Raw genomic sequence first — 171,582 nt, forward strand, 5'->3', positions numbered from 1 at the left:
CAACTGTTCAGGTTGGGATTATCAAGAGCGGGCGGAGGCCAAAGCCAGCAAACGGTCTCAATCGACCAGGACCCCGACGGCCTTCCGCCCGCAACTCTTATAACACAAGTGCAATACACAGGACCCCGGATCAAGTCCGGGGTGACGGAGTACGGTTTCCGTTCACGCCGAATGTAGCAGGCGGGCTCTGCCACCAAACAAATCGGGCAGGCTTTGCATCAAACTAAAAAAGCGCCGTTTCCGGCGCTTTTCTCGAGGTTTTCATAATCAGATCGACGCGGCCCGCGCCTTCGCCGTCACGGCAAATGCCTTCTGCACATAGCTGTCACGATCATAGACATCGTCGAAGAACTGCACCTTGCCGTCCTTGTCCGGCCAGGCCGTAAAATAAGCGACATAGACCGGAACCTTCTCCGGCACCTGCACGGCGCGGTTCTTGCCGGAAGCGATCTGCTCGCCCACCTTGTCGACGCTGGTGCCGAGAACGGCAGCCGCCATGCGGCGCGGATCGACGAGGCGGATACAGCCATGGCTCAGCGCCCGCATGTCGCGGTTGAAGAAGCTCTTGGCCGGCGTGTCATGCATGTAGATGGCATGTGCATTGGGGAACAGGATTTTCAGGTCGCCCAGCGCATTGTCGCTGCTCGGCGGCTGACGCACGGAAATGGAATTGGTAGAGCCATACCAGTTGACGCTGGTGGAGGAGACCGCACGGCCGCCCACCTGCACTTCGTAACCCAGCCGGTCGAGATAGGACGGATCGCGGCGCAGCTTCGGCAGCATCTCGTTGACGATGATCGACTGCGGCACACCCCAATAGGGATTGAACTCGACGGTCTGGATTTCGTCCTGGAAAAAATAGGTCTGGTTGGCCTTGGAGCCGACGACCACCTTCATGCCGAACTGTTCCACGCCGTCATTGTGGTAATAGGCCATGAACGCCGGCTGGTTGATGAAGACGTAACGCTGGCCGAGATCGGCCGGCAGCCAGCGGATCTGCTCCATGGCCACCTGCACCTTGGCGACCTTCGCATCGTTGCTTTCGCCGACCATGGCGCGCACGGTGGCGCGGCCAATCACACCATCGGGCTTCAGGCCGTTCTCGCTCTGGAAGGCCTTTACGAGATCGACGAGATCGGGCGTATAATCCGGGGTCTGCTGGTAGGCGGAAATGATCGCCGCATGCTCGGCCCTGAAGGCCGGCGACGCGCGATGTTCGATCGCCTTGACGACATTGGCCATCTCGGCGCTGCTGTTGCCGGGTTTCAGCACCAGGTCGGCGGGCACACGGACGGTGTGAGCCGCATCGCCCTCACCGCGCAGGCGGGCAAGTTCCGCCTTCAGCGCAAGATATTCGGCGCTCGATGGTTCGCGGCTGCGCAGATAGGCGGCGACATCGGGGCTCAGGCCCGCAAGCTTCAGCACGGGTGCGAGGTTGACCGTTTTGCGCTTGAAATCGTGATAGCCGGAGAGCCGGTTCGGATCGACACGGCCACGGGCCGTGTCCTGCACATAGGCGAGAACCTTGGCGGAAAGCGCCAGCTCGAACTGCATCTGCGCCCGCTGATAGGCGTCGGACACGGGCGCCGAGGCCGTTTCCACCGGCGTGCCGGTTGCGGCCGTGCTTGACGCATTGCTGATGCTGGCGGTCACATCCTTTGCCGGCGCGGAAATGCTGTAATCGGCCGGATCGAGGCCGCTTTCGCCGACCGTCTCCAGAAAGGCGATGACGGCATTGGCGCGCGCGGTCAGCTCGCCTTCCGAAACCCAGAGCGTCTTGCCGCCGGCGCCGTAATAGGCCTCCAGTGCCTTGGCGATTTCAGGCGTGGCGCTGAATTTCAGATTGGCGAGACCTTCAGGGAAATTCGCCGTGTTCACGAGACGGGAGGCATCCGCCTTGTAATCGTAATAACGCGGGCCGGAAACGCGCGGCAGGGGCTCGGGATCGGATGCATCGGCGCTCGGTCCTGAAACCGACGGCGAGGTAACGATGCCGGCCGGCGGCAATTCACCGCGGTCGCGCGCGATCTTGCCGGGACCGCCGCGCAGGAGGTCCATCAGGGTCACCGCGCCGGCGCTGCCGGGAAGAGCGGTGGAAACGGAAAGACCGAGAGCCAGCACCAGCGCTGCCGATGTTTTTCCAGATGTGACTTGCAATTTGATCCTCGTAGCACCCAGCACCGCCAGCGAAAGGGCGGGCATCAGTTTCATGCCTGTCTAGCCGATCGACGGCCCATTGAAAAGAAAACGCGAAAAGGCCCACAACCGTGCCGAAATGAACCTTATGATACAGCCAAAGCCATAAAAACTTAATTTCCAGAATTGGCGAGAATGGTTAAATTTCTATTTATTTCATTCACTTTGCCTTGCTCCACGACACCGTCCGAACACCAGGAAAAGCCCGGTTTTCCGGCCATTTCGCGCCGTAGTAAAAATGACACGCCGGCGCCTTTTTCTCCCTGCGCCGTGCCGTGCGGCAAAATCGCTTTTATGCGGCGGGAAATATTTGCCTCTGCCGCATTGCAGCGCTTTCATTGCCGGCGCGATGATTCTATATATCGGCCGCGCAAGGCGGGCGAAGGCGCCGTTTTGGCGGAGGAACACGAGTAAAAAGGCAAGATTGATGACAGCCACACGGACGGAAACCGATACATTTGGACCCATTGAAGTTCAGGCCGATCGCTATTGGGGCGCGCAGGCGCAGCGCTCGCTCGGCAACTTCAAGATCGGCTGGGAAAAGCAGCCCGCCTCTGTCGTTCGTGCGCTGGGCATCGTCAAGCAGGCTGCTGCCCGCGCCAACATGGCGCTGGCCGGTCTCGACCCCAAGGTTGGCGACGCCATCATCGCCGCCGCACAGGAAGTCATCGACGGCAAGCTGACCGAGCATTTCCCGCTCGTCGTCTGGCAGACCGGCTCCGGCACCCAGTCCAACATGAATGCCAATGAGGTGATTTCCAACCGCGCCATCGAAATGCTCGGCGGCGAAATGGGCAGCAAGAAGCCCGTTCACCCGAACGACCACGTCAATATGAGCCAGTCCTCGAACGACACCTACCCGACGGCGATGCACATCGCCTGCGTAGAGCAGATCGTTCACCACCTGCTGCCGAGCCTCAAGCACCTGCACAAGGCGCTGGAAGCCAAGGTCAAGCAGTTCGAAAAGATCATCAAGATCGGCCGCACCCACACGCAGGATGCGACGCCGCTGACGCTTGGCCAGGAATTCTCGGGTTACGCCGCGCAGGTGGCGTCTGCCATCGCCAACATCGAAACCACCCTGCCTGCGCTCTCCAAGCTCGCCCAGGGCGGCACGGCCGTCGGCACGGGCCTCAACGCGCCCATCGGCTTCGCCGAAAAGGTCGCGGAAGAAATTTCCAAGATCACCGGCCTTTCCTTCGTCACCGCCCCGAACAAGTTCGAAGCACTCGCCTCACACGATTCCATGGTCTTCTCCCATGGTGCGATCAATGCGGCTGCTGCGGCACTCTTCAAGATCGCCAATGACATCCGCTTCCTCGGTTCCGGCCCGCGCGCCGGTCTCGGCGAATTGTCGCTGCCGGAAAACGAACCCGGCTCGTCGATCATGCCGGGCAAGGTCAACCCCACCCAGTCTGAAGCGCTGACCCAGGTCTGCGCCCACATCTTCGGCAACAATGCAGCACTTTCCTTCGCCGGTTCGCAGGGCCACTTCGAACTCAACGTCTATAACCCGATGATGGCCTATAACTTCCTGCAGTCGGTCCAGCTTCTGGGCGATGCGGCCGTCTCCTTCACCGACAATTGCGTCGTCGGCATCGAGGCCCGCGAAGACAATATCAGGAAGGGCGTCGAGAACTCGCTGATGCTGGTGACGGCGCTGAACGGCAAGCTCGGCTACGACATCTGCGCCAAGATCGCCAAGACAGCGCACAAGAACGGCACGACCCTGCGCGACGAAGCCGTCGGCGGCGGATACCTCACCAATGAGGAATTCGACCAGTATGTGCGCCCGGAGAACATGATCGGGCCGAAGTAAGCCGGTCGGATTTTGATGGAATTGGAAACGGGCCTTCGGGCCCGTTTTTTTGGTCGAGAAACACGCGAACAATACGGCGGAGTGGAAGTCTCGCCCTTTCCTCCGTCATCCTCGGGCTTGACCCGAGGATCCATAACCGCCGAACAGTGGATCCTCGGGTCAAGCCCGAGGATGACGGAGAGGGTGTTTCGGTGAAGGGGAACAGGCCTCTCCACCCCAACAAAAAAGGGCCGCAAAAGCGGCCCTCTTCATCTCATTCAAACCGTCAAACCAGCCGGCTCTGTTCCACCGCCGCTTCGATGAAGCTTGCAAACAGCGGATGCGGATCGAGCGGGCGGCTCTTCAGTTCCGGGTGATACTGAACGCCGATGAACCACGGATGGTCAGGATATTCCACCGTTTCCGGCAGGACACCGTCCGGAGACATGCCGGAGAAGACGAGGCCGCATTCTTCCAGCCGGTCCTTGTAGTCCACGTTCACCTCGTAACGGTGGCGGTGGCGCTCGGAAATATCCGTGGAGCCGTAAATCTCGGCGATCTTGGTGTCTTTCTTCAGCGCCGCCTTGTAGGCGCCGAGACGCATCGTGCCGCCGAGATCGCCCTTGGAGGAACGCTTCTCCAGCTCGTTGCCCTTCACCCATTCGGTCATCAGGCCAACAACAGGCTCGGACGTCGGACCGAATTCGGTCGAGGAGGCATTTTCGATGCCGGCCAGATGACGGGCCGCTTCCACGACCGCCATCTGCATGCCGAAGCAGATGCCGAAATAGGGCACGTTGCGCTCACGCGCGAACTGCGCCGCCATGATCTTGCCTTCCGAACCGCGCTCGCCGAAACCACCAGGCACCAGAATGCCGTTGACCTTTTCGAGATAGGGTGTGGGATCTTCCTTTTCGAAGACCTCGGACTCGATCCATTCCAGCTTGACCTTGACGCGGTTGGCAAAACCGCCGTGATGCAGCGCCTCAATCAGCGACTTGTAGGCATCCTTGAGGCCGGTATATTTGCCGACGATCGCAATCGTCACTTCGCCTTCCGGCGTGCGGATGCGGTTGCAGACCTCTTCCCACTGTTCCAGACGCGGCTTGGGCGCCGGCTCGATACCGAAGGCGGCGAGCACTTCCGAATCGAGGCCTTCCTTGTGATAGGCGATCGGAACGTCATAGATATTCGCCACATCCAGCGCCTGGATGACGGCGGAAGGACGCACGTTGCAGAACAGCGAAAGCTTGCGGCGTTCCGCTTCCGGGATTTCCCGGTCAGCGCGCACCAGCAGAATGTCGGGATGAATGCCGAGCGCCTGCAGTTCCTTCACGGAATGCTGGGTCGGCTTGGTCTTCAATTCGCCAGCTGCCGGAATATAAGGCATCAGCGTCAGGTGAAGATAGATCGCCGTGCCGCGCGGCAGGTCGTTGCCGAGCTGACGGATCGCTTCCATGAACGGCATCGCCTCGATGTCACCCACCGTGCCGCCGATCTCGCAGATGACGAAGTCGTAATCGTCATTGCCTTCGATCACGAAATCCTTGATCTCGTTGGTGACATGCGGAATGACCTGAACCGTTGCGCCGAGATAGTCGCCGCGCCGTTCCTTGTCGATGATGTTCTTGTAGATGCGACCGGTGGTGATGTTGTCGGTCTTGGTGGCCGAACGCCCGGTAAAGCGCTCATAGTGGCCAAGGTCGAGGTCCGTCTCGGCACCGTCATCCGTCACGAACACTTCGCCGTGCTGTGTCGGGCTCATGGTGCCGGGATCAACGTTCAGATAGGGGTCGAGTTTACGAAGCCGCACCCGATAACCACGGGATTGCAACAAAGCTCCGAGTGCTGCCGCGGCGATGCCCTTGCCTAGAGAGGAGACCACGCCGCCTGTGATGAATACATATCGCGCCATGGGATTCACCGGATACCTTTTTACCTCTGATTCCGCCAGCCCAAATTTCATGCTGTTACAAATTCGCTGTTGACGAATGTGTAATTCAACTGGCCGGAATACGAACAAAAGAAAACCGGCAGGCTTTTGGCCTGCCGGAGCGTTAAATCAGAACCGGGCTTATTGACCGGTCGGAACTGCGTTCGGATCGGCGGGCTGCGCCGGGGCCGGAGCGGCCGTGCCGGAAGCGGCCGGAGCCGGGGTCGTCTGAGCCGGTGCGGCTGCACCATTGGTCGGAACGCCATTCTCAGCCGGAGCGGGCGTCGACGGCGTCGCCGCCGGGCCGAGCGTATCGAGAATGCCGTTACCCTGGCCCTGCGTGGCCGGAATACGGTTCAGAATATCGGTCGGGCGCGATTCGTAACGGGTCAGAAGACCGAGGCCGAGCGAGGTCAGGAAGAACAGCGCGGCAAGGATCGCCGTGGTGCGCGTCAGCGCATTGGCCGTTCCGCGCGCGGACATGAAGCCCGAACCGCCGCCGATACCGAGGCCGCCGCCTTCGGAACGCTGGATCAGGACCACGCCGACAAGCGCCAGCACGATCATGAGGTGAATAACAATCAAAACGGTCTGCATGACAATCCATTCCATGCCCCGCGCGGAGCACCATAAAGAAGGTTTTGCGGCTCTTTACATGAGGCGAAGGTTTATTCCAAGCCCCTTTCCCATCCCCATGACAGGAAAGCTCCGATCAAGCCGTCAGTTGCTCGTATGCCGCATAGATGGACAGGAAGTCCGCGGCTTTCAAGCTCGCGCCGCCGATCAGCGCACCGTCGACATTTTCTACGCCCATCAGTTCCAGCGCATTGGCGGGCTTTACCGAGCCGCCATAAAGGATGCGCATGGTCTTGCCAGCATCGCCGAAACGCTTGACGAGTTCGTCGCGCATGAAGGCATGGGCCTCGCGCACATCCTGCGTGGTCGGGGTAAGGCCGGTGCCGATCGCCCAGACGGGTTCATAGGCGATGACGGTGTTTTCGGCGGTCGCCTCATCCGGCAGGGAGCCGGCCAGCTGGCGCTTGAGGATATCGAGCGTCTGGCCCGCCCTGCGCTCATCCGCCGTTTCGCCGATGCAGACGATGGCGATGAGATCGGCCTGATGGGCGGCGGATGCCTTGGCGCGCACCAGGTGATCGGTCTCGGCATGGTCGGTGCGGCGCTCCGAATGGCCAACGATGACATGGGTGCCGAAGCAATCGGCGATCATCTCGGCGGAAATATCGCCGGTATGGGCGCCGGAGGCGTTCTGGTGGCAATCCTGCCCGCCGATCATCAGCGGGCTGTCATCGCAGAGCGCCGTTGCCACGTAGAGCAATGTCGAGGGCGGGCAGATCAGCGCATCCACCTTTTCGGACAGCGCGCCCTTGACGCCCTCTGCCATGGCCTTGATCTGATCGAGCGAGGCACGCGTGCCGTTCATCTTCCAGTTTCCGGCAACAAGCGGTCGAACATTCGGCGTCATGCGTATCCCATTCCCTTTGTCTTGAGGCCGCCCCTGGCGGCACCCCTTCCCTCAGCCGTGGCACGGCCCATAATCGCGACAGAAACACTGCCGGAAATCCCGGGTTATTCCTTTAACCTCAGCCGGCAACAAATGGTACAAAAAAGCGGCCCAAAGGTTCAAAACGACGGGCATTTTCCAAAAAATTGCCGTTACTGCCCCACATGACGGCCTCAGCGGCTCAAAATCCAGTTCAAAACCGCCCGCCAGTCGGTCATGCGCACCGGCGTTCCGTGGCTGCCGGTCTCATACCGCGTGAACCGCGCCGGCTCGCCGGCCTTCAGCAAGGAGCGGAAGATGTTTGCCTGCTGATCCGCCGAATAGACCTTGTCGGCGCTGCCATGGGTGAACCAGACGGGCTTCTTCGCTTTGACAAAAACGCTTTTCGGAAAATCAGGATCGACCGCCCCGCCGAGGATCGCCATACCCTTCAGATTGGCGACAGCAGCCTTGTCGCGGCTGATGCCGTAGCAGATGAAACTGCCCATCGAGGCGCAGGTCAAAATGACAGGCTTGCCGCCCGATTTTTTGGCCGCATCGGCAATCAGCGCTGCGATATCGGCAACGCCGTTCTCATCGAAGGAGCGCACGCTCGGGGCGTAATAGGTGCCGCCATTGGCGACCGCCAGATTTTTCAGCCGGTTGAAATTGCCGCCGAACGTATAGTCGTTCATGCCGAGCCGCCGGTCACCGCCACGCCCGTGGATAAAGATGACCGTGAAAGCCTGCCCGCTTGCCGGCCCGACACGGCCGACCTCAAGCGCCCTGCCCTCGGCGGAAACACTTTCCAGCGCCTGCGCCTTCTTCGGCGCCATATCGACATATTGCCGTTTCACCCGCCGCTCCGGCACCTCGTCGCGGCCGTTGATGTCGCGCATCTCCTGATAGTCGATGACCTCGGAAGCGCCGCCATCGCCGGTGGAAAGCACCATCTGGGCGGAAAACAGCTCATCCTTGAAGGGCCTCAGCGGTCCTTCTGCGGCCGGGGCCGCAACCGGCATCACCGCAACAGTCAGGCTGAAAAGAGTACAAAACGTGAAATGAGCTGTGGACATGCCTTGGCTAACCGTTCATTCGTGGCTGCGAGACTTGCCATCGCAAGGCCGGCAGCGCAATCCTCCTGTTGCGAAACCCTGACACAATCGTGGCATAGGATGCGCCGCGTTTGCCAGATGCGCCGCTTCAAATCGGACGGGAACCGCGTTTGGCGTTATGATTAACGCTGATGGCATAATGATTCGCATGGCGAAATTCTGACACACGCTTTTGAACTTTGGACATGATGGACGACAGCAACGATCTCTTCTCCGGTCTTCCGGCGGCACGAAACAGCGAAACGGAAACGGACGGGGATGCCGCCAAGACACCGGCGACCACGGCCGCCACCGTGCCCGCAAACCTGAATGTGCAGCCGAAACCCGCAGCCGTTGCGGCCGTGACGTCGCCTGCCCCTCCGGCCCCGGTGTCTCCGTCCGGTGATGACTACGGCGCCTCGTCGATCCGCGTGCTCGAAGGGCTGGAGCCGGTGCGCATGCGCCCCGGCATGTATATTGGCGGCACCGATGAAAAGGCGCTGCACCACCTCTTTGCCGAAGTCATCGACAATTCCATGGACGAGGCCGTCGCCGGCCACGCCAATTTCATCGAGGTCCATCTCGATACCGAAGGTTTTTTGACGGTCACCGATAACGGCCGCGGCATCCCGGTGGAAAACCACCCGCAGGTTCCCGGCAAGTCGACGCTCGAAGTCATCATGACCAAGCTGCATGCCGGCGGCAAGTTCGACGGCAAGGCCTATGAGACATCGGGCGGCCTGCACGGCGTCGGTGTGTCCGTGGTCAATGCGCTGTCCGATCTTCTCGAAGTGGAAGTGGCGCGGAACCGCAAGCTTTACCGCCAGCGCTTTTCACGCGGCCTGCCGATTGGTCCGCTGGAAGAGCTGGGTGACGTGCACAATCGCCGCGGCACCCGCGTGCGTTTCCATCCCGATCCGCAGATTTTTGGGGATCACGCCAAGTTCGAACCGGCCCGCATCTTCCGCATGGCCCGCTCCAAGGCCTATCTCTTCGGCGGCGTCGAAATCCGCTGGAGCTGCGATCCCGGCATGGTGCCGGCCGGTGGCGAAATCCCCGAAAAGGCGGTTTTCCATTTCCCCGGCGGCCTGAAGGATTATCTCGCCGCCACGCTCGGCAAGGAATTCACCGTCACCCGCGAGATTTTCTCAGGGCGAACCGAAAAGACCGGCGGCCACGGCGCGCTGGAATGGGCCGTCACCTGGTATGGCGGCGATACGCAGATCCATTCCTATTGCAACACCATTCCGACCCCCGAAGGCGGCACGCATGAGGCGGGCCTGCGCATCGCGCTCACCAAGGGCCTGAAGAACTATGCCGAACTGACGCAGAACAAGCGCGCCAAGGACATCACCACCGACGACGTGATGATCTCCGCCGCCGGCATGCTCTCGGTCTTCATCCGCGAGCCGGAATTCGTCGGCCAGACCAAGGACAAGCTTGCGACTGTCGAGGCCCAGCGCATCGTCGAGAATGCGCTGCGCGATCCCTTCGACCATTATCTCGCCGGCAATCCGGGCGAAGCGGCCAAGCTCCTCGACTGGGTGATCGAGCGCGCCGAAGAGCGTCTGCGCCGCCGCAAGGAAAAGGAAGTCAACCGCAAGACCGCCGTGCGCAAGCTGCGCCTGCCCGGCAAGCTGGCCGATTGCGCCCAGAACACCGCCGAGGGTGCCGAGCTTTTCATCGTCGAGGGCGACTCGGCGGGCGGCTCGGCCAAGCAGGCGCGCAACCGCGCCAATCAGGCCATCCTGCCGCTGCGCGGTAAAATCCTCAACGTCGGCAGCGCCAGCCGCGAAAAACTCTCCGCCAACCAGCAGATCGCCGATCTCATCCAGGCGCTCGGCTGCGGCACGCGGACAAAGTACCGCGAAGAGGATTTGCGGTATGAGCGCATCATCATCATGACCGATGCCGATGTCGACGGCGCCCATATCGCCTCGCTGCTCATCACTTTCTTTTATCAGGAAATGCCGGAGCTCATTCGCGGCAACCATCTCTATCTGGCCGTACCGCCGCTCTATGTCATCCGTCAGGGAGCCAAGAGCGCCTATGCCCGCGACGACGCCCACCGCGCCGAGCTGATGGAAACCGTCTTCAAGGGCAAGAAGGTCGAAATCGGCCGCTTCAAAGGCCTTGGTGAAATGATGGCCCAGCAGCTGAAGGAAACCACCATGGATCCCGAAAAGCGCACCCTGCTGCGCGTTGAGATCGACGATGTGGATTTCGAAGGCACCCGCGAGGCGGTGGATAATCTGATGGGCACCAAGGCCGATGCTCGCTTCCGTTTCATTCAGGAACGGGCGGCCTTTGCGGATAATCTGGATATCTGATCATCCGGATGAACCCTTGAAAGGCAGCGCATGGCGCTGCCTTTTGTGTTGATGTGGAGGCAACATCATGCGGATAGTGCTGACGGGCAGCTCCGGTCGGGTCGGCCGGGCGATTTTCAGTGCCCTCGCCGGCCGGCACGACGTCACCGGCATGGATCGCTCCCCCTTTTCCACCACCCATATCGTCGGCGATTTCGCGGACGAGGCGCTCCTGCGCTCCGCTTTCGAACAGGCGGATGCGGTGATCCATGCGGCGGCGCTCCACGCTCCTCATGTCGGCATTGTCCCAGACACGGAATTCCAGCGCATCAATGTCGAGGGAACCCGCATGGTGGCAGAAGCGGCAATGGCGGCGGGCGTGCGGCGGCTGATTTTCACCAGCACCACGGCGCTTTACGGACATGCGGTGTCTGCAGGGTCCTGCAGCTTCATCGATGAAGAGACGCCGCCCCTGCCGAAAAGCATCTATCACCGCACCAAGCTCGAAGCCGAGCAAATGCTGGAGGCAATGGCAGGCCCGCATCTCGCCGTACGCTTGCTTCGCATGTCCAGAAGTTTCCCGGAGCCCGCCGACGTGATGACGGCTTACCGGCTGCATCGTGGCGTCGATATCCGCGATGTCGCCGATGCCCATGTGCTGGCGCTGACCAATGCGGGAGACGATTTCCAGCGCTATATCATATCGGCAACCACCCCGTTTTCCGCTGATGACTGCGACAGCCTCGCCGAGGATGCCGCTTCCGTTCTCCGGCAGCGGACCCCGGCCCTCGTCGAAGCTTTCGCGCAAAGGGGATGGGCGCTGCCGGCAACGATTGACCGGATCTATTCACCCGCCCGCGCCGCAGAGAGGTTGGGCTGGACATCCCGGTTCGGCTTCGGGGAGGTACTTGCACAATTGGACCGGCGCAGTCTGGAGGTCCTGCCTGTGGGCGCCAATATCAGCAGGAAATCCGAATAAGCGTCCGGCCTTATGCCGCAACATCCTCGCGAACGCCCAGAATACGATCGATCAGGCCCCATTCCAGAGCTTGCTCCGCCGTCATGAAAAAATCCCGGTCCATGGCCGCCTCGAATTTTTCATAACTGCGTTTGCAATGTTCGGAATAAAGTCGCGTCATGCGGTGCTTGGTCTGCCGCATCTCTTCGGCATGGATCAGCATGTCCGACGCCTGTCCCTGGAAACCGCCCAGAGGTTGATGAATGTGGATGCTGGCATTGGGAAGGGCGCTCCGCTCGCCAGGTTCACCCGCCATCAGCAGAAACGATCCCATGGAGCGGGCCGTTCCCATGCAGAGCGTATGAACCGGTGCGCGGATATAATGCATGGTGTCATACATGGCGAGACCGCTGGTAACCACGCCGCCCGGCGAATTGATATAAAGATGGATCGGCTTCTTCGGGTTTTCCGCCTCGAGAAACAGCAATTGCGCGCAGACCAGCGCCGAAACCGTATCGTTCACTTCGCCGTTGAGAAAGATGATCCTTTCCCGCAACAGCCGGGAATAAATGTCGAAAGACCTTTCTCCTCTGGACGATTGTTCGACTACCATAGGGACGAGTTGCATCGTTTCGCGCATCGGCGAACTCCTGTCGTTAAGAAATGTCGGGGAACGGGTGGATCAGGCGGCGAGCTTGATCGGCGAACCGTTGCAATTTGCGGCGGCCTTCGTCATCCGGCCGGTATTTATGGGCAAATCATGAATGATGCGCAGGCTGGTGCCGCCTTGAGTATTCGCTGCGATCCTGAAGGTGACGGTGCTTTCCAGAAATGGCGGCGTGTCCTCCCGCAGCCTGTAGCGGACTTCTTCGCCGGGCTTGATATCGATTGCTTCCGGTTTCGCCAGCGCCTCCGCCGGCAACCACATGGCGCGAAACGCCGGAATGCTGATCGCCCGCCACACCTTCTGCGGCGGCTCATCCAGATCATATTCAAGCTCGATGCCGTTTTTCGGCGCTTCCGGTGTCTGCCTGTTCATTGGTCCATATCCTTCAACAGGAGTTTAAGAGCCTCGATGCGCTGCGGCCAGTAAGCGCGATATTTGCCGAGCCAGGCCGCAATGCGCGTCAGCCCGTCCGGATCCACCTCGTAATTGACGAAACGGCCCTGCCGCTTCTCAACCACCAGCCCTGCTCCGCGCAGCACCGAAAGATGCTGCGACATGGCCGGCTGGCTGATCTCGATCCCCTCACGCAAGGCGGAAGCGTTCATGGCGCCATCCGCCAGCTTTTCGAAAATGGCACGCCGCGTCGGATCGGCGAGCGCCCGGAAAATATCGTTCTCTGTCATGCGAACACATAAGCACACACTTATGTGATTCACAAGCCCCGGCGGAGACCGGAACTCCCTTTTTCGCTCCCGCAGCATCCACCGCGGTGAACGCTTTATCCGCTCGCGCGTTTTCATCCCGCCTGATACTCTTCGGGCCAGGAGCGATCAAAACAAGTGACTGCATTTACGGTCTTCATCGTCATTCTTCTTCTGGTCATAGGGCCGAGCCTGTTTGTCGTCATCGGCAAGCAGCGGGAAAAGGCCATTCCCAAGCGCCCGTCCACCGCCCTGCCCGTCGCCGAAGGCAAAACGGCGCTGGACCGGCACTGGCAATCGATCAGGAACGGCTGGAACGAGAAGAATGCGCTCTGCCTCTTACATTCCAACCTCGACGCCTTTGCAGTGCGCGTGGCGGCGGCGCGTGCCGCCGGGCGCAGCCTCGATCTGATGTATTACATGTGGAATGCCGACCTGACCGGACGGCTGATGATGCGCGAAGTCATCGCCGCCGCCGATCGCGGCGTGCGCGTGCGGCTGCTGCTCGACGATCTCGGCGTCTCCATGTCAGACCGCATCTTCCACGCCATCGACAGCCATCCCAATATCGAACTCCGGCTGTTCAATCCCACCCGGGCGCGGGAAAACATCCTGCATCGCAGCATCGAACTGGTGCTGCGTTTCCGAAGCGTCAATCGGCGTATGCACAACAAGGCATGGATTGCCGACGGGCGGGCCGTGATCGTTGGCGGGCGCAACATTGGCGACGCCTATTTCGATGCCGCCGAGCGAGCGAATTTCCACGATTTCGATATTCTCGGTTTCGGCAGGATCGTCGCCGACGCCACTGAAATCTTCGACGATTACTGGAACAGCGCCGTTTCCGTTCCCGTACGCTCGCTGCTGGCACGCCGGCCAAACAAACTCGCCAGATTGCGGCGCGAGCTGGACGCGCTGCCAAAGAGTGAGGCCGCAAAACCCTATCTGGAGCGCGTCGAAAGCCAGTATGGCCGCGACCATTTCCTGATGTCGGACCGTCTGCACTGGGTCGAGGCGGCGGATATTCTCGCCGACCCGCCGGAAAAGGCGGCGGGCAAACGCCGCAAGGGTCACAACTTCCTGATGGAAAGCCTGCTGCCGCTGATGCAGGCGGCGAGCGACAGCCTGCACATCACCTCCCCCTATTTCATTCCCGGCAAACAGGGTGTGGGGATATTTCTACAACTCGCCGAGAACGGCGTGTCTGTCGCCATCCTCACCAATTCGCTGGCCGCGACCGATGTGGCCGCCGTGCACGCCGGTTATGCCCGCTATCGCAAGCCGCTTCTCTCCGGCGGGGTACACCTGCACGAACTGCGCGCGCAGGCGGATCAGTCGAACTTCACCCTGCGCGGCTCGGGACAGGCGAGCCTGCACACCAAGGCCTTCACCCGCGATGGCAAGACCGGCTATATCGGCTCGCTCAATTTCGATCCGCGTTCCGCCTCGCTCAATACCGAAATGGGCGTCGTGTTCAACTCGGCGCCGCTGGTTGCCCGCATGGACGAAATATTCGCCGATGAAATCCGCCGCACCATGAGCTTCGAGCTGGAAATCGACAAAGGCAGGCACATTGTCTGGATGACGGAAGAACAGGGGCGAACGCAGACCTATCGGCGCGAACCAGACGCCGCCAGCAGCCGCCGCATCGTCGCCGGCATCATGCGCTTCCTGCCACTGGAATCGCAGCTTTGACCGACCGTCCGCCGCTTCGCCCCGCAGTTCCGCCACGCAGTTCCGCTCAGGCCGCCGGCCTGACCCCCGCTTTGGCCAGCTGTATCTGCACCAGCGTATCGAGGTTCTGATTGACGCGACAATAAAACTCCTCGTCGATGAAGGGGCGCAGCATGAAATCATTGCCGCCCGCCTTCAGGAACCGTGCGGAAAGCAACCGGTTGGTGGAGGAAGATACGCCGATGATGCGCAGCTCATGCGACCCGCGCACGGTGCGGATGCGCCGTGTCAGTTCGAAACCGTCAATATCGGGCATGTTATAGTCGGTCACCACAAGGCCGATATCGGGATTGGCCTTCAGGATTTCCAGCGCCTTCGCCCCGTTGTCGGCCAGGCTGACGCGGAAATTATAGCGCTTGAGGCGGCTCGAAAGCAGCGCCCGCGCCGTCGGACTGTCATCGACGATCAGCACGTGATGGCGATGATTGGTGAGAAAGCGGCAGACGGATTCCGTCAGCATGTCCACCGCGAAAATATTATCCTTCAGAATATAATCGACCACATCCTTGGCGATCAGCGTTTCGCGCGTCGCCTCGTGAAATGTGCTGGTAAAAACGATGGTCGGGATCGAAAGATCGATCAGATATTCCAGCGCCTCGCCCTTTTCCGCCCCCGGCAGGTTGATGTTGGAAATGGCGAGCGTCACCGGCTCGGGCGAATGTTCGTAACAGGCCTGCAACTCTTCGAAAGAGCGGCATACCTCCACGGAAACGCCAAGCATTTCCTTGAGCCGCAGGCTCACCATCTGGGTGAACACGTTGCTGTCTTCCGCCAGTAAAATGCGGTTGTTGGTAAAAGGCACGCCAGAATATTGCATGCCCGTAATGCCCAGGAAATTCATTCTGCCCCGATCCCCCATCGTATGTCAGGGAAAGATAGCAGGCTCATTTTTCAGAATGATTAATAACACTTTTGCTGAAAAACCAGTTGAGCACATGCTTACCTAAACGGAAATACGGCCCACGAGGGGCCGTATTCCAACTGCGGGAGGGGATATTTTGTCTCAGGCGCGCAGAAGCGCATTATCCGTATCGAACGGGCTTTCTTCCACCACTTCGGCATCATAGGACGTACCGAGAATGCGGATCTTGAGCTTGGTGCCCACTGCCGCATATTCCGGTTTGAGCATGGCGAGCGCGACGGATTTGCCGAGACGCCAGCCGAAACCGCCGCTCGTCGCGCGACCGGCAAGCGCGCCGCTTTCATCGAAGATCGCTTCCGAACCGCGCGCATCGACATCCGTATTGCCTGACACGGTGAGCGTCGAGAACACCCACTTCACCCCGGCCTCCTTATAGGCCACCAGCGCATCGCGGCCGATGAAGGATTTTTCCGGGCGCAGGAAGCGGTCGAGACCCGATTCATAGGCGTTATATTCGACGGAAAGCTCGCGTCCCATGTTGCGATAGGATTTTTCGAGCGACATCGACACCATGGCGCGGATGCCGAAAGGCTTGATACCGAATTCGGCGCCCGCCTCCAGCAGCCGGTCGAAGATGTAGTTCTGCATCTCGATCGGATGATGCAGTTCCCAGCCAAGCTCGCCCACGAAGTTGACGCGCAGCGCATGCGCCGTCGCCACGCCGACGGAAATCTGCTTGCCGGTGAGCCAGGGGAAGTCCTTGTTCTCAAGGCTGGTACGGGTCAGCTTCTTCAGGAGATCACGCGACTTCGGACCGGCGAGCACCAGCACGCCGTATTTCTGGGTGATCGGCTGCAGCACGACGGAGCCGTCGGTGGGCGCAAGGCGGCGCAGCACGTCGTGGTCATGCGCTTCGAGACCACCGGCGGACACCATGTAGAAGCGGCCCGGAGCCCATTCATAGACCGTAAATTCCGCCTTCACGCCGCCATTCGGCGTCAAAAGATGGGTGAGCGCAATGCGGCCACGCTTCTTCGGCACCGCATTGGCGAGAATGCTGTCGAGCCATGCCCGCGCACCGGGGCCGGAAACCTCCATCTTCGCGAAAGCAGACATGTCGAGCACGCCGACATTCTGGTGGACATTCTTCACCTCGTTGCCGACATGCTCAAAGTAGTTCGAACGGCGGAACGACCATTTCTCGACGATACGGCCATCATCCAAAGCCGGCGCATGGTTGTGGCTGGTGATGACATCGGCACCGACGCCCAGGTCTTCCTCACGCAGCGCATAACCTTCCGGCGCATACCAGTTGGCGCGCTCCCAGCCATAAACGGAGCCGAACACGCCGCCGAGCTTCTTCAGGCGGTCATAAACCGGCGTCGTCTTCAGCGGACGGGCGGCGGAGCGCTCCTCATCCGGATAATGCATGGTGAAGACGTTGGCATAGGCCTCCTCATTCTTGGCGATGAGGTAACCTTCCGTTGCGTAAGGGCCGAAGCGGCGCGGATCGACGCCCATCAGGTCGAGCGTCGGCTCGCCATCGACGATCCATTCGGCCAGCTGCCAGCCGGCACCGCCGGCGGCAGTGATGCCGAAGGAATGGCCTTCGTTCAGCCAGAAGTTCTTCAGGCCCGGTGCGGGCCCGACAATCGGGTTGCCGTCAGGCGTATAGGCGATCGCGCCGTTATAGACCTTCTTAATGCCCACTTCGCCGAAGGCCGGAACGCGCACCATGGCGGTTTCGATATGCGGCATCAGGCGGTCGAGCTCCTCCTGGAACAGCTCATATTCGCTGTCGTCCGAGGGACCGTCGACATAACAGACCGGCGCGCCAACTTCGTAAGGACCGAGGATCAGGCCGCCCGCTTCCTCGCGCATATACCAGGCCGAGTCGGATTCGCGCAGCACGCCCATTTCCGGCAGGCCCTGCCGGCGACGTTCCTGAATGGCCGGATGCGGCTCGGTGACGATATATTGATGCTCGACCGGAATGACCGGGATGTTGATGCCGACCATCTCGCCGGTCTTGCGGGCAAAGGAGCCCGTGCAGGAGATGATATGTTCGGCGACGATCTCGCCCTTGTCCGTCGTCACCTTCCAGTGACCGTCTTCCAGCTGCTCGATGGCGGTGACGGTCGTGTTGCGATAGATGGTGGCGCCACGATCACGCGCCCCTTTGGCCAGCGCCTGCGTCAGATCGGCGGGCTGGATATAACCGTCATCGGGATGCTGGATGGCGCCGAGCAGACCGTCCGTCTCGCAGAGCGGCCAGATTTCCTTCACCTCATCCGGTGTCAGCATGTTGACGCGCACGCCGATGGTCTCGGCGATGCCGGCATAATACATATATTCGTCCCAGCGATCCTTGGTGCGGGCGAGACGAATGTTGGACACCTTGGAAAAGCCGACATTCATGCCGGTCTCTTCCTGCAGCTCCTCATAGAACTTCACGGAATATTTGTGGATCTGGCCGACCGAATAGCTCATGTTGAACAGCGGCAGAAGGCCGGCCGCATGCCAGGTGGAGCCCGACGTCAGCTCCTTGCGCTCGATCAGCACGCTGTCGCTCCAGCCCTTCTTGGCAAGATGATATAGCGTCGAAACGCCGACGACGCCGCCACCGATCACCACCGCCCGTGCATGTGTCTTCATTTACAGAACCCCTGAAAAGCGCCAGCCTCGTTTTATTCCGCCGGCATTGGATGGGAGGAATATGAAGCGCTCGGCCGCCGTTCAGCCGCCTGATTGCGACATGGCCATAGGGTGCTGCGACAGGGAAGAAATTGCTGTCGTGAGGGGTGGGCTTTCGTATTGCCGCCGCCCAGCAGGACGACGAATGAGAGGATGTCGGAAAAATACCTGCCATGGCAGCGTCGAGGATCTTCAAATCTCATGGCACCCAAAGACCAGCAGATGCCTATTTGGACCACCTGTTCTGAAGCTCCTTCTGCATATCGAGCATTTTAGGCTCATCCAGCTTGAAGTCCTTCAGCATATTGTTGCCTGGGATAATGATCGTTTCCTTGAGCACGGGCGCGCCCGGCAAGTTATGGATACCGCCGCCGCCCGGTGCCGGTGGTGGAATGGGAATAGGACTCCTGGGACCGGACGGTGGTGGAGGCTCGCAAGGTGGAATCTCATATCGGCAGTCTATGGCAAATGGGAGAAAGACACCATTGGCAGGCTGTGCAAACACCTCTTGCGAATTCATCAAGAATGAAACGGCAAGTCCGAAAAAAATCGCAGCGCTTTTCATTTCCCTGCCTCCGTTGAGGTCGCACATGCCAGCACGGTGCCTTTTACTTTTTTATCAGCGGAGGCTTTCGCCAGATCGTCCCTCCAAGCAGGCGTGCTGCCACGCATACCCAGTGAAACGGAATTGAACCCGATAACTAGTGGCCGCGCAAAACGACGATCAGAAAATAGGCCCGAACTATTGGCGCTGCGGATGGCGTTCTCAGCCGCAAGCCTGTCCTTTATGGCGGCCTCTGCCGGAACGTCTTTGGGCGGTTCCGTGGCCGATGACGTCACAGCGTCCTGCAATTTCTCCATGTCGGGCCGACGGCTGGCCAGATTGGCTTCGATCAGCCGACCACGCCCGTTGGTGACCTTCACGCCGCGCGTCAGAAATGCCTGCCGCACCACAATCAGCCGGATGTCGTAGATGTAGCGCAGACCGCAATCTTTGGTTTCCGCACTCCTCAAAATGTCGCGGCCGAGAATATAGGACAGCTTCTCGCGCAGATATTCATCATTACAAAGGAGCTGCGTCTTCTCGCCGGCACAAAACTGAATCAATGCGTATTGAGCGTGAAAAGGATTGATGGCGTAGGTCTGGACGTTCTGAAGCTCGATTTCCTCGACATCAGCATGCGCGCCGCCGAAACCGATAGTGTTCCAGAGCCCGGCCATGCCTTCCCGTCGCTCGATCTTGATAACCGGGAAAAGCACATCCTTCACCTCAAGACCCGAGGTCGTGCCATTATTCTGGACTTCAGTGCGCGGCTGCGAAAGATCAAGCTTTTCCTCACCCTGCTGCCAGATATTGTCACCGAAATATGGGGCTTCCGATTTCAGGGAAAGGTATTGTCGAAGATCCGGTATCTGCGTCACCTTAACGTAGCGGCCAATGAAGGATTCGCTCTGGAGATCGTCTGGCAGCGATTTGAACTTATGGCCTGAATCTACGACTTCAGCGATGATATCGCCGACGTAAATGTCCTCCTGGGGCGGATAGACCGGCGTTATACCCAGCCGTTGGATGGATTCATTCCAGCGCTTCGGCAGGTAATCGTCGGTCACATCCGCCTCACCCAGCAGGAAAAACAGACCCGCCGAGCCGATAACGACCCCCGCTGTCAGAAGGGACAGCCGGGCGGCATGGGGCTGCATCCACGCCCAAAACCCCTTCAGCTTCTCCCGAAAAGATGTTTTTGCAGGAACCGGGCCCGGAGGCTGGGCAGGCTGGGCAGGCTGGGCAGGCTGGGCAGGCTGGGCAGGCTGGGCATTCTCATCGACTGGATCCGGCATTTGAACCCCGACAGGAAAGAAATAAACTAAACAATAACCACAATATATCAACTTACAGTTTACATAACAATACAGTCATTACGGGAATTTTGATTATTTTTTCATGACGGCGGCCAGGCATATCTGGCCTCCATCGAAGTAAAAGCCTCCCCGGGAAGCATCCATCATTCTCCGCAACGCAGCCGGGTGCGAGAGCTGGTCCCGCACCCGCCGGAACCGATACCGGCGGCCCAATGATCGACATCGACCGCAGCCGCTCAATTGTCCTTGCCGACCACCTTCGCCGCCGCCGGCTGTTCCGCAACGGCCTTGTCGCCAGCCTTGACGGCATCCTTTTCCGGCACAGCGCCGGCAACGGGCGACGCCGCTCCCGTATGGGCCACCACCGCCTTGTCACCCTCCTCCGACAGCAGCGCCGCCAGCATCTGCGGATTGGCGTCGCCTTCCACATGGATGTTCAGATTGCGCTGTGGGAACGGGATGGCGATCCCCTCTTCGCGGAAACGCTGGAGGATGGCGATACGGAGCGCGTTTTTCACGCCAAGCCCGTTCGAAAGATCGGCAAGGTGGAAACGCAGTTCGAAATCCAGCGAAAAATCGCCGAAGCGGAGGAATTCCACATGCGGCTCGGGATTGCGCAGCACCGGCGGCTGGGCGCGCACCAGTTCCAGCAGAATATCCATGACCTGCTGCGGATCGGAATCGTAAGAGACGGAAACCGGAATTTCCGCGCGCATGATGCGGTTGCGGTGCGTCCAGTTGCCAACGGAGGAATTGATGAATTCCGAATTGGGCACGATGATCGATTGGCCACGGAAGGTTTCGATCTCGGTGGCGCGCACGGATAGCCGTTTCACGGTGCCTTCCGTCGTGCCTGTCACCACCCAGTCGCCCACCTTGAAGGGGCGCTCGACCAGCAGGATGAGGCCGGAGACGAAGTTGGAGACGATGTTCTGCAGGCCGAAACCGATACCGACCGAAAGGGCCGAAGCCACCAGCGCCAGGCTGGAGAGGTTGAGACCGGCCGAAGACACGCCGAAGATGGCGGCCACCGCGATGCCGAGATAACCGATGCCGGTCTTGACCGAGTTGCGCACCCCGGCATCCACCTGGCCGCGTGCCATGACGTTATTGTCCAGCCACTTCTGGAACCAGCGGGTGATGATGTAACCGATGGCGAAGACGAGAACGCCGCCGAAGAGCCCGATCAGCGATATCGAGGCATTGCCGACGGTGATGCCGGTCAATAGGCGATAGGCCCAGCTTTCGATATCGCCCGGCTGGAAACCCCAGGAAAACAGGATGAGCGGCACGCCGAAGGCAAGTGCCACGGCATAGATGCCGAGCCCCGCGGCAAGGCCGGCCTGATCGAGCGCGACCACGCCGAGACCGAAACGCCGCGCGAGATAACGGCCGGCAAGCGATTCCGCAAAGGCGCCCTGTCGCGAAATCGCCTTGCCGGAGAGAATGCCGATATACATCGTCGCCAGCACCGCGCCGGTGGCGACGATCTGCGTGGCAAGGAAGCGCGCAAGACCGACATAACCCGTCAGGCAGGCGCCGATGAGAACGAGGCCGCCCACCCGCAGCAGGATGACGAGCCAGCGCGGCAGGCGCTGGTTGCCGGTCTCGTAATCCTGCCCCTCGCCGATCACCGGCCGCAGGAACGATACGGTGAGCAGAATAAGGCCGATGATGATCGAGGCGACGAAACTCTTGGCAACCGTGACGATCAGCGGCGAATAAAGCGTCTCGCTGATCGTGCCGAACAGGTAGTCCAGCCCGTTGACGAGCGCCATCAGCAGCACTGCCGAGGACAGCGTATGCGCGCCCTTGTTGGACACCTTCAGAAGACGCCATTCCGGCTGCGTCGGCGCAAAGATCGCATAGCTCAGCCGCGAGACGAAATAAACGAAACCGGTGATCGCCATCGCCCCGAACAGGATCGGCGCGATGTCTGATCGCAGCACGTTGAAATTATCGAGGAAGAAGGCCGAGGTGACGAGAAACAGGAACAGCGACAGCGACTGCACCATGGTCGACCAGAAGGCCACCGAAAGCCTTCTGAGATAGGAAGGCTCGCCGGTAAAGGCCCGCCGGTCCATGCGGCTGCCGAAAAAGCGGTAACCGCCCACGAGAAACAGCAGGGCGGCCATGATCGACAGCGTCACCGCCCCGAACATCGGCAGGCGCTTGTAATTCCAGACGAAGCCCGCCCAGCTGCTGAAGGCGTTATTGAGGTTGGTCAGCTCCGTCAGAAAGGCGGAGGAAGCATCGCCCAGCGTCTGCGCGGAAACCTCGGTGCGCTTGAACAGCGTGGCGGCAAAAAGCGCCCGGCGAACGGCGGTGATGTTGTTGGAGATCTGCGCGGCATTGGTGGCCGTGCTCTCCACCTCGCCGGCAATCGCATTCACCTCGGCCCGTTCCGCCGTCAGCCGGTTTCGCTCCTCCGTCACCATGCTGGCTTCCGGCGGCTGGTCGTCCGCAGGCGCTGCACCCAGCGCATCCAGCCGGGTCTTGATCTGGTCGAGACGGGTGCGCAGCTTGGTATTGGCAGCGGCGGCATCGGCGGCGATGGTGTCGGCACGGCCCTTCAGGTCCACAAGCTGCACATCGTCGCTGCCGCCCGCTTCCACCTGCTTGGCGATCGCCGCGACATCGGCCTTCCATTTCTCCAGCTCCGCCCTCGCCTGTTCGACGGTCGAAGCCTGGATCGCCACAGGCGCGGGCGATGTTGTTTCCCCCTGCGCCGCGGCCGGCAGTGCCGACAAAAGACCCCCGGCCAGACAAAGCACCACGGCCATTACCGCCGCCATGGCGCTCTTTTGCCGCCGATCCGGCGCCAAGCCGCCGAACACCCGTCTGCCATCCATCAATCCGCCGAACATCAACCGCACATCCATGCCTTTCGTCTCTTTGCGCCGCATTTGGCTATTTAGCGCCTGCCGCGCGGAAAACCACCCGCATAAAGCGAGGCTTTCAGGAGTTTGCCTTGCTTTTCACCACGAGAATCATCACCTTTGATGATGCAGCAACATGGGAGGAAATCATGGAATCTGCTGGCATTGGCTGGATCGCAGCCATCATCATCGGTGGTGTCGCCGGGTGGCTCGCCGAACAATTCATGAAAAGCAATATGGGTGTTTTCATGAACATCCTACTTGGAATCGTCGGCGCGATCGTCGCCAACGCCATCCTTTCGGTATTTGGAATCGTTTTGACGGGTTGGCTCGGATACCTCATCGCCGGCTTCATCGGCGCCTGTATCCTCATCCTTGTCGGCCGGGCTTTCAGGCGCGGATGAATAAAAGAAAAAATCTGTAAAACCCCGGATTTCCAGCCTTTTCCAGCGCGGCTGAAATTTTTTCGTCACAAAAATCGAAGAAATTTCATTTCCGCGCTGGACAAGCCCAAACTTCCCCTTTATACGCCCCCTCACACCGCCACACGGTGCCGGTCGGGTGATTAGCTCAGTTGGTAGAGCAGCTGACTCTTAATCAGCGGGTCGTAGGTTCGAGCCCTACATCACCCACCAATCTTTCCAAACACTTAGCATTGAATTTAGCCGCAAAGCGGCTAGAATCACTCTCACACATGTCTCGCACAGTCTGAGAGGGTAAAATGACCTCGCATTCCGTTCTTGGTGATAAAGTTCGCGTCTATCGCCGTGCCAACAGTTCTCTGTGGCAATGCTCCACGTATCTTGATGGCAAGGAGTGGCGCGTCAGCAGCAAGACCGACAGTCTGGCGCTCGCCAAGGAGTTTGCCGAAGACTGGTATTTTGAATTGCGCGGTAAAAGCCGTATCGGCCAGTTGAAGACCGAGCGAACCTTCGCGGACGCGGCCAAGCAGTTTGTGAAGGAGTACGTGGCCCTCACCAACGGCGAGCGTAATCCCAAATACGTCAAAGACCATGAAGCGCGGCTGGACAACCACCTGCTGCCCTACTTCGGCAAGATGGGCCTCAGCACTGTCACGGCGGGCAAAGTGCAGGAGTTTCGCGTGACGCGTCTCCAGCCGCATCCTGAGACCGGCAAGGTGCCCTCGCGTAGCACCTTGCACCACGAAACGGTCACGCTGCGGCAGGTCATGAAAACCGCCCTTCGCCACGGCTGGATCAGCCACCTCCCCGACTTCTCCGCCCCCTATAAAGCCTCCAGCAAGGTCACGCACCGTGGATGGTTCTCGCCTGAAGAATATAAGAAGCTCTACACCTACACACGCGAGCGTATCAAAGCCGCTAAGGGCTTGCCGTGGGAGTACCCTCTGGAGCAAATGCATGACTACATTCTGTTCATGGCCAACACCGGCCTACGGCCCGATGAAGCCAACCGTCTGCAATATCGTGACGTGACCATTGAGAAGGATACGGAGAGCGAGGAGCGCATCCTGCTGATCGAGGTGCGCGGTAAACGCGGCTTTGGCTACTGCAAGAGCACCACGGGCGCTGTGCACCCGTTTGAGCGGCTGGTGAAGCGGAATAAACCCAAGCCGACCGATCTGGTGTTTCCGCAGGATCATAAAAAGCAGTTCAACCGCGTTCTAACCGACTGCGACCTCAAGACTGACCGTGAGGGTAATAAGCGTTCGGCCTACAGCCTACGCCACACCTATATCTGCCTGCGGCTGCTGGAAGGTGCCGACATCTACCAGATCGCCAAGAACTGCCGGACGAGCGTGGAAATGATAGAGAAACACTATGCCGTCCATCTGAAAAACACGCTGGATGCCAAGGCCATCAACGTGAAGAAAAAAGTGAAGAAGGTAGTCGCCGCCGTAGCCTAGCCGAAATTGAAGACTCCGAGCTCGCGGATCGATTAGTCTCGTGTTCTCGGGGTGCTCGAAAAGACCTTACAATCTCGCGATTTATGTCTAAATACTATGCAAGTATCCGATACACACCCCCTTAGGAGTAAGCAGTAATGGTATTGTTCCGCATCCTTAACGGACATTTGGAGGAACATTTGCTTAGCCGTTTCAAAAGCTTCTTTCAGGGAGAAACAGGCGTAATAGCGCTGTATCTTCTCACAATCGCTTTCGGTGTCGGACTCGCGCAGATTGCTATAAAGCTACTGGATTAGGCCCCCCTTGAGGGCCTTTTCTTTTTGCGCAAGCAATTCAAGATATGCGCTGTAATCTACATTTCCGACGATGTGGAGCGACGTGTAGATTGCCATAATAGTTACTGCGATCATGCAAAAAGCTAGAACCTTGGCGAGCTTGCTGATCTTATTACGCTTTGCGGGTAATCTTGCTGTGATTTCTCCCCGTAGTACACGTCGGTAATGCCGGTATCGCCTCTCACTGTAGAGATAGATGCTAATCATGAGGCATGTTGATAGCAGAAACCCTGAGCAAAAAGCTCCGAACGTGAACACCGCAAGTTCACGATATTGTGCCAAAATTGCCTGTCCATACACGGTTGATAGAATGGCCGTAGAAGCCGCAAAGGCACCACCATTGAAAACAGCGAACGCATTAACAAAGCTACTTGAGAAGCCCTGCATTATCACAGAGTGATGGGCAATAGATTCGGTAAAAGCAGCAATTTCGCCGGCCGATAATTGCTCACGTGAGGTTAGAGCATTCGTAACACTGAGTTCCTCCGAAGCTGGAGTTACTAGAGGATTTATCCGAGAGGGGATGCGGGTCCGTTTTGCCATAATTTATGCCGGTATTAAAAGGTCGCAGAAACATCGGCTGATCTAAGAACTATAGCAAAGTGAAATCAAGGATTGATTTTACAGTCAGAAGTTCGCCTCAGTTGTCATAACTGTGAATAACCGTGGCTGCAATGCTTCCTGCTCTGTAAGCCGCGGGAGGCATTCCCTTGAACAAGCGCTATGGCTGTGTATCAATGCGTAACAGCGCACCTACGCATCGCCAATGTGTACGCATTGAAGCGGCGGCGATGCTCTGCACGGTTTTCTAACCAGCCGCACAGCGTCTGGAGAAAACCGGCAGGTGCGTCAGGGGGCACCCCTGAACCCCGTCCGTGCCGGAGCAAGGTGAATGGCTATCTATCACCTGAACGTCAAGAACATCAGCCGGGGAGACGGACGCTCCGTGGTCGCTGCCGCCGCGTATCGCGCGGGCGAGGTTCTGCCGAACGACGCCGAGGAAAAGCTGTCGGACTTTGGTGGGCGGCGCGATGTGATCGCCAGCGGCATTCGGTCGCCTGCCGGTGCGCCGGAGTGGATGGCCGACCGCACCACCTTATGGAATGCGGTAGAACAGGCCGAAAAGCGTCACGACGCACGATTGGCGAAAGAGATTGAATTCGCCCTGCCCCGTGAACTGCCACGCAACGCGTGGCTGGCCGTTGCCCATGCCATGGCGGATGCCTACACGGCGCAAGGCTTCGTGGCCGACTTCGCCATCCACGATGATGGCACCCAGCATAATCCGCATGTCCATATCCTGCTGACGACGCGCGTGATTACGGCCGAGGGCTTCGGCCCCAAAATCCGCAGTGCCGACGGGCGGCAGTTTATCAGCGAAGCACGGGTGACATGGGAACGCGTTGCCAACGCCGCCTTGAACAAGGCAGGCGTGGCCGTCACCATCGACAGCCGCAGCTACGCCAAACGCAAACTTGACCGACAGCCCGGCCAGCATCGCGGGCCGAACCGAGAGGACCGGCGTGCCCGCAGGCAGCGCCAGCGAGAGAGGGAACGTATGACGCCGAAGCATGATGACCGCGACTTGCCCGTGCCCGACCCGGACGGCTCACCGATTCATCCCCGCGAGCTCGCAGCCGCCGAAGTGCGGATGCTCAGCGACGTTCAACGGGAGGAACCTCCCGTTATTCTTGAGCCGAACGGCGATCCTGCTGCCGCACGGCAGGTGATTGAGCGGCAGAACAGCCGCGAGATGAGCGAGGATGACGCTGCCGCCTACCGGCTTGCACCGGACGATATGCTAGACTGGCTGGGTACACCCGTTGCCGCCCAAGACGAGACCACGCTGGAGCGCTGGGAAAACCACCTGGACTGGCTTGAAACGGATGACCGATATGCCGAGAAGGAGCGCCAGGACCTGCAACGGCAGGAACTGGATCGTGAACGCTAAAAAAGCGTTATCTACGCTTACGTGTCTTAGGTGGCTGATACATGGGATTAGGTCGTCCCCATCCGCTCTCACCATAAATGGACGGTCGCGCAAACTCGCGCTCAACACCTATAACCGCACGATGGATATTCCATTCGGTGGCATGAGATAATTCCGAGAGAGCTGATCGCTGCCCCGGCGTACTGGCCTCCAGATCAAGGTTCATTTTCACCTGACGTACTCCATCCCAGTCGATGGGATGTTGAGCTGAACGTCTGAGCTTCTCAATAGATGCCGTAAGCACGGGCATTTTTACTGACCTCACATAGCTACATTTCATCTACACTTAGGTAAATTTGCGGGATCACCGCGCAGTGACTCCAATTCCGTTAAAGCGGCAAGGGAAACATTTTCTATCCTATGCGCTAGATATGCAGGAAGGGAAATCGGCCCAACCGCTTTCTTCGCAGCAGGGACGGTAATCCAAATAACTCCGTCACTGTATTTAGGATCAAGGTTGGCTAGTAGAGCTGCATCCTCGGAGATCAGGATCATCATCGAACGTCCTGATGGTGAAATCAAACACAGACCCAACTTGTTTTCGAAAGGAAGGATCATCAACACCCAACCGCCGGGCCAGTTGAGCACACTTTCTATGTCGCCGCCGCCACCAGTGCCCTTAATAAAACCCGAACCACGCAGCGGAATACTGCGGCGTTTCTGAAAATCCCCCTCGCGCATGGCCGACCTCAAACTCTTTGCGGAATCTGTATCAAGGAAGGCTTTACCCAGAAGCTGGTACCCCACAGCGAGGCCGAGCTTGGCGAGCATTCGTTTGCCGACATCTACCGACACGGCAGGCTGAAGATGAAGACTTCCACCTTGTTTTCCCACTTCTGTAACAGCATCAACAATTCTCAAATCTTGGGCTTGAATATCATTCTGCCTGTCTGGGACCTTGATGCCCCAATCCGAAGGAATGCTGGCGTTGACAATAAACCGCTCAGCACGATCAAAATGCTGAAGAAACGATTCCAGACTCACCCGAATCCAGAACTCGTCTGACGAAGTTAGTGCTATGTATGCGCGACCAGCATTGTTCTTTTTTACAATGGGGTTTCCGCCAGAATATGTTGTCCAGTTTTCATTGCCATCGTCAGGACGAATATGCACGATATTTGCCCCACAAGGCCCGGCCCAGTAATCCGCGACTTGTCCGTGCGGCACGGGAACGCTTTTTATAGGACCAAGATAGTTGAGCGGTATAGCGGCAGCGTCTTTTTTACCAGCGAGATATTCTAACGAACCACTTGAGCGTTCTGCCTGCCCAAACCAACTACGAATGAATTCCCCATCGACAAAGAGACCGCACGTATTGTTACAGCGCTGGCATACCTTGTCTGTGCGCCACATGTCTTTCGACAAAAAATCGCCTCCGAGCGCGTTGGGCCAGATGTGCTCATCAGAGAATTCGTTGCGGTTTTTTTCTTCACCACAATACAAACAGGTTTTCATTTCCAAATTCTCTTCCGCATATGCAGTCACCTCACCCAAAGAACGTCTCGTGAATTACCTTTCCAAGTCGTCCGGTCGCTCAGCCACATTCCCTCCTGTTTCTCCACTGTATCCGCCGGTTTTATGTGACAAAACCCAATTGACACAAAAACCTTAGACGGCACTTGCATAAGACTGCATCCCATCATGCTGACATGACAACGCTTTACACAGGTTCGGCAATAGACATCCGTGCGATGTCCGAAGAGCAGCGTGACAACACCCGCAAGGAATTGATGTGATTGGAAACCGATCTCATCCGCCGTCAGAAGCGTCTGCCTATTGGGCCCTCGCGAAGATTTGCGGTGCGAGCCCTGCCGATACCGTCCAAAGACAGCCCCTCGCACGAACCGGAGCAAGCGGCGCTATCCTTCCCATCATGCTATCCTGACGAAATCAGAGCGGAGACAGTACTACGGGATTCGCAATGGGTCCAACATTCGAGAAGCCATTTGGAAAAGCGACCTCGACCCCTCCTCCCGATTGGCCAAACATCGGAACACTTGCGCCACAGCGCATAGGTGTATTTGTCGGAGGGCGTATTTCCCACCTGTAACAAGCGGGTAGCAATTGTGGGAGCGCCAATCTCGCTACCGCTGAAAACCCTGTCGGCATAAATTGAACCTCCGACATCGGAGCCGTAAATGTGTCCGGCGCAATTATACCGCCGGTTTGATCGATCCTTCGACTGACTGGCCAAGGCTCCCAGCGATAGTAAACCTCTTGTGTGCCGGTAGTACCTGCAAACGGCAAATGCCCATATGTCCAACTATTAGGCTGAGGAGGCTGAGGAAATGGTCCGATGGGAAACAATGTGAACTCTACGCGCGGGAGCACCGAGAAGCCTGTTATCGTTTGCGGCAATTCATCCAATTCACCTATCCACGCTAAAAATTGTTGGGTGGCATTGACCGGTGCATCAAATGGATTGTCACCACGCGCCCATGGCCCGCCATCCAGGTTCAGTGGCGTCCCTTCCCCGTCATCGGGAAGGTAGTCACGAAAGCGGAATGCCACCTGACCACCGAGGATAAAAAACAGGTTATCCGGAAATGCGCCCATTCGCCTTACGATTTGGATTCCCATGGCGGTTTCAGGTTGGCTGGCGAGCCATGCTTGGTCTTCATCAACAACACGGAACAACTTCATATTCGATCCCCTGCCTCGTGAGTTTCAATTTATAGACTACTGGAATTGCTTGTGTCGGACAGCCGGAGGTGCTCATCCAACGCCGAGGACGGCACGGCATATGCGATTTGCTCAACTGCCGGCATCGAGTGAGATTGTGTCGGCTGCACATCCGTTTTGCGGCCCGATATAATAACCTTTCTCAGATAAGTGCCCGCTTCCAGCGCCATCCGTCGCTCCTTCAGCGTTGGGTGGGTCGAGAACATTGATCCCCTCGCAATCCCCCGGAACATCAGCCGTGCCTCCCTCCGTTCAAAGTCGCCTAGTTCGGGCCTGCTATGCAGCTTTTCCAGCGCTGCAATCATAAGCTCCTTGCTGGTCAATGCCGCACCGACCGCATCAGCCCAATACTCCCGCTTGCGCGACATACTCAGGATGGACAGTTCCGACATCCACGTCAGCGTCCATCGCGCCCAACGTTGCAGGGTATTGGAGAAGCCCAAATACCAGACCAGCGCATTCTGGAACGACCGCGCCAGTCCCATGCGGCGCATGTCATTGCTGGCGATGTGCCCCAGTTCATGGCCGATGACCGCATCGAGTTCGGCATCCGTCAATGCTTCCATCAACGGGCGTCCGATCACGACGAGCGCGCTTTTGGCGTTCGCACCGATGGCGAATGCGTTGTTGTACGGCATTATCGCGACCCACGGCCGGGTTTTCAGCCCCAGCCGACCGGCGAGATCTCCAACCCGCAGGGTAAGCGGATCGTCATCCCCGAGGGTTTTGACGCCGAGCTGGTGCAAGGCACCCTTGCGCTGTCCGCCAAGCCCGACAAGTCCCCATATTGTTCCCCACAGAGGGACAGCCAGAAACCCGCCCACGACGGTGCCGGCGGCAACACCGAAACCAACGCCGACCGGCATCGAAATAAGGCTTCCCCACGCCAGACCGAACCAGCTGCCAAGCACCAGTCCGAGCCAGGTTGGAAAACTGCTATTGCGGATTCTCCGAATGTTGATGCGCATTTCGGTCATGGCTCTACCCCCTTGCCATCATGCCCATACGATTCCTGCAAGTCTCGCTCTTCTCGTGCACCACAAGTTGCGTCCTGAATGGACGCATACCCGCGATGTCAGTAATCCCGTAGCGCCAACCATCGCCCTGCCAGCCGCCGAGCAGTTCTCGTACCTCGTCGCTGGTCAACAGCGGCCGACCGAGGAATTGGATACCTTCGGTCATCGAAAACCCGCTATTGGTTGAGGCGTCCCCCATCCATCCGCTCAGATGCGACGACACATTGGTGCTGGAGCTGGTGGTGCGTATGGCGTGGGTTTTATGGCCGAGATACTCGCCCACCATCTTAGCGGTCTCATTGTCGTTGATGCCGAAGAATTGCTTGACCGCGCAATTGAGGAACGGACGCCAGCTATTGCCGGGATAGTGTTCCTCGATGGAATAGATGTCCTGCAGGAAGAACCAGAGCCGCACACCCGCTCCCGCATGGGTGCGGATGGCGTCGCGATATTCGGGGAACGGACCGATGTTCAGGAACTCATCGAGGACAAAGAGAACCGGTATCTCCGGTATGCGTGGGTTGGCGAGCATCGCATCCAGCGCTGTCTTGAGCACCACCCTCAGCCATCCCGAAAACGTCTTCATCATGTCGAACGGGATTTCGATATAGACCGTCGCGGGCTGGTCCTTGAGACTTTCAAAATGCACGTCGTTGCCGCTGACGCTGCGCTGGACATCGGCGTCTTTCCACTCGTAGAGCTTGCTGGTGAGCGTATCCTGCAAGACCTTGAGGCCCCGTTGCGCGTCCTTTTCGAGAATGGCGCGGGCGGCGTCGGCAGAGGGTGGGAACGTTTCCATCTGGCGGGCGGCGCTGATAAGGTTCGCGCCCTTGAGCATGGCCATCTGGCAGGCCGTCGCCAGCGTCCGGCGATGAGGCGGAGCCTTGTAGCGAACATACATGATGATGCCCGTCAGGATGCCTACGGCATCGTCGGCGAAGAAGGATGGCGATTTGGGGTCGCGCGGAAACATCTGCTGAGCAATAGCGCGGGCGTCGGCTTCCTTTTTGACCCGGCTCACCGGGTCGAAACGATGGACCGGTTTACCCGAGCCGTCGTCCAGCGGTGCAATACGGTAGACCGGGCCGATTTGACTCCGCCATTGCGAGGTGGCCTCGAACAGCTCGCCCTTGGGGTCGAGCACCACACAACTGCCCCGGTAGCGCAGCAGATTCGGAATAATGGTGGTCTTGCCCTTACCCGAGCGGGTCGGCGCGATGGTCAGCAAGTGGCCATCGCCGTCCCAGTGGATAAATCCAACTGGCGTGGTCTGGCCTTCGTCGGAGAATGCACCGAGCAAGATGGAGCGCGGGTCATCGAAGGCGGCGCGATCGCGCAGGAAGGGATTGAGGTCTTCGGAAGTCGGCCAACGGGCCGAGCCGTACAACGGTGGCGGATTGGAAAGCTGGTGTTCGCGTTCTTCGCGGGCGGTACGGTCACGTTCGGCCCGTTCAAGCCGTGGGCGGGGATCGCGACCCGCGCGGATATCGGCTTCCACCGCGTCGGCGACTTCGGGACCGTAATCTTCCGCCACCCGCTGCCTTGCGGCGCGGGCCTTCAGATGACGTCCGGCTTTAAAACCCCACACGCCCCATTTGAAAAAGGACGCGACGTCGCGTTCAAGATCACCGAAGGGATCAAATTTGCTCATGTGACTGCCCCCAGCCGATGGGGCGGAGAATATCAATCAGAAAGAGAAATTCAATAAAATTTCACGTTTTGATATAATTCTGACGGCCTGCACCGTCCGCGAACTTTCGGCAATACCCATATAATTAACCATTTTGATTAGATTTTGATTGACCAAAAACGCCTATAGTAGCTCGACATAGTAAGGTTCGAGCAAGACGAACCGGACAAGAAGTTGTGAACAACATTGTGCATCTTCTTGATGATAGAAAATGAAAATGCTCTTGCTAGGACAGGCAAAGTGGTTCACGCTTTGTTCGCAACCCGGAGGTTTCCCATGGCCCAAATGACCCTTTCCCAGACCACATCCTCTGCGAATAGAGACCCACTTCTGTCAGAATATGCAGAAAAGCTGATCAACTACAGCAAAGAATATCACTTAGAACGCCCGACAGCTTCCCTTGCCCACTGCATGGAAATGGGGGCTGGCAAGCTGGTAGGCGAGTATGGCGATGACAAAGACCATCTCGCACAGCTAGCGCTAAGTGAGGTGGCAGCCAAATACGTTTTTGGATAGTCCGCCGATAGAAAAATGAGGGGCTCTGCCCCTCATTTTTAATGCGATATGTACGGACCTGACCACTGGCGACTATATTCGCTCAGATATCTGTCCGTTGTTCCAGCGACGAAATCCACGCTGACCTGGACTATCCTGTAGGCCGTTCTAGAATCATGCTGCTCGCGATTCTCTTTCTTTGCTGTTATTAGCAAATCCTGCAATATGTCGTGAGTGTCCCCCGGCATTCCCCAAAATATCTGAGCGCTCTCGCGCGAAACAAACTTATCAACGTTATCAACAAGGTATTTGGAGACCTCTTCAATACTAGGATTGACCGAGGTATTGCTTTTTATTCGCTCTGATACGTTGGGAAAAGGGAAAATTTCCTGATGTAAGGCGGCATAAATCTCAGACAGCGCCTTCAATTGCATCAACAGCACATATTTTATGATCTTCCCGCCAGAAACTTGAAGAGAAATCTTCCTTTTACCTCTGTAAACGAGGCTATTGCAGGCAGCGCGGATTTTCTCCTCGCTGATCGAAATATCTTTGAATTCTGAAGGAATGTCCGAATTATTCCAAAGGTCAAACTTTTCGTCTGCCTGCATAAGTATATTTTTCTGGAAGACTGTATGGGTCAAGATATCAGCTGCAGCTCTTATCATCCTCGATACCGCGGCAGACCTCAGATAGCTTATGACGTTGTCATTATAGTCTTTGTCTTCTCTCTTGATCTCCGGGAAGGAAACCTTCTCCTTTTCCGTACAGATACCATCCAGCAACTGTCGGGCATTGTTAAACGAAATGTCGTTGTATCGATAGGCATCTTGAACATCGGATGTGAGGTAGGCGATATCGTCAGCCGCTTCAACAACAAGCGACAATGGGTTACGATAAAGCACGTGTCGCTGGGGTTCAAAAAGACCGCACTTTTCAAACGCAAGCGTCGCAAACGCCTGCTCATCGCACATGAACCCAAACTTTCCTTTTTTCGCCAAATCGGCATTACTTGGAAAAGGATATTTTACCATCGCGGTAAGGGTTCCGGCGCTCAACCGAAGACCGCCGCGTTCTTTCCATCCCGCGAGTTTCGTTGCAATTCTAAAGCCTTGAGCATTTCCATCAAAGAGCGTGAGGTCTTTCGCATAGTCCTCGTTACCCAATGCGTTTTTTACGACCTCCAGATCATTTCCCTCTCCCCCGGGACTGAAGAATTCACGGATGGATGACTCGCCTGAGTGACCGAATGGAGGATTGCCAAGGTCGTGTAGTAAGCAGCCATTGAATACGAGTTGCGAGAAGGCTTCAGCATCCTCATACTCAAGTCGCAGCTTCTTCGAAATACGCTTTGCGATCGTTTGGCCGATGTGAGCGACTTCATAAGTATGTGTCAACCTATTCCGAACGAAATCCGTGCTGGGCAGGGGATATACCTGCGTTTTCCCCTGCAACCTTCGAAATGCAGAGGAAGTCAAAATGCGTTCACTATCCTTATGAAAAGTCGCGTTTCGATCTTCATCAGCGGGGTATTCAATTACACCATCCGCGACCCTAGTTTGGCTAAGAAGCCGCTCCCACGTAAACTTGCTCAACACTGGCCCCCAAACAACAAAAAACGTTTTATATCTACATATAAATGTAGAAAAGGTAAGCGTTGGCGTTTTCGCTCGAAGTTGCATCCAAACCTGCTGGTACCGCACACAATCCGAAATATGCCCGTCCAGTAATTTCGCTGAAGCTTTCTGGATTGGCAACAGATGCGAACTTATTGAAAGGCCTATAACTCCAGCGCATATAAGCCTGCCCCTGAATACTACCAAGAAATCACCAACTCAGGATGCTCGGTTACGATCGACGGTCTGAACGCGTCCTGTTCGAGGTATCGGGGACGCCACGTATACGGGAATCTCTCAGCCTTCAGCCACTCTTCCAGTGCCTTTGCTTCTGCCGTGTCCGACAGGTCGAACGGAAGTTCCTGCACCACACGATACTGCCGATGGCCTTCCATCGCCACGGCATCGATAGCCGTGGCGATGGTAGCGGGGTTGAACAGCTTCTTGGCATATTTGGCGCGATGGTTCATGGCCATAAGATGATTGCCATCCGACCTTTTCATTGAAAGGCGCTCCCCAGATAGATGTCGGTGATCTTGAGGCGGCCATGGCCGAGTTCGGCGGAGATTTGCCGCCGCGCGGCGCGGTCGGTCTCGCGTTCCTGTTGGGTCATGGTGGCCCAGTCCTTGCCGCCTACCAGTGGGCAGGCTTGGCCGGTCAGAACACGATAGCGGTTCTGGGCATAGGCGTGGCGGTATCCATGCGTATTCCGGAGATCCACCTTGAGGGTCTGATATTCGAACCGCTTGAGGTGTTCGACATAGCTGAGGTGGGCCGGGATCAGGCTGCCACGGCCGGGCACGAGTTTCATGACGTGCTGGAGCACCTGACGTTGTTCCAACGTGGTAATCGGAACAGTGCGCGCCCTGCCTCCCTTTGTCCAGCTTGCTTGCAACGTGATGTGGTCGCCACGTATGGCGGCTTGCGGTTGGAACTTCATGGCTTCTTCGCGGCGCAGACCGAAAGCCGCCTGCAACAGCAGCGAGGCTTGTATGTACGGGCATTCAATCGCCTTGAACTTGGTGGGATCGAGGGTTTGGGCGCGGTTACGAGTCACCTCGCCACGTTCGGCCACGCCATAGTGGACATTGTCCCGATGAACGACATTCGGCTTGTTGACCTTTTCGGCCCACCAGCGCAGCCATGTGAGCCGGTTGCGGATACTGGCGTTGGTAGTGTCGGCATCGAGCCATTTTTCCACCAACGCTTCAATATGTTTGGGTTTGAGCGAGCCAGCGGACGGCAATTTGTAGCCGAGGTCGCTGAGATCGTTGGCCATTGCGGTCAGCCCGCGCTTGCGGTTGGTTTGCGTGCCGAATGAGCCATCTTTGTTACGTTGCGTAAGACGCACGAGGTCCATGGTCAGATTGTCCATCATGTTCTCTTCCGTTGAGCGGTGAGTGTTGATGGCTGATGCCTGTCCTTGGATCAGGTCACCCCGCGAAGGTCATTCGCGGCAAGCGCCGGAATGCGTCAGTCAGTGGTCCTTTCGTGGTAAAAGCCTCCCGAGCCAGCCGGGTGGCTGGCCTGTGTGGTGTGCCCTGTTGGGCACCGGCACCGGTTCAGTGAGAAACGGTATCGGGAACGGATGCCGCTGCGGCGGCGCGCGAATATATGAAGCAGGCATGGAAGCCCTCCTTTTGCTGGGGAAACGGTCAATTAAGATGGATCAGCATTAGGCGTGATCTGGCGAGATAATGAACGCCGCCGGTTCGTAATTTCCAGCAGCGTGTACTGAAAATGACCAGCGAAGCGAAGCCTTGGCACGCGGTCATTGCAGTGTCATGTGGCATCCTTTGCGTGCAAGTGGCTACGGCTCTGGCTTTGTTGGCGGTCCGTCACTCCCTAATCAATAAGGGAGTGACGGACCGCGCCGCCCGCACGGTCGGATGTGCGACATCCGACCTGTCCCGCAAGTCACTGCGCGTGGCCTGGTCGCGCCTCTGAGATATGTCAGCAGGCGATGGACCCTGCCCTGTCTCCGCCAACCCGCAAGCCGTGTGCCGCCGCAAGCGGTCTCCCGAGCACAGGCTGGCGGAACGCCGGCAACGACAGAGTGTGGGGGGCCATCGCCGACGCATCTCAGAGGCGCGTCCCGCCCCTGCTCCGTTCATGCGGGAGCGCGGGCAACGGGAGGCCCGAAATGGAGCCCGCGGCGTCATCTCGTCCGGTGGGTAAGCATGCGGCGGCGTGTGTTGTCGTGCTTCCGTGGGCACGGTCACGCCTGCGACCGGTAGAGGTCGTGGTTAGTCCCTGCGGATCGTCCCGCAAGGCATCCAGCCGTATCCCGAACGGGAGCCTCGGCCGGAGCCTCCTTGCGGCCCGCCCCTCATCAGGGCCTTGAGGCACCCCGACCGGTCGCGAAAGGCGTGACCGGAGAAACCCAACGGGAGAACCCGACATGAGCACACAACCAACCGCCCGCCCCACCCATCACGTCTTCGTGGTGGACGGCGAAGGCACCACCGCCTTCTGGACCAAAATCGGAGCCGCATGGCAGCATGCCGACGGCAAAGGGTTCAACATGACCCTCAACGCCATCCCGCTCGACGGCCGCGTCGTCGTTCGCAACGTTAAGGCCGCTGAGGAACGTACCGGCAAGGGGCGCAAATAATGCGCCCCGCCTACTCCGCCCGTAACGGCCATCTCGTCTTCGAGATGGCCGTTCCCGAAAATACGGTCATCCATGGCGACTGCATTCCCATCATGGCCGGACTGCCCGCCGAAAGCGTGGACTTCGTGCTGACCGATCCGCCGTATATCTGCAACTACCGTGACCGGCAGGGCCGCACGATTGCCAACGACACCAACGGTGACTGGCTGGAGCCTGCCTTCCGCGAAATCTACCGCTTGATGAAACCCGATACGTTGTGCATCAGCTTTTACGGCTGGACCGCGACAGAGGCGTTCCTGGCGGCGTGGGCCGCCGCCGGATTCCGGCGAGTCGGACACATCGTGTTCTGCAAGGACTACGCCTCCCGCAAGGGGCTGTTCGAGGCGCGGCACGAATGCGCCTACGTGCTGGCCAAAGGCCGTCCACAACTCCCGGCCACACCGTTGTCGGACGTGTCTGGCTGGGTTTATACCGGTAACAAATTGCACCCGACCCAGAAGCCGGTCGAGGTGCTGGAGCCGCTGATCCGCACCTACTGTCCGCAAGGCGGGCTCGTGCTGGACCCGTTCTGTGGGTCAGGCTCGACGCTGGTCGCTGCGAAGAGCTGCGGGCGGCGCTATCTTGGCATTGAGCTTGATCGTGACCATGCCGAGGTCTCGCGCAACCGCCTGTCTCCATTGTGAGGCAGGCAAGGGTTATCGGCCCACCATCACCCCAAGTTTCTACCTACCACAATTTACAGGTGCTTGACCGGCGGCAATTTCTGTTGAGTGTACGTTTTCGGGGGAATGAAACCATCGAACGCCCTGACATTGGAAATTTTGGCTCGGAAGCGTGGCTTCCGATTTCGCGGGGGAATGAATGACCGAGAACACAAAACAGCCCGATCCCATTGATATCCACGTTGGTGCACGTATCCGGCTTCGCCGCACCCTTCTCGGCATGAGTCAGGATCGGTTGGGAACCAGCCTCGGCATTACCTTTCAGCAAATCCAGAAATATGAACGCGGCATGAACCGCGTCGGAGCCAGCCGTTTGCAGCTCATAGCGAATATCTTGGACGTTCCGGTGTCGTTCTTTTTTGAAGACGCCCCCTCAGAGAATGACAACATTCCGGGCGCGACCAGCAGCAATAAATTCAATCCTATCAACGAGTTTCTGGCGTCGTCGGAGGGGTTGAATCTCAATCGTGCCTTTGTGAAGATTCAAGATACTAAGGTCCGCCGCAGCATTATCGAGTTGACCAAGGCACTCGCTGTCGATCACGAAATTTGACGTCTGCTCAGCGCCGCGCTCGCTTCGATAGAGTACACGTAAAACACGCATCAGGTTGCATATTTACAATTCAGAACGCTTGGCTTTACATCGGATTCCCGTCATCGCGCTGGGGAGCCCAGATGAAAATCCTGTTTTTCTTTCTCGCCCTTTTTTTCTCATCCACTTCAACTGCGCTGGCGGACTGTCCCGCCCCTGCTGACAGCAGTTTCGCAGCGGCAGCCAAAGCCAAATTCGACTGTTCGAGTTCCCTGCCCCTGAAAGGGCATGAGACTGACCGGAAGTTTCAGGTTCATTACAACTTCCCCAAAACCCTGCCCGATACCAGCAAGCTGCCGTGGCTGGCGATCAATCCCGATCAAGACCCCGCAGGTTATATGAAGGCGATCCTCGCCTATGTGACCAAGGTGAACGCCCGCCCGGAGATCGACTGGCGCATTGAGGATAACAAGCAGGAACACTGGTGCGATGCGCCGTGGTTCTTCATGTTGCGTGAACCGCTACGCGGCATGACGACCGAACGCTGGTCACGCCCCAAGGAGCTTCATACGCTTCAGACAGGCTGGGAGCGTAATTTCGCGGTCGGCATCTATAACGATGTGGCCTGTTACGGTTTCGGTCAGATTTGGGAGAATCCGGCGTTTCCGAAGACACGCGGTTTTGCGTTCACCGAAGGTGCCGTTTCGGCAAAGATGCTGTTCACCTCCGCCACGCCGTCGAGCGTTCCGTATCTGGCCGGTTCGAAGGAATGGGACATAGCCGGGAAAAAAGACGGCGGCACCATGACCATGCGCCTTTTGCAGCTCGACATCTCGGTCAAAGACAAACGCTCACCCAATGGCTGGTTTTTCGGGACGTTCGTGTACAATGCGATGCAGCCCGGCAACACGCCTTATGAACGTCTGGTGCCGGTCGGGTTGATCTGGGGCAGCGATCCCGCTCTGAACGCCGACGCTTACCTGAGCAAGGCCATGACGCCGACAGAAAGCTGGGTCAATCCCGACGTTGTGGCCCAGTTCTACGCCCTGCCGAGGCAACATCTGGGGCTGTTCGGGCGCGCCAACGGCCCGGTAGACAATCCCCAGTCCGCCTGCATCACCTGCCACCAGCGCGCGCTCGATTGGGGAACAGCGGTTTTGCCAGATACTTGGCAAGAGACTGAAGCTGAAAAGCTGCTTCCGGATGTCCCAAGCGATCCCTACGACGACAAGGCCATCGCCGCATACTTCCGCAACATCGGGACGAATTCGCCTGTCGCGGATACGCAGTCTCTCGATTACGTCCTGCAGGTATCGAAAGGCATTGCGGCGTTCCGCAACTGGGTTGCAACCGACTTCCCTGACCATGCAGCCTCCACGACCGATGTGCCGCCCTACCCGTTCAAACAGTCAGACCCCGACACGTGTGCCTGTGCGCCGACAAACGCCAAAGCGGTCACGATTGACAACACCGTTGAGGGCATCAGCGAAGAAAATGGACCCGACCCCACAGGAAGGCTTTTCCTTCGATGAGGTAAGCTGATACACAAGGTGTACTTCGTCTTCGGGGGCCATGCATGCTGTCATTAAACGTCTTTGGCCGCTTTCTGATCGTGGACGCGTTTGGCAACGACCGCAGCCCGAAAAGCGCAAAGGCGCGAGGTGTCCTCGCCTTGCTGGCCATGTCGCAAGGCTACTCCCGTAACCGTGTCTGGTTACAGGATAAACTGTGGAGCGACCGGGATTCCAAAAAGGGATCGGACAGTCTGCGCCAAACGCTCGTTGAGATACGGCGGGCGTTTGGTTCTTATCAGGCGGCCCTGAAAGCTGACCGCGAAAAGGTGGCGCTTGACCCGGCGCTCTTTGCCATAAAATACCATCTTCTTTCCAACTCCAATGACTGGAACGACGAACAGAATGCGTTTGCCGATCTGGACATTGACGATCCCGAGTTTGACGACTGGATAAGAAACCTGCGGCTGTCCCTTGCGGACAAGGCGCGCACGCGGCCACCACAGTCTCTGCGCAGTCATACGGTCCCTAAACCTGCGATTTTTTTCCAGTGCCAGTCCGACAACCAGCCTGCGAGCGAATTGATCTCCTCGCGGTTGATTGCGCTGACAACGACATCGCTGCGTGATCTGGACGACTTCCAGATATTTCCCCTTTCCCCGGCGACGTCTGAGCGGGGCGCACGGCCGCCTGCTACAGGTCTTGCTATCGCGGTTCGGGCCGTCACCATGACTCCGCACAGTCATATGGCCTTCACCCTCAGCCATGCTGAAACGGGACAGATATATTGGTCACGGACGGTTCGCATCTCGGTCTTCTCCGAAGAGTCCCTGCTGCATGAGTGCGGTACACTGGTCCAGGCTATTCTTTCGACATTGCGTGACAGGAAGGATCAGCTTGCGATTTCCAATTCGGCGGCGATGCTGGCGAGCCACGCGCGTGACCTGATTTTCCGGTTTGACCGCAACAGCCTGAGAGAGGCCGACTCGCATCTGCGTTATGCGTACGACCGCGAACAGCGACCGCAGTATCTGGCATGGCGGGCATTTTTACGGAACATGGCGCAGTTTCAGCATCGCAGCAGCGCCTTTCTTGACGATAAAGTCACATCGGAGGAACTGGTGCAGGAAGCGCTACGGCAGGACGCAGGCAGTGCCAGCGTTCTCGGCATTGGTGCCCATCTCGAATATCTCGGCGGAGGATCGAGCCGCGGTTCGTTGAGGCTGGCCGAACGCGCCGTAAGCCTTGATCCACTGAACGCCGTCAACATGGCCATCCTGTCGAATTCGGAACTGGTTCTCGATAAACTTGAGGATAGCCGCCGGTCTGCGCTGACCGCACTGGCGCTGACGGGCACCGGTGAGCACCGTGCCTTCGTCGAATTTTTCTGCTGTATGTCTGCCGCTGCGGTGGGCGACTATGCCACGGCAATCGGTCATGCCGAGGTTGCCTTTCTCCTGCGCCCTGCATTCCGTGCACCGCTGAGATACCTGATCGCGCTTTATAAGCAGATGGGCATGATCGCTCAAATGGAGCGCGCCATTGTGCAATTGCAGCAGCTTGAGCCGGATTTTATGCCATCGCGTTTCCTCGACGCCGACTATCCGATCACGACCATGCGACGCATCCGGCTGATCGATACCATCGCAGGCTAAACCGCGCAAACACTTTAAAGCTTTTGGTTGATTCACGCTGGAATCACGATGGCGCGCTAGCGTCCCCCCATTGAAACACATGGGCGCCGAAAATGAGTAATGAAGATATCGTTGCAGACCACCTGAAGGCTGCATTGCTTGCAACCAACACAGATAAACCGTTTCTCGCTTACCTCATTCAGATGGCGCTGATTGAAACCAGAGGTGCGTGGAAGGACTTGCAGCTCCCGGACAGCGTTGATCAGCCTGTCGACGAGATTCAGCACTATGACAGCGCTTCCGAATTCCTGTCGCGACTGCCGTTATCACAACACCGCGCGCGCATGAAAACCAGCTTTCTTTAATCCATAATCGCGGTTGGCCACCGATCCAACGCCAGCCGATATTGCGAGGAGCGCTATGTTAAAACTTGAATTTGGCAAGGCAACGATATCTGCAAAGCGCGCTGGGCCGATCACATATCTCATGGCAACCGGCGTCTGCAAGGACGATGGAGAAACCTATGATTTTCTCCAGTTACCGTTTTTTATCTACCCACCCCAATGGGGGTTCTTTGTCAAGATCGGGGGCTCCACGCTCAAGAAGGATGACAGTTTTTCCTATACGGAGCTCATCCAATATCCTCCCAATGTGGATTTCGTGCATGTGAAAACCGAGAGCGGATCAGAACTCGTCAAAATCGAAAATGTCTCGCTCAACTTCATACCTTATGCGGAAAGCGAGACAGGAATCGTCGGAATGTTCAGCGTTTTCAACCGCATTGGCACGATGGAATACATGATCGCCAAGGCTGACGCTATTTTACCAGCGATCTACAAACACGTCTTCGGCCCAGCGGCTTATGAGGAGTGCGAGAAATACATGAAGGACCACACGGGAAAGTAGAGGGGCATCCCATGAATCTCGACATTGTTCCACATCCGATCCCTGACTTTGAAGCCTCTGACGTGCTTCAGATTCGCCATATTGTAAAACGCCTTGAACTCCCCGAGGAGTTTGCAGCAGAGGCAACGGTGCAAATTGGCAAAGCGGCTCGCTACTCAACAGTGACACCGGCCAACCTAGCGCTCGTTGTCAACAAATCACGTGAAAAACTGGGCCTCCCCGAATTGTCAGAACTTGTTCTGCCTGGTGGTAAACCTGTCTGGTTTGCGGGGGAGAAAGCCCAGGGACCAGTCAGGCTCAGGGCAGGTGAATTGCTGGACGGCGTACATTCCGCCTACTTCGTAGGTGAACTCCTCACACGAGTCCGAAGCACGCCGGAAGAAGTTGCAGCCGTTATCGACGAGGCAGGCGGTCAGGTTTTAGCAATACCGGAGATTCTTGCATAAAACGAAATCCAAACCCTCAAGGAGGACACGAAATGGTTGCAGCGTGCAGAAATTGGTATGCGTGGCTTGACACGATGCCACCCAAACCAGATACGCTTCACGTGACGGGTGACGTGGTGGTGGGCAATCCCGGAATAAATGCCGTTCTGACGATGAGGGAGCCGCAGGGGTTCAATCCCGGCGTACTCATCTTAGACTTACATCTCGTTCAGCTACCGGGTATGTGGCCGCAAATGGTGTCGTGTACAACGGCAAAATTCGAGCGCCATTTGACACCCGGAAACGGCCCTTATTCGTCCGTTGAGATATACTTGGACAACGAGCGAATCGCGTTCATAGATGACATCAAGGCCATAGCCTGAAAGAGATCTTTGGCTCACATTAAGCAAGTTCTCGAAATCGTGCTTTCGCTCACACCAAAAATGCTTGCCACCTTGGATAGGGTCACTCCCTTTTTTCTAAGGTGGCAAATCTGCTGTATCTGACTGACCGTTAATTTCCGCTTTCTGCCAAACTTCACCCCGCGCTTGCGTGCCGCCTCACGGCCCTGTGCGGTATTTTCCAGTATCCGCCGCCTTTGCCAGCGCGCGGCCCACCCTACCAAGAACGCAATGAGGTCAGCCATCTCGGACGTGGTGTCGATAAACGCCTCATCCAGCAGTCGCAGCCCCGCACCCGCATCCCTCACCGCCTTAAGGATATTCACCAGATCAAGCGGATCGCGTGCCACCCGATCCGTGGCGGTGGACAGCATCACGTCGCCAGGCTGAAGGCTGGCCAATAACCGCGCGAGCTCCGGTCGATCGTCACGGCTTTTGCCACTGCGCTTTTCATGGAAAATCTCCACACATCCGGCCCTTTCAAGCCGCTCAATCTGGTAGGCGAGGTCTTGGGTCTCGGTACTGACACGAGCATAACCGATGAGTCGGGCGGGCAGGTAATCCTTCATCATAGCGAGGTCTCCAGTTTAAATCCCTTGAAGACCACAGAAATTCTAAATGTCTTTCGAAGGCATGACTAAGAATTACTACCCATAAAAAGTCACGACTTTTGCAAGTAGGTCAGATTCACAATCTGTAACGGAATATAATCTTTATCAATACTTAATATATTTGGATTTTGGTGATCAATTTACACGTAGCATTCATCGGGGCGTGGCACGGGCTTACCCGTCAAAAGTCGTGATTTTTGATAACCAGAGTCAGTGAATACACTGACCGGGCAGCGGTCAATCCGGCCCGTTCAAGGCACGGAATCTGCCCGGATTTTTGGGGGTGAGGATTATCCGTGAAGCATTTCAGATATGATATTCGACATCGTGATGCGCACGCCCGTCGTGCGGAGAGCAGTGGCGTCATGGCGACGCTGGCGATCATCGTCATTGTCGCGTCCGCCTGCTTGGAAAGTTCCGAGGCGGCCGCGTTTACCCCCGGAGCGGAGGTCGCGCGCGTGATCGGGGAGCATAAAGCCGCAACCGTCCTGATCGCGGCTAAGAAAAAGCCGACCCGGGCAAGGCGCAATCCCGGCAACGGGGACCAGCTAATCGGTCCCGCATCCAATCCGCTGGCCGAGATCCTTGGCGGGATTGCTATGGGTGCCCTCGGCGTCGGCTCGGGGGGCGGTTCCGGTGGTTGCGCCGTGGACTACACCACACCCAACCCGACCAGCTGCCGTGTATCCCGCTACACCGGTCCGGTCGAAGAGCCGGTGCAGCGCTCACGCAAGCCGCGTAAGCAGGCTGAGCGGGGCAAGGGCAAGGCAAGCAGTTACACCTGCTTCAACAACAGCGGCCTGCCGTACCACTCCAGCACCTACAAGCTCGGTTGCTACTTCTCCGAACTGGATAAGCCGGGCTCACGGCTCTCGGATGGCCTGAGCAACATCAAATAGCCTCTACGCCTCAACTGTGCCCGCCGAGGCCTGCGAGGCTTCGCCCGGCAACCCGCCATCAGTCTCACCATCAGGGATTTCCCATGCAAAAAATCGTGAAGTTTCTACCTGCCCTTCTGTGGGTCGTCGCGGCGGCGGTCGTGTTCCCGCTGTTCGCACCCACCGCCTACAACGCGCTTCTGTTCTGTGGCCGTCTGGCAGCCGCCCTGATGTGCCTCGGCCTCGCCTTCGTTGCGTTCCGAACGCGGGCGCAATGGCTGGTTCCGCAGCTAGCCGCATCGGTCGTCGCCATCGGCGCGGCCAACTATGTCAGCGGGGAAGGGTTCAAGCTCATCACGCCGAGCGAGGCGCACATGCTCACCTTGGTGAAGGAAGGCCTTGAGAAGCAAGGTCCGCAGGCCGTCGCGGAATATACCGACCTCGCCGTGTCCGGCAGTGAATGCGACAACGGCAACGGCACGTGGGATTGCCGGTTCAACCTGTCCTACAAGATGACCTCCACCGGCAAAACCTTCGACAACGAGTCGCAGTATGTAGAGTTCGAAAAAGGCTCCGGTAAAATTTCGGGCATGCTCGCGGCCGAAGGCTGCGAGCTGGATTTCCAGTGGACCCAGCGCTTCCGGGCGTCGTCCTACTATTCCCCAGCGATAGAACCGGTGCGGTGGTCGTCCTGCAATGTCAACGATAACAACAAGGCCTACAAGCGGAACCTTTTCGTACGCGGTGGTGGCGGCCTGTCGTTTCTGCTCACCAAAGGGGACCCGGCGGCGCAACTGACGCTTGAGCCGTATTCGCTGTGGTATGCCAAAGGCATGGTCAAGGACAAGACGGGCGCAAGCGATGCAGACTGCGCCTACGCCCCCGGTAACCAGCTGGAAGTGCGCTGCACGGTGCAGGGCGAAAAGGTCGTGTGGGAGGGTACTACCGACATTTTCCAGCCGAAGACGCAACTGAAAACCAGCGTCACCAAAACCGTCGTCATCGTGCCGAAGGGCGATCACTGGGCGATAAAAGAGTGACCCGCGCCGTCAGCATGATCGTGGGGGGCTGCCTGCTGGCGGCCCCCGCCGTGGCCGAGGAACGGCCGCTGCCCCTGCGCCAGCCGTTCAAGCTCGATACGGAAACCGGGTGCTTTGACTACACTGGCACGGCGGCGGTGTTCGACGGCCGGTTCAAGCGCGGAGCCTATGTCAGCGTCACCATGGATGACCCGGCCCGCATCCCGGCCATGGATGCCCCCGAATACAAGACCAGCGAGCCGGGGTTCTGGTTCGGGCCGCTCCCGAAAACCGGCTCCTATTCCATCATGTTCATGCCGGGCTACCTGCACGGCACGCCCGGCACGGTGTTGATCTGCGGCCGGACATTCGCGCCCGGAAGCCGGGAGGAAGCGGCCCACCGCAACGAGGTGGTGGACGACATCATGGCCAACGATCTGTACTCGCGGGCGCTCCTGAAGCAACCGAAGACGCTGGCGGTTCACCCCGACGCGGACAGCCCGCAGGCTGACGTGTGAGGGTTCGCGGTGCGCGACGTGATCATGCGGGCCGGAGAAGGTGCGGACGCGTCAGCGCTGCAACCGCGTGTCGCAGGCAGCATCAAACACTACGCCAACCTCCATGAATCGCCCTTCGACGTGTTCGCGGTCTGCACCCCGGTCGAGGCCGGACAACCCGCCAAGACGGTCAAGCTGCCCGGCAACACCAAGGACTGTGTTTTCGCGGGCGGCTGGCTGGAATGCTCATATCTCGCCTCCAGCGACATGATTCCGGCCGAATGATCGCAAGAATCTGGCGAGAAACTGAGCGATCATAAATAAAGAGCCAGCTACCTCAGGGAAAAAGTAGCTGGCCTAGACTGGAGATAAACTTATGAAATCAAATCTTCTTGTCGGCTTCCGCAATTCTCGCATTCGCTTGGGGTGTTGCAACATGGCAAGCACTTCCTTCTGAATAGACGAATGTTGCGATGGCAATTAACGCAGAGGCAACAAGGCTGCCAAGAACGCCCCAGAGTAGCTTGGAATACCAAGGCTCTGGCTTCACGTACCTCTCGACGATAGCTTGAACTTTAGGGTCGACGAGTTTTTCAAATTCGGGGTCCATTATACAACTCCGAGGCCCACTATCAGGCGCAGGGGGGCTAGTTCCTGCTCATTTACCCACTAGGGGTAAAATTCAGTGTTCGTTTTCATGGGATAGCCTCCGGTTTAAAAAAGCCCTCAATCAGGGCACTTTAACTTTGCGACAGAATCATCTTATTGTCAATATTGTCGACAAAATTGACTTTTGATCCCATCTCGCGTATGGTGAGCCAATCTTCACGAACCCTCGTAGAAAACCGAGGAGAAGGAGGTGAAATGACAAACGTTTCCACTACAGCCGGCGACAAGCAGGCTGTAGAAAATCAGCCCGTGCCCAAAAGCAAGGAATGGAAAGGTTTGTATCCGAAGGTAACTGTACGTCTGAACGGCCCCCTGGGAGACGTAGTAGACGAACTTCAAGAAGCAACTCACGCCGCCTCTCCGAGCGACGTGGTGAAGAGAGCTCTTGTTATTTATCATACGTTGGTAAAGCAGAAACTAGCTGGAAACGAACCCTACATTGAGCAAAAGGAAGGGGACACGACCAAACGTATTCCCATTTTCTTATAATATTTTCCAACAAGAGAGGTGCTCAGGCACCTCTCTTGTCTTTTAAGCCAAGCGTACATCAAAACTAGCTGATACTCCCAAAAAACGGCGCTCAAGGGCTTGAAACCTTAAAAGTTTCGATAGAAGCGTGACTTATCGCCGTCGATAATACGTCTCCCATGCCAGCCGGATATCGGCAAACGACCATTCGCGGCGACGGCCAAAGCCGGGGCTTTGTCGAGTGAAGCAGTTCGCCAGCCCGGTTTCCCGCTGGAATTTCATAAACCACGCCGTGGATTTGGGTTTGCCGCGCGGCGTGGGTTCGATCTGCCGAACAATTCCGCTGTGTGCCCAGCACTCGTGCGGGTTCGGTACTGACGCCGGATCGCAAAGAAAGGTTCGCAGTCGCTGCAAGGTGACATCGTCGGGTGACTGATGAATGTCCTTGCGCAATTCAGCCACGGCTAGGGCTGCGCCCTGGCGTGCCGCTTCCCGCAACATCGTTTCCAGTTGGGTATTGGTAAGCACGAGCGCTTGCATCGGTTCCATGAGATGCCTTTCATTATGCGAACTGTTATCCATGCTGCTGGCGGCGACCAGCAAGACCTTCGAGAAATGACCGCTTCGTTAAATTCCGGCCAACTCGCCAAGGCGCTGGGTGACGGGCCGCAACGGATCGACCAGCCCGAGATCGTAGATCATCGTGGTCTCAAGGTTGCCTTTGTGGTCCACGTAGTGGGAGACCGCTTCACGGGATACCCCCTGCCCCGTCAGCATCAGCGAAATCGCGATGCGCTTGAGGTCATACAGCTGGAAGTGGGTTGGCACGCCCGGCAGTGTCTTGAACCGTGCCAATCCTTTACGGAAGTTATCGCGAGGTAGCGATGAGTCTGCATGGGACGGGAACACAAGGTCGCTCTGCGGCCAGCGAAGCCGCTGGGACCGCACCATTTCCGCTACCTTGCTATGGATCGGCACCGTACGATAAGCGTACTCGTAGAGGGAGCGCGAGAGCTTGATACCCTTGGTATTATGCTTGTTCCAAATAAGCTGGCCGAGATCAAAATGCGCAAACTCGGCATTGGCGAGATCGCTCGGCCGCGCCATCGTCAGGAACAGAATGCCCATATAGTTGCAGAGTTCGGCCATTTGCTCGTTGGCCGTCAGGGTATGGGCTTTGACGAGAGCCTCATTGCGTTTTGCAAGGCCGCTCAAGTTTTCGATTTCGGGCACGGCGTCGAAAACCGGGTAGAAGATGTGCGCGGTAATCTGGCGGATTTGCTCCATAGAATAGTCCCGCCTCTGGCGGATGACCTTACGCTTTCGCAAAGGGTGGGCAGGATTGCGCATATCGACCAGTTGCATTCGGATAGCCCAGTTAAACAGGGCCAGAACATGCCGAAGGGCGGTGTTGTAGACATACGGTGAGCTAAACTGCTTCTGGTAGCGCTCAATATCCAGCGGCTTGATCGAGGATAACGGCCGATCCAAGAACATCGTGCCCAGATCAACGTAGTTTCGGATGTTCTTGCCCCTCTTGGTCACGACCTTGGGAGCGCGCCGGAGCCATTTCGCCATCAGCATAACGAAAGAATGCTTATAGCCGTCCGACAACCCGGAAACATGGCTCTCCCAGTAACGGCCTATTGCCTCACGGACCGTCATGAGGTGGATACGACGCGGATCATTTTCATCAAGGTCCGGGTTTTCGCCAGCTTCGAGCCTCTTTTCGCGGTCGATAACCGCCAGTCGCGCAGACGCGACGTTCAGGACGATATTCGATCCCAACGCTTTCCGGTGGCGCTTTTGGTTGAACATGTAGGCATGTACGAATGTCTTATTGCCCAACGCCGTTACGCGCAGACCGAGCCCAGAAACGGAGCCATTGCGAATAACACCGTCACCGCCAACGGGATAATCCCAATAGATTTCCTGATCCTTTTCCGCAGGACACGACGCTCCGGAAACGAGCAAATCAGTTAAGTAGATCTTGGGCATTTCATGTAACTTCCATGTAACGGATTTATACAAAATGTTACATGAGAAGTGAAGTAATGACGAAATTGCACTTCAATGAAATGATTACATTACAATCATTTGTATTTATTTCATGAATCTAAAAATTAAGCCGGAGGCCCTACGAATCTGAGGGTCAGGAGTTCGAATCTCTTCGGGCGCGCCAAATTTTCCAAACAGTTACGTGATTTTGACTCGGCAATGCCGGGTTCATGTAACTTTCATGTAGCGGAACAAAATTTCTGGAATAAACAATACAAAAGGCCCCGAATGGACCTTTTATATCGAATATTCATGCATTCAGATCATAGTGGAAGACAATCTGCCCGCGCTCAGCGATTCTTATCGCCAGACGAGAATGTTCTTGTTCACAAAACTAACCACTTCCGGCTGCGAACAAGTCTTGCCTTTGTAGACCATGCCCTTTGATACGGCGTTCCCTTGATCAGTCAGGCATACCTCAGAGAGGTCGTAAGGTGTACTACGCTTATCGGCTTTAACGGCTACCGCGCTGGTTTCGGCGCTCGGCGCAGAGACACACCCACCAAGAAACATCAGGGCGACAATCGAAATGGAATTCCGCATCGTGAACATTCTCCTTTGTATAGCTTGCCATTAACAAAGCGCGGCACTCCCGAGAAGGCACATTTTCCGCAAATTATTGCATTACTTTTCAGCATCTTACTGAAAAATATCAAATGTTATGCAACTCGAGTTACCTAATCCTCGCGCATCGCCCTGTTGATCTGGTCGGCGAGCGGTTTGACAAGATAGGACAAGGCAGTTCTTTCGCTTGTCTTGATATACGCTTCAACCGGCATGCCTGCGAGCAGGTTGAGATTACCCAGTTTCGACACCTCCTCCGGCTCGATCTGGACACGCACCGTATACCAGCTTTCGCCCGTCTGCGGATTACGGGCAAGGTCGGCAGCAACCGTTTTTACCTGACCAGCGATTTCTGGGGTTGTGCGTTGGTTGAAAGCGGAGAAACGCAGGACTGCCTGTTGGCCAATATGCATCTGGTCGATGTCGGCGGGCTGTATGCGGGCTTCCACCACGAGACGGTCGTGAACCGGAACGATCTGCATGATGGTTTCCCCTGCCCCGACAACGCCGCCGATGGTATGGACCGCAAGTTCATGAACTATACCATCCTGCGGGGATCGGACGTCGATGCGTTTCAACTGATCTTCGGCCGTAATCTTTTGTTCCGTTAGCTCGGCGAGCTTGTTGTCGACGTCGCGTAGTTCCGTCAAGACTTCGGCCAGGCGATCCTGATCAAGCTGAAGGATCTGGAGTTCAGTTTCTGTGACGCGCGTTGCTGCCCTTGCAATCTCGGCCATCAACTGGCCGCGTTCGCCGTCCAGTTGGGCTCTCAGTCGCTCCAGTTCCGCAAGGCGATTGAACTGGATCAATTGCTGATCCGCGAGGCTTCTGACGCGAACGAGTTCCTGTCCAATCCACGACAATTCCTCTTCCTTGGCATTTTTGCGAACAATGAGCCCCTCATTTTCTTGATGTATCTGGTCGATACGCTGCCTCAACTGAGCCTTCTGACCATCTAGTGTTTGTTTTCGGGCGACAAAAAGAGCCATCTCAGCTTTAATATATTCGACGCTGTCTGCTTCAACCTTCTCGCCAAACAATATCGCCGGAGCCGTCACTACCGCCGCGTTCTCACGCTCGGCTAAAAGTCGCATACGTCGGGCGTTCAACTGATCAATCTGCTTCGTAACCATGGCCAGACTCGCCCGCGTCACCGTATCGTCAAGCCGGATAAGCAGATCACCGGCCTTGACGACAGTCCCGTTGCGCACCCGGATATCACCGACAATGCCACCTTCTCGATGCTGGATGCGTTTCACGTTGCCGTCGACAACAACAGTACCCGCGCCCACCACTGCACCGGAAAGATTAGCAGTCACGGCCCAGCCGCCAACACCCAAAACCATCAAGGCAACGGTTCCTGCGCCTGCAATGGTATAAAGCCGGATGGAGTGGCTGGCAGCGCTTGGCTTCAAGGTGTTGGGATTCATGCTTTTTCCGATACTGCGCGCATTGTCGCCTTACGCAAAACCTCGTCACGCGGACCGAAGCCAACCATAGCGCCTTGGGCAAGGACGAGAACGTTATCGACAGCAGAAAGCGCATTGGGCCGGTGCGCGACAATCACCACGATGGCACCTTGCTGACGGGCGATGACAATCGCATTCGTCAGCGCCATTTCGCCTTCCGCATCGAGGCTGGCATTGGGTTCATCCAGAACGATCAAGAAAGGATTGCCAAATAGCGCCCGCGCAAGTCCGATCCTCTGGCGCTGCCCAGCCGACAAAGACGCACCGCTATTACCAATCCTTGTATCGTATCCTTGCGGCATCGACAGTATGAGGTCGTGCACATCTGCCTGTTTCGCCGCCTCGATGACATCAGACGGGTTAGCCGATCCGGAAAACCGACTGATGTTTTCCGCTATTGTTCCATCAAACAATTCCACGCCCTGCGGCAGGTAACCGATCGATGGGCCAAGCGCTTCCGGATGCCACTGGTCAATCTCCGCCCCGTCCAGCCTGACGGTTCCGCGTGCCGGTGGCCAGATGCCGACCAGAGCCCGCACAAGCGTGGATTTCCCGGAACCACTAGGACCAATAATACCCAGTCCCTGCCCCGCTGTAAGTGAGAAGGTGACGTCGCGGACAGTGGGGGACTGGTTGCCTGGAGCTACAACAGCAACACCGGACACAGAAAGTGTTTTTGATGGCGCAGGAAGAGCCATTCTTTCCTGATCCGGGCCAATCTTATCGAGGAGTTGACCAAGGCGCGCCTTTGCCTGCCGAAAGTTGATGAATCCACGCCATTGACCAATCGCCTGCTCAATTGGGGCAAGCGCTCTCGATGTCAGAATGGAAGACGCAATCATCGCTCCCGGCGAAGCAAGCTGCTTAATGGCAAGCCACGCTCCCAGCGCGAGAACGGCAGATTGCAGTGCCAAGCGAAAAATCTTCGAGAAGGTTGAGAAGCTGCTCGTCGCATCACTCGCCTGCCGCTGTTCCTCAACATAGGCTGAGTTTGTCTCGTGCCACTTACGCGCGTAGGCGCTTTTCATGCCCATGGCATGTAGCGCTTCTGCATTCCGTCTCCCAGCTTCGATGTAGTCGGCACGCGCCGATGAGAGCGCGGCTACCCGCCGCGTCGGGTCACGCAGAACCGCATCGCTGCAAAGCGTCAGCACGATCAGCAAAGCCGCACCGGCAATCGCCAGCCACCCCAGATAAGCGTGAAACAGAAACAGGATAGCGATATAGAGCGGCAACCATGGCATGTCGCAGATCGCCACCGGCCCCGGACCGCTCATAAACTGACGCATCTGCTCAAGATCGCGAAGAGGCTGTGCCGCCACCTCTTTTTTGGACATCCTGAGCGGAAGCAGCATAACGGCGTCAAAAGTCGGGCCGCCGAGCTGCTCCTCGATACGTTCGCCGATACGCGAAAGGATTCGCGACCGGATAAGCTCGAGAATACCGAGAAACAGATAAAGAGTGATCGCCAGCACCGAGAGGGCGACAAGTGTCGGTACACTGCGGCTGGACAAAACCCGATCATAGACCTGCATCATAAACAACGGGCCGGTCAACATCAGAATATTGGTGAAAGCACTGAGAAGAGCAACGGACCCAAATGCGTTGCGTGTAGCGCGCAGGGCAGCGGCGACCGGAGGTCGCCGCGCTTCATAGTTCAACTGTTGTGGCAATTGTCAGATCCTAGGCAACGAACCGCACGTCATCCCGATGCAGATCGGCAAGATTGACGTTTGCGAGCGTGATGCCATTGGTGCCGTCAATGTTGATAATCGTGTCATTACCAACCTGCGAAGCTGCAGCCAGAACTGCCTCAAAATCTGCCAGGACACCACCACGAAATTCGAGAACATCATCCGTTCCCGCACCCGCAACGAAATCGCCGATAGTGTCCCAGCCGAAGTCAGGCTTGAACACGAAAGCGTCATTACCCGCACCCCCTTCGAGATAATCACCTGTGTTATGGAAACCTTCGATCACGTCATCGCCAGTTGTGGTAAGCTGCGAAAGAAGCACGGACCGTATATCCGTCTTCGTATAGGTCCAATCCTGAAATACAAAACTCTCGATGCCGGCATCATCGTCCAAGAGAGTGTTCGTCACGAGGATAGAGCCACCATCACCGGCTCCCGTCGCCGATTCTGGAACAGTGATGACCAAATCTTCACCCTGCCGGGTGAACTCAACGTCATCAAAATTTAGGCCCGAAACCGTCAGGCTATCAGCGTCACCCTCTGAAGATATTTCAACGATGGTGTCGCTACCACTCCCTTGCACATAGAAATAGGCGTCATTTCCTTGTCCACCGAAAACGATGTCATTTCCACCATCGCCAGAAAGGCTGTCATCGCCGCTCAGTCCGTAAATAGTATCGTCACCGCTTTGCCCGTGGATCGTATCGACCCCCGAACTACCGTAAAGTGTATCGTCTCCATTTGTCCCTATGATTGGACCATCACTATCATTTCCAAGGATCGCTGAAAGCGCCGCCTTGTCCCACACCACTCCATTCGCGAAGAGTATCGATTCGACACCCTTCCATCCAGCCTGGGATCCGAACTGGCCGGTAACAGTGATAGTTTCGGCTGTACCATTGATAGCAATAATAAGGTCGTTGCCAGTGCGGCTAACAGAAACATCAGACTCCAAGATGTCCGTCAGATGAAGCACATCGGCCTCATTCACGAAATCTCCTTCGCCACTAATTATGTCACTGCCGTCGCCTCGGGTGTAGACGTAGGTGTCGGCGCCTTTTCCGCCGGAAAGAAGGTCGTCCCCGACATTCCCGCTCAAACGGTCCGCACCCTCATTGCCTTCGAGAAGGTCATTTCCGTCTCCTCCCGAAAGTGTGTCATTACCCTCGTTTCCGTAAAGCTGGTCTTCTCCCGCATCACCGCGAATTTCATCATCACCGCCGCGGCCGTAGGCAATATCGTTACCAGCCCCCATGTGTATGCGCTGATTTGAATCCGGATTCCCGATAGAAACGATTTCATTGTACAAAGAGGCGCTTTCGGATTGCTGTAGAAAAGCACGGCTATTTCCTAACGCTCTATTTCCCGCACCACCATTGCCTTGATAGATATCATCGCCATCCGTTCCCTCTTTACGACCAACAAATCCTTCGAGATAGATACCGAAATCGCCCTGTCGAAAGTCTCGAATAGCTGCAATTGGTTCCTCGGTGTAGGGATATGCCTGCATAATAAAGACATACGGGATGGCCTGCCCGCCTTCTGACCTAGTATAGCTTGTTAAATAGTATGCCTCGTCATTTCCATAATAAGTAAGCATTGGCTCGTTTGCGCCGTAGCTTTCATTTTCTGGATAAAGTCTATACTTAATATAGCTCCCCTCAATTTTTAATTGTAATACATTTAGCCCCATACCAAAATCAGTGACTTGCTGCACAGCTAGGCGGCCGCGTCCGTCACCGTCGTGCTCATCGATAATATCGATTTTTGAAAAGACCGATTCGATATCACTCGCCCATCCGGTCATTGAACCGTTCAGGTGCGAAATAAGATAGGTGTCGAAGCCCGTACCACCGTTCAGCACATCCTGCTTTCCGTCGTCCCAGGTCCGATGAGGCACGGTGTCATCTATTGTCTGGGAGAGCGTCTCAGTCGTTTTACCGCCAACAAGCGTGTCGTCCCCGCTTCCTCCCAATAGAAGGTCCGAATAATCCGAGCCAACAACATAATCGTTGCCTTTTCCGGCAACGATTGCCAGACCGTTGGCTGAATAGGGCTCCATTATTGAGCTTATCTTATCATCAATACCTGTAGAGAAGTCATCAGAGTCGTTCGTTCCATAAATGACCAATCGATCGTCAGAATCGTCCGAAGTTCCTTTGTAGTCTACCAACAACTTGGTGACGCCGTCGTCCCAAAGTTGTTGCGGCACATCAAGCAAGCGAGCGATATCATTTGGATTCGGTGGCGACCATGAGGACACGATCGCCTGATCATTGACGTAGTCCGAGGCACTATAGGTCCGAAGCGGAACATTTCCAACGTTGGTAAATCTAATGTCGACGGTTCTTCCGATCCCGGAAGGATCTATTTCAGGCTCCCACAAAGCATTGCCTAATAGTGCGGACAGGCCGCCGCCCACGAAGTCAAAATTATCGTCCTCTCTCGGCACGACAGCAAAGTTCAATATTTCGCGCGAACCATCAGGGTGAACTATGAATTCCGCCGTATCTGCGATCATAAAACGTCCGCTGTTGAACACATACGTGCGCTCTACATAATCATCGACTCCGTCAACGTAATCAAATTGGCGAATATCCAAGCCGTAGCTATCCAATGAGAAAGCGGCAGCCAACGCTTGTTTCGTATAGATGCCGGACGAAATGGCAGTTGAGTTGTTAAAAAACTTTGAAACAAGTTCAAACATAGAGGCATTCGCAAAACGGCCGCCGCCGGTTTGCATGTAAGACGCCGTATCAACAGTAATCTCGCCCCTTTTATCGGCATCTCGGATAAGTTTCTCGTCCAACAGATCCTCGGGAAACGCGGAAGAATTAAATATATAGCTAGTTGTTACTTCATCACGGTAGGACGTCATTCTTGAAACCTCAATCTATTTGATTTGCGCACTCGTCAAGCTTTACATAGTAAACAGCGCTTTTTCCGAAGAAACCGCCCCCATTCACGTCCTCTTTTTGAAATTTTATCCTCACAACCTTGGCGAAGTTTCTCGTTAGATGCTGGTAGAAGGTTTCCTTGGAGAAATAATCATTGGGATCCCCCTGGTATATGCTGCAGCAATTGGGATTTTCCTGAATAAATTTTTCAGCAAAGACGTAATCTGCCCTCAGGTTCGAGGACTGCTTGTAAAATTGAGAATTTGTAGACGGTCTAATACTTTGAGCTACGGCTGCTACGACAAACTCGTTGTCGCTCAGCACCCCCCTGTTTTCACAACTGTAGGGAGTCTCCCACGAGGGGGGCGCCATTTTAAAATGAAGGAATAGAAACGTTACTACGAGTAATGATATTACTGGGATCCCGATCAAAACAATTCTCAAAGCGTCACCTTATAAAAATAGACCATTGCCGATTGTCGAGCACTGAACTGCATGAAATTCTCAAACCACAAAAGCAAACCATAAAATTCAACACCGACATGCGTGCTTCGAAATATTTTTCGACAATGATTAATAGACTTCACCAAAGGGTATTAATGGCGAATAAGCCTTAGACATGACCGATGTTGTTCGCACTCCCTGATTCCGACAGCATCACCGTCAATCATGAAATTGAATCGCTCCGAAGATGCAACTGAAAATTTATTTTTTCTAGTCTGACACGAGGCTATTCGTAACTATTTTTCGTCGATGGGGGCCGAGTGGCTTCACCCCTTCTCTCCCCCAAACAGGTCTTCCGCCCAGCTTCCTTCATTCCGCTGCGCTGCATTAGGTGCAGCCGGTTCCCCGCGAATCCCTGTTGTCCCCTTCCAACCCCACCGCTCACGCGGCTCCGGGAAGCAGGACGGGGCCTGTTTCCCTGTCCTACGAAGAAAACAGGACAAGGGATAAAAACATGACAACCGCTTACACCATCTGTATCCGTAAACTGAATGACGTATTCCGAACCACTTGGATTACAGGCACGGTGCTTCTGACCTCCGGCATTCAGAACCTGTCGGATACCACCCAATCCCGCATTGCCGAGGCCGTCCAAGGCTTCGACGCCTTCACGCCGGACAATGATCCCCACGGTGAGCATGATTTCGGCTCTGTGACGGTTGAGAATTATAAAGTGTTCTGGAAAATCGACTACTACGATCGGACTATGCAATACGGTTCGGAAGACCCGGCCAATCCCGCTGTCACCAAGCGGGTACTTACCATCATGCTGGCAGACGAATATTAGGCCACCTTGCAATGCGCGCAAAGGAAGGCGTTGATTGACGTCTTCCTTTGCGAACTTGCCCCGTCCCGCCGTGAACACGGTGGGACGGGAACGAGGGGCACCCTGAACCCTGCCCCTCGCGCTCCCTCCCCACCCTTCATGGGGCGGCGGAGCGCCCCTCTAGATTCCTGTCAGCACCAGGGCTTCCGTTTACCCGTCCATGTCCGGGCCAGACCTTCCGACACCAGAATGTCACCTAGAGACTGGCTATCCCGCACAAGCACCCTAAGCTTACGTCCGTACTTGTCCTCATCGCGCCCCGGCCATGACTGCATTTCAAAGGGGCCAGCGTTGACCAGTTCCATCAGCCGTATTGTAGCACGATCCCCGAGCGCCTTTTCGGACGCACAACGGGGCTTGCCGATTTCCGGCGCGTCAATGTCAGCAACGCGGATTTTAACGCCGTTGCTCCAGAAGGTGTCGCCGTCCACGATACAGTTGACGCGCACGCTCCCCCTGCAATGTTGGTAGGTAGTGGTGGATGGAGAGCGCGGGAGAGAGGTTTGTTCTGCCCTGCGTTGATCTGCCCGGTAAACCGTAACGCCACGCTCCTTTGTGGAGCCGTGCGCAAGCGGAGCATTCTCGTTGCCAATAAAATAAGACGCGCTTGCACCCACGACGAAGCTCCCCAGCATGCCGACAGCAACGAGTTGGGAAAATACGCGGCTCGAACTGCGCTTTGTTCGAAGCCGTGGCCTGAACCGTAGAACCTTCGACATGAAAACACCCCCCATTTGTTCCAACAGATACAGCCACTCGGTATTGGTTCGGCTAACCAGTTAGCTGCAATTTTAGGGAATTGACATATACAAAGCCCACGCGACGCTTCACCCAGCGGTCATGGGGAACGCACGGGCGGGTGCAGTCGGTCCCGCCTCTCCTTCGGATCACGCTGTTGAGGCTCCTGCGGCTGCACTATCTTCCGACCTTGAGCGTGACGAGAATGCCCGAAATCCCGCCCTCAGGCGGCGCGATGCTGATTTCTCCGATACTCTTCATTATTTGTGGTCTGGTCTTCGCTTGCTGCGCCGCGCGCGCGGCCTGCCCGTCGGTTATTCCAAGCCGGCCACCTCTGTGGCCGTTGCATGTCAAGTGGCTGGAAGGTGAGCGGAGCGCCCACCACTCGGAGAGAGCCGCCCCGGTCCGGGACATGCAAAGAGTCGCGGTGTCCGCGTCATTTTAGTTATGTGGGGGCCGAGGGGCGTTGCCCCTTCTCTCCCCCAAACAGGTCTTCCGCCCAGCTTCCTCCACTGCGTTCCGTGCAGCCGGTTCCCCGCGAATCCCTGTTGTCCCCTTCCAGCCCCACCGCTCGCGCGGCCCCGGGAAGCAGGACGGGGTCCTATTTCCCTGTCCGATTAAGGAAACCAAGACAAAGGACACCATCATGAACATCATTACGAGCGCACAAGAGACTGTCACCACCTTGCACATGGCAGAACCTACCGTGGCCATGCAGCATGAGGTAGAAGCCATCGCCCTCAATCGGCTGGTGCCGAGTGCGGCCAACGTCCGGCGCACCAATGCCACCTTGGGCATATCGGAGCTGGCCGACAGCATCGAGGCCCACGGTCTCATCCATAACCTGACCGTGCGTAAAGCCAAGAAGGGTAAATACGAGGTCGTGGCGGGTTCGCGCCGTCTGGCCGCGTTGCGTCTTCTGGCAAAAGAAGGGCGTTTGGCGGAAAACACCGACATTCCTTGCAACATCCGTGATGCCGAGAGCGACATCGAGCTTTCGTTGGCTGAAAACGTACAGCGGGAAGCCATGCACATCGTCGATGAAATTCTCTCCTATCGCCAACTTGCCGAACAGGGCATGGCGGCAGAGACCATCGCGGCGCGGTTCGGGCAGTCTGTTATCACCGTGCGTCAGCGGTTGAAGCTGGCGAACCTCTCTCCGAAGGTGCTGAATGTGATGCGAGAGGACGAGATGGGCATCGAGCAGGCAAAGGCCCTTGCCATCAGCGACAGCCACGACGAACAGGAACGGGTGTGGTTTGAGAGTCCTTCCTACAACCGAGACCCGCGCACCCTCCGTGCCATGTTGACCAACGAGCATGCACGCAGCACGGATCGTTTGGCCCGTTTCGTGGGGCTGGATACCTACGAGGCCGCTGGCGGTGGCATCCTGCGCGACCTGTTCAACACTGACAACAGTACATTCCTCACAGATCAACCCTTGCTCACCAAGCTGGCCATGGACGGTTTGGAGCAAACAGCGGAACCTCTCAAAGCCGAGGGATGGGGTTGGGTGGACATCTCCCTAGATGCGTCAGCTATCTACGGCAGCGGGTACGGACGGATTTATCCGCAAACCCGAGAGTTGACTGAGGACGAGGAAGCCGAGCTTTCTGCACTCGGGCAGAGCTTAGATGAGGTGCAGGCACGGATTGAGGCCTATGCCAAGGGCGACCCCGCAATTGAGGCTGACGAACAACAGCTGGCCGATGTCGAGCAGCGCATCGAGGCTGTTCGACATGCCCTGAAATCCTACGACCCGCAGCAACGAGCTTTGGCAGGATGCCTCGTTTATGTTGATCACTGCGGTGCTTTGCAGATCGGGCGCGGTTATGTGAAGGCCGAGGATAAAGCAGCGCTGGAGAAACTTCTCCGTGGAGACACCGACGAAGCAGACAACGAGAGCGACAGTTGCACGCCCACCGCTGCGTCCGTCTCAAATCCAGAAGCAGGATACTCCGCCGCGCTGGTGGAAGAACTGACCGCCATCCGCACGGCTGCGATGCGGGTAGAACTCGCGAACCGACCTGCTATCGCTCTCGCTGCTTTGCTCTATCCGCTGGTGGGTCACATCTTCCTTGGCAGCTATGCCTCTATTGACGCGGCCGTGGAAGTGAGCGGCCAGCGCCGCGAGCTTGCGCCTTCGATCAAGGAACCAGCGGAAGCGCGTCCCCTTGCAACGTGGCAAACGATGAAAGAGGCATGGGGCGACACCCTCCCCGGCCAGCCTGCCGACCTTTGGGTGTGGTTGCTAGAACAGCCCATCGACAAGTTGCTGGAACTGCTGGCGTTCGTGACTGCCGCCAATATGAACGGCGTCAAAGCCAAACACGACCAGAGCAAGGGGCGACTTGCGAACGCTGATCACATTGCCGAGGCGGTTAATCTCGACATGCGCACTCACTGGACTGCCGATGCAACGTTCCTCACTCGTTTGTCCAAGGCAGGTATTGCCGAGGTGTTGGAGGACGCGGGATGCGCTCCCCAACTGGTGCGGGCCGTTGAAAAGGCTCCGAAAGCCGAGGCGGTACAGGAAGCTGAAAAGCTGCTTGCGGGCAAGGGCTGGCTTCCGCCCTTGTTTCGTGCGCAAGCAAGTGCTGAATAAGAACTAGCCGGACATCAAAGACCAAAGGCCCTTCAAAAAGGGCCTTTTCGTTTTGGCCATGTCTGTGAGACACTTGTTCGAAAACGAAGGTTCGTACCATACGCAAGTCTCGAAACAGGAGCATTACGTTGCCTATCGGTATCGCCGATAAAGCGCATTCATCTGATGTGTCTGCCACCCAAGATGCGATGATCGAAAATTGGCTGCGGAGCGAAGTCGCGCCTGCTTACGACGCCTACAAGGCAGACCCCACCCGCGCAATCACACTTGATGAAGGTATGGCGAACGTCCGCGCTCGCATCGCTAAAGGTGAAGGCCGTGAGTAAATGAAGTATTACCCCGTCCGCCTATCACCGGCGTCGCAAACCCACCTCCCCAAGTCATCTTTATCACCCCGGCCGTAAGCTAGCGCAACGAGAGAAATACAAACCAGCCTAGAATGTTCTTTTTTGTTCCAGACATGATAGCATCCGGGAATGAAACAATCGAACACGAAAACGTTGCGCAGTGTCTTGCCCGATGTGTCAAATTTACCGATAAAAATCGTACACCAGAATCAGAAGCCCGTTATTGGAAATCACATGAAAACTGCGAAGATAGTCCGCCAAGCACCGCTATGTATCAGCGAGAGCATGATTTTCGAGGGTGACGCCCTAACGGTGCTGCAACGCTTGCCGGACCAGCATGCTCAGTGCATCGTGACTTCTCCGCCGTACTGGGGTCTAAGAGATTACAATATTGATGACCAGATTGGGTTAGAACCTACTCTTCCCCAATTCATCAATAGCTTGGTCACTGTGTTCCGGGAGGCCCGGCGAGTATTACGTGATGATGGTGTATTGTGGCTTAATATCGGAGACGGCTTCACAAGCGGTAACCGGGGCTGGCGAGCTCCTGACAAGAAAAATCCGGCACGCGCCATGTCGGTGCGGCCCAATACACCTGAGGGGCTAAAGCCGAAAGACTTGATGGGTATTCCGTGGCGCCTTGCATTCGCATTGCAAGACGATGGTTGGTATCTGCGAGCCGACATTATCTGGAATAAACCGAATGCCATGCCGGAGAGTGTAAAAGACCGTCCGACCCGAGCACATGAATATCTCTTTATGTTTTCCAAGCAGGAACAATATTTTTATGACCGCGATGCAGTGAAAGAGCTAAATGGCCGCAACATGAGGTCTGTCTGGAACGTTAACACTAGTCCGTTTCCCGGCGCTCACTTCGCAACTTTCCCACAAAAGCTCATAGAGCCTTGCCTAAAGGCATCTACGCGAGCAGACGATTTCGTCCTTGATCCCTTCTTTGGATCCGGCACGGTAGGACTAGCTGCGGAGCAACTTGGTCGAAGTTACGTTGGAATTGAGCTTAATCCCGACTACGTTACTCTCGCTGCAAATCGCCTCCAAACCTCCTCTGAAGCTGTCGTGCGGGTGGCAGCATGATTCCGGCTCCCGATTTACAAATTGAATTTGCGGCCAATCTTGCAGAGGTGCGTCACTTGATGCTGCAGGAGGCTTTGCAAGAGACCATCAGAACGTTAGATATTCGCGCTTTAGACGTAGAATTGGCTAAGTTTACCCCCAGCCACAGCTTACAGCAACTCGCAGGCTTCAGCTTGCGAGGCGAGTTGATATTTCCCGTTCCGTTGGTACTGAGAGCTAACCCACGTTTGCTAGGTTACTATCGCCTTCTTTACGGCTACAGTCAGAAAGCTTTCTATGTACCACATATTGCGGGAAAATTCGCGAGCATGGAAAGCCGAGGAACACTGCGTAGCGAAATCGATCGCGAACTGGACGCCTTCTGCGAAGAGATGTGTGATGCAGGTGCCCAACTCCTCACCGGCATTTTGGCGCAGCCTGTTACGCTCGCTCTTCTCAATGATCTGACGATACTAACGCTTGGCCCTCAATGGCGTGGCGGAGCCAACAATCGTAAGGGCACAGCAGGTATTATTAAGGTATTCAATGCGATCCGGGATATCGTACAGAACCATTTGGTAACGGCTGATCCACGGAAGATGACCGTTCGTAACGCGGCTGGTCGAACCGTTCTCATCGAGTTTGCGTCTGACCCCGACATTGTCATCCGCGAAGAAATGCGGACCGACAGCTACCGCAACATCGTTGCGATTGAAGTAAAGGGGGGTGAAGATTTTTCCAACATTCACAATCGTATCGGTGAAGCTGAAAAAAGTCATCAAAAAGCGAAGGCGAACAAATACGTAGAGTGCTGGACTGTCGTCAACGTGGATCGTGTCGATATGGACATGGCAGCGCAAGAGTCCCCATCAACAAATCGCTTCTATCGAATTTCCAGTCTCGCGCAGGCCGAAGGAGACGAATATCAAGAGTTTCGTGACTTGGTCGTAGCAATGACTGGCATCCCCACTATGCCCTAGCAAGCAGACAATCTGTTCACATTCCCGTGATGAATACATCTCGAATTGATCGACCCTCACGAACTCACACGCACATTTTTACGCACACTAAAATTTTCAATCGAAATAGATAAATAAAACCAAATACATACAGATAGACCACCCTGACTCTTAATCAGCGGGTCGTAGGTTCGAGCCCTACATCACCCACCAAATTTCTCCAAAATGACAAGATGTTGCGATGCGAACTTAAAGCATCGCAAAAGCGTTTGGGTCTCTACGTCCCGTCGCTTCGACGGCATGTGGGGGAAATTCGCCCTCACCATCCGCGACGCAGAACAGTGCGGCCGCGGTTGACGGATGCATTTCGAAATACCTACAATTTTATTTCCGGCACGCTTGCCTTTGCGCCCACAAAACGCAGTGCCAACGGTCGTCCGGCGATGCGGCTGCCGAATTCCTCGGTAAACGGAACGGGCGCCGCCTGCTTTACGGCGTCGATGGCCGAATCGATGAAGGCCTTTCGTCGCGGGCTGTCCTCCTGCGGGCGTGCGGCCGTCACCACCACCTTTCCCCTTATCTGCCCATCCTTGTGCAGAATGAACTGCAGCGTCACCACCAGCCCCTCGGTATCGTCAGGCGGTACCCAGCAGGCAAAGATGGCATCGAACATTGCGTTGAGATTGGCGGCCGGCGTGGGATCCTTGCACACACGCGACTGGCCTGACGCCTGCGTAAAAAAGCCTGCAGTCAGGATGGCAAGCGCCAGGAGAGCCGGCAGCCCGAAACGGCGGGAAAATGAATGACCGCACAAATTCAATATCCTTCATCGCGGGATGATCCGCCTGCTCGGACTACGACCCAGCTTTTCCAAAATTGAAGACTTCAGAAAACCCGTGAAATCATAATAATAAAACGTAATTATTTGCAATAATAAAATAAAACGCGACATAAATAAATAAAATATCCAAAAAATAAGCATGAATATCCAAATAATAAAAAATACATCGCAAGTAATTCAAAATTAATATTCAAATTTATAATTTAGTAATTCAATGAATTTCTCACGGCACGGGCGAATACACGCTTCGGCGAGCCATGAAAAGCGGTCGTCGCTTCCCCGATGGCGCAGCCATGAGAACCGCCGCACCGGTGATGATTTGCTTCAACCCGTTGCGCACCTTTCCCCAAAGCTGTCTCAATCGTCCTTATGATCGGCCGCATGAGATTGCTCACCAACATATTGCTTTTCATCCTCGGCGCGGTCGGGAGCGGGATATGTGCGTTTTTATTATCGGCAGCACTTGCCGATTCCGGATTTCTCGGCTCCTGTTTTGAGGGAAATTGCGCTTATGCAGCGCTTTTCATGGTGTTGCCCGTCACATGGTTCGTGCTTTTTGCGCTTTATGTGATGGCTCTGTTGATCTGGCGGCGAAAGCCTTTCCGGAATGGAAGGCTCTGAAAACGGACAAGGTGACACCATCGTCGTCGTGCGCTCGTTGACAGCGATCAAGACTTGCCGTTAACGTCCGCCTGCTGGGGGATTCGCTGCCAGTGATATGCGGGCCTCATGAGCATACCCGATATCACCGGCCTCTGAATGTGCATGTTCGATTTGCGTCTCGCGTATGATGGGCATGACGGAAAACAGGGAGACCAAAGGATGCGGGCCTCAATCAATTCCCCGTCGCTTTCGATAGACACCATGGATTATCAGGCCGAGTGCCAGTTCGCGCTGGAGCCTTCCATTCACGGGCTGATCGAAAAAGCGGAACATGCCGGCTGGAACCGCCAGCAGGCCGCCCTTGCCATCGTGGCGCTCGCCAGCGAGCATCTCACCGATCTATTGTCCGCCGGCGGCCTTTCCGCGCCGGATCAACGTCCCCTCTCCTGATCCTTCCCGAAGCCGGGCGGATCAGCGCCTGCGCGCGTAAAACATCATCGTGAAAATCGACGCAGCAGACCCGGAGTGTCCCTGTCGACACTGCCGGAACGGCTCGTGCCGTGAGGTCTCGTCGTGTGGCGCAAAGCCGGTCTCGTGCGTCAGCGACCCCCCGCATAGCCCGTCGCGCCCGAGCCTGCTCATCCCCGCCAGGCCCCCCGATCGCGTGCCAGCGACCCTGCCATAGTCTTGACACAAGCGACCAATAATGAGAACATAAAGTGAACATTATGGAGCTCAGCGATGAACACAGCAGACGCAGCCATAGAAAATGCACTCTCGGTCGTTGCCCGCTCGCGCGACATGCGCGAACGCGCGCTCGAACGGCGCCGCGAACTGCAACGGCGAACGGAAGTCATCATCACCCGGCCGCTTTACGTGCTCAAAAAGAACGAAGGGCCGAAACAGTTGTCGCTGAAACTCGACAGCTAATCGCCGATGCAAGCCTATGCGAAACCGGCAAGGGCAGCCGTGAAAGCAGGGGCACCGCCTTCGCCCCCCTCACGGCAAAATCCCGTGCGGATCACCTCACGCACGGGATTTTCAGAATGAAGAGGTTGTTGTTCTTGGTCTATTGCATGCGTTGCATTGCGGCTTCCGGTTCACCGGTCGTCGCAACCGCTGCCGGAAGGCGGTCGGTTTTTTTCAGGATGACGACCGGCTTTTCCACCGGCTCTGTCGGCGGAACGATGCTTGCGGTTTTGAATTCACGGTCTACGGCAGGAACGGAAGCGTTGATCTGTTGATGACCTGCGCATTCCGCAAGCGCTGCACTGGCGGAAAAACCAAAGACAGCGGCGATAATGAGAACTGATTTCATGTCATTCTCCCTTCGCTCTTGTGGCAATCTCCAGTCTAGGTGGAGACGGACCGGATTGAAAATCACACTTTAGAGACATCTAAAGCTCATGATCATTTCGGCAGTCGTCGTCATCGGTGTGCGGGGGGCAGGCAACAGGCAAATGCCGTCGCCCCTATTTCTTGCGCACATCCAGCGGATTTCGGCAAAGCGGTCTGCGAAATATCATCGCCACGTAACTTCCCTTAAGAGAAATGAGACTTGGTGTGTAAGTCGAAACCTTTGCCGAATTGGCGGCCTTTATCGTTCTCCCCTCAGAGGATTTCTGCTGCATGGCACGCCTCCTTCCATAAGCCATAACGAAAATGCGTCGGTCTTGTTCCCATCGTTCTCTCTTTGCTCCGAGAGAGATCGAGGCGCTGCCGCGTATTTCTTCTCCCCGCCGGGGAGAAGGTGGCCCGAAGGGCCGGATGAGGGGGCTAGCGCAGAGATATGCGGAGAGCTTGCCCCCTCATCCCGCTGCCGCGGACTTCTCCCCGGCGGGGAGAAGAAACAAGCGGCGACCTTCCAGCCATATCCAAGGCCCCAAATGCACGCGCTTGAAAATTCCGCCCAAAACCTCTATATGACCCAGCGCGAGGACGACCTCGGCCATATCGGCGACAGCATGCGGGACGGCCCGGTCACATACCGGAGAATGAAATGCGCTCCCTGCAAGATCGTATCCGCCACGCGCTCAGCTTTGAAATCATCGGCCTTCTGCTCGTCATCCCCTTGGGCGCGCTGCTGTTTGGCATGCCCATGGAGGATATCGGCATCGTCGGCATCGTCAGCGCCACGCTCGCCACGATCTGGAACTATGTCTACAATCTCGGCTTCGACCATGCCATGCAGCGGCTGAAAGGCACGACGCTGAAAACACCGGCCATTCGCGTCGCCCATGCCGTGCTGTTCGAACTCGGCCTCCTGATCGTGCTGATGCCCTTCATCGCCTGGTATCTGAATATCAGCCTTGCCCACGCGCTGGTGATGGATATCTCCTTTGCGCTGTTTTACGTGGTCTATGCTTTTGTCTTCAACTGGAGCTACGACCGGGTTTTCCCCCTTCCGGAATGGAAGTCGCAGCAGGACGCCGTCTGATCGACGGCTTCCGCGACACGCAAATAGCACCTCAGTGCAGCGATGCCTTGAAGAAACTCGTGACATCGGCGTTGAAGCCGCGGTGAAAGCCTGCCCGGTCGAAACCTACCGCATCGCTGCAAATCTGGGGCACGGCCTTTTCCATCTCGGTGGGGCAAGGGGTGATAAACGAAAAGTGCCCCGCCCCTTTCACCATCCGATAATCCGGTTTCACCGGCAGATCGTCACGCAGCCGCAATACATCCTGCGGCGCAACGCCATCGCCACCCCGTTCCGAACTCCACAGTTGGACGGGAATGGTGATGGCCTTCAGGTCACCAGCACCGGGAAAGGCATTCAACGGGTCGGCAGCCACCACCGCCTTCACGCGCCTGTCCTGGCCGCCATGCTGCGGTAATGTCGTCTTCTGCCGCATCTGCGTGCAGATCGGCGCCTGCGGGTCGGGACAGGGCAAGCCGGCATTGGCAAAATCGGGCGTGCCGCCCGCGAGCACCAGCGCGGTATAACCGCCGCGCGAAAATCCGAAAACGCCGATCCGCCCGGCATCGATCGAGCCGACCTCGCTCCAGCCTTCAAGCAGATGATCCAGCAACCGGGCAACATCCGCCGGCCGGCCCGTCAGCGCGGAAAGCTCTCCCGCCTTCTTCATCTCAAGCGCATTGTCTCCGGGGTGATTGAGCGCCGCGACAATGAAGCCGGCATCTGCCAGCGCGGCGGCCGTATCCCGATGGCTGAAATAGGTGCCGCCAAAGCCATGGGAGATGACGATGAGCGGATATTTCCCGTGAGGGATCGGGCAATCCCGCACGGCGGGCAAAACGAAGGGACCGATCCTGACCTCCGCCGGCGCCACCGCGCAGGGCGACCACACAGCCCCCTTCATGGCAGCTTTGCCTTTTGCCGATGGAACGTCGATCAGCCTGAGACCGGCCGCCATGGCGGTACCCGTTCCAGACAGGGCGGAAAGCATGAAGCAAAGCAGCAGCAGAAATCGCATCACGAACTCACGGATCGGTCATATTGTGCACAGGCCGATCAGTGACCGGCGCTACGCCAACATAAAGCCGTTTCCTGTGGCGGCAATATCCGCCAAGCGCTTAAAGCGATTTCAACGTCCAGGCCACGATGTCGCGGGTGGCGGCGGCAAAGGCCTGATCCAGCGCTTTTACGAAATTGGCGTTGCCGGAACCGCTGACACGGGCACTGGCGCGGAACACCTCCTGCGCCTTCACCGTGCCGTTGCGGTCGTTCAGCAGCTTCACCGATATCTCGATATTGGCGATATTCTTCGCCGTATCGATCTCGAAGGCGCGAATATCGGTCACGACCTGATAGTCGATCGCCAGCCCCTGCCCCGGCCGGCCGACGCCGCCGAGCTTGCCGGTATCCTCGAAGGCTTCCACGAGCTTGGATTGCACCATGCGCGGCAGGCGGTCGCTCCATTGCGAATTGCCGAGATATTGCACCTCTGAGCCGGAAAGGCGCACCACGATGTTTTCGCTGTCCAGCGCCTTTAACGCGGTCGGATCGGCGATCAGCAATTGCCGGCTCTTCAGCGAAGGGCCCTGCGCCACGGCTGCCGAAGAAACGGAGAGATCGAAAGTGTCGTTCTTCGGCGCCCCTGCACAGCCTGCCATCAAGGCGGCAAACAGCGGAGCCAGAAGGAGGGCGCGGCGCCTTTGGCCGTTCATCGATAGTCTCATTGGCCCATACCCCTCTTAGCGCCTTGTTCTGCCATCATATTGTTTCACGGTTTCGCCGCCGAAAATCAACCGCTGCGGATCCCGGTCGATATTGGTGATGGCATTGTTGAGATTGTCGACAGTCACCCGCGTGCTGCCGATCAGCGCCTGGAAATCTTTCAGGCCCGAGCTGGAGAAACGGGTCAGATTGTCGGCGATCGGGCCGATCCGGGCATTGAGATTGTCGGCGACGGCCTTGAACGAGGTCAGTGTTTCACGCGCCTTGGCAAACAGCGAATTCGCGTCATCGGTGCCGAGCATACCGTCCACCTTGGCGAGAATGCCGTCGACGCGGCTGGAGGCGAGGTTCAGCTTGCGGCCCATTTCGGTAAAGTCGGAAACCGCCTGATCGATATCGGCGCGCCGCGCGCCGACGTCATCGGCGATCCGTTTGAAGTTCGCCACCGCATCGCGCGCATCGGCGGTCGCAGAGGAAACGTCATCAACCACGGTGCCCACCTTGGCGGGATCGACGGAGGCGAGAAGATCATCCGCACGCTTTACGACCGTCTGCACCTCGGTGCTCGCCGCCTCGAAATTGCGCGCCGTGCTCTGCACCGTCTCCATGATGCCCTGAATATCGCTCGAAGCCGACGCGACATCCTTCGTCACCTTGTCGACATTCGACAGGATGGAATCGATCTTGCCGGCATCCACAGCCTTCACCAGATCCTCGATGGCGGTCAACGTGCCGTCGAGACGCACCGAGACCGACTGCACGGTGGTGGAGAGCGAGCTGAGGCTGGCGATGAAATTCTTGATGCCGTCGGAATTGGCCGCCAGCGCATCGGAGAATTTTTCGGCATTGCGCACCGTCTGCGTCAGCGGGCCACGGGCATCCTGCACGAAACCCTGCAATTCGCCGATCGCGCCATCGGCGCGCTTCAGGATCTTGTCGGCAGTCGCAAGCAGGTTGGTAACGCTGGAAAGATCGGCCGTCAGTTCGGCGGGAACGCCGCTTTCGACGGCTTTCTGCAGAATGCGCTCGCCATCCTTGTTGCCGCCGGAAAGCTCGATATAGGCAGCACCCGTCAGGCCCTGAATTTCAAGCACGGCGCGCGTGGACGGGAAAACCGGGGCATCGGCCTGCACTTCGGTGAAGGCGATGGAATAGGCCGGGTCGTCGCGGTCGATGGCAAGGCCGCGCACGGTGCCGACCGGAATGCCGTTGAAGCGCACGGGAGAACCGACGGAAAGACCGTTCGCGGAGCCCGGAATACGCACGACAAGCTGCGCCGTCGGGCCGCCACGGCCGAATTCCGCCATCCAGTAAACGAAGCCGAATGCGGCGGCGATCACGATCAGCGTGAAAATTCCGACTATGGTGTAGTTCGCCTTGGTTTCCATGCTTCTTGTTACTCCACCGGATTTTCATGTTTGCCGTCCGGAAGAACGACAGAGCGCGCCCGTTTGCCGCGGAAATAGGACTGCACCCACGGGTCGTCGCAGGCGAACATGTCCTGCAATGTCCCTTCCACCAGCACCTTCTTCTGGCCGAGCACCGCAATGCGGTCACAGACGGAGAACAGGCTGTCGAGGTCGTGCGTCACCATATAGACGGTCAGGCCGAGCGAATCACGCAAGCGTGCGATGAGCATATCAAATTCCGCCGCCCCGATGGGATCGAGGCCGGAAGTCGGCTCATCGAGGAAAACGAGGTCGGGATCGAGCGACAGCGCCCGGGCGAGCGCGGCGCGCTTAATCATGCCGCCGGAAAGCTCGGAAGGATATTTGTCGCCGGCATCCGGCTTCAGGCCCACCATCTCGATCTTCAGATAGGCGAGCTCGTCCATCAGCTTCTTCGGCAGATCAAGATATTCGCGCATCGGCAGCTGGATGTTTTCCTTCACCGTCAGGCCGGAAAACAGCGCGCCCTGCTGGAACAGCACGCCAAGCCGCTGGTCGAGCATCATGCGGTCGTCTTCGCTCGCCTTGTCGTAATCGGTGCCGAGAATGCGGATCGCGCCTGCCTGCCGCGGCAGAAGCCGCAAAATCGCCCGCATCAACACGGATTTGCCAGCACCGGAGGGGCCGATAAAGCCCAGAATTTCACCACGATAGACATCGAGGTCGAGATTTTCGAGCACGTTCCGGCCGTTGAAACCGACGGTCACGCCCTCGACGGAAAGTACCACCTCTTTGCCGTCTTTTCCGGTTCTGGTCTGCTGCTGCGGTGTCTGATCCTGTTTCTCCAACGCGGCCCCCTTAAAAATCGATGGCTGCGTAGAAGATGGCGAAAAGGCCATCCACCAGAATGACGACGAAGATCGACTTCACCACCGAGGAAGTGACGTGCTGGCCAAGCGATTCCGCCGAACCGCCCACCTTCATGCCCTCAACCGCCGCGACGATGCCGATGATGAGCGCCATGAACGGTGCCTTGATCATGCCGGCGGCAATGGTCGATTCCTCCACCGCGCCGTGCAGGCGCGACAGGAACACCTCAAACGTGATGCCGGAATAAAGCAGCGCCACAATGGCCGCGCCGAAAAGTGCTGCGAAATTGGCGAGAATGGTCAAAAGCGGCAGCGCGATGGTGAGCGCCACCAGCCGCGGAAACACCAGCACGCCCACCGGGTTGAGGCCGATGACCTTCAGCGCGTCGATTTCCTCGCGCATCTTCATCGAGCCGATTTCCGCCGTGATCGCACTGCCGGAACGGCCGGCGATCATGATCGCGGTCAGAAGCACGCCGATTTCGCGCAATTGCAGAATGCCGACCAGATCGACAACGAAGACTTCCGCACCGAAATATCTGAGCTGGAACGCGCCCTGCTGGGCGATGATCGCACCGATCAGGAACGACATCAGCATGATGATCGGCACGGCGCGCACGCCCATATGGTCGATCTGGTTGACAATCGCCGCCGGCGACACGCCGCGCCCCCGCCCGAGCTTCATCTGCGCGCCGCGCACGGCGGAGCCGAGAATATACATGCCCGCCAGAAAATCCGCGCCGTTCTGGATGACGGCCTGGCCGATCGGCGCGAAAATACGCTCCACCAGTCCCGGCCTGGCGACGGGTTCGGCCTCCATCTCCGCCTTGTCAGGCAATTGGCCGATGACGTCTTCGATCCGGTCGTTGCCGGTCAGCGTAACGGTTGCGCCATTCGCCTCGAGGTCCCTGCGCAAGCGCTGGATGATCCACGCTCCCGTCGTGTCGATCGCCTCCACCGAGGAAAGATCGATGTCCACGGGACCTGTGGGTTTGCTTTTTTCAATCCTGTCGAGGCTCTCGAAAATGCCGGAGAGATTGCTGTTGCGCCAGGAGCCGCTCATGACATAACGCGAGCCGCCGCCGGAGACGGAACCGTCTTCGGTGATTGCGGCCGGGTTCGCCTGTTGCCGTGTGTCCTGTTCTTGCATAATGCTCCGAGCGAGTGCAGCCGTCACGAGATTCTTAAAGGTTTCATAACGTTTTGGCCTCCGGCAGGCCACAGTGACGGCTGACAATTCGTGATAAATTTGGCGTCATGTGTCTTTTGCCGCCCAATCGGAAGTGAAAAAACATGCCCCGTTACCTGCAAGCCACAACAGAACGTTTCCCCGTTGCCGGCAGCTTCACCATTTCACGCGGCACCCGCACGCATGCGGATGTCGTAACGTGCACCATCCGCGATGGTTCCTTCGCCGGCCGAGGTGAATGTGTGCCCTATCCGCGTTATGGCGAAAGCATCGAGGGCGTCATCGCCGATATCGAAGCGATGGCCGAGCGGGTCGCCGCCGGCCTGACGCGGCAGGAACTGCAGCAGGCGATGAAGCCGGGGGCGGCCCGCAACGCGGTGGATTGCGCGCTCTGGGACCTCGAGGCCAGGATCAGCGGCAAGAGCGCCGCCGAACAGGTTCTCGGACAGGCGGCAAAACCGCTCGTCACCGCCTATACGATCTCGCTCGCCGACCCCGAAACCATGGCTGCGAAGACCGCGGAAAACGCTGCTCGCCCGCTGCTGAAAATCAAGACCGGCACCACCGATGACGAAGCCCGCCTGCGGGCCGTGCGCGCCGCAGCGCCCGATGCGCGCATCATCATCGACGCCAATGAGGGCTGGAATGATGATAATATCGAATATTATCTGAGACTTGCGGCGGAATTGAAGATATCGCTGATCGAGCAGCCGCTTCCCGCCGGCAAGGATGCCATCCTTTCCCGCATCGACCATCCGGTGCTGATCTGCGCCGATGAAAGCGTGCATTCGACAAAGGACCTCGCCGGCCTTCGCGACCGTTACGACGCGATCAACATCAAGCTCGACAAGACCGGCGGTCTGACCGAGGCGCTCGTCATGAAGGCGGAAGCGGAACGGCTCGGCTTCACCATCATGGTCGGCTGCATGCTCGGCACCTCGCTCGGCATGGCGCCCGCCGTGCTGGCGGCGCAGGGAACCGCCTTCGCCGATCTCGACGGGCCGCTGCTGCTGGCTGAGGATCGTGTGCCGGGGCTGGTTTATGAGGGTTCGCTGGTTTATCCGGCGCGGCCGGAATTGTGGGGGTAAGCCCTGAAATTAAAGCCTGATGAGGTGCGACGCCGCCACGTATTTCTTCTCCCCGCCGGGGAGAAGGTGGCCCGAAGGGTCGGATGAGGGGGCACCGTTGCCGGATTTCGGAGAGCTTGCCCCCTCATCCCGCTGCCGCGACCTTCTCCCCGGCGGGGAGAAGAAACAAGCGGCATCCACTCGTCCCACACGAGCGCGCATTTATCGCAAGGAAACACCGAAGGCCAGGTATCCCTTTAGCCCGCAGGCCCCAATCAGGCCGCGTGCTTGCCAATCAACCCCGGAATATCCACCGGCTCCATCCCGTCCGATGCCTGCTCGGCGGTAACGTCGCTGGTCTGCATCCAGGTGATCAGCTCGAAGCTGCCATCGGCATTTTCGGCGATCGCCGTGCAGCTTTCCACCCAGTCGCCGGTATTGATGTAGCGAATGCCGTCCATGTCTTCCATGACAGCATGGTGAATGTGACCACAGATCACGCCATCGACATTGTTGCGGCGCGCCTCTTCGGCCACCACGCGCTGGAATTCGCCGATGAAGTTGACGGCGTGCTTGACCTGCAGCTTGGCCCAGGCCGAAAACGACCAGTAAGGCAGGCCGATGCGGCGGCGCACGGCGGCGATGGCGATGTTGATGGCGATCGCCGCATCATAGGCCCAGTCGCCGAGATAGGCGAGCAGGCGGGCGTTGCGCACCACCACGTCGAACTCGTCGCCATGGATGATGAGGTATTTCTTGCCGTCGGCCGCCTCGTGGATCATGCGTTCGGCCACTTCGATGCCGCCGAAATGCATGCCGGGGAACTCCCGCAGGAATTCATCGTGATTGCCGGGAATATAGACGATGCGCGTGCCCTTGCGGGCCTTGCGCAAGAGCTTCTGCACCACGTCGTTGCAGCCCTGCGGCCAGTACCAGCTGCGGCGCAGGCGCCAGCCGTCGACGATGTCGCCGACGAGAATGATCGTCTCGGCCTCGTGATATTTCAGGAAGTCGAGCAGATAGTCCGTCTTGGCCGCCTTGGAGCCGAGATGAACATCCGAAATGAAAAGCGTTCTGAACTGTCTGGTTTCGATTTGACCGGCCACGGATTTCATCCCCCTGTTCGGTTGCGTCCCTGCGGCTTTCTCACCTCTCAGAACCAGACTCGTGTTTCAGCAACATGACAGACGCCGGTTTTTATAGGGAATATGACGAAAGCCTTCACGAAAACGCGAATAAGCCGTGGCCGCATTTGCATAAGGTGCGGTCAAATAACGGCTGTACCACGGGGAAGTTTGTTGTATTCAGGGGGCCGGAATTGAACCAGACATGACGGTGGAAGAATGACCTCTCACGATAAGAACAACACGCCCGCCAACACGGCAAAGGCCGACATCGAGGAACAGGCGCTCTTTTTCCACCGCTATCCGCGCCCCGGCAAGCTGGAAATCCAGGCCACCAAGCCGCTCGGCAACCAGCGCGACCTGGCGCTCGCCTATTCGCCCGGTGTCGCCGCCCCCTGTCTCGCCATCCATGAAAATCCGGAAACCGCAGCGGAATATACCGCCCGCGCCAACCTCGTCGCCGTCATTTCCAACGGCACGGCGGTGCTAGGCCTTGGCAATATCGGCCCGCTTGCTTCCAAACCTGTCATGGAAGGCAAGGCCGTCCTCTTCAAGAAATTCGCCGGTATCGACGTTTTCGACATTGAAATCGATGCGCCGGGCATCAACGACATGGTATCGACCATCGCGGCGCTGGAGCCCACCTTCGGCGGCATCAACCTTGAGGACATCAAGGCGCCGGAATGTTTCGAGGTGGAACGCCAGCTGCGCGAAAAGATGAATATCCCCGTCTTCCACGATGACCAGCACGGTACCGCGATCATCGTCGCCGCCGCCGTAACCAACGCGCTGGAACTGGCCGGCAAGTCGCTCGCGAGCGTCAAGATCGTTGCATCGGGTGCGGGTGCGGCAGCACTTGCCTGCCTCAACCTGCTTGTCGCCATGGGCGCGAAGAAAGAAAACATCTGGGTCCACGACATCGAAGGCCTCGTTTATGACGGCCGCAACACGCTGATGGACGAGTGGAAGGAAGTCTACGCCCAGAAGACCGACAAGCGCGTGCTGGCGGACTCGATCGACGGCGCCGATGTCTTCCTCGGCCTTTCGGCCGCCGGCGTGCTGAAGCCGGAACTTCTCGAGCGCATGGCGGAAAACCCGCTGATCCTCGCGCTCGCCAACCCCAATCCGGAAATCATGCCGGAGGCGGCCCGGGCCGCCCGCCCGGATGCGATGATCTGCACCGGCCGTTCGGATTTCCCGAACCAGGTCAACAACGTTCTCTGCTTCCCCTATATCTTCCGCGGCGCGCTGGATTGCGGCGCAACCACGATCAACGAGGAAATGAAGATGGCCGCCGTACAGGCCATCGCCGAGCTTGCGCGTGAGGAAGTCTCCGAAGTGGCCGCCAGAGCCTATAGCGGCGAAACGCCGGTCTTCGGCCCGAACTACCTCATCCCCTCGCCCTTCGATCCGCGGCTTATCCTGCGCATCGCCCCGGCGGTTGCCCGCGCCGCCGCCGCAAGCGGCGTGGCGGCCCGCCCGATCACCGATTTCGAAGCCTATCTCGACCAGCTGAACCGTTTCGTCTGGCGCTCCGGCTTCATCATGAAGCCGGTCTTCAACGCCGCCAAGGCCGCCGAAAAGAAGCGCATCATCTTTGCCGAAGGCGAAGACGAACGCGTGCTGCGCGCCGCCCAGGTGCTGCTGGAAGAAGGCACCGGCATCCCGATCCTCATCGGCCGTCCGCAGATCATCGAAACGCGCCTGAAGCGCTTCGGCCTGCGCATCCGCCCGAATAGCGATTTCGCCGTGGTCAATCCGGAAGACGATCCGCGCTACCGCGATTATGTCGATGATTATTTCGCCCTTGTCGGCCGCGCCGGCATCAACCCGGAGGCGGCGCGTACCATCGTGCGGACCAACACGACCGTCATCGGTGCGCTGTCGGTGAAGCGTGGCGAAGCGGATGCGCTGATCTGCGGCCTCGAAGGCCGCTATGACCGCCACCTGCGCGACGTGAACCAGATCATCGGAAAGCAGGAAGGCGTGCGTTCCTTTGCAGGCCTCAGCCTGCTCATCACCCAGCAGGGCGCGCTGTTCCTCACCGATACGTTCGTCAATTACGACCCGACCTCCGAGGAAGTGGCGGAAATGGCCATTCTCGCGGCCAAGGAAATCCGCCGCTTCGGCATCACGCCGAAGGTGGCGCTCGCCAGCCACTCCAATTTCGGCTCGCGCGATTCCGAAAGCGCCCGCAAGATGCGCCGCGCCCTGAAGATCGTGCAGGAAGCCGCGCCGGAACTGGAAGTGGACGGCGAAATGCAGGGCGGCTCGGCGCTTTCGGAAGCGCTGCGCAAACGCGCCATGCCGAACAGCGTGCTGACCGGCGAAGCGAACCTGCTGGTCTTCCCGAACCTCGATGCCGCCAACATTACGCTCGGCGTCACCCGCACGCTGACGGAGGGCCTGCATGTCGGCCCGATCCTGCTCGGCACGGCCCTGCCCGCCCACATCCTGTCGCCCAGCGTCACCTCGCGCGGCGTCGTCAACATGGCGGCCTTCGCCGTCGTTCAGGCTTCGCATCCTTCGATGTGATGAAGGCCTATTAACGCAATTTTGAACATGCTGTTGCCGCATTGCGGCAACAGCTTATGTTATCTTCCTGAAACACGGATTTCGTGAAGTATAACGCCCCTGCCACCGGCCGGGGACATCGAACGGATCGAACAATTGACCCGCCGCAGCCGCATCATCGGCCTCCTGCTTCCCCTTGTTTTCCTCGCCCCGGCCGCCGCTTTCGCGGATCAGGTCTGCGATACGCTTTATGCGCAGTTGCGCGCGCCGCCCCGCGTCATCGGCAATACGGCTGAGGTGCGGCGTTATGCCAATGCGCTCGCCCGCCAGAACATCGTCATCCGCAAGATCCGGAACGACCTGCGCGGTTATGGCTGCTCCTCCGGCAGCGTCATCGTTTATGGCAATCCCAATGCCGGCCTCTGCGCCGAGATCGGCGATGCGCTGGCGGATGCCGAAGCCGAACGCGACGCGATCATCCGCGACCGGGACGATGCCATGGCGGCGGCGCGCAGTGACGACGGCGACATCAGGCGCCAGCGCATTCTCGCCGCACTCGACGCCAATGGCTGCAGCCCCGCAGAGGACATGAACCCACAAGTGTCGCCGGCGCCCGATGTCACGCGTTACCCCGATGCCTTCCGGCAGAATGGCGGTGAACCGGGACAGGCAGGCCTGTCGCCCTATCCAAACGCCGCCGAGGGCGGACTTCGCACACTCTGCGTGCGCACCTGCGACGGCTCGTTTTTCCCGATTGCCTCCAACGCTTCGCCGCTCGATTTCCGCGCCCAGGCGGAGCAATGCCAGAAAATGTGTCCGGGGACAGAGACGGAGCTTTATTTCCACTCCATGGCGGATCAGGAAACCGCCGACATGGTGTCTGCGCAAACCGGCAAACCCTACAAGGACCTGCCGACCGCCTTCGCCTATCGTAATTCGTCTGCCAAAGCGCCCGGCTGCGCCTGCAACATGGCCGCCTATCACCAGGATATGCAGAAGCAGGAAGAGGCGGCCCGGCCGGAATCCGAAAAAGCCTATTCCGGCATCACCACCATTCCATCACCCCAAGGTGACAGGAGTGGTGACAAGGCTGAGAAGCCTGCCGAACAGCAACAGGCCGCAAAACCGCCGGAACAGCCCGTGCCCGAACGCGACTATGATCCGAACGATAGCCGCGTCCGCGTCATCGGCCCGAAATTCCTGCCGGACCAGACGGGCCGGATCGACCTGAAGAACCCGGCATTGAAGGGCATACAGCCGCAGCAATAAAGACGGCGCTGCCAGCCCTCGCATGTTCCACGACGCCAGACGCGATGCGTCACTTCCGTACAGGCCGCGCCCGTCCCGCGGCCTGCTTTGATCCATCCTTCGGCCATGGATAAACACATTCTTCACCCCATTTGCCGGCAAATATTCATATAGAAGTTGTACTCACGAACGCGATTGACTTCGCTGTAAGAGTGCATATTATAAAAAAATCCACTTAAAGTGGATAAGCAGAACATGCAAAATATATATATGTGGTGCGGCTTTAGCCGCTCGCGCCTTTCATGCATCTCCAGACGATCATGTCGCCCATCTCGACCCCGAGTGGACGATCAGAGTTTCATTGACCCATGAAGCACACAACCATCAGGAGTATAGCCATGACATCCATTCAGATCACCGCAACCGGCGTCAAACTGCTCGATCCTTTTGTCCCGGTCATCGCAACTTTGCCGACAGGCGAAGCGAAGGAGTCCTATTCCATCTCGGTCTCCGGCATGGGACAGCTGACCGGCATTTCCTATACCGTGCCGGCGCATACCACGGGAAAAATCAAGGCCCAGCTGCAAATCTCGGCCCTTTCCAGCCAGGATGTGAGGGACCTCAACACGCTTGCGCTCGGAATGCTGGATGCTTCCTACCGCGAGGAGATCAACGAATACGAAAAGACCACGGCCAGCGCCAATCTCTCGGTCTGGACCTGGTTCTTCGGCGGCGGCGGCGCTTCCGCCTCTTATGAAAAGACCAAACAGGAAATGCGCTCCAAGGGCCTGACGGATCAGCAGATCACCATGCTGATGGACGCCTTCCTGGAACGCGCGACTAATATGTCGACTGTCGAGATCGAGTTCTATGTGAACAATCAGAGCAACGACTACGCCGTCTCCGGCGACGTCTATCTCTACACGGTTTCCGGCACCATCAGCACTGAAAAAGGCACCTCCCAATACCGCATGCTCGCCGATCAGGCGGCGGCTGGCGGTCCTCCGCCGGCCGGCGGCGGCGCTCTCTCCAGCGGCAAGATCATTCCGCTGAACTGACGGCTCTCAGGCACGGGCGGCGCAGCCCTTCACCCCACCGGACACGCCGCCCCTGTAAAGCCGGACATCCATCCTTCACCCCTTTTTCCATGAGGCAAGCGAATGACTTTCGAGGAACTCACCGCGCTCAAGGAGCGGCATTACCATCAGCTGACAGGCATACCCGGCGTCACGGCGATCGGCGTCGGGTTGCTTGAGGACGCCGCCGGCGAACTGACACAGGAGCTTGGCCTGATCCTTTACCACCGCGCGCCGGAGCCATCGCTGAAGGCGGGTCTGATGACGACGCTGGGCGGCGCGCCGCTGCAGGTACGGGAAGGATCCTTCGACCGCCCGAGCGAGGCGGTGCTGACACCGCCCGCGCCCGGCACGGAATGGAAGGATCACCCCAGACGCCTTTCCGACAACCCGCGCGAAAAAGTCGTGGAGCCGATGGTCGGCGGCATCAGCGGCAGCCCGGATTACTGGTCCTGGACGGATACCGTCGGCACCATCGGGCTGGTCGTCCGGGCCGCCAACGGAGCACCGCTGATCATGAGCAATGCCCATGTCATCTGCCGGGACAATGCCCAGATCGGCGATGACGTGTCGCAACCGGCACGCACCTGGTTTGGCGATCTTGCCGCCAATATCGTCGCTTTCCAGAGGGGCAACATCGTCTATCAGGGAACGCCCTATGGCGTCGATGCGGCTGTCGCCAGCCCGGCGAATGGCCGGCTCGCCACCATCGGCGCAATCTACAACCTCCCCTCGCCGTTGGGGGCGGCCGTTGCGGCGCTCAACATGAATGTCACGAAATCGGGCGTGACGACCAATATCACCAATGGCGTCGTTTCCGGCTTTTACGACGTACAGCAGCCGAATATGCGCAACCAGATCGGCATATCGCCGCGTCGGGCCGGCGAGGTCTTCAGTCAGCCGGGCGATAGCGGCAGCGCCGTCATCGACACCGCCGGCAATAATGTCGTCGGATTGTTCTGGGGTGCAAGCGGCGCGATCAGCCTCGCCAGCCCCATTCACCCCATCCTCAATCTTTTTAACTGCACTGTCGTTTGAAGAGACGAAAGCCACCCTTCAAAGCCCACCCTTCCCGGTTTCGTCCGGGAGGGGTGGAGCCGCCCGGTCAACCGCCCCAGCGATTGCGGAACACCAGTTCCTCCAAAGGCACGCGCTGCCGCCAGCCTTTCACCGCCAGTTCCGGTTCAGTGTAAAGTTCGTTGACCCGGCCAAGGCACAGCCAGGCGACGATTTCAATATGGTCGGGAATACCAAGAATAATACGAATGTCGCTGTCGTGGAAAATGCTGACCCAGCCGACGCCGACGCCTTCGGCGCGGGCCGCGAGCCAGAGGTTCTGGATGGCGCAGACGGTGGAATAGACATCCGTGCGCGGATTGTGGGTGCGGCCCAGCACCACCTTGCCGCCCCGCGTCGGATCGCAGGTGACGCAGATGCTGAGTGGCGCCTTGCGGATGCCTTCAAGCTTGAGACTGCGATAAAGCGCCTGCTGCTCGCCGGCAAACATCGCCGCCGCCTCTTCATTGGCGCGGCTGAAGGCCACCCATGCCGCCTGGCGCACGGCGCCATCGGTAACGAGGGTGAAGTTCCACGGCTGCATGAAACCGACCGAGGGCGCCGAATGCGCCGCCTTCAGCAGGCGCTCGACAAGGGCGTCCGGCAGCGGATCTGGCAGGAACTGGTCGCGCACATCGCGCCGCGTCTCGATGGCGCGATAGATCGCCTCGCGCTCCGCGCCGGAAAACGGGCGGGCGGGTGAAAGCGCATGATCGCTTGAACTGGCTTGCAATGGATTGCCAGCGGACGGATCGGTCGGCATCGTTTAACCCCAACAATGCGGGCGCGCGGTTGCCGAAACCATGCCGGTTTTCGCATGCACGACGCGCCTCTTCAGCAACCTGCCGCCGTCCGCGCGGTTCGGTCTATCCTGCCAGGCCGGTCTTCTGACTCGGCTTCATCCGCCCCCTTTCGCCTTCCCGAATGACTTCAGTGGCATGAGAAAAAGGGCATCCGCCTCACAGCGCTGGGCACGTTCCGGTCTTTCACCGAATTCCCGATTCTCCCGCCTCAACGGCAGGCACCTGACCCAAAACCTATGGGCAAAAAAACTTGCAAATGCAAGTATCCCGCCGGTGGTGCGGCAAAGTGACCACGGGCGATCCCACACCTTCGCTCGTCCTGCCCGTCACTCTAGCGGAAAGTACCTGACATAAGCGAATTCATCCCCATCCGGTGACCAGTTGGGCGAGTTCATCGTGCCCTGCCCGCCGAAAAGCTCGAACAGCGTCTCGGCATTGCCGCCATCCATATCCATCAGCCGCACCCGCACGTCGAGGTCACGCGGATGGTCGAAGACGTCGCCGTCATAGGAGACGAACACCACCTTGTCACCTCTGGGTGACGGATGCGGAAACCAGTCGCCATAGGAGCTGTCGGTAATGCGTTCGACAGCGGAACCGTCCACCCGCACCCGCCAGATCTGCATCTGCCCGGTGCGGCTGGAATTAAAATAGATCCACGCACCATCCGGCGAATAATCCGGACCGTCATTACGGCCTTCGCCATGGGTCAGCCGCGTCTCGGTGGCAGTCTCGACATCCATGGAATAGATATCGAAGACCTGATCGCGAATGCCGCAATAGGCAAAGCTTTTCCCATCCGGCGACCAGCCGTGCCAGTAGGAAGGAAGGTTCCTCGTCATCAGCCGCGGTGCGCCTCCCATAGAGGACAGGAGATAGATGGCGCTCTTGCCGAATTCCACCTTGTCGGAGATGGCATAAAGCGAACCGTCAGGCGAAATGCCGTGATCGTTGTTGCAGAGCGCGGCAAAGCCGGTATCGACCTTTTCCGGCGCGGCCCTACCGGAAAGAGACAGGCGATAAAGCAGCCCCTCGCTGTTCAACAGCAGGTATTTTCCATCCGGCGACCAGTTCGGCGCTTCGAAGAGATCAGGCGTCTGCCACACCACCCGCATCTGCCGGGTGCGGATGTTGAAGATTTCGATGGAGCTGCGCATTCTGCCTCCCGGGCGTGTCTGTGTTCTCGCTCAAGGCGCTCGGCAATAGAGACATTCCGTTTGCATCCGCCATCGCCTCGATTATGATCCTAGGGCGGCAGGCACCGTCCTGCAAATTCAAACCGGAAAAAACGCCCGCGCCCCGGCACCGTCCGCGCCGCCTGCCGTTTCTCCCAGATCCGAGGTTCCGCGATGAATACCATCGCCGATCACGGCATCCGCTTCGGGCGGATCGCCGCCATGCTTCCTGTCAGGAATATCGAAAAGGCCCATGATTTTTACGTTGGCGTGCTGGGCTTCGAAAAGACCTTCGAAAACGGCACCCCCGTCGGTTTCATGATCCTCAAACAGGGCAATGCCGAGCTGCACCTGACATTGCAGCCCACCCACAAGGCAGCGCCCTTCAATGTCGCGCATATGATGGTCAGCGATGTCGATGCGCTGCACGCGCTGTGCAAGAGCCAGGGGCTGCGCATCATCAAGGGGCTGCAGGACAAGGATTATGGCCTGCGCGCCTTTGTGTTCGAAGACCCGGATGGCAACCGCATCGATGTGGGGCAGGTTATTTAAGGTAAGGAAGCGGCGCGGGTGCTCTCCGCGCCATTCACATATCCGCGCCGTGGACCGGGCGCATGCCACTTGTTTCTTCTCCCCGCCGGGGAGAAGTCCGCGGCAGCGGGATGAGGGGGTGAGGGTCGAGATAGATCGAGAGCTAGCCCCCTCATCCGACCCTTCGGGCCACCTTCTCCCCGGCGGGGAGAAGAAATTTGCCGCACCTTCGTACAGCAATCGCCCTGTTTATGAAGAAGATTCGGCGTTAACCACGCCTTCCGGAAACCGTCGCAATCACCGATCCCTAAACCGGTTGGTGATCGGATAACGCCGGTCACGCCCAAAGTTCTTCTTGGTGATCTTCACGCCCGGCGCCGATTGCCGGCGCTTGTATTCGGCGAGATAGAGCAGATGCTCCACCCGGTGCACGGTCGCCACATCATGGCCGCGCGCCAGAATTTCCTCGACCGACATTTCCTTCTCGACCAGGCATTCCAGAATATCGTCCAGCACCGGATAGGGCGGCAGCGAATCCTGGTCGGTCTGGTTGGGCCGCAATTCGGCCGACGGGGCCTTGGAAATGATATTGGCCGGGATCACCTCACCGGAAGGACCGAGCGCGCCCGGCGGCACATGGGCGTTGCGCCAGCTGGAAATGGCATAGACCTGCATCTTGTAAAGGTCCTTGATGGGGTTGAAACCACCATTCATGTCGCCATAAAGCGTGGCGTAACCCACTGACATCTCGGACTTGTTGCCCGTCGTCACCACCATCGAGCCGAACTTGTTCGAGACGGCCATCAAAATGGTGCCGCGCGTGCGGCTCTGCAGGTTTTCCTCGGTAATGCCCTCTTCCGTGCCCTCGAAGAGATCGGAGAGCGCCGAGAGGAACCCTTCCACCGGCTCCGAAATCGGCACGATATCGTAACGGCAGCCCAGCGCTTTCGCGCAATCGGCGGCGTCTTTCAGCGATTCTTCCGATGTATAACGATAGGGCAGCATGATGCAGCGCACCCGCTCCTCGCCCAGCGCATCGACAGCCAGTGCCGCGCAGATCGCCGAATCGATACCGCCGGAAAGGCCGAGAACCACGCTCTTGAAGCCGTTCTTGTTGACGTAGTCACGAAATCCCAGCATGCAGGCACGGTAATCCGCCTCCTCGCCTTCGGGAATTTTCGAGAATGGCCCGCTTTCGCAATGCCAGCCATCGGCAGTGCGTTTCCAGTCGGTGACGGCAAGTGTGGCCTCGAACTGGCTCATCTGGAAGGCAAGCGTCTTGTCGGCATTAAAACCGAAACTCGCGCCGTCGAACACCAGTTCGTCCTGCCCGCCCAGCTGGTTGGCGAAAACCAGCGGCAGGCCGCTCTCGATCACCTGTTTCAGCGCGACCTGATGGCGCACATCGAGCTTGCCGCGATAATAGGGCGACCCGTTCGGCACCAACAGGATTTCCGCCCCGCTTTCGGCGAGCGTTTCGCACACGCCCATGTCGTTCCAGATTTCCTCGCAGATCGGAATGCCGATGCGCACACCGCGAAAATTATAGGGACCGGAAATCGATCCTTCGGCGAAAACCCGCTTCTCGTCGAACTCGCCGTAATTCGGCAGGTCGATCTTGTCGCGCAGCGCGATGATCTTGCCGCCATCCAGCAGCGCCACAGAATTGTGCCGGCCCGTTTCGCCCTGTCGCGGAAAACCGATGACGACACCCGGCCCGCCATCGGCGGTCTCCGCCGCCAGCTCTTCCACCGCCTTCAGGCAGGCCTTCAGAAAAGCCGGCTTCAGCACCAGATCCTCCGGCGGATAGCCTGAAATGAACAGCTCGGTCAGAAGCAGAAGGTCGGCGCCCTGCGTTGCCGCATCGGCCCTTGCCTCGCGCGCCCTGGCGAGATTGCCCGCCACGTCGCCAACGGTGGGATTGAACTGCCCGACGGCAATCCGGAGATGGTTCTCTATATCGTGTCTGTCGCTCATGGCTTTTCAATACCGCGCCCGTGCCCGCTCCGCAACGCGGCAATTGCATGGCGGCATCCGTTACGCATGGCAGGCACGCGTTCACGCTAAGGTTATCGCCGCGCCAGCCAGGTTGCGCAAAGTTCATGTCGCGTTCATCGCGCTTATGTGACAGTTACATGACACTTTTGCGACGCCCGATTCATCTCCCCGGATTGGGCGGACGCCTGAAATACCGGAGTATGAGTTTGAGAGATTCGGCGCCAAAAACAACGGCTTCCGAAAAGGCTGGTTTCGTCTTTTCGCCCGCATGGACAAGGAGCCTTTCGAAGCTTTCGGCCGCGGCCCATCCGCTTGCCAATCTGACGGTCGCGTCGATCGTGCTCGTCGTGGCGCTGGAATGGATCGCCCGTGGTTCGCTCCATGATGTCGGTGTTTTCCTCACCTCCTCCGCCCGCCCGGGCATGACCACCATTGCCGCCGTGCTCACCCTTCTCGTCGCACTGGATGCACTTCTTGGCCGGCGTTATCTGTCCCTCATCGCAGTTGCGCCGCTCTGCGCGCTGACCGGGCTTATTTCCGCGCAGAAGCAGACCTATCTCTCCGATCCGCTTTATCCCTCCGACCTGCTGTTCGGCCGCCAGATACTTGAGCTTTTGCCCACGATGCTGAAGGCCCAACCGCTGACGGCGGTGCTGGTCGCTCTCGGCATCTGCGCCACGATTGCCGCTCTTGCGGCCCTCTGGCTGCTAGCGCGCCGTCATTCGCCCATCCTGCGTTGGCGCGAACGCGCCGCCGGTCTCGCGCTGGCGCTGCCGCTTCTTGCCGGCCTCGCCTCGCTGATGGATTATTCGCATTATTCCTGGGTCCGCGATCGCCTCAACATCATTCCCATGATGTGGGACCAGCAGGAAAATTACCGCCATAACGGTTTCCTGATGGCCTTCGCCTTCAATATTCCGATGGCCAACGTCTCGACCCCGCAGGGTTACGGCGAAAACAGCATTGCCGATCTTACCTCGGAACCCGCCTCTTTCGCCGCCAACAAGGGCGATTACCCCGATGTCATCATGCTGATGAGCGAATCGCTGTGGGATCCCGCCCGGCTCAAAAATGTGAACCTTTCTGCCGACCCGATGCCGACGATCCGCGCCAAACAGTCCGGCAATGTGTTTTCGCCCGAGTTCGGCGGCATGACGGCGAATGTGGAATTCGAGGCGCTGACCGGCTTTTCCAACGCCTTCCTGCCCTATGGCAGCATTCCCTATCAGCAATATATCCGCCGCCCCGTGCCCTCGCTCGCCAGCTTCTTCCGCGGTGAAGGTTATTCGGCAATCGCCATGCACCCGTTCCAGGAATGGTTCTGGAACCGCAAGCAGGTCTACGCGAATTTCGGCTTCGAGGAATTCCGCTCCGAAGAGACTTTGCCGGCCATGGAAAAACGCGGCAACTTCGCCTCGGACGATGCGCTGATGGACGAGATCATGGCGGCGGCCGAGAAGGCGCAGAACCCGCTCTTCCTCTTCGCCGTCACCCTGCAGGGACACGGCCCCTACGAGGCGACCCGTTACGCGGAAAACACCATAGGCATCGAAGGCGATCTCTCCGCCTCGGCCTCGCAGGCACTCGCCACCTATTCCCAAGGGGTGGCGGAAGCTGACGAAGCGCTGCTGAAACTGATGCGCTGGGCAAAGAAGCGCGACCGCGAAACCATCATCGTCCTCTTCGGCGATCACCTGCCGCCGCTCGGCCAGACCTTCGTGGAAAGCGGCTACATGCCGGGCATGGTGGCCAGCCGCCGCGCACCGCTTGACGTGATGAAGAAGGAACACGAGACGCCGCTGGTCGTCTGGTCTTCCAAGAAGGGCGTGCGCAAGAATATCGGCACCATCAGCCCGGCGCTTCTGCCCTATCACGTGCTGAAGACGGCGGGCTTCTCCGATCCCTTCTACACCGGCACGCTCGGCGAGGTGCAGCAGGCCTTTTCCGTCATCGACCGGCATATGCTGGTGACGACCGATGGCAACGCCCTGCCCGACTGGTCTATTGCCCCGAACGCCGTTCCCGACGTGGTGCGCGACTACCGCCTGCTGCAATTCGACATGATGTTCGGCCAGCAATATGGCCGCGAGCGCTTCTTCCCCGGTTTCAACTGGCTGCACGAGGGCACGCCGGCGGTCTGATGATTTTCGGCGGCGACGCCTGAACCGCATGGTGGTGGAAATCGTTTGAATTCCGCCACCATGCGGGTTTATCTCGGGAAATATCCGCATCGCCCCACCAGAACCGGAGACACACCGTGTCAGATATCTCCGACTATATCGTTTCGCATTTCAAGCGCTCCTCCCGCGAAATCGGCGAAGTGGAGCGGCGCATTCTCGAACTGTCACATCAGAAAAAGCTGATTTCGACCGACACCAACGCGGAATTTTCCGCCGGCGCGAGTTTGGGCGACAGGCTGGCCGACAATATCGCCAGGGTCGGCGGCTCCTGGGGTTTTATCCTCGCATTCTGTTTTTTCCTGATCTTCTGGGCCGTGATCAATACCATCATCCTGACCACCGGCGCCTTCGATCCCTACCCCTTCATCTTCCTCAACCTGCTGCTTTCCATGCTGGCCGCCATTCAGGCGCCGATCATCATGATGTCGCAGAACCGGCAGGCCGCGCGCGACCGTTTCGAGGCCGCCAAGGATTACGAGGTGAACCTGAAGGCCGAGCTTGAAGTTCTTTCCCTGCACGAAAAGATCGATGTGAAGGTGCTGGCCGAACTGGCCGCGCTGCGCCAGGATCTTGCCGCGCTGCACCGCCATGTCACCCGCAAGGAAGACTGACGCCGGAAAAATTCATCCCCGCTTTTCCCCGCCCTGCCGCGTGCTGTTATCTTGTATCCAGTCCTGCCGGGTGGATGCCAGACGTGGTTGAAACCGAGGGACGGTTCTGATGGGGACGGTGGCGCGTTCGTGACGACAGAACCATTTCGCAAAGCGCGGTGCACGGCCCTTTGCGAGATACGGCATGGTGAAAGACCCGGCTGCGCAACGCATCCGACCCACACCAACCTCAACCAGAGCGCAGCCGGGCAATCGCCCGGCATCCTCACGCTATCCCCGTCCGGCAGCGCCGTGCGGGATGAAGCTGTTGGGGTTTTGGAGTATTTTCAGGAAGTGAGCGAAGGTGCGTGGGGCTTTACCCCCCCTCTGCCCTGCCGGGCATCTCCCCCTCAAGGGGGGAGATCGGCAAGTCGCTCCACCGTCACTTCATCTTTAGGCTTTGAGATGGGCGAGACCTCGCCGCAGATCGATCTCCCCCCTTGAGGGGGAGATGCCCGGCAGGGCAGAGGGGGGTAAAGCCCCGCGCACCTCCGCCCTCACCATGAATCACACAACCCGCTGAAAACCTCACCCCCAGTTACGAATCCGTCAGATTCTTGCGCTACAGATTGACGCAGGCGTTTGTTGCATTGCACTCTAGCGGGCAAGGCTGAAGGGGAATCACTCCCCGTCGTCAAAATGGCATCACGACCATTTCGCAGCGACGCCATGCCGGATGCGACATCCGGTATCGAAATACATTCTGTTCCGGGGTTTTTCATGCACCAGTTCGATCTGATTGTTGTCGGCAGCGGTCCGGCGGGAAGACGGGCCGCCATTCAGGCCGCCAAGCTTGAAAAGAGGGTTCTGGTCATCGAGAAAGGCAGCCGCGTCGGCGGCGTTTCGGTGCACACCGGCACCATCCCATCGAAGACCCTGCGCGAAACGGCGCTCAATCTCACCGGCTGGCGCGAGCGCGGTTTTTATGGCCGCTCCTATCGCGTCAAGCAGGAAATCGACGCCGAAGACCTGCGCCGCCGCCTGCTCATCACGCTTGACCATGAGGTCGAGGTGCTGGAGCACCAGTTCGCCCGCAACCGCGTGCAGCACATTCGCGGCACGGCAAGCTTCATCGATGCCAACACCATGAAGGTGGTGAAGAACGACGGTGAAATCATGACCGTCACCGCCACCTCCATTCTGCTCACCATCGGCACCCGGCCCTACCGGCCGCCGCATATTCCCTTCGATGGCGAAGCGGTGCTCGATTCGGACGAGATTCTCGAAATCAAGGAACTGCCGCGCTCGATGATCGTCGTCGGCGCCGGCGTCATCGGCATCGAATATGCGACGATCTTCAGCGCGCTGGACACGCAGGTGACGGTGGTGGAGCCGCGCGAGACCATGCTGGAATTCATCGACAAGGAAATCGTCGAGGATTTCACCTATCAGCTGCGCGACCGCAACATGAAGCTGGTCTTCGGCCAGAAGGCGGAAAAGGTGGAGCGCGACGAAAGCGGCAAGTGCCTCGTCTCGCTCGGCAATGGCCGCGTGCTGAAAGCCGAGACGGTGCTCTTCGCCGCCGGCCGTGTCGGCGCCACCGATACGCTCAACCTTTCGGCCTGCGGGCTGGAGGCCGACAGCCGCGGCCGCCTGAAGGTCGATCCCGAGACCTTCCAGACCTCGGTGCCGAACATCTATGCCGCCGGCGATATCATCGGTTTCCCGAGCCTTGCCTCCACCTCGATGGAACAGGGCCGCATCGCCGCCCGCCATGCCGTCGGCGCACCGGCCGGCGAACCGCCGCAATTCTTCCCCTACGGCATCTATGCCGTGCCTGAGATCTCCACCTGCGGCCTGACCGAAGAAGAAGTCATCGAACGCGGCATTCCCTATGAATGCGGTATCGCCCATTTCCGCGAAACCTCGCGCGGCCACATCATGGGCCTCGACAGCGGCTTGCTGAAGATGATCTTCTCGCTCAAAACCCGCCGCCTGCTCGGCGTCCACATCGTCGGCGAAGGCGCCACCGAACTGGTGCATATCGGCCAGGCGGTGCTGAACCTCAAAGGCACGGTGGAATATTTCGTCGAGAATACCTTCAACTATCCGACGCTGGCCGAGGCCTACAAGATCGCCGGGCTGGATGCCTGGAACCGCATGGGTGAGATCAAGAAGGATTGAGGCGGAATATTCAGCGGGGCGGCAAAATGCCGTGCAAGCGCTTTTGTTGAGGTCGTAGCCTTCCCTCCTCGTCGCCCCGGATTTGATCGAAGGTCCAGCCAGCCCAAGTCCCTGGGCCAAGAAGACTCATCCCGCGGCCACGATGCCAAACCCCTGCGTCGTCATCCTCGGGCTTGACCCGAGGATCCACAACCCGGCGCACCATGGATCCTCGGGTCAAGCCCGAGAATGACGCCGAGTTTTCAGCAATCCCAACGCAGATGGAACCGCCCTCACCAGCGGATACTATACCGCGCACTCACCCCCGGCCTAAAGTGATCCGCATAGCCCTGATCGAGCGTCCCGCGCACGGTCAGATGATCGCCCAGTTTCTGCTCCACCGCCACACCGCTGCTGAACTCGCTGAAGCTGTTGCGGCTCGCCCCCGTCAACACGAAGGCCGTGCCGGTTTCCGAACGGGAAAGGCGCAATGACTGCGACACATCGAGCCCGTTCCATTGCTGCGCCGTACCGTCATAACGAACGGTGAAATTGCGGTTCGCCTCGATATCCAGTTCCGGCGTGACGATACGCTTCTGCTGCGAGGTCATGGAGACGCTGCTCGACCCCGTGAGCGCGTTGAACATGACGCCGACGTCACGCGCGAGCGAAACACCGGGCAGCTGTTCGGCCAGCAGCGTGACATTGCCCCACAGGCGCACCGGCGTATCCACCAGCTGCCCCGTTTTGGAAGCGCTCATGCCCATTTCCAGCCCGGCACGGATCGGCGTATCGACCGGTAGCTTCGCGCCGATGCGCGCCGTATAGGAACGGTCTGAATTCTTGACCGGCTTCCAGATCAACCCGGCCTCGTCGGCATGGGCTGCACCCGCAGCGGTGAAGAGCGATAAAAAAAGGGCAGAACCCGTTCGGAGCGACATATTTGTCCCCTGGCAAATTAAGGGCGCGCCGGGAGAACCCGGCAGGCACGGTAAAAGCTCAAGGCCAATGGTTTGGCAGCGATGAGGCCACATGAAAGCGGCGCGCAATGCCCGAACGTCCGCATTCCGCGACCGGGGCAAATCATGCTGCGCAGGGTGCCAGATGAACGGGAGATGAACAAGAGCAGATGCAGCAAAAAATCATGCTGCACTGCATTGTGATCAGAACGACGGGCGAATATTTGTTCTGCGGCAGCTGTTCATGCAACTGGCCACAGCTCAACTTAAGCAAGAGTATCCATCAACAACCCATAATTAATACTGAGTAAAATGGAAAATATTAATACGACTTCATTAAAGCGTAATATTATATATTATAAAATAACTACGGTATACATGACCGCAATTATCCCATCAAATACCCTTGACAAGAAAAAATAACGTTGATTTTTTTATTGTGTAATTTACTCTACCATAAATTGATTTCGTCTGATTTTGGGCCGTCTGCGATGGTGTATTTTGTAAGAATTGCGAGCGCATTAGCTTTCCTATTTTTGTCTGGATGCACCTCTGCACAGATTGGCGTCCCTTACGATCAGAAAATCGATGACGAGCTAAATGCCTATCATAAGAGTGCAATCCAATTTATAAAGAGCATGGAGCAAGCAGCTGCAACACCCGAGGGCCGATTCCGGAATGAAAAGGCCCAGAAATTTTACGCAGAATCCGCTGCTAATCTGGCGAATGTGCAGGTGCGTGCAGATGTTCTCAGCGGCAAAGAGTGTTTCAACAAGCCTGTTCAGAATCTCATAGGAAAAAGTGATTTTGCCTCTATTGATGATACGTTGCGTCAAAAGCAAAACACTGTGGGCAGTGCCGACAGCCCGTCTAAAATAACCACATCTCCCGTCGGTAATTGTCTTGCTGTGATGGTCAGGGGCGTGCGCCTTGCGCAGCAACGTCTGGAAAGCGACCATCAGCTTATGGATAAGCTCACTCCCACTGTTGCGACGATAAACCAAGAGAGCATCAACGCATCCGTCACCGTTGCACTGAAGGGTTTGCGCGCCAAGAAGCCATAAAGGGGGCAAATATGTCATTAGATGCAGATAAAATATCGAAGCAGATATCAGAGAAAGCCGCACATATTGCTGGCAACGCCTGGAATGAAATGCGTCAGGCTGCAATTGTTGAGTTTGAAGGATTGGCCCGTCGGATAGTTATGCTCATAGAGGGTTATCGCAATGATGAAATCACGAAGAGCATGGTACAAGGGCATTTAGCCAACATGCGCTACCACGTCATCGCAACAATAGCGATGTTAACGATGATGACGCAGGGCGCAGTTGAGAAAATCGTAAACGGTGCGCTCACTGTGGTTCGCGATGCTATCAATAAGGCAGTCGGGTTCGCTCTTATTGCTTAGGAAAAGCAACTCTCAATATTCCACATACTCGGTCTCAATCGACGGCCTAAAGGGGTCCTGTTCCAGGCAACAAGGGCACCGCATATATGTAAACTGTTCTTGATCCAATCAAACTTCCAGCGCACGGGCAGCTGTCCTAGACAGATCAAATGGAAGCTCCTGCACAACGCGATACTGCCGACCTTCAAACGCCACGGCGTCGAACATAAAAAAGGCCGCAGCTTGCGCCACGGCCCTTCCATTCAATCAGCTTTCGCCAGGCAAGATTATTCGGCGTCGCCTTCAGCGGCCTTCTTCTTGGCCGGAGCCTTCTTCTTCGGAGCGGCTTCTTCGCCTTCAGCGGCGTCGTCAGCCTTGGCAGCAGCCTTTTTCTTGGCCGGGGCCTTCTTCTTGGTTTCCGTTGCTTCTTCAGCGTCGTCAGCCAGCAGCTCTTCCTTGGAAACGGTCTTGTCCGTTACCGAGATTTCGGAGAGCAGCTTGTCGATGACCTTTTCTTCGAAGATCGGAGCGCGCAGCGAAGCGGAAGCGCCGGGGGTGTTGCGGAAGAAATCGAGGATTTCCTTCTGCTGGCCCGGGAACTGCTGCAGCTGCTGGAACAGCGCGCGCTGCATTTCTTCTTCGGTCACTTCGACGCCGGCCTTTTCGCCGATTTCGGAGAGAACGAGGCCGAGACGGACGCGACGCTCAGCAAGCTTGCGATATTCTTCGCGGGCTTCTTCTTCGGTCGTGTCTTCGTCAGCGAAGGTCTTGCCGGACTGGGCGAGATCGGTGTTGATCTGGCGCCAGATATTGTCGAACTCGGCGTCGACGAGGCCAGCCGGCGTGTCGAACTTGTACATTTCGTCGAGCTGGTCGAGAATCTGACGCTTGACCTTCTGGCGGGTGACGTTGCCGTACTGGCTTTCGATCTGGCCCTTGACGATTTCCTTCAGCTTTTCAGCCGATTCGAGGCCGAGCTTCTCGGCCAGTTCGTCGTTGATTTCAACGGCAGCAGCAGCGGCAACTTCCTTGACGGTGATGTCGAAGTTGGCGTCCTTGCCAGCGAGGTTCGCAGCCGGGTAGTCGGCCGGGAAGGTCACGGTGATGGTCTTTTCATCGCCAGCCTTGACGCCGACCAGCTGGTCTTCGAAGCCGGGGATGAAGCGGCCCGAACCGAGAACCAGTTCAGCATCTTCAGCAGCGCCGCCGTCGAAGGCAACGCCGTCAACCTTGCCGAGATAGTTCATGGTGACGCGGTCGCCATCGGCAGCCTTGCCCTTCTTGGGCTCGTAGGTGCGGGCGCTTTCGGCGATCTTGAGGATCTGCTCGTTGATTTCGTCTTCGGAGACTTCAACAACTTCGCGGGTAACCTTGATGCCGTCATTGGCCTTCAGTTCGATGGCCGGGATGATTTCATAGGCAACGGTGAATTCGAAATCGGATTCGGCCGACAGGATCTTTTCGGCTTCCTGCTCGTCTTCGGTCATGGAGATGGCCGGCTGGGTAGCAGACTTCTCGCCGCGGCTGGAGAGGATTTCGGAAGGCTTTTCACGAACCAGCTCGTTGACGAGGTCGGCCATGATGGACTTGCCGTACATCTTCTTCAGGTGGCCGACCGGCACCTTGCCGGGACGGAAACCGTTGATGCGAACCTTGTCCTTGGCGTCAACCAGGCGCTCGTCCAGACGGGCCTTCATGTCGGCGGCCGGAATAACGACCTTGAGTTCGCGCTTCAGCCCTTCAGCGAGCGTTTCGATAACCTGCATTTTCCTAACCTTCACATCATGGCGGCGGTGCTCAGACAGCCGTTGGTTTACTTTCGAGCACTGCGCCGGAAACATCGTTCCCCGGCCGTGGCTTCCCTTATTTCTTTACACAAGCGCCTGCCGGACACCGTTACGCCTGCACCCGAGAAAAAGACCAAAGGGGAGAAATGAACCCCGAAGCTCCCCGCATCCTATAAAGATGCACTCTGGCGCAAGCGTGGCACAGCCATGCCTTGCTTGTGGTGCGGGTAGAGAGACTCGAACTCCCACGCCGAAGCGTTGGTACCTAAAACCAATGCGTCTACCAATTCCGCCATACCCGCACGTTGGGCGGCGGTATGTCACAATGTTCAGAAAGGGTCAAGCACGCCTTGTCGCCGCCTTCCGTTTCCTCCGGACTTTTCTTGTCCGCCGCTGCGGCGGCGAAAGACGGGCGGCCCTCTTTGCCATTTGCCGCCCGCGCGGAGAAAAGGGATGGGCGGCGGGGCAGACGCGATCCCGAACCGGAAACGACAGAGCCGCACCGCATGCCGCTCTCCGCCCGCCCCTTTCGTCTGCGCGGAAAAGTGCGAAGGCAAAGCGGGCGATATTTATGCGGCTATGTTGACATTATATATAGCGCGGCCTGCGGCGAACATCGCCGTTGTTCGCCACCGATCAAATGCCCGATCACGGCTCCACCTCTTTAATATCGCCCGAGCCCGGGCCAACCGCGCAGCTTCGCATTGCGGAACTCTCCCGCGTCACCAAAAGCCCATAAATTGGTCACAAATTATGCATGAATCGCCGCAATTAGCCCGCTTCACCGGCTTGCCCTGCATTTCGCGCATAGGTGACATCTTGCTTTGTCTGTTTTTGTTTTGATTAAACCGATTATATTCATGGTCATACAGAGATTGAGTTCAGCCCCGGACCAAAGCCTCCCAAGACTGGCCGCAGAGACTGAACAGCACGAAGAGGAAGATGAAAATGAACATTGCACGCTCGCTGACCAACTGGCGCAAGTATCGTCAGACCGTAACCGAACTCGGCCGCATGACCGACCGCGAACTGAATGACCTCGGCATCGGCCGTCAGGACATCCGCCGCGTCGCCAAGACCGCCGTCGGCATCTAATAAAGACGCCCCGCCGCTTCAAGCGGCGGATGCGGGACGACCTACCCAAAAAGGCCTGAGGCTCCCCGCCTCCGGCCTTTTTTCGTTTTGGGCGACTCTCCAGATCGAAGCGGCACCCCCGTAACCGCTCGCGGGGTCGGCAGATGAAAAATGCATCGATGGCTGACCCTTTACGCAACACCCGGATAGTGTCCGCGCCCCCTCCCGAGGCGCCTTTTTACGCCTGAAAGCGCCTTTAGCGCCGCCAAAGGCTGCTAAACCCCTCAAAACCGCCTGAAACACAGGCATTTCCGCTCATATTTTGCCCAGATGATATTCAAAGCCGCAAATTTAGCCGACATAGTGCACAAATGCATGGCAGTAGCCTAAATTCTGCACTGCACAACATGGCTCAATGTCTATATATAAAACCTCAACAGCCGAGAGCACAGAAACACTGAGCCGGCCGACGAAATCAACAGAGATAGATTGAGGAAACGACCATGAACCCCATCCGCATTGCAAAGAACTGGATCTCCTACCGCCGCACGATCAACGAACTCGGCAGCCTCTCCAACCAGGCTCTGAGCGACATCGGTCTGACCCGTTACGACATCCGTAACGTAGCAGCCCGTTCGTTCCGCTAAGGCGTAAACGATCGTCCCGCTGCCCGACCTCCAGGGCGCGACGATTGAGCGACAGGCAAAAAAGCGGCGCCTCTGGCGCCGTTTTTGATTCTGGGTGTTTGCTGGAGATCGGTCTTCATCACCACATCCAGAATCAAGGGCCGCAAGAAAGACCGCAGTATCGCCGCTTGTTTCTTCTCCCCGCCGGGGAGAAGGTGGCCCGAAGGGTCGGATGAGGGGGCTAGCTCTCGATCTATCTCTACCCTCGCCCCCTCATCCCGCTGCCGCGGACTTCTCCCCCTCGGGGAGAAGAAACAAGCGGCATCCGCCCGCTCCCCAAATACTCGCCTGCTTTTCAGTACTGCCGTGAACCGGGCAGCCCGCCCCTCTCGCAGCCCCACCTCGCAAAAACATTTGGCTGCCCCGGCCATGCATGCTAGTGCATCCGCAAACAATGCCGCGTCCTGAAGGGACCCGCGCAACACAATCACTCGAATGACAGCCGCCAGACGGGAGCCTTTGCCCCGCGGCCACCCATGGACGCCAGCATGCAAGACAAGACCCATTCTCCCATTCATGTCGTGGGCGGCGGACTGGCCGGCTCGGAAGCCGCATGGCAGATTGCTGAGAGCGGCGTGCCCGTCATCCTGCATGAAATGCGCGGCGTGCGCGGCACCGATGCGCATAAGGGCGATACGCTGGCGGAACTGGTCTGTTCCAACTCCTTCCGCTCCGACGATGCGACGGCCAATGCGGTCGGTGTCATCCATGCGGAAATGCGGCTTGCCGGCTCGTTGATCATGGCCTGCGCCGACAAACATCAGGTGCCGGCCGGCGGCGCGCTTGCCGTCGACCGCGACGGATTTTCGCAGGCCGTGACGGACAGGCTCGAAAGTCACCCGCTGGTGACGATCCTGCGCGAAGAAGTGACGGGCCTGCCGCCGAAGGAATGGGGCAGCACCATCATCGCCACCGGCCCGCTCACCTCGCCGGATCTGGCGGCGGCGGTTCAGGCAGAGACGGGTGAAGATGCGCTGGCATTCTTTGACGCCATCGCCCCCATCGTGCATCGCGACAGCATCAACATGGATATCTGCTGGTACCAGTCGCGTTACGACAAGGTCGGCCCCGGCGGCACGGGCAAGGATTACATCAACTGCCCGATGGACGAGGAACAGTACAACGCCTTCATCGACGCGCTGATCGCCGGCGACACTGTCGGTTTCAAGGAATGGGAAGGCACGCCCTATTTCGACGGTTGCCTGCCGATCGAGATCATGGCCGAACGCGGCCGCCAGACGCTGCGTCATGGTCCGATGAAGCCGATGGGCCTGACCAACGCCCACAACCCCACGGTCAAGGCCTATGCCGTCGTCCAGCTGCGCCAGGACAATGCGCTCGGCACGCTCTACAACATGGTCGGTTTCCAGACCAAGCTGAAATACGGCGTACAGGCGGATGTATTCCGCATGATTCCGGGTCTCGAAAATGCGGAATTCGCCCGCCTCGGCGGTCTGCACCGCAACACCTATATCGATTCCCCCATCCTGCTCGACCATTCGCTGAAGCTGAAATCCCGTCCGGACCTGCGTTTCGCCGGCCAGATCACCGGCTGCGAAGGTTATGTGGAAAGCGCCTCCGTCGGGCTGCTCGCCGGCCGCTTCGCCGCCGCCGAGCAAAAGGGCGAGGCCCCGAACCTGCCGCCGGCCACCACCGCGCTTGGTTCGCTGCTCAACCACATCACCGGCGGCCACCTCTCCTCAGATGATGAGCCGGGCAAACGCTCCTTCCAGCCGATGAACATCAATTTCGGCCTGTTCCCCGAACTGGAGCCGGGCTCCATCGTCAAGCCCGAAGGCGTGAAACGTTTTCGCGGCAAGGACAAGACCATCATGAAGCGCCAGCTCATCGCAGCGCGGGCGCTTAAGGATTGTGCGGCGTGGCTTGGCGTGGAACACGTCGCAACGGAAGTCGCAAGAGAACAAGAGAGCGACGCAACGCCATAGGCCAGCCTCGCATCTATCAGCCAAAATAACGGGGCCGTGTGTCCGCACACGCCCTTTTCCATTCCGGGTCACCGGATTTTGCCTTGCCCGGCCAGCCGCGCTCGGGCAAAACCTTTTTATTTGCACATTACAAAGACTGAGGAGATCGACTATGGACGTTCGCGCCGCCGTTGCCATTCAGGCAGGAAAACCGCTCGAGGTCATGACCGTTCAGCTTGAGGGTCCCCGCGCCGGTGAAGTGCTTGTTGAGGTCAAGGCCACCGGCATCTGCCACACCGACGATTTCACCCTCTCTGGCGCCGATCCGGAAGGCCTCTTCCCGGCAATCCTCGGCCATGAGGGCGCGGGCATCGTCGTTGATGTCGGCCCCGGCGTCACCTCGGTCAAGAAGGGTGACCACGTCATTCCGCTCTACACGCCGGAATGCCGCGAGTGCTACTCCTGCACCTCGCGCAAGACCAATCTCTGCACCTCCATCCGCGCCACGCAGGGCCAGGGCGTGATGCCGGACGGCACCAGCCGCTTCTCTATCGGCAAGGACAAGATCCACCACTATATGGGCTGCTCGACCTTCTCGAACTACACCGTTCTGCCGGAGATCGCGCTCGCCAAGATCAACCCGGACGCCCCCTTCGACAAGGTCTGCTACATCGGCTGCGGCGTGACGACCGGCATCGGCGCCGTCATCAACACCGCCAAGGTGGAGATCGGCTCTACCGCAATCGTCTTCGGTCTCGGCGGCATCGGTCTGAACGTGCTGCAGGGCCTGCGCCTTGCCGGTGCGGACATGATCATCGGCGTCGACATCAACCCGGATCGCAAGGCCTGGGGCGAAAAATTCGGCATGACCCACTTCGTCAATCCGAAGGAAGTCGGCGACGACATCGTGCCCTATCTCGTCAACATGACGAAACGTAACGGCGACCTGATCGGCGGCGCGGACTATACGTTCGATTGCACCGGCAATACCAGGGTCATGCGTCAGGCGCTGGAAGCCTCGCATCGCGGCTGGGGCAAGTCGGTCATCATCGGCGTTGCCGGCGCCGGCCAGGAAATCTCGACCCGTCCGTTCCAGCTGGTCACCGGCCGCAACTGGATGGGCACCGCCTTTGGCGGCGCGCGCGGCCGCACGGATGTGCCGAAGATCGTCGACTGGTACATGGAAGGCAAGATCCAGATCGACCCGATGATCACCCACACCATGCCGCTCGAAGACATCAACAAGGGCTTCGACCTGATGCACAAGGGCGAATCGATCCGCGGCGTGGTTGTTTATTGATCGGAAAATGACAGCGGTGGACGCGCGTAACCGCGCGCCCGCCATTCATGCAAATGTGATCGCCACCGACGCCCTGCAGCCATTGCGATTAACGGGACGGTAAATCTATCATCGTAAGCCGATACTACGCGGTGGAGTTGAAAATCTCTCCCGGGCCAGAGGATGCCAGACCAGCGGAGAGCGACCCTGAAAATCGTACCGATCGACAACGCAAACCGCGTCGCCGCCGTCGCTCTCCTGACGAAAGGCTTCCCGGAAAAAAGCGAGGCCTTCTGGTCTCGCGGGTTGTCGCTCGTCAGCGAACATCACGAGCGGCGTGACCTCGGCCCGATCGGGCAATTGCTGATGAAGGGCGACGATGCCGCAGGCGTGCTGCTGACGATCAAAAGCCGCCTGCCCGAGACGGGAAAGATCGTCGTCAACCTGTCGAGCTGGTATGTGGAACCTTCCTGCCGCTGGTTCGCACCGCGTATGCTGCAGATGGCTTCCTCCAGCGAGGATGAACTCTTCACCGATCTCACCCCCTCTCCCGAAGCCTGCAAGCTGAACGAGAGGCTGGGTTTTGCGACGGTGACCGACTGCACGCTTTTTTATGCATTGCCGCTCACGGCGTTTCGTCCGGCAAGCGCACGGCTTCGCCCGCTTGCGGACATCACGCCGGACATACTCTCCGCTGAAACGCGCAACATGCTGGAAGACCACGCCCGCCTCGGCTGCATCGTGGCCGTCATGGAGGCGGACAGCCACCATTACCCGCTGGTCTTCCTGAAAACCACAACCAGGAGACTGCCCTCCGCGCGCCTCATATATTGCGACGACCGGCAGGTCGCACAGCGGCACATATCCGCAATTGCGCGCCATCTTCTTGGCCATGGCCGGCTTGCGCTCACCATGGCTGCACTTGAGGCAGAGCGAAAGGCCGGAGGCCTTGCCATTCATAAATCTGCACCGATACAAGTAAAAGGCGCATGGAACCCACAATTTATTAACGAAACATACTCAGAGTTGGTGTTATTGCCACCGTAGGTATTCTAGTGAATCGTGCGCGACTTGACGGAATCTTGGCCTTTACAGACAAAGCGCCATTCCGGGCAGGTCTTCTGGGACACACGAGGGAAATCGGAGAACAAGCATGCTTGCAGCGAAAAAGAGTGAAATCGACGTTGCTGATACCATCTATTCCTATCTCTCCAACCGTTTTCCCGCCTATGCCCCCTTTTCCGCCGACACGCTGCTTCTTGAAGGCGGCGTGATCGATTCGCTCGGTTTTCTCGAACTGATGATCTTCCTCGGCGAGGGTTTCGGCATCATTCTCGATGACGAGCATTTCACCCCCGACAATCTCGGCACACCGGCCGATCTCATCGCCTTCGTCCTCAGGGAACGGAGGAGATGACACCCCATTTCCTGCTGCACCACCTTCTCGCCGCACGCGCGGCGAGCGACGATCAGGCCCTCGTCCACAGGGACCGGTCGCTGAATTATCGCGAATTCGCCGAGACGGCGGCCCGTTGTGCAGCGGCATTGCAGGAAGCCGGAGTGCAACGCGGTGAGCGCGTCGTCATCTATCTGCCACGCGGCATAGAGGAATGCTGGTCGATCTTCGGCGTCAGCATGGCATCCGGCGTCTTCGTGCCGGTCAATGCCCTGCTGAAGGCCCAGCAGATCCGCCATATCATCAGGGATTGCGGCGCGAAGATCGTCATCAGCGACACCACGATGATGGCTGAACTGAAAGCGGCACTGGAAGACCTTCCAGATGTCGCGATCCTGCTTACGGAAGAGATCGCGACCCGCGCCGCGACACCCGCCCGCCCTGCGGCGGCAATCGGCGAGGACTTGGCCGCCATCCTTTATACATCAGGCTCCACCGGTTCGCCCAAGGGCGTGATGCTGTCGCACCGCAATCTTCTCGCCGGCGCGCGCATCGTCCGTACCTATCTTGAAATCACCGGCCGGGACCGCATTCTGTCGCTGCTGCCCTTCAGCTTCGATTATGGCCTCAACCAGCTGCTGACGGCGGTGGAACAGGGCGCAACCACCGTTATCTCCACCTTCCGGCTGGGCGACGAAATCGTCCGCGATCTGCGCGACCATGCCGTCACAGGTCTGGCCGGTGTTCCGACGATCTGGGCGATCCTGACGAAAGCGGCCCCTTCGCTCGCCAAGACGCCTTTGCCGCATCTGCGTTACATCACCAATTCCGGCGGGCGTGTGCCGCAGGAAACCGTAAAAGCGCTGCGCGAGAAGCTGCCGGACACAAAGATCTACCTGATGTATGGCCTTACCGAGGCCTTCCGCTCCACCTTCCTGCCGCCTGACGAAATCGACCGCCGCCCAACCTCCATCGGCAAAGCCATTCCCGAGTGTGAAATCTTCATCGTCACCGATAAGGGACAAAGGGCAAAACCGGGCGAACCCGGCATTCTCGTGCATCGCGGCCCGACCGTGTCGCTCGGTTACTGGAACCGGCCGGACGATACGGCCAAGGTGCTGCGCCCGCACCCCTTCATTCCGGCGGCGCTGGGCGGCGAGACCGTGTGTTATTCCGGCGATCTGGCGGTGGAGGACGACGACGGTTTCTTTAGCTTCGTCGCCCGCAACGATGCGATGATCAAATCGTCAGGCTATCGCATCAGCCCGACCGAGGTAGAGGAAAGCCTGATGTCGACGGGGCTTTTCCGTGAGGTCGCCGTCATCGGCCTGCCCGACCCCTTTGCCGGGGAAAAGGTGCATGCCGTGGCAACCGCGGCCCATGAAAATATCGATGTTTCGGCCGCCCTGAAGAAGGCCGCCGAAATGCTCGCCCCCTTCATGATCCCGCGCGCCATCGAACTGGTGGAACGACTGCCGGTAACGGCCAATGGCAAGGTGGATTACCGCGCGCTGGTGCGCGAACGGACGGACAATGGCGCCAACGGATAAACCCCAGAGCCACGGCCCGGCCTTTGCGGCCGCCTTATTCGACATAAGCGGGAACGATCTTGTCATCGGCGGCCTTCCCGTGCGCGATATTGTCGCCGGGACCGGAACACCGTGTTTCCTCTATGACGCCGGCGCCATGCGCCGCGCCTATCGCGATCTCGAAACCGCGCTCGGCGGCTTTGCCGATATCTACTATTCGGTAAAAGCCAATCCCCTGCCCGCCATCATCTCGCTTTTCCGGCAGGAAGGCGCCGGTGCTGAAATCGCCTCCGTCGGTGAATACCGCGCGGCCATCAAGGCCGGTGTCGCACCTGATAACATCATCTTCGCCGGCCCCGGCAAGGGCATGGCCGAACTGCGCGAGGTGATCGAGGGCGGTATCGGCGAAATCCACATCGAAAGCGCCGAGGAAATCGCCCGCATCGAGGCAATCGGCAAGCCGGTCAAGGCCTCGATCCGCATCAATCCGGTGCCGGATGCTCAAGCCGGCGCCATGCGCATGGGCGGCAAGGCCACCGCCTTCGGTTTCGACGAGGAGGAACTGGACACTGTCCTGTCGCTCTTCAAAAACACCCGACATATCGATCTCGTCGGCGTCCATATTTACGGCGGCACGCAGATTCTCGATGCGGACATGCTTGTCTTGCAATGGAGACACGGTATTTCCCTCGCCGCTCGCATGGCGGACATGCTCGGCAAGCCGCTCGAAACCATCGATCTCGGCGGCGGCCTCGGCATCCCCTATTTCGCCGGGGAAACGCCGCTCGATCTTGAGAAAGTCCGCGCGGCAATCCCCGACCTCAGGGCGCTTTTGAAGTCCCATTCGCTGATTGCCGGCGCCCATGTCATCGTCGAACCCGGCCGCTTCCTCGCCGGCCCCGGCGGCATCTATGTGGCGGAAGTGAATTCGGTAAAGACCTCGCGCGGCACCACCTTCGTGGTGATGGATGGCGGCATGCACCACCATCTGGCGGCTTCGGGCAATCTCGGCCAGATCGTCAAGCGCAATTATCCCATCGTCGCACCGGCCATGATGCTGGCGGAGCATGAGGAAACGGCAACCATCGTCGGCCCGCTCTGCACGCCGCTCGATACGCTGGCCCGCAATGCGGCGCTGCCCAGGCTGAAGGCCGGTGATCTCCTCGCGATCCTGCAATCGGGCGCCTATGGCGCCAGCGCCAGCCCTGCGAGTTTTCTGAGCCATGCGGCGGCGAAGGAGGTATTGGTGGCGGACGGGGCAATTGAGGTGATCGGACGTTGACGGGCTGGGACAGCGGAAACCGGAACCGGCTTCCGGCGAGCACGCAGGTTACCGCCTGAATTCGAGTTCCCCGCTTCAACCTCCCTCATTCCTGTTCCCCGGAACAAGCACGAGGATGTCACAGGAATCCAGCCAGACCAAGTCCTTGGGCTGAAAAGACTCTTCCCGTCGCACAGACGTGCGTCGACTGGATTCCTGTGACATCCTCGTGCTTGTTCCGGGGAACAGGAATGAGGGGGCGAGTGTCATCGCCGAGCAATCGTGAAGGATACGACGCCCCTAAGAATCCCGCGCCTTCCCAATCACCCCCGCAGCAACCTGTCCCCCACCGCGAATTTCGATTTCAGCAGACACTCGTCATATTCCGCTTCCGCCACGGAATCGAACACGATACCGCCGCCGACATTAAAGACCGCACGGCCGTCATCAAACAGGCTGAGAGTACGGATCGCCACCGAGAAGCGCATTTCACCACTTGGAGACATGAAGCCGATCGCACCGCAATAGGCGTCGCGCGGCGTCGCTTCCAGCTCGCGCAGGATTTTCATCGCCCACATTTTCGGCGCGCCGGTAACCGAGCCGCAGGGAAACAGTGCCGTAAAGATGTCTTCCACCGTCGCGTCAGGCAGAAGTTTCGCCCTGATATGGCTGACCATCTGATGCACGGTGGGATAGGTCTCGATATCGAACAGCCGCGGCACATCGAGGCTGCCGACCTCGGTGATGCGGGAAATATCGTTGCGCAGCAGATCGACGATCATGCGGTTTTCGGCGAGCGTCTTTTCATCCGTCAGCATTGCTGCGATGATCGCCCGGTCCTCTTCCGCGTCCGCCCCGCGCGGCGTCGTTCCCTTCATCGGGTGGGTTTCGATAAAGCCGTTCCCATCGACCGAAAAAAACAGTTCCGGCGAACGCGACAGGATGACCGGCCCGCCGAGATTAACCAGCGCGCCATATTTGACCGGCTGCCTTTCGATCAGCGACCAGAAGGCCGTCAGCGGATCGCCGCTCCAGCGGGCATGAACGGGCATGGTCAGATTGCCCTGATAACAGTCGCCCCGGCGCAGATGCCCGTGCAGTCGCTCGAAGCGCTGGCGATAGTCCGCAAATGCCCATGCGGGCACCGGATCGGCGAGCAACGCATCCGCATCCGGCAGATCTGCCGGGCGTGCGAAGCGTCCCTCATCCGGCTGCGGGGCGGAAAAGACGCCGAAATTGAGAAACGGCACGTTGCGGGCCTCGCGCGCGAAAGGCGCAAGCTTCGGCTCGAACAGGAAACCCGCCTCGTAGGACATATAGCCGGCGAGATATTTCCCGGCGCGGCGCAACTTTTCCATGCGCTTGAGCGCGGCAAAAAACGCCTTCGGCTCATCCGCGACGATGATCTCTTCCGGCTCGGTGAAGGCTGTCACCGTGCCGGTCGTGTCATCCCGGAAAAGAACGTAAGGCGCATGTGCCAAGGAAAGCGTCCGTAGAGGGTAAGTTCGGGGTGTTCAAAACGGCGGATAGAAACCTCTCCTCCGTCATCCTCGGTCCCCGGATCAAGTCCGAGGATGCCCCGAGGATCTGCCGCTCGTTGATTTCTGCTACATTGGTAGATCCTCGGGACAAGCCCGAGGATGACGTCGAGTGTGGAGGATGCTCTGAACCTAAACCGGGTCTATATCGCCCCGCGCCCACATTTCGATGGTTTCCGCATAAAAATCGGCGAAACGGCCTTCCTCGATCGACTTGCGGATACCCTGCATCAGCTCCTGATAATAGGCAAGATTGTGCCAGGAGAGCAGCATGCCGCCCAGCGCCTCGTTGGCGCGGGTGAGATGATGCAGATAGGCGCGGGAATAATCGCGCGAGGCCGGGCAGTTGGACTGCTCGTCGAGCGGCCGCATATCCTCGGCATGGCGGGCATTGCGGATATTGACCTTGCCGCGGCGGGTAAAGGCCAGACCGTGACGGCCGGAACGGGTCGGCATCACGCAGTCGAACATGTCGATACCCCGCGCCACCGATTTCAGGATATCGTCAGGCGTGCCGACGCCCATCAGGTAACGCGGCTTTTCGGTTGGCAGCACCGGCAGGGTGATATCGAGCATGCCGAGCATCACATCCTGCGGCTCCCCGACGGCGAGGCCGCCAACCGCATAACCCTTGAGATCGAGCTGCTTCAGCCCTTCGGCGGAACGAATGCGCAGATCCGGCTGGTCGCCGCCCTGCACGATGCCGAACATGGCCTTGCCGGGCTGTTCGCCAAAGGCGACGCGGCAGCGTTCGGCCCAGCGCAGCGACATTTCCATGGCGCGCTCGATTTCCTTGCGCTCGGCCGGCAGCGCGATGCATTCATCGAGCTGCATCTGGATATCGGAATCGAGCATGCCCTGGATTTCGATCGAACGTTCCGGCGACATGTGGTGCAGCGATCCATCCACATGGCTCTTGAAGGTCACGCCCTTCTCGTCGAGCTTGCGCAGCCCGGAGAGCGACATGACCTGAAAACCGCCGCTGTCGGTGAGGATCGGATGCGGCCAGCGGATGAGTTCATGCAGGCCGCCAAGGCGCGCAACACGCTCCGGGCCCGGCCGCAGCATCAGGTGATAGGTATTGCCGAGAATGATATCGGCGCCCAGTTCCCGCACCTGATCCAGATACATGGCCTTGACGGTGCCGACCGTGCCGACGGGCATGAAGGCGGGCGTGCGGATAACGCCGCGCGGCATGGCGACTTCGCCGAGACGCGCGCCGCCGCTCGTGGCTTTCAGGGTGAAGGTGAATTTCTCGTGCATCAGTTTTTCCGGAACAACAGGCTGGAATCGCCATAGGAATAGAAGCGGTATCCGGTTTCGATGGCGTGCTTATAAGCGTCACGCATCGTTTCGAGACCGCAGAAAGCCGAAACCAGCATGAACAGCGTCGATTTCGGCAGGTGGAAATTGGTCATGAGCATATCGACCGCGCGGAAACGATAACCGGGCGTGATGAAGATGCCGGTCGCATCGGACCATGGATGGATAGTGCCATCTTCGGTGGCCGCACTTTCGATCAGCCGCAGCGAGGTGGTGCCGACTGAGACGATGCGCCCGCCGCGCGCCTTCACCGCATTCAGCTTGTCGGCCGTTTCCTGCGAGACGTGGCCGATCTCGAAATGCATCTTGTGATCGTCCGTATCGTCGGACTTCACCGGAAGAAAGGTACCTGCCCCAACGTGAAGCGTCACGAAATGCCGCTCGATGCCGGCCTTGTCGAGCGCCGCAAACAGATCGGGGGTGAAATGCAGCCCGGCGGTGGGGGCGGCAACCGCACCTTTTTCGCGGGCATAGATGGTCTGGTAGTCCGTCTGGTCCTGCGCATCTTCCGGCCGCTTGGCGGCAATGTAAGGCGGCAGCGGAATATGGCCGACCGAGGCAATCGCCTCGTCCAGCACCGGACCGGAAACGTCGAACAGCAGCGTGATCTCGCCATCCTCGCCCTTTTCCTCGACGGTGGCTTCCAGATGGGCAAGGCCGCAGGCATTGTCGCGCTCATAACCGAAACGGATACGGTCGCCTTCCTTGATGCGCTTGCCGGGGCGGGCGAAGGCCTTCCAGCGGGACTGGTCGGCGCGCATGTGCAGCGTGGCGGAAACCGCCGTCTCCGGCGCGCCCTCGCGCAGGCGCACGCCTTCCAGCTGGGCGGGAATGACGCGGGTATCGTTGAAAACGAGCGCATCGCCGGGTCTCAGGAAGGACGGCAGGTTAAAGACGTGATGGTCTTCCATGCGGTCCTGATTCGGATCGACGACCAAAAGGCGCGCGCTGTCGCGCGGGTTCGCCGGGCGAAGGGCGATATTTTCCTCGGGCAGGTCGAAATCGAACAGGTCTACACGCATTGCAAGGGTCTTCCAGAAATCCAATGACACGGCACGATGTTTTGCATCCCGAGGCATCCACCTCCCTCATTCCTGTGCTTGTCACAGGAATCCAGCCGACGCGCGTCTGCGCGACGGGAAGTGCCCTTTCAGCCCAAGGACTTGGGCTGGCTGGATTCCTGTGACAAGCACAGGAATGAGGAAAGAAGAGAACGACGCGACGGGCGATAGGCACCAAACATGCCGCACCGTCCCCGCATCACCCACCGTCAATAAACATAAAAACCCGCCTCGCATAGGCTGCGAGACGGGTCGAACTGCAATTTCCGACAATCAAGCCGCCGAAGCAAGCTTCATCGAAACGATCGAATCGGGGTCCTTCACCGGCTCGCCGCGCTTGACCTTGTCGATGGCTTCCATGCCTTCGATGACCTGGCCCCAGACGGTGTACTGCTTGTTCAGCCACGGGGAATCCGTGAAGCAGATGAAGAACTGCGAATTGGCGGAGTTCGGGTTCTGCGAACGGGCCATGGAGCAGGTGCCGCGTACATGCGGAATGGCGGAGAATTCTGCCTTCAGGTCTTCCTTCTCGGAGCCGCCCATGCCGGCGCGGGCCGGGTTGAAGCTTTCCGAACCCTTCTTGCCGAACTTCACGTCGCCGGTCTGGGCCATGAAGTCTTCGATGACGCGGTGGAAAACAACGCCGTCATAAGCGCCTTCCGATACCAGTTCCTTGATGCGGGCAACGTGGCTAGGCGCAACTTCCGGAAGCAGCTGGATCACGACCTTGCCGGTCGTCGTTTCCATGATGATGGTGTTTTCCGGATCCTTGATCTCGGCCATGACTATTCTCCTCTGTTCGGGCTCTATTGCCCTACCTTACTTCTTGCCGACGGTGACCTTGATCATCCGGTCGGGGTTGGAAACTTCGCCGTTGCTGCCCTGCCCGCGCTTGATCTTGTCGACGGCTTCCATGCCGGACACGACCTTGCCGACCACGGTGTACTGGCCGTTCAGGAACGGACCGTCGGCAAACATGATGAAGAACTGCGAGTTGGCGGAATTCGGATCCTGCGAGCGGGCCATGCCGACCACACCGCGCGTGAACGGCGTCTTGGAGAACTCAGCCGGAATATCCGGCAGGTCGGAACCGCCGGTGCCGGCGCGCTGGGCGTTGAAGCTCTTTTCCATGTTGCCATACTGCACGTCGCCGGTCTGCGCCATGAAACCGTCGATGACGCGGTGGAAGGCGACATTGTCATAAGCACCCTTCTTGGCCAGCGCCTCGATCTGCGCCACGTGCTTGGGCGCGACATCGGGTGCGAGCTCGATGACAACGGGGCCGTCCTTCAGCTGGATGGTCAGCAGTTCGGCGGCGGAAGCAATGGTGCTGGCGGCAAGCGCGCCGGCAAACAGAACGCCGGCAAAGGCAAATCGAACGAGTTTCATCGGATTGGCTCCAAATGTGAGGCTGAAGTCAGCGCTTCAGCTTGGCGTTAAGGGCTTCAAGCACGGCTTTCGGCACGAAAGCTTCGACATTGCCGCCCATGGCGGCGATCTGCCGGACCAATGTGGCTGTAATGGGTCGCGACGAGGTGCCGGCGGGCAGGAACACGGTCTGAATATCAGGCGCCATCTGGCGGTTCATGCCCGCCATCTGCATTTCATAGTCGAGATCGGTGCCATCGCGCAGGCCGCGCAGCAGAAGGCGCGCGCCGTGCTGGCGGGCGGCATCCACCACCAGATTGTCGAAGGAAACGACCTCCATGCGTGCCGCCTCGGTGGGCAGCTGTTCGGCAAGCGCCTGCTTTATCAGCGCCGCCCGCTCCTCAAAACTGAACAGCGGCGCTTTTCCGGGATGAATGCCGACGGCGACGATGACTTTCGACGCCACGTTCAGCGCCTGGATAAGCACATCCAGATGTCCGTTGGTCATCGGATCGAAGGATCCTGGATAAAAGGCAATCGTCATATCGCTCTCAGGTGGTGGGCGCGTCTCGACGCTTCAGCATATGTGCCGCCTTTTGTCATGGAGAGGCACGCGGCGCAAGACTTTATAACCACCCCTCACAAGCCCGGCTGCGGCGTGAACCCGCGATGAATGGGCCGTTCAGTGCGGTTTCACAGCTATTTTGTTTAAATGCACGACATCGGGAAACCGAAACGCCCCTCACTCGTTAAGCATCCGGAGAATTGAAAATGCTGGCCTTCATGATCGTCCTTTCGATCATCGCATCATTCGCAGCCGAGTATATTTTTCTCGAATGACGACCTCAGCCAGTTTCCTGAACGCCAGATGAACGAGCCATTCAAGGAAGTTTCACCGGCGCGATGCTAATCGATTTTTACGGTTAACGCGGAACATGTCGAGACATGGCGCGTTAAGAAAGAACCAAAGGAACGGACAGATGTTTGTAAGAGAAAAACAGTCTACTTCGGCGAAAATCAGCGTCATCAGCACCGCCTGGACAGTACTGGTTATCGCAATGGTAGCAACGACGTTTAGCCTTTATGAGCAGAAGTCTGAAACGCAGGGACCGGACTATCCGCAGCTCACCGCCCGCTACCAGTATATGAATTATTACTGAGTAACGGGGACAATTTCCTCGAAACACCCGGAGACGATATCATGTTCACATTTCTGACGATGCTTCTGGCCCTGATCAGCGTAATGTTCGTGACGTCAATGATCTCCGTCGTCGCCGAGATGCGACGGGAAGACGAGGAATTCAAGGCGATGATCCGGCGCGACCGCGCGTTCTGAGCGCGGCAGACCGGCTTCAGGCCGTTACAAGAATGATTCTTTTCAGCCGCCTGGACTGTCCGGGCGGTTTTGTTTTGCCAATTCCTCAGGGATACCCACCCCTCATTCCTGTGCTTGTCACAGGAATCCAGCCGACGCGCGTCGGCGCGGCGGAGAGAGTCCTTTCAGCCCAAGGACTTGGGCTGGCTGGATTCCTGTGACAAGCACAGGAATGAGGGCGTAGAGGCAGCCGATATACATCCAGCACCTTCGTTTCGACGCCCCCAATCACACAACCGTTTTCAAAACCCCGTTTTTCCAAGGCAAATTCCCTTCAATTTCCGTTTGGATTGATTTAAGGAACGCCGATACGTTGCGGGCCGGACAGCCGGCGACCGCGATGACGTTCCTGTGAGGTTTGCATAACGATGCTCGATTCCCTGAGAAATGCTTCTCGAACCATGGCAGCCAAGCTGCTGCTTCTCCTGCTTGTTGTTTCGTTCGGCGTCTGGGGCGTCTCCGCATCGCTTGTCACCGCCAATTCCCACGCCGTCATGACAGTGGGCGACCAGACGGTCAGCCCGGAGGAATTCCGCCTCGCCTATCAGCGCCAGATTTCCGATCTCAGCCGCCAGTTCGGCACAAGGCTGACAACCGAACAGGCCAAGGCCTTCGGCATCGACCGTCAGGTCTTCAGCCAGCTTGCGGCAGGTGCAGCACTCGATGAGCTGGCGTCGAAGATGAATCTCGGCCTTTCCGAAGACCGCCTTGCCAACCTGATCGCCGAGGACCCGGCCTTCAAGTCGGTCAATGGTCAGTTCGACCGCAATCTTTTCAGCGAGCGCCTGCGCAATTCCGGCTTCCGCGAAGACGATTACATCAAGGAACGCAGCAAGGTCGCCGTCCGAAGCCAGATCGTCGAAGCCGTTTCCGATGGTTTTGCCGCACCGCAGGTGCTGGTGGATGCGCTGAAACAATATCGCAACGAACAGCGCGCCGTCGATTACGTCATTCTTTCGAACGCCGTCATTCCGCCGGTCAAGGCCCCCGGCGACGACGTGCTTGCCCCCTGGTTCGAAACCAACAAGTCGAAATATCGCGCGCCCGAGTTCCGCAAGTTCACCTATGTGAAGCTGGAACCAACAGACATTGCCGATCAGGCCGCCGTGACCGACGCCCAGATTGCCGACTATTATAACAGCCACAAGGACAGCTTCCGCACCGCCGGCCGCCGCACGGTAGAGCAGCTGACGTTTACGGACAAGGAAATGGCCGCCGCCGCCGCCGAGCAGATCAGGCTCGGCAACACCACCTATGACCAGGTGGTGAAGGACCAGGGCAAGACGGCCGCCGACGTGACGCTCGGTGAATTCACCAGGGACACGATCCCCGACCAGTCGATTGCCGATGCCGCCTTTGCCATCCAGAAGGATGGCGGCGTTTCACCGGTGGTCGAAGGTTCCTTCGGTCCGGTCCTTCTGCGCGTCACCGGCATCAAGCCGGAAACCACCCGAACGCTGGATGAGGCCAAGGAAGATATCCGCAGGGATCTCGCCACGGCCGCCGCCGCGGAAGAAATCACCAATGTGCATGACCGCTACGAGGATCTGCGCGCCGGCGGCTCTTCGCTCGCCGATGCGGCACAGCAGCTGAACCTGAAACCCGTCACCATCGCCGCCATCGATGCCGCCAGCCTCGATGAAAAGGGCGATAAGGTTGAGGGCCTGCCCTCGCCGCAGCTGGCTCAGGAAGTCTTCAAGACCGAGCCCGGCACCGAAGCCCTGCCGATCAATCTCGGCCGTGAAGGTTACATCTGGTTCGATGTCGAGCAGATCATCGCTGCCCGCGACCGCACGCTTGCCGAAGTCCGTGACGATGTCGTGGCCGACTGGACGGCGGAGCAGCAGCGCAACGCGCTTGCCGCCAAGGCCGAGGAACTGAAGGCGCGCGTCGAAAAGGGCGACACGCTGGAAGCCGTGGCCGGCGAACTGAGCCTCGCCGTCGAACAGAAATCCGGCCTGCGCCGCACCAGCGAAGACGCTATTTTCGGCCAGCAGACGATCGCAGCGGTCTTCTCCGGCGCGGAGGGCAAGGTGGGCACGGCGGCTGATGCTGACGGTTCCAGCCGCATCCTCTTCAAGGTCACCTCGGTCGATACCAATGCGCCTGCCGATGCGCTCGCCAATGACGACCAGCAATTCGCCGCCATTGCCCGCGCGGCCGGCGACGACATGCTGGACCAGATGGTCAACCGCCTGCAGAATGACTATGGTGTCACCATCAACCAGGCCCTCGCCGATCAGGCGATGGTCGGCTTCTAACCCGGGGGGCGACAAGATGGCCGAACTGAAGCCGCTGATCGCCAAGGTCGCAAATGGAGAAAGCCTGAACCGCGAGGAATCGCGGGCGGCTTTCGACATTCTGATGTCCGGCGAAGCCACGCCGTCGCAGATCGGCGGTTTCCTGATGGCGCTGCGCGTGCGCGGCGAGACGGTGGACGAAATCGTCGGCGCCGTCTCCTCCATGCGGTCCCGCATGCTGCCGGTTTCGGCTCCCGCCAATGCCATCGATATCGTCGGCACCGGCGGTGATGGCATCGGCACCTATAATATCTCGACGCTCGCCTCGATCATCGTCGCCGGCACCGGCCTGCCGGTCGCCAAGCACGGCAACCGGGCGCTGAGCTCCAAATCCGGCACGGCGGATGCGCTCTCCGCACTTGGCGTGAAGCTCGATATCGGTCCTGATCTCATCGCCCGCTGTATCAGCGAGGCGGGCCTCGGTTTCATGTTCGCGCAGCTTCACCATTCGGCCATGCGCCATGTCGGCCCCAGCCGCGTCGAACTCGGCACGCGCACCATCTTCAACCTGCTCGGCCCCCTCTCCAACCCGGCCGGCGCCAAGCGACAACTGCTCGGCGTCTTTTCGCCGCGCTGGCTGGTGCCGCTTGCGGAAGTGTTGCGCGATCTGGGCTCGGAAAGCATCTGGGTCGTGCATGGCGACGGCATGGACGAGGTGACGACCACGGGCGTCACCCATGTGGCGGCACTGGAAGGCGGCAAGATCCGCACCTTCGACCTGACGCCGAAGGATTTCGGCGTCGAACCCGCTTCCATGGACGATCTGAAGGGCGGAGACGGCATTGCCAATGCGGCGGCGCTGCGCGAGGTCCTTTCCGGCAAGCGCAATGCCTATCGTGACGTGTCGCTGTGCAACGCGGCTGCAGCGCTAGTCATTGCCGGCAAGGCGGAAACGCTGGCTCAGGCGATGGCGATCGTCAGCGAGGCGCTGGACAGCGGCAAGGCCGCAGCGGCACTCGACCGTCTGGTCGCCGTGTCCAACGAGGCTACCTTGGGTCAGGAATGAGGGCGAGATCATGAGCGACATTCTGAAAAAGATCGAGATTTACAAGCGCGAGGAAATCGCCGCCGCCAAGGCGAAGGTTTCGCTGGCCGATCTGAAGGCCATGGCAGCCGACCAGAGCGCGCCGCGCGGTTTCTACCGGGCGCTTCGGGCAAAGCAGGCCGAAGGCAAGTTCGGACTGATTGCCGAAATCAAGAAGGCCAGCCCCTCCAAGGGCCTGATCCGTCCCGATTTCGATCCGCCGGCGCTGGCCGCCGCCTATGAAGCCGGTGGCGCCGCCTGTCTTTCGGTGCTGACGGATAGCCCGAGCTTTCAGGGCGCTCCGGAATTTCTGACCGCCGCCCGCAATGCCTGCACGCTTCCGGCGCTGCGCAAGGATTTCATGTTCGAGACCTATCAGGTGCATGAGGCCCGTGCCTGGGGCGCGGACTGCATTCTCCTCATCATGGCGTCGCTTTCCGACGACGAGGCAAAACGCCTCGAAGACGAGGCTTTCGCGCTCGGCATGGATGTCCTGGTGGAAGTGCATGATGCGGAAGAAACCGAACGGGCGCTGAAGCTCGCCTCGCCGCTTCTCGGCATCAACAACCGCAACCTGCGCACCTTCGAGGTCGGCCTCGAAACCAGCGAGAAACTGGCGGGCCTTGTGCCGGCCGAAAAACTGCTGGTCGGCGAAAGCGGCATCTTCACCTTCGCGGATTGCCAGCGTCTCGAAAAAAGCGGCATCAGCACCTTCCTCGTCGGCGAGAGCCTGATGCGCAAGGACGATGTGACGGCGGCGACCAAAGCGCTGCTGACCGGCCAGTCCGGCATTCTGGCCGCGGAATAAGGCTCCGATGAGCGAGGCGGGAAAGCTCACCCATATCGATGCCGGCGGCGAGGCGCATATGGTCGATGTCGGCGACAAGGCCGAGACCGTCCGCGTGGCCGTCGCCGAAGGCTTCGTGAAGATGAAGCCGGAAACGCTGGCGCTCATCCGCGAAGGCAATGCCAAGAAGGGCGATGTTATCGGCACCGCCCGTCTGGCCGGCATCATGGCCGCCAAGCAGACGGCAAACCTCATCCCGCTGTGCCACCCGCTGATGCTGACCAAGGTGGCGGTGGACATTACCGAAGACGCCGCCCTGCCCGGCCTGCGGGTCGAGGCCATGGTGAAACTGTCCGGCAAGACCGGCGTGGAGATGGAAGCGCTGACCGCCGTATCCATCACCTGCCTGACGATCTATGACATGGCGAAAGCCGCCGACAAGGCGATGGAAATCGTCAATATCCGCCTTCTTGAAAAGAGCGGCGGCAAATCCGGCGATTTCAAAGCCGGCAACATCGGGCGACAGGAGACTTGAATGAAACCGCTGCTGCCCGTGGATGAAGCCATAAGGCGCCTTCTGGAAGCGGCGGTTCCTGTGACGGAAAGCGAGACCCTACCGCTTGCCGAATGTGATGGCCGGGTTCTTTCGGCCGACCTCATCGCACGTCTCACCCAGCCCCCCTTCGATGCCTCGGCCATGGACGGCTATGCGCTGCGCAGCGCCGATGCGACGGAGATCGGCTCGGTCCTCACCGTCATCGGCCAGGCCGCCGCCGGCCATGCCTTTTCCGGCACGGTGGGTGAAGGACAGGCCGTGCGCATCTTCACCGGCGCGCCCGTGCCGCAGGGCGCGGATACGATTCTCATCCAGGAAGATGCCGAAGTGCTGGAGGGCGGAAAAATCCGCACCGCCTTCGACGTCACCGCCGGGCGACATATCCGCCCGCGCGGACAGGATTTTACCGAAGGCGAAACGGCTCTCAAGGCCGGGCGGGAACTCGGTTTCACCGATCTGACGCTGGCGGCGGCGATGAACCATGCCGCGCTCACCGTCTATCGCAGGCCGCGCATCGCCATTCTCGCCACCGGCGATGAGTTGCTGCCGCCGGGAAGCGCACCGCAGCCGGCCCAGATCATCGCTTCCAACACCTTCGGCGTCGCAGCCCTCGCCCGCCAGGCGGGTGCCGATGTTCTCGATCTCGGCATCATCGCCGATGACGACGGGCTGATCCGCGCCGCCATCGGCAAGGCCGTGACGGCGAAGGTCGACGTGCTGGTGACGCTCGGCGGCGCCTCCGTCGGCGACCACGACCTCGTGCAGGCCGCGTTGAAGGCAGAGGGCATGCAGCTCGATTTCTGGCGCATCGCCATGCGTCCTGGAAAACCGCTGATGGTCGGCGCCATCGGTGCCATGCAGGTTCTGGGCCTGCCCGGAAACCCGGTTGCCAGCCTCGTCTGCGGCCTGCTGTTCCTCGAACCGCTGATCCGCAGCATCGCCCGCCGCGGCCCCCTGCAACGCACGGCGACGGCCCGCACGGCCACGCCGCTGAAAGCAAATGATCACCGGCAGGATTATCTGCGCGCCCGTTTCAGCACGGACGAAAACGGCCTGCTGGTGGCGGAAGCCCATGCCAAGCAGGATTCATCGATGATGAAGATATTGGCCCATTCCGATGGCCTGATCGTGCGCCCGCCAAATGCGCCGGCAGCGGCGGCCGGAACGGAATGCCCGGTCATCAGGCTGAAATCCTGACACGCAGACGATACGGCCGCAATCGTGACCGGCAGCATAACCGGGCTCTTCCCAAACCTTACCGAATGGTTGCCGCGCCGTCGCAAACGGCACTGCCGCATCCCGTCTCGCATGGGAACCGCAGATAAGACTGTAACATTTCTGTATCCTGACACGAATGACCAAAAAAAGCCGCCTATAGGCGGGATCTGCACAAACTCAAAAATCGTCACCCCCTTCGGCCCGGGGAATATTTCTCCATAATGTTGTGCCAAAATAAATCACACGAATCCCTTTATTGGGATTGACAGAATAAATGCGATGCTGTCACCAAGGCAAACAGTAGAGTGAAAAAGTTCCGGAATTCTTCAAAATGAAAATTACTTATATTTATCAATTAAATAAAATAAAAAGCAGCGAAAATGAAGTTTCCGGCAACAAAAATTAGTTTCCCATAAATTAAGCTTTCCAAAACGAGCTTCATAATAATAATCATAGTCGATAAGCAGACTCACTGGAGTTTCTTGATGAACACGGCATCCACGCCCAAAACCACGGGGCCCGACATTGCCGGGCAGATTGCCTATGCCATGCGGAGCATGGGTGTTTCGCCGATCCCGCGTAACTACAGCCTGTTTTACGAAGCCTATATCGGTTCGAACCCAGCCCTGACCAAGGATCTGGCCGCGCTCGGAAGCCGGGTCACGCAGGAGGATCTGGACGAACTCTCCTCGCGTTACGGGGAAGGCAATCCCGCCCGGTCGATCGACGACGCGCATGAGAAGCTGCGGCGCGAACTGGAGGGCCTTCTGGGCACGCTGAGGCGCGAACAATCCTCCATCGAGAACTACAACAGGATTCTCGGCGAGACCCGCCAGCGCATCGATGACAAGAACGCCGCCAGCAGCAATATTCTGAGAAATGCGATTTCGCTGCTGGCCGAGGCCACCGGCTCGAAAATCATCGACGGCGAAAAGACCTTCAACGATGTCAACCGCCATGCCGAGGAAATGCATCAGGTGCGCCTGGAGCTGGATGAGTACAAGCGCATCGCCAATACCGACTCGCTGACGCGCCTGTCCAACCGGCGTGCCTTCGACGACCGGCTCGCATCCGTTTATGACAGCTCCATCGGCCTGCAATATACCGCGCTCGTCCTGCTCGATATCGATCACTTCAAGCGGATCAACGACACTTTCGGCCATCCGGTCGGCGACAAGATTCTCGCCACCGTCGCCTCGGTCATTCGCGCCAATGTCCGCAAGGATGGTTTCGTCGCCAGAAGCGGCGGCGAGGAATTCGCCATCATTCTGGATGGCAATACGCCGGAAGAGGTGATGGTGATGTGCGAACGCATCCGCCTGTCGCTGGAAAGCACGCCCTTCCGCAATTCGAGGTCGGGCGCCGATTACGGCACGGTGACGATCTCCATCGGCTTCGCCTCCGCCGCCCAGGCCACCAACCCGAGCGAGCTTTACGGCCATGCCGATACCGCGCTCTACCATGCCAAGGAAACCGGCCGGAACCGCACCGTCTATTACGAGGACGGCATGCAGAAGAACTATACCGGCAAGAACTGGTTGATTTATCGGACGTGAAGCAAATTGCGCCAATTTGGGGCATTAAAAACACGGCGCTCTCCCCACCCTCATTCCTGTGCTTGTCACAGGAATCCAGCCAGCCCAAGTCCTTGGGCTGAAAGGATTCTCCCGCCGCGCAGACGCGCGTCGGCTGGATTCCTGTGACAAGCACAGGAATGAGGGCGGAAGGGGGAAGCCTCACCACATGGTCTTCGCCGCCCGCGCCGCCCATTCGCGGTCGTAGGTCTCCTGATCGAACTCCGCCTTCGCCGCCTTGAGCAGAAGGCCGGGTGTCGGAAGCGACGCAGGGTCGACGAAATTATCGGGGTTCCACAGTTCCGAGCGCATCAGCGCCCGGGCGCACTGGAAATAAACTTCGTCGATCGTCACCACGGTGACCGTGCGCGGATGTTTGCCATCCATCTCGAAGCTTTGCAGCAGACCGGGATCGACGGAGACCACGGCGCGGCCATTGATGCGCATCGTCGTATTCGAGCCGGGGATCAGGAACATCAGCGCCACGCGCGGATCGCGCACGATGTTCAGAAGCGAATCCACGCGGTTATTGCCGCGCCAGTCCGGCAGAAGCACCGTCCTGTCATCCGCCACGCGGACAACGCCGCCCTTGTCGCCGCGCGGCGAACAGTCCATGCCTTCCGGCCCGACCGTCGCCAGCGCCAGAAAGGGCGAAGTCTCGATCATCAGCCGGTATTCGGCCGTCAGCGTGGCCGTCACCTTGGCGATCGATGCCTCGCTCGTGCCGTCATAGATGGCCTTCAATTCCTCAACCGTGCGAATGATCGTCATGTCCGCTCCTGTCCCTACGAATTCCCTCTGCCGCCATCGACGGACCGGGGCGTCCTACTCCTCTGCCGCTTCGGCCTTTTCCCGCTCTGCCCGCTCACGCGCGGTGCGCGCGGCAACGAGATCGGCCGGCTGGGCGTTGCCGCGGATCAGCGAACGGCCGGCATAGATGCCGCCGACGACTTCCATGGCGAAACGTTCCTCGTCGCGGTCGCGGAATTCCTCCACCAGACGGGCGGCGTCTTCCCGCTCCTCACCCATGGCGCCCAACACTTCCTCGCTGAAATTCAGCGCCGATTCCAGCGTCTCGCGGATCTGGTAATCGACGCCCGCCTTGAGCAGATCGATGGCATGGCCACGGTCGTAAGCGCGGGCAAGGACGGGCACCAGCGGGAATTCGTGCTTGACGATCTCCGCGATCCTGACGGCCGCTTCCTTGTCGTCAACGCAGATCAGCACCGCCCGCGCCGTGCTGGCACCGGCGGCATGCAGGATTTCCGCCCGCGAGCCATCGCCATAATAGACCTTGAAACCGAATTCCGCCGCATCGCGCACGAAGTCGGCATCCTTGTCGATCAGCGACAGCGTGTAGCCCCGCGCCAGAAGCGGCTGGCTGACGATCTGGCCGAAACGGCCGAAGCCGATCAGCAGAATGCTGCCCTCGACATTTTCGGGCACATCGAGATCGTCGGTATTGGGAATCGCCGCCGGCACCAGCCGGTCATGCAGGATCACCATCAGCGGAGTCAGCACCATGGAGATGATGATGGTCGCCGTCAGGATTGCGTTCGCCTCCCGGTCGAGAATACCGGCGCTGACGGCGGCCGAATAGAGCACGAAGGCGAATTCGCCGCCCTGCGCCATCAGCACCGCCCGTTCCAGGCTTTCACGCCGGGTGGTGCCGAGCGCCCGGGCCACGCCATAGATCAGGAAGGCCTTGAGCAGCATGTAACCCGCGACGCTGATGACCACGAGCTGCCAGTTGGAGGCGATGACGGCAAGATCGATCGCCATGCCGACACCAAGGAAAAACAGGCCGAGCAGAATGCCGCGAAACGGCTCGATATCCGCTTCCAGCTGATGGCGGAAGGAGGATTCCGACAAAAGCACGCCGGCGAGAAACGCCCCCATGGCCATGGAAAGGCCGCTGACCTGCATCAGCAGCGCCGAACCCAGCACCACCAGCAGCGCTGCGGCCGTCATCACCTCCCGCGCGCCGGAAGCCGCGAGCAGGCGAAAGAACGGGTTGAGAAGATAACGCCCGGCAAGGATGAGCGCACCGACGGCGGCAAGCGCAATGCCGACGGAAGCCCAGCGCTCCGACGCCGTAACGTGTTCGCCGCCCGAACCGAGGAAAGCGACAAGCGCCAGCAGCGGCACGATGGCCAGATCCTCGAACAGCAGGATGGCGATGATGCGCTGGCCTTTCAGGCTCGACATGCTGTTGCGCTCCTGCAGCATCTGCATGACGATCGCCGTCGAGGTCAGCACGAAGCCGGTGCCGGCGACGAAGGACATGATGACGGGAAAGCCGAGGCCGACCCCGATCAATGTCAGGCCCGCCATGCAGACCAGCACCTGCAGCGCACCCAGCCCGAAAATATCCTGCCGCATCGACCATAGCCGCGACGGCTGCATTTCAAGGCCGATGATGAACAGGAACATCACCACGCCGAGTTCCGCTATATGCAGAATGGCCTGCGAATCGGAGAAAAAACCGAGCCCGTAAGGCCCGATGACAAGGCCGGCGGCCAGATAGCCGAGCACCGAGCCGAGGCCGATGCGCTTGAAGATGGGCGCGGCGACAACGCCCGCCGCCAAAAGCACGACCACCTGGGCCAGATCATTTCCGTTCGCTTCTACAGCCACACGCCACCCCGTTTAAATAGTGAGACAGGAGCTTTGCCCTCGTCTGATTATCGGCAACGCGCAAGAACATTTCCTCCGTCATGCCGGACTTGATCCGGCATCCAGCCACGGCGCGTCTGCGCCGTGAAAGGACTCTCCCGCGATCAAGGACTTGATCGCGCTGGACCCCGGATCAAGTCCGGGGTGACGAAGCGCGGATGCAACAACGTTGCCAAACGCACCAGTTCTTCAACCCCTTTGCCGTCATTCTCACGAGGGCGCCTCCCTCGGTGTTTTCTCTACCGGTATCGCGGTTCCCTGCTCAAGCCCTTTTCGGCGAGCTGCCGCTCATAATCCGCAAACAGCGCATCGCCGGTCTCGCCCAGTTCCTTCAGATATTTCCAGGTGAAGATACCGCTATCGTGGCCATCGTCGAAAACGATGCGCACCGCGTAATTGCCGGTGGCGACCATGGAACGGATGGTAACATCGCGCTTGCCGGGCACCGTGACCTTTTGTCCCGGCCCATGGCCCTGCACCTCGGCCGAGGGCGAAAGCACGCGCAGCATCTCGGCCTGAAGGCGGTAAACGCTTCCATCATCGAAGGAAACGGTCAATTCGCGCCGGTCTTTCGACACAAGCAGCTCGGTTGGCCAGGCATCACTCATTTTTCACTTCCGCAAGCTCGTCATATGCGTCAAAATTACGGACTTGCCTCACGATAGGCAAGCCACTACATCACCTGATAGAGCACACATTCGGCGTGTGTGCCCGGCGCAAGGCGCAATGAGGATGGAGACGTGAACGGTTTCCCCGGCTCGCTTGAAAAGGCGAAAACCCTGACGGAAAACAGCACACCGATGGTGGACCCTTTCGGCCGCGCCATCACCTATCTGCGCGTTTCCGTCACCGACCGCTGCGATTTCCGCTGTACCTATTGCATGTCCGAACACATGACCTTCCTGCCGAAGAAGGACCTTCTGACGCTCGAAGAACTCGACCGGCTCTGTTCCGTCTTCATAACGCGCGGCGTGCGCAAGCTGAGGCTGACCGGCGGCGAGCCGCTGGTGCGCAAGAACATCATGTCGCTGGTACGGAACCTCGGCCGGCATGTACGCACGGGCGCACTCACCGAACTGACGCTGACCACCAACGGTTCCCAGCTTGCGAAATTCGCCGCGGAACTCGCCGATTGCGGCGTGCGCCGCATCAATGTTTCGCTCGATACGCTCGACCGCGATAAATTCCGCCATATCACCCGCTGGGGCGATATCGACCGTGTCATGGAAGGTCTGGACGCCGCGCAGGCCGCCGGCATCAAGATCAAGCTCAACGCCGTGGCGCTGAAGGACTTCAACGACGCGGAAATTCCCGATCTCATGCGTTTTGCCCACGGTCGCGGCATGGACCTGACGGTCATCGAAACCATGCCGATGGGCGAGATCGAGGAAGACCGCACCGACCGCTACCTGCCGCTTTCGAAACTGCGCGCCGATCTCGAACAGAGCTTCACGCTCATCGACAGCGATTACCAGACCGGCGGCCCCGCCCGTTACGTGACGGTGAAGGAAACCGGCGGCCGGCTGGGCTTCATCACGCCGATGACCCATAATTTCTGCGAAAGCTGCAACCGCGTCCGCCTCACCTGCACCGGCACGCTTTATATGTGCCTCGGCCAGGATGACGCCGCCGATCTGCGCACGGCGCTGCGCGCCTCCGACAGCGACGCCTATCTTTCCAGCGCCATCGATGAAGCCCTTCTGCGCAAGCCGAAGGGGCATGATTTCATCATCGACCGCACCCACAACCGCCCCGCCGTCTCCCGTCATATGAGCGTGACCGGCGGCTGAGCGACCGCTGAAACTGTTTCTCGTCCACCCACCCATATAAACGGTTGAAATGCCGGCTGTGCCGTGCCACGTCTCTTTACATGGAGGAATGCGTGGTCACGCCGGAAAGGCGGCCCAGATCGCCCCGAAAGGGCGGTGGGGAGAGCCGCGCATGGTCTGGGATATTTGGGAATGGCATTGACGGACAATACGCGCGGCGCCCTGTTCATGGCGCTCGCCATGGCAAGCTTCACGGCCAATGACGCCCTGACGAAATCCGTCACCCCTTACATCAACACCGGCCAGATCATGTTCGTTCGCGGCATCATGACGGTGGTGCTGATCTACATCGCCGCCCGCCATTTCGGCGCGCTCCGGCCGCTCAAAACCCTGCTGCGCCCCATCATCATCCTGCGCTGTCTCTGCGAGGTGACTGCCGCAGTACTCTATCTGACGGCGCTCGGCCTCATCGAATTTTCCAATGCCTCGGCCATATTGCAGTCCCTGCCCCTGGTGGTGACGCTGGGTGCGGCGCTGTTTTTGCGTGAACCGGTGGGCTGGCGGCGCTGGGTGGCGATCATCGTCGGTTTCATCGGCGTGCTGGTCATCATCAGGCCGGGCCCTGAAGGCTTCACGCCGGGTGCGCTTCTGGTCGTCGCATCGCTTGCCGTCACCGCCGCGCGCGATCTGCTGACCCGGAAAATGTATGCCGATGTCCCCTCGCTCGCCATCACCGTCATCACCGCCTTCGTCAACATGGCGGTGGGCGGCCTGTTGATCGTGCCCTTTGGCGGCTGGCAACCGATGAACTTCATGATCGTGTCGCATCTGGCCGCTTCGGCCATTCTGGTGCTGGTCGGTTATCAAGCGATCATCCTGTCGATGAGAACAGGCGAAATCTCCTTCGTCGCGCCGTTCCGTTATACCGGCCTGCTCTGGGGTTTCATGATCGGCGTGTTTTTCTTCAACGAAAAGATCGACAATTACACCATCATCGGCGCCATGATCGTCATCGGTTCGGGCCTTTATACCTTCTATCGCGAAAGCCTTCGCAAGCGCTCGCAGATGGCCAAGCGCGCCGCCGCCACACCCACCGCGGCGACCACGGTGCGGCCGGCTTCCGTAACGAAAACTGCCGTTACGGAAGAGGCGGGAGAATGACATGAACAGCGGCCGTTTTCTGGACAGAACCACCCCGCCCCACATCATCACGCTGGTCGTCATCGCCGGCGTCGCGGCGCTGTGCATGAATGTGTTCCTGCCTTCGCTTGCGGCCATGGCGATCTACTTCGAGACCGACTACGCGGTGATGCAATTTGCCGTTTCGGGTTATCTCGCCGCCACCGCCTGTCTGCAGCTCATCATCGGTCCGCTCTCCGATCTCTTCGGTCGTCGGCCCGTCATGCTCGCCAGCATCGCCATCATGATCGTCGCAACGCTCGTCTGCATGCTGGCCCCCAACATCACCGTTTTCATGATCGGGCGCGTCGCGCAGGCCGCCGTCGTTTCCGGTTTCGTGCTGGCGCGCGCCATCGTGCGCGACATGGTGCCGATGGAACAGGCCGCCTCGATGATCGGCTACGTCACCATGGGCATGTCCGTGGTACCGATGGTCGGCCCGACGGTTGGCGGCCTGCTCAACGATATTTCCGGCTGGCAGTCGAGCTTTGCCCTTCTTTCCCTGCTCGGCGTCGGCATTCTGGTGCTCGCCTGGTTCGATCTCGGCGAAACCAACCACAATAAATCGGCAAGCTTTTCGCAGCAGTTTCACGCCTGGCCGGAACTTCTGCGTTCGCCGCTCTTCTGGGGTTACGCGCTGACCTCGACCTTCTCGTCAGGCATGTTCTTCTCCTTCCTCGGCGGCGCGCCCTTTGTCGGTAGCGTCATCTATGGGCTTGCGCCGGCCATGCTCGGCCTGCAATTCTTCTTCATGGCCAGCGGTTACATGCTCGGCAACTTCATCTCCGGCCGTTATGCCAGCGAAATCGGCATCACCCGCATGATGCTGTCGGGCAATGTCATCGCCATTGCCGGCATTGCCACGACCATGGTGCTGATCTCCGCCGGGGCGGAAAGCGCCTATGCGTTTTTCGTGCCGCTCGCCCTGATCGGCGTCGGCAACGGCGTGACACTGCCAAGCGCCAATGCCGGCATGGTCAGCGTGCAGCCGCATCTGGCCGGTTCCGCCTCCGGCCTCGGCGGCGCGATGACCATCGGCGGCGGCGCGGCACTCTCGGTGCTCGCCTCCTCGGTCCTGTCCAGGGAGGACGGAACCTGGCCGCTTCTTCTGGTGATGCTGGCGACCGGCCTTGTCGCCCTCCTCACCACCTATATCGTAAGGCTGCAGGAAAAGCGGGAATGACTGTCCCTCTTGAAATACCCGGTCTCGTGCTCGCCGGCGGGCTTTCGCGGCGCATGGGCAGCAACAAGGCGATGGTGCAATTGGGCGATGCACCCCTCATCTCCCATGTCATCAGCCGCATCACGCCGCAGGTCTCAGATGTCACCATCAATGCGGCCATCCATGGGGATAATGGCTGGGCGGAAAGTTTCGGCCTGCCGTTGCTGCCCGATACGCTGAACGGCCATGCCGGGCCGCTCGCGGGTATTCTGGCCGGCATGCGCCATTTCCAGCATCGTGAGGGCGCGGTCAGTCACTTCCTGACCGCGCCCGCCGACAGCCCGTTTTTCCCTGACGATCTGGTGGCCCGGCTCTGCGAGCACGTATCGGACAATGCGATCGTCATCGCCGCCTCCAGCGGCCAGCTTCATCCGGTTTTTGCGCTATGGCCAGTGGCGCTTGCCGATGATCTCGAGGACTGGCTGAAGAACGATGCGAACCGGCGCATACGCGCCTATCTCGCCCGCCATGTTACCATCGGCGTGGCCTTCCCGCCGCTGGAAACGGCAAAGGGCAGCCTCGATCCGTTCTTCAACATCAATACGCCGGATGAACTGGCGCTGGCGCGCAGCTATCTGGAGAACATCGGATCATGACGGCACAAAAGGTCTTCGGCATCGCCGGCTGGAAAAACTCGGGCAAGACGGGCCTCGCAGTCAGCATCGTCACCGAGCTGACCGCGCGCGGCTACCGCGTCTCCACCATCAAGCACGCCCATCATGATTTCGATATCGACAAGGTCGGCGCGGATAGCTGGCGCCACCGCCAGGCCGGCGCACATGAGGTCACCATCGTTTCCGGCACCCGCTTTGCCATCATGCATGAATTGCGCGGCGAACCGGAGCCCTCCTTCGAGGATATTCTCGCCCGCCTCGCGCCGTGCGATCTGGTGCTGATCGAAGGTTACAAATACGAGCCGGTGCCGAAGATCGAAGCACGCCGGCTGGAAGCGGCGAAAACCGAACCGCTTGCGCCGCTCGATCCGCATATCATCGCCATTGCCGCAGATCATGCGGTAACGGACACGACCCTCCCCGTTTTTAATCTCGATGATACCGCGACGATTGCCGATTTCATCGAGAAAACGGTGGGGCTGGTGAGGCAGTAGCGACGTTTCCGCCGCCGCCGCCCTCCGTCATCCTCGGGCTTGACCCGAGGATCCACAACTCAGCGCATCCATGGATCCTCGGGTCGAGCCCGAGGATGACGTCGAGTGTGTAGAGACGCTCGTCATCACCCCCCAAAATGAAAAAGCCAGGCTCTTCACCCGGCTTCATCATTCCTTGAGACGCAATACCTATTCAAGGAAACTGGAGGGGTTCACCGGTGTCGCATCCTTGCGAACTTCGAAGTGAACCTGCGGACGCTTGGCGCTGCCGGTCATGCCAGAGGTGGCGATGGTCTGGCCGCGCTGCACCTTCTGGCCGCGCTGCACGTCGAGATTGGCGGCGTTGCCGTAAACGGTGACCTTGCCGTCGTCGTGACGGACGAGAACCGTGTTGCCGAGCTGCTTCAGGCCGTTGCCGGCATAGATGACCACGCCGTTTTCAGCGGCCTTGATCGGCGTACCCTCGGGAACGGAGATGTTGATGCCGTCATTGCGGCTGCCTTCAACATTGTCGCCGAAATTGTTGATGACCGCGCCGCGAACCGGCCAGCGATATTTGCCGATGCCGGTGGATTCCGGTGCGACGGAGGCCATGTCGGCTTTCTTCTCGATGTCGCTGACGCTGGCGGTCGCCGGCGTGGCGGGCGCAGTCGGAGCGGCGGCGGCAGCCGGGGCCTTGTATGGCTCGGGCTTGGCGGACGCGGTTTCGACCGGCTTGGTCGCTTCCTTGGCGGGAACGGAAGCCGTCTTGATGGCATCCGTCGAAGCGCCCGGCATGGCAAGCGTCTGGCCGACACGAATGTTTTCGTTGGAAATGCCGTTGGCGGCCTTGAGTGCGGCAACCGAGACGCCGTTTTCACGGGCGATCTTCGCCAGGCTGTCACCCGGCTGAACCTTGTAGCCACCGGTTGGCGGCAGCGGCTTGCCACCGGGAGGCGTCAGCTTGCCGGCTTCGGACGAAACCTTGTCACGGGCGGCGGCCTGCGACGGCAGCACGGCCACATTGCCTTCGGGGCTACGCAGCGGTGTCGGCTGGTCGCCATTGCGATTGAGCGCGATATCGCCGGCGGCATCCTTGGCGGCATTGCGGACCTGACCGAACTTCGGAATGAGGATCGACTGGCCGGCCTGCGCCGAGGATGCGGTCTTCAGACCGTTGACGCGCAGCAGCTCCTTCTCCGGAACACCGTAGCGGTTGGAGAGCGTCGCGATGCTTTCGCCGGGACGCAGGGTCACGGAGGACGCGCCATCGGTGTGCCAGCCGTTCTTGTCGGAACGCACGGTCGCGGTGGTCAGATTGTCGGCGACGGGAGCGGCAGCCTGCGGGGCGGGTGCGGCGAGAGACGGCGCGACCTTGGGCTGAGCGGACGGGAAAGGCTGGGCCATGGCTTCGTTGCGGGTCGACGGATCGCGGCTTGCCACCGCCGTCGGCGCCGACAGCTCGGAACGCTGCACCGGGGAGGCCGAAGCCGAGCGGGCCGTGGAAGGCTGAACGCCGCCATAACCACCCGATTGCGGGTAGGAATTGCCCGCCATGTTCTGGTTGGCATAACCGCCCTGCGGCGCGGCAGAGGCGTAACCGCCATTCATGTCGCCCTGCGGAACCGGGGCCTGCCCGTAAGCACCGCCGCCCTGACGGGCAGGAATTGACGCCGTGGTCATCTGATCCGGTCCACTGGAAAAGAGGCCGCTGAACCGCGTTGCATCCGAGCTACAGCCCGTTGCGACGCTTGCCAGCAATGCCGCTGCGAACATTTTTGCGACTGATTTTCCGATTTTAGACGAATGTCTCATACGCATGACTCGATCTACACTGACGCCAACCCGCCGCATCGAGACCGATCCGGCACAAATTTCACTTCTTGCAAGGCCCATTTCCCGAGGTGGGGAAAACCATGCGTCGATGTTTATGATTAAAGCGCGTTAGTGTTACCACGCCGTTAAAACGTTAAGCCGTTTGGCGCTTTTTTGACACTTCGATAACCATGACGAAAACCGAATGCGTCATGTTGGAACAATAATGATATTGAAAATCAGTTAGTTGCGTAAATTCAGAACATTAGAAAACAAAAATGAATTGCCTTCAAAATTTTCATTTCGTCACAAATGCCGGGCAATATGGGTGCTGAGCGGCAAATAAGGCGCCTCGAACAGCTCTTCCTTTTCGAAGCGGCTGCCGGTCTTGGAGAAGCGCGTCATCACGCAACGATCACCCTCAACGATGATCGGTGCGATCATCATGCCGCCCGAGACGATCTGCTCTGCAAAGAAGCGCGGCATGGTGGTGAAGGCGGCTGTGGAGACGATGCGGTCAAAGGTGCCCTCGCCCACCAGACCGTTGCTGCCATCCGCCTGACGGATGACCACATTGCGGATGGAGAGATCGTCGAGACAGTTCTGCGCCTGCTGCACCAGCGTCTTGTAACGCTCCAGCGAAAAGACGCGCTCCACCCGTCTTGCGATGATCGCGGTCATGAAACCGCTGCCGGTGCCGATTTCCAGCACGCGCTGGCCGGGCTTCAGCTGCAGCCGGGCAAGGATCTTCACCGCCATGTCGGCGCCTTCCATGAAGGCGCCGCAGTCGATCGGGATCGTGCGGCTGGAATAGGCGTCGGCCGTAAATTGCGGCGGCACGAATTTGGAACGCGGCGTCTGCTCGACCGCCGTCAGAAGGTCGAGATCGGAAATCCCCTCACCCCTTAAACGGAGAACGAGGGCGGCAAAACCTTCCTTTTCGACCATTGCGGATTTCAATCGGCGACTCCGAATCCAAGTGCTTGCGCAACCCGATCCTTCACCGTGTAGTCCGTCAGGTCAAGCTTAAGCGGTGTCACGGAAATCTTGCCATGTTTCAAAGCGTGGATATCGGTGCCTTCGCGGAAGGTGCCGAGACGCTCGCCGAAGCGCAGCCAGTAATAGGGAAAACCGCGGCCATCCTGACGCTCTTCCACCGTCAGGCCGAAATCGAGCTTGCCCTGACCGGTCACGGAAACGCCCTGCACATCCTTGGGCGCGCAATTGGGGAAATTGAGATTGAGGAAGGTACCATCAGGCAGTTCCACATTCATCAGCTTGCGCAGAAGGTCCGGCGCATAGGTCTCGGCGACTTCCCACGGCACGACGCGGCCATCGGCATGGCTGAAGGCCTGGCTGAGCGCGAAGGAGCGAACGCCCTGCAGCGTACCTTCGATGGCGCCGGCAATGGTGCCGGAATAGGTCACGTCATCGGCCATGTTGGCGCCGGCATTGACGCCTGACAGCACGAGATCGGGCTTTTCCGGCAGGACCTCGCGAATGCCCATGATGACGCAATCGGTCGGCGTGCCGCGCAGCGCGAAATGCTTGTCGGAAACCTTGCGCAGCCGCAGCGGTTCGGAGAGCGTCAGCGAGTGCGCGAGACCGCTCTGATCTGTCTCCGGCGCGACGATCCAGACATCGTCGGACAGCGTGCGGGCGATACGCTCCAGCACGGCCAGACCTTCGGCGTGGATACCGTCGTCATTCGTCAGCAAAATCCGCATGTTTCTCTCTCCGCTGCTGTGTCCCACTATGAGGACACAATGATTTCTCTCACAGAAGCACCCCCACGACCGTCATTCCGGCCTTGAGCCGGAATCCAGTCGACGCGCGTCTGCGCGGCGGGAAGAGTCTTTTTCAGCCCAAGGACTTGGGCTGGCTGGATTCCGGCTCAAGGCCGGAATGACGGCCGCGTCTTTAACAGACGGACAATCAGGCCGCCTTCTCGATCCGCTTCAGACCGCCCATATAGGGCAGCAGCACGTCCGGAATTGTGACGGAACCGTCGTCGTTCAGATAATTTTCGAGAACCGCGATCAGGCAGCGGCCGACAGCCGTGCCGGAGCCGTTCAGCGTGTGAACGAACTTCGTCGCCTTGTCGTCCTTGCCGCGATAACGCGCATTCATGCGCCGCGCCTGGAAATCGCCGCAGACCGAGCAGGAGGAAATTTCGCGATAGGTGTTCTGGCCGGGCAGCCACACTTCCAGATCGTAGGTCTTGCGGGCGCTGAAGCCCATATCGCCGGTGCAGAGCGTCATGGTGCGGAAATGCAGGCCAAGACGCTTCAGCACTTCCTCGGCACAGGCCGTCATGCGCTCATGTTCGGCGACAGCACTTTCCGCATCGGTGATGGAGACGAGTTCGCACTTCCAGAACTGGTGCTGGCGCAGCATGCCGCGCGTGTCGCGGCCGGCCGAACCCGCTTCCGAACGGAAGGACGGCGTCAGCGCGGTGAAGCGTAGCGGCAGTTTTTCCTGATCGAGAATTTCGCCTGACACGAGGTTGGTCAGCGTCACTTCCGCCGTCGGGATCAGCCAGCGGCCATCGGTGGTCTTGAACAGGTCCTCGGAGAATTTCGGCAATTGGCCGGTGCCGAACATCGCCTCGTCGCGCACCATCAGCGGCGAGGAAACTTCGGTGTAGCCATGTTCAGATGTATGAAGATCGATCATGAACTGGCCGAGCGCCCGCTCAAGACGCGCCAGCTGGCTGGTCAGAACGGTGAAACGCGCACCCGAAAGCTTGGCAGCGCGTTCAAAATCCATATAGCCGAGCGCTTCGCCGATTTCGAAATGCTCCTTCGCCGCGTGGTTCCAGCCGGGCTTCTGACCGACGACGCGGGTGACGGCGTTGTCATGTTCGTCCTTGCCATCGGGCACGTCGTCGAAGGGTATGTTCGGCAAGCGCGACAGCGCGTCGTTGAGCTCGGCGGTGACCTGACGGTCCTCCTCCTCCGCACGCGGCATGTTGTCCTTGAGGTCGGCGACCTCCGCCTTCAGTTTCTCCGCAAGCTCCATGTTCTTCTGCGCCATGGCGGCGCCGATTTCCTTGGAGGCGGCGTTACGACGGGACTGCATGTCCTGCAGGGACTGGATGACGGAACGGCGCTTTTCATCGAGCGCGATCAGGCCGCTGGCGGCAGGCTCAGCGCCACGGCGCGCAAGCGCCGCATCGAAGGCTTCGGGGTTTTCGCGTATCCATTTAATGTCGTGCATCGTCGTTCCAGACCGTTGTTGCATCACCCGTGTTTTACAGCAAAACGCCGGGCATGAACCCGGCGCGAGGAGATTGTTGGAGCGGCGAGACCTTCAGAAATATCAGGTCTCCTCCAGCTCCGTGCTTGCGGATTCCGCAGCGCGCTTCCTCTCCACGAGTCGAGCCATATAGATGGAAATCTCGTAGAGAATGATCGCAGGCAGCGCAAGACCGATCTGGGACATGGGGTCCGGCGGCGTCAGCACCGCGGCGACCACGAAGGCGAGGACAATCGCGAATTTGCGCTTTTCCCGCAGCCAGTCGCTGGTCAGAAGCCCGACGCGCGCCAGAAGCGTGGTGACGACAGGCAGCTGGAACACCAGACCGAAGGACAACACCAGCGTCATGATGAGGCTGAGATATTCCGACACCTTCGGCATCAGCGAAATCGCCACCTCGCCATCCTCAGGCAATTGCTGCATGGCGAGGAAGAACCACATGACCATGGGCGTGAAGAAGAAATAGACGAGCGCCGCACCGATGAGAAAAAGGATCGGCGAAGCGATGAGGAACGGCAGGAAGGCCGCCCGTTCGTTCTTGTAGAGCCCCGGCGCCACGAATTTATAAAGCTGCGAGGCGACCACGGGAAACGAGATCACCATCGCGCCGAACATGGCGACCTTGATCTGCGTGAAGAAGAATTCCTGCGGCGCGGTATAGATCAGCGACGATTTCGTGACATCGAGGCCCGCCCAGAGAACCGCCCATTTATACGGAATGACGAGCAGGTTGAACAGGTGCTTGGCAACGGCGAAACAGGCGATGAAGGCGACGAAGAACGCGCCAAGCGCCCAGATCAGCCGCGTGCGCAACTCCATGAGATGCTCGATAAGCGGCTGCGGCTTATCCTCGATATCCCCGCTCATGCTTCATCCTTTTTGGGCTTTACAGCCTTGGTTTTTGCCGTTTTCGCCGGCTTGGCCTCGGCCGCGACCGCCTTGTCTGCGGCAGACTTCCTGACGGCCGCCTTCTTGGCGACGGCCTTCACGGTGGGTTTGGAAACAGCGGGCTTCGAAATGGCGGGCTCACTGGTTTTCACGGCCGGGGCGGTTTCCGGCGTCGCGGCGGCCTTGCTGCGGGCGGCGCGTTTCGGCTTGGCAGCAACCGCTTCGGCCTCGACGGTCGCAATCGATTTCGCCCGCGCGCGTTTCGGCTTCTCTTCCGCCGCCACGGCTGCGGCAACCGGCACAGAGGACGCGGCGACAGCAGGCGGCGCATCCGGCAGCTTCATCTCCGGCTCTGGCACGCTGACCAGCGGCGCAACCGGCTCGCCTGTGGCAGGCGCAGGCGTGGAAGACAGGCCGTCCGGCGGCGTGGTCGCCTTCTGCAGATCGGACTTGATCTCGTTGCCGAGCTGGCGCAGCGGGTTCATCGCATCGCGCAGCGAGTTGGTCGGGTTGAGATTGCGGACATCGGAGATGGTCTGGCGCACATCGTCCATGTCGGCCTCTTTGAGGGCCTCATCGAACTGGGTGCGGAAATCCCCCGCCATCTTGCGAAGGCCGGCCATCGTCTTGCCGAAGGCGCGGATCATGGGCGGCAAGTCCTTGGGCCCGACGACCACGATCAACACGACCGCAATCACCAGAAGCTCGCTCCAGCCGATATCTAACATCAATATGCTCCCGAGACCCTAGCGCATCGGCCCGACAGTCGAAGTGGATTTTCGACGGGAACGATGCGCAACTTCCAAGTGATAGAGCGTCCCTTGCGCGTCCGGAAGGACGCGCGGCGCTCTAGCGCCAGTCTCACACCAGGCGACAAAAGGCCGCTTACTTGATCTCGTCAGCCTTGTGGTCGACGGTCTTCGTGTTGGCATCGGCCGGCGGCGGCGTCTGGTCTTCGTCAGCCATGCCCTTCTTGAAGCTCTTGATGCCCTTTGCGACATCGCCCATCAATTCCGGGATCTTGCCGCGTCCGAACAGGACGAGGACGATCACCAGCACGATAAGCCAATGCCACACACTAAAAGAACCCATAACTGAAACTCCTGAATTTCGCTGTCAGACGATGTAAGACGTTTGAAAGGCTTTTTCAAACGACAAATCGTCGCTTCAACAGCGAGTGCGTATAAAGTTTTCGTGGTCCCGCCAACAGGATGGCGATATCAATCCTCGCCGTCGCCGCCGCCGGGCGCTAGCAGGCCCAGTTCTTCCAGATCGAGCTGCGTGATCGGGTCTTCGTCCTCCCGCAATTCGTCGCTCATCATCGGCAGAGGCACGCCGAAATTGGAGGGAATGCGGCCCGAAAGCAGCCCCGCGCCCTTCAGCTCCTCAAGGCCCGGCAGATCGCGCAGTTCCTCGAGGCCGAAATGGTCGAGAAACTCCACCGTGGTGCCGATCGTCACCGGCCGGCCGGGGGTACGCCTGCGGCCACGGAACCTGACCCAGCCCGCCTCCATCAGCACGTCAAGCGTGCCGCGCGAGGTCTGCACGCCGCGGATTTCCTCGATTTCGGCGCGTGTCACCGGTTGATGATATGCGATAATCGCCAGAACTTCCAGCGCCGCACGCGACAGCTTCTTCGGCTCCTTTTCCTCGGCGCGGATGACGAAGGAAAGATCGCCGGCGGTGCGGAAGGCCCATTGCCCGCCCACCTGCACGAGATTGACGCCCCGCTCCACATAGGCGGCCTTCACACGCTGCAGGATGGCGACGACATCCATGCCGCGCGGCAGGCGTTCTGCGATGAAACCCACGGAAACCGGCTCGGACGAGGCAAAGACCAGGGCTTCAGCGATGCGCTCGGCCTCCTTCAGCTGGCGCTCGGAAAACACCGTGGGTTCGGGCTCCACCCCAGCTGTCACGATCGTCGCTTCGGCGGTCTCATCGTCATTCATCATTGTCAGTCCTTTCGGCATTCACCGCACGGTCGTCCCTTGCGCCACGGCGCATATAGATGGGCTGGAAAGCACCCTCCTGCCGGATTTGCAGCGATCCCTCGCGCACCAGTTCCAGCGACGCGGCAAAGGCGCTGGCAATCGCCGTCACGCGCATGGCGGGATCGGGCACATATTGCAGCAGATACTGATCGAGCACGGTCCATTCGCCGACATCGCCGAGCAGATTGTTCAGAAGCTCACGCGCCTCGACAAGCGACCAGACCTGCCGCTTTTCAATGGTCACCTGGGTAATCGACTGCCGCTGCCGCAGATTGGCATAGGCGCTCAGGAGATCGTAGAGATTGGCCTCGTAGGCCGAGCGGTTGATATGCGGAATATGCTCCGGCGCGCCACGGGCAAAAACATCGCGGCCGAGCTGGGCGCGGTTGACAAGCCGTTCAGCCGCCTCGCGCATCGCCTCCAGACGCTTCAGCCGGAAAGCGAGCGTCGCGGCCATTTCTTCGCCCGAGGGGCCGTCATCCTTCGATTGCTGCGGAATGAGGAGCTTGGATTTCAGGAAGGCGAGCCAAGCCGCCATCACGAGATAATCGGCGGCAAGCTCGATACGCACGCGCCGCGCGCTTTCCACGAATTGCAGATATTGTTCGGCAAGCGCCAGCACCGAAATGCGCGACAGATCGACTTTCTGCGTGCGGGCAAGATGCAGCAGCAGATCGAGCGGGCCTTCGAAGCCCGCGACATCGATGACCAGCCCGGCCTCGCCCGTCAGCCGCTCCGGCGTCACATCCTGCCAGAGCTTGTCCATCGGTGTCGAATTGCGAGACTTGTCTGCGGCCATTGTTCCATCCGCCGGGCGTCCGGCCTGTCGTCCCGAGTAACGGGCCGCCGCCCGACTGTCAGGAAACGGCCCACATGGCGTTGAATTCGGCTCTCAGTTCCGCTTCGTCGGAAGGCTCGGCGGCAGGGAAACCCGCTTCCACGGCCCGCACCCGCTCCAGCGAACGGCCGGAAAGAACGGGAACCTCCTTAACGACCTCCAGCATTTCACCCATCACGCCGTTGCAATGCAAGACTATATCGCAGCCACCCGCAACAATATTCGCAGCTCTTTCACCGAGCGTGCCCCTCAGCGCATTCATGGAACTGTCGTCGGACATCAGCAGGCCGTCAAATCCGATGCGGCCACGAATGATTTCCTCGATCACCTTCGGCGAGGTCGTCGCCGGCCGCTCGCGGTCGACGGCGTTGAACACCAGATGCGCGCTCATCGCCATCAATTCGCGGTTCAGCGCCCGGAACGGCACGAAATCATGGCCGTCCAGCTCATCGAGCGGCACATCGACCACAGGCAACTCATGGTGCGAATCCACCATGCCACGGCCATGGCCCGGCATATGTTTCATGACAGGCAGCATGCCGCCCGCCTTCAGCCCGTCGGCCGCCGCCTGCCCCATCTCGGCCACCATGGCCGGCGTGTAGCCATAGGCGCGGTTGCCGATGACATTGCTGGCGCCTTCCACCGGCACGTCGAGTACCGGCAGGCAATCGATAGTGATGCCGAACCTCATGAGATCAAAGGCGTGCAGGCGTGACATCAGCCAGGCGGCGCGCAGACCGGCATCCCGGTCGCGCTCATAGATTTCACCGAGAATGCGGGCATTCGGATAGGCCTGCAGGATCGGCGGCTTGATGCGCTGCACGCGCCCGCCCTCCTGATCGATCAGCACCGGCGCATCAGGCCGCCCGACGGCAGCGCGCATGGCGGCGACGAGATCGGCGATCTGCTGCGGCTCGCCGATATTGCGGCCGAACAGGATGAAGCCCCAGGGCTGCTGGTCGCGATAAAGGGCAATCTCGTCGGCAGTCAGCGAAAGCCCGCTGCATCCGAGGATCATAGCTTTGCAATCGGTCATGGTGTCACGCTCAAAGGGGAAATAAGGAGTAAGGAAATACGCCATCGGGACTGCGAAAATCGCCCGACAACCTCTCCGCCGTCATCCTCGGGCTTGACCCGAGGATCCATCGCTCCGGGTGTGGATCCTCGGGACAAGCCCGAGGATGACGCGTGGTGCGATGTAAGGGCCAGGATACTTCAAGGGCTGCCTCACGCGGCAGCCCCAATCTGTCTAAGCCAATCCGGCCGTTATCACCGCGCGACCAGGCAGCTGCCGCCTGCCGAGCGGAACTTTTCGCACAGCGCCACGGCTTCGTTCTTGTCACCCGCCGGGATGCGGACGCGGTAGAACGTGCCCTTGCCGGCGATTTCGGCGGCCTTGATGTCGACGCCGCGTCCACCGATGACCGAGCCGAACTTGGCCGACATGTTCTGGTAGGACTTCTGGGCTTCCGCCTGGCTCGGCAGCGAGGCGATCTGGATGTAGTAGCCACCGGCGGAAGGCGTGCTGGTCGCTGCGGGCGCCGCGGCTGCCGTCTGCTGCTGCGCGGCCTGCGGCTGCGCCGGAGCGGTCGCCGGGCGGACATTGCCCTGATTGGTGACCGTCGCCACCACATTGGCGGGCTGCGAGGACGGACGCGCCGCAGGAACGGGCGCCGCCGACTGTGCGGCCGGTGCCGTATGTGCAGCCGGTGTCGTCGCGGCAGGCGTATTTGCCTGCGGCTGGGCCTGTTCCGGCGCGACCGGAACACGCGATGCGGCGATGACGGCGGGAGCGCCCTCACCCGGCTTCGCGGTCTGCGGTGCCGCAAGCTCCTCGACCTTGTCGGCCTTCGGCGGCTGGGCTGCCGGCGCATCGACTTCCTGGGCGACAAGCGTGCCGTCAGGCTTGACGATCATGGTGCGGACCTTGCGCGGCGAAACGGCGGTTGCAGCCGAACCTTCGTTCTGTGCGGCCTTTTCTTCCGGCGAAAGCAGGCGCGGATCCTCGGTCTCGCCAACCGGCGTGCCGGCGGCTTGCATATCCGCGTCGTTTTCGCCTTCCAGCGGCAATTGTTCGGGGATCAGCGTGCGCTGAACCACATCCACCGGCTGCTCGTTGCTGGAAATCAGCGCCGGCTGCTTCGGATCGGCAGCGCTGCCGCCGGCCACGCGGTCATAAACCGCCTTGTCCTGGTTCGGCACGACGCGACCGCCCGGATTTTCCGGCACGACCTTCATCGGATCGTTATCGGCGGAGATGATGACCGGTGCGCCATTGGAACCGGTGCTCGACGAACCGCCTGACACCAGCGCGTAAACGCCGCCGCCGATCAGCACCAGACCGATTGCCGCGGCAACCGGCATGATCCAGCGGCGACCGCCGCGCTCATCCTCGTCACGATAGGCCGCCTGATGGTCGACATAGGTATTTTCGGCATCGCGCGGGGCGTTGCCACGGGAAGCCGCAGCCTCCTGCATGGAGCGGCGGAAATCCTCTTCCAGCGCCCGTTCGAATTCGTCGGCCTCTTCCGGAGCCTGCGCAGGGCGCGCCTGCGCCGCACCGCGATTTTCCGCATGTTTATGACGGTCGAGACCACCGGCAACCGCAGGCGCAAACAGCGTCGCGAGCTCGGTATCGATATCGAGTTCTTCCTCGTGGCGGCGAGCGGCCGGCTTGGGTTCGAAAACCCCGACCGGCAGTTCCGGCACATCCATCTCGACGATGTTTTCCGGATGTTCTTCCGTCTCGCCGATCTGCGAAGGATCGAAAGGCAGGCTTTCCAGCGTCTGCGGCGCAGCGGGCTGGGGAGCAGCCGGACGCGGCTGAACCGGAGCGGCGGCCACGGGCGCGGCAACAGCAGCGGCAACCGGCGCAGGCCGCGGCTGCGGTGCGGGCTGTTCCCTCACCGGCTGCGGCGCAACGGCAGCAGCGGCGACCGGAGCGGCCGGCTGCTGGCGGACGGGTTGCGGCGCAGGCGCAGGAACAACCTCCGCCTCGGCGATTTCAGACAGGTCCAGATCAAGATCGAGATCGTCAAGCGCAAGCTCGAAATCATCGTCGTTGAAGCCGGCGAAGTCCGTGAAATCAAGCTCTTCAGCGGGTGCTGCGGGCGCAGCAGCGGCAACCGGCGCCGCCGTTGCAGGCGTGGCGGCAACCACGGGGGGCTCCACCTTCGCAGCCGGGACGGCCTGCACGACCGGCGTTTCGCCGCGACCGGGAATGGAATATTTCGCGACGTCGTAAATCAGCTCGTCCATTGGCGAGAGATGTTTCGCTGCCGGCTTCTCGGCAACCTCGAACGCCAGAGGCTCTGCGACAGGCGTGAAGGTCTCGGCGACCGCTGGCGCAAAGGACGCAGCGGCCTCTTCCGCCTGCACGACGGCAGGCGCGGGAGTGGCTTCAATCTGCGGCTCGATACGGGCTGCGGCAGGCTGCTGCTCGGAGCGCGGGTCGACCCGCTTCGGATCGGCGGCAGAAACATCCCGACGCGCGCCGAAATTGGCGAGCGGCAGGCGCAGGCTGGAGAATTCCAGCGAGGAACGGCCGCCATGCGACGGCGAACGCACGGAAACCGGCGCAGGCGCTTCCTCGGCGACAGCTATTTCCACCTCGTCGGCGAGATCGAAAGCCTGCGGCTCCGGCGCATAGGAATGACCATCGGCGTGAATGTTGCTCGAAACATCGGCCGGAAGCTCCGGCATCGTGTGCCATTCTGGTTCAACGGGTTCCGCGGCCTGCGGTTCTTCTTCCCATGCCACCTGCTGGGCGGCCGGCTGGTAAACCATCGGCTCGGCGGGACGCGACTGGCGCGAATGCACATCGAAAACTTCCGCCACCGCGAAGGCATCGTCGCGGAAATCCGCGCGGATATCCTGCGTGGTCGTTTCGACGTAGTTGTGAATATAGGCCTGATCGACTTCCGGAAGCGGCTCTTCCCTCACCTCCGGCGCGGCTGCGGCCACGGGCGCGGGTTCGGCCGCCGGCGCAAGCTCGGGCTCGCGGCGGGCGAAAACCGATTCGACACGCTGCATGAAATCGTTGGGATGGATGCCCGCGCGAACATCGTTTGCCGGATCAAGAACGACCGGATCGGCATGCGGCGCATCGTAGACTTCGAACTCCCGAAGCAACTCGTCCTCGAGGTTGAATTCGGGTTCGCGACGGGTTGCCGGTGAGGCAGCGCGCGGCGCAGCCTCGGAACCCGCAGGCGAAGGACGATCTTCAAAGCCGACGATACGCGCCAGTTCTGCCAGAGGATCGTTGTCAGCGAACCCTTCGGACCGGGCGTCCCGGTTATACGCGACATTTTTTTCGACCATTACGTGTTCCACCATCTACGCATTGCAGCTCTTGCCAGCGTATTGTGAGCAAATAATGGTGATATGTTATCGCATTTCAGCAGGTGCGTCCGCTCCTAAAAGCGTGAGGCCGGACCTCAAAACATTTGCGACAGCATTCACCAGCCCAAGTCTGGCAATGCTCAATTCTCGGTTTTTATCGTTAATAAAACGTAATTCCGGCTGGTCTTTACCCTTGTTCCAGTGTCCATGGAAGGAACTGGCGAGATCGTAGAGGTAAAAAGCAAGCCGGTGCGGCTCATGCGAAAGGGCCGCGGATTCAATCAGCCGCGGATATTCGGCGAGCTTCGCAACCAGCTGCAACTCATTGATATCGCTGATCAAAGCAACGGATGCCGCCATCTCTTCCGCAGAGGGAGAAAGGCCCGGAAACGCCTCCTGCGCCTGCCGGAAGATCGACATCGAGCGGGCATGCGCATATTGCACGTAAAAAACCGGATTATCCTTCGATTGTTCGGTCACTTTCGCGAAATCGAAGTCCAGCGGCTCGGAATTCTTCCGATAAAGCATCATGAATCGCACCGGATCGCGACCCACTTCGTCGACAACATCGCGCAGCGTCACGAAGTCGCCGGACCGTTTCGACATCTTCACCGGCTCGCCGTCACGGAACAGCTTGACGAGCTGGCATAGAAGCACCGTCAGCTTCGACTTGCCCTCGGAGACGGCGCGCGCAACGGCTTCCAGACGCTTGACGTAACCGCCATGGTCGGCGCCGAGCACATAGATCATCTCGGAGAAACCACGGTCGAACTTGTTCTTGAAATAAGCAACGTCGGCGGCGAAATAGGTGTAGGAACCATCCGACTTCATCAGCGCACGGTCCATGTCGTCGCCCACTTCCGTGGAGCGGAACAGCGTCTGCTCGCGGTCTTCCCAATCGTCAGGCAATTCGCCCTTCGGCGGCGGCAGCGTGCCCTTGTAGACATGGCCCTTGAAGGTGAGATCGTTGATGGCCGAGAGGATCGGGCCACCATTGCCCTCATGCAGCGTGCGTTCCGAGAAAAACACGTCGTGCCGGACGTTGAGCAGCGCCAGATCCTCGCGGATCATCGCCATCATCGCATCGATCGCCTTGTCCTTCACGATCGGCAGCCACTTTTCCTCGGGCATGGCGCGCAGCTTGATGCCATATTCATCCGCCAGCGCCTGGCCGACGGGAACGAGATAGTCGCCGGGATAAAGACCGGACGGAATGGTGCCGATATCTTCGCCGAGCGCCTCGCGGTAACGCAGGAACACGGAACGGGCCAGCACATCGATCTGCGAGCCGGCATCGTTGATGTAATATTCCTTGGTGACGCCGTAACCGGCAAAAGCGAGCAGGTTCGCCAGCGTGTCACCCACCACGGCGCCACGGCAATGGCCGACATGCATCGGGCCGGTCGGGTTGGCGGAGACATATTCGACGTTGATCTTCTGGCCGGCGCCAACGGTGGAGCGGCCGAAATGGATACCCTGCCCGATCATGTCGGCCAGCAGACGCTGCCAGTAACCAACAGAGACCTTGAGATTGATGAAGCCCGGGCCGGCAACATTGACGCTGTCGACATCGCCATCCGCCTGAAGGGCGGGCACGATGAGTTCGGCAAGCGCGCGCGGATTGGTGCCGAGCGGCTTTGCCAGCACCATGGCGGCATTGGTTGCGACATCGCCATGGCTCAGATCACGCGGGGATTCGACGGTAATTCGACTGAAATCGACCTTTTCGCGGTTCTCTTTCACGAGATCGAGGGTCTCGAGCGCGTTTTTGATCCTGGTATCGAAATCGGCAAAAATGTTCATCGTTCCAACCTGCGCGAAGGGCTTCTGTTTAGTCCGGCCATCATAACCGGGTCGGCTTCGCGGTTGCCCGCTGCCCTATCGCAAATCGGGGGTGTGGTCAAACAGCCGCTGGTGGGCGCGCAGTGCATAACTGTCGGTCATGCCGGCCAGATAGTCGCCCACATGCCGGGCTTTTGCGGCCACGCTCATGCCGGAAATGCTGTCCACCCAGTAATGGCTCTGCATTTCCGCCGGCGTTTCCATATAACGGTGGAAAAGATCGGTGACGATCTGCGTCGCGCCGGCGCGGATGCGCATGATTTCCGGATGCCGGTAGATATGACCGAACAGCAGCTTCTTGATCTGGCGGTCGGTCTCGGCCATCTCGGGCGAGAAGGTCGCGACGGTGAAATCGGCGGCGCGAATATCCGCCGCACTCTTCGGCTTCAGACGGGCGAGATTCTGCTGCGCAACGCCGATCACATCTTCCACCATATGGGTGATCTGCCGGCGCATGATCTCATTGGCGAAACGCTCCTTGTCGAGCACGGGATATTTCGCCCGCACCTCGGCCATCAGGCCACCGAGGAACGGTACCTCCTCCAGCATCTCGAAGGTGAGATAACCGGCGCGCAACCCGTCATCGATGTCGTGGGTATTATAGGCGATGTCATCGGCAATCGCCGCCACCTGCGCCTCGAGACTGGCATAACTGCCGATTTCCAGATCCTGCAGCTCGCAATATTCGAGAATGGGCAGCGGAACCGGTCCCTTGATCCCCTTGCCCCTGGCATTTACGAGCGGGCCATTGTGCTTGACGAGGCCTTCCAGCGTCTCCCAGGTCAGGTTGATGCCGTCATATTCGGCATAACGGCGCTCCAGCTTGGTGACGATGCGCAGCGACTGGGCATTATGATCGAAGCCGCCATAGGGCAAAAGCACCGCATCCAGTGCGTCCTCGCCGGTATGGCCGAAGGGCGTGTGGCCGAAATCATGCACCAGCGCCACGCCTTCGGCGAGATCCTCATCGAGCTTCAGCGCGCGGGCGAGCGCGCGGGCGATCTGCGCCACCTCGATGGTGTGGGTAAGCCGCGTGCGATAATGGTCGCCGTCAGGGCTGATGAACACCTGCGTCTTGTGCTTCAGGCGGCGAAAGGCGGTCGTATGAACGATGCGGTCGCGGTCGCGCTGGAATTCCGAGCGCGTCAGGCTTCCGGCTTCGGGAAAAAGACGCCCGCGCGTGGTCCATGGATCCGAGGCGAAAACCGCCCTCTCGCCGCTTCCGAAACCCAATGCGCGCTGGTCTATGATCATGCATCCACCTGTTGTCTTCGCCGGCCGGGACTTCCTTTTGGTCTCGGCCATTGACCTTTTCATTCACCCTTCATACCTATCGCAGAGGTCGGCGCAAAGCATCATCGCCGTGTTGACCGTCTTCACACAGGCTATAGACCGTTAATTTGACCGGTTTATAATGGTGACAACGAGATTATTGCTCTCCGGTTCTTGACCCCGGCAGGAGAAACGACATGGAAAACAGCGACATTACCCTTTCTGAAGCTGCGGCGAAGCGAATCGCGCAGATCGTTGCCGCCGACGCCGGCAAACAGGCGCTGCGCGTCTCGGTGGAAGGCGGCGGCTGCTCGGGCTTCTCCTACAAGTTCGATCTGGCCGAAGACCCCGCCGATGACGATATCGTGATTGCGCGCGGCGACGCCAAGGTGCTGATCGACAGCCTGTCGGTCGTCTATATGGCCGGCTCGGAAATCGACTTCGTCGACAATCTGCTCGGCCAGTCCTTCCAGATCAAGAACCCGAATGCCGTGGCAAGCTGCGGCTGCGGCACCAGCTTTTCTATTTGAGTGGGAATACCGGCGCGCAATCCGCAAGCCAGTCACCAAGCTTTGAAGTAACTCGCATCTCTCTCCTCTCCTCATTCCTGTGCTTGTCACAGGAATCCAGTCGACGCGCGTCTGCGCGGCGGGAAGAGTCCTTTCAGCCCAAAGACTTGGGCTGGCTGGATTCCTGTGACAAGCACAGGAATGAGGGAGGAGAAACGCAGCGACCCCGCCCGCCCGGCATCTTTCCACCACATCCGCACCACCAATGTCCAAAAACGGTGGCAATCGCTTTTGCATCGGGTAAAAGTACCCTCGCAAAAGGGAAACTCCGATGAAGATTGTCACCTGGAACATCAACGGCGTTAAGGCGCGTATCGAAAACCTCTGCCAGTGGCTGAAGGATTCATCGCCCGATATCGTCTGCCTTCAGGAAATCAAATCGGTCGACGAAGGTTTTCCGCGGCTGGAGCTGGAGGCGCTCGGTTATCACGTCGAGACCCATGGCCAGAAGGGCTTCAACGGCGTCGCCCTGCTCTCGAAGGTCAAGCCCGACGAGGTCAATCGCGGCCTGCCGGGTGACGATGCCGACGAACAGGCGCGTTTCATCGAAGGCGTGTTTTCCGTCGATGGCGGCGCGATCCGCGTCTGCTCGCTTTACCTGCCGAACGGCAATCCGCCTGACGATCCGGTGAAATATCCCTACAAGCTTGCCTGGATGGAGCGGCTGCGGCGCTTTGCCGAAGATCGCCTCGCGCTTGAGGAGCCGCTCATTCTGGCGGGCGACTATAACGTCATTCCCGAACCCTTCGATTGCCACGACCCGCGTGTCTGGGAGGGCGACGCCCTGTTCCTGCCGAAAACACGCGCAGCGTTCCGCAAGCTGGAGAATCTGGGTTTCACCGATGCCGCGCGTGCAACCACGGATGAAGCAGGACTTTATTCCTTCTGGGATTATCAGGCCGGCGCATGGCCGAAAAACAACGGCATCCGCATCGATCATCTGATGCTGTCGGCCGAAGCTGCCGACAGGCTGCAATCCGTCAGCATCGAAAAACATGTGCGGGCCTGGGAAAAACCGTCCGACCATGTGCCGGTCTGCGGTTATTTCGATTTCAATCCGGTCGGCTGACCCGCTTCCATCGGGCGGATGAAACCATCCCGATCGGCGCTCTCAATCCGGCCCATTCTCAATCAGGATCGTTGAACTGCATGTTCTGCGCCATGGCGATGGCGGCGCGGCGATCGTTTTCGCCGGCCAGAGAAAAGGCCTGCTCCTGCAGGTTCTGGATCCAGGTACAGTCGGCCGCCGTGCATTTGTCCAGCGCCGCGGTCATGAAGGCGAGACCCTGCGTCGTCTGGCCTTCCTGAAAGATCAGATTGCCGAAAATCGACATGGCGCCGGCATGGCCGTGCTTGCGGGCCTGGTTGAGCCACTTCTTGGCCTGCTGCACATCGGCGCGACCGCCCTCGCCGGCAAGGATCATCTCCGCCAGACGGAACTGCGCTTCAGCGACGCCGAAGGTGGAAGCAACCTGGAAATAAAGCTGGCGGGCCTGCGAAAGGTCCATTTTCACCGGGCTGCCGGGAATGCCGTGACGGTAATAATCGGCGAGAGAAAGAAGTGCGTTGACGAAGAAGCCGGTATCTTCCGAACCGGGCTCCACGCCCTGATTGGCGATTTCGCTGTAGATCTTGAAAGCTTCGAAGTCGTTCTTGGCGACGCCATCGCCATAGGCATACATATTGGCCAGCGCCCAGCGCGAGCCGGTATGGCCCTTTTCAGCCGCGTAGCGATAGGCCTCGACGGCTTCGCCCTTGTTGCCGTTCTTGTAGGCCTTGAAGCCGAACTTGAACAGGTCGAAGGGGCCGGATTCCTTGGTCACGCCCGCATTGATGTCAAAAGCCGCAGCAGGCATTGCGAGCGACGCAAGCAACATGCCCATAAGGAGCGGCTTTAAAACGTTGGCTTCACATTTCAGCATTTCAGCGAACTTCTCTTAACTCTTCCCGGCATATAGCCAATACTTGCGGAATGCTGCAAAGCCGAACCCCGCCGGGTCGCGATTTTTCGAACACACTGCGTCTTTCCGGCAGCACTTTCCAGCGCACCACCGGTGGTCTTTTGCGGCAATTGCCCTAATTTTCCAGTGAGACAGATATAGGCATAATTTCCGGCAATATAACGGCATTCCGCCGCCCGCCAGTCAGTGCCAAACAAGAAAGCCGGATGAAATTCCCGTATTACTTGCTTAAACCCTGAATCCAAACCCGTTTTCACTTTCCGGCCTTGCGCACCACCACATCAAACGCCTGCATGTTCTTCCATTCCCGCGTCCCTAAACATAAGCCAAGCACCCTGTTTGTGGCGGGAAATGGACAGATATGCTCACATTCCAACGCGACCACACGCTTGCAGAAAAGTGTTGCCAAATCGTCACAAAACTTTCGGCCTAGAAAATTTTATCGAGAAGGAATCATAGTCGCGCATGAAAAAAGGCCCGGCTGGTAAACCGGACCTTTATTTTAGCATCTGCGGAAGGATGGTGTCAGAACTTGACCTTCACGCCCGTGGAGATTGCTGCCACAAGGTCGTTACCGAAGTCGTATCCCGCCTCGTTGCCGCAGGTGAACCCGGCACCGCACGGTCCGCCATTGATGGAAGAGCTACCGGAGGTCAGGAGGCCGAGAGCACCGGCAATCTTGAACTCGATATTCTTGTTCGGGGAGTAGACGATCTGCGTGCCCAGCGTCCAGGTATCGGTCTGGGTACCGATGACAGTCGATGTACCGCGATCCCAGGTCAGGCTAACAGCACCGCTCCACTGCTCATTGAACTTGTGACCGACGCCACCGGAAATCGTCCAGCCGTCGCGATAAAACAGGTCGAGCGTGTTCAACGTGTCAGCGCCACTCGGAACGCAGGGAGACGTACCCACCGCGCAGAAAGGAATGACCTGAATCTGGCTCCAGTCGGTCCATTTCACCGAACCGAAAGCAAGCCAGTCCGGCGCAATGCCGGATTGCACCTTGAGTTCGATGCTATCTGGCATGGAAACAGAGCCATAGATCGGCACGAGCTTGCCACCGTATTTCGCAAGCGTCTGAGAGACGGTCGGCGGCGTCTGCGGGATCGCCCTGACGTCGGCAAAACCGGTCAGGTCGTGATCGACGGCGCTATTATAAACGAGGCTCGCACGGAAGGCGATCTCGGGAATCTCATAGGCCATGCCGGCGCGCCAGCCCCAGCCGTCACCTTCCATTTCCAATTTGCCAACGCCGCTGAAGCTGCGCCACGCAGGAACCGAATTAAGAACATCCGGCCCCAAAACCTGACGGTATTTATAACCGCTGATCTCCTGATAGAAACCGCCACCGATGATCGAGAAGTCACCTTTGCCAAGATCGAACTTCACCCGGCAGGTGGTGGCGTAATTGTGCGACTTGACCTTGGTTTCGATATTGTAGCTCGATCCCTGCCAGATGCCGGGATTGAGATGCGCGCCCCAGGGCTGCGAATAATCGAACATGCAGTCGGCGAAATCGCCGATTGCGGCCTTGGCGCCGATGCGGGTCGACCAGAAGTTTTCAGAGTCGTCTGCGCTCCTTGACCAGGTCGCAGGCAGCGGGCCGCTCTTCAGCGGATTGTCGCGCGCATTCTCCACCTTGCGCTGCGGCGCGACGAAGGTTGCGGAACTGTCGAGAACATAATCGGACGGATCGAACAGCAGGTCGATATTGTAACCGCCGCGCTCAAGGCCGCCGGCCAATGAGGGCGTTACCGCCGCGATGCTGACTGCGAAACATACCGCGCCGCGAAAAATTGCAGTTTTTGCCATCTCTCTCCCCAATCAAGGCAATGTGATCGTCAAAAGAGTGAAGCGCTTCGCGGCAAATGACAATCTGCCGCACTCTGGCACAGTTCTGCGACACTTCTCCATTTTTTACGTAAGAATTTCATGTCGATCCCCTTGAATAATCATTTTAGGTTATTTTTCTAATCCGATTGAAGCAATCAGACATAAAATGAAACAAATTCCCACTTGAGACCGGAATTGTCGCCAAATAACCACACTCGTGAGTTTCCCGAGGAAACACGCTTATCAGGCCGTTTTTGTTGGTTTTTTCGGGCGTTTTCAGCGATTTCGGCCGGATAGGGCGTGAAATAATCGCTCTTTCAGCACGCATGATTCGCCATTGCAGTGCAGCAATCAATCGAGACGAATTGTTACGCCAAAGAAAAAACGCCTCGTTGCAAACGGGGCGTTTTGTTCTGCAAAGCCGTAAGCGGTATTACCCCGCTTCGCTGACCCGTGTGAGCGCCGTTCTCAGGCTTGCGAGCTGAACTTCCAGCTCCGCCTTGCGCTCGCGCTCGGCGGCGACCACTTCCGGATCGGCATTGGCCACGAACTTCTCGTTCGACAGCTTCTTGTCGATGCGTTCCATTTCCGCATCCACCTTGCCGATCGCCTTTTCGAGACGGGCTTCTTCGGCCGCAAGATCGATGAGCTTGCCGAGCGGCAGGCAGACCGTGGCCTCACCGACGATGATCTGCGCGGAACCCTTCGGCGCGACATCGGCGGCGCGGATTTCATCCGCCCGCGCCAGGCGCCGGATGGCGGCGGCATGGCGGTCGAGCCGCGCTTCGGTGGAGGTATTCGCGCCGACAACCACCAGCGAGGCGGTGGCGCCCGGCGGCACGTTCATCTCGGCGCGCGCCGAGCGGATACCGGAAACGAGATCGATCAGCCAGTTGATTTCGGCCGCTGCGGCATCGTCGCGGAATTCCGGTTCCGGCCAGTCGGTGAGGCAAAGCAGGTCATCCCGCTCCTCGCCCTCGCCCGCCGTGTGCGCCCACAGCTCTTCGGTCATGAAGGGCATGAAGGGATGCAGCAGCTTGTAGATCTCCTCCAGAACATAGGCCGCGCAGGCCTGCGATTCCCTCTTCGCCTTCTCGTCCTCGCCGCTGAAGACGGGCTTCAGCAGTTCCAGATACCAGTCGCAGAACTGGTTCCAGACGAACCGATAGAGAATGCCGGAGGCATCGTTGAAGCGGAAATTCTCAAGCGCCGCCGTCACGTCGCGCGCCGTATTGGCAAGCTCGGTCAGGATCCAGCGGTTGATGGTGAGCGAGGCGGTTTCGGCGAGGAAATGCGGATCGCGCTTCACGCCGTTCATCTCGGCAAAGCGCGTGGCGTTCCACAGCTTGGTGCCGAAGTTACGATAACCGGCGATACGCGCCGGATCGAGCTTCACATCACGGCCCTGCGCCGCCATGATGGCCAGCGTGAAACGCAGCGCATCCGCGCCATATTCGTCGATCAGTTCCAGGGGATCGATGACGTTGCCCTTGGACTTCGACATCTTCTGGCCGTTCTTGTCGCGAACCAGCGCGTGGATATAGACCGTGCTGAAAGGCTCGACCGGGTTGCCGGCGTCGTCCTTCATGAAATGCAGGCCCATCTGCATCATCCGCACCACCCAGAACGGGATGATGTCGAAACCGGTGACCAGCACGTTGGTCGGATAATAACGCGCCAGTTCCGGCGTCTGCTCGGGCCAGCCGAGCGTCGAGAACGGCCAGAGCGCCGACGAGAACCAGGTGTCGAGCACATCTTCGTCACGGGTCAGGATTTCGCCCGGCTTGAAGTTCTCAAGCTTCTCCTCGACCCAGGCCTTCCACGGACCTTCATGGGCGATGTAATGCTGGATGGCCGCCTGCAGCGCCTCTTCCTCGGTCTTTTCAACAAAGACCTGCCCGTCCGGACCATACCATGCGGGGATCTGGTGACCCCACCACAATTGCCGCGAAATGCACCAGGGCTGAATGTTTTCCATCCACTGGAAATAAGTGTTTTCCCAGTTCTTCGGCACGAAATTGGTACGGCCTTCGCGAACCGAGGCAATCGCCGGCTGGGCGAGCGTCTTGTTGTCCACCCACCATTGGTCGGTCAGGCGCGGCTCGATCGGCACACCGCCGCGGTCGCCATGCGGCACCACATGCTTGTGCGGTTCGATCTTGTCGAGCAGGCCGGCTTCCTCGAAGATTTCCACGATGATCTTGCGGGCGGTAAAGCGGTCCTGCCCTTCCAGACGATCCCACGCGCCATGCAGGGCTGCCGGATGGCTGAGGCCTTCGAGAAAATCCTCGTTGTCCTTGATGGAGATCGTGCCGTCGATATTCATGACGTTGATGGCGCGCAGGCCGCAGCGTTTGCCGACTTCGAAATCGTTGAAGTCATGCGCCGGCGTGATCTTGACCGCGCCGGTACCGGCCGTCGGATCGGCATAATCATCGGCAACGATCGGGATCTTGCGGCCGACGATCGGCAGGAGGACATGCTTGCCGACAATGCCCTTGTAACGCTCGTCTTCCGGGTTCACCGCAATACCGGTATCGCCGAGCATGGTTTCCGGACGCGTCGTGGCGACGACGATATAATCGCGGGTTTCGAACTCGGTGGGCTTGCCCTCTTCGTCGAAAGCGATCGGGTACTGATAGGTGACGCCCTTTTCCAGCGGGTAACGCAGGTGCCAGAGATTGCCCTTGACCTCGATCTGCTCGACTTCCATGTCGGAAATCGCGGTCAGCAACTTCGGATCCCAGTTCACAAGGCGCTTGTCCTTGTAGATCAGGCCCTGCTTGTAGAGTGTGACGAAAACTTCCAGAACGGCCTCGGACAGACCCTCATCCATGGTGAAGCGCTCACGCGACCAGTCACAGGAAGCGCCAAGGCGCTTCAACTGGTTGAAGATCAGGCCGCCGGATTCGGCCTTCCATTCCCAGACCTTCTCCACGAAAGCCTCGCGGCCCATCTCGCGGCGGCCCGGCAGCTGCTGTTCCATCAGCTTGCGCTCGACGACCATCTGCGTGGCGATGCCGGCATGGTCCATGCCCGGCTGCCACAGCACGTCCTTGCCGCGCATGCGCTCGAAGCGGACCAGAATATCCTGCAGCGTGTTGTTGAGCGCGTGGCCCATATGCAGCGAGCCGGTCACATTCGGCGGCGGGATGACGATGGTGAAGGTTTCCGCGCCCGGCTTGGCGTTGGCACCGGCACGAAAAGCGTTAGCCTCGTCCCAGGCTTTGGCGATCTTCGGTTCGACGGATGCGGAATCGTAGGTCTTTTCGAGCATTTCCTGACCTGAATTTTAGAGTTCTTGTGTGGATTTTTTTAAATAAGGATGGACGGGAGAGAGTCAACAGAAACCCGCCCGCGAGCCAACCATTGAGTGGACCCACGGGTGACTATGACCCCATAACACCTTCATCTTCAACAAAAAAGCCGCCCCGATGCCGGAGCGGCCCCTGTTTCGTCGCATCCGCCGCAATCGCGGATGCGGCACGAGCTTGACTTAGCGGCGCGAACCGCGCGCCACCCGCTCGATTTCTTCGCGCACGAGACGCTCCACCAAAGTCGGCAGATTGTCTTCCAGCCAGTCCTGCAGCATCGGACGCAGCATCTCGGCAGCCATGTCCTCGATCGAGCGCCGCTCGACGCCGTCGAAAACCTCCGCCAGCTCGCTGAAGGAGCGGGCGATCTGCGCGCCGGCAGCGGCGGAAAGCAGATTGAGCGACAGACCGTCCGCGATATCCACCTCGTCTTTTGCCTGTGGCTCGGCCAGATCGAATGTGGGTTTTTCAACGACGGGCTCCAGCACCGCGATATCGAAACGCTCCGCTGTCAGCGGCGTTTCGATGGCACCGCGCAGCGAAAGCTGATCGAAGCGGCTTTCGGCCGAAGGGACGTTTTCGATGGCGGCAGCGGCGGCGCGATCCTCAGCGGCAAAAGATGCCGGGTGTTCGTTCACGCCTGCGGCGGCCGCAGCGGCCATCAGCGGGCGAACATCCGTCGGGCGCTGCGGTGCGGCGCGTTCGGAAGACGGCGCGGACAAAGGCTGCGATACAGTCGCAGCCGGCGGCGTGGTCTCGGTCGCGCCGCGCTGTGCCTGAGCGGCAAAAGCCTGCGGTCCCATGGCGGCGTTACGGTCGGCGGCGGCACGCACACGCGCGGCAACATCGGCAAGGGACATGGTCTTGTCGGCGGCGTTTTCCTGCCGTTCAGCCATTGCCTTTTCGGCGACCGGCGAAAAATCCTGCGCAGGCCGTGCGCCAAAAGCCTGGTTTGCGGCGGGGGGAACGCGCGCCGGCGGGCTGATGGGCTCCGCCACGAAGGCCGCTTCGCTGGCAGCCTCGTCTTCGTCGTCATAGACCGGCGGCAACTGCCCGGAAAACGCACCGGCAGGTCCTGTCTCGTTGCTTTCGATGATCCGGCGAATGGACGCCAAAATCTCTTCCATGGACGGTTCACGCGCTACGCTTGGCTGAGCCATATCAATCCCCGGTTTCCACTCTGAGCGCCCTTACCGTATCCATCGGACACCGGATGAAGCGCTCCTTGACCTGTTCAATGCACACATCGCGCTCGCGACGACCGAAATCGATCGCCACACCGATGCTCTGAAACATGGTCGGCCAAAGCGCCTGAGCATTTTGCCGTCCCTGTCGCAGGATCATGCGGGGCAGAAATACGCACACCCCGAATCACCCTTAGTTTAGGTCAGCATAGCGGGGAACTAAATCACTGATTCGACAAGTTTCGGGATGATGCACAGCTTTGTGAAATCGGCACGGCAGAAAGCGCCTTGCCGGCAAACCAAACACAAAACGCCGGGGCAGAAACTCCACCCCGGCGTTTAGAAGAAGAGGATCGCTTGCCGATCAGAAAACGAATTCGGCCACCTTGGCAAAACCCGGCAGCGGCTTGACCGAAGCATTGAAGAAAGTGGCGGCCGACGTGCTGTTGCCATCACGGCGATAGACGGTGGCCTTGGCGGCGCCGCCATATCCGACAACGACGACCAGACGTCCGCCGTCGCGCAGCTGGTCGGTCAGGGCCGCCGGTACTTCTTCCACCGCGCCGTTGATGAAAATGAGGTCATAGGGCGCTTCGCCCGCATAGCCCTTTTCGAGATCGCCGGTCACGACGGCGACATTGTCATATCCGAGCGACGCGAGCGTCTCGGTCGCCTGTGCGGCCAGCGCCTCATCGCTTTCAAGCGAAACCACCGAACCGGCGAGCTGGGAAAGGATGGCAGCCGCATACCCTGCGCCGCCGCCGACTTCCAGCACCACGTCCTCCTTCGACACGGCCGAAAGCTGCAAAAGCTTCGCCAGCGGCGAGGTCTTCATGACATAACGGGCCGGACGGCCATCGCGGGCGGGACAGATCTGCAGATCCTCGTCCACATAGGCAATCTGCCGCACGCCAGCCGGCACGAAAGCCTCGCGCGGCACGCTCAAAAACGCTTTCAGCACGGAATGCGACGTTACGTCGGTCGTGCGCAACTGGCTGTCGACCATATTGGCGCGTGCGGTTTCGAAATCCATCATATCGTGTCGCCTCAATTTCAAGGATAGGGCCAAACGAGCCCAAAGTCGGAAGATGCAGCCGACCGTTAAAACAATCTCATAATTGCCAGAAGCTGCGCTTTCAAGCGCGCTCATCGGATGTGATCCCAAAAAGCGTCGGCTGAGGGCGCAAATTTCTCGCGATGGCCACGGAATATATCGTCAGGAGGCGGGAATATCCGGCATGATCCACCAGAAAAGCTGAACAAGATCGCTCCAGAGCCGGGCGGTGTCCTCCATCATCTGGATCGTCGTGGCATAGGCATAGATAGAAAGGAGGGTCACGACACCCAAGAGCAGCCAGGGCCAGAGCCGTCGCTTGCTCCCGCTATCCGTACCGTCCTGCCGATCCTCATTCATGGCTGTTCTTCCCCATCCTCACCATAAACGATGCGCATGCGCGATCTGGCGACCAAGGACGTCTATCATATTCATGATGGGAGAAATTTGGAGGCCTCGCCCGGAATTGAACCGGGGTACAAGGATTTGCAGTCCTCTGCGTCACCACTCCGCCACGAGGCCTCACACGCTCTTCAATCAAGCGATGGCGGGCATTTAGAACGAATCCATTATGGGCGCAAGAGGGTTCGTTCCGAATGTGGTGTTTTTTCGGATCGGACCGGCGCGCCGCGACAGCCGAACTCCTAAGCGCTTAAGATTCCGAAGCTTTTTGTATCTGCCTCATATTTCAAAAAAACAAAGTCCGCATCCGGCGCGTTTGCGCCGTTGCGGGCAATACTGCATTTCCGTGCCGGCCGGTCAGAGCCGCCCAAGCAGAACCAGGATCAGAACGATCACCAGAACCAGCCCGAGGCCGCCCGACGGACCGTAGCCGTAATTATGGTAACCCCAGCTGGGCAATGCGCCGATCAGGAAAAGAATGAGCAGGATGACGAGGATGGTGCCGAGCATGTGTAACCCTCCACTATTGGCATGTGTCCTGTTTGTTTGAATGATGAAGCGCGCAAAAGGTTCCCTTTCCCGCATGCCCCCCGCGACACAATCATCGTAAAGCATCCCCTTGCCTTTCAACGGGTTACACCGGCAATTCGGGAATATGCCGCCTCCCTGGAGAAAATTTTCCGGCTAATTATATCGCGACGGAAAGCTCCGGATGCGAAGGAGCGGCAGGTCTTTCCGGAGACCGACTAAAGCAGCGATTTATTCGAGGTAATTTCTCGGCCTATGTCTATCGGCAGTTGTCCGTCATATTAGTGCCAGTCCCCCGTACCCTGAAACTGGCGGGAGACGGAGAGATCCGGCATCACTGGCAGTGCGCCGGATCTCTCCCGCCCCTCCCCCACGAACTCGAAGTCTACTTTTCAGGCACACGGATATTTTACCGGCTGTGTGATGCGTTTCCCTTGCCTTGCCGGTTTCACTCCGGCTAGACCCCGGACCGGGAGGGAGAAACGAGAATCATATGTCCGGTTTTGCGAACCTCATCCCGCTTTTCATCTTCGGCCTCCTCGTCTACCTTTTCTTTCGCTGGGTCGCGCGCGACATTCAGAATCCGAAGAGCAAATAATCGGGGAAAATCGTCTCCGGCCTCTTGCCCGCCGGGAACCGCCGCGCCTGCCCATCGTTTTCACGGACGCACCTGGGAGGACAGGATGAAAACGCTCGCATCAACGGCCATTATGACGCTCGCACTGGCACTTGCGGGATGCACCGCAGGCGGACCGGGCGTCTATCTCGGCCCCGCGCCCTATGTCGAACCCATCCCCGGCAGCATCATCTACAGGGGCCAGCCCCGCACCAAGCTGACGAAATCGCCGATCGGCAGTACCTTTACCCATGAATTCCGTATCGACGCCAGCACGAGAGCGGTGGAAACCTATCGCATCGCGCCTGATCGTTCGCTGGAACTCATCGACCGCCGCATCATCCGCGAATGGCTGTTCGGGCGCGACGACTGACCGCACCGCAACGGCAAGAAACGCGCCGGGAACGGGATTGCGCATCCCGGCCGCTTCGTTTAGAGCCGGGCGCAACGACCAATATGGATAGGCGATGAATACGCGCTGGCAAAAACCCGTCCTGATCGCGTTCGAAACGCCGGGCGACTATACGAGCATCGACACCACGCAGGCAGCCTCCTGGGCGCTGATCGAGGATTGGCCGATCGAAGACGGCGATGCGCTGGACAAGGCACTGCTGATCTGCGCCGCCGTCGATGCCGGCAGGAAAAAGCCCGAGGACGCCCGCAAGGCCTTCATCGCAGCCGCAATCGAAGCGGGTCTCGATATCAAGGCCTGAGAGCGGAATACCTGCGGGCCGCAGACCATAAATGCCGCTTGCGGGTGCGAGATTTTCAACAAAACGGGTTCGATGGATCGCAACAGATGGAAGCTTCCGGAAACATGAAAAAAGCCCTGTTCATTTTTCTCCTCTCCTGCCTGGCGATCGGCCTTCTTGGCCATCTCGTGGTCGCCTTCGTCGTCACGGGCTGAAGCGCGAAAATGCCCTCTGCCGAAAGGTGGAGCGGCCGGATTTTAGAATTTCCTGAATTTCATTCTTTCGTTATGGAACCGCGATAAACTTCGACCGTTCTCTTTTCACTCAACAGGAGGAGGGTTGGAATGCGTGACGGATTGAACGGTTTTCTCGAAATCTCGATGCTCGGCTTCGTGGTCGCAAGCTGCCTTTTCATGGTCAACCTGCCGATCTGACCCACTTCAAAAGCTCTTTTCCGAAAGCACCGGCGACGTGAAGTTCCGGTAAAAAAAATGCGGCCTGTCGGCCGCATTTCATTTTTCAACAATCGTCAAATCAGGCCGAAAGCTTGGCCGCCAGCTTGGCGACATGGGCGCCCTGATAACGGGCGGCTTCCAGCTCGATTTCGGAAGGCTGGCGCGACCCGTCGCCATCGGTGATGGTGGAGGCGCCATAGGGCGAACCGCCCTTGATTTCATCGACGCCCATCTGGCCCTGGAACGCGTAAGGCAGACCGACGACCGCCATGCCATGGTGCAGGAAGGTGGGGATGAAGCCGAGAATGGTCGATTCCTGTCCGCCGTGCTGGGTGGCGGAAGAGGTAAAGGCCGAGCCGATCTTGCCGACCAGCTTGCCGCTGAACCACAGGCCACCGCTCTGGTCCCAGAAATTGCGCATCTGCGAAGCGACCGTGCCGAAACGCGTGCCGGCGCCAACGATGATGGCGTCGTATTCGGCAAGCTCGTCCACCGTCGCCACCGGAGCCGGCTGATCCAGCTTGAAATGGGAGGACTTGGCAACCTCTTCCGGAACGAGTTCGGGAACGCGCTTCACCACGGCTTCCGCGCCGGTGGACTTCACGCCCTCGGCAACGGCATAGGCCATTGTCTCGATATGGCCGTAAGAGGAGTAATAAAGTACCAGAACCTTCGTCATTCTCTTCGTTTCCTTTGCTGGAACTGTTTCCGGCGTACCGGCGACAAGCTTCTTTAAAAACTCGATGATCATCGGCGTTGACCTGTAAAAAGCGTATGACAAAAAGGTAGCGGACGGATCGGCCCCCCGCCAGCCAGGGATTGGCATACGCACTGTTCACGATGAGTGAACGCTCGGGGCCATCGTCAACCAATCCCCCTTTTGCGTTTCTTTAAAACCGCTTTGCATTCGCACTGGCGCGGCGTTAACGTCTGACAAAACAGATGACGAGTGCAACCATGTCCAATCCCTCCTCCGCCCAGTCCGTCGTGACCGCCGCCATGCTCGCCATTGGCGACGAACTGCTTTCGGGCCGCACCAAGGACAAGAATATCGGCCACCTCGCGGATGTGCTCACCATGTCCGGCATTGACCTCAAGGAAGTGCGCATTGTCGCCGACGAGGAGGAATCGATCGTCGAGGCGCTGAATGCGCTGCGAAGCCGCTATGATTATGTCTTCACCTCGGGCGGCATCGGCCCGACCCATGACGATATTACAGCGGATGCGGTATCGGCGGCGTTCGGCCTGCCCTGCGAACACGATTCCGAGGCGCTGCGCCTGCTTGGCGACATGTACCGTGTCCGGGAGATGGAATTCACCGAGGCGCGCAAGCGCATGGCGCGCATGCCGAGAGGTGCGGCGCATATCGCCAACCCCGTTTCCGTTGCCCCCGGCTTCGTCATCGGCAATGTCCATGTCATGGCCGGCGTGCCGCAGGTGTTTCAGGCCATGCTCGACAATGTCATGCCGACGCTGCGCACCGGCGCGAAGGTCATGTCGCAGGCGGTGCGCTCGCCCTATGGTGAGGGCGATATCGGCACGCCGCTGACGGCCATCCAGAAAGCCCATCCCGAAACCAGCATCGGCTCCTATCCGAAATATGACGGGCAGCGTTTTTCGACGGAGATCGTGGTGCGCGCCCGCGATGCCGGCGTGCTGAAGGCGGCAACCGACGCGGTTGCGGCCATGATCGAAACCATCGGCCATGAAAAAAGACTGGCAGCCAGCAGCGGCGATGCAACCGCATGAGACAGAAAAGGCTTGAGACCGGCAAGCTTTGACCAAAATCAAGGTGGCGGCCCGCAAAGGCGGCCACTCTCCCCCTGAGCATTTCCGGGAAAAACGGAACAGCTTTTCCGTCCGGACAATGCGTAAAACAGAGACTTGGATCATTCTGGCGATTCGAAGAAAAGCCGGAACGATCTGAAAACGAGATGTCACCGAGGAGAGAGAAATGGGTTACAAGACGATATTGGCAGTGGTCGACAATGTTTCGAACACGCAGAAGCTCGGCGAATTCGTGGTGAGCCTTGCCGACCAGTTTTCCTCGCATGTGATCGGCCTGCATATGGAAACGCTGGCCGCCGTTCCCCTCGTCGCGCCGATGGAAATTCCCGACCCTGCCACCGTGCAGGCGCTGCAGGACGTGGCGCACAAGGAAACCACCGATGTCGGCACGCTTTTCGAGCGCACGCTGTCTGCCAACGGCGTCTCGCATGAGTGGCGCAGCTTCGTCACATCGGTGGGCTACGCTTCCGCCTCGGCCATCGACAGCGCCCGCTGCGCCGATCTCATCGTCGCCCGCCAGAGCAGTTCTTCCGCACTGTCGGACAGCCGTTCGGATATTGACGGTTTCCTTTATGAAAGCGGCCGCCCCGTTCTCCTCGTGCCGCATGTGCTGACCGTTGCCAAACCGATCAAGCGCGTCCTGATCGCCTGGAACGGCTCGCGCGAGGCGACCCGCGCCACCTTCGACGCCCTGCCCTTCCTCAAGGCGGCCGACAGCGTCGAGATATTCTCCGTCGATCAGGCCGAGAGCGAAACGCAGTCTTCCGGTCTCGCCGGTGCGGAACTGGCGGCCACGCTTGCCCGCCACGGCGTCAATGTCACGGTCACCTCGCAGGAAAAGATCGCCGGCGTCTCGCCGCAGGCGGCCATCGAAAACCGCCTGTCCGATAACAGCATCGACCTTCTGGTCATGGGCGCTTATGGCCATTCCCGCTGGTGGGAACTGCTGTTCGGCGGTGTGACGCGCACCCTGCTCGATTCCATGACCGCGATGACGCTGCTGTCGCGTTAAAAATGGATGCGGCGTAAACAGCGCCGCAAGCCCCGCCATCTCGCTTGAAACGAGCGTCTGCCGCTTGTTTCTTCTCCCCGCCGGGGAGAAGTCCGCGGCAGCGGGATGAGGGGGCGACGGTTGAGATAAACCGAGAGGTTGCCCCCTCATCCGGCCCTTCGGGCCACCTTCTCCCCGGCGGGGAGAAGAAACAGGCGGCAATCTCTCGGCCCCTCCACAATAACAGTCCTGTGCGCAAAGCTTGCCTTTTTGCCGGTCTTGCGGCTATTAGCCAAAGCCATCGACAATTTTGACCAGATGGTAGACGACATGTCCCTTCCCGATAAAGCCTTTCCCGTCTCCTGGGACCAGTTCCACCGTGATGCCCGCGCGCTTGCCTGGCGCCTTGCCGGTCTCGACAAAGAGTTCCGGGCGATCGTCTGTATCACCCGCGGCGGCCTCGTTCCGGCGGCGATCATTTCCCGCGAGCTGAACATCCGCATGATCGACACGGTCTGCATCGCCACGCGTCATGACTATGTCAATCAGGGCGACACGGTTCTCCTGAAGGGCGTGGCCCCGGAACTGACGGCTGATGCCGGCGAAGGCGTGCTTGTCGTCGACGATCTCACCGATACCGGCAAGACGGCGCTGGAAGTGCGCGAAATGTTGCCGAAGGCGCATTTCGCCTGCGTTTACGCCAAACCGAAGGGCGTGCCGACCATTGACACTTTTGTCACCGAAGTAAGCCAGGACACCTGGATCTATTTCCCCTGGGACATGGGTTTCACCTATCAGGAGCCGATCGCCAAGGGATCGCGCGGCTGACTGCCCACAGGGGAACCCATTTATCTTCCGTCATTCCGGCCTTGAGCCGGAATCCAGCCACGGCGCGTCTGCGCCGTGAGAAGAGTCTCTCGCGATCAAGGACTTGATCGCGCTGGACCCCGGATCTGGTCCGGGGTGACGGAGTGCGGATGCACCAACCGCGCAAACTTCGCCCCCAGCAATATCCACTCTTTCGCCGCCCCACCGAGGGCGGTTTTTTGTGGAGAAACGTCTTTTTTGACGGCTGCGAAAAATACGGAAATGCCGCAGTGTCGCCATTATGCCTCACCCCGGAAATGCGGGGTTTTGCCTTTCCGTTGCGGAAACCAGCCTCGCGCAAGCTTCAAATTTCCCCGCCAAGTCACTGATTTTTCTAATCGCTTTTCCTATCCCCGTTTTCCACAGGCACTCCACACAATATCTTGTGGTTAAAAATGGGTTTCAATCTATGGCTTGACGAATCTGTGCCGCGAGAGGAAAGTGACAATTATGTTGCGGCGGCAACGGACCGGAAAGTAACGAGGCCGGTTCCTCTCCATCTTCAGCGCGCATGTTCAAAGCGGCGTCCCGGCCATGAGGGGGCGGTTCGCCGCGGGCTTTTGCGCGCCTTTGGGAAACCGCCAAAAACATGATGCGGGGACTGGCGGCAGGAAGCTGTTGATACTATATTTAGTATTCCAAACTATGCTTGCAGCCGAATAAGCCACGAGATACAGGGATGACATCCAAGGATGAACATCCCTTACAGATCGGCAACACCCGGCTGCGCGAAGGCATCGCACGGCTGGACCGGATTTTTGCGCCCTTCATCGGGCGCCCAATGGACGAGGACAGGAAACCATGCGCATTGAACGCCGCTTCACGAAGCCCGGCCAATCGCCTTACGCGGAAATCGATTTCCGCAAGGCCGTCAGTGAAATCAAGAACCCGGATGGATCGATCGTGTTCCGTCTGGCGGATATCGACGTTCCCGCGCAGTTCAGCCAGGTTGCCACCGACGTTCTGGCGCAGAAATATTTCCGCAAGGCCGGCGTACCGAAGTTCCTGAAAAAGGTTGAGGAAAACGACGTTCCATCCTTCCTGTGGCGCTCCGTTCCCGATGACAAGGCGCTGAAGGACGTGCCGGAAGCCGAGCGTTTCGGCTCCGAGACCGATGCGCGCCAGGTTTTCGACCGTCTGGCCGGCACCTGGGCCTATTGGGGCTGGAAGGGCAAATATTTCTCGTCCGAAGAAGATGCGCTCGCCTTCCGTGACGAGCTTGCCTACATGCTCGCCACCCAGCGCGTTGCGCCGAACAGCCCGCAATGGTTCAACACCGGCCTGCACTGGGCCTATGGCATCGATGGCCCCGGCCAGGGCCACTTCTATGTCGACCCCTTCACGGGCAAGCTGACCAAGTCCAAATCCGCTTACGAACATCCGCAGCCGCATGCCTGCTTCATCCAGTCCGTCGAAGACGATCTGGTCAATGAAGGCGGCATCATGGATCTGTGGGTGCGTGAAGCGCGCCTGTTCAAATACGGCTCCGGCACCGGTTCCAACTTCTCCTATCTGCGTGGTGAAGGCGAAAAGCTTTCCGGCGGCGGCAAATCTTCCGGCCTGATGAGCTTCCTCAAGATCGGTGACCGCGCAGCAGGCGCCATCAAGTCCGGCGGCACGACCCGTCGCGCAGCGAAGATGGTCGTCGTCGATGCCGACCACCCCGATATCGAAGCCTATATCGACTGGAAGGTGAACGAGGAGCAGAAGGTTGCCGCGCTCGTCACCGGCTCCAAGATCGTCGCCAAGCACCTGAAGGCGATCATGAAGGCCTGCGTCAATTGCGAAGCAGATAACGGCGATTGCTTCGACCCGGCCAGGAACCCTGCCCTGAAGCGCGAAATCCGCGCCGCCAAGAAGGACATGGTGCCGGAAAACTACGTCAAGCGCGTCATCCAGTTCGCCGAACAGGGTTACAAGGACATCCAGTTCAAGACCTACGACACGGACTGGGATTCGGAAGCCTATCTCACGGTATCCGGCCAGAACTCCAACAACTCCGTTTCGCTGAAGGATGACTTCCTGCGTGCTGTCGAAAATGACGGCGACTGGAACCTCACCGCCCGCAAGGACGGCAAGGTCATGAAGACGCTCAAGGCCCGCGACCTCTGGGAAAAGATTTCCCACGCCGCCTGGGCATCGGCCGATCCGGGCCTGCACTTCAACACCACCATGAACGACTGGCACACCTCGCCGGCCGAAGGCCCGATCCGCGCTTCCAACCCGTGCTCGGAATATATGTTCCTTGACGACACGGCCTGCAACCTTGCCTCGCTGAACCTGCTGCAGTTCAAGGATGCCAAGACGAAGCGCATCGATATCGCCGATTACGAACATGCCGTTCGCCTGTGGACCGTCGTGCTCGAAGTCTCGGTCATGATGGCGCAGTTCCCGTCGCGCCAGATCGCCGAGCGCTCCTATGAATACCGCACGCTCGGCCTCGGTTACGCCAATATCGGCGGCTTGCTGATGTCTTCGGGCATTCCTTATGACAGCGATGAAGGCCGCGCCATTGCAGGTGCGCTCACCGCCATCATGACCGGCGTTTCCTACGCAACCTCGGCTGAAATGGCCGGCGAGCTTGGCCCGTTCCCGAGCTTTGCGCCGAACCGCGACAATATGCTGCGCGTCATCCGCAACCACCGCCGCGCCGCCCATGGCCTTTCGGATGGTTATGAGGGCCTGTCGGTCAACCCGGTCGCGCTCATCCATGCCGATTGCACCGATCAGGACCTCATCGCCCACGCGACAGCCGCCTGGGACAAGGCGCTGGAACTTGGCGAAAAGCACGGCTACCGCAACGCCCAGACGACGGTTATCGCGCCCACCGGCACGATCGGCCTCGTGATGGATTGCGACACGACCGGTATCGAACCCGATTTCGCGCTGGTGAAGTTCAAGAAGCTCGCCGGCGGCGGTTATTTCAAGATCATCAACCGCGCCGTTCCGGATGCGCTGCGTTCGCTTAGGTATTCGGAAAGCCAGATCGCCGAGATCGAGGCCTATGCCGTCGGCCATGGCAATCTCAACCAGGCGCCGGCCATCAATCCCTCGACGCTGAAGGCCAAGGGCTTCACCGATGAGAAGATCGAAGCCGTCAACGGCGCGCTGAAAAGCGCCTTCGACATCAAGTTCGTCTTCAATCAGTGGACGCTCGGCGCCGACTTCCTGAAGGGCACGCTCAAGGTTTCCGACGAGCAGCTCTCCGACATGAGCTTCAACCTGCTTGAGCATCTCGGCTTCGGCAAGAAGGACATCGAAGCGGCAAACGTGCACGTCTGCGGCGCGATGACGCTGGAAGGCGCACCGTTCCTCAAGGCAGAGCACCTGGCGGTCTTCGATTGCGCCAACCCCTGCGGCAAGATCGGCAAGCGTTATCTCTCGGTCGAATCGCATATCCGCATGATGGCGGCGGCACAGCCCTTCATTTCGGGTGCGATCTCCAAGACGATCAACATGCCGAATGATGCGACGGTGGAAGATTGCGGCGCAGCCTACATGCTCTCCTGGAAGCTGGCGCTGAAGGCAAACGCCCTTTACCGCGATGGTTCCAAGCTTTCCCAGCCGCTCAACGCCTCGCTGGTGGAAGATGACGACGAAGAAGATTTCGTCGAAGAACTGATCCAGCAGCCGCTCGCCCAGCAGGCCGTGACGATCACCGAAAAGATCGTCGAACGCGTCATCGAGCGTGTCTCGCGCGAGCGTGAGAAGCTGCCGAACCGCCGTCAGGGTTACACCCAGAAGGCAACCGTTGGCGGTCACAAGGTCTATCTGCGCACCGGCGAATTCGGTGACGGCCGCATCGGCGAAATCTTCATCGACATGCACAAGGAAGGTGCGGCCTTCCGTGCGATGATGAACAACTTCGCCATCGCCATTTCGCTCGGCCTGCAATATGGCGTGCCGCTGGAAGAATATGTGGAGGCCTTCACCTTCACCAAGTTCGAACCGGCCGGCATGGTGCAGGGCAACGACGCGATCAAGAACGCGACCTCGATCCTCGACTACGTGTTCCGCGAACTCGCCGTCTCCTATCTCGGCCGCCACGATCTGGCCCATGTCGATACGTCGGATTTCTCCAACACCGCACTCGGCAAGGGTATCCAGGAAGGCAAGACCAACCTCGTTTCCACCGGCTGGACCCGCGGTTACAAGCCGACGCTGGTGTCCAGCAATGGCGGCGAACGGTCGTCTTCCGAGCCGAAAGGTGCGGCAACGGCAGCCCCTGCCCGCGCCTCGGCCAACGTGACCTCCTTCGCCGGCTCCGCCGCCCGCAAGCTGGAACCGACGGTCTCCATAGCAACCTCCGAAATCGTCTCCTTCAAGCGGGACTATGAAGAGCGCGCCAAGGAACTGGCCGAAGAAATCGCCGAGGAAGTGATCGACGAGGTCGCCCAGGAAGCCCAGCAGACGGCAACCGCCCTCTTCTCCGACAAGGCCGCCGCAGACGCTGCATCGGCCAAGACGGAAGCCAAGAAGGTGGAAAACGAACGCCGCATGCGCTCGATCGCTCAAGGCTATACGGGCAATATGTGCTCGGAATGCCAGAACTTCACGATGGTGCGGAATGGCACTTGTGAGAAGTGCGATACTTGTGGTGCGACGAGCGGTTGCAGCTGAGCAAGGGCAACAGGGTTCCTCAGAACCTGAAATTGGCCAATCACGCATTTGATGGAATCCGGGCACTGAAAAGTGCCCGGAAATTTTCTTTTTGAATGACCGTGAAACAAGTACCGGGATCGCAAATGCAGGCATCACCATGGCACCGATGACCATGACCTTTCATCTTCAACCCACCAATTAGTCTGTTGGTGTTCCGGATGCCTTCGCATAAGCCGCCACTGCGATAAATGCGGCGATACTGACTAGCCCGAGACAAGCGTTGAGCGCCAGCGCGAAGCTCAAGCCAATATTCTCCATAAGCGCCGCAAAGACGAACGGCGCGCCAGCACTCACCGCAAGCCGAGAGGCTGCCATCTTTCCCGTGATTGCCCCATAGCCTTCCGATCCGAATAGGTAGAGCGGCAGGCTTCCCTGTACGATGCTGTTGATACCTGAGCCCAGACCGAGACAAATGGCAAAGGCAACCGCTCCCGGCAACCAGTGGCCTGTCATCAGCAGGATCAACACGCCCAGCGCGATTAAGACGGCAGAAAGAACGGCAAGTGCGGGCTGCGGCAGGCTCTTCCCGAAGATCATGTTGATCAAGCGACTGAGAACCTGGGCAGGGCCAAAAAGCGAACCGATCACGACAGCCGCCGCTCCCAGACCGAGGTTTCCAAGCATCGGCACCATGTGGGCGAGGATAGTGGAGAGAGTAAAACCGAGGATCGCAAAAGCGAAGGAGACGAGGATCATCACGCGGCGTCTCCTATGCGAAGCGATAGCCCCCACGACGGTCTCTCGTGCGCGGATCGTCGGGTCGGCGCTCGATCCTGCCTTTCCGACGCGCAGAATCCAGAAGTGAAGCGGCATACAAAGAAACAGATTCAGTCCCGCAAAGACGAGATAGATATCCCGCCAATTAAGATGGACAGCTAAGGCAGCCGAGATCGGCCAGAAAATGGTCGATGCGAAGCCACCGATGAGAGTGAGATAGGTGATGTTTCGGGACGCAGAACGAGGATTGTTTTCCACCAGAGTTGCGAACGCTGCCTGATATTGCACCATACCGGCGGATACTTCGAGCAGGATGATCGCAGCGGCAAAGACAGTAACCGAGGGCGACAAAGCGCAGATTGCCAGTGTAAATGCCGCAAGAGGCGAACCGATCGTCATCATGGTTGCGGCGCCAATCCGGTCCATCTGCCGACCGATATAGGTCGCCGACAGACCGCCGATAAAAAGAGATACCGAGAAGACGCCAAATACCTGAGAAAGCGTCAGGCCCAAATCCTGCGCCATTCCGGGCGCAAGGATGCTGAAGCTATAATACAGGGTGCCATAACCCACTATCTGTGTAAGGCCGAGCGCAGAGACGATGGCCGCAGATGCCTTGGAATTACCCAAAGATGTTGCCCTCGTCAGTCCGGCCATCGGCAGGGCGGCAGGTGCCGCCACGTTCGATATCCTCCCGGATGGCGGGATGCCCGGCACAGCAGTCTTCCATCAGGAATTTCACAAGAGCCGCCAAAGTATCGTAGCTGGCGCTATAGAGGATCGATCGCGACAGGCGCCGCTGCGAGATCAAACCAGACCGTTCCAGCTCTTTGAGATGGAACGACACATTCGTCGCCGAGACGCCCATGCGCTCGGCGATCACGCCAGCGGCCAATCCTTCAGGTCCGGCGACAACAAGTGCTCGAACAATAGAGAGGCGGGTCTCCTGAGAGAGAGCCGAGAGTGACAAGAGGGCCTGACGCTGGTCCATATTTCAATAATCCTTGAATTATTGCATAATTGGATAGCGCAGATTATGGAGGCCGACAAGACGATTATTTAGACGTGGTTTTGAGGTATCTTCAATATGCCCGCCTCGCACCGGATGACGTGGCGGCCGCGCCGCAAAAAGGCGCGGCCCAACCCACCCTCACCCCATAAAATCCACCAGCAACTTCACATTCAGCGCCGCAATCACCACCGCGATCAGCCACGCAAAGGCCGATAGCCAGAGCGGCGAGCGCAACTCGCCCATCTTGGCCTTGTCGGCGGTGAACATCACCAGCGGGAAGACGGCGAAGGAGAGTTGCAGGCTCAGCACCACCTGCGTCAGGATCAGCAGTTCCGCCGTGCCGCTGTCACCGTAGAAGATGGTCACGCCGGCGGCGGGAACGATGGCGATGGCGCGGGTGATGAGGCGGCGCAGCCAGGGGGCGAGCCGCATCTTGAGGAAACCCTCCATCACGATCTGGCCGGCAAGCGTTGCCGTGACGGTGGAATTGATGCCGCAGCACAAAAGCGCCACACCGAACAGCGTCGGCGCAATGGCAAGGCCGAGCAGCGGCGCAAGCAGATTATGCGCTTCGCCGAGTTCGGCGACATTCGTCTGCCCCGCCTTGTTGAAGGTCGCCGCCGCCAGAATGAGGATCGAGGCGTTGATGGTGAGCGCGAACATCAGCGCGATGGTGGAATCGAGCGTGGCGAATTTCAGCGCCTCGCGTTTTTCGGCAATGGTGGGGCCGATTTCGCGGGTCTGAACGATGCCCGAATGCAGATAGAGATTATGCGGCATGACAGTCGCACCCAGAATGCCGAGCGCCAGATAGAGCATGTCCGGATTGGTGACGATCTCGGTCGTCGGCGCAAAACCGAGGATCACCTGCCCCCAATCAGGGTCGGCCAGCGCCACCTGAATGGCGAAACACACGGCGATGACGCCAAGCAGCGTGATGACCAGCGCCTCCACCCAGCGGAAACCGAGCTTCTGCAGATAAAGGATCAGGAACACATCGAGCGCGGTGATGAGAACGCCGAGTTCGAGCGGAATGCCGAAGATCAGGTTGAGGCCGATGGCCGTGCCGATCACCTCGGCAATATCGGTGGCGATGATGGCGATTTCCGCGAGCAGCCACAGCACCATGGCAACGGGTTTCGGGTAGGCGTCACGACAGGCCTGGGCGAGATCTCGGCCGGAAGCAATGGCAAGACGGGCGCAGAGCGACTGCAGCACAATCGCCATGATGTTCGAGACCAGCGCGACGGTGAGCAGCGTGTAGCCGAATTTGGAGCCGCCGGCGAGCGACGTCGCCCAGTTGCCGGGATCCATGTAACCGACCGCGACGAGATAGCCGGGGCCGAAAAACGCCATGGCCCGGCGAAACGTGCTGGCATCCGGTTTGATACGGATCGAACTGTGAACGTCGGACAGCGAGAGATCATCGCCGTTCCGCCGCCATCCAAAGACTGGCTTGTCCATCTTCTGTGCTTTCAAATGGGAGAATGATTTAATGCAATTGCAAATCATTCGCATAAACGCAACAGGCTGGCAAGCGGGCTTTTCGGCCACGCGCCATCGCGGCGATTGCCGCGCATCTTGCAAGCAGGCATCGCGGCAGAGGATACCCTTCCCGGACCAGATAAGAGAGCCGTGCCGAAAGCAGCCTGGCCCAAACGCATTCAGGATGGCCAGAGTTTGCGCCGCCCCGCGACAGGCATCCCTCCGGCCATTCCGCTGACCCATTGACAGCCGCGATGTAGTGCCGTGTACACAGAGCTTCGATAGGTTTCAGACATATTTACAGAAGGAGCAGGCGCGTGAACCTGATTGCCCATGTCGAAATTCCCGTAGTTGATATTGAAAGGGCGATGCGTTTCTACAGCATCGTTTTCGATGTGAGCTTTGCGGAAATCGTCACGATCCACGACAATAAAATGGCCTATTTTCCCTTCGAGGAAGGCAAGGATGGGGCAAGCGGCGCGCTTGCCGAGGGTGAGGCCTATGTTCCCACGAAAGATGGGGCGATCGTCTATTTTGGCGTGAAGGACATTGACGACGTCCTTGAGAGAGCCGTGCGGGAAGGCAGCGAAATCCTGTTTCCCAAAACGCCGGTCGATGACACGCTCTTCGTCGCCGAAATTTCCGACAGCGAGGGAAACCGCATCGCGATCCAGTCCGCCTGATCGGCCGGATATATCGCGGACCGGGGAATGGCAACAGGCTTGGCCGAACAGGTCGCAGTCCTCACGGCCTTGTCATCACCCCTGCCCCGCCGGTGCGGAACAGCCGCGCACCCGCCTGCGTTGATCTTTCAGCAAGCAATCTATTGCGGGGAAGTTCATGCGAGACGGCGATAAATTCAGCCTGGTGAACCATCCGAGCCGATGGCCGAAATATATCATGGCGCAACGAAGGCCACGCGACTGGCTGATGACGATCAGCGGCCTCGTCCTGCTGTTCGTGGTCGCCGCGGCGGTCGCCATGGGTTATCTCGTCACCAGCCATCCCGGCAAGCCGGAACCCAATCCCGGCATCGTGGAGGAACAGGCAGCGGAAAACGGTGGGTAAGCGGCGGCGCAACTCGCGCCGCGCATCAACTCAGGCCGGCAAGATGCCCGCTGAACTGCGCCTCGTGCAGGCGGCTGTAATGGCCCTTGGCGGCCAGAAGTTCGGCATGACCGCCGGTCTCGGCAATACCGGTCTGGTCCACCACCACGATGCGCGAGGCGTCACGGATGGTCGCCAGCCGGTGGGCGATGACGAGCGTGGTGCGGCCCTTGGCAAGCTCCGTCAGCGATTGCTGAATGGCCCGCTCGGTTTCCGTATCGAGCGCCGAGGTCGCCTCGTCGAGAATGAGGATCGGCGGGTTCTTGAGGAACATGCGCGCGATGGCGAGACGCTGTTTCTGACCACCGGACAATTTGACGCCGCGTTCGCCGATGACAGTATCGAGCCCGAGCGGCATCGCCTCGATGACGCTGTCGAGACGGGCGCGCCGCGCCGCATCCATGATTTCCCCGTCTGAAGCGCCAAGCCGGCCATATTCGATATTCTCGCGGATCGTGCCGCCGAACAGGAAGACATCCTGCTGCACGATGCCGATCTGGTTGCGCAGCGAGGCGAGCTTCATCCTGCGGATATCGATGCCGTCAATGGTAATCGCGCCGCTGGTGACATCGTAAAAGCGCGGCAGCAGCGAACAGAGCGTCGTCTTGCCCGCACCCGACGGGCCGACAAAGGCCACCGTCTCGCCGGCGCTGATCTTCAGATCGATATTGTCGAGAACCCGTTTGCCCTCGGCATAACCGAAACCGACATGGCGATATTCGATGGCGCCGGAAAGCGCCGGCGCTTCGATTGCGTCAGGCGCATCGACAATATCAGGCGCGGTATCCAGAAGCTCGGTGAAGCGGCGGAAACCGGCGATACCCTTCGGATAGGTCTCGATCACCGAATTGATCTTTTCCACCGGCCGGAAAAACACACCGACCAGCAGCAGGAAACCGACAAAGCCGCCTTCCGTGAGACTGCCCGTCAGCACGAACCAGGCGCCGCAGATCATCACGATCATCTGCGTCAGCCGCATGCTCATATAGCTGAGCGAGGTGCTGGCCGCCATGATCTTGTAGGCGTCGAGCTTGGTGCGGCGGTATTTCTGGTTGTCCTTCTCGAACAGCGCCCGTTCGTGATCCTCGTTGGCAAAGGCCTGCACCACCCGCATGCCGCCGACATTTTCCTCGATACGGGCGTTGAAATCCCCCACCCGGCCATAAAGCGCGCGGAAATTCTGCGTCATGCGGCCGCCGTAACGGCTGGTCACCCAGGCGGTGACCGGCACTACGGCGGCGGTGATGAGCGCCAGCGGCACATTGACCGACATCATCAACAGGAAGGCGCCGATGAAGGTCATGATGGCGATGAACAGATCCTCGGGGCCATGATGGGCCACCTCGCCGATCTCTTCCAGATCCTTGGTCAGCCGCCCGACCAGATGGCCGGTCTTCTGGTTGTCAAAATAACGGAAGGAAAGTTTTTGCAGATGATCGAAGGCCAGACGCCGCATGTCGGTCTCGATATTGATGCCGAGCATATGTCCCCAATAGGTGACGGTCGCCATCAACCCGGTATTCAGCACATAGATAAGCAGCAGCCCCACCGAGGCGGCAAGGATGATCGCCCATTCACCACCCGGCAGAAGCACATCCACAAAGGCCTTCACGGCCATGGGAAAACCCAGTTCGAGCACGCCCGACAAAACCGCGCAGGAAAAATCGAGAATGAACAGGCTGCGATAGGGACGATAATAGGCGAAGAAACGGCGGAGCATGGCATGACCTGGAGATCGGACGCGGCAACCTGACGCCGCAGAAAAACGGAGTTTAATTGTCATATTTCAAGGCGCGCGCCAAGGCTGATGTTCTATTTTTACCAAAATCGTTCAATAGCTTCAGCAATAAACACACAACGGTAATGTGATCCGATTATATTGCACTTATATGTGTCGGTGTGACAGAGTGAATGCACCCTTCGGGGAGAATGCGAGAAAGAGCCTGCCGTGAGTAACATTGACAGCCGTAAGCAGAATGGCGAACCGAGATGGCTTGGTCCCGCCAGCCCGACGCGGATCGCCCTGATCCCGCCCATCTCGGCTGCGCGCTGGCTGCTCGTTCTCGTCGCCCTTGCGGGTATTTATTTCTTCCACGGCTTTCTTGTTCCCGTTCTCGCCGCCCTCGTCATCGGTTTCGCCAGCTGGCCGGTCTATACGCGGCTCCTGCGGCAGGTGGGCGGCAACACCACGCTCGGCGCCACCATCGCCATCATCCTCATCCTCGCCTTCCTCGTGGTGCCGATCTTCATCGCCGCCTCCTATACGGCGAGCGAAATCCGCGAATGGTTCGGCTGGGCGGTGCATGTCAACAAGACCGGAGCACCCGTGCCGGACTGGATTGCGGCGCTGCCCGCCGTCGGCCCCTGGCTCGGCGAACAATGGGTGAAATATATCGGCACGCCGGGCGCCATCGGTGAGCTCATCCAGCTCGTCAGCGGCGCCAATATCGGCAATATCTATCGGGCGATCCTCGCCGCCGGCAACGGCGCCTTCCATCTGGTGCTGACGCTGCTGTTCATGCTGATCGCGCTGTTCTTCGTTTATCGCAACGGCGCGGGCTTCACCCGGCAGGTCGATCTGGTGGGTGAGCGCATCCTGCCGACGCGCTGGGAACGCATTTCCCGCGTCGTGCCCGCCACCATCAGCTCCACCGTGACCGGCATGACGCTGATCGCCATCGGCGAAGGCATCATCCTCGGCATCGCCTACTGGATCGCCGGCGTGCCCTCGCCCGTCACGCTTGGCGTGCTGACCGGCGTCATGGCGCTCATTCCGGGCGGCGCGCCGCTCTCCTTTACGCTGGTGTCGATCTATTTGGTCGCCAGCGGCTCCCCCGCCCACGGGCTGGCGCTGTTCGTCTGGGGCTCGGTCGAACTCTTCATCGTCGACAAGACCATCCGCCCGAAGCTGGTGGGCGGCCCGATCAAGCTGCCCTTCCTGCCCACCTTTTTCGGCCTCGTCGGCGGCGTCAAGACCATGGGTTTCCTCGGCCTCTTCATCGGCCCGGTGCTGATGGCGCTGCTGGTCGCGATCTGGCGTGAATGGGTGCGTGAAGTGGAAATCTCCGCTGCCGCCAGCGCCGAGGCGCCGCCTCCGCCGCCCACCCGCAACGATCCCACAGCGGAGGCTGTTTCGCGTGAGGACGATAGCGACGAAACCACGGCGTTTCGGAAAGCGGTGTTTTGATTGGTGAAGCCTGCGGCAGGTGCCGCGGCTCTGGTAACGATAGATAATCCTTGAACCTCGCATCCGTCATGCTCGGGCTTGTTCCTAGCATCTGCGATCTATCGGTTCTCCGGTACGGGATTTGATTCTCGGCACGTTGCCGTCACCCTCAATTTTAAGTTTTCATTGAGGTCTGAAGCCGGTTGGGAGCGGTGAATACACCATCGGCGTCATCCTCGGCCCTGTGCCGAGGATCTAATCACGTCGAATAAAATCAATCGGTTGCAGATAGCAGGGACAAGCCCGAGGATGACGTCGGAGTGTTTGACGCGATCTGTCGTCCATTGTCCACGCTACTTTTCATGTCGTGTCCATTCCTTCATTCCGGACATTGCAAGGTCGCGGCAAACCTGTGCCGTAGACTTATAGCGCCTTCTCCATGAACAGGCTGAGCGGATCAGGCTTATAGGGCGCAAAGGCCTCGATCTCGACAAATCCCGCCTTGCGGTAAAGACCGATCGCCTCCGGCTGGCTAATGCCGGTTTCAAGCCGGATGGCGGAAAGGCCAAGCTCCGTGCCGCGCGCAACAAGCGTATCCATGATCAGCTTGCCGATCCGCAACCCCCGCGCATCGGGATCGACGAACATGCGCTTGATTTCCGCCGTCCCGTCACCCGCTTCCACCAGCGCCCCGCAGCCGACGACGCGGCCCTCGTGCCGCACCACGAAAAACGAGACATTGTCCTTCTCGAGCGCGCCGATATCGACCAGGTGATTGCTTTCGGCGGGATAAAGCGAGGCCATATAGGCGTTGGAAAGATCGATGAGGCGCAGAACCGCGTCCTGCCGCGGTGTTTCAAGCTTGATTTCGGTGGCCAATGCGATGCCTGCTTTCTCTCAAAAAATGCGTATTTCGTCGTAATGTCACTGCAATCGGGATAGATGAGTTTCTAGAGCATTATTCCCGACAGAGGCAACACACCCCATGAAAACAGCCCTCGTTCTCATGACCTTCCTTGGCTGCGACGACAGCGCCACCGATTGCCATTACCTCGCCACCTCGCAGCAGCGCTGGACGAGCATCGAACTGTGCGACGCCGTGTCGGAAAAGGAGCTGGAACGCTTCGCCAACGCGTCCTATCCGGTTGTGGTGGCCGTGTGCCAGACCCCGGGCGAGCAGACCCCGCAGACGGCCGGCACGCAGCCCCCTGCTGCGGCACCCGCCGATGCACAGCCGGCAACGGCGGCGGTTACGCCGAAGGAAGAGGAAAGCCTCACCAAACAGGCGATCAGCCGCGTCAGCCGCATCCTTCCTTCCACCGAAGGCATAAAGCACCTGCTGGGGACGCCGGTCAGGATGGTTGAAAACAGCTATTCGTGGATTGCCAAGCGGTTCGACAAGTGATTGCGGGGAGCCGATGTTCCCTCATCAAGTCAGTCGTATTTGCTCATTTTGATATTCTTTCAATCTTGCGTTTGCGATGACGATGATGTGGCGCATGATTGCACCAAGAGCTG

Annotated in this window: 156 protein-coding genes, 3 tRNA genes and 1 riboswitch; of the genes, 76 read left to right on the forward strand and 83 right to left on the reverse strand. The window is 59.0% G+C overall.

Going from position 1 to position 171,582, the window contains the following annotated elements; genetic code table 11:
* Positions 1–267: 267 nt before the first annotated feature.
* A complete protein-coding gene (locus ACIQUH_RS18170; protein ID WP_400817778.1) occupies positions 268–2,121 on the reverse strand; it encodes a murein L,D-transpeptidase in 1,854 nt (617 codons plus the stop codon).
* Between the two features lie 210 nt (positions 2,122–2,331).
* On the opposite strand from ACIQUH_RS18170, the gene ACIQUH_RS18175 reads away from it, so the two are divergent.
* Together ACIQUH_RS18175 and fumC are read left to right on the forward strand one after the other, a co-directional pair.
* Positions 2,332–2,610, forward strand: coding sequence for a hypothetical protein (locus tag ACIQUH_RS18175; RefSeq protein ID WP_400817535.1), 279 nt, complete (start codon positions 2,332–2,334; stop codon positions 2,608–2,610).
* A gap of 13 nt (positions 2,611–2,623) precedes the next feature.
* On the forward strand, positions 2,624–4,015 hold the full coding sequence (fumC, locus tag ACIQUH_RS18180; RefSeq protein ID WP_400817537.1) for a class II fumarate hydratase: 1,392 nt from the start codon (positions 2,624–2,626) through the stop codon (positions 4,013–4,015).
* A gap of 265 nt (positions 4,016–4,280) precedes the next feature.
* Here the strand turns inward: fumC and ACIQUH_RS18185 are convergent, their stop codons facing one another.
* From ACIQUH_RS18185 to ACIQUH_RS18200, 4 genes are all read right to left on the reverse strand, one after another.
* On the reverse strand, positions 4,281–5,909 hold the full coding sequence (locus tag ACIQUH_RS18185; protein WP_006697393.1) for a CTP synthase: 1,629 nt from the start codon (positions 5,907–5,909) through the stop codon (positions 4,281–4,283).
* Positions 5,910–6,068: 159 nt separating this feature from the next.
* Positions 6,069–6,524, reverse strand: a complete 456-nt coding sequence (gene secG, locus ACIQUH_RS18190) for a preprotein translocase subunit SecG (RefSeq protein ID WP_400817539.1) — start codon at positions 6,522–6,524, stop codon at positions 6,069–6,071.
* 115 nt (positions 6,525–6,639) lie between these two features.
* Positions 6,640–7,410, reverse strand: coding sequence for a triose-phosphate isomerase (tpiA, locus tag ACIQUH_RS18195; protein ID WP_400817541.1), 771 nt, complete (start codon positions 7,408–7,410; stop codon positions 6,640–6,642).
* A 212-nt stretch (positions 7,411–7,622) separates the two neighbouring features.
* Positions 7,623–8,504, reverse strand: a complete 882-nt coding sequence (locus tag ACIQUH_RS18200; RefSeq protein ID WP_400817543.1) for an alpha/beta hydrolase — start codon at positions 8,502–8,504, stop codon at positions 7,623–7,625.
* A 224-nt stretch (positions 8,505–8,728) separates the two neighbouring features.
* On the opposite strand from ACIQUH_RS18200, the gene parE reads away from it, so the two are divergent.
* Together parE and ACIQUH_RS18210 are read left to right on the forward strand one after the other, a co-directional pair.
* Entirely contained in the window at positions 8,729–10,852 is a 2,124-nt protein-coding gene (parE, locus tag ACIQUH_RS18205) for a DNA topoisomerase IV subunit B (protein WP_400817545.1), read from the forward strand.
* A gap of 67 nt (positions 10,853–10,919) precedes the next feature.
* Positions 10,920–11,810 (forward strand): NAD-dependent epimerase/dehydratase family protein, encoded by an 891-nt coding sequence (locus ACIQUH_RS18210; protein ID WP_400817547.1) that lies wholly within the window; start codon positions 10,920–10,922, stop codon positions 11,808–11,810.
* A gap of 10 nt (positions 11,811–11,820) precedes the next feature.
* Here ACIQUH_RS18210 and ACIQUH_RS18215 read toward each other — a convergent pair whose 3' ends face one another.
* From ACIQUH_RS18215 to ACIQUH_RS18225, 3 genes are read right to left on the reverse strand one after another with little or no spacing between them, the layout of a single operon-like run.
* Entirely contained in the window at positions 11,821–12,429 is a 609-nt protein-coding gene (locus ACIQUH_RS18215) for an ATP-dependent Clp protease proteolytic subunit (RefSeq protein ID WP_400817549.1), read from the reverse strand.
* A 42-nt stretch (positions 12,430–12,471) separates the two neighbouring features.
* Positions 12,472–12,828: an SRPBCC domain-containing protein gene (locus ACIQUH_RS18220; RefSeq protein WP_400817551.1), complete on the reverse strand. Its 357-nt coding sequence runs from the start codon at positions 12,826–12,828 to the stop codon at positions 12,472–12,474.
* Complete coding sequence (locus ACIQUH_RS18225) at positions 12,825–13,139, reverse strand: helix-turn-helix transcriptional regulator (protein ID WP_003524773.1); 315 nt, start codon at positions 13,137–13,139, stop codon at positions 12,825–12,827. Before ACIQUH_RS18225 ends, ACIQUH_RS18220 begins: the two co-directional genes overlap by 4 nt.
* A gap of 156 nt (positions 13,140–13,295) precedes the next feature.
* Between ACIQUH_RS18225 and ACIQUH_RS18230 the strand changes: the two genes are divergently transcribed.
* Entirely contained in the window at positions 13,296–14,852 is a 1,557-nt protein-coding gene (locus ACIQUH_RS18230) for a phospholipase D family protein (protein ID WP_400817553.1), read from the forward strand.
* A gap of 46 nt (positions 14,853–14,898) precedes the next feature.
* Here the strand turns inward: ACIQUH_RS18230 and ACIQUH_RS18235 are convergent, their stop codons facing one another.
* The 5 genes from ACIQUH_RS18235 to ACIQUH_RS18255 form a co-directional block, all read right to left on the reverse strand.
* Entirely contained in the window at positions 14,899–15,732 is an 834-nt protein-coding gene (locus ACIQUH_RS18235; RefSeq protein ID WP_400817555.1) for a response regulator, read from the reverse strand.
* Positions 15,733–15,894: 162 nt separating this feature from the next.
* Positions 15,895–18,408: an FAD-dependent oxidoreductase gene (locus ACIQUH_RS18240; RefSeq protein ID WP_400817557.1), complete on the reverse strand. Its 2,514-nt coding sequence runs from the start codon at positions 18,406–18,408 to the stop codon at positions 15,895–15,897.
* A gap of 265 nt (positions 18,409–18,673) precedes the next feature.
* Positions 18,674–19,012, reverse strand: a complete 339-nt coding sequence (locus ACIQUH_RS18245) for a hypothetical protein (protein WP_400817559.1) — start codon at positions 19,010–19,012, stop codon at positions 18,674–18,676.
* On the reverse strand, positions 19,009–20,148 hold the full coding sequence (locus ACIQUH_RS18250) for a hypothetical protein (protein WP_400817780.1): 1,140 nt from the start codon (positions 20,146–20,148) through the stop codon (positions 19,009–19,011). The genes ACIQUH_RS18245 and ACIQUH_RS18250 overlap by 4 nt, the downstream gene beginning before the upstream one ends.
* A gap of 395 nt (positions 20,149–20,543) precedes the next feature.
* Positions 20,544–23,213 carry a mechanosensitive ion channel family protein gene (locus ACIQUH_RS18255; protein WP_400817561.1) on the reverse strand — a complete coding sequence of 890 codons (2,670 nt, stop codon included), beginning with the start codon at positions 23,211–23,213 and terminating at the stop codon, positions 20,544–20,546.
* Positions 23,214–23,335: 122 nt separating this feature from the next.
* Between ACIQUH_RS18255 and ACIQUH_RS18260 the strand changes: the two genes are divergently transcribed.
* From ACIQUH_RS18260 to ACIQUH_RS18270, 3 genes are all read left to right on the forward strand, one after another.
* Positions 23,336–23,590, forward strand: coding sequence for a GlsB/YeaQ/YmgE family stress response membrane protein (locus tag ACIQUH_RS18260; RefSeq protein ID WP_279655056.1), 255 nt, complete (start codon positions 23,336–23,338; stop codon positions 23,588–23,590).
* Positions 23,591–23,745: 155 nt separating this feature from the next.
* A tRNA-Lys gene (locus ACIQUH_RS18265) sits at positions 23,746–23,821 on the forward strand.
* Positions 23,822–23,907: 86 nt separating this feature from the next.
* The gene (locus tag ACIQUH_RS18270) at positions 23,908–25,071 is read left to right on the forward strand and encodes a tyrosine-type recombinase/integrase (RefSeq protein ID WP_400817563.1); all 1,164 of its coding nucleotides are present in this window, start codon (positions 23,908–23,910) and stop codon (positions 25,069–25,071) included.
* A gap of 284 nt (positions 25,072–25,355) precedes the next feature.
* On the opposite strand, the gene ACIQUH_RS18275 is transcribed toward ACIQUH_RS18270, so the two are convergent.
* Positions 25,356–25,949, reverse strand: a complete 594-nt coding sequence (locus tag ACIQUH_RS18275; RefSeq protein WP_400817565.1) for a hypothetical protein — start codon at positions 25,947–25,949, stop codon at positions 25,356–25,358.
* Between the two features lie 349 nt (positions 25,950–26,298).
* On the opposite strand from ACIQUH_RS18275, the gene mobQ reads away from it, so the two are divergent.
* Positions 26,299–27,357 (forward strand): MobQ family relaxase, encoded by a 1,059-nt coding sequence (mobQ, locus tag ACIQUH_RS18280; protein WP_400817567.1) that lies wholly within the window; start codon positions 26,299–26,301, stop codon positions 27,355–27,357.
* 315 nt (positions 27,358–27,672) lie between these two features.
* On the opposite strand, the gene ACIQUH_RS18285 is transcribed toward mobQ, so the two are convergent.
* The 4 genes from ACIQUH_RS18285 to ACIQUH_RS18300 form a co-directional block, all read right to left on the reverse strand.
* On the reverse strand, positions 27,673–28,881 hold the full coding sequence (locus tag ACIQUH_RS18285) for an HNH endonuclease (RefSeq protein ID WP_400817783.1): 1,209 nt from the start codon (positions 28,879–28,881) through the stop codon (positions 27,673–27,675).
* Between the two features lie 405 nt (positions 28,882–29,286).
* Positions 29,287–30,039 (reverse strand): hypothetical protein, encoded by a 753-nt coding sequence (locus ACIQUH_RS18290; protein WP_400817569.1) that lies wholly within the window; start codon positions 30,037–30,039, stop codon positions 29,287–29,289.
* A gap of 29 nt (positions 30,040–30,068) precedes the next feature.
* Positions 30,069–31,055, reverse strand: coding sequence for a M48 family metalloprotease (locus ACIQUH_RS18295; RefSeq protein WP_400817571.1), 987 nt, complete (start codon positions 31,053–31,055; stop codon positions 30,069–30,071).
* 4 nt (positions 31,056–31,059) lie between these two features.
* Positions 31,060–32,745 (reverse strand): type IV secretory system conjugative DNA transfer family protein, encoded by a 1,686-nt coding sequence (locus ACIQUH_RS18300; protein WP_400817573.1) that lies wholly within the window; start codon positions 32,743–32,745, stop codon positions 31,060–31,062.
* Between the two features lie 315 nt (positions 32,746–33,060).
* On the opposite strand from ACIQUH_RS18300, the gene ACIQUH_RS18305 reads away from it, so the two are divergent.
* A complete protein-coding gene (locus tag ACIQUH_RS18305; protein WP_400817575.1) occupies positions 33,061–33,300 on the forward strand; it encodes a hypothetical protein in 240 nt (79 codons plus the stop codon).
* A 38-nt stretch (positions 33,301–33,338) separates the two neighbouring features.
* Here the strand turns inward: ACIQUH_RS18305 and dgt are convergent, their stop codons facing one another.
* From dgt to ACIQUH_RS18320, 3 genes are all read right to left on the reverse strand, one after another.
* Positions 33,339–34,874, reverse strand: coding sequence for a dGTP triphosphohydrolase (gene dgt, locus ACIQUH_RS18310; protein ID WP_400817577.1), 1,536 nt, complete (start codon positions 34,872–34,874; stop codon positions 33,339–33,341).
* 221 nt (positions 34,875–35,095) lie between these two features.
* A complete protein-coding gene (locus tag ACIQUH_RS18315; protein ID WP_400817579.1) occupies positions 35,096–35,398 on the reverse strand; it encodes a hypothetical protein in 303 nt (100 codons plus the stop codon).
* A complete protein-coding gene (locus ACIQUH_RS18320; RefSeq protein WP_400817785.1) occupies positions 35,395–36,270 on the reverse strand; it encodes a phage integrase N-terminal domain-containing protein in 876 nt (291 codons plus the stop codon). The genes ACIQUH_RS18315 and ACIQUH_RS18320 overlap by 4 nt, the downstream gene beginning before the upstream one ends.
* 1,026 nt (positions 36,271–37,296) lie before the next feature.
* Between ACIQUH_RS18320 and ACIQUH_RS18325 the strand changes: the two genes are divergently transcribed.
* The 8 genes from ACIQUH_RS18325 (at position 37,297) to ACIQUH_RS18360 (ending at position 43,260) form a co-directional block, all read left to right on the forward strand.
* Positions 37,297–37,509, forward strand: coding sequence for a hypothetical protein (locus tag ACIQUH_RS18325; protein ID WP_400817581.1), 213 nt, complete (start codon positions 37,297–37,299; stop codon positions 37,507–37,509).
* Positions 37,509–38,192 carry a DNA methyltransferase gene (locus tag ACIQUH_RS18330; RefSeq protein ID WP_400817583.1) on the forward strand — a complete coding sequence of 228 codons (684 nt, stop codon included), beginning with the start codon at positions 37,509–37,511 and terminating at the stop codon, positions 38,190–38,192. Before ACIQUH_RS18325 ends, ACIQUH_RS18330 begins: the two co-directional genes overlap by 1 nt.
* Positions 38,193–38,370: 178 nt before the next feature.
* Positions 38,371–38,784 (forward strand): helix-turn-helix domain-containing protein, encoded by a 414-nt coding sequence (locus ACIQUH_RS18335; protein ID WP_400817585.1) that lies wholly within the window; start codon positions 38,371–38,373, stop codon positions 38,782–38,784.
* A gap of 122 nt (positions 38,785–38,906) precedes the next feature.
* Entirely contained in the window at positions 38,907–40,295 is a 1,389-nt protein-coding gene (locus tag ACIQUH_RS18340; RefSeq protein ID WP_400817587.1) for a hypothetical protein, read from the forward strand.
* Positions 40,296–40,339: 44 nt separating this feature from the next.
* Positions 40,340–41,929 carry a hypothetical protein gene (locus ACIQUH_RS18345; protein WP_400817589.1) on the forward strand — a complete coding sequence of 530 codons (1,590 nt, stop codon included), beginning with the start codon at positions 40,340–40,342 and terminating at the stop codon, positions 41,927–41,929.
* 92 nt (positions 41,930–42,021) lie between these two features.
* Positions 42,022–42,273, forward strand: a complete 252-nt coding sequence (locus tag ACIQUH_RS18350) for a hypothetical protein (RefSeq protein ID WP_400817591.1) — start codon at positions 42,022–42,024, stop codon at positions 42,271–42,273.
* A 55-nt stretch (positions 42,274–42,328) separates the two neighbouring features.
* Positions 42,329–42,814, forward strand: coding sequence for a hypothetical protein (locus ACIQUH_RS18355; protein ID WP_400817593.1), 486 nt, complete (start codon positions 42,329–42,331; stop codon positions 42,812–42,814).
* Between the two features lie 11 nt (positions 42,815–42,825).
* Positions 42,826–43,260 (forward strand): hypothetical protein, encoded by a 435-nt coding sequence (locus tag ACIQUH_RS18360; RefSeq protein WP_400817595.1) that lies wholly within the window; start codon positions 42,826–42,828, stop codon positions 43,258–43,260.
* Positions 43,261–43,636: 376 nt separating this feature from the next.
* Here the strand turns inward: ACIQUH_RS18360 and ACIQUH_RS18365 are convergent, their stop codons facing one another.
* Positions 43,637–44,212, reverse strand: coding sequence for a recombinase family protein (locus tag ACIQUH_RS18365; protein ID WP_400817597.1), 576 nt, complete (start codon positions 44,210–44,212; stop codon positions 43,637–43,639).
* Between the two features lie 404 nt (positions 44,213–44,616).
* On the opposite strand from ACIQUH_RS18365, the gene ACIQUH_RS18370 reads away from it, so the two are divergent.
* The 4 genes from ACIQUH_RS18370 (at position 44,617) to ACIQUH_RS18385 (ending at position 46,930) form a co-directional block, all read left to right on the forward strand.
* Complete coding sequence (locus tag ACIQUH_RS18370; protein ID WP_400817599.1) at positions 44,617–45,150, forward strand: hypothetical protein; 534 nt, start codon at positions 44,617–44,619, stop codon at positions 45,148–45,150.
* Between the two features lie 83 nt (positions 45,151–45,233).
* Complete coding sequence (locus ACIQUH_RS18375) at positions 45,234–46,169, forward strand: hypothetical protein (protein ID WP_400817601.1); 936 nt, start codon at positions 45,234–45,236, stop codon at positions 46,167–46,169.
* On the forward strand, positions 46,166–46,666 hold the full coding sequence (locus ACIQUH_RS18380) for a hypothetical protein (RefSeq protein ID WP_400817603.1): 501 nt from the start codon (positions 46,166–46,168) through the stop codon (positions 46,664–46,666). The genes ACIQUH_RS18375 and ACIQUH_RS18380 overlap by 4 nt, the downstream gene beginning before the upstream one ends.
* Before the next feature lie 9 nt (positions 46,667–46,675).
* Positions 46,676–46,930: a hypothetical protein gene (locus ACIQUH_RS18385; protein ID WP_400817605.1), complete on the forward strand. Its 255-nt coding sequence runs from the start codon at positions 46,676–46,678 to the stop codon at positions 46,928–46,930.
* A gap of 97 nt (positions 46,931–47,027) precedes the next feature.
* Here the strand turns inward: ACIQUH_RS18385 and ACIQUH_RS18390 are convergent, their stop codons facing one another.
* Positions 47,028–47,255 (reverse strand): hypothetical protein, encoded by a 228-nt coding sequence (locus ACIQUH_RS18390; RefSeq protein ID WP_400817607.1) that lies wholly within the window; start codon positions 47,253–47,255, stop codon positions 47,028–47,030.
* A gap of 254 nt (positions 47,256–47,509) precedes the next feature.
* On the opposite strand from ACIQUH_RS18390, the gene ACIQUH_RS18395 reads away from it, so the two are divergent.
* A complete protein-coding gene (locus ACIQUH_RS18395; protein WP_400817609.1) occupies positions 47,510–47,803 on the forward strand; it encodes a hypothetical protein in 294 nt (97 codons plus the stop codon).
* Between the two features lie 132 nt (positions 47,804–47,935).
* Here ACIQUH_RS18395 and ACIQUH_RS18400 read toward each other — a convergent pair whose 3' ends face one another.
* The 7 genes from ACIQUH_RS18400 to ACIQUH_RS18430 form a co-directional block, all read right to left on the reverse strand.
* The gene (locus ACIQUH_RS18400; RefSeq protein WP_400817611.1) at positions 47,936–48,331 is read right to left on the reverse strand and encodes a hypothetical protein; all 396 of its coding nucleotides are present in this window, start codon (positions 48,329–48,331) and stop codon (positions 47,936–47,938) included.
* A gap of 78 nt (positions 48,332–48,409) precedes the next feature.
* Positions 48,410–49,780, reverse strand: a complete 1,371-nt coding sequence (locus tag ACIQUH_RS18405; RefSeq protein WP_400817613.1) for a tyrosine-type recombinase/integrase — start codon at positions 49,778–49,780, stop codon at positions 48,410–48,412.
* Between the two features lie 360 nt (positions 49,781–50,140).
* Entirely contained in the window at positions 50,141–50,383 is a 243-nt protein-coding gene (locus ACIQUH_RS18410) for a hypothetical protein (protein WP_400817615.1), read from the reverse strand.
* A gap of 134 nt (positions 50,384–50,517) precedes the next feature.
* Positions 50,518–51,834: an HlyD family type I secretion periplasmic adaptor subunit gene (locus ACIQUH_RS18415; RefSeq protein WP_400817617.1), complete on the reverse strand. Its 1,317-nt coding sequence runs from the start codon at positions 51,832–51,834 to the stop codon at positions 50,518–50,520.
* Positions 51,831–53,546 carry a type I secretion system permease/ATPase gene (locus tag ACIQUH_RS18420; protein ID WP_400817619.1) on the reverse strand — a complete coding sequence of 572 codons (1,716 nt, stop codon included), beginning with the start codon at positions 53,544–53,546 and terminating at the stop codon, positions 51,831–51,833. The genes ACIQUH_RS18415 and ACIQUH_RS18420 overlap by 4 nt, the downstream gene beginning before the upstream one ends.
* Before the next feature lie 10 nt (positions 53,547–53,556).
* Entirely contained in the window at positions 53,557–56,445 is a 2,889-nt protein-coding gene (locus tag ACIQUH_RS18425) for a calcium-binding protein (protein ID WP_400817621.1), read from the reverse strand.
* Between the two features lie 10 nt (positions 56,446–56,455).
* On the reverse strand, positions 56,456–56,908 hold the full coding sequence (locus tag ACIQUH_RS18430; protein ID WP_400817623.1) for a hypothetical protein: 453 nt from the start codon (positions 56,906–56,908) through the stop codon (positions 56,456–56,458).
* A gap of 514 nt (positions 56,909–57,422) precedes the next feature.
* Between ACIQUH_RS18430 and ACIQUH_RS18435 the strand changes: the two genes are divergently transcribed.
* A complete protein-coding gene (locus ACIQUH_RS18435; RefSeq protein WP_400817625.1) occupies positions 57,423–57,755 on the forward strand; it encodes a DUF3768 domain-containing protein in 333 nt (110 codons plus the stop codon).
* 170 nt (positions 57,756–57,925) lie between these two features.
* On the opposite strand, the gene ACIQUH_RS18440 is transcribed toward ACIQUH_RS18435, so the two are convergent.
* Positions 57,926–58,513, reverse strand: a complete 588-nt coding sequence (locus tag ACIQUH_RS18440; protein ID WP_400817627.1) for a thermonuclease family protein — start codon at positions 58,511–58,513, stop codon at positions 57,926–57,928.
* A gap of 665 nt (positions 58,514–59,178) precedes the next feature.
* Between ACIQUH_RS18440 and ACIQUH_RS18445 the strand changes: the two genes are divergently transcribed.
* From ACIQUH_RS18445 to ACIQUH_RS18460, 4 genes are all read left to right on the forward strand, one after another.
* On the forward strand, positions 59,179–61,137 hold the full coding sequence (locus tag ACIQUH_RS18445; protein ID WP_400817629.1) for a ParB/RepB/Spo0J family partition protein: 1,959 nt from the start codon (positions 59,179–59,181) through the stop codon (positions 61,135–61,137).
* Positions 61,138–61,265: 128 nt separating this feature from the next.
* Positions 61,266–61,463: a hypothetical protein gene (locus ACIQUH_RS18450; RefSeq protein ID WP_400817631.1), complete on the forward strand. Its 198-nt coding sequence runs from the start codon at positions 61,266–61,268 to the stop codon at positions 61,461–61,463.
* Between the two features lie 255 nt (positions 61,464–61,718).
* On the forward strand, positions 61,719–62,579 hold the full coding sequence (locus ACIQUH_RS18455) for a DNA-methyltransferase (RefSeq protein WP_400817633.1): 861 nt from the start codon (positions 61,719–61,721) through the stop codon (positions 62,577–62,579).
* Complete coding sequence (locus ACIQUH_RS18460; RefSeq protein WP_400817635.1) at positions 62,576–63,538, forward strand: XcyI family restriction endonuclease; 963 nt, start codon at positions 62,576–62,578, stop codon at positions 63,536–63,538. Before ACIQUH_RS18455 ends, ACIQUH_RS18460 begins: the two co-directional genes overlap by 4 nt.
* A gap of 355 nt (positions 63,539–63,893) precedes the next feature.
* On the opposite strand, the gene ACIQUH_RS18465 is transcribed toward ACIQUH_RS18460, so the two are convergent.
* A complete protein-coding gene (locus ACIQUH_RS18465) occupies positions 63,894–64,331 on the reverse strand; it encodes a hypothetical protein (protein WP_400817637.1) in 438 nt (145 codons plus the stop codon).
* 396 nt (positions 64,332–64,727) lie between these two features.
* Here ACIQUH_RS18465 and ACIQUH_RS18470 point away from each other — a divergent pair, with 396 nt between their 5' ends.
* From ACIQUH_RS18470 to ACIQUH_RS18480, 3 genes are all read left to right on the forward strand, one after another.
* Positions 64,728–64,979, forward strand: coding sequence for a hypothetical protein (locus tag ACIQUH_RS18470; RefSeq protein ID WP_400817639.1), 252 nt, complete (start codon positions 64,728–64,730; stop codon positions 64,977–64,979).
* A 201-nt stretch (positions 64,980–65,180) separates the two neighbouring features.
* The gene (locus ACIQUH_RS18475) at positions 65,181–65,411 is read left to right on the forward strand and encodes a hypothetical protein (protein ID WP_400817641.1); all 231 of its coding nucleotides are present in this window, start codon (positions 65,181–65,183) and stop codon (positions 65,409–65,411) included.
* A gap of 291 nt (positions 65,412–65,702) precedes the next feature.
* On the forward strand, positions 65,703–65,891 hold the full coding sequence (locus ACIQUH_RS18480) for a hypothetical protein (RefSeq protein ID WP_003524758.1): 189 nt from the start codon (positions 65,703–65,705) through the stop codon (positions 65,889–65,891).
* Positions 65,892–66,030: 139 nt separating this feature from the next.
* Here the strand turns inward: ACIQUH_RS18480 and ACIQUH_RS18485 are convergent, their stop codons facing one another.
* The gene (locus ACIQUH_RS18485; RefSeq protein ID WP_400817643.1) at positions 66,031–66,279 is read right to left on the reverse strand and encodes a hypothetical protein; all 249 of its coding nucleotides are present in this window, start codon (positions 66,277–66,279) and stop codon (positions 66,031–66,033) included.
* Positions 66,280–66,960: 681 nt separating this feature from the next.
* Here ACIQUH_RS18485 and ACIQUH_RS18490 point away from each other — a divergent pair.
* Positions 66,961–67,398, forward strand: a complete 438-nt coding sequence (locus ACIQUH_RS18490) for a PACE efflux transporter (protein WP_400817645.1) — start codon at positions 66,961–66,963, stop codon at positions 67,396–67,398.
* Positions 67,399–67,429: 31 nt separating this feature from the next.
* Here ACIQUH_RS18490 and ACIQUH_RS18495 read toward each other — a convergent pair whose 3' ends face one another.
* From ACIQUH_RS18495 to ACIQUH_RS18515, 5 genes are all read right to left on the reverse strand, one after another.
* Positions 67,430–68,395 (reverse strand): alpha/beta hydrolase family protein, encoded by a 966-nt coding sequence (locus ACIQUH_RS18495; protein WP_400817647.1) that lies wholly within the window; start codon positions 68,393–68,395, stop codon positions 67,430–67,432.
* A 100-nt stretch (positions 68,396–68,495) separates the two neighbouring features.
* Positions 68,496–69,101, reverse strand: a complete 606-nt coding sequence (locus ACIQUH_RS18500) for an ABC-type transport auxiliary lipoprotein family protein (protein WP_400817649.1) — start codon at positions 69,099–69,101, stop codon at positions 68,496–68,498.
* A gap of 15 nt (positions 69,102–69,116) precedes the next feature.
* Entirely contained in the window at positions 69,117–70,487 is a 1,371-nt protein-coding gene (locus ACIQUH_RS18505; RefSeq protein ID WP_400817651.1) for an MlaD family protein, read from the reverse strand.
* Positions 70,488–70,495: 8 nt separating this feature from the next.
* A complete protein-coding gene (locus tag ACIQUH_RS18510) occupies positions 70,496–71,335 on the reverse strand; it encodes an ABC transporter ATP-binding protein (RefSeq protein ID WP_400817652.1) in 840 nt (279 codons plus the stop codon).
* A gap of 10 nt (positions 71,336–71,345) precedes the next feature.
* Complete coding sequence (locus tag ACIQUH_RS18515; RefSeq protein ID WP_400817654.1) at positions 71,346–72,506, reverse strand: ABC transporter permease; 1,161 nt, start codon at positions 72,504–72,506, stop codon at positions 71,346–71,348.
* 143 nt (positions 72,507–72,649) lie between these two features.
* On the opposite strand from ACIQUH_RS18515, the gene dgcA reads away from it, so the two are divergent.
* Positions 72,650–73,633 carry an N-acetyl-D-Glu racemase DgcA gene (dgcA, locus tag ACIQUH_RS18520; protein WP_400817656.1) on the forward strand — a complete coding sequence of 328 codons (984 nt, stop codon included), beginning with the start codon at positions 72,650–72,652 and terminating at the stop codon, positions 73,631–73,633.
* Between the two features lie 254 nt (positions 73,634–73,887).
* Here the strand turns inward: dgcA and ACIQUH_RS18525 are convergent, their stop codons facing one another.
* Positions 73,888–74,727, reverse strand: a complete 840-nt coding sequence (locus tag ACIQUH_RS18525; RefSeq protein WP_400817658.1) for a UDP-2,3-diacylglucosamine diphosphatase — start codon at positions 74,725–74,727, stop codon at positions 73,888–73,890.
* A 228-nt stretch (positions 74,728–74,955) separates the two neighbouring features.
* On the opposite strand from ACIQUH_RS18525, the gene ACIQUH_RS18530 reads away from it, so the two are divergent.
* The 4 genes from ACIQUH_RS18530 (at position 74,956) to ACIQUH_RS18545 (ending at position 80,612) form a co-directional block, all read left to right on the forward strand.
* Positions 74,956–77,271, forward strand: a complete 2,316-nt coding sequence (locus tag ACIQUH_RS18530; RefSeq protein ID WP_400817660.1) for an NADP-dependent malic enzyme — start codon at positions 74,956–74,958, stop codon at positions 77,269–77,271.
* Positions 77,272–77,406: 135 nt separating this feature from the next.
* A complete protein-coding gene (locus ACIQUH_RS18535; RefSeq protein ID WP_400817662.1) occupies positions 77,407–78,519 on the forward strand; it encodes a DUF2865 domain-containing protein in 1,113 nt (370 codons plus the stop codon).
* 377 nt (positions 78,520–78,896) lie between these two features.
* Positions 78,897–79,556, forward strand: coding sequence for a hypothetical protein (locus ACIQUH_RS18540; RefSeq protein WP_400817664.1), 660 nt, complete (start codon positions 78,897–78,899; stop codon positions 79,554–79,556).
* Positions 79,557–79,658: 102 nt separating this feature from the next.
* Entirely contained in the window at positions 79,659–80,612 is a 954-nt protein-coding gene (locus ACIQUH_RS18545; RefSeq protein ID WP_400817666.1) for a hypothetical protein, read from the forward strand.
* 67 nt (positions 80,613–80,679) lie between these two features.
* Here ACIQUH_RS18545 and bluB read toward each other — a convergent pair whose 3' ends face one another.
* The gene (bluB, locus tag ACIQUH_RS18550; RefSeq protein ID WP_400817668.1) at positions 80,680–81,393 is read right to left on the reverse strand and encodes a 5,6-dimethylbenzimidazole synthase; all 714 of its coding nucleotides are present in this window, start codon (positions 81,391–81,393) and stop codon (positions 80,680–80,682) included.
* A gap of 96 nt (positions 81,394–81,489) precedes the next feature.
* A riboswitch (cobalamin riboswitch) is annotated at positions 81,490–81,674 on the reverse strand.
* Between the two features lie 85 nt (positions 81,675–81,759).
* Positions 81,760–82,590, reverse strand: coding sequence for a hypothetical protein (locus tag ACIQUH_RS18555; RefSeq protein WP_400817670.1), 831 nt, complete (start codon positions 82,588–82,590; stop codon positions 81,760–81,762).
* Positions 82,591–82,782: 192 nt separating this feature from the next.
* Here ACIQUH_RS18555 and ACIQUH_RS18560 point away from each other — a divergent pair, with 192 nt between their 5' ends.
* A complete protein-coding gene (locus ACIQUH_RS18560) occupies positions 82,783–83,160 on the forward strand; it encodes a glyoxalase superfamily protein (protein WP_400817672.1) in 378 nt (125 codons plus the stop codon).
* Between the two features lie 276 nt (positions 83,161–83,436).
* Here ACIQUH_RS18560 and ACIQUH_RS18565 read toward each other — a convergent pair whose 3' ends face one another.
* On the reverse strand, positions 83,437–85,116 hold the full coding sequence (locus ACIQUH_RS18565) for an NAD+ synthase (protein ID WP_400817674.1): 1,680 nt from the start codon (positions 85,114–85,116) through the stop codon (positions 83,437–83,439).
* A 221-nt stretch (positions 85,117–85,337) separates the two neighbouring features.
* Here ACIQUH_RS18565 and ACIQUH_RS18570 point away from each other — a divergent pair, with 221 nt between their 5' ends.
* The 3 genes from ACIQUH_RS18570 to sthA all read left to right on the forward strand — a co-directional run bounded on the left by ACIQUH_RS18570 (position 85,338) and on the right by sthA (position 90,091).
* Positions 85,338–87,278, forward strand: coding sequence for an LTA synthase family protein (locus ACIQUH_RS18570; protein WP_400817676.1), 1,941 nt, complete (start codon positions 85,338–85,340; stop codon positions 87,276–87,278).
* Positions 87,279–87,394: 116 nt separating this feature from the next.
* Positions 87,395–87,928 carry a DUF1003 domain-containing protein gene (locus ACIQUH_RS18575; RefSeq protein WP_400817678.1) on the forward strand — a complete coding sequence of 178 codons (534 nt, stop codon included), beginning with the start codon at positions 87,395–87,397 and terminating at the stop codon, positions 87,926–87,928.
* A 759-nt stretch (positions 87,929–88,687) separates the two neighbouring features.
* Positions 88,688–90,091, forward strand: coding sequence for a Si-specific NAD(P)(+) transhydrogenase (sthA, locus tag ACIQUH_RS18580; RefSeq protein ID WP_400817680.1), 1,404 nt, complete (start codon positions 88,688–88,690; stop codon positions 90,089–90,091).
* Positions 90,092–90,363: 272 nt separating this feature from the next.
* Here sthA and ACIQUH_RS18585 read toward each other — a convergent pair whose 3' ends face one another.
* Positions 90,364–91,011, reverse strand: a complete 648-nt coding sequence (locus ACIQUH_RS18585) for a hypothetical protein (RefSeq protein ID WP_400817682.1) — start codon at positions 91,009–91,011, stop codon at positions 90,364–90,366.
* 443 nt (positions 91,012–91,454) lie between these two features.
* Between ACIQUH_RS18585 and ACIQUH_RS18590 the strand changes: the two genes are divergently transcribed.
* Together ACIQUH_RS18590 and ACIQUH_RS18595 are read left to right on the forward strand one after the other, a co-directional pair.
* Complete coding sequence (locus ACIQUH_RS18590) at positions 91,455–92,093, forward strand: hypothetical protein (RefSeq protein ID WP_400817684.1); 639 nt, start codon at positions 91,455–91,457, stop codon at positions 92,091–92,093.
* Positions 92,094–92,104: 11 nt separating this feature from the next.
* Positions 92,105–92,437, forward strand: coding sequence for a hypothetical protein (locus ACIQUH_RS18595; RefSeq protein ID WP_400817686.1), 333 nt, complete (start codon positions 92,105–92,107; stop codon positions 92,435–92,437).
* Positions 92,438–92,703: 266 nt separating this feature from the next.
* Here the strand turns inward: ACIQUH_RS18595 and tig are convergent, their stop codons facing one another.
* On the reverse strand, positions 92,704–94,182 hold the full coding sequence (tig, locus tag ACIQUH_RS18600; RefSeq protein ID WP_400817688.1) for a trigger factor: 1,479 nt from the start codon (positions 94,180–94,182) through the stop codon (positions 92,704–92,706).
* A gap of 240 nt (positions 94,183–94,422) precedes the next feature.
* Positions 94,423–94,505, reverse strand: a tRNA-Leu gene (locus ACIQUH_RS18605).
* Between the two features lie 646 nt (positions 94,506–95,151).
* On the opposite strand from ACIQUH_RS18605, the gene ACIQUH_RS18610 reads away from it, so the two are divergent.
* The 8 genes from ACIQUH_RS18610 (at position 95,152) to ACIQUH_RS18645 (ending at position 103,374) form a co-directional block, all read left to right on the forward strand.
* Positions 95,152–95,298, forward strand: coding sequence for a DUF1127 domain-containing protein (locus ACIQUH_RS18610; RefSeq protein ID WP_400817690.1), 147 nt, complete (start codon positions 95,152–95,154; stop codon positions 95,296–95,298).
* Between the two features lie 482 nt (positions 95,299–95,780).
* Positions 95,781–95,924: a DUF1127 domain-containing protein gene (locus tag ACIQUH_RS18615; RefSeq protein WP_003495735.1), complete on the forward strand. Its 144-nt coding sequence runs from the start codon at positions 95,781–95,783 to the stop codon at positions 95,922–95,924.
* A gap of 515 nt (positions 95,925–96,439) precedes the next feature.
* Positions 96,440–97,909, forward strand: coding sequence for a methylenetetrahydrofolate--tRNA-(uracil(54)-C(5))-methyltransferase (FADH(2)-oxidizing) TrmFO (gene trmFO, locus ACIQUH_RS18620; RefSeq protein WP_400817693.1), 1,470 nt, complete (start codon positions 96,440–96,442; stop codon positions 97,907–97,909).
* 151 nt (positions 97,910–98,060) lie between these two features.
* A complete protein-coding gene (locus tag ACIQUH_RS18625) occupies positions 98,061–99,188 on the forward strand; it encodes an S-(hydroxymethyl)glutathione dehydrogenase/class III alcohol dehydrogenase (RefSeq protein ID WP_400817695.1) in 1,128 nt (375 codons plus the stop codon).
* A gap of 162 nt (positions 99,189–99,350) precedes the next feature.
* Entirely contained in the window at positions 99,351–100,214 is an 864-nt protein-coding gene (locus ACIQUH_RS18630; protein WP_400817697.1) for a hypothetical protein, read from the forward strand.
* A gap of 106 nt (positions 100,215–100,320) precedes the next feature.
* Entirely contained in the window at positions 100,321–100,584 is a 264-nt protein-coding gene (locus ACIQUH_RS18635; RefSeq protein WP_400817698.1) for an acyl carrier protein, read from the forward strand.
* Positions 100,581–102,113 (forward strand): AMP-binding protein, encoded by a 1,533-nt coding sequence (locus ACIQUH_RS18640; protein WP_400817699.1) that lies wholly within the window; start codon positions 100,581–100,583, stop codon positions 102,111–102,113. Before ACIQUH_RS18635 ends, ACIQUH_RS18640 begins: the two co-directional genes overlap by 4 nt.
* The gene (locus ACIQUH_RS18645; protein ID WP_400817700.1) at positions 102,097–103,374 is read left to right on the forward strand and encodes a type III PLP-dependent enzyme; all 1,278 of its coding nucleotides are present in this window, start codon (positions 102,097–102,099) and stop codon (positions 103,372–103,374) included. The genes ACIQUH_RS18640 and ACIQUH_RS18645 overlap by 17 nt, the downstream gene beginning before the upstream one ends.
* Positions 103,375–103,676: 302 nt before the next feature.
* On the opposite strand, the gene ACIQUH_RS18650 is transcribed toward ACIQUH_RS18645, so the two are convergent.
* From ACIQUH_RS18650 to coaD, 6 genes are all read right to left on the reverse strand, one after another.
* Entirely contained in the window at positions 103,677–104,834 is a 1,158-nt protein-coding gene (locus ACIQUH_RS18650) for an aminodeoxychorismate synthase component I (RefSeq protein WP_400817701.1), read from the reverse strand.
* A 189-nt stretch (positions 104,835–105,023) separates the two neighbouring features.
* Positions 105,024–106,154 carry a tRNA guanosine(34) transglycosylase Tgt gene (gene tgt, locus ACIQUH_RS18655; RefSeq protein WP_112967682.1) on the reverse strand — a complete coding sequence of 377 codons (1,131 nt, stop codon included), beginning with the start codon at positions 106,152–106,154 and terminating at the stop codon, positions 105,024–105,026.
* The gene (gene queA / locus ACIQUH_RS18660; RefSeq protein WP_400817702.1) at positions 106,154–107,236 is read right to left on the reverse strand and encodes a tRNA preQ1(34) S-adenosylmethionine ribosyltransferase-isomerase QueA; all 1,083 of its coding nucleotides are present in this window, start codon (positions 107,234–107,236) and stop codon (positions 106,154–106,156) included. Before queA ends, tgt begins: the two co-directional genes overlap by 1 nt.
* Before the next feature lie 312 nt (positions 107,237–107,548).
* Positions 107,549–108,058, reverse strand: coding sequence for a peptidylprolyl isomerase (locus ACIQUH_RS18665; protein ID WP_400817703.1), 510 nt, complete (start codon positions 108,056–108,058; stop codon positions 107,549–107,551).
* 36 nt (positions 108,059–108,094) lie between these two features.
* Entirely contained in the window at positions 108,095–108,664 is a 570-nt protein-coding gene (locus tag ACIQUH_RS18670; RefSeq protein ID WP_400817704.1) for a peptidylprolyl isomerase, read from the reverse strand.
* 28 nt (positions 108,665–108,692) lie between these two features.
* A complete protein-coding gene (coaD, locus tag ACIQUH_RS18675; protein WP_400817705.1) occupies positions 108,693–109,187 on the reverse strand; it encodes a pantetheine-phosphate adenylyltransferase in 495 nt (164 codons plus the stop codon).
* A 436-nt stretch (positions 109,188–109,623) separates the two neighbouring features.
* Between coaD and ACIQUH_RS18680 the strand changes: the two genes are divergently transcribed.
* The 8 genes from ACIQUH_RS18680 (at position 109,624) to ACIQUH_RS18715 (ending at position 117,459) form a co-directional block, all read left to right on the forward strand.
* Positions 109,624–109,803: a hypothetical protein gene (locus tag ACIQUH_RS18680; protein WP_400817706.1), complete on the forward strand. Its 180-nt coding sequence runs from the start codon at positions 109,624–109,626 to the stop codon at positions 109,801–109,803.
* A 41-nt stretch (positions 109,804–109,844) separates the two neighbouring features.
* On the forward strand, positions 109,845–109,979 hold the full coding sequence (locus ACIQUH_RS18685; RefSeq protein WP_256387174.1) for a hypothetical protein: 135 nt from the start codon (positions 109,845–109,847) through the stop codon (positions 109,977–109,979).
* 407 nt (positions 109,980–110,386) lie between these two features.
* The gene (locus ACIQUH_RS18690) at positions 110,387–112,279 is read left to right on the forward strand and encodes a peptidyl-prolyl cis-trans isomerase (protein WP_400817707.1); all 1,893 of its coding nucleotides are present in this window, start codon (positions 110,387–110,389) and stop codon (positions 112,277–112,279) included.
* Positions 112,280–112,295: 16 nt separating this feature from the next.
* Complete coding sequence (gene trpD, locus ACIQUH_RS18695) at positions 112,296–113,324, forward strand: anthranilate phosphoribosyltransferase (protein WP_400817708.1); 1,029 nt, start codon at positions 112,296–112,298, stop codon at positions 113,322–113,324.
* Positions 113,325–113,334: 10 nt separating this feature from the next.
* Complete coding sequence (trpC, locus tag ACIQUH_RS18700) at positions 113,335–114,150, forward strand: indole-3-glycerol phosphate synthase TrpC (RefSeq protein ID WP_400817709.1); 816 nt, start codon at positions 113,335–113,337, stop codon at positions 114,148–114,150.
* A gap of 7 nt (positions 114,151–114,157) precedes the next feature.
* Positions 114,158–114,664 carry a cyclic pyranopterin monophosphate synthase MoaC gene (moaC, locus tag ACIQUH_RS18705; RefSeq protein ID WP_400817710.1) on the forward strand — a complete coding sequence of 169 codons (507 nt, stop codon included), beginning with the start codon at positions 114,158–114,160 and terminating at the stop codon, positions 114,662–114,664.
* Positions 114,665–115,882, forward strand: a complete 1,218-nt coding sequence (gene glp, locus ACIQUH_RS18710) for a gephyrin-like molybdotransferase Glp (RefSeq protein ID WP_400817711.1) — start codon at positions 114,665–114,667, stop codon at positions 115,880–115,882.
* Between the two features lie 506 nt (positions 115,883–116,388).
* Positions 116,389–117,459 (forward strand): GGDEF domain-containing protein, encoded by a 1,071-nt coding sequence (locus ACIQUH_RS18715; protein ID WP_400817712.1) that lies wholly within the window; start codon positions 116,389–116,391, stop codon positions 117,457–117,459.
* A 180-nt stretch (positions 117,460–117,639) separates the two neighbouring features.
* Here ACIQUH_RS18715 and ACIQUH_RS18720 read toward each other — a convergent pair whose 3' ends face one another.
* The 3 genes from ACIQUH_RS18720 to ACIQUH_RS18730 form a co-directional block, all read right to left on the reverse strand.
* Positions 117,640–118,248, reverse strand: coding sequence for a pyridoxamine 5'-phosphate oxidase family protein (locus ACIQUH_RS18720; RefSeq protein WP_400817713.1), 609 nt, complete (start codon positions 118,246–118,248; stop codon positions 117,640–117,642).
* 54 nt (positions 118,249–118,302) lie between these two features.
* Positions 118,303–120,114, reverse strand: coding sequence for a monovalent cation:proton antiporter-2 (CPA2) family protein (locus ACIQUH_RS18725; protein ID WP_400817714.1), 1,812 nt, complete (start codon positions 120,112–120,114; stop codon positions 118,303–118,305).
* Between the two features lie 278 nt (positions 120,115–120,392).
* A complete protein-coding gene (locus tag ACIQUH_RS18730) occupies positions 120,393–120,761 on the reverse strand; it encodes a gamma-butyrobetaine hydroxylase-like domain-containing protein (protein ID WP_174056866.1) in 369 nt (122 codons plus the stop codon).
* Between the two features lie 132 nt (positions 120,762–120,893).
* On the opposite strand from ACIQUH_RS18730, the gene moaA reads away from it, so the two are divergent.
* The 5 genes from moaA to mobB all read left to right on the forward strand — a co-directional run bounded on the left by moaA (position 120,894) and on the right by mobB (position 125,431).
* A complete protein-coding gene (gene moaA, locus ACIQUH_RS18735) occupies positions 120,894–121,943 on the forward strand; it encodes a GTP 3',8-cyclase MoaA (RefSeq protein WP_400817715.1) in 1,050 nt (349 codons plus the stop codon).
* A gap of 171 nt (positions 121,944–122,114) precedes the next feature.
* The gene (locus tag ACIQUH_RS18740) at positions 122,115–123,083 is read left to right on the forward strand and encodes a DMT family transporter (RefSeq protein WP_400817716.1); all 969 of its coding nucleotides are present in this window, start codon (positions 122,115–122,117) and stop codon (positions 123,081–123,083) included.
* Between the two features lies 1 nt (position 123,084).
* Positions 123,085–124,284 carry a multidrug effflux MFS transporter gene (locus ACIQUH_RS18745; protein ID WP_400817717.1) on the forward strand — a complete coding sequence of 400 codons (1,200 nt, stop codon included), beginning with the start codon at positions 123,085–123,087 and terminating at the stop codon, positions 124,282–124,284.
* Positions 124,281–124,919, forward strand: coding sequence for a molybdenum cofactor guanylyltransferase MobA (gene mobA / locus ACIQUH_RS18750; RefSeq protein ID WP_400817718.1), 639 nt, complete (start codon positions 124,281–124,283; stop codon positions 124,917–124,919). The genes ACIQUH_RS18745 and mobA overlap by 4 nt, the downstream gene beginning before the upstream one ends.
* Positions 124,916–125,431, forward strand: coding sequence for a molybdopterin-guanine dinucleotide biosynthesis protein B (mobB, locus tag ACIQUH_RS18755; protein WP_400817719.1), 516 nt, complete (start codon positions 124,916–124,918; stop codon positions 125,429–125,431). The genes mobA and mobB overlap by 4 nt, the downstream gene beginning before the upstream one ends.
* 189 nt (positions 125,432–125,620) lie before the next feature.
* Here mobB and ACIQUH_RS18760 read toward each other — a convergent pair whose 3' ends face one another.
* From ACIQUH_RS18760 to ACIQUH_RS18820, 13 genes are all read right to left on the reverse strand, one after another.
* On the reverse strand, positions 125,621–127,186 hold the full coding sequence (locus ACIQUH_RS18760) for a peptidoglycan DD-metalloendopeptidase family protein (RefSeq protein ID WP_400817720.1): 1,566 nt from the start codon (positions 127,184–127,186) through the stop codon (positions 125,621–125,623).
* 345 nt (positions 127,187–127,531) lie between these two features.
* Positions 127,532–128,185, reverse strand: a complete 654-nt coding sequence (locus ACIQUH_RS18765; RefSeq protein WP_400817721.1) for a protein-L-isoaspartate(D-aspartate) O-methyltransferase — start codon at positions 128,183–128,185, stop codon at positions 127,532–127,534.
* Complete coding sequence (gene surE / locus ACIQUH_RS18770; protein ID WP_003522730.1) at positions 128,182–128,952, reverse strand: 5'/3'-nucleotidase SurE; 771 nt, start codon at positions 128,950–128,952, stop codon at positions 128,182–128,184. Before surE ends, ACIQUH_RS18765 begins: the two co-directional genes overlap by 4 nt.
* A 208-nt stretch (positions 128,953–129,160) precedes the next feature.
* On the reverse strand, positions 129,161–130,444 hold the full coding sequence (gene serS, locus ACIQUH_RS18775) for a serine--tRNA ligase (protein ID WP_400817722.1): 1,284 nt from the start codon (positions 130,442–130,444) through the stop codon (positions 129,161–129,163).
* A gap of 102 nt (positions 130,445–130,546) precedes the next feature.
* Positions 130,547–131,350 carry a twin-arginine translocase subunit TatC gene (tatC, locus tag ACIQUH_RS18780; RefSeq protein WP_065655994.1) on the reverse strand — a complete coding sequence of 268 codons (804 nt, stop codon included), beginning with the start codon at positions 131,348–131,350 and terminating at the stop codon, positions 130,547–130,549.
* Positions 131,347–132,099, reverse strand: coding sequence for a Sec-independent protein translocase protein TatB (tatB, locus tag ACIQUH_RS18785; RefSeq protein WP_400817723.1), 753 nt, complete (start codon positions 132,097–132,099; stop codon positions 131,347–131,349). The genes tatC and tatB overlap by 4 nt, the downstream gene beginning before the upstream one ends.
* A gap of 157 nt (positions 132,100–132,256) precedes the next feature.
* Positions 132,257–132,463, reverse strand: coding sequence for a twin-arginine translocase TatA/TatE family subunit (locus ACIQUH_RS18790; RefSeq protein WP_003509722.1), 207 nt, complete (start codon positions 132,461–132,463; stop codon positions 132,257–132,259).
* A 128-nt stretch (positions 132,464–132,591) separates the two neighbouring features.
* Positions 132,592–133,326 carry an SMC-Scp complex subunit ScpB gene (gene scpB / locus ACIQUH_RS18795; protein ID WP_400817724.1) on the reverse strand — a complete coding sequence of 245 codons (735 nt, stop codon included), beginning with the start codon at positions 133,324–133,326 and terminating at the stop codon, positions 132,592–132,594.
* The gene (locus ACIQUH_RS18800) at positions 133,316–134,164 is read right to left on the reverse strand and encodes a segregation and condensation protein A (RefSeq protein ID WP_400817725.1); all 849 of its coding nucleotides are present in this window, start codon (positions 134,162–134,164) and stop codon (positions 133,316–133,318) included. The genes scpB and ACIQUH_RS18800 overlap by 11 nt, the downstream gene beginning before the upstream one ends.
* 58 nt (positions 134,165–134,222) lie before the next feature.
* The gene (gene nagZ / locus ACIQUH_RS18805; protein ID WP_400817727.1) at positions 134,223–135,239 is read right to left on the reverse strand and encodes a beta-N-acetylhexosaminidase; all 1,017 of its coding nucleotides are present in this window, start codon (positions 135,237–135,239) and stop codon (positions 134,223–134,225) included.
* 233 nt (positions 135,240–135,472) lie between these two features.
* Positions 135,473–138,523: an SPOR domain-containing protein gene (locus ACIQUH_RS18810; RefSeq protein ID WP_400817729.1), complete on the reverse strand. Its 3,051-nt coding sequence runs from the start codon at positions 138,521–138,523 to the stop codon at positions 135,473–135,475.
* A 66-nt stretch (positions 138,524–138,589) separates the two neighbouring features.
* Positions 138,590–140,347 (reverse strand): arginine--tRNA ligase, encoded by a 1,758-nt coding sequence (gene argS, locus ACIQUH_RS18815; RefSeq protein ID WP_400817731.1) that lies wholly within the window; start codon positions 140,345–140,347, stop codon positions 138,590–138,592.
* 75 nt (positions 140,348–140,422) lie between these two features.
* Positions 140,423–141,640 carry a deoxyguanosinetriphosphate triphosphohydrolase gene (locus ACIQUH_RS18820; RefSeq protein ID WP_400817733.1) on the reverse strand — a complete coding sequence of 406 codons (1,218 nt, stop codon included), beginning with the start codon at positions 141,638–141,640 and terminating at the stop codon, positions 140,423–140,425.
* A gap of 215 nt (positions 141,641–141,855) precedes the next feature.
* Between ACIQUH_RS18820 and erpA the strand changes: the two genes are divergently transcribed.
* On the forward strand, positions 141,856–142,188 hold the full coding sequence (gene erpA / locus ACIQUH_RS18825; RefSeq protein ID WP_003515615.1) for an iron-sulfur cluster insertion protein ErpA: 333 nt from the start codon (positions 141,856–141,858) through the stop codon (positions 142,186–142,188).
* A gap of 310 nt (positions 142,189–142,498) precedes the next feature.
* Entirely contained in the window at positions 142,499–143,296 is a 798-nt protein-coding gene (xth, locus tag ACIQUH_RS18830; protein WP_400817736.1) for an exodeoxyribonuclease III, read from the forward strand.
* A 58-nt stretch (positions 143,297–143,354) separates the two neighbouring features.
* On the opposite strand, the gene exoR is transcribed toward xth, so the two are convergent.
* From exoR to ACIQUH_RS18880, 10 genes are all read right to left on the reverse strand, one after another.
* The gene (gene exoR / locus ACIQUH_RS18835; protein WP_003509731.1) at positions 143,355–144,149 is read right to left on the reverse strand and encodes an exopolysaccharide production regulator ExoR; all 795 of its coding nucleotides are present in this window, start codon (positions 144,147–144,149) and stop codon (positions 143,355–143,357) included.
* Complete coding sequence (locus ACIQUH_RS18840; RefSeq protein ID WP_400817738.1) at positions 144,143–144,445, reverse strand: hypothetical protein; 303 nt, start codon at positions 144,443–144,445, stop codon at positions 144,143–144,145. The genes exoR and ACIQUH_RS18840 overlap by 7 nt, the downstream gene beginning before the upstream one ends.
* 268 nt (positions 144,446–144,713) lie before the next feature.
* The gene (locus ACIQUH_RS18845; protein WP_400817740.1) at positions 144,714–146,003 is read right to left on the reverse strand and encodes an outer membrane protein transport protein; all 1,290 of its coding nucleotides are present in this window, start codon (positions 146,001–146,003) and stop codon (positions 144,714–144,716) included.
* 454 nt (positions 146,004–146,457) lie between these two features.
* Positions 146,458–149,301 (reverse strand): valine--tRNA ligase, encoded by a 2,844-nt coding sequence (locus ACIQUH_RS18850; protein WP_400817742.1) that lies wholly within the window; start codon positions 149,299–149,301, stop codon positions 146,458–146,460.
* A 219-nt stretch (positions 149,302–149,520) separates the two neighbouring features.
* Positions 149,521–150,498 carry a cell division protein PopZ gene (gene popZ / locus ACIQUH_RS18855; RefSeq protein WP_400817744.1) on the reverse strand — a complete coding sequence of 326 codons (978 nt, stop codon included), beginning with the start codon at positions 150,496–150,498 and terminating at the stop codon, positions 149,521–149,523.
* Between the two features lies 1 nt (position 150,499).
* The gene (locus tag ACIQUH_RS18860) at positions 150,500–150,634 is read right to left on the reverse strand and encodes a hypothetical protein (protein ID WP_400817746.1); all 135 of its coding nucleotides are present in this window, start codon (positions 150,632–150,634) and stop codon (positions 150,500–150,502) included.
* Between the two features lie 252 nt (positions 150,635–150,886).
* Entirely contained in the window at positions 150,887–151,558 is a 672-nt protein-coding gene (locus ACIQUH_RS18865) for a protein-L-isoaspartate O-methyltransferase (protein WP_400817748.1), read from the reverse strand.
* A 180-nt stretch (positions 151,559–151,738) separates the two neighbouring features.
* The gene (locus ACIQUH_RS18870) at positions 151,739–151,936 is read right to left on the reverse strand and encodes a hypothetical protein (RefSeq protein ID WP_400817750.1); all 198 of its coding nucleotides are present in this window, start codon (positions 151,934–151,936) and stop codon (positions 151,739–151,741) included.
* 88 nt (positions 151,937–152,024) lie between these two features.
* A tRNA-Cys gene (locus tag ACIQUH_RS18875) sits at positions 152,025–152,098 on the reverse strand.
* A 237-nt stretch (positions 152,099–152,335) separates the two neighbouring features.
* Entirely contained in the window at positions 152,336–152,488 is a 153-nt protein-coding gene (locus tag ACIQUH_RS18880; protein ID WP_269314773.1) for a DUF3309 family protein, read from the reverse strand.
* Between the two features lie 701 nt (positions 152,489–153,189).
* Here ACIQUH_RS18880 and ACIQUH_RS18885 point away from each other — a divergent pair.
* A complete protein-coding gene (locus ACIQUH_RS18885; protein ID WP_400817752.1) occupies positions 153,190–153,495 on the forward strand; it encodes a hypothetical protein in 306 nt (101 codons plus the stop codon).
* Positions 153,496–153,589: 94 nt separating this feature from the next.
* A complete protein-coding gene (locus ACIQUH_RS18890) occupies positions 153,590–153,835 on the forward strand; it encodes a DUF982 domain-containing protein (RefSeq protein ID WP_003523370.1) in 246 nt (81 codons plus the stop codon).
* 513 nt (positions 153,836–154,348) lie between these two features.
* On the opposite strand, the gene wrbA is transcribed toward ACIQUH_RS18890, so the two are convergent.
* Positions 154,349–154,948: an NAD(P)H:quinone oxidoreductase type IV gene (gene wrbA, locus ACIQUH_RS18895; protein ID WP_400817754.1), complete on the reverse strand. Its 600-nt coding sequence runs from the start codon at positions 154,946–154,948 to the stop codon at positions 154,349–154,351.
* Between the two features lie 278 nt (positions 154,949–155,226).
* Here wrbA and ACIQUH_RS18900 point away from each other — a divergent pair, with 278 nt between their 5' ends.
* The 4 genes from ACIQUH_RS18900 (at position 155,227) to ACIQUH_RS18915 (ending at position 162,535) form a co-directional block, all read left to right on the forward strand.
* Positions 155,227–156,018, forward strand: a complete 792-nt coding sequence (locus tag ACIQUH_RS18900; protein ID WP_400817756.1) for a competence/damage-inducible protein A — start codon at positions 155,227–155,229, stop codon at positions 156,016–156,018.
* 205 nt (positions 156,019–156,223) lie between these two features.
* Positions 156,224–157,069, forward strand: coding sequence for a universal stress protein (locus ACIQUH_RS18905; protein ID WP_400817758.1), 846 nt, complete (start codon positions 156,224–156,226; stop codon positions 157,067–157,069).
* 309 nt (positions 157,070–157,378) lie between these two features.
* Positions 157,379–157,876, forward strand: coding sequence for a xanthine phosphoribosyltransferase (gene gpt, locus ACIQUH_RS18910; RefSeq protein ID WP_080790571.1), 498 nt, complete (start codon positions 157,379–157,381; stop codon positions 157,874–157,876).
* 840 nt (positions 157,877–158,716) lie between these two features.
* Entirely contained in the window at positions 158,717–162,535 is a 3,819-nt protein-coding gene (locus tag ACIQUH_RS18915) for a vitamin B12-dependent ribonucleotide reductase (RefSeq protein ID WP_400817761.1), read from the forward strand.
* Between the two features lie 180 nt (positions 162,536–162,715).
* Here ACIQUH_RS18915 and arsK read toward each other — a convergent pair whose 3' ends face one another.
* From arsK to ACIQUH_RS18930, 3 genes are all read right to left on the reverse strand, one after another.
* Entirely contained in the window at positions 162,716–163,951 is a 1,236-nt protein-coding gene (arsK, locus tag ACIQUH_RS18920; RefSeq protein ID WP_400817787.1) for an arsenite efflux MFS transporter ArsK, read from the reverse strand.
* Positions 163,917–164,285: an ArsR/SmtB family transcription factor gene (locus ACIQUH_RS18925; RefSeq protein WP_400817763.1), complete on the reverse strand. Its 369-nt coding sequence runs from the start codon at positions 164,283–164,285 to the stop codon at positions 163,917–163,919. Before ACIQUH_RS18925 ends, arsK begins: the two co-directional genes overlap by 35 nt.
* A gap of 159 nt (positions 164,286–164,444) precedes the next feature.
* The gene (locus ACIQUH_RS18930) at positions 164,445–165,770 is read right to left on the reverse strand and encodes an Nramp family divalent metal transporter (RefSeq protein ID WP_400817765.1); all 1,326 of its coding nucleotides are present in this window, start codon (positions 165,768–165,770) and stop codon (positions 164,445–164,447) included.
* A gap of 338 nt (positions 165,771–166,108) precedes the next feature.
* Here ACIQUH_RS18930 and ACIQUH_RS18935 point away from each other — a divergent pair, with 338 nt between their 5' ends.
* Both ACIQUH_RS18935 and ACIQUH_RS18940 read left to right on the forward strand, forming a co-directional pair.
* Complete coding sequence (locus tag ACIQUH_RS18935) at positions 166,109–166,474, forward strand: VOC family protein (RefSeq protein ID WP_400817767.1); 366 nt, start codon at positions 166,109–166,111, stop codon at positions 166,472–166,474.
* Between the two features lie 157 nt (positions 166,475–166,631).
* Positions 166,632–166,859 (forward strand): hypothetical protein, encoded by a 228-nt coding sequence (locus tag ACIQUH_RS18940; protein ID WP_400817769.1) that lies wholly within the window; start codon positions 166,632–166,634, stop codon positions 166,857–166,859.
* Between the two features lie 25 nt (positions 166,860–166,884).
* On the opposite strand, the gene ACIQUH_RS18945 is transcribed toward ACIQUH_RS18940, so the two are convergent.
* Entirely contained in the window at positions 166,885–168,618 is a 1,734-nt protein-coding gene (locus ACIQUH_RS18945) for an ABC transporter ATP-binding protein (protein WP_400817771.1), read from the reverse strand.
* Positions 168,619–168,846: 228 nt separating this feature from the next.
* Between ACIQUH_RS18945 and ACIQUH_RS18950 the strand changes: the two genes are divergently transcribed.
* Positions 168,847–170,085, forward strand: a complete 1,239-nt coding sequence (locus tag ACIQUH_RS18950) for an AI-2E family transporter (protein WP_400817773.1) — start codon at positions 168,847–168,849, stop codon at positions 170,083–170,085.
* Positions 170,086–170,487: 402 nt separating this feature from the next.
* Here ACIQUH_RS18950 and ACIQUH_RS18955 read toward each other — a convergent pair whose 3' ends face one another.
* The gene (locus ACIQUH_RS18955) at positions 170,488–170,943 is read right to left on the reverse strand and encodes a GNAT family N-acetyltransferase (RefSeq protein WP_400817775.1); all 456 of its coding nucleotides are present in this window, start codon (positions 170,941–170,943) and stop codon (positions 170,488–170,490) included.
* A gap of 106 nt (positions 170,944–171,049) precedes the next feature.
* Here ACIQUH_RS18955 and ACIQUH_RS18960 point away from each other — a divergent pair, with 106 nt between their 5' ends.
* Entirely contained in the window at positions 171,050–171,469 is a 420-nt protein-coding gene (locus tag ACIQUH_RS18960; RefSeq protein WP_400817777.1) for a hypothetical protein, read from the forward strand.
* Positions 171,470–171,582 lie beyond the last annotated feature (113 nt).

Origin of the sequence: Agrobacterium sp. NPDC090283 (assembly GCF_044769685.1) — a bacterium.
Taxonomy (GTDB): domain Bacteria; phylum Pseudomonadota; class Alphaproteobacteria; order Rhizobiales; family Rhizobiaceae; genus Agrobacterium.

Excerpts from the sequence above, each read along its gene's own strand:
- ACIQUH_RS18175 (WP_400817535.1), top strand. The coding sequence starts at position 2,332 with ATGGTTAAATTTCTATTTATTTCATTCACTTTGCCTTGCTCCACGACA.
- fumC (WP_400817537.1), top strand. The coding sequence starts at position 2,624 with ATGACAGCCACACGGACGGAAACCGATACATTTGGACCCATTGAAGTT.
- ACIQUH_RS18185 (WP_006697393.1), bottom strand. The coding sequence starts at position 5,909 with ATGGCGCGATATGTATTCATCACAGGCGGCGTGGTCTCCTCTCTAGGC.
- secG (WP_400817539.1), bottom strand. The coding sequence starts at position 6,524 with ATGCAGACCGTTTTGATTGTTATTCACCTCATGATCGTGCTGGCGCTT.
- tpiA (WP_400817541.1), bottom strand. The coding sequence starts at position 7,410 with ATGACGCCGAATGTTCGACCGCTTGTTGCCGGAAACTGGAAGATGAAC.
- ACIQUH_RS18200 (WP_400817543.1), bottom strand. The coding sequence starts at position 8,504 with ATGTCCACAGCTCATTTCACGTTTTGTACTCTTTTCAGCCTGACTGTT.
- parE (WP_400817545.1), top strand. The coding sequence starts at position 8,729 with ATGATGGACGACAGCAACGATCTCTTCTCCGGTCTTCCGGCGGCACGA.
- ACIQUH_RS18210 (WP_400817547.1), top strand. The coding sequence starts at position 10,920 with ATGCGGATAGTGCTGACGGGCAGCTCCGGTCGGGTCGGCCGGGCGATT.
- ACIQUH_RS18215 (WP_400817549.1), bottom strand. The coding sequence starts at position 12,429 with ATGCGCGAAACGATGCAACTCGTCCCTATGGTAGTCGAACAATCGTCC.
- ACIQUH_RS18220 (WP_400817551.1), bottom strand. The coding sequence starts at position 12,828 with ATGAACAGGCAGACACCGGAAGCGCCGAAAAACGGCATCGAGCTTGAA.
- ACIQUH_RS18225 (WP_003524773.1), bottom strand. The coding sequence starts at position 13,139 with ATGACAGAGAACGATATTTTCCGGGCGCTCGCCGATCCGACGCGGCGT.
- ACIQUH_RS18235 (WP_400817555.1), bottom strand. The coding sequence starts at position 15,732 with ATGAATTTCCTGGGCATTACGGGCATGCAATATTCTGGCGTGCCTTTT.
- ACIQUH_RS18240 (WP_400817557.1), bottom strand. The coding sequence starts at position 18,408 with ATGAAGACACATGCACGGGCGGTGGTGATCGGTGGCGGCGTCGTCGGC.
- ACIQUH_RS18245 (WP_400817559.1), bottom strand. The coding sequence starts at position 19,012 with ATGAAAAGCGCTGCGATTTTTTTCGGACTTGCCGTTTCATTCTTGATG.
- ACIQUH_RS18250 (WP_400817780.1), bottom strand. The coding sequence starts at position 20,148 with ATGCAGCCCCATGCCGCCCGGCTGTCCCTTCTGACAGCGGGGGTCGTT.
- ACIQUH_RS18255 (WP_400817561.1), bottom strand. The coding sequence starts at position 23,213 with ATGCGGCGCAAAGAGACGAAAGGCATGGATGTGCGGTTGATGTTCGGC.
- ACIQUH_RS18260 (WP_279655056.1), top strand. The coding sequence starts at position 23,336 with ATGGAATCTGCTGGCATTGGCTGGATCGCAGCCATCATCATCGGTGGT.
- ACIQUH_RS18270 (WP_400817563.1), top strand. The coding sequence starts at position 23,908 with ATGACCTCGCATTCCGTTCTTGGTGATAAAGTTCGCGTCTATCGCCGT.
- ACIQUH_RS18275 (WP_400817565.1), bottom strand. The coding sequence starts at position 25,949 with ATGGCAAAACGGACCCGCATCCCCTCTCGGATAAATCCTCTAGTAACT.
- mobQ (WP_400817567.1), top strand. The coding sequence starts at position 26,299 with ATGGCTATCTATCACCTGAACGTCAAGAACATCAGCCGGGGAGACGGA.
- ACIQUH_RS18290 (WP_400817569.1), bottom strand. The coding sequence starts at position 30,039 with ATGAAGTTGTTCCGTGTTGTTGATGAAGACCAAGCATGGCTCGCCAGC.
- ACIQUH_RS18295 (WP_400817571.1), bottom strand. The coding sequence starts at position 31,055 with ATGACCGAAATGCGCATCAACATTCGGAGAATCCGCAATAGCAGTTTT.
- ACIQUH_RS18300 (WP_400817573.1), bottom strand. The coding sequence starts at position 32,745 with ATGAGCAAATTTGATCCCTTCGGTGATCTTGAACGCGACGTCGCGTCC.
- ACIQUH_RS18305 (WP_400817575.1), top strand. The coding sequence starts at position 33,061 with ATGGCCCAAATGACCCTTTCCCAGACCACATCCTCTGCGAATAGAGAC.
- ACIQUH_RS18315 (WP_400817579.1), bottom strand. The coding sequence starts at position 35,398 with ATGAAAAGGTCGGATGGCAATCATCTTATGGCCATGAACCATCGCGCC.
- ACIQUH_RS18320 (WP_400817785.1), bottom strand. The coding sequence starts at position 36,270 with ATGGACAATCTGACCATGGACCTCGTGCGTCTTACGCAACGTAACAAA.
- ACIQUH_RS18325 (WP_400817581.1), top strand. The coding sequence starts at position 37,297 with ATGAGCACACAACCAACCGCCCGCCCCACCCATCACGTCTTCGTGGTG.
- ACIQUH_RS18330 (WP_400817583.1), top strand. The coding sequence starts at position 37,509 with ATGCGCCCCGCCTACTCCGCCCGTAACGGCCATCTCGTCTTCGAGATG.
- ACIQUH_RS18335 (WP_400817585.1), top strand. The coding sequence starts at position 38,371 with ATGACCGAGAACACAAAACAGCCCGATCCCATTGATATCCACGTTGGT.
- ACIQUH_RS18340 (WP_400817587.1), top strand. The coding sequence starts at position 38,907 with ATGAAAATCCTGTTTTTCTTTCTCGCCCTTTTTTTCTCATCCACTTCA.
- ACIQUH_RS18345 (WP_400817589.1), top strand. The coding sequence starts at position 40,340 with ATGCTGTCATTAAACGTCTTTGGCCGCTTTCTGATCGTGGACGCGTTT.
- ACIQUH_RS18350 (WP_400817591.1), top strand. The coding sequence starts at position 42,022 with ATGAGTAATGAAGATATCGTTGCAGACCACCTGAAGGCTGCATTGCTT.
- ACIQUH_RS18355 (WP_400817593.1), top strand. The coding sequence starts at position 42,329 with ATGTTAAAACTTGAATTTGGCAAGGCAACGATATCTGCAAAGCGCGCT.
- ACIQUH_RS18360 (WP_400817595.1), top strand. The coding sequence starts at position 42,826 with ATGAATCTCGACATTGTTCCACATCCGATCCCTGACTTTGAAGCCTCT.
- ACIQUH_RS18365 (WP_400817597.1), bottom strand. The coding sequence starts at position 44,212 with ATGATGAAGGATTACCTGCCCGCCCGACTCATCGGTTATGCTCGTGTC.
- ACIQUH_RS18370 (WP_400817599.1), top strand. The coding sequence starts at position 44,617 with ATGGCGACGCTGGCGATCATCGTCATTGTCGCGTCCGCCTGCTTGGAA.
- ACIQUH_RS18375 (WP_400817601.1), top strand. The coding sequence starts at position 45,234 with ATGCAAAAAATCGTGAAGTTTCTACCTGCCCTTCTGTGGGTCGTCGCG.
- ACIQUH_RS18390 (WP_400817607.1), bottom strand. The coding sequence starts at position 47,255 with ATGGACCCCGAATTTGAAAAACTCGTCGACCCTAAAGTTCAAGCTATC.
- ACIQUH_RS18395 (WP_400817609.1), top strand. The coding sequence starts at position 47,510 with ATGACAAACGTTTCCACTACAGCCGGCGACAAGCAGGCTGTAGAAAAT.
- ACIQUH_RS18400 (WP_400817611.1), bottom strand. The coding sequence starts at position 48,331 with ATGGAACCGATGCAAGCGCTCGTGCTTACCAATACCCAACTGGAAACG.
- ACIQUH_RS18405 (WP_400817613.1), bottom strand. The coding sequence starts at position 49,780 with ATGCCCAAGATCTACTTAACTGATTTGCTCGTTTCCGGAGCGTCGTGT.
- ACIQUH_RS18410 (WP_400817615.1), bottom strand. The coding sequence starts at position 50,383 with ATGCGGAATTCCATTTCGATTGTCGCCCTGATGTTTCTTGGTGGGTGT.
- ACIQUH_RS18415 (WP_400817617.1), bottom strand. The coding sequence starts at position 51,834 with ATGAATCCCAACACCTTGAAGCCAAGCGCTGCCAGCCACTCCATCCGG.
- ACIQUH_RS18425 (WP_400817621.1), bottom strand. The coding sequence starts at position 56,445 with ATGACGTCCTACCGTGATGAAGTAACAACTAGCTATATATTTAATTCT.
- ACIQUH_RS18435 (WP_400817625.1), top strand. The coding sequence starts at position 57,423 with ATGACAACCGCTTACACCATCTGTATCCGTAAACTGAATGACGTATTC.
- ACIQUH_RS18440 (WP_400817627.1), bottom strand. The coding sequence starts at position 58,513 with ATGTCGAAGGTTCTACGGTTCAGGCCACGGCTTCGAACAAAGCGCAGT.
- ACIQUH_RS18445 (WP_400817629.1), top strand. The coding sequence starts at position 59,179 with ATGAACATCATTACGAGCGCACAAGAGACTGTCACCACCTTGCACATG.
- ACIQUH_RS18455 (WP_400817633.1), top strand. The coding sequence starts at position 61,719 with ATGAAAACTGCGAAGATAGTCCGCCAAGCACCGCTATGTATCAGCGAG.
- ACIQUH_RS18460 (WP_400817635.1), top strand. The coding sequence starts at position 62,576 with ATGATTCCGGCTCCCGATTTACAAATTGAATTTGCGGCCAATCTTGCA.
- ACIQUH_RS18470 (WP_400817639.1), top strand. The coding sequence starts at position 64,728 with ATGATCGGCCGCATGAGATTGCTCACCAACATATTGCTTTTCATCCTC.
- ACIQUH_RS18475 (WP_400817641.1), top strand. The coding sequence starts at position 65,181 with ATGCGGGCCTCAATCAATTCCCCGTCGCTTTCGATAGACACCATGGAT.
- ACIQUH_RS18480 (WP_003524758.1), top strand. The coding sequence starts at position 65,703 with ATGAACACAGCAGACGCAGCCATAGAAAATGCACTCTCGGTCGTTGCC.
- ACIQUH_RS18485 (WP_400817643.1), bottom strand. The coding sequence starts at position 66,279 with ATGAAATCAGTTCTCATTATCGCCGCTGTCTTTGGTTTTTCCGCCAGT.
- ACIQUH_RS18490 (WP_400817645.1), top strand. The coding sequence starts at position 66,961 with ATGCGCTCCCTGCAAGATCGTATCCGCCACGCGCTCAGCTTTGAAATC.
- ACIQUH_RS18495 (WP_400817647.1), bottom strand. The coding sequence starts at position 68,395 with ATGCGATTTCTGCTGCTGCTTTGCTTCATGCTTTCCGCCCTGTCTGGA.
- ACIQUH_RS18500 (WP_400817649.1), bottom strand. The coding sequence starts at position 69,101 with ATGAGACTATCGATGAACGGCCAAAGGCGCCGCGCCCTCCTTCTGGCT.
- ACIQUH_RS18505 (WP_400817651.1), bottom strand. The coding sequence starts at position 70,487 with ATGGAAACCAAGGCGAACTACACCATAGTCGGAATTTTCACGCTGATC.
- ACIQUH_RS18515 (WP_400817654.1), bottom strand. The coding sequence starts at position 72,506 with ATGCAAGAACAGGACACACGGCAACAGGCGAACCCGGCCGCAATCACC.
- dgcA (WP_400817656.1), top strand. The coding sequence starts at position 72,650 with ATGCCCCGTTACCTGCAAGCCACAACAGAACGTTTCCCCGTTGCCGGC.
- ACIQUH_RS18525 (WP_400817658.1), bottom strand. The coding sequence starts at position 74,727 with ATGAAATCCGTGGCCGGTCAAATCGAAACCAGACAGTTCAGAACGCTT.
- ACIQUH_RS18530 (WP_400817660.1), top strand. The coding sequence starts at position 74,956 with ATGACCTCTCACGATAAGAACAACACGCCCGCCAACACGGCAAAGGCC.
- ACIQUH_RS18540 (WP_400817664.1), top strand. The coding sequence starts at position 78,897 with ATGACATCCATTCAGATCACCGCAACCGGCGTCAAACTGCTCGATCCT.
- ACIQUH_RS18545 (WP_400817666.1), top strand. The coding sequence starts at position 79,659 with ATGACTTTCGAGGAACTCACCGCGCTCAAGGAGCGGCATTACCATCAG.
- bluB (WP_400817668.1), bottom strand. The coding sequence starts at position 81,393 with ATGCCGACCGATCCGTCCGCTGGCAATCCATTGCAAGCCAGTTCAAGC.
- ACIQUH_RS18555 (WP_400817670.1), bottom strand. The coding sequence starts at position 82,590 with ATGCGCAGCTCCATCGAAATCTTCAACATCCGCACCCGGCAGATGCGG.
- ACIQUH_RS18560 (WP_400817672.1), top strand. The coding sequence starts at position 82,783 with ATGAATACCATCGCCGATCACGGCATCCGCTTCGGGCGGATCGCCGCC.
- ACIQUH_RS18565 (WP_400817674.1), bottom strand. The coding sequence starts at position 85,116 with ATGAGCGACAGACACGATATAGAGAACCATCTCCGGATTGCCGTCGGG.
- ACIQUH_RS18570 (WP_400817676.1), top strand. The coding sequence starts at position 85,338 with ATGAGTTTGAGAGATTCGGCGCCAAAAACAACGGCTTCCGAAAAGGCT.
- sthA (WP_400817680.1), top strand. The coding sequence starts at position 88,688 with ATGCACCAGTTCGATCTGATTGTTGTCGGCAGCGGTCCGGCGGGAAGA.
- ACIQUH_RS18585 (WP_400817682.1), bottom strand. The coding sequence starts at position 91,011 with ATGTCGCTCCGAACGGGTTCTGCCCTTTTTTTATCGCTCTTCACCGCT.
- ACIQUH_RS18595 (WP_400817686.1), top strand. The coding sequence starts at position 92,105 with ATGTCATTAGATGCAGATAAAATATCGAAGCAGATATCAGAGAAAGCC.
- tig (WP_400817688.1), bottom strand. The coding sequence starts at position 94,182 with ATGCAGGTTATCGAAACGCTCGCTGAAGGGCTGAAGCGCGAACTCAAG.
- ACIQUH_RS18610 (WP_400817690.1), top strand. The coding sequence starts at position 95,152 with ATGAACATTGCACGCTCGCTGACCAACTGGCGCAAGTATCGTCAGACC.
- ACIQUH_RS18615 (WP_003495735.1), top strand. The coding sequence starts at position 95,781 with ATGAACCCCATCCGCATTGCAAAGAACTGGATCTCCTACCGCCGCACG.
- trmFO (WP_400817693.1), top strand. The coding sequence starts at position 96,440 with ATGGACGCCAGCATGCAAGACAAGACCCATTCTCCCATTCATGTCGTG.
- ACIQUH_RS18625 (WP_400817695.1), top strand. The coding sequence starts at position 98,061 with ATGGACGTTCGCGCCGCCGTTGCCATTCAGGCAGGAAAACCGCTCGAG.
- ACIQUH_RS18630 (WP_400817697.1), top strand. The coding sequence starts at position 99,351 with ATGCCAGACCAGCGGAGAGCGACCCTGAAAATCGTACCGATCGACAAC.
- ACIQUH_RS18635 (WP_400817698.1), top strand. The coding sequence starts at position 100,321 with ATGCTTGCAGCGAAAAAGAGTGAAATCGACGTTGCTGATACCATCTAT.
- ACIQUH_RS18640 (WP_400817699.1), top strand. The coding sequence starts at position 100,581 with ATGACACCCCATTTCCTGCTGCACCACCTTCTCGCCGCACGCGCGGCG.
- ACIQUH_RS18645 (WP_400817700.1), top strand. The coding sequence starts at position 102,097 with ATGGCGCCAACGGATAAACCCCAGAGCCACGGCCCGGCCTTTGCGGCC.
- tgt (WP_112967682.1), bottom strand. The coding sequence starts at position 106,154 with ATGCACGAGAAATTCACCTTCACCCTGAAAGCCACGAGCGGCGGCGCG.
- queA (WP_400817702.1), bottom strand. The coding sequence starts at position 107,236 with ATGCGTGTAGACCTGTTCGATTTCGACCTGCCCGAGGAAAATATCGCC.
- ACIQUH_RS18665 (WP_400817703.1), bottom strand. The coding sequence starts at position 108,058 with ATGGCCGAGATCAAGGATCCGGAAAACACCATCATCATGGAAACGACG.
- ACIQUH_RS18670 (WP_400817704.1), bottom strand. The coding sequence starts at position 108,664 with ATGAAACTCGTTCGATTTGCCTTTGCCGGCGTTCTGTTTGCCGGCGCG.
- coaD (WP_400817705.1), bottom strand. The coding sequence starts at position 109,187 with ATGACGATTGCCTTTTATCCAGGATCCTTCGATCCGATGACCAACGGA.
- ACIQUH_RS18680 (WP_400817706.1), top strand. The coding sequence starts at position 109,624 with ATGTTTGTAAGAGAAAAACAGTCTACTTCGGCGAAAATCAGCGTCATC.
- ACIQUH_RS18685 (WP_256387174.1), top strand. The coding sequence starts at position 109,845 with ATGTTCACATTTCTGACGATGCTTCTGGCCCTGATCAGCGTAATGTTC.
- ACIQUH_RS18690 (WP_400817707.1), top strand. The coding sequence starts at position 110,387 with ATGCTCGATTCCCTGAGAAATGCTTCTCGAACCATGGCAGCCAAGCTG.
- trpD (WP_400817708.1), top strand. The coding sequence starts at position 112,296 with ATGGCCGAACTGAAGCCGCTGATCGCCAAGGTCGCAAATGGAGAAAGC.
- trpC (WP_400817709.1), top strand. The coding sequence starts at position 113,335 with ATGAGCGACATTCTGAAAAAGATCGAGATTTACAAGCGCGAGGAAATC.
- moaC (WP_400817710.1), top strand. The coding sequence starts at position 114,158 with ATGAGCGAGGCGGGAAAGCTCACCCATATCGATGCCGGCGGCGAGGCG.
- glp (WP_400817711.1), top strand. The coding sequence starts at position 114,665 with ATGAAACCGCTGCTGCCCGTGGATGAAGCCATAAGGCGCCTTCTGGAA.
- ACIQUH_RS18715 (WP_400817712.1), top strand. The coding sequence starts at position 116,389 with ATGAACACGGCATCCACGCCCAAAACCACGGGGCCCGACATTGCCGGG.
- ACIQUH_RS18720 (WP_400817713.1), bottom strand. The coding sequence starts at position 118,248 with ATGACGATCATTCGCACGGTTGAGGAATTGAAGGCCATCTATGACGGC.
- ACIQUH_RS18730 (WP_174056866.1), bottom strand. The coding sequence starts at position 120,761 with ATGAGTGATGCCTGGCCAACCGAGCTGCTTGTGTCGAAAGACCGGCGC.
- ACIQUH_RS18740 (WP_400817716.1), top strand. The coding sequence starts at position 122,115 with ATGGCATTGACGGACAATACGCGCGGCGCCCTGTTCATGGCGCTCGCC.
- ACIQUH_RS18745 (WP_400817717.1), top strand. The coding sequence starts at position 123,085 with ATGAACAGCGGCCGTTTTCTGGACAGAACCACCCCGCCCCACATCATC.
- mobA (WP_400817718.1), top strand. The coding sequence starts at position 124,281 with ATGACTGTCCCTCTTGAAATACCCGGTCTCGTGCTCGCCGGCGGGCTT.
- mobB (WP_400817719.1), top strand. The coding sequence starts at position 124,916 with ATGACGGCACAAAAGGTCTTCGGCATCGCCGGCTGGAAAAACTCGGGC.
- ACIQUH_RS18760 (WP_400817720.1), bottom strand. The coding sequence starts at position 127,186 with ATGTTCGCAGCGGCATTGCTGGCAAGCGTCGCAACGGGCTGTAGCTCG.
- surE (WP_003522730.1), bottom strand. The coding sequence starts at position 128,952 with ATGCGGATTTTGCTGACGAATGACGACGGTATCCACGCCGAAGGTCTG.
- serS (WP_400817722.1), bottom strand. The coding sequence starts at position 130,444 with ATGCACGACATTAAATGGATACGCGAAAACCCCGAAGCCTTCGATGCG.
- tatC (WP_065655994.1), bottom strand. The coding sequence starts at position 131,350 with ATGAGCGGGGATATCGAGGATAAGCCGCAGCCGCTTATCGAGCATCTC.
- tatB (WP_400817723.1), bottom strand. The coding sequence starts at position 132,099 with ATGTTAGATATCGGCTGGAGCGAGCTTCTGGTGATTGCGGTCGTGTTG.
- ACIQUH_RS18790 (WP_003509722.1), bottom strand. The coding sequence starts at position 132,463 with ATGGGTTCTTTTAGTGTGTGGCATTGGCTTATCGTGCTGGTGATCGTC.
- scpB (WP_400817724.1), bottom strand. The coding sequence starts at position 133,326 with ATGATGAATGACGATGAGACCGCCGAAGCGACGATCGTGACAGCTGGG.
- ACIQUH_RS18800 (WP_400817725.1), bottom strand. The coding sequence starts at position 134,164 with ATGGCCGCAGACAAGTCTCGCAATTCGACACCGATGGACAAGCTCTGG.
- nagZ (WP_400817727.1), bottom strand. The coding sequence starts at position 135,239 with ATGACCGATTGCAAAGCTATGATCCTCGGATGCAGCGGGCTTTCGCTG.
- ACIQUH_RS18810 (WP_400817729.1), bottom strand. The coding sequence starts at position 138,523 with ATGGTCGAAAAAAATGTCGCGTATAACCGGGACGCCCGGTCCGAAGGG.
- argS (WP_400817731.1), bottom strand. The coding sequence starts at position 140,347 with ATGAACATTTTTGCCGATTTCGATACCAGGATCAAAAACGCGCTCGAG.
- ACIQUH_RS18820 (WP_400817733.1), bottom strand. The coding sequence starts at position 141,640 with ATGATCATAGACCAGCGCGCATTGGGTTTCGGAAGCGGCGAGAGGGCG.
- erpA (WP_003515615.1), top strand. The coding sequence starts at position 141,856 with ATGGAAAACAGCGACATTACCCTTTCTGAAGCTGCGGCGAAGCGAATC.
- xth (WP_400817736.1), top strand. The coding sequence starts at position 142,499 with ATGAAGATTGTCACCTGGAACATCAACGGCGTTAAGGCGCGTATCGAA.
- exoR (WP_003509731.1), bottom strand. The coding sequence starts at position 144,149 with ATGCTGAAATGTGAAGCCAACGTTTTAAAGCCGCTCCTTATGGGCATG.
- ACIQUH_RS18845 (WP_400817740.1), bottom strand. The coding sequence starts at position 146,003 with ATGGCAAAAACTGCAATTTTTCGCGGCGCGGTATGTTTCGCAGTCAGC.
- ACIQUH_RS18850 (WP_400817742.1), bottom strand. The coding sequence starts at position 149,301 with ATGCTCGAAAAGACCTACGATTCCGCATCCGTCGAACCGAAGATCGCC.
- popZ (WP_400817744.1), bottom strand. The coding sequence starts at position 150,498 with ATGGCTCAGCCAAGCGTAGCGCGTGAACCGTCCATGGAAGAGATTTTG.
- ACIQUH_RS18860 (WP_400817746.1), bottom strand. The coding sequence starts at position 150,634 with ATGTTTCAGAGCATCGGTGTGGCGATCGATTTCGGTCGTCGCGAGCGC.
- ACIQUH_RS18865 (WP_400817748.1), bottom strand. The coding sequence starts at position 151,558 with ATGATGGATTTCGAAACCGCACGCGCCAATATGGTCGACAGCCAGTTG.
- ACIQUH_RS18870 (WP_400817750.1), bottom strand. The coding sequence starts at position 151,936 with ATGAATGAGGATCGGCAGGACGGTACGGATAGCGGGAGCAAGCGACGG.
- ACIQUH_RS18880 (WP_269314773.1), bottom strand. The coding sequence starts at position 152,488 with ATGCTCGGCACCATCCTCGTCATCCTGCTCATTCTTTTCCTGATCGGC.
- ACIQUH_RS18885 (WP_400817752.1), top strand. The coding sequence starts at position 153,190 with ATGAAAACGCTCGCATCAACGGCCATTATGACGCTCGCACTGGCACTT.
- ACIQUH_RS18890 (WP_003523370.1), top strand. The coding sequence starts at position 153,590 with ATGAATACGCGCTGGCAAAAACCCGTCCTGATCGCGTTCGAAACGCCG.
- wrbA (WP_400817754.1), bottom strand. The coding sequence starts at position 154,948 with ATGACGAAGGTTCTGGTACTTTATTACTCCTCTTACGGCCATATCGAG.
- ACIQUH_RS18900 (WP_400817756.1), top strand. The coding sequence starts at position 155,227 with ATGTCCAATCCCTCCTCCGCCCAGTCCGTCGTGACCGCCGCCATGCTC.
- ACIQUH_RS18905 (WP_400817758.1), top strand. The coding sequence starts at position 156,224 with ATGGGTTACAAGACGATATTGGCAGTGGTCGACAATGTTTCGAACACG.
- gpt (WP_080790571.1), top strand. The coding sequence starts at position 157,379 with ATGTCCCTTCCCGATAAAGCCTTTCCCGTCTCCTGGGACCAGTTCCAC.
- ACIQUH_RS18915 (WP_400817761.1), top strand. The coding sequence starts at position 158,717 with ATGCGCATTGAACGCCGCTTCACGAAGCCCGGCCAATCGCCTTACGCG.
- arsK (WP_400817787.1), bottom strand. The coding sequence starts at position 163,951 with ATGGCCGGACTGACGAGGGCAACATCTTTGGGTAATTCCAAGGCATCT.
- ACIQUH_RS18925 (WP_400817763.1), bottom strand. The coding sequence starts at position 164,285 with ATGGACCAGCGTCAGGCCCTCTTGTCACTCTCGGCTCTCTCTCAGGAG.
- ACIQUH_RS18930 (WP_400817765.1), bottom strand. The coding sequence starts at position 165,770 with ATGGACAAGCCAGTCTTTGGATGGCGGCGGAACGGCGATGATCTCTCG.
- ACIQUH_RS18940 (WP_400817769.1), top strand. The coding sequence starts at position 166,632 with ATGCGAGACGGCGATAAATTCAGCCTGGTGAACCATCCGAGCCGATGG.
- ACIQUH_RS18945 (WP_400817771.1), bottom strand. The coding sequence starts at position 168,618 with ATGCTCCGCCGTTTCTTCGCCTATTATCGTCCCTATCGCAGCCTGTTC.
- ACIQUH_RS18960 (WP_400817777.1), top strand. The coding sequence starts at position 171,050 with ATGAAAACAGCCCTCGTTCTCATGACCTTCCTTGGCTGCGACGACAGC.